This window comes from Haloferula chungangensis, from assembly GCF_042664875.1.
Taxonomy (GTDB): Bacteria; Verrucomicrobiota; Verrucomicrobiia; order Verrucomicrobiales; family Akkermansiaceae; genus Haloferula; species Haloferula chungangensis.
In genome coordinates this window covers 691,098-921,783 of record NZ_JBHTBS010000001.1, presented here as the reverse complement: position 1 = coordinate 921,783, position 230,686 = coordinate 691,098, and the positions used below count along the sequence as shown (strand labels likewise).

General features: G+C 58.6%; 191 protein-coding genes, 3 tRNA genes and 1 pseudogene (2 of these 195 only partly in view). 101 read left to right on the top strand and 94 right to left on the bottom strand.

Going from position 1 to position 230,686, the window contains the following annotated elements; translation table 11 throughout:
- Nucleotides 1-75: the 5' portion of a S8 family peptidase gene (locus ACFQY0_RS03685; protein WP_379709206.1), read on the bottom strand. It extends 1,518 nt beyond the left edge of the window; 75 of the gene's 1,593 nt are visible here — the first part of the coding sequence; it begins with the start codon at nucleotides 73-75; its stop codon lies beyond the left edge, outside the window.
- 220 nt (nucleotides 76-295) lie between these two features.
- On the opposite strand from ACFQY0_RS03685, the gene ACFQY0_RS03680 reads away from it, so the two are divergent.
- The 3 genes from ACFQY0_RS03680 to ACFQY0_RS03670 all read left to right on the top strand — a co-directional run bounded on the left by ACFQY0_RS03680 (nucleotide 296) and on the right by ACFQY0_RS03670 (nucleotide 2,486).
- Complete coding sequence (locus tag ACFQY0_RS03680; RefSeq protein WP_379709204.1) at nucleotides 296-1,678, top strand: PLP-dependent transferase; 1,383 nt, start codon at nucleotides 296-298, stop codon at nucleotides 1,676-1,678.
- Nucleotides 1,679-1,883: 205 nt separating this feature from the next.
- Nucleotides 1,884-2,108, top strand: coding sequence for a hypothetical protein (locus tag ACFQY0_RS03675; RefSeq protein WP_379709202.1), 225 nt, complete (start codon nucleotides 1,884-1,886; stop codon nucleotides 2,106-2,108).
- A 305-nt stretch (nucleotides 2,109-2,413) separates the two neighbouring features.
- A tRNA-Ile gene (locus ACFQY0_RS03670) sits at nucleotides 2,414-2,486 on the top strand.
- A 130-nt stretch (nucleotides 2,487-2,616) separates the two neighbouring features.
- Here ACFQY0_RS03670 and ACFQY0_RS03665 read toward each other — a convergent pair.
- Nucleotides 2,617-3,069 (bottom strand): potassium channel family protein, encoded by a 453-nt coding sequence (locus ACFQY0_RS03665; RefSeq protein ID WP_379709200.1) that lies wholly within the window; start codon nucleotides 3,067-3,069, stop codon nucleotides 2,617-2,619.
- Nucleotides 3,070-3,073: 4 nt separating this feature from the next.
- Nucleotides 3,074-4,732, bottom strand: a complete 1,659-nt coding sequence (locus tag ACFQY0_RS03660; protein ID WP_379709198.1) for a SulP family inorganic anion transporter — start codon at nucleotides 4,730-4,732, stop codon at nucleotides 3,074-3,076.
- A gap of 219 nt (nucleotides 4,733-4,951) precedes the next feature.
- Between ACFQY0_RS03660 and ACFQY0_RS03655 the strand changes: the two genes are divergently transcribed.
- The 15 genes from ACFQY0_RS03655 to ACFQY0_RS03585 all read left to right on the top strand — a co-directional run bounded on the left by ACFQY0_RS03655 (nucleotide 4,952) and on the right by ACFQY0_RS03585 (nucleotide 22,750).
- Nucleotides 4,952-6,439, top strand: a complete 1,488-nt coding sequence (locus ACFQY0_RS03655; RefSeq protein ID WP_379709196.1) for a DcaP family trimeric outer membrane transporter — start codon at nucleotides 4,952-4,954, stop codon at nucleotides 6,437-6,439.
- Nucleotides 6,436-7,770 (top strand): anaerobic C4-dicarboxylate transporter family protein, encoded by a 1,335-nt coding sequence (locus ACFQY0_RS03650; RefSeq protein ID WP_379709194.1) that lies wholly within the window; start codon nucleotides 6,436-6,438, stop codon nucleotides 7,768-7,770. Before ACFQY0_RS03655 ends, ACFQY0_RS03650 begins: the two co-directional genes overlap by 4 nt.
- Before the next feature lie 25 nt (nucleotides 7,771-7,795).
- Entirely contained in the window at nucleotides 7,796-9,649 is a 1,854-nt protein-coding gene (locus tag ACFQY0_RS03645) for an aspartate ammonia-lyase (protein WP_379709192.1), read from the top strand.
- Between the two features lie 41 nt (nucleotides 9,650-9,690).
- Nucleotides 9,691-10,500, top strand: coding sequence for a polyphosphate kinase 2 (gene ppk2 / locus ACFQY0_RS03640; RefSeq protein ID WP_379709190.1), 810 nt, complete (start codon nucleotides 9,691-9,693; stop codon nucleotides 10,498-10,500).
- Between the two features lie 151 nt (nucleotides 10,501-10,651).
- Entirely contained in the window at nucleotides 10,652-11,140 is a 489-nt protein-coding gene (locus ACFQY0_RS03635) for a hypothetical protein (RefSeq protein WP_379709188.1), read from the top strand.
- A 269-nt stretch (nucleotides 11,141-11,409) separates the two neighbouring features.
- Nucleotides 11,410-12,918, top strand: a complete 1,509-nt coding sequence (gene glpK / locus ACFQY0_RS03630) for a glycerol kinase GlpK (RefSeq protein ID WP_379709186.1) — start codon at nucleotides 11,410-11,412, stop codon at nucleotides 12,916-12,918.
- Between the two features lie 20 nt (nucleotides 12,919-12,938).
- The gene (locus tag ACFQY0_RS03625; protein WP_379709184.1) at nucleotides 12,939-14,498 is read left to right on the top strand and encodes a glycerol-3-phosphate dehydrogenase/oxidase; all 1,560 of its coding nucleotides are present in this window, start codon (nucleotides 12,939-12,941) and stop codon (nucleotides 14,496-14,498) included.
- A 19-nt stretch (nucleotides 14,499-14,517) separates the two neighbouring features.
- Nucleotides 14,518-15,276: an MIP/aquaporin family protein gene (locus tag ACFQY0_RS03620; RefSeq protein ID WP_379709182.1), complete on the top strand. Its 759-nt coding sequence runs from the start codon at nucleotides 14,518-14,520 to the stop codon at nucleotides 15,274-15,276.
- A 150-nt stretch (nucleotides 15,277-15,426) separates the two neighbouring features.
- Complete coding sequence (gene nrfH / locus ACFQY0_RS03615) at nucleotides 15,427-15,897, top strand: cytochrome c nitrite reductase small subunit (RefSeq protein WP_379709180.1); 471 nt, start codon at nucleotides 15,427-15,429, stop codon at nucleotides 15,895-15,897.
- An 18-nt stretch (nucleotides 15,898-15,915) separates the two neighbouring features.
- Nucleotides 15,916-17,475 carry an ammonia-forming cytochrome c nitrite reductase subunit c552 gene (locus tag ACFQY0_RS03610; RefSeq protein WP_379709178.1) on the top strand — a complete coding sequence of 520 codons (1,560 nt, stop codon included), beginning with the start codon at nucleotides 15,916-15,918 and terminating at the stop codon, nucleotides 17,473-17,475.
- 190 nt (nucleotides 17,476-17,665) lie between these two features.
- The gene (locus ACFQY0_RS03605; protein ID WP_379709176.1) at nucleotides 17,666-18,511 is read left to right on the top strand and encodes a VOC family protein; all 846 of its coding nucleotides are present in this window, start codon (nucleotides 17,666-17,668) and stop codon (nucleotides 18,509-18,511) included.
- 13 nt (nucleotides 18,512-18,524) lie between these two features.
- Nucleotides 18,525-18,887 (top strand): hypothetical protein, encoded by a 363-nt coding sequence (locus tag ACFQY0_RS03600; protein WP_379709174.1) that lies wholly within the window; start codon nucleotides 18,525-18,527, stop codon nucleotides 18,885-18,887.
- 26 nt (nucleotides 18,888-18,913) lie between these two features.
- Nucleotides 18,914-19,171 carry a hypothetical protein gene (locus ACFQY0_RS03595; RefSeq protein WP_379709172.1) on the top strand — a complete coding sequence of 86 codons (258 nt, stop codon included), beginning with the start codon at nucleotides 18,914-18,916 and terminating at the stop codon, nucleotides 19,169-19,171.
- Between the two features lie 283 nt (nucleotides 19,172-19,454).
- A complete protein-coding gene (locus tag ACFQY0_RS03590; RefSeq protein ID WP_379709170.1) occupies nucleotides 19,455-21,632 on the top strand; it encodes an ATP-binding protein in 2,178 nt (725 codons plus the stop codon).
- A 218-nt stretch (nucleotides 21,633-21,850) separates the two neighbouring features.
- A complete protein-coding gene (locus ACFQY0_RS03585; protein ID WP_379709168.1) occupies nucleotides 21,851-22,750 on the top strand; it encodes a YybH family protein in 900 nt (299 codons plus the stop codon).
- A 266-nt stretch (nucleotides 22,751-23,016) separates the two neighbouring features.
- On the opposite strand, the gene ACFQY0_RS03580 is transcribed toward ACFQY0_RS03585, so the two are convergent.
- Complete coding sequence (locus ACFQY0_RS03580; protein ID WP_379709166.1) at nucleotides 23,017-23,232, bottom strand: hypothetical protein; 216 nt, start codon at nucleotides 23,230-23,232, stop codon at nucleotides 23,017-23,019.
- On the opposite strand from ACFQY0_RS03580, the gene ACFQY0_RS03575 reads away from it, so the two are divergent.
- The 4 genes from ACFQY0_RS03575 (at nucleotide 23,231) to ACFQY0_RS03560 (ending at nucleotide 27,766) form a co-directional block, all read left to right on the top strand.
- A complete protein-coding gene (locus ACFQY0_RS03575) occupies nucleotides 23,231-24,796 on the top strand; it encodes a tetratricopeptide repeat protein (protein ID WP_379709164.1) in 1,566 nt (521 codons plus the stop codon). The two genes, ACFQY0_RS03580 and ACFQY0_RS03575, sit on opposite strands and share 2 nt — an antisense overlap.
- 67 nt (nucleotides 24,797-24,863) lie before the next feature.
- A complete protein-coding gene (locus tag ACFQY0_RS03570) occupies nucleotides 24,864-25,496 on the top strand; it encodes a response regulator transcription factor (RefSeq protein WP_379709162.1) in 633 nt (210 codons plus the stop codon).
- 183 nt (nucleotides 25,497-25,679) lie between these two features.
- Nucleotides 25,680-26,069, top strand: a complete 390-nt coding sequence (locus tag ACFQY0_RS03565; protein ID WP_379709160.1) for a hypothetical protein — start codon at nucleotides 25,680-25,682, stop codon at nucleotides 26,067-26,069.
- 248 nt (nucleotides 26,070-26,317) lie between these two features.
- Nucleotides 26,318-27,766, top strand: coding sequence for an efflux transporter outer membrane subunit (locus ACFQY0_RS03560; RefSeq protein WP_379709158.1), 1,449 nt, complete (start codon nucleotides 26,318-26,320; stop codon nucleotides 27,764-27,766).
- Nucleotides 27,767-28,153: 387 nt separating this feature from the next.
- Here the strand turns inward: ACFQY0_RS03560 and ACFQY0_RS03555 are convergent, their stop codons facing one another.
- The 11 genes from ACFQY0_RS03555 to ACFQY0_RS03505 all read right to left on the bottom strand — a co-directional run bounded on the left by ACFQY0_RS03555 (nucleotide 28,154) and on the right by ACFQY0_RS03505 (nucleotide 42,134).
- Nucleotides 28,154-29,293 carry an HlyD family secretion protein gene (locus ACFQY0_RS03555; protein WP_379709156.1) on the bottom strand — a complete coding sequence of 380 codons (1,140 nt, stop codon included), beginning with the start codon at nucleotides 29,291-29,293 and terminating at the stop codon, nucleotides 28,154-28,156.
- Between the two features lie 20 nt (nucleotides 29,294-29,313).
- A complete protein-coding gene (locus ACFQY0_RS03550; RefSeq protein ID WP_379709154.1) occupies nucleotides 29,314-29,694 on the bottom strand; it encodes a DUF3302 domain-containing protein in 381 nt (126 codons plus the stop codon).
- Between the two features lie 258 nt (nucleotides 29,695-29,952).
- Nucleotides 29,953-32,421, bottom strand: a complete 2,469-nt coding sequence (locus tag ACFQY0_RS03545) for a glycogen/starch/alpha-glucan phosphorylase (RefSeq protein ID WP_379709152.1) — start codon at nucleotides 32,419-32,421, stop codon at nucleotides 29,953-29,955.
- 20 nt (nucleotides 32,422-32,441) lie between these two features.
- A complete protein-coding gene (locus ACFQY0_RS03540; protein WP_379709150.1) occupies nucleotides 32,442-33,287 on the bottom strand; it encodes a bile acid:sodium symporter family protein in 846 nt (281 codons plus the stop codon).
- A 9-nt stretch (nucleotides 33,288-33,296) separates the two neighbouring features.
- A complete protein-coding gene (locus tag ACFQY0_RS03535; RefSeq protein ID WP_379709148.1) occupies nucleotides 33,297-34,028 on the bottom strand; it encodes an LOG family protein in 732 nt (243 codons plus the stop codon).
- Entirely contained in the window at nucleotides 34,025-36,148 is a 2,124-nt protein-coding gene (glgX, locus tag ACFQY0_RS03530) for a glycogen debranching protein GlgX (protein ID WP_379709146.1), read from the bottom strand. The genes ACFQY0_RS03535 and glgX overlap by 4 nt, the downstream gene beginning before the upstream one ends.
- Nucleotides 36,145-37,161 (bottom strand): 2-hydroxyacid dehydrogenase, encoded by a 1,017-nt coding sequence (locus tag ACFQY0_RS03525; RefSeq protein WP_379709144.1) that lies wholly within the window; start codon nucleotides 37,159-37,161, stop codon nucleotides 36,145-36,147. Before ACFQY0_RS03525 ends, glgX begins: the two co-directional genes overlap by 4 nt.
- 3 nt (nucleotides 37,162-37,164) lie before the next feature.
- On the bottom strand, nucleotides 37,165-38,610 hold the full coding sequence (gene pyk / locus ACFQY0_RS03520) for a pyruvate kinase (RefSeq protein WP_379709142.1): 1,446 nt from the start codon (nucleotides 38,608-38,610) through the stop codon (nucleotides 37,165-37,167).
- A gap of 24 nt (nucleotides 38,611-38,634) precedes the next feature.
- Nucleotides 38,635-39,879, bottom strand: a complete 1,245-nt coding sequence (locus ACFQY0_RS03515) for an ATP-dependent 6-phosphofructokinase (RefSeq protein WP_379709403.1) — start codon at nucleotides 39,877-39,879, stop codon at nucleotides 38,635-38,637.
- A 149-nt stretch (nucleotides 39,880-40,028) separates the two neighbouring features.
- Entirely contained in the window at nucleotides 40,029-41,294 is a 1,266-nt protein-coding gene (locus tag ACFQY0_RS03510; RefSeq protein WP_379709140.1) for a flavohemoglobin expression-modulating QEGLA motif protein, read from the bottom strand.
- Between the two features lie 57 nt (nucleotides 41,295-41,351).
- The gene (locus ACFQY0_RS03505) at nucleotides 41,352-42,134 is read right to left on the bottom strand and encodes a transporter family protein (RefSeq protein ID WP_379709138.1); all 783 of its coding nucleotides are present in this window, start codon (nucleotides 42,132-42,134) and stop codon (nucleotides 41,352-41,354) included.
- 161 nt (nucleotides 42,135-42,295) lie between these two features.
- Here ACFQY0_RS03505 and ACFQY0_RS03500 point away from each other — a divergent pair, with 161 nt between their 5' ends.
- The 5 genes from ACFQY0_RS03500 (at nucleotide 42,296) to ACFQY0_RS03480 (ending at nucleotide 46,686) form a co-directional block, all read left to right on the top strand.
- Entirely contained in the window at nucleotides 42,296-43,288 is a 993-nt protein-coding gene (locus tag ACFQY0_RS03500) for a glycosyltransferase (RefSeq protein WP_379709136.1), read from the top strand.
- 317 nt (nucleotides 43,289-43,605) lie between these two features.
- Complete coding sequence (locus ACFQY0_RS03495; protein ID WP_379709134.1) at nucleotides 43,606-43,953, top strand: DUF2288 family protein; 348 nt, start codon at nucleotides 43,606-43,608, stop codon at nucleotides 43,951-43,953.
- A 241-nt stretch (nucleotides 43,954-44,194) separates the two neighbouring features.
- On the top strand, nucleotides 44,195-44,479 hold the full coding sequence (locus ACFQY0_RS03490; protein WP_379709132.1) for an RNA recognition motif domain-containing protein: 285 nt from the start codon (nucleotides 44,195-44,197) through the stop codon (nucleotides 44,477-44,479).
- Nucleotides 44,480-44,598: 119 nt separating this feature from the next.
- Nucleotides 44,599-45,486, top strand: a complete 888-nt coding sequence (locus tag ACFQY0_RS03485; protein WP_379709130.1) for a YihY/virulence factor BrkB family protein — start codon at nucleotides 44,599-44,601, stop codon at nucleotides 45,484-45,486.
- An 84-nt stretch (nucleotides 45,487-45,570) separates the two neighbouring features.
- Nucleotides 45,571-46,686, top strand: coding sequence for a DEAD/DEAH box helicase (locus ACFQY0_RS03480; protein ID WP_379709128.1), 1,116 nt, complete (start codon nucleotides 45,571-45,573; stop codon nucleotides 46,684-46,686).
- On the opposite strand, the gene ACFQY0_RS03475 is transcribed toward ACFQY0_RS03480, so the two are convergent.
- The 5 genes from ACFQY0_RS03475 to ACFQY0_RS03455 are packed head-to-tail and all read right to left on the bottom strand — an operon-like array spanning nucleotide 46,680 to nucleotide 54,149.
- Complete coding sequence (locus tag ACFQY0_RS03475) at nucleotides 46,680-48,482, bottom strand: acyl-CoA dehydrogenase family protein (protein WP_379709126.1); 1,803 nt, start codon at nucleotides 48,480-48,482, stop codon at nucleotides 46,680-46,682. The genes ACFQY0_RS03480 and ACFQY0_RS03475 overlap by 7 nt on opposite strands.
- 21 nt (nucleotides 48,483-48,503) lie before the next feature.
- Nucleotides 48,504-50,450: a 3-hydroxyacyl-CoA dehydrogenase NAD-binding domain-containing protein gene (locus ACFQY0_RS03470; RefSeq protein ID WP_379709124.1), complete on the bottom strand. Its 1,947-nt coding sequence runs from the start codon at nucleotides 50,448-50,450 to the stop codon at nucleotides 48,504-48,506.
- Between the two features lie 24 nt (nucleotides 50,451-50,474).
- Nucleotides 50,475-51,731: a thiolase family protein gene (locus ACFQY0_RS03465; protein ID WP_379709122.1), complete on the bottom strand. Its 1,257-nt coding sequence runs from the start codon at nucleotides 51,729-51,731 to the stop codon at nucleotides 50,475-50,477.
- Nucleotides 51,732-51,736: 5 nt separating this feature from the next.
- Nucleotides 51,737-53,191: a phenylacetate--CoA ligase family protein gene (locus tag ACFQY0_RS03460; RefSeq protein WP_379709120.1), complete on the bottom strand. Its 1,455-nt coding sequence runs from the start codon at nucleotides 53,189-53,191 to the stop codon at nucleotides 51,737-51,739.
- Nucleotides 53,148-54,149: a patatin-like phospholipase family protein gene (locus ACFQY0_RS03455; protein ID WP_379709118.1), complete on the bottom strand. Its 1,002-nt coding sequence runs from the start codon at nucleotides 54,147-54,149 to the stop codon at nucleotides 53,148-53,150. Before ACFQY0_RS03455 ends, ACFQY0_RS03460 begins: the two co-directional genes overlap by 44 nt.
- Before the next feature lie 174 nt (nucleotides 54,150-54,323).
- On the opposite strand from ACFQY0_RS03455, the gene gpmI reads away from it, so the two are divergent.
- Nucleotides 54,324-55,871: a 2,3-bisphosphoglycerate-independent phosphoglycerate mutase gene (gene gpmI, locus ACFQY0_RS03450; protein WP_379709116.1), complete on the top strand. Its 1,548-nt coding sequence runs from the start codon at nucleotides 54,324-54,326 to the stop codon at nucleotides 55,869-55,871.
- Nucleotides 55,872-56,131: 260 nt separating this feature from the next.
- Here gpmI and ACFQY0_RS03445 read toward each other — a convergent pair whose 3' ends face one another.
- Both ACFQY0_RS03445 and ACFQY0_RS03440 read right to left on the bottom strand, forming a co-directional pair.
- Nucleotides 56,132-57,517: an ATP-dependent Clp protease proteolytic subunit gene (locus ACFQY0_RS03445; RefSeq protein ID WP_379709114.1), complete on the bottom strand. Its 1,386-nt coding sequence runs from the start codon at nucleotides 57,515-57,517 to the stop codon at nucleotides 56,132-56,134.
- Nucleotides 57,518-57,554: 37 nt separating this feature from the next.
- Nucleotides 57,555-58,430: a hypothetical protein gene (locus ACFQY0_RS03440; RefSeq protein ID WP_379709112.1), complete on the bottom strand. Its 876-nt coding sequence runs from the start codon at nucleotides 58,428-58,430 to the stop codon at nucleotides 57,555-57,557.
- Between the two features lie 102 nt (nucleotides 58,431-58,532).
- Here ACFQY0_RS03440 and mnmA point away from each other — a divergent pair, with 102 nt between their 5' ends.
- The 9 genes from mnmA to ACFQY0_RS03395 all read left to right on the top strand — a co-directional run bounded on the left by mnmA (nucleotide 58,533) and on the right by ACFQY0_RS03395 (nucleotide 66,262).
- The gene (gene mnmA, locus ACFQY0_RS03435; protein WP_379709110.1) at nucleotides 58,533-59,612 is read left to right on the top strand and encodes a tRNA 2-thiouridine(34) synthase MnmA; all 1,080 of its coding nucleotides are present in this window, start codon (nucleotides 58,533-58,535) and stop codon (nucleotides 59,610-59,612) included.
- A gap of 32 nt (nucleotides 59,613-59,644) precedes the next feature.
- On the top strand, nucleotides 59,645-60,022 hold the full coding sequence (locus ACFQY0_RS03430) for a hypothetical protein (protein ID WP_379709108.1): 378 nt from the start codon (nucleotides 59,645-59,647) through the stop codon (nucleotides 60,020-60,022).
- A 155-nt stretch (nucleotides 60,023-60,177) separates the two neighbouring features.
- Entirely contained in the window at nucleotides 60,178-61,032 is an 855-nt protein-coding gene (locus ACFQY0_RS03425; protein WP_379709106.1) for a histone deacetylase family protein, read from the top strand.
- A gap of 1 nt (nucleotide 61,033) precedes the next feature.
- Complete coding sequence (locus ACFQY0_RS03420) at nucleotides 61,034-61,954, top strand: 2-dehydropantoate 2-reductase (protein WP_379709104.1); 921 nt, start codon at nucleotides 61,034-61,036, stop codon at nucleotides 61,952-61,954.
- A gap of 160 nt (nucleotides 61,955-62,114) precedes the next feature.
- On the top strand, nucleotides 62,115-62,381 hold the full coding sequence (locus tag ACFQY0_RS03415) for a DUF4212 domain-containing protein (protein WP_379709102.1): 267 nt from the start codon (nucleotides 62,115-62,117) through the stop codon (nucleotides 62,379-62,381).
- A gap of 15 nt (nucleotides 62,382-62,396) precedes the next feature.
- Entirely contained in the window at nucleotides 62,397-64,217 is a 1,821-nt protein-coding gene (locus ACFQY0_RS03410; RefSeq protein ID WP_379709100.1) for a sodium:solute symporter family protein, read from the top strand.
- Nucleotides 64,218-64,293: 76 nt separating this feature from the next.
- Entirely contained in the window at nucleotides 64,294-64,965 is a 672-nt protein-coding gene (locus ACFQY0_RS03405; protein WP_379709098.1) for a tetratricopeptide repeat protein, read from the top strand.
- 35 nt (nucleotides 64,966-65,000) lie between these two features.
- Nucleotides 65,001-65,444, top strand: a complete 444-nt coding sequence (locus ACFQY0_RS03400; protein WP_379709096.1) for a Dps family protein — start codon at nucleotides 65,001-65,003, stop codon at nucleotides 65,442-65,444.
- Between the two features lie 74 nt (nucleotides 65,445-65,518).
- Nucleotides 65,519-66,262 (top strand): purine-nucleoside phosphorylase, encoded by a 744-nt coding sequence (locus tag ACFQY0_RS03395; RefSeq protein ID WP_379709094.1) that lies wholly within the window; start codon nucleotides 65,519-65,521, stop codon nucleotides 66,260-66,262.
- On the opposite strand, the gene ACFQY0_RS03390 is transcribed toward ACFQY0_RS03395, so the two are convergent.
- From ACFQY0_RS03390 to ACFQY0_RS03380, 3 genes are all read right to left on the bottom strand, one after another.
- Nucleotides 66,263-66,664 (bottom strand): Minf_1886 family protein, encoded by a 402-nt coding sequence (locus ACFQY0_RS03390; protein ID WP_379709092.1) that lies wholly within the window; start codon nucleotides 66,662-66,664, stop codon nucleotides 66,263-66,265.
- Between the two features lie 57 nt (nucleotides 66,665-66,721).
- On the bottom strand, nucleotides 66,722-67,630 hold the full coding sequence (gene miaA / locus ACFQY0_RS03385) for a tRNA (adenosine(37)-N6)-dimethylallyltransferase MiaA (RefSeq protein WP_379709090.1): 909 nt from the start codon (nucleotides 67,628-67,630) through the stop codon (nucleotides 66,722-66,724).
- A 71-nt stretch (nucleotides 67,631-67,701) separates the two neighbouring features.
- Nucleotides 67,702-68,574, bottom strand: a complete 873-nt coding sequence (locus ACFQY0_RS03380; protein WP_379709088.1) for a hypothetical protein — start codon at nucleotides 68,572-68,574, stop codon at nucleotides 67,702-67,704.
- Nucleotides 68,575-68,926: 352 nt separating this feature from the next.
- Between ACFQY0_RS03380 and ACFQY0_RS03375 the strand changes: the two genes are divergently transcribed.
- From ACFQY0_RS03375 to ACFQY0_RS03365, 3 genes are read left to right on the top strand one after another with little or no spacing between them, the layout of a single operon-like run.
- Nucleotides 68,927-69,886 (top strand): D-alanyl-D-alanine carboxypeptidase family protein, encoded by a 960-nt coding sequence (locus ACFQY0_RS03375; protein ID WP_379709086.1) that lies wholly within the window; start codon nucleotides 68,927-68,929, stop codon nucleotides 69,884-69,886.
- A 56-nt stretch (nucleotides 69,887-69,942) separates the two neighbouring features.
- A complete protein-coding gene (locus ACFQY0_RS03370) occupies nucleotides 69,943-71,016 on the top strand; it encodes a 6-phosphofructokinase (RefSeq protein WP_379709084.1) in 1,074 nt (357 codons plus the stop codon).
- Between the two features lie 29 nt (nucleotides 71,017-71,045).
- Nucleotides 71,046-71,531: an Lrp/AsnC family transcriptional regulator gene (locus tag ACFQY0_RS03365; RefSeq protein WP_379709082.1), complete on the top strand. Its 486-nt coding sequence runs from the start codon at nucleotides 71,046-71,048 to the stop codon at nucleotides 71,529-71,531.
- Between the two features lie 105 nt (nucleotides 71,532-71,636).
- Here the strand turns inward: ACFQY0_RS03365 and ACFQY0_RS03360 are convergent, their stop codons facing one another.
- From ACFQY0_RS03360 to ACFQY0_RS03350, 3 genes are all read right to left on the bottom strand, one after another.
- Nucleotides 71,637-72,515 carry a LysM peptidoglycan-binding domain-containing protein gene (locus tag ACFQY0_RS03360; RefSeq protein ID WP_379709080.1) on the bottom strand — a complete coding sequence of 293 codons (879 nt, stop codon included), beginning with the start codon at nucleotides 72,513-72,515 and terminating at the stop codon, nucleotides 71,637-71,639.
- Nucleotides 72,516-72,671: 156 nt separating this feature from the next.
- A complete protein-coding gene (locus tag ACFQY0_RS03355; protein ID WP_379709078.1) occupies nucleotides 72,672-73,865 on the bottom strand; it encodes an efflux RND transporter periplasmic adaptor subunit in 1,194 nt (397 codons plus the stop codon).
- A gap of 94 nt (nucleotides 73,866-73,959) precedes the next feature.
- Nucleotides 73,960-75,363, bottom strand: a complete 1,404-nt coding sequence (locus ACFQY0_RS03350; RefSeq protein ID WP_379709076.1) for an efflux transporter outer membrane subunit — start codon at nucleotides 75,361-75,363, stop codon at nucleotides 73,960-73,962.
- Nucleotides 75,364-75,395: 32 nt separating this feature from the next.
- Here ACFQY0_RS03350 and ACFQY0_RS03345 point away from each other — a divergent pair, with 32 nt between their 5' ends.
- The 4 genes from ACFQY0_RS03345 to ACFQY0_RS03330 are packed head-to-tail and all read left to right on the top strand — an operon-like array spanning nucleotide 75,396 to nucleotide 79,378.
- Nucleotides 75,396-76,157 carry a putative ATP-dependent zinc protease gene (locus ACFQY0_RS03345; protein WP_379709074.1) on the top strand — a complete coding sequence of 254 codons (762 nt, stop codon included), beginning with the start codon at nucleotides 75,396-75,398 and terminating at the stop codon, nucleotides 76,155-76,157.
- Between the two features lie 31 nt (nucleotides 76,158-76,188).
- Nucleotides 76,189-77,724 (top strand): UUP1 family membrane protein, encoded by a 1,536-nt coding sequence (locus ACFQY0_RS03340; RefSeq protein ID WP_379709072.1) that lies wholly within the window; start codon nucleotides 76,189-76,191, stop codon nucleotides 77,722-77,724.
- Entirely contained in the window at nucleotides 77,721-78,722 is a 1,002-nt protein-coding gene (locus ACFQY0_RS03335; protein WP_379709070.1) for an alpha-L-glutamate ligase-like protein, read from the top strand. The genes ACFQY0_RS03340 and ACFQY0_RS03335 overlap by 4 nt, the downstream gene beginning before the upstream one ends.
- A complete protein-coding gene (locus ACFQY0_RS03330; protein ID WP_379709068.1) occupies nucleotides 78,719-79,378 on the top strand; it encodes an ABC transporter ATP-binding protein in 660 nt (219 codons plus the stop codon). The genes ACFQY0_RS03335 and ACFQY0_RS03330 overlap by 4 nt, the downstream gene beginning before the upstream one ends.
- A gap of 53 nt (nucleotides 79,379-79,431) precedes the next feature.
- Here ACFQY0_RS03330 and ACFQY0_RS03325 read toward each other — a convergent pair whose 3' ends face one another.
- Nucleotides 79,432-80,532 carry a HupE/UreJ family protein gene (locus ACFQY0_RS03325; protein ID WP_379709066.1) on the bottom strand — a complete coding sequence of 367 codons (1,101 nt, stop codon included), beginning with the start codon at nucleotides 80,530-80,532 and terminating at the stop codon, nucleotides 79,432-79,434.
- Nucleotides 80,533-80,552: 20 nt separating this feature from the next.
- Between ACFQY0_RS03325 and ACFQY0_RS03320 the strand changes: the two genes are divergently transcribed.
- Both ACFQY0_RS03320 and ACFQY0_RS03315 read left to right on the top strand, forming a co-directional pair.
- Complete coding sequence (locus tag ACFQY0_RS03320; RefSeq protein WP_379709064.1) at nucleotides 80,553-81,902, top strand: dihydroorotase; 1,350 nt, start codon at nucleotides 80,553-80,555, stop codon at nucleotides 81,900-81,902.
- A gap of 69 nt (nucleotides 81,903-81,971) precedes the next feature.
- On the top strand, nucleotides 81,972-83,495 hold the full coding sequence (locus ACFQY0_RS03315; protein ID WP_379709062.1) for a bifunctional metallophosphatase/5'-nucleotidase: 1,524 nt from the start codon (nucleotides 81,972-81,974) through the stop codon (nucleotides 83,493-83,495).
- A gap of 18 nt (nucleotides 83,496-83,513) precedes the next feature.
- On the opposite strand, the gene ACFQY0_RS03310 is transcribed toward ACFQY0_RS03315, so the two are convergent.
- The 7 genes from ACFQY0_RS03310 to ACFQY0_RS03280 form a co-directional block, all read right to left on the bottom strand.
- Nucleotides 83,514-84,584 (bottom strand): collagen-binding domain-containing protein, encoded by a 1,071-nt coding sequence (locus tag ACFQY0_RS03310; RefSeq protein ID WP_379709060.1) that lies wholly within the window; start codon nucleotides 84,582-84,584, stop codon nucleotides 83,514-83,516.
- A gap of 288 nt (nucleotides 84,585-84,872) precedes the next feature.
- Nucleotides 84,873-86,459 (bottom strand): Rne/Rng family ribonuclease, encoded by a 1,587-nt coding sequence (locus ACFQY0_RS03305; RefSeq protein ID WP_379709058.1) that lies wholly within the window; start codon nucleotides 86,457-86,459, stop codon nucleotides 84,873-84,875.
- A 24-nt stretch (nucleotides 86,460-86,483) separates the two neighbouring features.
- Nucleotides 86,484-88,637 (bottom strand): penicillin-binding protein 2, encoded by a 2,154-nt coding sequence (mrdA, locus tag ACFQY0_RS03300; RefSeq protein WP_379709056.1) that lies wholly within the window; start codon nucleotides 88,635-88,637, stop codon nucleotides 86,484-86,486.
- Between the two features lie 8 nt (nucleotides 88,638-88,645).
- Nucleotides 88,646-89,239 (bottom strand): hypothetical protein, encoded by a 594-nt coding sequence (locus ACFQY0_RS03295; RefSeq protein WP_379709054.1) that lies wholly within the window; start codon nucleotides 89,237-89,239, stop codon nucleotides 88,646-88,648.
- Nucleotides 89,236-90,045 carry a rod shape-determining protein MreC gene (gene mreC / locus ACFQY0_RS03290; protein ID WP_379709052.1) on the bottom strand — a complete coding sequence of 270 codons (810 nt, stop codon included), beginning with the start codon at nucleotides 90,043-90,045 and terminating at the stop codon, nucleotides 89,236-89,238. The genes ACFQY0_RS03295 and mreC overlap by 4 nt, the downstream gene beginning before the upstream one ends.
- A 32-nt stretch (nucleotides 90,046-90,077) precedes the next feature.
- Nucleotides 90,078-91,109 carry a rod shape-determining protein gene (locus ACFQY0_RS03285; RefSeq protein WP_379709050.1) on the bottom strand — a complete coding sequence of 344 codons (1,032 nt, stop codon included), beginning with the start codon at nucleotides 91,107-91,109 and terminating at the stop codon, nucleotides 90,078-90,080.
- 211 nt (nucleotides 91,110-91,320) lie between these two features.
- The gene (locus ACFQY0_RS03280; RefSeq protein ID WP_379709048.1) at nucleotides 91,321-92,115 is read right to left on the bottom strand and encodes a ParA family protein; all 795 of its coding nucleotides are present in this window, start codon (nucleotides 92,113-92,115) and stop codon (nucleotides 91,321-91,323) included.
- An 87-nt stretch (nucleotides 92,116-92,202) separates the two neighbouring features.
- On the opposite strand from ACFQY0_RS03280, the gene ACFQY0_RS03275 reads away from it, so the two are divergent.
- Nucleotides 92,203-95,163, top strand: coding sequence for an SNF2-related protein (locus ACFQY0_RS03275; protein WP_379709046.1), 2,961 nt, complete (start codon nucleotides 92,203-92,205; stop codon nucleotides 95,161-95,163).
- Nucleotides 95,164-95,374: 211 nt separating this feature from the next.
- On the opposite strand, the gene ACFQY0_RS03270 is transcribed toward ACFQY0_RS03275, so the two are convergent.
- A complete protein-coding gene (locus tag ACFQY0_RS03270; protein WP_379709044.1) occupies nucleotides 95,375-96,112 on the bottom strand; it encodes a hypothetical protein in 738 nt (245 codons plus the stop codon).
- Between the two features lie 6 nt (nucleotides 96,113-96,118).
- Entirely contained in the window at nucleotides 96,119-97,003 is an 885-nt protein-coding gene (locus ACFQY0_RS03265; RefSeq protein WP_379709042.1) for a hypothetical protein, read from the bottom strand.
- Nucleotides 97,004-97,095: 92 nt separating this feature from the next.
- On the opposite strand from ACFQY0_RS03265, the gene ACFQY0_RS03260 reads away from it, so the two are divergent.
- The 14 genes from ACFQY0_RS03260 (at nucleotide 97,096) to ACFQY0_RS03195 (ending at nucleotide 114,173) form a co-directional block, all read left to right on the top strand.
- Nucleotides 97,096-97,935 carry an alpha/beta hydrolase gene (locus tag ACFQY0_RS03260; protein ID WP_379709040.1) on the top strand — a complete coding sequence of 280 codons (840 nt, stop codon included), beginning with the start codon at nucleotides 97,096-97,098 and terminating at the stop codon, nucleotides 97,933-97,935.
- A gap of 203 nt (nucleotides 97,936-98,138) precedes the next feature.
- Entirely contained in the window at nucleotides 98,139-102,824 is a 4,686-nt protein-coding gene (gene gltB / locus ACFQY0_RS03255; RefSeq protein WP_379709038.1) for a glutamate synthase large subunit, read from the top strand.
- A gap of 96 nt (nucleotides 102,825-102,920) precedes the next feature.
- Nucleotides 102,921-103,208 carry a type II toxin-antitoxin system Phd/YefM family antitoxin gene (locus ACFQY0_RS03250; RefSeq protein ID WP_379709036.1) on the top strand — a complete coding sequence of 96 codons (288 nt, stop codon included), beginning with the start codon at nucleotides 102,921-102,923 and terminating at the stop codon, nucleotides 103,206-103,208.
- A complete protein-coding gene (locus ACFQY0_RS03245) occupies nucleotides 103,205-103,582 on the top strand; it encodes a type II toxin-antitoxin system VapC family toxin (RefSeq protein WP_379709034.1) in 378 nt (125 codons plus the stop codon). Before ACFQY0_RS03250 ends, ACFQY0_RS03245 begins: the two co-directional genes overlap by 4 nt.
- 54 nt (nucleotides 103,583-103,636) lie before the next feature.
- Entirely contained in the window at nucleotides 103,637-104,200 is a 564-nt protein-coding gene (locus ACFQY0_RS03240; protein WP_379709032.1) for an elongation factor P, read from the top strand.
- Nucleotides 104,201-104,340: 140 nt separating this feature from the next.
- Nucleotides 104,341-106,107, top strand: coding sequence for an NADH-quinone oxidoreductase subunit G (locus tag ACFQY0_RS03235; RefSeq protein WP_379709030.1), 1,767 nt, complete (start codon nucleotides 104,341-104,343; stop codon nucleotides 106,105-106,107).
- 125 nt (nucleotides 106,108-106,232) lie between these two features.
- Complete coding sequence (locus ACFQY0_RS03230; protein WP_379709028.1) at nucleotides 106,233-107,504, top strand: complex I subunit 1/NuoH family protein; 1,272 nt, start codon at nucleotides 106,233-106,235, stop codon at nucleotides 107,502-107,504.
- A 23-nt stretch (nucleotides 107,505-107,527) separates the two neighbouring features.
- Nucleotides 107,528-108,094 (top strand): 4Fe-4S binding protein, encoded by a 567-nt coding sequence (locus ACFQY0_RS03225; RefSeq protein WP_379709026.1) that lies wholly within the window; start codon nucleotides 107,528-107,530, stop codon nucleotides 108,092-108,094.
- A gap of 46 nt (nucleotides 108,095-108,140) precedes the next feature.
- A complete protein-coding gene (locus ACFQY0_RS03220) occupies nucleotides 108,141-108,710 on the top strand; it encodes an NADH-quinone oxidoreductase subunit J family protein (RefSeq protein ID WP_379709024.1) in 570 nt (189 codons plus the stop codon).
- 7 nt (nucleotides 108,711-108,717) lie between these two features.
- Nucleotides 108,718-109,035, top strand: a complete 318-nt coding sequence (gene nuoK, locus ACFQY0_RS03215) for an NADH-quinone oxidoreductase subunit NuoK (RefSeq protein ID WP_379709022.1) — start codon at nucleotides 108,718-108,720, stop codon at nucleotides 109,033-109,035.
- Between the two features lie 45 nt (nucleotides 109,036-109,080).
- Nucleotides 109,081-109,281 (top strand): GxxExxY protein, encoded by a 201-nt coding sequence (locus ACFQY0_RS03210; protein WP_379709020.1) that lies wholly within the window; start codon nucleotides 109,081-109,083, stop codon nucleotides 109,279-109,281.
- 73 nt (nucleotides 109,282-109,354) lie between these two features.
- On the top strand, nucleotides 109,355-111,196 hold the full coding sequence (gene nuoL, locus ACFQY0_RS03205; protein ID WP_379709018.1) for an NADH-quinone oxidoreductase subunit L: 1,842 nt from the start codon (nucleotides 109,355-109,357) through the stop codon (nucleotides 111,194-111,196).
- Between the two features lie 21 nt (nucleotides 111,197-111,217).
- Entirely contained in the window at nucleotides 111,218-112,654 is a 1,437-nt protein-coding gene (locus tag ACFQY0_RS03200) for a complex I subunit 4 family protein (protein ID WP_379709016.1), read from the top strand.
- A gap of 43 nt (nucleotides 112,655-112,697) precedes the next feature.
- Nucleotides 112,698-114,173 carry an NADH-quinone oxidoreductase subunit N gene (locus tag ACFQY0_RS03195; protein ID WP_379709014.1) on the top strand — a complete coding sequence of 492 codons (1,476 nt, stop codon included), beginning with the start codon at nucleotides 112,698-112,700 and terminating at the stop codon, nucleotides 114,171-114,173.
- 1 nt (nucleotide 114,174) lies between these two features.
- Here ACFQY0_RS03195 and trpD read toward each other — a convergent pair whose 3' ends face one another.
- Together trpD and ACFQY0_RS03185 are read right to left on the bottom strand one after the other, a co-directional pair.
- Nucleotides 114,175-115,218, bottom strand: a complete 1,044-nt coding sequence (trpD, locus tag ACFQY0_RS03190) for an anthranilate phosphoribosyltransferase (protein WP_379709012.1) — start codon at nucleotides 115,216-115,218, stop codon at nucleotides 114,175-114,177.
- A gap of 63 nt (nucleotides 115,219-115,281) precedes the next feature.
- Nucleotides 115,282-115,863, bottom strand: coding sequence for a thioredoxin family protein (locus ACFQY0_RS03185; RefSeq protein WP_379709010.1), 582 nt, complete (start codon nucleotides 115,861-115,863; stop codon nucleotides 115,282-115,284).
- Nucleotides 115,864-115,950: 87 nt separating this feature from the next.
- On the opposite strand from ACFQY0_RS03185, the gene moeB reads away from it, so the two are divergent.
- Nucleotides 115,951-117,069: a molybdopterin-synthase adenylyltransferase MoeB gene (gene moeB / locus ACFQY0_RS03180; protein WP_379709008.1), complete on the top strand. Its 1,119-nt coding sequence runs from the start codon at nucleotides 115,951-115,953 to the stop codon at nucleotides 117,067-117,069.
- Here moeB and ACFQY0_RS03175 read toward each other — a convergent pair.
- The 5 genes from ACFQY0_RS03175 to ACFQY0_RS03155 are packed head-to-tail and all read right to left on the bottom strand — an operon-like array spanning nucleotide 117,060 to nucleotide 121,304.
- Nucleotides 117,060-118,073, bottom strand: coding sequence for a S1C family serine protease (locus ACFQY0_RS03175; protein WP_379709006.1), 1,014 nt, complete (start codon nucleotides 118,071-118,073; stop codon nucleotides 117,060-117,062). The two genes, moeB and ACFQY0_RS03175, sit on opposite strands and share 10 nt — an antisense overlap.
- Entirely contained in the window at nucleotides 118,066-119,052 is a 987-nt protein-coding gene (locus ACFQY0_RS03170) for a S1C family serine protease (protein WP_379709004.1), read from the bottom strand. The genes ACFQY0_RS03175 and ACFQY0_RS03170 overlap by 8 nt, the downstream gene beginning before the upstream one ends.
- A 30-nt stretch (nucleotides 119,053-119,082) precedes the next feature.
- Nucleotides 119,083-119,694 carry a methyltransferase domain-containing protein gene (locus ACFQY0_RS03165; protein WP_379709002.1) on the bottom strand — a complete coding sequence of 204 codons (612 nt, stop codon included), beginning with the start codon at nucleotides 119,692-119,694 and terminating at the stop codon, nucleotides 119,083-119,085.
- A gap of 21 nt (nucleotides 119,695-119,715) precedes the next feature.
- Nucleotides 119,716-120,720: a hypothetical protein gene (locus ACFQY0_RS03160; protein WP_379709000.1), complete on the bottom strand. Its 1,005-nt coding sequence runs from the start codon at nucleotides 120,718-120,720 to the stop codon at nucleotides 119,716-119,718.
- 5 nt (nucleotides 120,721-120,725) lie between these two features.
- Nucleotides 120,726-121,304 carry a TPM domain-containing protein gene (locus tag ACFQY0_RS03155; protein ID WP_379708998.1) on the bottom strand — a complete coding sequence of 193 codons (579 nt, stop codon included), beginning with the start codon at nucleotides 121,302-121,304 and terminating at the stop codon, nucleotides 120,726-120,728.
- Between the two features lie 291 nt (nucleotides 121,305-121,595).
- On the opposite strand from ACFQY0_RS03155, the gene rpsP reads away from it, so the two are divergent.
- The 6 genes from rpsP to hflC all read left to right on the top strand — a co-directional run bounded on the left by rpsP (nucleotide 121,596) and on the right by hflC (nucleotide 127,793).
- Nucleotides 121,596-121,850 carry a 30S ribosomal protein S16 gene (gene rpsP / locus ACFQY0_RS03150; RefSeq protein ID WP_379708996.1) on the top strand — a complete coding sequence of 85 codons (255 nt, stop codon included), beginning with the start codon at nucleotides 121,596-121,598 and terminating at the stop codon, nucleotides 121,848-121,850.
- Between the two features lie 209 nt (nucleotides 121,851-122,059).
- Nucleotides 122,060-123,145: a peptide chain release factor 1 gene (prfA, locus tag ACFQY0_RS03145; protein ID WP_379708994.1), complete on the top strand. Its 1,086-nt coding sequence runs from the start codon at nucleotides 122,060-122,062 to the stop codon at nucleotides 123,143-123,145.
- A gap of 88 nt (nucleotides 123,146-123,233) precedes the next feature.
- Complete coding sequence (locus tag ACFQY0_RS03140) at nucleotides 123,234-125,384, top strand: AMP-binding protein (RefSeq protein WP_379708992.1); 2,151 nt, start codon at nucleotides 123,234-123,236, stop codon at nucleotides 125,382-125,384.
- Nucleotides 125,377-125,667: a hypothetical protein gene (locus ACFQY0_RS03135; RefSeq protein ID WP_379708990.1), complete on the top strand. Its 291-nt coding sequence runs from the start codon at nucleotides 125,377-125,379 to the stop codon at nucleotides 125,665-125,667. The genes ACFQY0_RS03140 and ACFQY0_RS03135 overlap by 8 nt, the downstream gene beginning before the upstream one ends.
- Before the next feature lie 167 nt (nucleotides 125,668-125,834).
- On the top strand, nucleotides 125,835-126,800 hold the full coding sequence (gene hflK / locus ACFQY0_RS03130; RefSeq protein WP_379709401.1) for an FtsH protease activity modulator HflK: 966 nt from the start codon (nucleotides 125,835-125,837) through the stop codon (nucleotides 126,798-126,800).
- 3 nt (nucleotides 126,801-126,803) lie between these two features.
- Nucleotides 126,804-127,793 carry a protease modulator HflC gene (gene hflC / locus ACFQY0_RS03125; protein WP_379708988.1) on the top strand — a complete coding sequence of 330 codons (990 nt, stop codon included), beginning with the start codon at nucleotides 126,804-126,806 and terminating at the stop codon, nucleotides 127,791-127,793.
- Nucleotide 127,794: 1 nt separating this feature from the next.
- Here hflC and ACFQY0_RS03120 read toward each other — a convergent pair whose 3' ends face one another.
- On the bottom strand, nucleotides 127,795-128,760 hold the full coding sequence (locus ACFQY0_RS03120) for an AEC family transporter (protein WP_379708986.1): 966 nt from the start codon (nucleotides 128,758-128,760) through the stop codon (nucleotides 127,795-127,797).
- 74 nt (nucleotides 128,761-128,834) lie between these two features.
- Between ACFQY0_RS03120 and uxaC the strand changes: the two genes are divergently transcribed.
- From uxaC to ACFQY0_RS03090, 6 genes and pseudogenes are all read left to right on the top strand, one after another.
- A complete protein-coding gene (gene uxaC, locus ACFQY0_RS03115; RefSeq protein WP_379708984.1) occupies nucleotides 128,835-130,256 on the top strand; it encodes a glucuronate isomerase in 1,422 nt (473 codons plus the stop codon).
- 59 nt (nucleotides 130,257-130,315) lie between these two features.
- On the top strand, nucleotides 130,316-132,100 hold the full coding sequence (locus tag ACFQY0_RS03110; RefSeq protein ID WP_379708982.1) for an arylsulfatase: 1,785 nt from the start codon (nucleotides 130,316-130,318) through the stop codon (nucleotides 132,098-132,100).
- Between the two features lie 102 nt (nucleotides 132,101-132,202).
- Nucleotides 132,203-132,278, top strand: a tRNA-Lys gene (locus ACFQY0_RS03105).
- Between the two features lie 529 nt (nucleotides 132,279-132,807).
- Nucleotides 132,808-133,989 carry a metallophosphoesterase family protein gene (locus tag ACFQY0_RS03100; RefSeq protein WP_379708980.1) on the top strand — a complete coding sequence of 394 codons (1,182 nt, stop codon included), beginning with the start codon at nucleotides 132,808-132,810 and terminating at the stop codon, nucleotides 133,987-133,989.
- Nucleotides 133,980-136,679 (top strand): AAA family ATPase, encoded by a 2,700-nt coding sequence (locus ACFQY0_RS03095; protein ID WP_379708978.1) that lies wholly within the window; start codon nucleotides 133,980-133,982, stop codon nucleotides 136,677-136,679. The genes ACFQY0_RS03100 and ACFQY0_RS03095 overlap by 10 nt, the downstream gene beginning before the upstream one ends.
- Before the next feature lie 63 nt (nucleotides 136,680-136,742).
- Nucleotides 136,743-137,038: pseudogene (locus ACFQY0_RS03090) on the top strand (Fic family protein).
- Nucleotides 137,039-137,187: 149 nt separating this feature from the next.
- On the opposite strand, the gene ACFQY0_RS03085 reads toward ACFQY0_RS03090, so the two are convergent.
- The 3 genes from ACFQY0_RS03085 to kduI form a co-directional block, all read right to left on the bottom strand.
- A complete protein-coding gene (locus ACFQY0_RS03085) occupies nucleotides 137,188-138,108 on the bottom strand; it encodes an HNH endonuclease (protein ID WP_379708976.1) in 921 nt (306 codons plus the stop codon).
- Nucleotides 138,109-138,172: 64 nt separating this feature from the next.
- Complete coding sequence (locus tag ACFQY0_RS03080) at nucleotides 138,173-138,424, bottom strand: hypothetical protein (RefSeq protein WP_379708974.1); 252 nt, start codon at nucleotides 138,422-138,424, stop codon at nucleotides 138,173-138,175.
- A gap of 241 nt (nucleotides 138,425-138,665) precedes the next feature.
- Nucleotides 138,666-139,496 (bottom strand): 5-dehydro-4-deoxy-D-glucuronate isomerase, encoded by an 831-nt coding sequence (gene kduI, locus ACFQY0_RS03075; RefSeq protein ID WP_379708972.1) that lies wholly within the window; start codon nucleotides 139,494-139,496, stop codon nucleotides 138,666-138,668.
- A gap of 605 nt (nucleotides 139,497-140,101) precedes the next feature.
- Here kduI and ACFQY0_RS03070 point away from each other — a divergent pair.
- Together ACFQY0_RS03070 and ACFQY0_RS03065 are read left to right on the top strand one after the other, a co-directional pair.
- Complete coding sequence (locus ACFQY0_RS03070) at nucleotides 140,102-141,013, top strand: ABC transporter ATP-binding protein (RefSeq protein ID WP_379708970.1); 912 nt, start codon at nucleotides 140,102-140,104, stop codon at nucleotides 141,011-141,013.
- Entirely contained in the window at nucleotides 141,010-142,614 is a 1,605-nt protein-coding gene (locus tag ACFQY0_RS03065; RefSeq protein WP_379708968.1) for a hypothetical protein, read from the top strand. The genes ACFQY0_RS03070 and ACFQY0_RS03065 overlap by 4 nt, the downstream gene beginning before the upstream one ends.
- A 56-nt stretch (nucleotides 142,615-142,670) precedes the next feature.
- Here the strand turns inward: ACFQY0_RS03065 and ACFQY0_RS03060 are convergent, their stop codons facing one another.
- From ACFQY0_RS03060 to ACFQY0_RS03050, 3 genes are all read right to left on the bottom strand, one after another.
- Nucleotides 142,671-143,177: a PH domain-containing protein gene (locus tag ACFQY0_RS03060; RefSeq protein ID WP_379708966.1), complete on the bottom strand. Its 507-nt coding sequence runs from the start codon at nucleotides 143,175-143,177 to the stop codon at nucleotides 142,671-142,673.
- 76 nt (nucleotides 143,178-143,253) lie between these two features.
- Nucleotides 143,254-144,021 (bottom strand): triose-phosphate isomerase, encoded by a 768-nt coding sequence (gene tpiA / locus ACFQY0_RS03055; RefSeq protein WP_379708964.1) that lies wholly within the window; start codon nucleotides 144,019-144,021, stop codon nucleotides 143,254-143,256.
- 39 nt (nucleotides 144,022-144,060) lie between these two features.
- Nucleotides 144,061-145,257: a phosphoglycerate kinase gene (locus tag ACFQY0_RS03050; protein ID WP_379708962.1), complete on the bottom strand. Its 1,197-nt coding sequence runs from the start codon at nucleotides 145,255-145,257 to the stop codon at nucleotides 144,061-144,063.
- A gap of 130 nt (nucleotides 145,258-145,387) precedes the next feature.
- Between ACFQY0_RS03050 and eda the strand changes: the two genes are divergently transcribed.
- Together eda and ACFQY0_RS03040 are read left to right on the top strand one after the other, a co-directional pair.
- A complete protein-coding gene (gene eda / locus ACFQY0_RS03045; RefSeq protein ID WP_379708960.1) occupies nucleotides 145,388-146,026 on the top strand; it encodes a bifunctional 4-hydroxy-2-oxoglutarate aldolase/2-dehydro-3-deoxy-phosphogluconate aldolase in 639 nt (212 codons plus the stop codon).
- 96 nt (nucleotides 146,027-146,122) lie between these two features.
- Nucleotides 146,123-146,199 (top strand) — tRNA-Met (locus ACFQY0_RS03040).
- A gap of 413 nt (nucleotides 146,200-146,612) precedes the next feature.
- On the opposite strand, the gene ACFQY0_RS03035 is transcribed toward ACFQY0_RS03040, so the two are convergent.
- The 15 genes from ACFQY0_RS03035 to ACFQY0_RS02965 all read right to left on the bottom strand — a co-directional run bounded on the left by ACFQY0_RS03035 (nucleotide 146,613) and on the right by ACFQY0_RS02965 (nucleotide 164,432).
- Nucleotides 146,613-146,903 (bottom strand): helix-turn-helix domain-containing protein, encoded by a 291-nt coding sequence (locus ACFQY0_RS03035; RefSeq protein ID WP_379708958.1) that lies wholly within the window; start codon nucleotides 146,901-146,903, stop codon nucleotides 146,613-146,615.
- A 22-nt stretch (nucleotides 146,904-146,925) separates the two neighbouring features.
- The gene (locus ACFQY0_RS03030; protein ID WP_379708956.1) at nucleotides 146,926-147,438 is read right to left on the bottom strand and encodes a terminase small subunit; all 513 of its coding nucleotides are present in this window, start codon (nucleotides 147,436-147,438) and stop codon (nucleotides 146,926-146,928) included.
- 188 nt (nucleotides 147,439-147,626) lie between these two features.
- Nucleotides 147,627-148,850 (bottom strand): AAA family ATPase, encoded by a 1,224-nt coding sequence (locus ACFQY0_RS03025; RefSeq protein ID WP_379708954.1) that lies wholly within the window; start codon nucleotides 148,848-148,850, stop codon nucleotides 147,627-147,629.
- A complete protein-coding gene (locus tag ACFQY0_RS03020) occupies nucleotides 148,847-149,809 on the bottom strand; it encodes a toprim domain-containing protein (RefSeq protein ID WP_379708952.1) in 963 nt (320 codons plus the stop codon). The genes ACFQY0_RS03025 and ACFQY0_RS03020 overlap by 4 nt, the downstream gene beginning before the upstream one ends.
- 100 nt (nucleotides 149,810-149,909) lie before the next feature.
- Complete coding sequence (locus tag ACFQY0_RS03015) at nucleotides 149,910-150,134, bottom strand: hypothetical protein (protein WP_379708950.1); 225 nt, start codon at nucleotides 150,132-150,134, stop codon at nucleotides 149,910-149,912.
- A 133-nt stretch (nucleotides 150,135-150,267) separates the two neighbouring features.
- Entirely contained in the window at nucleotides 150,268-150,900 is a 633-nt protein-coding gene (locus ACFQY0_RS03010; protein ID WP_379708948.1) for a hypothetical protein, read from the bottom strand.
- An 858-nt stretch (nucleotides 150,901-151,758) separates the two neighbouring features.
- Nucleotides 151,759-154,875, bottom strand: a complete 3,117-nt coding sequence (locus ACFQY0_RS03005) for a type I restriction endonuclease subunit R (protein ID WP_379708946.1) — start codon at nucleotides 154,873-154,875, stop codon at nucleotides 151,759-151,761.
- 19 nt (nucleotides 154,876-154,894) lie between these two features.
- A complete protein-coding gene (locus tag ACFQY0_RS03000; RefSeq protein WP_379708944.1) occupies nucleotides 154,895-155,593 on the bottom strand; it encodes an HNH endonuclease in 699 nt (232 codons plus the stop codon).
- 1 nt (nucleotide 155,594) lies between these two features.
- Nucleotides 155,595-157,061, bottom strand: a complete 1,467-nt coding sequence (locus ACFQY0_RS02995; RefSeq protein WP_379708942.1) for an AAA family ATPase — start codon at nucleotides 157,059-157,061, stop codon at nucleotides 155,595-155,597.
- Between the two features lie 21 nt (nucleotides 157,062-157,082).
- Nucleotides 157,083-158,468 carry a restriction endonuclease subunit S gene (locus ACFQY0_RS02990; RefSeq protein ID WP_379708940.1) on the bottom strand — a complete coding sequence of 462 codons (1,386 nt, stop codon included), beginning with the start codon at nucleotides 158,466-158,468 and terminating at the stop codon, nucleotides 157,083-157,085.
- On the bottom strand, nucleotides 158,465-159,385 hold the full coding sequence (locus ACFQY0_RS02985; protein WP_379708938.1) for a DUF5655 domain-containing protein: 921 nt from the start codon (nucleotides 159,383-159,385) through the stop codon (nucleotides 158,465-158,467). The genes ACFQY0_RS02990 and ACFQY0_RS02985 overlap by 4 nt, the downstream gene beginning before the upstream one ends.
- Nucleotides 159,382-160,431, bottom strand: coding sequence for a virulence RhuM family protein (locus tag ACFQY0_RS02980; RefSeq protein ID WP_379708936.1), 1,050 nt, complete (start codon nucleotides 160,429-160,431; stop codon nucleotides 159,382-159,384). Before ACFQY0_RS02980 ends, ACFQY0_RS02985 begins: the two co-directional genes overlap by 4 nt.
- Complete coding sequence (locus ACFQY0_RS02975) at nucleotides 160,428-162,578, bottom strand: type I restriction-modification system subunit M (protein ID WP_379708934.1); 2,151 nt, start codon at nucleotides 162,576-162,578, stop codon at nucleotides 160,428-160,430. The genes ACFQY0_RS02980 and ACFQY0_RS02975 overlap by 4 nt, the downstream gene beginning before the upstream one ends.
- Before the next feature lie 92 nt (nucleotides 162,579-162,670).
- Nucleotides 162,671-162,940: a hypothetical protein gene (locus ACFQY0_RS02970; RefSeq protein WP_379708932.1), complete on the bottom strand. Its 270-nt coding sequence runs from the start codon at nucleotides 162,938-162,940 to the stop codon at nucleotides 162,671-162,673.
- Between the two features lie 202 nt (nucleotides 162,941-163,142).
- Nucleotides 163,143-164,432 carry a hypothetical protein gene (locus tag ACFQY0_RS02965; protein WP_379708930.1) on the bottom strand — a complete coding sequence of 430 codons (1,290 nt, stop codon included), beginning with the start codon at nucleotides 164,430-164,432 and terminating at the stop codon, nucleotides 163,143-163,145.
- An 827-nt stretch (nucleotides 164,433-165,259) separates the two neighbouring features.
- Between ACFQY0_RS02965 and ACFQY0_RS02960 the strand changes: the two genes are divergently transcribed.
- Together ACFQY0_RS02960 and purB are read left to right on the top strand one after the other, a co-directional pair.
- On the top strand, nucleotides 165,260-166,213 hold the full coding sequence (locus ACFQY0_RS02960; protein ID WP_379708928.1) for a 3-methyladenine DNA glycosylase: 954 nt from the start codon (nucleotides 165,260-165,262) through the stop codon (nucleotides 166,211-166,213).
- Nucleotides 166,210-167,628 (top strand): adenylosuccinate lyase, encoded by a 1,419-nt coding sequence (gene purB, locus ACFQY0_RS02955; protein WP_379708926.1) that lies wholly within the window; start codon nucleotides 166,210-166,212, stop codon nucleotides 167,626-167,628. Before ACFQY0_RS02960 ends, purB begins: the two co-directional genes overlap by 4 nt.
- 195 nt (nucleotides 167,629-167,823) lie before the next feature.
- Here purB and ACFQY0_RS02950 read toward each other — a convergent pair whose 3' ends face one another.
- From ACFQY0_RS02950 to ACFQY0_RS02925, 6 genes are all read right to left on the bottom strand, one after another.
- On the bottom strand, nucleotides 167,824-168,534 hold the full coding sequence (locus tag ACFQY0_RS02950; protein WP_379708924.1) for a 16S rRNA (uracil(1498)-N(3))-methyltransferase: 711 nt from the start codon (nucleotides 168,532-168,534) through the stop codon (nucleotides 167,824-167,826).
- 6 nt (nucleotides 168,535-168,540) lie between these two features.
- On the bottom strand, nucleotides 168,541-169,680 hold the full coding sequence (gene dnaJ, locus ACFQY0_RS02945; protein WP_379708922.1) for a molecular chaperone DnaJ: 1,140 nt from the start codon (nucleotides 169,678-169,680) through the stop codon (nucleotides 168,541-168,543).
- Nucleotides 169,681-169,684: 4 nt separating this feature from the next.
- Nucleotides 169,685-170,260: a nucleotide exchange factor GrpE gene (gene grpE, locus ACFQY0_RS02940; RefSeq protein ID WP_379708920.1), complete on the bottom strand. Its 576-nt coding sequence runs from the start codon at nucleotides 170,258-170,260 to the stop codon at nucleotides 169,685-169,687.
- 51 nt (nucleotides 170,261-170,311) lie between these two features.
- Entirely contained in the window at nucleotides 170,312-171,751 is a 1,440-nt protein-coding gene (locus ACFQY0_RS02935) for a PP2C family protein-serine/threonine phosphatase (RefSeq protein WP_379708918.1), read from the bottom strand.
- Between the two features lie 27 nt (nucleotides 171,752-171,778).
- A complete protein-coding gene (locus ACFQY0_RS02930) occupies nucleotides 171,779-172,309 on the bottom strand; it encodes an STAS domain-containing protein (RefSeq protein ID WP_379708916.1) in 531 nt (176 codons plus the stop codon).
- Between the two features lie 84 nt (nucleotides 172,310-172,393).
- Complete coding sequence (locus ACFQY0_RS02925) at nucleotides 172,394-172,849, bottom strand: hypothetical protein (protein WP_379708914.1); 456 nt, start codon at nucleotides 172,847-172,849, stop codon at nucleotides 172,394-172,396.
- A 104-nt stretch (nucleotides 172,850-172,953) separates the two neighbouring features.
- Here ACFQY0_RS02925 and ACFQY0_RS02920 point away from each other — a divergent pair, with 104 nt between their 5' ends.
- From ACFQY0_RS02920 to argH, 3 genes are all read left to right on the top strand, one after another.
- On the top strand, nucleotides 172,954-173,451 hold the full coding sequence (locus tag ACFQY0_RS02920) for a Fur family transcriptional regulator (protein ID WP_379708912.1): 498 nt from the start codon (nucleotides 172,954-172,956) through the stop codon (nucleotides 173,449-173,451).
- Between the two features lie 109 nt (nucleotides 173,452-173,560).
- Nucleotides 173,561-173,701 carry a hypothetical protein gene (locus ACFQY0_RS02915; RefSeq protein WP_379708910.1) on the top strand — a complete coding sequence of 47 codons (141 nt, stop codon included), beginning with the start codon at nucleotides 173,561-173,563 and terminating at the stop codon, nucleotides 173,699-173,701.
- Between the two features lie 55 nt (nucleotides 173,702-173,756).
- The gene (argH, locus tag ACFQY0_RS02910; protein WP_379708908.1) at nucleotides 173,757-175,109 is read left to right on the top strand and encodes an argininosuccinate lyase; all 1,353 of its coding nucleotides are present in this window, start codon (nucleotides 173,757-173,759) and stop codon (nucleotides 175,107-175,109) included.
- Nucleotides 175,110-175,685: 576 nt separating this feature from the next.
- On the opposite strand, the gene ACFQY0_RS02905 is transcribed toward argH, so the two are convergent.
- From ACFQY0_RS02905 to ACFQY0_RS02895, 3 genes are all read right to left on the bottom strand, one after another.
- Nucleotides 175,686-182,588, bottom strand: coding sequence for a hypothetical protein (locus ACFQY0_RS02905; protein ID WP_379708906.1), 6,903 nt, complete (start codon nucleotides 182,586-182,588; stop codon nucleotides 175,686-175,688).
- 74 nt (nucleotides 182,589-182,662) lie between these two features.
- Complete coding sequence (locus ACFQY0_RS02900) at nucleotides 182,663-186,991, bottom strand: YfbK domain-containing protein (RefSeq protein WP_379708904.1); 4,329 nt, start codon at nucleotides 186,989-186,991, stop codon at nucleotides 182,663-182,665.
- A 41-nt stretch (nucleotides 186,992-187,032) separates the two neighbouring features.
- A complete protein-coding gene (locus tag ACFQY0_RS02895; protein ID WP_379708902.1) occupies nucleotides 187,033-187,539 on the bottom strand; it encodes an RNA polymerase sigma factor in 507 nt (168 codons plus the stop codon).
- Nucleotides 187,540-187,793: 254 nt separating this feature from the next.
- Here ACFQY0_RS02895 and tatC point away from each other — a divergent pair, with 254 nt between their 5' ends.
- Both tatC and ACFQY0_RS02885 read left to right on the top strand, forming a co-directional pair.
- Nucleotides 187,794-189,092: a twin-arginine translocase subunit TatC gene (tatC, locus tag ACFQY0_RS02890; RefSeq protein WP_379708900.1), complete on the top strand. Its 1,299-nt coding sequence runs from the start codon at nucleotides 187,794-187,796 to the stop codon at nucleotides 189,090-189,092.
- A gap of 104 nt (nucleotides 189,093-189,196) precedes the next feature.
- The gene (locus ACFQY0_RS02885) at nucleotides 189,197-190,072 is read left to right on the top strand and encodes a YicC/YloC family endoribonuclease (protein ID WP_379708898.1); all 876 of its coding nucleotides are present in this window, start codon (nucleotides 189,197-189,199) and stop codon (nucleotides 190,070-190,072) included.
- 59 nt (nucleotides 190,073-190,131) lie between these two features.
- On the opposite strand, the gene hemB is transcribed toward ACFQY0_RS02885, so the two are convergent.
- Nucleotides 190,132-191,115 (bottom strand): porphobilinogen synthase, encoded by a 984-nt coding sequence (gene hemB / locus ACFQY0_RS02880; RefSeq protein ID WP_379708896.1) that lies wholly within the window; start codon nucleotides 191,113-191,115, stop codon nucleotides 190,132-190,134.
- 2 nt (nucleotides 191,116-191,117) lie between these two features.
- Nucleotides 191,118-192,506, bottom strand: coding sequence for a cysteine--tRNA ligase (cysS, locus tag ACFQY0_RS02875; protein WP_379708894.1), 1,389 nt, complete (start codon nucleotides 192,504-192,506; stop codon nucleotides 191,118-191,120).
- A 190-nt stretch (nucleotides 192,507-192,696) separates the two neighbouring features.
- Between cysS and ACFQY0_RS02870 the strand changes: the two genes are divergently transcribed.
- Complete coding sequence (locus tag ACFQY0_RS02870) at nucleotides 192,697-193,254, top strand: hypothetical protein (RefSeq protein WP_379708892.1); 558 nt, start codon at nucleotides 192,697-192,699, stop codon at nucleotides 193,252-193,254.
- Here ACFQY0_RS02870 and ACFQY0_RS02865 read toward each other — a convergent pair.
- From ACFQY0_RS02865 to ACFQY0_RS02840, 6 genes are all read right to left on the bottom strand, one after another.
- On the bottom strand, nucleotides 193,248-193,958 hold the full coding sequence (locus ACFQY0_RS02865) for a hypothetical protein (protein WP_379708890.1): 711 nt from the start codon (nucleotides 193,956-193,958) through the stop codon (nucleotides 193,248-193,250). The genes ACFQY0_RS02870 and ACFQY0_RS02865 overlap by 7 nt on opposite strands.
- A 147-nt stretch (nucleotides 193,959-194,105) precedes the next feature.
- On the bottom strand, nucleotides 194,106-194,663 hold the full coding sequence (locus tag ACFQY0_RS02860; RefSeq protein ID WP_379708888.1) for a prepilin-type N-terminal cleavage/methylation domain-containing protein: 558 nt from the start codon (nucleotides 194,661-194,663) through the stop codon (nucleotides 194,106-194,108).
- Between the two features lie 49 nt (nucleotides 194,664-194,712).
- Nucleotides 194,713-196,005, bottom strand: coding sequence for a type II secretion system F family protein (locus tag ACFQY0_RS02855; RefSeq protein ID WP_379708886.1), 1,293 nt, complete (start codon nucleotides 196,003-196,005; stop codon nucleotides 194,713-194,715).
- A gap of 77 nt (nucleotides 196,006-196,082) precedes the next feature.
- Entirely contained in the window at nucleotides 196,083-197,759 is a 1,677-nt protein-coding gene (locus ACFQY0_RS02850) for a GspE/PulE family protein (protein ID WP_379708884.1), read from the bottom strand.
- Nucleotides 197,760-197,786: 27 nt separating this feature from the next.
- The gene (locus tag ACFQY0_RS02845; protein WP_379708882.1) at nucleotides 197,787-199,439 is read right to left on the bottom strand and encodes a GspE/PulE family protein; all 1,653 of its coding nucleotides are present in this window, start codon (nucleotides 199,437-199,439) and stop codon (nucleotides 197,787-197,789) included.
- A gap of 181 nt (nucleotides 199,440-199,620) precedes the next feature.
- The gene (locus ACFQY0_RS02840; protein WP_379708880.1) at nucleotides 199,621-200,451 is read right to left on the bottom strand and encodes an ion transporter; all 831 of its coding nucleotides are present in this window, start codon (nucleotides 200,449-200,451) and stop codon (nucleotides 199,621-199,623) included.
- Between the two features lie 92 nt (nucleotides 200,452-200,543).
- Here ACFQY0_RS02840 and ACFQY0_RS02835 point away from each other — a divergent pair, with 92 nt between their 5' ends.
- Genes ACFQY0_RS02835 through ACFQY0_RS02825 form a run of 3 tightly spaced genes read left to right on the top strand, consistent with a single transcriptional unit; the run spans nucleotide 200,544 to nucleotide 206,639 of the window.
- Nucleotides 200,544-203,993, top strand: a complete 3,450-nt coding sequence (locus ACFQY0_RS02835) for a translocation/assembly module TamB domain-containing protein (RefSeq protein WP_379708878.1) — start codon at nucleotides 200,544-200,546, stop codon at nucleotides 203,991-203,993.
- Nucleotides 203,993-205,975 (top strand): BamA/OMP85 family outer membrane protein, encoded by a 1,983-nt coding sequence (locus ACFQY0_RS02830; protein ID WP_379708876.1) that lies wholly within the window; start codon nucleotides 203,993-203,995, stop codon nucleotides 205,973-205,975. Before ACFQY0_RS02835 ends, ACFQY0_RS02830 begins: the two co-directional genes overlap by 1 nt.
- A 1-nt stretch (nucleotide 205,976) precedes the next feature.
- Nucleotides 205,977-206,639: a hypothetical protein gene (locus ACFQY0_RS02825; RefSeq protein WP_379708874.1), complete on the top strand. Its 663-nt coding sequence runs from the start codon at nucleotides 205,977-205,979 to the stop codon at nucleotides 206,637-206,639.
- Nucleotides 206,640-206,652: 13 nt separating this feature from the next.
- On the opposite strand, the gene ACFQY0_RS02820 is transcribed toward ACFQY0_RS02825, so the two are convergent.
- A complete protein-coding gene (locus tag ACFQY0_RS02820) occupies nucleotides 206,653-207,234 on the bottom strand; it encodes a hypothetical protein (RefSeq protein WP_379708872.1) in 582 nt (193 codons plus the stop codon).
- A 382-nt stretch (nucleotides 207,235-207,616) separates the two neighbouring features.
- Here ACFQY0_RS02820 and ACFQY0_RS02815 point away from each other — a divergent pair, with 382 nt between their 5' ends.
- The 4 genes from ACFQY0_RS02815 (at nucleotide 207,617) to ACFQY0_RS02800 (ending at nucleotide 210,851) form a co-directional block, all read left to right on the top strand.
- Nucleotides 207,617-207,994, top strand: a complete 378-nt coding sequence (locus ACFQY0_RS02815; RefSeq protein WP_379708870.1) for a hypothetical protein — start codon at nucleotides 207,617-207,619, stop codon at nucleotides 207,992-207,994.
- Between the two features lie 145 nt (nucleotides 207,995-208,139).
- Nucleotides 208,140-209,162, top strand: coding sequence for a peptidylprolyl isomerase (locus ACFQY0_RS02810; RefSeq protein WP_379708868.1), 1,023 nt, complete (start codon nucleotides 208,140-208,142; stop codon nucleotides 209,160-209,162).
- Between the two features lie 18 nt (nucleotides 209,163-209,180).
- Nucleotides 209,181-210,044 carry a 4-hydroxythreonine-4-phosphate dehydrogenase PdxA gene (pdxA, locus tag ACFQY0_RS02805; RefSeq protein ID WP_379708866.1) on the top strand — a complete coding sequence of 288 codons (864 nt, stop codon included), beginning with the start codon at nucleotides 209,181-209,183 and terminating at the stop codon, nucleotides 210,042-210,044.
- A gap of 3 nt (nucleotides 210,045-210,047) precedes the next feature.
- Complete coding sequence (locus ACFQY0_RS02800) at nucleotides 210,048-210,851, top strand: MBL fold metallo-hydrolase (protein ID WP_379708864.1); 804 nt, start codon at nucleotides 210,048-210,050, stop codon at nucleotides 210,849-210,851.
- A gap of 10 nt (nucleotides 210,852-210,861) precedes the next feature.
- Here the strand turns inward: ACFQY0_RS02800 and ACFQY0_RS02795 are convergent, their stop codons facing one another.
- From ACFQY0_RS02795 to ACFQY0_RS02780, 4 genes are all read right to left on the bottom strand, one after another.
- Entirely contained in the window at nucleotides 210,862-211,665 is an 804-nt protein-coding gene (locus ACFQY0_RS02795; protein ID WP_379708862.1) for an SDR family NAD(P)-dependent oxidoreductase, read from the bottom strand.
- 15 nt (nucleotides 211,666-211,680) lie between these two features.
- The gene (locus ACFQY0_RS02790) at nucleotides 211,681-212,103 is read right to left on the bottom strand and encodes a DUF6941 family protein (protein WP_379708860.1); all 423 of its coding nucleotides are present in this window, start codon (nucleotides 212,101-212,103) and stop codon (nucleotides 211,681-211,683) included.
- Nucleotides 212,104-212,467: 364 nt separating this feature from the next.
- Entirely contained in the window at nucleotides 212,468-214,546 is a 2,079-nt protein-coding gene (locus ACFQY0_RS02785; protein WP_379708858.1) for a penicillin-binding transpeptidase domain-containing protein, read from the bottom strand.
- A 43-nt stretch (nucleotides 214,547-214,589) separates the two neighbouring features.
- The gene (locus ACFQY0_RS02780; RefSeq protein WP_379708856.1) at nucleotides 214,590-215,207 is read right to left on the bottom strand and encodes a hypothetical protein; all 618 of its coding nucleotides are present in this window, start codon (nucleotides 215,205-215,207) and stop codon (nucleotides 214,590-214,592) included.
- 242 nt (nucleotides 215,208-215,449) lie between these two features.
- Between ACFQY0_RS02780 and ACFQY0_RS02775 the strand changes: the two genes are divergently transcribed.
- Nucleotides 215,450-217,441, top strand: a complete 1,992-nt coding sequence (locus ACFQY0_RS02775) for an alpha-amylase family glycosyl hydrolase (RefSeq protein WP_379708854.1) — start codon at nucleotides 215,450-215,452, stop codon at nucleotides 217,439-217,441.
- A 1-nt stretch (nucleotide 217,442) separates the two neighbouring features.
- On the opposite strand, the gene ACFQY0_RS02770 is transcribed toward ACFQY0_RS02775, so the two are convergent.
- The gene (locus ACFQY0_RS02770) at nucleotides 217,443-218,468 is read right to left on the bottom strand and encodes a DUF6973 domain-containing protein (RefSeq protein WP_379708852.1); all 1,026 of its coding nucleotides are present in this window, start codon (nucleotides 218,466-218,468) and stop codon (nucleotides 217,443-217,445) included.
- Nucleotides 218,469-218,629: 161 nt separating this feature from the next.
- Between ACFQY0_RS02770 and ACFQY0_RS02765 the strand changes: the two genes are divergently transcribed.
- Nucleotides 218,630-219,808 (top strand): right-handed parallel beta-helix repeat-containing protein, encoded by a 1,179-nt coding sequence (locus ACFQY0_RS02765; protein WP_379708850.1) that lies wholly within the window; start codon nucleotides 218,630-218,632, stop codon nucleotides 219,806-219,808.
- Nucleotides 219,809-219,868: 60 nt separating this feature from the next.
- On the opposite strand, the gene ACFQY0_RS02760 is transcribed toward ACFQY0_RS02765, so the two are convergent.
- Nucleotides 219,869-220,420, bottom strand: coding sequence for a TlpA family protein disulfide reductase (locus ACFQY0_RS02760; RefSeq protein WP_379708848.1), 552 nt, complete (start codon nucleotides 220,418-220,420; stop codon nucleotides 219,869-219,871).
- Nucleotides 220,421-220,595: 175 nt separating this feature from the next.
- Between ACFQY0_RS02760 and ACFQY0_RS02755 the strand changes: the two genes are divergently transcribed.
- Nucleotides 220,596-221,603: a metallophosphoesterase gene (locus ACFQY0_RS02755; protein ID WP_379708846.1), complete on the top strand. Its 1,008-nt coding sequence runs from the start codon at nucleotides 220,596-220,598 to the stop codon at nucleotides 221,601-221,603.
- A 65-nt stretch (nucleotides 221,604-221,668) separates the two neighbouring features.
- On the opposite strand, the gene ACFQY0_RS02750 is transcribed toward ACFQY0_RS02755, so the two are convergent.
- Together ACFQY0_RS02750 and ACFQY0_RS02745 are read right to left on the bottom strand one after the other, a co-directional pair.
- Nucleotides 221,669-222,658, bottom strand: a complete 990-nt coding sequence (locus tag ACFQY0_RS02750; RefSeq protein ID WP_379708844.1) for a hypothetical protein — start codon at nucleotides 222,656-222,658, stop codon at nucleotides 221,669-221,671.
- On the bottom strand, nucleotides 222,655-223,575 hold the full coding sequence (locus ACFQY0_RS02745) for an ABC transporter ATP-binding protein (RefSeq protein ID WP_379708842.1): 921 nt from the start codon (nucleotides 223,573-223,575) through the stop codon (nucleotides 222,655-222,657). The genes ACFQY0_RS02750 and ACFQY0_RS02745 overlap by 4 nt, the downstream gene beginning before the upstream one ends.
- Before the next feature lie 127 nt (nucleotides 223,576-223,702).
- Here ACFQY0_RS02745 and msrA point away from each other — a divergent pair, with 127 nt between their 5' ends.
- The gene (gene msrA, locus ACFQY0_RS02740) at nucleotides 223,703-224,314 is read left to right on the top strand and encodes a peptide-methionine (S)-S-oxide reductase MsrA (protein ID WP_379708840.1); all 612 of its coding nucleotides are present in this window, start codon (nucleotides 223,703-223,705) and stop codon (nucleotides 224,312-224,314) included.
- Nucleotides 224,315-224,367: 53 nt separating this feature from the next.
- Nucleotides 224,368-224,985 (top strand): hypothetical protein, encoded by a 618-nt coding sequence (locus ACFQY0_RS02735; protein ID WP_379708838.1) that lies wholly within the window; start codon nucleotides 224,368-224,370, stop codon nucleotides 224,983-224,985.
- Between the two features lie 118 nt (nucleotides 224,986-225,103).
- On the opposite strand, the gene ACFQY0_RS02730 is transcribed toward ACFQY0_RS02735, so the two are convergent.
- On the bottom strand, nucleotides 225,104-226,219 hold the full coding sequence (locus ACFQY0_RS02730) for an aldo/keto reductase (RefSeq protein ID WP_379708836.1): 1,116 nt from the start codon (nucleotides 226,217-226,219) through the stop codon (nucleotides 225,104-225,106).
- Between the two features lie 457 nt (nucleotides 226,220-226,676).
- Between ACFQY0_RS02730 and ACFQY0_RS02725 the strand changes: the two genes are divergently transcribed.
- From ACFQY0_RS02725 to ACFQY0_RS02715, 3 genes are all read left to right on the top strand, one after another.
- Nucleotides 226,677-228,851 carry a tetratricopeptide repeat protein gene (locus ACFQY0_RS02725; protein WP_379708834.1) on the top strand — a complete coding sequence of 725 codons (2,175 nt, stop codon included), beginning with the start codon at nucleotides 226,677-226,679 and terminating at the stop codon, nucleotides 228,849-228,851.
- A 94-nt stretch (nucleotides 228,852-228,945) separates the two neighbouring features.
- A complete protein-coding gene (locus ACFQY0_RS02720; protein ID WP_379708832.1) occupies nucleotides 228,946-230,304 on the top strand; it encodes an OmpH/Skp family outer membrane protein in 1,359 nt (452 codons plus the stop codon).
- 5 nt (nucleotides 230,305-230,309) lie between these two features.
- Nucleotides 230,310-230,686, top strand: partial view of a hypothetical protein gene (locus ACFQY0_RS02715; RefSeq protein WP_379708830.1) — the 5' portion only. The gene runs 73 nt beyond the window's last position; the window shows 377 of its 450 coding nt (coding positions 1-377); the start codon lies at nucleotides 230,310-230,312; its stop codon lies off the right edge, out of view.

Genomic DNA, 230,686 nt, shown 5'->3' with positions numbered 1-230,686 from the left:
GCCAAACCACACTCCGATCAGCAGTCCGAGGGAAACCACCACGGCGAGGATCATCCAAGGGCTACGTGACTTCATTGCATCTACAGAAACCACGGAACCACCACTTCGGTAGCGAAAAATCTCAAATTAATAAAATCGGTCCAATGCCGCCCATGGAAGAAATACGGCTTGCTAGACTGGCCCATCCGGTCGCAAGCAGTAGGAGCGCATGCGCGACTTGCGAATTCACCCAGCATCAAGGGAGGAGGATTTGGGATTACCACTTCCTGAGTCCCCGCATGCCTGCTCGGTATGCATGCCGACCTGGAACTCGGTGATCGGCTACGAAGAGGGCCGCGACAAGGTGATGCGACGCCTCCGTGCCGGATATCCGCGCTTTTTCAGAAATCCGCTGCTCGAGCGACTTACCGTGGTCGCCAGAAACGAATTGGGCTCCGAGTCCGAGGAGGTGTTTCTTTTCCCGACCAAGGAAGGGGCGCAGCGGGCGCAGCGCTGGATCGAAAGGCAGGGCAAGGAAGCGGCCCGCTCGTCGGCGTTCAATGGGCTTCAGGCGGTCATCGTGTCCAAAAAGGCCGCGCCTCTCGCGGTTGAATACCAGCGTCTAACGGGTGAACTCGTCAGCAGCCGGATGGCGGAAGATATTCTCAATGGCGGAGCGCTGACCGGCACCAAGCGTCACTTGCTTCAACGACGGCTCGCCACGATTTATGGCGCTGAGCAATCGCACGTCTCTGTCTTCGCCAGCGGCATGTCGGCGGTGACGGCCGTGATGCGCTCGTTGCCGGGCGTGGCGAGTGGCCGAAAAACACTTCAACTGGAGTTCCCTTACGTCGACTCCCTCAAGGTCCAGGAGCGCCTTGGAAATGGCGTCGTCTTTCTGAATGAGACCGAGGGGGAGTCCTTCGATGAAGCCTTGCGGAGAATCCGGCAAGGCGAATTCGCGGCGGTATTCACGGAAGTGCCGAGCAATCCTCTTCTTCGCTGCCCGGATCTCCCGCGGGTATCGGAAGCCTGCCGCGAAGGTGGAACGCCGCTGATCGTCGATGACTCGTCCGTCGGACCATCGAACGTCAAGGCCCTGCCTTGGGCCGACGTGGTCACAGGCAGCCTGACGAAATGGCTGTCCGGCTCCGGGGACGTCATGGGCGGAGTGGTGGTCGTCCGCCGCGATTCTGAATTTGCCGGAGAAATCAATGCCGCCATCCGCGAGGAGTCGGAAGCCACGGCGCCGATGTACATCGGAGACGCCCAGGTGATGCTCTCCAATCTCAAGGACTATCCCTCGAGAATCGAGGTGCCGAATGCCAACGCCCTGCAGCTCGTCGGGATGCTTTCCGAGCACCCGGCGGTCGCCGAAGTTTGGCACCCATCGCTGACTCATCGCGAGCGATACGAGCAGGTGATGGCTCCCAAGGGTGGCTTTGGGCCGCTCTTTTCCTTCGTCCTGAAGTCTCCGAAGAAGACTCCAAAGTTCTTTGACGCACTCGATGTTTCCAAGGGTCCGAGCTTTGGGACTCGTTTCACCTTGGCGAGCCCCTACGTGATGCTCGCACACTACCGTGAACTCGATTGGGCGGAAGCTTGCGGCATTCCCCGAAACCTCATCCGCGTCTCATGCGGGGAGGAAGATGGCGACGCGTTGGAGGCGATTTTCAGAGAAGCGCTCCAGCTTGCTTAACGGATGGACTCCCGGTTTTGACCGGAAAAGTCATGCAATGTGAATACTCGGTGATTCAATCGTTCGAGAGATTTTCATTCATTACCAAATATCCTTGCCTACCTAAGATAAGTTGCTGAAGTAGTTTTAATCTTAACGGGAAAATACCCGTTAGGCACTGCTGAGAATCCTTCCTTTGGAAATCGGCCAAAAGCTAAAAAAACGTATGAAACGCAAACCCAAGCTCGCGCTCCGCGTCAACCACGACAATCCCAATCATCATCTCTGGAACAACCGCGGTGTGTGGTGGTGTCACCTTACGGTTCACAAACCGGATGCCACTGCCGAACGACTTCGCTTCTCGCTGAAGACCCGCGATGTGGAGCAGGCCCGTGAACGCCGAGACCGAATTTTCCAACAAATCGCTGAGCATTACGAAATCGCAGCGTAATCCGAAACTTTCAAAAAACCACACAGGAAACGGACGGGCAATGCCCGTCCGTTTCTGCGTAAGGCCTGCAAGGTTGGGAGGTTGAGAGTGGCGTGGAACGGCGCGCGGAATGGGAGGTCGAGCGACAAGGAGTGCCCCCAAGTGCCCGAACGGGACTCGATGGGGTCCACTGGAGGGATGCACTGGGCCTATTTGAAGAAGTGTTCGATCGCTCGGAGTCCACCGGATTAGGACGGTCAAATTGTTGGAAAGCCTTGATTCCAGAGTGACAAGCGGGCATGAAGCGCTCCGCTGCAAGACAACATGGGGCTGTAGCTCAGCGGTTAGAGCAGGGGACTCATAATCCTTTGGTCGCGGGTTCGAACCCCGCCGGCCCTACTTAGGCCTCGACTTCTCCTTGGTCTCGCATCGTTTTGCTACGGAGTCATCGAGCGAAGTTTCCGACCCGCTGGCTCTGAGACGGGTCCGTTTCCGCCCGGATCATCGGCCCGGATCAATCTCTCGCTTATCAAACACTCTTGGTGGGAGGGGATTCGTCATCGAATTGGAAGCGGGCAGCCAGAATGCGGTGGGCGGTGGCGACGAAAAGCCCAGTGGAGAGCCCGCACATCAGTATGCCCGTCAGGCCCTCGGCCGCGCCGAGCAATCGCCATCGCTGCGGAAGCACCACGTCGCCAAATCCAAGGGTCGAGTAGGTCACTCCCGAAAAGTAGAGCGAAGTCTCGAAGTCCGGCAGGCAGCCTTGAAGGGTGAAATATCCCGCCCAGATGACGATTTGAAGCATGTGCAGGAGGATCAGGCTCCAGGCAATCTGAACGACGAAAAACACCGAGACCCACGGGTGCGTTTCGGGTGAGGGAAGTCTCGCACGAGTGAAACGAAGAATTCGGGAGATACCCATGGAGTGAATGACCACGCACAGGGCCACCAGAATGAATGAGGCGATTAGTCCGGGAAACATGAAATCAGTGGGTTCCGTTGGTGAAGGCGTCGACCGCGTCGGCCACACTGATCTTACGATCGATCCTGCCGATCTTCTCCTCAAATCCCTCGCGGCGCAACATATCACGAACGGAGGCATGGGCCTCCACGATTTGGAAACCCATGCCGGAACTCGTCAGTTCGGCATGCAAGCTGCCCAGCGCTTCCGTCGCCTGAAGATCGACTCTCGGGGAGGCGGATAGATCGAGGACGACAAGCTTGGCCTGGGAGCGCTCGGCGGCAGCGAGAATGGTGTCGCGAACGTGATCGATATTGAAATAGACCAGTCCTGACTCCGGCCGGCAGATCAGCACTCCGGGGATTGCTTCGTTCTTGCTGTGACGCGCGAGATCAGAAAACCGGCGGGTGCCGGGAATGCGGCCAAGCATCGCGACATGGGGCTTGGAAGCACTGCGGATCAGCTGGACCAGTGAGATGATCGCACCGAGCATCACCCCCCGCAGGAGGCCCGAACAGAGCACCCCGGCGAGGGCTGCCATCGCCACGACGAACTCGGAGCGATTGTATTGCCACAGGCGTTTGAGGGCTCTCACCTTGAAGAGTCCGGCGACAGCGACAAGCACGATGGCAGCGAGGGCAGGCTGGGGGAGATTGTGGAGCAGGCCCGAAAGGAAGAGGGCCACGAGGAGAATGATGATGGCGGCAATCAGGCCGGAAAGGGGAGTCTTTGCTCCTCCGCTCTCATTGACCAGGGACTGGGACATGCCGCCGCTGATGGGGAGGCCTCGGCCGAGTCCGGCGGCGAGGTTGGAAACGGATAGGGCGAGGAATTCGCGGTTGCTATCGAAACGCCCTCCATGTTTCGCGGCGAACATGCGTCCGATGGCCGCCGTTTCCACAGCCCCTAACAGGAAGCAGGCGAGGGCGAGCGGCAGGAGTTCGTTGAGGTCGCTCCATTGGACTGCGGGAAGACCCAGTTTCGGCAGTCCTTGCGGGACTTCGCCAAGCATGCTGACGCCTTGCTTTTCCAGGCCTAACAGCGTCGCCGCGATGATGCCTCCGATGACCACGAAAAGACCAACCGGTTTGTTCTTCAGGAAGATCTTTCCCAGAATCAGAAGGGTCAGTGCGGCGAGTCCGGTGAGCAATGCAGCGGTATTGGTCTGGTCGAGATTGCCGATGAAATGGCCGCTGCGTTCCCAGAAGTCGCCATGACCGCCCTTGTAGCCGAACAGTTTGGGAAGCTGAGTGCTGGCGAGAAAGAGCGCGACACCGCACTTGAAGCCGATCATCACCGGTTCCGAGATGAAGTTCACGATCGTGCCCGCCTTCACCGCCCAGGCGACGAAGGCAATGGCTGCTACTAGGAGCGCCGTAGCTGCAGCAAGGGCGGCGTGGCGGGCTGGATCGCCATCGGACATCGGGGCAATCGAAGCTCCGATGACCAGTGAGATGGCGGAGGTTACCGTGATCACCGTGTGACGCGATCCACAGAAGAGCCAGAAAACGAGACCGCCGAAGAGGCAGGCGTAGAGCCCCGCCTCGGCCGGCAGTCCGGCGAGCGAAGCATCGCCGATGCCCGCGGGAAGCAGGTAAGCGGCCAAGGTCAGTCCAGCCACGAGGTCACCGCGCAGATACTGACGGGAATAGCTGCGGATCCAGGAAAAGGCGGGAAGATTCATGAAGACGGATGAGTGATAGTGTCAGCCGCCGCCGATGACAAGCCGAGTCCCCCGGGAGAAGGCTTTTGTAATACCTTGGTTGTACGAATAAGCCGTTGCCTGGGTATTGAGGAAATCTCTATCAAGGAGGAGATGTTTGGAAAGTTTTTCACTCACCACACCGAGGTGGATGGATCTGCGGCGATTTCTAACCGATTTCCGGTGGGGCCGATCATAGCGATGACGGCTATCGTGGCATGGGCACCGCAGGCTCACGGCGATGAAGTCGAGGAGATGAAGGAAGCGCTCGCCGCAATGGAGCAAGCTCTGGCAGGAATGAAGTCGCGCATTGCCGTGCTTGAAGAGGAAGCCCGGGAGAGGGATCGGGAAGAGGCGCGCCGAGAAAGCCTCCCGGCTGCTCCGGCGGCAGCTCCCGCATCAAGGCCCGCAGCCCCGGCTCCGGCTCCGGCGAGCAGCGCCAGCACTCCGGCGATTACCCAAGCTCCCATCACCCTGGCTACTCCGGGTTCCGCGGGGGCGGGGTCGCCGGTGCGTGACTTTGATGGTTTCCAGAATCTTCAGCGTGCCGCCCCCCGTCCTGATAACGAACCCCTCGACCCGGAGCTCAAAGGTTTCATTTCGATTCCCGGCACTGATACCATGTTCAAGATCGGTGGTTCTGCCCGTGTTGATACGATCTTCGACTTCGAGAACAACGGGAATCCTAACATGTTTGTTCCATCGACCATTCCAGTAGGCAGCCAGCTTGGCGCCGGTGGAGGGGAACGATCGACCATTCATGGCAAGGGCACGCGTATCAGCATGGAGATTCGTCGTCCAGCCTCCGAGTCCGGCAAGCTTCGGATCTACAATGAGAATGACTTTTTCGGTGATTCCACATCGAACACGATGAGCTTCCGCGTCCGTCACTTCTACGGGCAAGCGTGGAACTTTCTGATCGGTCAGACGTTTTCGGGTTTCATGAACCCTGACATCTGGCCTGACGTGGTCGATTACCAGGGGCCGGTGGGCATTCTCAATCGCCGGCAGGCACAGATCCGCTACACTCAACCGCTCTGGGAGAACTACGGCGAGGGCCACGCATACTTCAGTGTCGAGTATCCGGAGAGCGACATCCTGGCGTCCACCATGCCGGCCAATTCTGAAGTGCGGAGCACCACGCCGGACTTCGTCATTGGAGGTCGCTGGGAAGGTGGATTGGGCCATATCCAACTGGCGGCCATCGGTCGGAGCCTGGGCTTCGAGAACGACACCGGGCCTGACGACAACACGCTCGGATGGGGATTCAGCTTGTCGGGAAACTGGGAAGTGGACGAGTGCAACGAGTTCTTCGCTCAGGTGGCCTACGGTGAAGGGATTGCGCGCTACGTGAATGACTTCAACGGTAACAACCTCGATGCCGCATGGGTTGGCAACGAACTGGAAGCGATCCCGATCTTTGCTCCAATGATCGGCTACACTCATCGATGGAGTGATCACTTTCGTTCGACGCTCGCGGGCAGCTGGGTGGTTTCGGATCTTCCAACCAGCGTCGACGCTCTGACTCCGGAAAGCACGGCGAGCTTCAGCACCAACCTGGTCTGGCAGCCGACCGATTCATTCCGCCTTGGTCTGGAATACCTCTACGGCATGAAGGAAACCTATGACGGGACCGACGGCGACGGACATCGCCTGAACTTTGTATTCCGCTACGATCTTGTGAAATGAACCCGACACTTATTCTTGTAATTCACTTTGCCGTCGTCCTGGCGGCGTTGGCGATTGGCGCACGCACCGGGGGTGTTGGCCTTGGTCTTTGGGGCGGCGTAGGGTTGGTCGTTCTTTTCCTGATGGGGGTCGCGCCGACGGCTCCACCGATCGATGTGATGCTGATCATCCTGGCGGTGATCATGGCGGCCTCCGTGATGGAAGCAGCCGGTGGCATCCAGTTTCTGGTGCGGGTCGCGGAGAGAATCATTCGTCGCAATCCGAAGCACGTGACGATCGTTGCGCCCTTGACGACTTATGCTTTCACCTTCCTCGCTGGCACCGGCCACATTGTCTATCCGCTATTACCGGTAATTTACGAAGTGGCGCATCAGAATGGCATCCGCCCGGAGCGTCCGATGGCGATTGCGACGATTGCGTCCCAGCAGGCGATCACCGCGAGCCCTGTCGCCGCCGCCACCGCTGCGATGATCGGTCTTTTTGCCAGCAAGGATCTCGCCTGGGGCCTGCCGCAGATTCTTATGATTTGTGTGCCGTCCACGCTCTGCGGGGTGATCGTAGCGGCGCTGGTGCAAACCCGCATCGGCAAGGATCTGAAGGATGATCCCGAGTACCAGGAAAGGCTGGCCAGTGGGAAAATTCCCGCTCCGGCAGAAGCCGGGTCCACCGAAGCGTTGCCAGCATCTGCGAAAAGAAGTGCGATCATCTTCATGATCGGTGTCGCCTTTGTGGTCGTCCTCGGACTTGTTCCAAGTCTGCGCTCGCTCAAGGGACCCGACGGTGAGGTCATCGAGGTGGCCATGCCGGTGGCGATTGAAATGGTGATGCTCGCCGTGGCCGCCGCCTCGCTCACCTTGTGCAAAGTTAGGCCCGAGCTGATTCCTGAGACCTCCACCTGCCGGGCTGGTATTACCGCGGTTGTCGGCATTTTTGGTCTGGCATGGATGGGGGATACCTTCATCGGGGCGCATAAGGACGAGATCATCGGTGCGCTGGGCGGCATGGCCAAAGCCGCACCATGGACCTTCGCTTTCGGACTCTTCTTCGCGTCGGTGCTTCTTTACAGTCAGGCGGCCACGGCCCGAGCGCTGATGCCGCTTGGTCTCTCGCTGGGCATCGCACCACCGTTTCTGATCGGGATGTTCCCGGCGGTGAACGGCTATTTCCTGATCCCGAACTACGGCACCATCATTGCCGCAATCAACTTCGACCGTTCCGGGACGACGCGGATCGGCAAATACGTCATCAATCACTCCTTCCTCGTGCCTGGACTGATCAGCACTATCGTGGCCGTGACTGTGGGTCTGGTCATCGCGAAGTTCTTGGCCTGAGCCCACTTTCCCGAAAATCCTATCTATGAATCTTTCAGAATCCCGCGTCAATGACATCGCCGGCTCGATCGGTATCGAGCCAGGAACCCTGCGCGACTTGCTTGCCGATGCCGAGTCCCGTCAATACAAGGCAGGCGAATATCTCTTTCATGAAGCGACCCCGCGTTTGTGGATGGGAGTGGTCGAAGAAGGGGAGGTCGAGATTGTCGCTGGAGTCCACGGGAGCACGAAACGACTCGCCACCTTGACCAGAGGGACCGCATTCGGTGAAGGGGTGATGCTCGATGATCTGCCGCACTCCGCATCGGCCGTGGCGCTGACAGATGTCGCCATCCTGCAGATTTCGCGGGAACGTTTCGATGAACTTCGCGCGACGAATCCCGAGGCCTTTTACCGAATGGTTGGTCACGTCGCGCGCCGGCTCAGCACCCGCTTGCGCGATGCGAACCGGCAGTTCGCGGGTGTCGGTCCGGCGATCACTGCGACCTGGCGACGTGAACATGATTCCCTTGGCGAACGCGAGATTCCCGACAGCGCGTATTACGGCGTTCAGACCTTGCGCGGTATGGAGAACTTTCCGATCTCAGGGATTCCGCTCAGCCACTTCAGTCACTTCGTTCGTGGTCTGGCCTACGTCAAGAAAGCCGCCGCCACCGCGAACAAGGAGCTCGGCGTTCTCAAGCCGGAGCGTGCCGATGCCATTCTGGCCGCCTGCGATGAAATCATCGCCGGGCAATGGCACGAGCACTTCACGATCGACATGATCCAGGGTGGTGCCGGCACCTCGACCAACATGAATGCCAACGAGGTGATTGCCAACCGTGGTCTCGAGATCATGGGTCACCGCAAGGGGCAGTATGAGCACCTCCATCCGAATGATGATGTCAACCGCTCCCAATCGACCAACGACGCCTATCCGACGGCCATCAAACTTGGCGTGATCCTGACATTGCGCGACGCGGCCTCGGCCCTGCGTGAACTGCGCGCCGCGCTCGAGGCCAAAGGGGAGGAGTTTTCCGACGTGCTCAAAATGGGCCGCACTGAAAACCAGGACGCGGTGCCGATGACCCTCGGTCAGGAATTCAGTGCCTACGCCGTGATGATTGGTGATGGCATTCGTTACATCGAGCGTGCGGGTGAGGAGCTGCACGAAGTCAACATGGGTGCCACAGCGATCGGTACTGGCATCAACAGTCCTCCGGGCTACTCCGAACTCTGCACAAGGCATCTCGCCGAGATTAGCGGCATTCCGGTGAAGCTCGCGGCGAATCTCGTCGAGGCGACCCAGGATTGTGGCGGCTTCGCCCTGATGAGCAGTGCGATGAAAACTGCGGCCGTTCAGCTTTCCAAGATCTGCAACGATCTGCGCTGGATGTCCTCCGGTCCACGTTGCGGACTCAACGAGATTCATTTGCCACCGATGCAGCCCGGCTCTTCAATCATGCCGGGCAAGGTCAACCCGGTGATTCCCGAAGTGGTCAACCAGATCTGCTACCAGATCATCGGAACTGACGTCACGGTTTCAATGGCCTCGGAGGCCAGCGAACTCGAACTCAACATGGCGGAACCGATCATCGCCTTCAATCTCCTGTTCGGCCTAACCCTTCTGAGAAACGCGGCAGTGACGCTGAACTCCCGATGCATCACCGGCATCAAGGCGAATAAAGAGCGCTGTCTGGAATACGTCCGCAACTCGATCGGTATCGTCACCGCCCTCAATCCCGTGCTCGGGTACGAACGGAGCGCCTCGATCGCCAAGGAAGCCTTGGCCACGGGCGGCAGCGTCTATGACCTGGTTCTGGCCAAGGGCTGGATGGAGAAGGAACAACTCGACGATATCCTTTCACCTGAGAAAATGACCGAACCTCGGAGCATCTGATCGCTTCGTCGCGTGATTCATCACCGAACCTCGAAAAATTTATGAGCAAAGATTCCAAGCCAGAGAAGCCAGAGAAGCTCTCGAAGAAAAGTTATATGAAAGAGCTGCGCAAGCTGCAGGGCGAACTCTGCCACCTGCAAGAGTGGGTCAAGCACAAGGGCTTGCGCGTGATTATCGTCTTTGAGGGCCGCGATGCCGCGGGGAAGGGGGGAACCATTCGCGCTCTAACAGAACGAGTCAGCCCTCGGGTTTTCCGCACCGTGGCCCTGCCGGCGCCCTCAGACCGACAGAAATCCCAGATGTATGTTCAGCGCTACATTGAGCATTTTCCGGCGGCCGGCGAAGTCGTGATTTTCGACCGCAGCTGGTACAATCGCGCGGGGGTCGAATACGTGATGGGATTCTGTACGAAGAAGCAGCACGCGCGCTTTCTCGAAGTGTGTCCTCAGTTTGAGAAGTACATCACCGACAGCGGCATCCTGCTGCTCAAGATTTGGCTGGATTCCAGTGATGAAGAGCAGAAACGCCGATTCGAGGCCCGGATCGAGGATCCTCTTCGCCAGTGGAAGCTCAGTCCTATGGATCTGCCATCACGGAGCAAGTGGTTCGAGTATTCCCGCGCTCGTGACATGATGCTCGAGGCAACCGACTCGGAGCACGCCCCGTGGTACATTCTGAATTCCGACAACAAGAAGCGGGCTCGCCTCAATTGCATTCAGCACATTCTCAACCTCATTCCCTACAAGAAGCTGAAGCGCGAGAAGGTCAAACTTCCTGAACGTTCGGAAAAAGGAGCATACGATGATCGAGCAAGCCTTGAGGGCCGAAAATTCGTGCCCGAAAAATATTAGAAAGCCAATCACCTGGGGCGAGATGCATCGACTCCCTATCCTCGCGGGCGTGTTTCGTCCGAAGCAAGAACTTGCCAAATTCCGGGAGTGTCTCTACGTTTGCACTATGTGGAAGCGAGACTTCCCTTTCAATATGAGTCCCCATTGTAATATGAAATTCAAAATATCAACTCACGGGCTGATGGCCCTCTCCCTGTGTCTTTCCGCAGGCCATGTCATTGCGGATGACGACGATGGCCGTGATGTCTCCCTTGCCGATTGCCCCGCACCGGTCCGTGCCACCATCGAAGCGAATACCCGCGGTGGACGTGTCGATGAAGTCGAGCATTACAAGACGGGTGCTCAGGAGCGCTACGTCGCAGACGTTGACCTTCCCGGTGACCTCGATTTGAGTATCTACGTCCATGCGGATGGGACTCTCCTCAAGACTCGGGAAGACATTCCGAAAAAGGACTACCCTGCTTTCGCCGCGACCCTCGCCAGCGCCCGTGGCGGCAAGGTCGACGACGTCGACAAGGAAATCGTCAAAGGAAAAACGACCTACCGCATCGAAGTTGATCGGAATGACAAGCCCGACCTCGATTTGATTGTCGATGCCGACGGCAAAGTGCTTCAGGAAACCGAGGACAAGGACGACTGATTCCAGTTCTTTCCCATTCGCTTCGTGGTGTTCCGCGAATGCGACAGATTTTCATGTTGGGCACCGGTTTGATTCAAACCGGTGCTCTTTTGTTTTCTGGCTGCAAGATGACGTGGTGTGAAGGGATGGTGGCGGGTATGGTCCCCCCTACCAAAGTATTATTGACTAACAGACGTGTGGTTCACTAGTCTGTCTATAGTATTCCCTTGTTATCGGCTTTCGCGTATTTTCGCCCTCCGAGCATGGGGAGAAAAACCCGCTACCAACCCATGAATCGCTATATCTTGTCCCTGGATCAGGGGACTACGAGTTCGAGAGCTATTTTGTTCAATGAAGCTGGTGAAATCTCCGGCGTCGCCCAGCAGGAATTCCGACAGATCTTTCCAAGGCCGGGCTGGGTCGAGCACGATGCGGAGGAGATCTGGAAGACTCAATCCGAGGTGGCCAATGAAGTGATGCGGGAGACGGCATCCACTGCTGATGATATCGCGGCCATCGGAATTACCAACCAGCGGGAGACAACGGTCGTCTGGGACCGCGCCACCGGTAAACCGATCTACAATGCCATCGTCTGGCAGGATCGCCGGACCGCCGAACGCATTGACAAACTCAAGGGCGGCGAGACCGAGAAGTTGATAACCGGGCGCACCGGTCTCGTTCCCGATGCCTACTTTGCCGGCAGCAAGCTCGAGTGGATCCTCGATCATGTCGATGGTGCACGCGAGCGTGCCGAGCGCGGCGAACTCGCTTTTGGCACCATTGATTGCTGGCTGACCTATAAACTGACCGAGGGAGCGGTTCACGTGACGGATGCTTCCAATGCGGCGCGGACCATGCTCTATAACATTGAAACCCGTGCCTGGGACGAGCAGCTGTTGGAAGTTTTCCGGGTGCCCGTGTCCATGCTGCCGGAAGTAAAGTCCTCCAGCGAAGTCTATGGTGAAGTCGCCGCTGACATGACCTGCCGGGGCGTGCCGATCGCCGGAATGGCGGGCGACCAGAATGCCGCGCTCTTCGGTCAGCTCTGTCACGAACCCGGCAATGTGAAGAATACCTATGGCACCGGTTGCTTCATGCTGATGAATTGCGGCGACAAGCCGAAAGCTTCGTCACACCGCTTGCTCAGCACGATCGGCTGGGAAATCGACGGCAAGACCAGCTATGCCTTGGAAGGGAGTGTCTTCATTGGCGGCGCGGTGGTCCAGTGGTTGCGCGATGGACTTGGAATCATCTCCAAGTCGTCGGAGATTCGGGAACTTTCCGAATCCGTGGATGATGCTGGCGGGGTGATTTTTGTGCCAGCCTTTGCTGGTCTCGGCGCCCCTCATTGGGATCAGTATGCGCGGGGCACGATGTTCGGCATCACCCGCGGGACCACCGCAGGACACATCGCACGCGCGGCGGTGGAGTCGATGGCTTTCCAAAGCGCGGATTTGTTGGATGCGATGGTCGCTGATGCCGACGCTCCGATCCCGGAAATGAGGGTCGATGGTGGAGCGACCTGCGATGATCTGCTGTTACAGTTTCAGGCCGATGTGCTCCGGATTCCGGTGATCCGGCCGAAGATGGTCGAGACCACCGCCTTGGGCGCCGCCTATCTCGCAGGTCTGGCCACCGGCTTCTGGAAGTCATCACAAGATCTTGAGGTCAACTGGCAGGTCGATCGGGTTTTCGAACCGGCGATGGATGCCGATCAGGTGGCTGAGAAACGGGACGATTGGAACAAGGCAGTCCGCCGATCCTTGGGTTGGCTGTCGGAGGAAAAGAAAGGGAAGTAAAAACCATATCCAGAACTACGATGAATCGAGACTTAATGATGGAGAAGGCCCGTGCGACGGACACATGGGATATCGTGATTGTCGGTGGCGGCGCCTCGGGAGTTGGCACCGCAGTGGACGCCGCTTCGCGCGGCTACTCGACGCTGCTCCTCGAACAAAGTGACTTTGGCAAAGGCACCAGTAGCCGTAGCACGAAGCTCGTCCACGGTGGGGTTCGCTATCTCCAACAAGGGAATGTGTCGCTGGTCATGGAAGCACTCAAGGAGCGGGGCATCATGCGCGACAACGCGCCGCATCTTGTCAGCGACCTGCGTTTCATCGTTCCGAACTATACATGGTGGGAAGCTCCTTTTTATGGGATCGGCATGAAGGTTTACGACATGCTTGCCGGGAAATACGGTTTTGGTCCCTCGGTGCTGATGTCCAAGGAGAAGACTCTCGATCACATCCCGACCCTCAAGACCGAGGGGCTGCTCGGAGGGGTGCAGTACTACGACGGGCAGTTCGATGATGCGCGTCTGTTAGTCAACCTCACCCAGACCGCGGCAGAGCAGGGGGCGGTGATGTTGAACTACACCAAGGTGACCGGTCTGGTGAAGAATGCCGACGGTTTCATTTCCGGTCTGACATTCACCGACGTTGAAACCGGAGAAATCCACACCATCAAGGCCAAGGCGGTGATTAACGCAACCGGCCCCTTTACCGATGATCTGCTGAAAATGAACGATCCTGAGGCGGAGACGATGATCTCCCCGAGCCAGGGCGTGCACCTTGTTCTCGAGAAGTCGTTTCTTCCCAAGGACACGGCGATCATGGTCCCGCATACCTCAGATGGGCGGGTGATGTTTGCCATTCCCTGGCATGACCATGTGGTCGTCGGAACCACCGATACCCCGATCGAGTCATCGAGTCTGGAACCGGTACCTCTGGAGGAAGAAATCGATTTCATTCTCGAAACCGCGGCGGCTTACCTGGAACGGGAACCGACGCGCGCCGATGTGCTTTCCGCCTTCGCGGGTATCCGGCCGCTGGTCAAGGCCGGCGGCGATGGCAATACCGCGGCCTTGTCTCGCGACCACACCATACACATCGGTCCATCCGGGCTGGTGACGGTCTGTGGAGGGAAATGGACCACCTATCGCAACATGGCGGAGGATTGTGTCAATCATGCCGAAACCGTGGCTGCATTGGATGAAAAGCCGTGCATTACCAAGAAACTGAATGTTCATGGCTATCACTCACATCCTGAACGCTTCGGCAGTCTGGCGGTCTACGGCTCTGATGCCCAGGGGATCCTTGAATTGGCAAAGAGCTCGCCGGAGCTCAATCAGCCGCTGCATGATGCTCTGCCAATCCTTGCGGCCGAGGTGGTGTGGGCGGCGCGTCACGAATTGGCGCGAACGGTTGACGATTGCCTTGCGCGACGCACTCGGGCGCTACTTCTCAATGCCAGAGCCTCGATCGAGATGGCACCGAAGGTCGCGGCGCTGCTCGCCGCGGAGCTTGGTCGGGATTCCGCCTGGGAGAAGGAGCAGGTGGAGACCTATCAAGCGATCGCCGCAGGCTATGTTGTAAACTGAAAGCCCTTGAATGATGATCATGACGCCATGGATTGCAGAGTTGTTAGGGACCATGGTGCTCATTCTTTTAGGCAATGGAGTGGTCGCCAATGTCGCCCTGAGTGGAACCAAGGGAAGCGCCTCGGGATGGATTGTGATCACCGCCGGGTGGGCGATAGCGGTCTATGTCGCCGTGGTGTGCACTGCTGATTCCAGCGGCGCCCATCTGAATCCGGCGGTCACCGTCGGACTGGTGGCAGCCGGTAAATTCTCAGCGGCGAAGATGCCCGCCTACATTCTGGCCCAGTTCGCCGGTGCCATGATCGGTGCTGCGCTGGTGCGGCTGACCTATGCCAAGCACTACGCGGTGAGCGACGATGGCGACGCCAAGTTGGCAACTTTCTGCACCGGCCCCGCGATTCGTTCGCTACCTAACAACTTTGTCAGCGAGGCACTCGGAACCTTCGTTCTCGTTTTCGCCGCACTCAGTGTAACCGGTGGATTCATCGATTTGAAAGGGGTCGAGACTCAAGTCAATGCTGAAACGGTAATGGTGGGACTGGGTTCGGTGGGCGCGCTGCCGATCGCACTGGTCGTCTTCGGGATCGGACTCTCGCTCGGCGGAACCACCGGCTACGCGATCAACCCGGCGCGAGACCTCGGACCACGCATCGTCCATCAACTGCTTCCGATTTCGGGCAAGCGGGACAGCGATTGGAGTTATGCCTGGGTGCCGGTCGCCGGGCCAGTCGCAGGAGCCTTGATTGCGGCATGGCTGCATGGTGCGGTCACCGGATGATGCGGTCCGAAAAGCAGGAGGACTTTGTGACCAGGCAATGGACTAACAGGATTGCAAGGGGGGCAGCTTGAACCGGAGCGGTTTGGTGACTCCATCGAAGCCCTTTTACGATTGCCTGATCCAGGAAAAAAAAGATAGATTGGGAATTGGATGAGGAAGCTCTCATGGAAAAAGGTCACAGTGGGAATCGCCGCGTGCTATGGCGCGACGATCGGGCTGGGAACCTTCGCATTCGATTATGGGGAAGGGCTGAGCTATTTTTCAACCGATCCTGCGGCCTGCGCGAACTGCCATGTTATGGATGATCAGTATGACTCGTGGCAGAAAGCCGGGCACCATCAAGCCGCGACCTGCAACGACTGCCATCTTCCGCACGAATTCATTCCCAAGTATCTGTCCAAGGCGGATAACGGATTCTGGCACTCGAAGGGTTTCACGCTGATGGACTTCCACGACCCGATCCAGATCAAGCCGCGCAATGCGGAAATTCTTCAGAAGGCCTGCCTCCGTTGCCACGGGGATTTCGTTCACGATTTGGTTGTCGGCAGCAGGACACCGAGCACCGAATCGATCCAATGCGTCCACTGTCATCGCAACGTCGGGCACGGGGCCCGATACTAACTCTAACTCCTGAATATCATGTCCACCTCCAAACCAGAAGAAAAGCCATCGCGCAAGCGCATCCTCAAGTGGTTCATTCTCACCGGTATCATCTCCGCCGGTGCGACGGCGGGCATCGCCTGGCTCCTGACCACGATGTTCGAACGCAAGGCCGAGGCGATGAATCCCTACGTGCGACTTGTCGAAGTCACCGAAAACACGACTGATCCGGCGCAATGGGGGAAGAACTGGCCACGGCAATACGACGCTTACATGCGCACCGTCGATGAAACCCACACCCGCTACGGCGGATCTGAGGGGGCGATTCCCGAGTCACGCATCGAGCGCGACCCTTGGCTGCAGCGCATGTTCCGTGGTTATGCTTTCGCCCTTGATTTCCGTGACCGTCGCGGCCACGCCTACATGCTCTACGACCAGACTCAGTCGAAGCGGATTACCGAGCGTCCGCAACCGGGTGCATGTCTCCACTGTCATGCATCTGCCGCACCGACCTGGCGGAGGATTGGCTTTGAGGACAGCGGGCGTTCTTTTGCCGACGCAAGCGGCTTTGAGTGGCAGGCGGTGATGACGGGCTTTGAGAAGATGAGCACCATTCCCTATCATGAGGCCTTCGAGATGATGCTTCAAACACCCGATGGCACCCCCGCGAATGAGCCTGCTGAGCATCAGCTTGGCGATGCCCATCCGGTTTCCTGTGTGGACTGCCACGACCCGGATACCATGGCGCTGCGGGTGACGCGACCTGGTTTCGTCCGCGGCATCCAGGCCTTTGCCAGAAGCGACAAAGAGGCACCCCACCTTCCCAGCATCGAACGCTGGCGCAAGGGCGACCGAGCCAAGGATTACGATCCCAATGTCGATGCCACCCGCCAGGAGATGCGCAGTTTCTCCTGCGCGCAGTGTCACGTCGAATACTACTGCGGACCGAAGACGACGCTGTTCTATCCATGGGACAAGGGAATCAAGATGGAGGAGATTGAGTCCTTCTACGAAGAGACGACGTTTCCGGACGGCAGTCCTTTTGTTGACTTCGTGCATGCCGAGACGGACGCGCCGGTTTTCAAGGCCCAGCATCCCGAATTTGAAATGTGGAGTCAGGGGATTCACGCCCGTAGCGGGGTGTCCTGCGCCGACTGTCACATGCCATACAAAAGGGAAGGGGCCACGAAGGTTTCTGATCACTGGGTGCGCAGCCCCTTGCTGAATGTCTCGCGTTCCTGCCAGACCTGCCATGCCTACCCCGAGGAGGAACTTCTTGCCCGGGTGCATGCGATTCAGGATCGCACCCATTCACTCATGGGCAAAGCCGGCGAGGCCCTCGACGAGGCGCTGACCGCAATCGTATCGGCAAAGGAAGGAGGGCTCAGCGCCGAGGAACTTTCCGAGATCCACGGTCTCCAACGCAAGGCCCAGTGGAGGCTCGACTTTGTCAATGCAGAGAACTCCATGGGCTTCCACGCCCCTCAGGAAGCCGCAAGAATCCTCGGCGAATCAATCGACTATTCGCGTCAGGCACAGGTCAGGGCACTCGAACTCTGGCTGAAAGCGAAACCGGACAACAGCAAGGAGGAACAATGATGAAGTCTGCGGTATCCGTGATCGAAGACAACTTTGTTAGAGAGGCTGTTCCTTCCCGCCTGGCGTCCCGCCGAATGGTGGACTGGAGAGGTATGACGGAACGGGGGATCGCCGGGACTGACAGTCGGGGAGTTTCAGGTTGTTGGAACCGCACCGATGGCATGTATTGATTCATCCGAAAATTTCACTCATGAGAACCAGAGCATTTTCTTTCCGCATCGCCTTGCCGGCGGTGCTCATGGCTGCGGCGTGCTGCCTTTTGGGGCCACTGACGGCCGCGGAACCGAGCTATCTTCCCGGTAAGTTCGTCCGGGCGGATCTCGTCACCGATCAGACGGATGCCGCGCGGGATTTTTATCGCGGTCTGTTCGGGTGGAAATTCCGAGGAAACAGCGATTATCTCGTGGCATCCAATCGTGGCCGCCCCGTGGCGGGACTCATTAAAAAGTCACGCCCCTCCAGTAAGGCGAAAGCGACGCCTCGCTGGTTCGCTTACTTGTCCACTACCGATGTGGATCGCGCCGCAAAATCCGTGAAGGATGGTGGGGGGCGCGTGATTATTCCTCCAGCTGATCTGGAGGGACGCGGTCGACAGGCGGTTTTAGCCGACCCCGAAGGAGCGCTGTTTGGCATCATTCATTCTTCTGCAGGTGATCCTCCCGACACCGAAGCGAAGATCGGAGACTGGGTATGGATTCAGTTCTTGAGCCGTAATTCTGGAAAGGCTGCGAACTTTTACTCCAAAGTCGGCGGATACCAAATCAGGAAGGACGCCGCTTCGGGGCACTCGGACTACATCCTGAGTTCCGCCGGACGAGCGCGCGCCACGGTGAGGAGCATCCCGTCTAACAAGTCAAAGGTCCAACCGACCTGGTTGCCCTTCGTGCGAGTGAAGAGCATCGGTGACAGCGTGGCGAAGGCCAAGCAGCTTGGCGGACAGGTGGTCGTGTCACCCCGACCGGAACTGATGGAGGGCCGAGTCGCCGTCGTGGCAGATCCGAGCGGAGCTGCCATTGGCCTGATGGAAACCAAATGAGGAGAACGTGAACATGAAATCCTTCAATAAAAGACTTTCCGCAGCAGCCGTTCTCGCCTTGATGCTTGGCTCTAGCAACAGTTGTGAAACCTCAGGCTACAGCAGCAGTTATTCCGGCTACTATTCGAGCGGTTTCTATGACCCGTGGTATTATGGCGGCTACTACGATGATCCGGACATAATCGTGCTTCCGCCTAACAACCGGCCCGACGGTCCCGGCGGACCGGGGGGTCCCGATGGTCCGGCTCGCCCGAGCCACCCGATTGCCAGTCCACCCACTGCGACCCCTTACCAGGGCGGCGGAGCAGGTGGCTTCGGTGGTGCAGGTGGCGGCGGTATGCGAGGCGGCGGCGGCGGTCTTGGCGGCCGGAGATAGGATTAGCGAAAGGAAACGAACAAATTATGAAACGGCATCAAATCCAAACGGTATGGGCAATCGCCCTGGTTCCCGCACTAAGCGGCTGTGGAGCACTGATTTTCAAGGGAGTCGACGAAGGTAGCCAGCGAATGGCGCGTGAGGAGAGTGCCGAGCAGGAAGCGAATGAGAGTGCTGGCGAGCACTTGGTTGAGGAGACCGGAAAAACCATTCAGAAAGGCGTTCAGCCGATCAACAAAGCCAAAAGAAGTGCGGTTGATGCGGTAAAGGGGGCGGTCGACTGATCGAATCATCCCGCTCTCCGTCGACCTCGGGATCCAGCATGCCAACATCACGGACAGCTGGGCTTCGTGACCTGGAGTCGGGATTTTCCCAAGGGATGTTAGCATGTTTATCCATGCGGGTGACTCAATCCCTACGATCGCGCTGCTGCGCCGGGTCCCCGGCAATCGAAGTGATGAGTAAGTCGTCAGACTTCTTTTTTCAATGGCGGTTGAGGGATCCTGCCAGACGGTTCGAAGAGGTGGTCTTCGAAAGAGGCACCGGGTGGGGGAGCATTGAAGGCCTATGAACCCGATCTCCATCATCTGGCCGATGATCGCCGGAGCCTGCCTGTGCCTGGCCGTGGTCCATTTGATGGTGCGGTTGCACAACCGGCAGGCTAGAGCCAATTCCGGGCTGGCTCTGGTGATGCTCTCGAATGCCGGGATTGCAGCCGGGGAGTTGGGGATGATGCTGGCCTCGACACCGGATGAGTTTGCGTTGGCAACCCGGTGGATTCACGTGCCGATCTTCTTGGCGTTCCTTGGAATTGTCAGTTTTGTCACGGATTCCTTCGGCACTGCTAGAAAATGGTTGGGCTGGGCGGTCATCGGAAGTCGCGGCTTTGCCTTGCTGCTGAATTTCCTGGTTGATCCAAACTTGAACCACGAGCTTGTCACCGGGCTGAATCCCGTTCCCTTTCTGGGCGGCACGGCAATGACCGCAGAGGCGATCTTCAGTGAACGCACGAGGTTTGGCGAAATTTCCACTCTGCTACTGCTGATTTTTGTTCTGGATGCTTCTCTGCGATTATGGAGGAAGGGCGATAGCGATTCACGACAGAGAGCGCGACTCATCGGTGGAAGTGTCGCGATCTTCGTTTCGGCGGGCCTACTCCAAGGGGTTTTGATTCACCGCGGTGTGGTGTCGATGCCCTACTTGATCAGCACCCCGTTCCTTATCGTGGTTTCGGCAATGGCCTGGGACATGAGTCGGGATCTACTACGGGCGGGAAACCTTGCGGAAAAGCTGCGGGAGCATGCTGATAGCATGAAACTCGCGGCGGAAGCGGCCCGAATCACCTTTTGGCACTGGGATATCGTCCAAGACCGAATGTGGCTACCCACTGCCGAGATGGGTAGCAAAGGAAGGGCGGAAAGCTCGATCATGGATCTCGAGACCTTCATCTCCGCCCTCCATCCCGATGATCGAGATGCCGTTCACCGGGCGGTGGATGCGGCACTTCTCGGCGATGGAGACTTTCAAGCCGACTTCCGGGTCGAAGATGAGAGTCATGGGGTCCGCTGGATCGAAGCCTGTGGAAGGATCGAGTTCAGTAACAGTGGGAAACCGATACAGATGCGCGGCGTTTCGATCGACGTGAGTGAACGCCGTCAGATGCAGGAGCGCTTTCGTCTGGTTGTCGAGGCATCTCCGAACGGCGTCGTACTGGCCGATGCAGGTGGGAAAATTCTGTTAGCCAGCAAACGCTCAGCCGAGATGTTCGGGTATGCGCCAGGGGACCTTCTCAGCCGATCGCTTGACGATCTTTTCCCTTCTCGTCGCGGTGACACCCTTGTCATGACTGCGGATGAACGGGGTTCTCCAGGGACCTTGCCAGAGGGGGAGGGCTACGAGCTGGCAGCGGTTAGAAAGGATGGAAGTGAGTTTCCTGTGAAGATTGGAACCGCGTTTGTTGACAGTGTGGAGGGCCGTTTGATGCTGAGCGTGATCACCGACATCTCGAGCCATCGGGAGATGGAAAGGGAGGCGCGGCGCCATCACGATGAACTCGCCCACATCAACCGCGTCACAAGCCTCAGCGAGTTGTCAGGAGCAATTGCCCATGAGGTCAACCAACCGCTCACCAGTATTCTGACGAATACGCAGGCGGCCCAGCGCTTCCTGAAGCGTCCATCAGTGGACCTTGTGGAAGTGAAACTCATTCTCGCGGACATTGTGGCGGAGGTCCGCAGAGCGATCGATGTGATCCAGCGGCTGCGATCCCTTCTCAAACGGGGGGAAACGAAGCGTCTACCGGTGAACTTCAACGAGATTGTCGGCGACGTGATCCGGCTCACTCAGGCCGATCTTACAAGTCGCAGGGTGACCGTGACCCGCAATTCGGCCGAGGCTCTTCCGTTGGTGAAGGGCGATCCGGTGCAACTTCAGCAGGTGATTCTTAACTTAGTGCTCAATGCTGCTGATGCGATGTCCAAAACAACCTTGGACTCAAGACACTTGTTCATAACAACTTCGGTCGAGGCGGGTCATGTGCGCGTGGCGGTCAGGGATATCGGCTGTGGACTACCGGATAACGTGGAAAAGCTTTTTGATCCGTTCTTTACCACCAAACCCGAAGGCCTGGGAATGGGGCTCGCGATCTGCCGCTCGATCGCCACGGCGCATGGGGGACGGCTCAGAGCGGAAGATCACCCCCAGGGTGGGGCGCAATTCTTCTTTGAAGTTCCAATCACTTCCTAGTGTTTTTGCCTAACTCTGGTCGAAGGCTTTCTGCAGGACGATGAATAACATCGTTAGATAACTGGAATCATCCCGACCTTTCGGAGTTTCTTTCAAAGTTTTTCTTTTATCAGAGCTCGTTTTCCTCTTGGATCCTATCGAATCAAACAGGAGTATTGAAATGCTCGCTGCTTGTCCGGTATTGAAATTCCAAGAGTCATTCAGCCATGAATTCCGAAATGTCCGCCGCGCTTGTGTTGGTGCTCGCTTTCACCCCAGGTCTGAAGAGTGAGGAGACCACTTCCGAGATCGGAGGCTTGAAGAAGGCAGCCGAAACCTTCGTTGCCGCCTACAATAAGAAGGATGCCAAGAGTATTGCTGAACTCTTCACCGAAAATGGTGAAATTTTGGATCGCGATGCTCACGAAGTCACCAGTGGGCGCGCTGAGATCCAAGCGCGTTACGAGGCGCTGTTTGCTCTCCCGGACGCACCACAGATCGCCCTTGAAGTTGACTCTGTCCGATTCGTTGGGAAGGATCTGGCGATCGAGGATGGGACCGTGCACGCCACCGCTCCTGGTGATGACTCCGTGGCCACTTCCATGAGCTACACCGCGGTTCTCCAGAAGAGTGAAGATGGTTTTTGGCGAATCGCTAGCAGTCGCGATCGAAGTGATACCTCAGATAGCGCCGGCCGGCTTGGCTCCTTGGCGCGACAGATCAAGGGAGATTGGACCGCCACTCGAGATGGAGTGCGTCTCGACCTTGCCTTCGGCTGGGATGATTCCGGAAACTATTTAATTGGAGAGATGCTCGTCACTGCAGCCGATGCTAAGCCGCTTAAGACGACTCTGCGTATTGCTTGGGACCCCGCCAACGAGACCATTACCTGGTGGGCCTTCGATGACGGTGGAGGCTTTTCCCGCGGTGATTGGACACCTGTGGGAGAGACGGATTGGCTTATCCGAACCGAAGGGACCACCGCAGATGGAGAGATCACCAGCGCCAATCAAACTCTCGCCTTCGAAGGCAAGGACCGCTTCCTTTGGAATTCCTCAGCGCGTCTCATCGATGGAGTGAAACAGGAAGACTTGAAGCTGAGGGTAGTTCGCCAGACCCCAGAACCCGGTATTGAATAAGCCCCTTAAGTCCCAAGATATATGAAAACTTCCAGACCCTCCAGATACAACTGGGTTCTTGTGATCATCATCGGCCTTTCCTTTGTGACCGCCGAGGCAGAAGCCCGAGGCGCACGAGGAGGTGGTGGCGGCGGCGCCCGCGGGGGCGGCGGCGCATCGGCTCGGGGTGGTGGAGGTGCATCGAGGGCTCCAGCCCGCAGTCCCTCGAGGAGCAGTGGAAGCAGTGCCCGCCGTAGTCCGGCCACGGGTTCTCAAGTGCAACGTCCTCAGACACGCCCGTCGACTCCTGCAAGACCGTCGACTCCTGCCCGTCCTGCCACGAAGCCGGCAGCTCGACCCAGCACCAAGCCTGCGATCAAGCCGGCAACAAGGCCTTCGACGACTCCTGCTCCTCGACCAGGTATCGGTGATTCGGGGTCCCGTCCCAGCGGTCCTAACACCTCACGCCCCGGCGGAGCAAAACCTTCCACTCTCCCTGGCATGGTGGGCTACCCAGATCGGCCGGGCGGAGGCGACCGTCCTGGAAAACCTGGTGGGATCGGTGATGGAAAACCGGGAGGAATTGGTGATGGAAGGCCTGGCGGAATCGGCGATGGCAAGCCCGGCGGTATTGGCGGTGTTGGCGGTCCTGGTAAACCTGGAGGGATCGGTGGACCTGGTAAGCCGGGAGGCATCGGCAAACCTGGAAGACCCGGTGGCATTGGCGGTATCGGTGGTGTAGGTATCGCCGGTGGCATAGGCGCGATTGGTGGAATCGGCGGTGTTGGAGGGATTGGCGGTATCGGTGGTCCCGGTGGTCCCGGTGGTCCTGGTGGTTGGGACGGAGATAAATGGGGGGGAGACCGCGGAATCTGGGGCGGGGGCAACAACCGGTTTACCAACATCGATATCGATAACAACTTCCGCCGGAACAATAACTTCGCTGGAGGCCCGCACCACTGGGGCGGTCATCCTTGGTGGGGTGCCGGTCATTGGCACGGATGGCACCACGGTCATTGGGGTCACGGTTGGAATCACCACTACTGGAACAGCTGCTGGTGGTGGGACGATGACGATGATTTCGGAAAGGGATTCATGTGGGGCATCGCTGCCTGGAGCTTGGGCAGCATGATCTTCGACATGGGCTATGATTCCTACCATAATCCTTACGCATCCCAGGCTCCTCCGGTCGAGAACACAACGGTTGTCTATACCCAGCCCATGTCGGTCAGCGCTTCGGAATCGGCACCACCAGGTGACGAGCAGGCTTTGGCAAGCGCCGAAGAAAAGGCGAGTGACGCCGTGGATACTTCACGCGATGCCTTTAAGAAGGGCGACTATCCATCTGCCCTGAAATCCTGTGACGAGGCGATTGCTTCGACACCCGATGACATCACCCTTCACGAATACCGTGCGCTGATTCTCTTCGCACTCGGACGCTATGGAGAAGCCGCAGCAGTGCTCAACCCGGTGCTGGCTTCCGGACCGGGATGGAGCTGGGATACCATGGTTGGCTTCTATAGCAGTTCCACAGTCTATGACGAACAGCTCCGCAAGCTCGAATCGTGGGTAAAAGCCACTCCCGACAAGGCGGAGGGCCACTTCCTCCTGGCGTATCACTACCTGGTCTGTGGTCATATGGATAAGGCTTACGAGCAATTTGCGGATACGGCGAAACTCCAGCCGGAAGATGGCGTGGCCAGGCAGATGCGCGACCTGACGAAGGATTCGATTCCCGACAACGGCGAGTCTGAAACCCAGCCTCCACCGAAACCTGACCCTGTTCCCAAGGAGAAGTTGGTTGGCACTTGGACGTCCGACGCCTCGGGCGGAAAGGTCACCTTCAAGCTTGAGGAAGACGGTAGCTTCCTTTGGAGCTTCACGGGCGATGGCGAAACCCATGATCTCAAGGGCACTTGGGGAATCAACGACAAAGACCTATTGGTCATGAATGTCGAAGACTCCCAGATGGTCTGCTCGATTTCTCTCGAAGACGACTCGACCATGAAGTTCCTAATTATCGGAGGTCCTTCAGGTGATCCTGGGTTGGACTTCAAGAAGGCATGATTGTCCTGCCCACAACTGGTCCCAGTTGTGGGCACGTCTTTGACGATTGATCGACGAGATTCTAGCAATGGAACAGACCATCATACATTTGGTCGATGATGATTCATGGGTGCGTGAGGCCCTTTCTCGTCTTCTGAGAAGTGAAGGATACGAGGTCCGGGCTTTTGGCAGCGCGGCCGATTTCCTCGATTCCTGCCTCGCTGGAGAGGTGGAGTGTCTGCTGTTGGATATTGCCATGCCGGGCATTGATGGCTTGGAGCTCCAGCGATTGTTGAATCGCTCTGGGGCGATGGTCCCAATCGTGTTCCTCACCGGTCACGGCGACATTCCGATGACCGTGCAAGCGGTGAAATCCGGTGCTGTGGATTTCCTTACCAAGCCCGTGGACGACTCTGAATTGTTGAGAGCCATTAAGCAGGCAGTTGATGAAGCAAGTTCGACTCGCAAGATTCGAGAGAAAACCAATCAGGCCAACGCACGTTTCAACCAACTCACCCCGCGGGAAAAGGAAGTCATGGCGGCCGTGGTTGCAGGCAAACCCAACAAAATCATTGCTGCCGAGTTGGGAGCCCGCGAACAGACCGTGAAAGTCCATCGCGGGCGGGTGATGACAAAAATGGCCGCGGAGTCGCTCGTCGATCTCGTTCGAATCGCGGATCGGATCACCATGATGAAGAGCATCTCCCTCACTGAGGCGTGATTGGAAGCAATCGACGGAATGTGCGCAGCCAGGCAGCAGTGAAGCCGGCCTCGAACCAGAGTGGAAAAAACTCGAGTTCGACTGCCGTAGAGCTTGAGGAAATCGTGGAAATCAAAGACACTCCGGCCGTCCGGGGGACTTGGCTCCGGAAAACCAACCGAGAGAAAGCAACCCTTTGATCCCATGAGCCTCGCCAAAAGACTATCCAACCATTTTTCCGCCTGTCGTCTTGTCGGCCTGGCAAAGCATCACTCCGCATCAGAGTTCCCCGACCGGGATCAGAATGGCCCCTACATCATCATGCAGAGCGGCTACGAACCCGGTGATCCGGCGATGCGACCTGCCGAATATGTGCTGGGGAAGTCAGGTGCTTGGCTTGGCACCCATTGGTTCATCCGCCTGCCCGTGGAAGAGCGTCGCAAGGAGTTCCTCTTCGGGACCAAAGTGGAGGTGGTCACCCTCATGGATAGCCTGTCCAGCAAGGTCAAGGTCATCAGTGAGAAGCCCGACTGTATCGACGATGATGCCGAAGTCGACGAGGAGTTAAAGGAGATTACCGAGGAGGACGCCTAAGTCCATTCGGCAGGATCGAAGCTGAACTCTTCAGGTGGTCTTGGTAAAAAAGTCGTTCAGCTGAGACTTCCTGGTCGAGCTGAACTCCAGCGATATCTGAGAAACTTGAAAAGGACCGATAAAATCGCTGTTCTGACTCGACTTCATTTGTCGGCTCCCTTCCGATGGGGTGGCTGCCGACCGGGAGGGAGCGTTGCCATCGAGGCTATGTCGGAGGCTCGTCATGCGCTATCATTTTGAAATCACTTATGGACCGGAATCCCCTTAGATCCGCCTTCAGCTCACGCTCTCTCAGCCTGTTTGCGACCGCATTCCTTGCCGCGTGTACCGTGGGTCCTGAATTTTCAAGTCCCGACATCATCATGCCGGGAAGCTACCGGGGGGATGTCAGTGCAAGTGCAGAGTCGATTGCCGATTTGCCATGGTGGAAGGTCTATCGCGATTCCAGCCTTCAAGCTCTGATTCACGATGGACTCGCTAACAATAAGGACTTGGCGATCGCCGTTAGCCGCGTCGAACAGGCACGCCAGATTGCAAACCAAACCCGCTCGCTCGCACTTCCTAGCGTCGGCTATTCCGGCGGACTGAGCACTGGCCGAAACCAGAGCGGGGGAGGTGCTTTCTTTCAAGATGGTGATACCAAGAGCGATGCTGTTGGTCTGGTAAACGCCGCTTGGGAAATCGATTTCTGGGGCAGGATTCGGCGGCTCAATGAAGCCGAGCTTGCCCGCTATCTCGCCACCGACGAGGCCCGTCGTGGCGTCATTGTGTCCCTGATCGGAGATATTGCGCAGACATATTACGAGCTTCTGGAGTTAGATCTCCAGAAGGAGATCTCGTTGAGCACTCGAGACTCCTTCCAGGAAAGTTTCGATCTGTTTCAAACTCGGGTCGAGGGGGGACTTTCCTCCAGTTTGGAAACCGCACGAGCTCAAGCTGCGGCTTCACAGGCCGCGGCGACGGTGCCTGACATCGAACGCTTGATCGCCCAGAAGGAGAACCTCATTTCAGTTCTCGTTGGCAAGGGGCCGGGTCCTGTGAAGCGAAGTTCTGGTCTAGGAGATGGCTCCGATCTGCTGCGGGTGCTTCCTCCGGGGCTGCCGACCGCCTTGATTCGTCGCCGCCCTGACATCCGCGCTACGGAACAACTCCTTCGTGCTGCCAATGCAGAGATCGGTGTCGCAATCGCCGAATACTATCCCAAAATCGGGCTCACATCCGTCGCCGGGCGCATCAGCCCTGATCTTTCCAATCTAGTGGATTCGAGCGGTGGTGTCTGGTCGATTGCCGCCGATATCTCGGGTCCGATATTTGATGGAGGCCGACGCGTAGCCCGTGAGGCACAGGTTCGTGCCGAATGGGATGAGGCACGACTTACCCACGAGAAAGCGGTGCTGGTAGCGCTTGGGGAGGTTTCCGACTCCCTCATCTCCCGTCAGAAATCGGCTGAAGCACGGGTTGAACAGGAACGTGCCATCTCATCTCTCAAGGATGCAGTGGATCTGGCGACCGATCGCTATACCGCCGGTAGTTCCAGTTACTTCGAGATCCTCGACACCAAATTGGAGCTCTATCCTGCGGAGCTTAATCTGGCCCGCTACCGCGCCAATCAATATCTCTCCGTGGTCGCCCTTTACCGAAGCCTCGGCGGCGGTTGGTCCCCAAAGTCCATCTCGTCAGCAAAAGCCGGACTGTAATCGTACAGGTCTCCACTAACCTTGGCGAGAGATTCCGATGCGAGGGCTCGGGTTCTCGAACGTTCCCGATTCTCCCCATAGCATCTCGTTTTGATCGGGCGCGGGACCTGCCAAAACGATCGAGTTTGAAAGGTGAGATGACCGCTCACCGGGCTCGCAAACAAACGGCTGAGAATTGGAAGAAGATCCGGGACGGCAGAAGATTCGAGAGGCGGCATAAGAAAGCCCCGGACGCTTTCTGTCAGTGGAGCGAAGCGCTAGCCTCGCTCTTACCTAGTTGCCGAGCCCCTCAGGCTGAGGCTTCATCCTCTCCCAACCCATCATTCCAGAAGGGATCGGTCTGATAAGGAAACGACCAGAGAGCCGTCACTGCACGTGGTTCTTGGCTTAGTGGCCGTCGCTGAAGATGTAGTTGGTCCAAGATCCCATCCGAATCAGCACCTTGCGAATCATCCCCAGATGGTGCATGTGGTGAGTGTAAACTGCCACGACTCCCGTGGTTCCGGGAACGAGTGTGAAATCTCCAAGGTCTTTATCAAGCTCGATGACGGCAAGAACCCGGCCTTCGCCGTGAATGCTTTCAGGATCAATGATGGCTCCAGATGGTTGCAACTGGCCTTGGGCGATGGCTTCCTGAATCCGCACCAGCTTGCCTTTGAAAACCCGTCCGGGGACTGCTGGAAATACGACTTCGACTTCGGAATCAGGAATCAAACGTTGTGCTGAGTTCTGCAGGAATGCCGCCGCAAATACCGGCTTTTCCGTGTGTCTGAAGACCATCACCGGCCTCAAAGGCAGGGGCACGGCCATCATGCCTTCTCGAAGGAAGGACTGCTCCACCACGCCATCGGTGGGGGCTCGGACGACCGTCTGGTCCAGATCGTATTGGGCAGCTGCGAGCTCTCCCTCGAGTCGGGCCACAGTGGTATTGACTCCGTTGATCTCCGAAGTTTCGGCAAGTCGCGCACGATTCAATTCCGATTTTGCAGCTTCAACGGCCGCCTTGGCCGTGAGGTAGAGTCCCCGCTTGGTGTCGACTTCTTGTTGAGCGACGGCACCTGTGCCTTTGAGTGCGAGTGTTTCGACACGTTTGAAGGCTTCAAATTGGCGTTCCGCATCGGCTTCAGCTTCTTCGAGTTGCGCTTCGGCGGTTTCACGAACGGCGATCAGCTGTTCTGCCGACTGTTTTGCCTCCGCAAGTCCGGCCTTCTTTTGATCCACCACTGCTTGAAAGCGGGTGGGATCGATCTTGAAGAGCACATCTCCCTTTTTGACCTCAACCCCGGCTTTGGCAGGCGCATCGACCACGCGACCACCTACTACGGGATTGATCGGAGTCGTGTAATAGTAAAGTCGGGCACTGCTCGAAAAGGGGTGGTTGTAGTTCATTCCGAGCAGCAGGAAGCCAATCAGGAAGACGCCACCCAGAACGGCCGTCAGCACTGAAATACCCGTGACCGGAATCTTGAAGATTTTAAAGATGGCCAGACAGATGCCAGCGTAACAAAGAACGAGAAGAAGATCCATGGAGGTGTGTCAGGTATGATTCAGTTGCTTTGTTCGTCTGAACCGGACTTGCCATCATCTACTGGCGCGGTTGCTACGTCACCTCCCGACTCCAGCTTGGCAAGGCGTTCTTCCAATTCCTTCACCTTTGATTTCAGCTGGGGATCAGGTGTGCCACCCCCCCCGAAACCGTAACCTCTGTCTTCTCGGTATAGGGTCGCCCAGATCCACAGGAAAGGCCAGATGGCGTGCAAGGTAAACAGGCTGATCCAACCACCATAGTGGATGGCATCCTGGTGCGGGTGGTTCCGCTTGACGGCAATGTGATAGGGAATGTCGTGAATGATGATCATCGCGTATGCCACCACGAGGACGACAAAAATGAGCATGATGAGCGCGAATATCGAAAGTGTATCAATCATGTTGGGCGGCGGCGGTGTTGGCTTTGCCTTCAGGGGCTTTGGAGCGCGGTCCTGTTCGAGATGGCGACCTCCAAAAACCTATGGGCGTTGGTAGACCCAATGCCGAGCAAGGTAAAGCGTATTTCAGGATGGAATCGCCCTCGAGATAGTGATGGGAAAAAGCTCAAAAAATAGGGCGCGAATGCCTCCGTCCACGGTAGACATCTCAGGCGGTTCACCCATCCTAACGATTATGTCTCGCTCGGGACATGGTACTGATCATTCTGACGGTTTGCCGGGTTTCACCTTCCAGATCCGTTGGCAATATTCGCGGATGGAGCGGTCGGAGGAGAACTTGCCCATGCGGGCGGTGTTGAGGATCGAAGCGCGGGCCCAGTCTTCCGGGTTGGTCCAAAGTTCGCTAACCCGTTGCTGGGCTTCGCCGTAAGCACGGAAATCCGCCAGTACGAGGTAGGGATCGTGCTCAAGCAGGTTGGCAATCAGCGGTTGGAACAGACCGCTGCCCCCCCCAAGGGCACCACTTGCGATAAAGTCGATCGTTTCGCGAAGCTCGGTGTCGGATTCGTAGTGCTGGCGGGGGTGATGGCCGCAGACCTCGACCTCGCTCACTTCATCAGCCGTCAGGCCGAAGAGAAAGAAGTTCTCTTCTCCGACAGCCTCGCGAATCTCAACGTTGGCACCGTCGAGGGTGCCGATGGTGAGAGCTCCGTTCAGAGACATCTTCATGTTTCCGGTGCCGGATGCCTCCATTCCGGCCATCGAGATCTGCTCGGAAAGGTCGGCAGCCGGATAGACATACTGCGCGTTGCGGACGTTGAAGTCGGGAAAAAACACCACCTTGAGCCGCCCCGCAATGTCCGGGTCGTCATTGATGAGTTCTCCCGCGGCCGTGGAGATACGGATGATCTGTTTGGCGAGGAAGTAACCGGGTGCGGCTTTGCCGCCGAAGATGAAAGTTCGGGCGGGGATATCGGCCGTGGGGTCCCGCTTGATCTTCAGGTAGAGGCTGAGGATGTGGAGCAGGTTGAGGTGCTGACGCTTGTACTCGTGGATCCGCTTGACCTGAACATCGAAGAGAGATGTCGGGTCGGTCAGGATTCCAGTGCGTTCGGTGATGAGCTCGGCCAGGCGACTTTTGTTGGCGAGCTTCACTTGGCGCCATTTGGCACGGAATTCAGCATCGTCCGCCAAGGCTTCGAGCTTCGAAAGTTTCGAAAGCTTGCCAGGCCAGGTTTTGCCTGCGGCCTTGGAAAGGAGGGTGCTGAGACCCGGGTTGGCGAGGGCTACAAAGCGCCGCGGGGTCACGCCGTTGGTGACGTTGGTGAACTTCTCCGGCCATATCTCAGCGAAATCAGCGAGCACCGTCTGCTTGACGAGCTCGGAGTGAAGCTCCGCGACTCCGTTGACGGTGTGGCTGCCGACACAGGCGAGGTGGGCCATCCTCACGTAGCGCGGTCCATTTTCGTCAATGATGGAAAGTCTCGCGATCCGCCAGTCCTCTCCGGGAAATGCAGCGCGCACTTCGTCAAGGAAGCGGGCATTGATCTCGAGGATGATCTCGAGATGGCGTGGGAGAAGTTCGCCAAAAAGATCGATCGGCCACTTTTCCAAAGCCTCCGGCAACAAGGTGTGGTTGGTGTAGGAGAAAGTCGCACGGGTAATCTCCCATGCCTGATCCCAGGCGAGCAGATGGACATCGATGAGCAAGCGCATCAACTCGGCAACGGCGACGGCCGGGTGCGTGTCGTTCAACTGGACCGCCCAGTGCTCGTGAAAGTTCTCCGGCCCCGCACCCTGCATCTCGAGAATCCGCAGCATGTCCTGCAGCGAACAGGAGCTGAAGAAGAACTGCTGCTTGAGCCGGAGTTCCTTGCCGTGGCGGAAGGAGTCGTTCGGATAGAGAACTTTACTGAGATTCTCCGAATCGACTTTTTGTTCAACGGCCCGATCGTAGTTGCCGTGGTTGAATGCCTCAAAGTCGAACGACTCGGTGGCTTCCGATTTCCACAGCCGCATCAGAGCGATGTGGTCAGAGTTGTAACCCGAGATCGGGGTGTCGTAAGCCTCCCCACGAACGGTGATGGCAGGCAGCCAGCGGACGCGATGCCGCCCAAAATCGTCGGTCCAACTTTCGGTGTGACCACCAAAACCCACGTCGCGCGCGGCGCCGGGACGGTGAATCTCCCAGGGATTTCCACCGTGGAGCCATTTGTCAGTGATCTCGACCTGCCATCCGTCGCGGATCTGCTGGTCGAAGATGCCGAATTCATAGCGGATGCCGTAGCCGATCGACTGCACGCCGACGGTGGCCAGCGAGTCGAGGTAACAGGATGCCAGCCGGCCGAGTCCGCCATTTCCGAGCCCTGGCTCCTCCTCCTGCTCGAGCACGGCATCGAGATCGATGTCGAGCGAAGCGAGCGCCTTGCGGGCGGTTTCGCTCAGGCCGAGGTTGAGCAAATGGTTGGCGAGATGCGGACCCGGCAGAAACTCGGCGGACAGGTAGGCCACCCGGCGCTGGGGCTTGGACTCTTTTCCGCCAAAGCTCGAGACTCCCAGATGGACGACATGATCCCGCACGGTCAGGGCCAGCGCGAGATAGTGGTCGTGAGCGCTGGCGTAGGCGGGAAGTCGTCCGAGCGAGCAAGTCAGATGGTCAAGGAAGGCCTGGCGAATCTCCGCTGCCTTGGTGCCGGTGCGAAGGGAAGTATTGGGGGATTTGGATTTCATGTTGTTTGAAGTTAGAGGATTCAGGGTAAGAGGATGCGGCGTTTCACCCAATTCGCCGCGGTGAAGGAGATGATGCTGCCGACGATGGCGCTGGCCACGATCATGACCAGCACATGCGGGTCGCGCAGGCTGGTGGCGGCAGGAACTAGCGCGGCACCGAAGTTGCGGGCGGCGCTCCCCAGACCAAGAATCGCGCGCTGATCCGTGGCGTGAGTGCTGAGCAGCCACGCCGAAAAAAAGAGAAGACTCGCATGGAGCGCCGCGGCCAGCAGGGCGCCACTCCCTAACAGGCCGAGCATGGCCTTCAGGTTCGTCGCCACAAGAATGACGAAGCAAACCAGCAGAAAGAGGCTTCCGGATTTGTCCAATGGAAGTGAAATCCTTGCTGCCAGGGTCGGACGATAGTGACGCAACAACATGCCGACGAGAAGCGGTCCCAAAATCCACAGCAACATCGGTCGGGCAATTTCCCAGGCATCCGCGTGAAAGCCCTCGATCAGTCCCGGCAGGGCAAGTGGCAGGAAGAGAATGGTGCCCATGGTGAGCAGGGTCATGAGGGCGACACCACAGGACAGGTCGGCGCGGGCGAGGGCGACGAGTTTTGGAAGAAACGGTGCACCTGCGGCACAAGCGACCAAGAGGAACCCGGCCGTCAAGCCGGGATCGAGATGAAACAACCGCGCCAAGCCCCAGGCCAGGGCTGGGGAGAGCAGGAAGTTCAGGCCGAGGGCGAGGGTGAGGAAGCGCTTGTCGCGCAAGGGAGCAAGCAGCGAACCCACCTCAATCACCAGCCCGGTCGCCGTCATGCTGCAGGTCAGAAACCCGAGCATGGAGAACTTTTCGAGGTAGTGGAGGTAGGGACTCATCAGCTTTTGTTAGGAAATCTTCTGAGTAGCGAGCCAGGCATTACGACTCTCGCGGATCATCGTGATGGCCTCATCAATGTTGGCAGCGGGATGCGGGATATCAAAGTCCTCCGGACTGGCGAGTTCGCTGCCTTCCTGAAGCATCCACTCGCGGCTCCAATCAACCAATCCCTCCCACATCTTGCCGACAAGGATCAGTGGTGTGTTATGCATCTGTCCGACCTGGAGCAGCTGCCAGGCGAGCGACAATTCCAGCAGTGAGCCGATGCCACCCGGAACGACGATGAACGCATCCGATGCGATCATGAAATGGTGCAGGCGTGAGAAAAAGGTGCCATGACCGTAGGCCTTACCGACAAAGGGATTGAGGGATTGCTCAAAAGGCAGATCAATGCGGATGCCGACTGAGCGATCGAGGGCCTCAGGATCGATGGACTGGGCGCCCTCGTTCGCCGCTTGCATCAGTCCGGGGCCACCGCCGCTGATGATGTCGCAGCCCATTTCGGTGAGACCGGCGGCGAGCTTCTTGACCTGTTCGTAGGCTTCAGTGCCGGGTTGCAGGCGGGCCGAGCCGAAGATGGTGACACGGTAGTTTTGGCGTGAGCTACGGCGGAGCCGGGTGAGTTCGTTCACCGCATTCCAAAGACCGGTGACGGCGTTCTCGATGACCTCGGTGGCAGCGTCCTCATCACTGAGTGGTACGATGTTGGATTGTCCGAATGATTCAGGTTTTTTGTTCATGGCGTGGGTTCGGTAAAAAGCGCGCGGAGCACTGCAAGGGAGCGAGGCTGCATGGGATAGTCTGACATGTGCGGATACTCGAGACCTCGGGAGGCCGCGTTGGCGGTATCGAAAATCGTCACCCAACGGAGGTCTTTGCGGCGAGTTCCGAGTCGAAAGTCCTGAACCTCATGATGGGCGTTGAAGAGCAGCAGGAAGGAGTCCCCCGTAACCCGTCCACCGCATTCATCGGTTTCCGCGATCTGGTCGCCCGGCAGCACCATCCCGAGACAGCGGGCGCGGTCGCACTGCCAATCGGCATCCGTCATCTCGTGCCCATCCGGGTGAATCCAGTAGAGATCCTTGATGTCCGGTCCATGGATCGCCCGACCGTGGAAAAAGCGCCGCCGCCGGAAGACCGGCTGAGTCTTGCGAAGCTCTAACAGAAGCTTGCTGAAACCTAACAGATGACGCTGATCGAGATCGAGATCCCAGTCGAGCCAGGTCAGCGGCGAGTCCTGACAGTAGGCATTGTTGTTGCCCTGCTGACTACGTCCGAACTCGTCGCCGGCGGTAATCATCGGCACGCCTTGAGAGAGGATCAGGGTGGTGAGGAAATTCCGCTGCTGGCGCAGCCGCAACTCACAGACCTCGGGGTCGTCGCTCGGACCTTCGACACCACAGTTCCAACTGTCGTTGTCATTGCAGCCGTCGCGGTTCTCCTCGCCGTTGGACTCGTTGTGCTTTTCGTTGTAGCTGACGAGATCACGCAGGGTGAAGCCGTCGTGTGCGGTGATGAAATTGAGGCTGGCGCTCGGACGTCGGCCGCTGTGGGCGTAGAGGTCACTGCTGCCGGCGATACGCGAGGCAAACTCACCGACCGAGCCGCCACTTCCTTTCCAGAAGCGTCGCACGCAGTCGCGATACTTGCCGTTCCACTCGGTCCACAGCACCGGGAAATTGCCGACCTGATAGCCGTTGGGGCCGAGGTCCCAGGGCTCGGCGATCAGTTTCACCTGAGATAGCACCGGGTCCTGATGGATGATGTCGAAGAAGGCGCCGAGCTTGTCGACTTCCCAAAGCTCGCGAGCCAGCGCACTGGCCAGGTCGAAGCGAAAACCATCGACATGCATCTCGAGCACCCAGTGGCGCAGCGAGTCCATGATCAGCTGAAGGGTGCGCGGGTGGGCGACATTGAGCGAATTGCCGCAGCCGGTGAAATCGATGTAGTGCCTGCGGTCGTCTGCCAAACGATAGTAGGAGGCATTGTCGATCCCGCGAAAGGAGAGCATCGGTCCGCCGCTTCCACCTTCGCCAGTATGGTTGTAGACAACGTCGAGGATGACTTCGATGTTCGCCGCGTGAAGCGCCCGAACCATTTCCTGAAACTCCGCAACCGCACCTTCCGGCCCGCTGGCGGCGTAGCGGGGATCGGGCGCGAAATAGCCGAGCGTGTTGTAACCCCAGTAGTTCGTCTTGCCCTGGGCCCGCAGGTGGGCTTCGTCGATGCGGTAGTGGATCGGCAGCAACTCGACCGCGGTCACACCCAGTTCGCGCAGGTAGTCGGTGGCGGCTGTTGAGCCGAGACCGGCGTAGCTGCCACGAAGATTCTCAGGCACCCCGGGGTGCTGTTGGGTGAAACCTTTGACGTGCAGTTCATAGACCACAGTTTCGTGCCACGGCGTCCTCAGTAGCCGGTCGCCGTGCCATGCGAATTCGGTGTCTGCCACGCGGGCGAGCGGCGCGGAGGCGGCACTGTCGCTTCCGCCGTCCTCGATCTCCGATGACCATCGTACATCGCGGGCGATGGACTTGGCATAGGGGTCCAGTAGAACTTTCCGGGGGTTGAAAAGGTGACCGCGTTCAGGATCGTGGGGTCCGTGGACACGATAGCCATAGATCTGCCCCGGACGAACTTCCGGCAGGTAGCCGTGCCAGACGTGGTCGGTCTTCTCCGGAAGCTCGATGCAGTGCGATTCGACGCCCGAATCGGGTGAATCAAACAAACAGAGTTCGACCTTGCTCGCGCGATCGGAAAAGAGCGCGAAATTCACGCCACGACCGTCGAAAGTCGCGCCGAGCGGTGCGGGCTGACCCGGCCACACGGCGGCATTCGAGGGGGGCGGAGGGGCGGTAGTCATGAAGTCAAAAGGTCGACCAATGCGGTGTCCGGGAGAAATGGCTCGCCGGCAGCACCGGCCGTGAGATTGGCGACCGTGACGCGGGCGATCTCGCCGAGTGCTTCCCTTGTTAGAAACGCCTGGTGCGCGGTGATCAGGACATTGGGGAAAGTAAGCAGACGCGCAAGGTCGTCGTCGTGAAGGATCTGGCCGGAGAGGTCTTCGAAGAAGACCCCTTCCTCCTCTTCGTAGACGTCGAGCCCGACGCCACCAAGCTGGCCGGTCTTGAGTGCTTCGATCAGGGCCTTGGTATCGATTAAGGCTCCGCGGCTGACGTTGATCACGATCGTTCCCGGCTTCATCAGCTCGATCGTTTCGCGGCGGATAATATGACGGGTTTCCGGCGTGAGCGGAGTGTGCAGGGAGATCACCTCGCATTCACGGGCAAGGCTTTGCGCATCGGTGTATTCGATGCCATGTTCGGTCGCCCAATCCTCGGAAGGAAAGGGGTCGTAGGCCAGCACGCGCATTCCGAAGCCGCGCAGGATCTGAGCGGTGATTCGGCCGATCTTCCCGGTGCCGAAGATCCCGGCGGTCTTGCCGTGGAGATCGAAACCCACCAGGCCATTGAGCGCGAAATTCAATTCGCGCACCCGATTGTTGGCGCGTGGGATCTTGCGGTTGAGCGCGAGCAGCAATGCGACGGCATGTTCGGCGACGGCATGCGGCGAGTAGGCCGGCACACGGGTGACAGCGAGTCCCAGATCCTTCGCAGCATCGAGGTCAACCGCATTGAATCCCGCACAGCGCAGCGCAATGTGTTTGACGCCCGATTCCGCGAGCGCCTCGAGGCAGGCCCGGTCGACGCGATCATTGACAAAAACACACACCGCACCCGCATCGGCGGCAGTGGCGGCGGTATCGATCGACAGACGGCAATCCATGAACTGCCATTCGATTGAAGCGTCCTCCGACGCAGCTTGCAAAGCCTCGCGATCGTAGGGTTTGGTATCGTAGACAACGGTGCGCAGCATGGCTTAGAATTCTGTAGAAGTCTCTTTTGCGAGTCGTAGAAACTCGACCCGGTAGTTTGCATCAGGGTTTCGTGCGGAGGGGCCGGCCATCAGGATGACGAGTTGTCGAGGCAGGTCATGCTCACGCAGCCATTGGTCGGCGAACTCCTTCCAATCTTCCGGATCTTCATCGGCTTGAATGGCACGCACACCGTAGGAAAAGTGAAGCCCCCGGCAGACGGCAGGATCGCGGGTGATGGCGACAATCCAAATCCTTGGCTTGTAGCGGGAAATATGACGTGGGGTGGTGCCGGAATAGGTTGGCACAAAGACTGCCGAGGCAGGCGCAACATCGATCGAATACTGAACGACTGCGGCGATGGTCTCGTCGGCGTTGGTCAACTCCGATAGCTTGTGCGGGGCGACTTCCTCGCCGGCCCGTTCCTTGTCGCGATGGGATTCGGCACTGGTGGCGATACGGGAAAGCATGCGCACGGATTCTTCGGGGAATTTTCCCATCGCCGACTCGCCTGAAAGCATGATGCAGTCGGTCCCGTCGAGAATCGCGTTGGCGACGTCGGTCGCCTCGGCGCGCGTCGGCAAGCGGCTGTAGGTCATCGACTCCAGCATCTGGGTGGCGGTGATGACCGGCTTGCCGGCCGCGTTGGCACCAGCGATGAGCTTCTTCTGAATCAGCGCCATGTCCTCGATTGGAACCTCGACGCCGAGGTCACCGCGCGCGACCATGATTCCGTCGGTGGCGGCGAGGATTTCGTCAAAGTTTTTCAAGGCATCGATACGCTCGATCTTGGCGATGATGAAGGGAATCCTGCCAAATGAGCGCGCCGCATCGCGCACGGCTTCGATGTCCGAGGCGCGTTCGACAAAGGACTGGCTGACGGCATCCACGCCGTTGGCGAGCGCGAATTCGAGGCAGCTGCGGTCATGCTCGGTGAAGGCGCTGATGCCGAGGTCGATGCCGGGAAGGTTGAGGCCCTTTTTCGAACGGAGCTCGCCACCGACGACGGTCTTGCAGTGGACTTCGCTGCCGTCGACGCTTTCGACGATCAATTGTACGAGGCCATCGTTGAGAAACAGCCGGTCACCGTTTTTGACCACTTTCGGCAAGGCTTCAAAGCTCATTGAAACGCGACGGGCGTCACCGATGATCTCTTCGGTTGTTAGAGTGAACGGATCGTCGGCGGCGAGGTTGATCGGTTCCTCCGCGATCTGGCCGATACGCATCTTCGGGCCGGGCAGATCGGCCATGATGGTGACGCGGATGCCGGTCGCTTCCTCCGCCGCGCGGATGCGGGCAATGCGGTCCTTGTGATCACTGAAGTCGCCGTGGGAAAAGTTGAGCCGCGCTACATTCACCCCCGCCAGAAGAAGGCGCTCGAGCATGGCGGGATCATCGGAGGCGGGACCGATGGTGGCAACGATCCTGGTCTTGTTAGGTGGTAGGCGCATGGGAAATAGTGAGGGGTTTCGGGGTTAGACGAATGGATCGGGCTGGCCGGTGGTGGCGAGCACAGAGCGCCACCATCCGCTGTTCGGGTCGACCCGCTTTTCGTGACCTTTTAGCAACTCGATGGGAACGTGAATGAAGCGTTCGTGAAGGAGACCGATAACCACCCCGGTCTTGCCGGCCATCGCGGCGTGCACGGCATTGCGGGCGAAGAGGTCGCAGAGCAACGAGTCCTGGCAGTTGGCTGGCCGGCTGCGGACCTGGTAGCTCGGGTCGAAGTAGCGCATCACGACCGGGATGTCCTTTTCCTTGAAGTGCCGCTCAATTTCACCGCGGAGGTAGTGTCCGATGTCACCGAGCTTGAGGTTGCCGGAGGCGTCACGTTTTGATGCATCGGCTTCCAACAATTCCTGGCCGGCACCTTCTGCCACCGCGATCACCGCGTGGGACTTGTAGCGCATCCGCTTTTCCAGCGAGGATAGAAAGGCCTCGAGTGAGAAGGGGACTTCCGGGATGAGGGCAAAATTGACGTCCTGGCTGGCAACCGTGGCCCCGGCTGTGATGAACCCGGCGTGACGGCCCATCAACTTGACCAGCGCGATGCCTCCAGGCGTGCTGCGGGCCTCGGTGTGGGCACAGTCGAGCACCCGCACGGCTTCCTCGACGGCGGTGACGAAGCCGAAGGTCCGCGAGACGAAGCCGACGTCGTTGTCGATCGTCTTAGGCACGCCGACGACCGATAGCGGATGGCCGCGTTTCCTGGCCTCCTGATAGATATCGTTGGCGCCGCGCTGGGTGCCGTCGCCGCCGACGGTGAAAAGGATGTTGATGCCCCGTTCGATCAAGTGATCGACCGCGCGCGCGATGTCGACCGGTCCGCGCGACGTGCCGAGGATTGTGCCGCCCTGGCGGTGGATGCCATCGACGTAGCCGGGGGTGATCTTCACCGGAGGTATGCCGCAGGCAGGATCGAGCCCGCCGTAGCCGCCACGGAATCCGAAAACTTCGGTGACGCCGTAGCCGTAGTAGAGCTCAAAAAACAGCGAACGGATCACATTGTTCAGGCCCGGACAGAGACCGCCGCAGGTGACGATCGCGGCAACGGTCTCCTTGGGGTTGAAATAGAGCAGGTCCCGCGGTCCGGCAGCCTCGAAAAGCATGCCGGGATCTCCCTCGATGTGCTCGGGAATGCGGGAATCGTCGCTTACCGTGTGCCTAAGACCGGAACGAATTCGTGAATCGCCGAGTGAAGGTGTAACCATTGTTTCGATCGTTCTCTGCGATGATCGGGCTGTCTATTGAACTTTAGTGTAAGAGGTCCCTGAGCGAGCCGATCATCGACGAGTTATTGAATAAAATAGTGAATGTGAAAATCAGAAATCGGTGCCATGGATCGATGATCCCATGGATCGATGATCCCTCAAGCCATGCGAAGCTCTTCCTCGAATTCGATCGCTCTCTCGAGTTTCAGGTTGTCGATCTGGATGTTCGTCATGAAGGCCGAGTAGGCCATCATTGCCGCGAGCCGCATACTGTCCGACGCCCAGCCGGGGATGTAGGCTGGTTGGATCAGCCAACCGCTCTCAAACATGCGGTCGAGCCGAAGGGAATCCGCGAGCGTCAGCCTCCCGGCAAAGAGGCTGTGAATCAGATTCGATCGGTTGTCGCGAATCGCCAGACGCATGAACGTGTGAACCTCGATCAAACCCTGCAGATAAACGGCGTCCTTGGTGAACACGATTCCGCCATGAACATCGCCACTTCGGAAGATTCGCTGCGTGGATCGGACGGATTCCTCGACCGTTTGTCCGGCATCGAGGAAGAAACGGAAAACCTCGATGAAATCGGCTCCTTCAAGTGCCATCGTAACGGCAATCACGCGCAGTGCGACGCGGCGCAATCTCGAGATGTCAATCGATCCCGTGATGAGTTCGGCGAGCACCGCAATCCCTTCCTGGGTCCGGGTGGTGCGGGGAGCACCGAGTCCGAGCGAACGCAAATTCTTCTGCTTTTTCCCATTGAGCTGGGTCGCCGTATGAACGAAGGCCTCGTGATGAAGCAGTTGATCCTTGTCCAACTGGGAAAACACGGCTCCTGCGCGCAGGCGGATCCTCTTCGAGCCGGCAAGTGCCTTGGACGACATATCAGGATCGAGAACAACCTTGACCTCGTCGTCGGTAAAAAACTCGTCCATTTCGGCTCTCAGCCACTTGGCGAAATCTTCATCGGAAATTTTCGCGACAGTCGTCGGAAACTGAGGATTTCCCAGCAGGTCATCCGTCACGCTAAGGAAGAATTTCGCGCCATCGACCGGACTAACCTGCTGATTCTTATACTGTCGATCGGGCCGACCGTAAATCTGGATCGAGTAGCGGGTGAAGTCGGGTGTTCCGACAGACTCCAGCATCCGTCCGGCATCCGCGTAACTCATCGCCGTTTCGCGGAGGAATATTCCGACCGGGTGTCCGGGATCAGCCTGGGCCGCGATCGCATCAAGTGCCTCGATGTTAGATGAGAGGTTCGGACCTTGGATCTGGACGTCCGGGAGCCGTGGATTCCCGCAGGACCAGCCTTTGATGAAATCGGCCTCGGTGCCGGCGGGCCAGGCAAGGGCTTTGAGCACACGGATGCCCTTCGACGCTTCGATGAGCGCCTTGTCCAACTCGCGGATTTTCGACTCGTTCATATTGTTAGGATAAGTGGTCCAGTGGTTCTGAAATGGTGATTGCCAGGCAGATGGCTGCTAGAAATACCAGCCGAAGCCAGCCGCGAGCTTGAAGTGGTAGTCTTCGGAAACGAGTGGGATCTCACCGACAATGGACAGGGCATACTGTTCCCGGGCACCGAAGACACGGGTGACTCCGGATTCAAGCAGATGGCGTTCGTCTTCGTCGAGAAAGAGCCAGCTCGGCTTGTAGCTTACAAATCCACTCCAGCATTCGTTGATCTTGAAGGCGACCGGGAACTTTAGCTCCAGGGTGCTGACGTCGTCGGGGCCTTCGGAGAACGGCGTGAAATTGTATTCGATGTTCATGCCGAGATTTACCCGTTTCGATACATCCCAGCTGAGCACGGCGGTCGGACGGAGAATGAAGGCTCCACCTCCGAGGTTGTCATCCGAAGCGCTGTCGAACTCCGCATTGACTCCTGCGCCCCAGCGAAGGTTCTGAGAGAAGCGGCCGACGAGGCCGGCACGTGATTCGATATTGCCGAGACCGAAATTGTCGGATGCAGGGGAATCATACCACTTTACTGGAATCATCACCTGGAAACCGGCGGCAAGGTCATCACCAACGGGGATTCCCCAGCGGATGGTGTTCTCGATCTTGAAGGTATCGATGTCATCGTCGAAACTCTCGAAGATGAACTCCGAAAAGGTACGGCTGCCAATGAGCGTGGGATCGTAGTTTTCAAGCCAGGCACGCTGAGGCACGTGTTCGAACAATTGGCCTGGTGTCTCCTCGGCCCATGTCATGCAGGGGAGAGTGAAGAGGGCACCTAACAGTAGCGTGTGCGGGGTTTTCATGGAGATTTTCACGGGGTTGCTGAAGTCATCAAGGGCAATATGCTCCCTATGTATGGTGGGGAATTCGGCCTCTCGTCAAGACTCTGGAATCTGCGCTGCTCCTTTTAGACATGGCGCTATGATGGGTTGTCAATGGTGCGGCACGCACTCTTGATGAAGGCATGCCGACTGTCTCTGTGGTGCTTCCTTTTCGCAACGCAGCGGAGACCATCGAGCAAGCGGCCAGAAGCATTCTCGATCAGGAGTTCCGGGATCTTGAACTGATTGCGGTCGATGATGGCTCGAGCGATGGATCCGCAGCATGCCTGACGGGTATCAGGGATCCGCGGCTCCGCGTGATCCGCAACGGTGCTTCGGCCGGTGTCGTGGGAGCCTCGGCAAGCGGACTGGGTCAGGCCAGCGGGGAGTGGTTCGCGCGGATGGACGCCGATGATCTGGCGATGCCGGGGAGAATTGGTCGGCAGCTCCAGGCCGCAAAAAGTGGGAGCGTCGTGATCACTTGCGGAGTGGAGTTGATCGATTCCCAGGGCGACGGCATGCGCCGCTATGTCGCCTGGGCCAACCAACTAACAGATCACGATGCCATGTCCCGATCACGCTTCGTCGAATGTCCGGTGATAAACCCGACCGCGATGGTTCGGATGGATTGGATGAGACGAGTGGGGGGCTACCACGAGACATCCTGGGCGGAGGATCACGATCTCTGGCTGCGCCTTTTCTCTGAGGGTTGCCAATTTGTGCGAGTGGAGGAACGACTTTTGAAATGGAGGGATTCGCCGGACAGGCTGACTCGTCGGGACCCTCGCTACGGACCGGAGGCCCGAAGCCGGATGCGGGCGCACCATCTGAGAAAGCTCGACGGTGTCGCCGAGCACGGGGTGGTCATTGCGGGCGCGGGACCGATCGGTAAGAGCCTGGCACTTCATCTCCAGGATGAAGACGTTGAAGTGAAGGGCTTTTTCGATGTCAGTCCGGCACGAGTGGGTCAGTGGATTCATGGCGCCGAAGTGGCCTCCGTCGACCAGATGCCTTCGCGATGGCGCTCATGCGTGATGTTGGGCGCGGTGGGACTCCGAGGCGCGCGATCTACCGTTCGAGGCATGGCCCTCGCGGCGGGTCGTCGGGACGGCGAGAACTACTGGGCCGTCTGCTGATCCTCCCTGAGGCTAAGGGGAAAGACGACCGCCGTGCCGTCCCAGGCTAAGTGAGCCACGTTCCTGTGTCTCAACAAGCGGGGCGGCCTTCTCGTTTCCGGTCTTCCTGAAAAGGCGTGACCATGGCGAAATAGGCTTAATGCCCCATAATTAATAGAGTGGTCCGGGCACGTTGCCTGAATGGACGCACACAGCAGTCGTAGGAATCCTAATCCTGACGGCCGACTTGGCAAACTATTTGAGGCACTGAAATTTCGCCCCCGAGGTGAATTTCGCTTGCACTTGGAAGACCTTCGTAATGCCACTAGAACTCCACCATGAGTTCGCAAGATCAATCCAACTCAGAGCCCATGAAGTATGCGCTGCTGGGCAAGGACACCTCGACCAACGAAGAAAAGCTGGAGAAGTTCACGGGGGAGGTGAACTGGAGTTACTTGCGCCCGCATTACCAATCGGGCGTGCTGTTTTTTGTCGATCCTTCGCTACCTCTCCAGCATGTCGGAGCGGCCATTGCCGCCGACGAACTGGGTCGGGTGAAGGATTGGATGAAAACCGGAGACATCGTGAAGATTGCCTCTCTTCATGCGGCTCAATGGGAGGGGAGCGAGACGGTTTTCGAAGCACTGGTTGTTTCGCCCTTCGTTCTCTGCCGACCTGTGGGCTAGGGACTTCTGACGGATCAACCGGGCATTCCCGGCAGCAAGTGACGTGCGGATGGCCTAGATTTCTTCGATTGTTGTCGCCCTGCTGTGGATTCCCTGTCATTTGGGCTGCCGGTTTACACCTCTGGCAAAATATGTCTTGGAGTGTTGGCGGGTGGATTCAATGGGATCCGACGACAATCTGAAACCCGGTTAGCGGGAACAGTCTATGGAGACAAGGAAGTGTGTGAACCACTGTTAAGTTATGAAAATGTATGTAGGAAACCTGTCGTTCCAAACGACGAGCCAAGATCTTCAAGACGTGTTCGCACAGCATGGAGAAGTCACTGATGTCCACCTTCCAACCGATCGCGAAAGCGGTCGTCCACGTGGCTTCGCCTTTGTGACCATGGGCTCGAAGGACGGCATGGAAAGCGCCATCAAGGCTCTCGATGGCACCGATCTCGATGGTCGCAACATCAAGGTCAACGAAGCCCGTCCTCGCGAAGATCGCGGTGGTGGCGGCGGTGGCGGTCGCGGTCGCTACTGATCCGGAGAGGCTCCGCGCCTCAAACGAATTTTTCACAGGCGGTGACCCGAAAGGGTTGCCGCCTTTTTCATGGCCTCAATCCCCGAAGCTCGGCCTCGACTCAGGAGCACATCAGCGCCATGATGCGGCCAGTGAATTTGCACTTGCCGAATGTTGTCCATTTCACCTTCCGGGTGCTGCGCGACTTTTTCTTTCGAAATAACGGCCTGCTTCTTGCCGGAGCGGTCGCTTACAACGCGCTGCTCTCACTCATTCCCTTGTCGGCCGTGCTGGTTGTCGGCTTCTCGAAATTCTTCGACGAGGAATTGTTGATGGAGGCTCTGACCACGGAGGTGGCATTGATTGCCCCGGGCGCCGCCCCGATGATCGCCGAAGTGCTCGATGGCTTCCTGAAGAGCCGCGAGCTGGCAGGTTGGATTGGTGTCGGAGTCCTGCTCTTCTTCAGTTCGATCGCCTTTCGAGTTCTGGAGAATGCCATGTCGATCATCTTTCATCGGCCGGTTCTCCTGAGGAAACGCAAATTCTGGGTGTCGGCGCTGCTTCCCTACCTCTTCATTGGCCTTGTTGCGATCGGTCTGATTCTTCTGACGATTCTAACGGCAGTCGTCGATGCGGTGCAGGATCAGAGCTACCACGTGGGTGGAGTGGATTTCACCCTCCATCAGACTGCTGCGATCGCCATGAGGGTGGGGGGCTGGCTGTGTCTGGTGCTGCTCTTCACCACTCTTTACAAGGTCATGCCGGCGACGCGCATTTCCTTTCGTCTCGCGCTGTGCGGTGGCATCACGGCTGCCGCGATGTGGGAGGTGCTGCGCTATGTCCTGACCGGCTATTTTACCCATCTTTCCTTCGTGAACGCCGTCTATGGCTCCATGGCGACAACGATCATCGTGCTCCTGACGATGGAAGCCGCCTCGGTGATTGTGTTGCTGGGGGCTCAGGTGATTGCGGACCTTCAGCAGAGCATCCAGACCAAGACGCCGTGGCACGAGGACCCGGAAGACTAGGCGAGGGTCTTCAATCATGGCTCGTCATTTGGATCTGAGGAGCGCAGAGTCCGTCCCTCCACTTTAACGGAAAGACCAACCACCTTGCAAAATTTCAAAGAACTTGGAGTTCCCGATGAACTCATTCAGGGCATTACGGAACTCGGTATTCAGAAGCCGACCGAAATTCAGCAGCGGGCGATTCCCTTTCTGATGGAGGACGGAAGCGACTTCATCGCTCAAGCGCAAACAGGGACCGGCAAAACGGCGGCCTTCGGACTGCCGCTGCTTTGCAAGGTCGATCCGAAGCGGAGCGAGATTCAGGGCCTGATCATCGCGCCCACTCGAGAGCTGGCGAAGCAAATCGGCAAGCAGTTGTTCCGTTTCACCAAATATGCGGAGCACAAGATCTTCGTCGAAGTGCTCTGTGGTGGTGACAATATCGACCGGCAGGCCAAGGCACTTCAGCGACCGACGCATATTGTGGTGGCGACTCCAGGGCGCTTGCTCGACCTGATCAAACGCAAGGCGCTGACCCTGGTATCAGTGAAGCACCTTGTCCTCGATGAAGCCGATGAAATGCTGAGCATGGGTTTCAAGAAGGAGCTTACGACCATCTTCGGACTGACTCGCCAGCGCGGCAGCACCTGGTTGTTCTCGGCGACGATTCCGGATGCGATTCACGCGTTGGTGAAGGACTGCATGGGGCCAGGCCCTCAGGTGATGAAGGTCGACAAATCCCACGTGGTAAATCGCGATATCGATCACCAGTACGCGGTTTGCATGCGGGACGAGAAAACGGACTTCATCGCGAAGTATCTCAAACGTCGCAAAGAAGAGCGAGGACTGATCTTCTGCCGCACGAAGGAAGGTGCGATCATTCTTGGGAAACAATTGAGCAAACTCGGATTCGCGGTGGCGGTCATGCAGGGTGACCTGACGCAGAAGGAACGGGATACCGTGATGCGCTCGTTCAAGAAGGAGCGCTTCCAGTTTCTCATCGCCACCGATGTGGCGGCCCGGGGAATCGACGTCGAGGGCCTGAGCTTCGTAATCCATCACCAGCTTCCCGAACAAGTCGAGTACTACACCCACCGTAGCGGCCGCACGGCACGCGCGGGAAGGACGGGAATCTCAATCGCACTCGTCGATCCTAGAGAGAGAAACAAGATCGCGCGTCTTGAGAAGGAGCTCGGTCTCGACTTCGATCGCATTCACTGAAGAAGCGATTGCGCCAGCTTGTAGCCTGTCGAGTCCGGGGCGTGGCTCGTCGCATCGAAAAGCTGCCGACAGCGCTGAATGCCCCGTTTCCCAATGTAGCGGGCGAGATCGCGTGAACGTTCATCGCCGAGTGCGTGAGCGCGGGAAACACTGAGCGAAATGGTGAGGAGTTCCGCACCGATGTCGACCAGACGACCGAGAAGCAGCTGTTGGCGATCAAGTTTCGGGCCGTAGCGGGCCATCGAGTGGAGCATCGTCCGGGATAACTTGCGGCTGAGGGATGCGACCTCGCGCAAGCAGGTCTTGAGCTCGGAATCGAGGTCGCCCGGAATCCCTGATGTCAGTGGAATCCAGCGCTTGGAATACCACAAAGCATAGAACAGCCCGGCCCGCATGGCAGTTTCAAGACGCTCGGCTGCAGGCTTTCGGGTATCAAGGGCCGCCGCGCCCCGACGCAGGTGGGGATCGAGGGCTTCGCGGGCGATGAAGAGATGCATGATCTCTGTCGAACCTTCGAAAATGGTGTTGATTCGCGAGTCGCGGAGCAAGCGCTCGATGGGATCGGGAGTCTCACCGCGCTGGCGGAGCGAGTCGGCCGTTTCATAGCCGCGGCCCCCTTTGATCTGCATGGTCGCATCGACTCCGCGCCAACCGGCCTCGGTTCCCCACAGCTTGGCGATGGCGGCTTCGATCCGAATGTCCGCCTTCTTGTCGAGATCGACGAGTGCTGAGGTGTAGAGCACGAGGGATTCGGTCGCGAAGGCATCAGCCGCCAGGTCGGCGATTTTTCCCGCGATGGCGGCGTGCTTGCCGATGGCCTGTCCCCATTGCTCGCGTTCCCTGGACCAGGCAGTCGCCATGTTCAGACAGCGATCCAGCAAGCCGACACAGGCTGCGGGAAGGGTGAGCCGTCCGGTGTTCAGCGTTGTCAGGGCAACCTTGAGTCCCTTGCCTTCGGCGGCCACAAGATTGCACGCAGGCACCTTGACGTTTGTGAAACGGATCACGCCATTGTAAAGCGCCTTGAGTCCCATGAAATGACAACGAGTGACGATTTCTACGCCGGGACTGTCGGTCTCGACAATGAAGGCAGATGTCGCATGAGGCTTTTCCTTGGTCGGAGTGCGCGCCATGACCACAATGGCAAACGCCTTGAGACCGTTGGTGCACCAGAGTTTCTCGCCATTGATGATGTAGTGGGCGCCATCTTCGGATGCCACCGCCGTCGTGCTCATGCGTGCCGGATCGGAGCCCACATTCTTCTCTGTTAGAGCAAAGGCCGAGATGCCGCCAGCGGCACACTTGGGCAGATACTTTTCCTTCTGTTCGTCAGTACCAAAGACGAGAAGCGGTTGGGGTAGACCAATCGACTGGTGCGCTGAGAGCAGCGCCGTGAGGTTGCCGCAATGGCCCCCGAGGAGCATGGCAGCTCGGGAGTAGTTGGTTTGCGACAGGCCCAATCCACCGAACTTCTTTGGAATCTTGATCCCGAAGGCTCCGAGCTTCGCCAAGCCGTCGAGAACTTCGTCAGGAATTTCCCCCTCACGGTCGATCGCGTCCGGATCGGTCTGATTCTCAAGAAAGGACTGAAGCTTTTGAAGATAGGCGTCGCCTTCGCGCTTCTCATCCGCGGGCTGAACGGGAAAGGGGAAGATCAACGAGAAATCCGCGATTCCATCGAAGATTGAAGCCGCAAAACCCGACAGTTCACGAGTGTCGCGCGAAGACTCGGCAAGTTCGAGGGCGGCTCGCTGGCCCTCGCTCATCTTGGAGGTGTCAATGATGGAGTCGCTCATGGGTTTTTTGGGGTTTGGATTTTATTCGTTCTGCAGCGGGCCTCCGCGGAAGGCCGGGTAGCCGGTTCCGAGGACCATCGCCAGATTGATGTCGTCGGCACTTTCGGCGATCCCTTCGTCGAGACAGCGCTGAGCCTCGTCCGTCAGCAGGTCGGCAAGTCGCTGCTGGGTGTCGAGGGGGATCGGGATGGTTTCCTCACACAGATCGAGGGCCGCAGCATTGGTCGTGTCGTCATCGTCATCATAGTTGTAGAACCCAGAACCGGCTTTTCGGCCGACAAAGCCGGCCTCGACGAGCTTCCGAATGATGCCTGGGACGCGCATGCGATCAGGGTAGGCGGCCGACAGGGTTTCGGCGACGTGCAGGGCCACATCGAGGCCGACTTCATCAAGCAAACGGAGCGGCCCCATCGGCATGCCGTAATCCAGCATCGTGGAATCAATGTCGTCGGGGTCGCCACCACGCTCGAAGAGGGAAGCGGCTTCGACCAGATAGGGCATGAGGATGCGATTGACGAGGAATCCGGGGGAATCCTTCACCACGACGGGAAGCTTGCCGATTTTCCTAACAAAGGCGACGGCCGTGGCGACGGTTTCATCGGAACTCGTCTCGGTGCGCACGACTTCGACAAGCTGCATGCGGTGCACGGGGTTGAAGAAATGCAGGCCGAGCAGGCGCTCGGGGTGGCTGACGTGCGGGATCAGATGATGGATCGGAAGGGCCGAGGTGTTTGTCGCAAGAAGCGTATCGGGGCGCGAATGCGAGGAGAGATCTGCAAAGATCTTCTGCTTGATGGAAAGTTCTTCGACGGCCGCCTCGATGATCAGATCGCAGTTTCTCAAATTCGCGCCACCGCCGGAGGGGTGGATCCGGTCGAGGGCACGCGCCGATTCTATCTTGGTGAAGATATGACGTTTGGTGGCCTCGGCATACTGGTGACGGATCGACTCCATCCCGTGGGCCAGCGCTTCATGCGAGATATCCTGAAGCGTCACTTGCAGACCCCGGCTACTGAGCCAATAGGCGATCCCCGATCCCATCACGCCGGAGCCCACGACTCCCAGCCGTCTAACAGACTTGGCCTCCGCCGTGCTGTGCTGGTGCTTGCGTGCCCGTTCCTGAAGAAAGAAGAGGTGGATGAGTTGCTTGGTTTCCGGGAGCTCGGAAAGACGCAGAATGGCATCGTGCTCGGACTTCAAGCTGACATCGCGCGACTCGCCGATCGAGTTCGCCACGACTTCCAGAGCCGCCTCCGGGCCAGGGTAGTGCCCACGGGTCTTCTCGATGAGTTCGGCGTGAGCCATCCGTCGGGCGATCGCCGCCACTCCATGGTTGTGGGTGAGGGGATTGTGGGTGAGATGGCGTTTGCCCTTGGTGACATATTTTTTCGCCTCGCTCATGAGATGTTCGACAGGAACGGTCTCATCAACAAGTCCCTTGTGCTTAGCCGCTGAAGCCTTGCTGAGCTTTCCGCTGAGGATCACTTTGAGGGCATCCTGGAGCCCGATGAGGTCCGGGAGACGGGTTGAACCACCCCATGCCGGCAGGATCCCGAGTTGGGTTTCGGGAAGACCGATCCTCGTCTTCGAGGAATCGCTGGCAACGCGCCAGTCACAGGCGAGTGCGAGTTCGAAGCCACCGCCGACACATGCTCCATGAATGGCGGCGACGCTTGTGAATGGAAGATCGGCAATGCGGTTGAAAACATTCTGGCCGGCCTTGATCATTTGAGAAAGAGCCTCGCCGCGAAGAGAGGTAAGCTCCTTGAGGTCGGCACCCGCGACGAAGATCGTCGGCTTAGCCGAGCAAATGATCAGTCCAGTGGTGTGCGTGGCATCCTGAAGTCTATCGATCATCGACGAGAGTTCGCCGATCGTCTGAGTGTCGAAAATGTTCGCGCTCGATCCCTCGCGGTCGAAGGTAAGAACTGCAAGCGTGTCCTCGAAGCTGAGTGTGATGTTTGGCATGAAAAGATTTCTGTTAGTTGGGGATCATCGTTCAAGCCACAGGGCGGCACCTTGCCCCCCTCCGACGCACAGGGTGGCGAGCGCCCGGTGCTGATTGCTGACCTTGAGTTGTTGAAGCGCGGTGAGAACGAGCCGAGCCCCACTGGCACCGACCGGATGACCGAGGGCGATGGCTCCCCCTTGTCGGTTGAGTTTCTCCCTTGGAATCTCGAAGGCGGGAAGATCATAGCGATGCTTCGTCGGATCGCGCAGCGCTGCCAGCACCGCCAGCGCCTGAGCTGCAAAGGCTTCATTGAGTTCGATCAAGTCGGCATCGTCGGGACCGAGTCCGCTCATCTGTCGCGCCCGGGCGATGGCCGAGATCGGACCCAGCCCCATGCGCGCCGGATCGCAGCCTGCATAGGCATAGGATGTTAGACGTCCCAGGGGCTCGATGCCGAGTCGGCTGACGGCGGCCTCGGACCCGACGAGCAGGGCCACGGCTCCGTCGGTAATCTGAGAGCTGTTTCCCGCCGTAACGCTGCCGGTTTCCTGATCGAAGATCGGCTTGAGGGTTCCCAGTTTTTCAACGGTCGAATCCTGACGAATACCATTGTCGCTTTCGATCGCATGTCCGCCCGTGTAGACCGGTGCGATCTCGCGATTCAGCTGTTCTCGGGCGGCAAGAGCCTTGAGGTGGGACGCCGCGGCAAACTCATCCTGCGCCTCCCGAGTGATGCCGAACTCGCGCGAGAGCAGCTCGGCGGTATCACCCATGATCATTCCGGAAAAGGGATCGGTGAGTCCGAGTTGGAGACCGATGCGGGGTTTGAAATCGCTGGCATGAAACGCCGCTGCCGCCGAGATCTTCTCGCCTGCGGATTTCGCGCGATTGAGTTCTGAAAAATGGATCGAGGCCTCGTGCGGGAAGAGCAGGGGGATGTGGGTCATGCTTTCGGTGCCACCCACGAGGAAGAGATCACCCTGACCGGCGCAGAGGCGCTGGTGAGCGGTCGTGATCGCCTCCATGCCGGAAGCACAATTGCGATGAACCGTCACTGCAGGCACTTGCTCGGGAACACCGGAACGCAGAGCGATCACTCGCGCGATGTTCGCGCTTTCCGCAGGCTGCGCGACACAGCCGAAAATGACTTCCGAGAGTTCTCCGGGATCGATGCCGGTTTGGGTGAGGAGGGCGGAGCAAACATGCCGGCCGAGGTCGCTGGCGCCAAGCTTCGCCAGGTCCGTCCCCATTTTGCTGAAGGGTGAGCGGAGAGCGGCTATGATGTGGAGATCTGGCATAATAGTTAGGTTTCCTTGGGACGATGATCGACAACTTTCTTTTCCTTCAGTTCCTTTCCAACACCCTGCATCTTTCGCATCTTATCCCAGGAATGAAAGACGATTTCATTGGGTGAAAATTCCGTGACGGATCGGAAGCGTTCATTGACAGCGTCACGCAGCTGTTCCTGATCGTCCGTCATTGCAACGGCGTGAACGATCAGGATGTCGCTCTCCAAGGGGTCGTCGTTTCGCTTGCGGATTTCCATCTGCCAGGCACCGAGATTATCGGTGTCGTCGAGGAGGTTCTCGAGCCGATTGAAGTCCACCAAGGTTCCCTTGAGCTTGCCGATATTCAATCGCTGGATATCAGAGACACGTGATATCTTGCCGATGAGTCGGGGACAGCGGCGCCCGCAGTAGGGGCATGGTTCATGGCTGAGACCGCCGTCGATAAGGTCGCCGGTGCGGTACCGGAGAACGATGGTCCCACGTGAATCAAGGTGGGTGATGACGATTTCGCCCGGATGATGGTCTGGAACACGCTCCCCGCTCTCCGGATCGATGATCTCGACAAAGCCCATATCCGGATAGGTATGGAATCCCGATGGCTCCGCCCCAGCGGGAGCCATGCATTCGGTCCATGCCACCTTCGCTTCCGTGAAGCCGTAGGTCGACATGATGGCCACCTGTGGTGCGCCCATTTCAGTGCACAGGTCTCTCAGCTTGCGGCGCATCCCGGCGGGAACTTTCTCGCCGCCGAGAACCAGACGTTTGAGATTCTTCCATCTCGATCCGGCAGCCGCCCCTTCCTGGAGCAGGTGGTAGAGAAAGGTCGGCATGGCGATGATCGCGTCGGGATCAATCTTGTCGATCAAACGGATGTTGCCTTCAGTGCCCATGGTTTTTCCTCCACCACTCGCCACCATGAAGGCATTGTAGCCGAGGCTCGCATAATGCGCCTGCCAGAAGGCGAGATGGGGGGCGAAGGGGAAGGCGTTGATATGACGCCACGCGGGGTCGGACTGACAGAGCTCCATCATCCTCCGGCCGCCGACCTCGAGTTGATGGAGATCGTGCTTGGTGTAGAGAAAGGGAACGGGGGCCGATGAACGACCCGTGGTGCTGGTGAGAAGGATGGGTCGGAGTTCCTCTTCAAGCTCGATCTTGGCGCGCGTGGGTCCGCGGGTGATGGCCCGTTTGATCGTCGACCACTGATGCTTGAGAACATCCTCATCGGGAATGATGACGAAATCTTTGGGATTCTCGAAGTGGCGTTTCGATGTAAAGGGGAGCTTCGTCAAATCATCCGTCGACTGAATGTCGTCAGCTGATAGATCATGATCCGCAAAGAGCTTCCGATAATAGGCCGCAAAAGGAACCACCCGGTTCTTGAGAAAGTGCCGGAGCAATTCGCCTTGCCGATGGTGGAGTTCGTCACGTGACGAACTCTCCCACCAGTTTTTTGCCTGATGCGACATGGGTTTTGGGGTCGGAGTTTACGAGGGCATAAATTTCATCGAGATGTTCGAGAGTGACCTTTCGTCCGGCTTCGATGAAGCGTTCGAAGTTCGAGTAGTCGTGCCACGATGCCAGAAAGTGCTCGGGGCGCAGACAGAGGTCGGCGCGTTTGACCGAGTCGTGGGCAATTCGGATCTGAGCGGCGCGGATACTTTGCCGGAAGGTATCGACGACGTTTCCTGGTGCGAGAAGATTGAAGTTGCGATTGATCGCTGCGATCCCGCGTTGGGCGAGGCTGGGTGGGGGAGCGTCCTCGCCCAAGAGACCGGCCTCGACCTCTTCGAAGGTGGGAATGACCGAGACCGCGATAATTCTGTCGGCTTCTGAGTACTTCTGAAGCGCTCCGACTGGAATGGGGTCGACGACTCCGCCATCGACACAGCGCCGCCCATTGATCACCACCGGAGCGATGATTCCCGGCATGGCGCAGGAGGCATGAACCGCATCGGCGACGCTGCCTTCCCGAAGGACGATCCGTTCCTTGGTATCGATGTCGACGGTGATCACCAGGAATCGCCGCTCGAGATCTTCGAAGCAGAGATCGCCAAGGGACCGCTTGAGGTGTTCCTTGGCCCGAAGTCCGCGGAAAAGCCCTCTCATGGGTGGGATGATGGGATCGGCGAGCTTCCAGAGCTGCCGGCGGTCGTGCATTTCCGCGGCAAGCTCTCCAAGTTCCTTTCCTGAAAAACCCGCCGCCCAGAGGGCACCGACGTAGGAGCCCATCGAAGAGCCGGCGATGCAGTGGATCTCAATACCGTTTTCCTCGAGAACCTGGAGGACACCCACGTGGGCGAGACCGCGCGCACCGCCGGATGATAGAGCCAGGCCAATTTTGGCGCGCCCGCCGCCACTCAGAGGTCGACCGGCCCGGGGAGGGCGGTCGTGATGACGGAACAGGCGTAGCAATCGGCCAAACATGGCAGTGGAAACTATTGGAATTCAGTATTTTTCAAGAGCACCCTAACAGTAGCCCAAGAGCCACCGGGTAGCAACTCAATCCGTGGGTTCGGAAGATTCGCATGAGACGATTTCAGCAGTGATGGCCGCTTGCCGCTGGACGGCAGGGCCTCGGACGGTTAAATCCGGCGCGACATGGCAAAGAAACCAGTAGTTCTCATCATTCGTGACGGTTGGGGCGTCAATCCCGGCGGACAGAAAACAGCGAAGAAGGATGGCAATGCGACCCTCCTCGCGAATACGCCATTTCACGATCTGATGCTGGAAAAGTATCCCAAGGGACTCGTCAGTGCCTCAGGTCTGGATGTCGGTCTGCCAGACGGTCAGATGGGAAATTCCGAAGTGGGTCACCTCAATCTCGGTGCCGGCCGTGTCGTCTATCAAGACCTCACCCGGATCAACAAGGCGATCGAGGATGGCAGCCTTGCGGAGAACGAGACGTTCAAAGCGGCCCTCAAGGCGGCGAAGGCCAAAGGCAAGCGGCTTCATTTCGTCGGACTCGTCTCCGACGGCGGCGTGCACAGCAGCCAGGAGCACCTCTGTGCCATGGTCGGCATGGCAGCTGAGGCTGGTGTGAAGGACATTCTGGTGCACGCCATCACCGATGGCCGAGACACCTCGCCGACGGCGGGCGCAGGCTACCTTTCCTATGTCGAAGATGAGATTGCCAAGCATGGAGCCCGGATCGCCACGGTGGTCGGGCGCTACTATGCGATGGATCGCGACAAGCGCTGGGAGCGTGTCAAACTTGCCTGGGACGCGATCGTTCACGGCAAGGGTCAGGAGACCGATCTGCTCGCCTCCGAAGCGGTTGCCGAGATGTATGCGCAGGACAAGACCGACGAGTTCCTCCTTCCAATGGTCTTTTGCGATGCCAACAAGCAGCGCATCCGGAGTGGCGATGTGGTGCTGTTCTTCAACTTCAGAGCGGATCGTGCCCGACAGCTTTCGGAAGTCTTTCTTTCGCAAGGTCCCTTCAAGGCGTTCAAGGCGGGACGACGTCCCAACGTGCGTTACGTGACGCTCACCGAGTATGATGCCACCTATGACTGCGACGTGATTTTCCCGCCAGAGGAACTGAAGATGGTTCTTGGAGAGATTGTCTCGAATGCCGGGATGAATCAGCTGCGGATTGCCGAAACGGAAAAGTACCCTCACGTCACCTATTTCTTCAATGGCGGTGAAGAGAAAAGCTACGAGGGTGAAGACCGGGCAATCGTGCCATCGCCGAAGGATGTGGCGACCTATGACCTCAAGCCGGAGATGAGCGCCGATGAAGTGATGGACATCGTGATTTCACGACTCAAGGACTACAACATGGTGATCCTGAATTTTGCCAACCCGGACATGGTCGGGCATACGGGAGTTGTCGATGCGGCGATCAAAGCCTGCGAAAAGATCGACGAAGGCGTCAGCAAGATCGTTGATGAAACCCTGCGTCTTGGCGGCAAGCTTCTGATCACGGCGGACCACGGCAACTGCGAGTTCATGATCAATGCCGACGGCTCGCCTCACACCTCGCACACCACGAATCTCGTGCATGCCATTTACGTGGCGGATGATGCGGACAAGTTCAAGGTGCGTGACGGCATCCTTGCCGATGTCGCGCCAACCCTTCTGGACATGCTCGGCTTGCAGAAGTCCGCCGAGATGACGGGAGTGTCGCTGCTTGAAAAGATCTAGCGGCAGACTGGCCCTCAGCCGGCAATTAAGTCACCGCTCGCCATCCGGCTAAGCCATCATCGGTCATCGATCCGATGATGGACGGAGCGGTTGTTGTCAGTCTGTCTCCGCCTTGTTAGAGCATCGTCGTGCTGATCGCGGTCATGATTACTCTGCTAGAGTCGGGCTCGGCTTGTCGCAAACCGACGGAGCACTCCCAACAAAAAGGGTGGAACCTCTGATGAAGGTTCCACCCCGGAGATTAGCAGCGATTCGATAACTTAGCGAACGCGGTAGTAGCCGTCTGGATTGTAGAGGAAGTAGACGTCCTTCGAGTTGATGCGCGGCAGGTACATCACGGGGCGACCTTCCTCATCGATTGATTCCTGGAAGGCGCTGCGTTGAGCCGCGGATTTCTCTTTGGCGGACTTGGCGTCTGGATTCTGGCGGAATGAGGTTTCATCGACTCCGTTGACGATGTGTTTCACCCAACTCAGTTTCTGGGCTTCCACCCCAAACTCGCTCCAGTCACCGCTGGTCGATTGCTCATACATTTTCTTGATGAACTCTTCCTTGGTAAGGCCCATTTTATCCGCGATCGGAGTCGCGAGACGGTCCCACCAGCGATTGCTTTCCTTGAGGAATTCCGCCTGCTGGGTGAGGTTCAAGCGCCCGAATACCGTCGCGCTGATCTGGTGATGGAGAATCACTGCATTGGGATAGGCGTAGGACTCTTCGGCCAAGGTCGTAATCGCTGCGGCCATCGAGGCTGCGAAGGATTTCACGACGACGTGAATTGGGGCCTCACTGGCTTCCATCGACTTCAAAATGCGGTAGCCGGCCATCACCGATCCGCCCGGACATTCGTCGATAACGATGAAGATCGGCTGTTCCTCGTTCTGGTTGTTGAAGTAGTGAATGCGATCCGTGATGTGGTCAGCGGTCCCGCTGCCGATCGGTCCATTAAGGGCGATCCTGCGATCTGAAATGACGAGCGTGCCGTCTTTCTTAAGAGGATTCTTGAGGTATTCGGGCTGGCCACTGGCGTAGTCCTTGCGCTTCTGTTCGGTTTCGATCTCCTGGATCTGTCCCTGAAGCTTGGCAATCTTGATTCCCGCTTCGGCTTGCGCGGATTTCAGTTCGCTGGCGAGCAGTTCGGCACGCGCCTTTTCAAGTTCTGCCTGGCGGGCGAGTCGGCGGCTTTCCGCCTTCAGTTTGGCATTCTTTGCCTCCTCATCGACGGCTCTTTCGGCGGCGGCATGGGCGAGGCGCTCGGTCATGAGTTCCTTCTCAATCTTCAGTCGAGCGATCTGATTGCGGAGTTTGTGAGTTTCCTTCTTGAACTTCTCGTCTGCCAGAGAGTTTTCAAGAGCCAGGCGCTCCTGCTCTTTCTTCATGAGTTCCTGCGCTTTGGCGGCGCGGTCAAGTTTCTCCTTCTTGGCTGGGTCGACAACCGGCTTCTTCTCGTCTTTTCCCTTCTTTTCCTTGGCCGCCTCGCTGCCGTGCTGATGCTCGTGATTCTTGTCCTTTGCGGCGTGCTTGTGGGACGAATCGATTTCGATGCTTGGGGCACGGGTCCCTGCATTGGCAGTGCCTTCCGGCGCGGCAATCAGCCCGCCGGCGAGGCCGACAGATAGGAGAGTTAATCGAGTAACGGTGAATTTCATGATTTGGATCGAGGATGAGTCGGTGACTTTTTTCTTATTACGGCTCATTAGCGTCAGGATTACCTGAGTTTGTCTCTTCAGACTCCTGAAGTTTCTGAAGCTGCTTTCGGTAACCCAAATACAGCACCGTTCCTGCGAGGACGATGAAAATGAGGGCTGCTCCGCCGAGGAATACAGCAATTTTCCCGCCACTTTTCATGAAAACCTCATCCGTGACCACATCCGGGATCGGATCACCGGGGATTCGAGCGAGCACCAACTTATCCCCTTCGAGACCAGCGTAGGTTAATTTGGCCATCACAGGACCGATTTCCGGGTCTTTGAGGCTCTTCTCAAAAATCCGCAAGGTTGAGAAATGTCCCATGAAGCCTTCGGCGACTTCGGCATTGGGCACCTCGAGACGGTCGACCTGCAGGACGAGCTCGCGCTTGGTCAACATCGGGTGACCGTGAATGGTGCCGATCAAGTAGCGGGGGTCGGCGGTAATCGGTCCGTCTTCGCCTTCCTTGGCAAGGCGAGGACGGCCGTTGAGCTGGTAGCAGATATCGATGACCAGTTCGCCGTCCTCAATTTTCTCAACGAGGAAAGACTTCCGGAGTTCTTCCAGGGCAGGGAACATCGCGACCGCGAGATTCAGGTCCTTGGCGCTCATCTCGATCCGGGCTTCCTTTTCCTCATCGGAAAGATCGCTGCGAAATAGCTCCAGACGCTCCTTGAAATCGCGGGCGGCGATTTCCTCCGCTTCCAGCGAAAGGACCGGCAGTGGTTCGGGAGCTTCCTTGGTGAACTTTTCGATTTCGGTGGCTTGGCGAAAGGGTGTCCAGATCGAAAATCCGATGAGGAACACGAGCATCAGGACGGCCAGAATCAGAATGGTACAGCCGGAGAGAGGTGAGCGGGCAGTTGCGGACACGGGCCGAAGCTGAGCTTCGAAATCCGAATGATCAATTTTCCAATTTCGATTTATGCCAATTCGGCACTTGGCAGCGGGTGGGGGGTGTTTTGAATCAGCGGCATGGCGAAGGTGTTGGTGGGACTTTCAGGCGGTGTCGATAGCTCGGCAGCTGCCGCCTTGTTGATTGAGCAGGGACATGAGGTTACGGGGGCATTCATGAAGAACTGGGTGAATGCGGAAGGCTTGCCCGGCGACTGCCCGTGGGAGACGGATCTGGAAGACGCGCTGGCCGTGGCCCGGAAGCTCGGAATCGAGTTTCGCGTGGTCGATCTGATCGATCAGTACAAAGAGCGCATCGTCGATTACCTCGTGGAAGGCTACCGCAGTGGCATCACCCCGAATCCCGATGTCTGGTGCAATCGCGAGATGAAATTCGGGGTCTTCCTCGACTATGCCCTTGAGCAGGGATTTGAATCGGTGGCCACCGGGCACTACGCCCGACGGCGCGTCCTCGGCAATGGCCAAGCCGCTGTCCTCAAAGGGGCGGACCCGAACAAGGACCAAAGCTACTTCCTCGCCATGATGACCCAGAGGCAGGTCAGGCATGCGCTTTTCCCGGTGGGGGAAATGCTCAAGCCGGAAGTCCGTGAAGTCGCCCGCCGACATGACCTGATCACCGCGGGCAAGAAGGACAGCCAGGGGATTTGCTTCATCGGGGAGATCAAGATGCGCGATTTCATCCGCCACTACCTGCCGGACAAGCCCGGCGAGATTGTCGACACCTCCGGCAAGGTTCTCGGCAGGCACGACGGCCTGCACCTCTACACCCTCGGCCAGAGGAAAGGACACGGCGTCGCTTCGCCGCGTGATGGGATGGCCTACGTGGTGGTCGGCAAGGATTTGGAAAGCAATCGATTGATTGTGGGCTGGGACGAATCCGGAACGACCGGGCTTTACGCCAGGCGCTGCAGGGTTGGAACCCTTTCGACGATCAATGAGAGCTTCGATCGTCCGATGAAGCTTGAAGCCCTCCCTCGCTACCGGGCCAAACCCGAGCCGTGCCGGATCGAGCCGGTCGATGGCGGGATCGAGGTCAGTTTCAGCAATTCGCAGCGCGCTCTTGCCATCGGCCAGATCTGCGCCTTCTACGATGGCGGGAGACTTCTGGGTGGTGGCGTCTTTGAAGAAATATTGGAGTGAATATTCCGGCGGGTTCTGTCGTTATAGCACGGATGAACAAAATTCTATCGCCTCTGTTGGGATTGCTGCTGCTCAGTTCGGCAATCGATGCTCAGCCCGTCAACGAGCTTGACCCAAAAGCGGCGGTCAAGCTGATCGCCTCGCTCAATGATATGGCGGAGACTCCCATTGCGATTGCCTCCATCATTTCAGGAACCAAGACCGACGGGAAATTCGAAGCGAGCCACGTCCGTCGGGTCACCGCGATCCACCCGGTCAGTGAAGATGGTTCCAAAGTCCGCCGGGTTCGTTGCTACGACTTCCACTGGAACGAAACCTATGGATGGTTTGTTTTCGAAAAACGTGCCGGCAGGGGCGGTGACGAAGTGTGGATCTGGAGCGAAAACTCGGGAGAGCTGGAGATCCGGTAGCGTCTGGCCTCCGAGCAGGCGGGATCTGGCAGGCATCGAAAGCCGGACATTTCATTAGTCAACGGCGGGCATGTGTGATTGCGTAGCGGTGGCCGATGCGTTGCTTTTATTCACAGAACCTGGAGCTGGAATTACCCTTGGGGCATCCGTTCCCCATGGCGAAATTCCGAGAATCGAAGGACATGCTCCTTCAAGGCGGAATCCTGCGGCCGGAAGAAGTCGTGGAGGTGGGTCAGGCGGCGCAGCATGTGCTCCAATCCGTCCACGATCCCGCCTATCTCTCGCGGATTTATCGGGGACACCTGGATACGAAGGAGCAGATGCAGCTCGGACTGCCGGTCAGCAGAAAGCTCTACCAGCGCAGCGCGACCGAAGTGGAGGCGACCCGTCAGACCTGCTATGCGGCGCTGGCGGAGGGCGTCGCGGTCTGTTTGGCGGGCGGCACGCACCACGCCTTCAGCAATCACGGCGAGGGCTACAACGTTTTCAATGATGTCGCGGTGGCGATTCGCGACCTGCAGATGCGGCGACCCGGGATTCGGGTGATGGTCGTGGATACCGATGCCCATCAGGGAAATGGAACGGCTGCGATTTTGGCGGATGATCCCCGGGTTTACACCTATTCGATCCACGTTGGAAGATTCTCCAAGGAGGAGCGAGTTGGGAGTTCGATGGATGTCGAGACGGTCCGCTACGTCGAAGGAGGCATGTATCTGAAACAGCTTTTCAGTACTTTGGCGGCGGCGCTCGATGTTTTTTCGCCTGATCTGGTAATCTGGGTGGCCGGGGCGGACAACCATCAGAATGACCGCTTCGGCGAGATGTATCTGTCGGTGCAGGATCTGGCGCGTCGCGACGAAGTACTACTCCGTGCCTTCCTGGGGAACCAAGTGCCGGTGGCGGTTCTCTACGGCGGTGGCTTCAATCGCCAAAGCGAGTTCACGGCAAAGATCCACCGCAACACGGTGAAAATCGCCAAACAATTGGCAACCGAATACCGGGGACTTTGAGATGAAGCGGATTGCCATCGTTGGCGCGGGTGCGGTGGGCCTCTATTATGGAGCCCGACTTGCACTCAATGGGGAAGATGTGAGCTTTCTCCTGCGCTCGGATTACGAGGCCGTCGAAGAGCAGGGTATCCGTCTGGAAAGCGTTCACGGCGATGCAGTTTTAAAGCCGGTGAAAGCCTTTCGGACTGCCGAGGAAATCGGCCCGGTGGATTTGATCATCGTCGCCTGGAAAGCGACAGCGAACGACCTGTTTGAGTCGGTCCTCCCACCCCTGTGTCATGAAGAAACGCAGCTGCTGACCTTGCAGAACGGCCTCGGAAACTGCGAACGTCTGGCAGAGATCGTTGGCCCCGAACGGGTGATGGGCGGGCTGTGTTTTGTCTGCCTCAACCGACTTTCGGAAGGCTTCGTGAAGCACACCGCAGGCGGGAAGGTGACGATTGGCGATTGGCTTGCGCCGCCCGCCGGATCCAAGGCTGAAGAGCTTGTTAGACGATTCAAGTCGGCCAACATCCCGGCGGAGTTTTCCGATGACCTCAAGACCGCCCAATGGCGGAAGCTGGTATGGAACACACCGTTCAATGGACTCTCGATTGCGGAAGGAGGCGTGACGACGGATCGGCTCCTCGCTGATCCGGAGACCAAATCTGAAATTCGGGCGGTCATGGGCGATGTGATTCGAGCAGCTCGCGCGCTGGGATGTGAAATTGATCCGGCCGTGGTCGATTTTGAAATCGACCGAACCAAGGGGATGGACGCCTACCGACCTTCCAGCATGATCGATTATGTCGAAGGCCGTGAAGTCGAATTCGATGCCATCTGGGCAGAGCCTCTACGACAAGCCAAGCTGGCGGGTGCGGATGTGCCCCACATGGAAGCCCTCGCGTCCCGCATCCAGGAGAGGCTTCGGGAGAGACGCTAGCGGATTCACCCGATTCACCACGCCCGCCTCACGGGGCAAAAGGAAATTCTTGGCAAGGTAAGGAGGAAAGCTAGCGTCGCAGTGTTCTGTTATTGGAGTCCTTTTTTGAAAAGGGGTTTGCTCCTGGCGACAGCACTCCAAAACCCACCAACCCGTATTGATGAAAATCGACCATCCCATTGCCCACCGTCGGGCCTGCTTGCGAATCGTTCTTGGCCTGTTAGTCGTTTGGTTCGCGGTGAGCTTCGGGTGCGGCATTCTGTTCCGCGATTGGCTCGATGCCAATGCCCCGTCCATCGGTCACGCGCCCTTCGGATTCTGGATGGCCCAGCAGGGATCGATCATCAGCTTCATCGTTCTCCTGGTCGTCTACGCCATTCTGATGAACCGCCTCGATGCCAAGCACGGCTACTCGGAAAGCAAGTAATTGGAAACCCACAAGATGACCCAGGATACACTCAACTTCGTCTTCATCGGCCTTTCCTTCGCGCTCTACATTTGGATTGCCGTCAAGAGCCGTGCTGCATCCACTTCGGAGTATTACACCGCGGGAGGGGGTGTTTCGCCACTCGCAAACGGTATGGCCACGGCGGCGGACTGGATGTCTGCCGCGACCTTCATTTCCATGGCCGGCACGGTGGCGATCAGCGGTTATGATGCATCACGCTTCCTGATGGGATGGACCGGTGGCTTCGTGCTGCTGACCATTCTAATGGTCCCCTATTTGCGGAAGTTCGGCAAAGCAACCGTGCCGGACTTCATCGGTGATCGCTACTATTCGAAAGTCGCGCGCGCCATTGCGGTGGTCTGCGCCATTTTCATCTGCATGACCTACATCATGGGACAGATGCGGGGCGTGGGCGTGGTCTTCTCCCAGTTGTTCGGAATTGGCATTCCATCCGGAGTGATCATCGGAGCCACCATCGTCTTCTTCTACGCAGGTCTCGGTGGGATGAAGGGCATCACCTACACTCAGGTCGCGCAGTACTGCGTCATGGCGTTCGCCTACACGATTCCGGCCATATTCATCGCCATCGCGCTGACAAACAATTTCATTCCGCAGTTGGGTCTCATCGGGAACTACACGGCAGGAGAGGAGACCGTCCCTTTCCTTGAAAAGCTGAACAGCATCAACACCGAGTTGGGCTTTGCGGAATACACTTCGGGAAAGATGTCGACGATCAATATGTTCTGCATCACTGCGGCGCTGATGTGCGGCACCGCCGGTCTGCCTCACGTCATCGTCCGGTTCTTCACGGTGAAAAGCGTCAAGGCCGTGCGCATCTCCGCGTGCTGGACCCTGCTGTTCATTGCCGTCATCTATCTAACAGCTCCTACCATCGGGGCCTTTGCGCGGGTGAATCTCATTCAGAAGCTCAACGGAACGAGCTACAGTGAGGCACCAGCCTGGTTCCAGGAGTTTGAAGCGACCGGTCAGATGGCATGGGTCGACAAGAACGGGGATGGAAGGATTCAATACTCCGGCCCGGGAAAATCGGAGGCCAGTACCGATAGTGTCTTCCAAGGTGCTGCGCCATCGTACCCCGCCTACGACGCGCCTGAGAACCAGCGCATCGGAGCCAGCGGAGAACGTCTCCTCGCCAACAAGGCCGACGATTCCAACCCCAATGAACTGTGGTTCGGCAACGACATCATGGTGATGGCGAATCCCAGCATGGCAAACCTTCCCAAGTGGGTGATCGCGCTACTGATGGCCGGATGCATCGCTGCCGCGCTTTCGACGGCTGCCGGACTCCTGCTGGTGCTCTCCACCTCCATCTCGCACGACCTGATGAAGAAGATCATCAAACCGGATCTGAGCGATAAGGAGGAAGTGAACTACGCCCGGATTGCCTCCTTCGTCGCTTTGGCGGTGGCGACCTACTTCGGAATCAACCCACCTTCCGCCTTCATTGCCAAGACGGTGGCCTTTGCCTTCGGCCTGGCGGCGGCCTCGTTCTTCCCGACACTTCTGATCGGGATTTTTTACAAGCGCATGAACAAGGAGGGCGCGATGGCCGGCATGCTTGCGGGGGTTTCATTCACCATTGGATATATCGTCTATTTCCAGTTCCTTGGCGGCCATAAGGAACATCTGCTCTTTGGAATCGAGGCGGAGGGAATCGGCTTCGTTGGCATGCTGATCAATTTCGTGGTGTCCTTCGTCGTCTGTGCCTTCACCCCGGCGCCACCTCAGGAAGTTCAAGACATGGTTGCCAGCATCCACATTCCCAGCGGCGCTTCTGAGGCGTCGCACCATTGAGACAACGAGCCAGACGGCTTCATCTCTCGCACCAAATGCTTCATCGCACGACCCATCCCTCGACCACCGACTCCACATGATCTCGACTTTTAAATCCGCCATCCTCTTCGCCATTTCCTTATCGACGATTCCAGCCCATGCGGATTTCGAGAAGGGCATCGCCGCTTATGAGGCCAATGACCTTCCGCTTGCCTACAAGGAATTCCGGGCATCGGCGGATGACGGTCATGCCGATTCTCAGTTCAATGTCGCCCTGATGTTCGAGCAGGGAATCGGGGTGGAGAAGGATGAAAAGGAGGCGGTGAGCTGGTACCGGAAGTCCGCCGAGCAGGGCAACCCGCTCGCGCAATTCAACCTCGGAGTGCTCTACGAAAACGGTCGGGGGACCAAGGTCGATTTCGAGAAGGCCAACGAATGGTACCGCAAGGCCTCGAAGCAGGGGGATCCCCTGGCGATTGGAAATCTCGGAATGCTCCATGTGCGGGGTGACGGAGTCAAAGTGGACAAGGTAGCCGGCGTGGCCTTGTTGTTGGTCTCGGTCACGCTCGACAACTCTTCTGCTAACAACGCCCGAAAGAATATCTCCGGCACCCGAGGACTCACCCCGGACCTCATTGCCGAAGCGCAGGCACTTTCCGATAAGATGATGGATGGAAAGGATCTTCTCGTGCCGCTGGATGAGTATTTGAAGAAGGACGAGCCGAAGAAGCTTGAGAGCAAGACGGAAAACGCCGTTCCAAAACCGTAAGTTGCACTCTCTGTTAGCTATGCTATCAGGGAAGCATGTCTGAAGCCAAACCTGTCATCACCGCCCTCCGCCAAGTAGTTGCCGATTCCTATGCTCTTCTTGGTCAGACCCACCTCTGCCATTGGAACGTGAGGGGGCCGGGGTTCTTCGCCCTGCACGCGGCTTTTGAAGAACAATATAACGAGATCTTCGTCGCCGTGGATGAGATTGCCGAACGGATTCGCGCGCTGGGAGCCTTGGCACCTGGCGGACTCTCGAAGCTCGCGAAACTCTCCGGAATGGAGGAAATCGCCGAGGACGTTCCGGCTAACGAAATGGTCGCTCATCTGGCCAAGGCGAATGAGAAAGTCATTGAGAGCCTGAAGAATGCTCGCGAGGCCGCTGCGGATGCGGGCGATGATGAGACGGAAGACTTGATGATCGCTCGCACCCAGGTGCACGAAAAGGCGGTCTGGATGCTCAAGGCATACCTTGCCTGATGCCTTATTCGCCACTCCGCCGATGATCGGAAGTTTGGGAGTGCTATTTTCCGAGCAGGAGATTCAATCCTCCGATGAGTGAAGCGATCGGACTGGTGCTGGGGTCGGGTTTGGGTTCGTTGGCGGACCAGGTGGATGTCCGGGAAACAGTGGCATTTTCAAAAGCTGGCCTGCCCGTTTCAACGGTGCCAGGCCACGAGGGAGCATTTCTGTTAGGCAGCTTCGCAGGCCGGGAGGTGGTGGTGATGCGAGGGCGCGTTCACCTTTACGAAGGCCACTCCGCACAGGCGCTCACTCAAGGCGTCCGATGGATGCACGAGCGGGGAGTCGGAAGCCTGATTCTTACCAATGCCGCCGGTTCGGTGAATGCCGGCTTCGAGGCGGGTGCCTGGATGATGCTCTCCGACCATCTCAACCTCACGGGAACTTCGCCGCTGGAAGGCGCTCCGCAGTTTGTCGATCTAAGCGAGGTCTACAGCGAAAGCTGGAGGGACCGGCTGCGTCGGAAAGCCGAAGCGCGTGGGATGAACTTGTATGAAGGAGTTTATGCCGGTCTACGAGGACCGCAGTACGAGACGCCTGCCGAAGTGCGGATGCTGCGCATGCTGGGAGCAGATGCCGTGGGTATGAGCACGGTGCTCGAAGCCATTCAGGCGCGCGCCTTGGGCATGCAGGTCCTCGGCCTTTCCTGTCTCACCAACTGGGCGGCCGGCATGCCGGGCGCCCAGTTGGACCACCACGATGTCGTGGAAACAGGTCAGCGTGCTGCGGCGGAAATGGTCGCCCTGCTGAAGGACCTTCTCGGCGACCCCGCGTAGTTAGCGTTTCGCGGTGCTCCGCTGGGGGAGGAATGGTGCGACGAATGCCTCCTCGAAATCGAAAACATCATCGAAGTCCTCGAGGGTGTCCGAGTCCTGCCGGCCAAACATCTGTTCTTCAATGAGTTGGAACACCATCTCGCCGATATTTCGCGAAGACGTGATTCCCCACTCGCTCATCAAGGTGCCGGACATCGGGCCGAATTCCTGCAACGCGAGATCCCGAAATCCAAATAGGAGTTCCTGGCCCGACACGTGACGGGCATTTCCCTCGTTGGACTCAGCGGCACGCTTGAGCGTGAAATCGAGCGAGTCCTTCAGGAAAAGATAGGCGTGAGGGTCGAATCGTTTGTCGCGCTTGAGAATACTCTCGATGGCGTGTTCGAACTGCGCGGCTTGCATGGCGGTATTTTGGACAGGGTTTGGCGACTCGTCAAAACCTGATAGAGCCGGAGGGAGTCAGCCAACCCCGAGGATTTCGAGGGCCGCCTCGAGAGGCATCGGAGAATCCGGGGCCCAAAGCAGCGGGCGGAGCCAATCTTCCCTGCGAAACCAGGTCTCCTGGCGCTTGGCATACTGACGGGTGGCGGCTTGGATTCGCTCGGTGCATTCTTCCCGACTGAGCCGGCCCTCGTTGAGCGCGGTGATTTCACGAAAGCCAATGGCTTTCTCAAAGGTCGACGAGGCTCCGGCAAGATTGCGGACTTCGTCGGGTGCGCCGCCATCGAGCATTTGAGTGGTGCGGAGGTTGATCCGACGGTGGAGGTCGGGGCGCTCGCGCTGAATAAAGAGACCACGGAGACCGGCGGTGACCTCCCGAGTGATCGTCTCCCAGCGATCCCGGAGTGCGGAGCAAGGCTGTCCGCTCAGCTCGCAGATCTCAATGGCGCGGGTGAGGTAGCGTCGGTTCTGAAGGTCAGTCCTCGACGCTTCGACCGGGTCAAGGACTTGCAGTCGAGCGGCAAGTTCCTCGAGTGAAAGGGGAGCGAGGGTCTCGCGATAAGCATGATCCCCCGTTGGCAAAGGTGAGGGGCCGTGGGTAAGAAATTTCAGATATAGGCCCGAACCACCCGTAACGATGGGGACGGCATTGCGGGAAATGATTTCCTCGATGACGGGAAGCGCGAGGCTGCGGTAACGCATGGCATCGCAGGTCTGATCGGAGGTGAGAACTCCGTAGAGATGATGGGGAACGCTCGACTGCTCTTCCGCCGATGGGGCTGCTGTCAGGATTTCCAGCCCCTGATAGAGCTGAAAGGCATCCGCATTCACAACTTCACCACCGAGCTGCCGGGCGAGCGCAATGGCGAGCGAACTTTTGCCCGAGGCGGTCGGTCCGCAGAGGTAGATGGGATGAAGTGATGGCATGGCTTCCGGTGAGGAAACAAAAAACGCCCCGCCCGGACAAGCGGGCGGAGCGTTGAAATGAGGCTACTGAATCAAGGCTTGAATTCCTCGACCTTCGGCTCCTCGGCCGGAGGAGCTTCCTCGATGGTCGGGGCTTCCTCGGCTGCCGGTGCTTCTGTCGCAGGCTTCGGTGCTTCCTTCGGCTCGTTGGACTCCTCGTCCTCACCATCGGCCGGGCCTTGTGACTTGGCTCCATTCACCACAAGACGGCGTCCCATGAAGAACTGGTCGTGAAGAACCTCCACGGCGCGTGTGGCTTCGTCCTTATTCATCATGTCGATGAAGCCGTAGCCTTTCGAACGATGCGTCTGACGGTTGTAAACGATCTCAACCCGACGGACATTGCCGATGCCTTTGAAGAGCTCTTCGAGATCGCTCTCGGAGGCTTCGTAGGAGAGGTTGCCAAGGTAGAGTCGATTGGACTCCACATTGATGTTTTCCGGCGGGCGGCGCTCACGGTGCTCGTCGTTGTCGCGGGGCTCGCGACGGGATTTGCGTGGCTTGCGTTCGCCGCGTTTCTTGGGCTCGCCCGACTCCGCGCCGCCTGTGGCCACGCGGGTGTTGGATTTCGGCTCGCCGCGCTCAGCACGCTTCGGTGGAACGGGCTCTTTGTAGAGGCCGATCGATTTGAGCAATTTCTGCCACCAGGTGAGGGGTGCTGGTTTCGGCTGACGACGCTCGTGGGTGCGGCCTTGACCGTCTTGGCTCTCACGACGACTGCCACCGCGGTTGCCGCTGCGTTGACGGCCGCCTTCGCGGTTGCCGCCATCGCGACCACCTTCGCGGTTGTCGTTGCGTGGGCTACCGTCCTGATTCGTGCGACGGTTGCGATTTCTGTTTCTTCCGCCACGGGAGCGTCGGCGTTGGCCGCCGCTGCCCTGGCTATCGGATGTTTCGTTTGACATGTGTTTGTTGCATTGTGGCGGGTCCATGCGGTCCGATTTCCGCTGGCAGAGTCTTTATAGGAAATGTCTCTGATCGGCGGTTGGCTTCCCGGCGGGACTTCCGGCTTTTTGTTGCCGGGGAGAATCAACCCTTGCGAAGCGGGACGGTGATTTCTCCGAAAAGACCCGGGGGCGGCGCGTATGCGACCCGGTATTGAAAGTCGGGGACTCCCGTCCATTTTCTGCGGATCCGAAAGGTCCCCCGACGCGCGGGAAGCTAAGGGCTGGGGGGGGCATGGCAAGGCGCGAATTGTATTCTCAGGCTTTGGGGTTGAGCCGGGCTGGTCGCTCGCTACATTGCGGGCCGTCGACCATGATTCGTGCATTTATCTGCCTCGCTGCCGCTGCCTGTATTTTCAATCCCAAGCTGGCCTCAGCACAGGGAAACGACGCCATGATGGTGGTCGAAGCCCATTCGGGTAAGGTGTTGATAGCCAAGAACTCCACCGTGAAGCGGCCGGTTGCCAGCTTGACCAAGATTGCGACTGGTGTGATGGTCGTTGACTGGGCGGAAGCCGCAGGAATCGATCTCGACACCCGGGAAGCGGTGGTTCCTCCGGCCGTGGCGACCAGCCCTGGCGCGAATCCGATGAATCTTCAGCCGGGAGAGCGTCTTACGCTGCGAAATGCCCTCTATTCTACGCTGCTGGGCTCTGATAACATGGCCGCGCTGACCCTCGCCGACCACGTGGGCAGGGAGTTTCTGGCGCGAAAAGGCCGCTCGGGCGATCCGATCGCAGCCTTTATCGTCGAAATGAACCATCTCGCCGAAGCTCTGGAGATGAAAAAAACCACCTTCATCAACCCCCATGGGCTGGAAATCAACGGCAAGGCGGGGCTTTCCACCGCTGCCGATATGGCCAAGCTTTCGATCTACGCGATGCGCCGACCAGGCTTCACCTTCATGTCGCGGCAGAAGGAACGCAAGGTGTCGGTGACGGGGGCTGAAGGCGCGCGGGCCTTCAATCTCAAGAACACCAACGAGCTCGTCTCCGATGTCATCCTGGGGGTGAAAACCGGGACGACTCAGGCCGCAGGTGAATGCCTTTCCATCTCGGTCGAACGCGACCCTCTGATTCGGACCAAACCGGATGGCAGCAAGGGCGTGACGCCGCGACGCCTGATGATCGTGCTGCTCAACACCCCCAATCGCTTTGACCGGGCAAAATCCCTCATTCCATCCGGATGGGCCGTCTACGACCAGTGGGTCAACTCAGGGGCTCCCATCAAGGATCGCAATCGCGAAATCCTCAATGTCCCCAATCCTCGCTGAGGGCCGCCATCCCGAGCTGAACGCGATCTAACAATTTCTAACCACAATATTTGACCATGCGTATCGGAATTCTAAACAGTGGGGGTGACTGCCCCGGACTCAATGCCGTGATTCACGGAGTCGTCGGCGCAGCCGATCAGCTCGGATGGGAAGTGATCGGCTTCAAGGATGGCTTCGAAGGACTGCTGCCTCCTGGCGACTACAAGGTGCTCAAACCCAAGGATACCATCGGGATCGTCAAGCTCGGCGGGACCATTCTTGGAACCACCAACAAGGGGAATTTCGCGGCGAAAATCGGCAAGGGAAACGTCTCCGAAGTCCCCGCAGAAATTGTCGCCAAAGCAAAACGGACCCTCGATCAGCTCGAGATTCGCGCCCTGATCATCGTCGGAGGCGACGGCTCACTCACCACGGGATTGCAGCTCTACCGCGAAGGCTGGCCAATCATTGGGGTGCCGAAAACCATCGACAACGATCTGCAGGCGACGGCGATGACCTTCGGGTTCGACAGCGCCGTCAGCACCGTGGTTGACGCGCTCGACCGACTTCACACGACCGCGGAAAGTCACAAGCGTGTGATGGTCCTCGAAGTGATGGGCCGCCATGCGGGATGGATCGCTCTGTGGGGTGGCATCGCGGGTGGTGCGAATGTCATTTTGTTGCCAGAAATTGCCTTCAGCACCGATAAGGTTGCCGAGGTGATCCGTCAGCGCGATGCGCAAGGATATCACAGCACGCTGGTGGTCGTCGCCGAAGGAGCCAAGCTGCCCGACGGTGAGATCGTGACACTCAATGAGAACACCGGGGGGGAAGTCCGGCTGGGAGGCATTGGGGAAATTGTGGCCCACCGGATTGAGAAACTCACCGGTAAGGAAACCCGTGCCTGCACCCTTGGTCACCTCCAACGGGGCGGGGCACCCACCGCGCTCGACCGGATTCTCGGCACCCGCTTCGGCGTGATGGCCATCAAGCTGGCGGAAGAAGGTCGCTTCGGTCGAATGGTAAGCTATCAAGCCTATCACGTGGACTCCGTGCCGATCGAGGACGCCGTCAACCAGCTCCGCGTCGTCGAGCCGGATGGCGAAATGGTCGGAGCCGCCCGCGCCATCGGCATTTCCCTGGGTGACTGATTTCCCGAGCAAATTTATTCAAAACCAAGATGTCCATAGATCCACTACTGCAACTCCTTCGCCTCAAGGCCCGCTACACCCACAAGGAGTTGGCGGAGACGCTTTCCCTGACCGAGGATGATGTCCGGGCTCGCATCGCCGCCTGGGAAAAGGATGGAACCATTGCCGGCTATCAGGCGGTGGTCGATCCCGACCGCGCCGGAGATGATGATGTCTCCGCCTTCATCGAGGTGAAGCTGACACCCGAGCGGGGTGGTGGCTTTGACCGGCTTGCGATGCGCATCGCGCGCTTCGAGCAGGTAACGAGCTGCTATTTGGCAAGCGGCGGCTACGATTTGATGGTGGTCGTCGAAGGTCGAGATCTGCGTGAGGTGGCTCGCTTTGTTTCCGAAAAGCTGAGTACGATGGATGGCGTACTTTCCACCGCGACCCATTTCCGTCTCAAGATCTACAAGGAGAACGGCTTCCTTTTTGAGAAGGTTGATCTGCCCGAGCGCCTTCCGGTTGCTCCTTGATCCTCTGGTTTCGAAAGGAAACAAAAAGCCCACTCGGAACCGGAGTTCCGAGTGGGGTGCCATGCCCTGCATCGGGCCATCCAAGGAAAGCGGAGCTCTATTTTACTAGGGCTGAGCGGAAACATAGAGCTCCGATCCCTTCGCAAGGACTGTGCTGGACTCGAGGTGGAGGCCGTTCAGGGCATTCAGTTTTGCGGGTTCCATGCTGTGGGCTGCAGCAAAGTCCCCGAAAGTGATTTCCTTATCGATCCGGACGGAGCGGATCTTGGGTTGGTTGCTCACCGGCTTCGACGAGGTCTCCGCTGCCGGCGAAGGCGCTGGCTGGGATTTTGGCGCGGGTGCGGCCTTGCTTGCGGCCACCGGAGCCGAAGCTCCGGGAACTAACTGAAGGCTCTGACCGATGCGCAGCGCACGGGGATCCACCTTCGGATTGGCGGCGGTGAGCGTTTCAACGCTGAGACCATACTTGCGGGCGATGCCGAAAAAAGTTTCGCCCTGCTTCACGGTGTGAGTGCCCCCACGATTTGCAGGACTCGATGCGACCATCTCGGCACTGCTGCCCGATGATCTGCTGGGTACCACGGCGCTTTGAGGGAGCTTGAGCTTCTGTCCGGGTCGAATGAGACCGTCGACTTTGAGGTTGTTCAGGTGCGCGAGGGACTCGGCAGTCGTGCCGTTCTTGCCTGCGATTCGGCTCAAGGTGTCGCCTTGGGAAACGGTATAATAAACAGGCTTCGACGCGGTGCTCGGTGCGGCAGGCGCCTGGGTATCCACCTTCGGAGAGGGGTTTGCCTTCTTGGGAGCATCCATCTTAGTGGCCGTCTCCAGAAGACTGCGAAGACGGCTGTTCTCCTCCTCAAGTTGCTGGATCTGACGCTCCTGTTCGGAACAACGCCTTTCAAGAATCGCCGTGCTGGTTTCAGCTCCTGCCGGCTGAACCAGCGAGAGAAGGGGCAGAAGGGCGAGCAAAGACAAGTTCTTCATAACGCCGCGAAGAGTTTCAAAAACTTTTGCTTAGCGCAATTTAAATTTAAGAAAACCTAAGCAAAACCACGAGTGGTGTGGGCTACGATTGATGCGTTTTTCCCAAAAGCTCCCACTGCGACGTCTTGCCGCCAATTAGTTATAAAAAGAGAGCAGTCAGGAGTCCGTGCTCTGGTCAGGGGTCGCTGCGGATGTCGTGGGATGAACCACTTCGACCGGCGCGCCGTCGGGGGCGTAGGGGAGGCGGGTCACTGAAAGCCACTGACCCTCTTCAAGACCCTCGCGAACGATGAGCGTTTCGGCGTTCGACCAGATGGGGGCGATCTTGGTGCGCTGGATCGCCGGCTCATCACGGTTCACGAGATAGACGGTGTTGATGCCGCGGAGCGCATCCCGAGGGATGACGAAGACCTTTTCAAGAATGTCGCCTTCGATGGTTGCTCGAACCGGTTGACCTACACGGAGGGGGGGCTTGCCGCTGATTTGACCGAAGGGGTCATCGATGCGGGCGATGGCAAAAAGTTCGCGCGACGACTCATCGAGGGTGCCCTCGGAGCGAACGATGCGCGCTTTCCATGTCGTTGGCTCCTCACCGGGCGTGGCGCCAAGGGCGTCGGCCAGAGTGACCGCAACTTCCGGATCGCCGGGGTGGGTTGGGAGGTCGACAAAGGCAAGTTGCTCAGGGGTAAGCGGAAGCCGGATTTCGGCAAAGTCCGTGGCAAAGATCGCGCCGAGTGGCGTGGAAGCCCCGACGGCCTCTCCCAGGCCGATGACCCGGCTCCGGACGCGGCCATCGAATGGGGCCCTGACCTTGGTGCGCAGAAGATTGCGTTCGGCTTGATCAAGGTCGGCTCGGGCGGCCTCGACATTGGCGCGGGCTTCCTTTAACTGGGGAATTCTGAGAACCAGCTCAGAGGGCTCGTCTTCGTATCCGAGATCCTCCCAGTTGAGCCGGGCTTGCCGGGCTCGCGCCTCTTCCTGAGCGAGTGCGGCCTCGGCCCGGGCGAGCCGGGATGAAGCACCGGATTCCGCTGCTTTGAAATCCGCAGGGTCCAGCTCGAGAAGCACTTCATCCATCTTGAAGAAAGCACCGTCTTCAAAGCCTGAGTGAATTTTGACAACCGTCCCTGAAACTGTCGGAGTGAGGGTGGTTTCGTGATGTGCGCGAACCACTCCCTGGCTTTCGAGAATCAGCGGGAAGTCGGTGCGCCGAAGCTCGGTAACTTCGGACCTCAATTTCTGCTCGCGCGAATGGCTGATCTTCGGTGACTCCACGGATTTCGAAAGCTGAAAGGCTGCGAGGCCCCCAAGCAGGAGAATCAGAATCGGTATGAGGATGCGGATGAGCATGGAGATGATGCGGGCGGCGGGAAGATGCTCCCACGACGATGATTTGCCAAATACGAAGAGCGGAGAGTGAACCTTGCGGGGAATTTCCTGGGAATCACGCGGTCTTGAAGTCGCCTCCGAGGGCCAGATGCAGGTCGATCCGGTTCTGAAGTCGCTCGTTTCGAAGCCGGATCAGGCTGGCTTTTGCGTTATTGTTTCGCCGCTGAGCTTCAAGTACGTCGAGAATGTCGGAGCCCTCGATGCCGTCCGCGTAGTCACGAGTTGCCTGTTTCTCGGCAAGTGCGGCCTGCTTGACTTCCTGAATGAGGAACTCTTCCTGAGCGCGAAGCGAGTCATCTGCGGAGAGTGCCGACTCGACTTCCCGGTAGGCGATGAGGGCGGTCTGCGTGTAATCCGCGATCAGTTCCTTGTTCCGTTCGACGGCGGCGTGCGCGAGGTTGGTGAGCTCACCGCCGCTGTAGACGGACTGGGCGACGCTCGCAGCAATCGACGCGGCCAGCCAATTGGGGTCGAAGAGGTCCTGGAATTGAGCGACCGAATTTCCGCCGCTTGAGGTGAGCCGGATGTTTGGCAGAAGGTTCTTCCGGATCGCATCGGCGCGTTTGGCGGATGCGTAGATCCTTGCCCGTGCCACTTCGAGGTCGGGCCGGCGCTCCACCATGTCGGCGGGAATCCCTGCCGGGACACTCCGCTTCATGTTCGGCAGATCGGATCCAGCACTGGATCTGCCGGATGGATATTGACCGGACAAGGTCTCAAGTCCGCGGGCGGCATCGTCCCGTTCCAACCGCCGAGCTTCGAGGGCACGACGGGCGGAGGCCACGTTGGTCCTGCCGAACTGAACATCGAGCGAACCCTGCCCCGTGCCGATGTAGTTACGCTCACTGATGCGGAGGTTACTTTCAAAGGAATCCAGAGTGACCTTCGCCAGCTCGAGTTGTTGCTCGGCGGCAATGAGGTTGCACCAGGATTTCGCGGTGCTGGCAGCGAGCGAGAGGCGGGCTCCCCGATAGAGGGCACGCAGGGCATCGACGTCAGCCTGGCTTGCCTCGTTGAGATCCCTCAAACGCTTCCACACATCGACTTCCCATGACGCAGAAATATTGAGGCCGTAGCGCTCGGATTCGGTGGTCGGGGCGGAGCCATTGCCGGCCATGCTGTAGGCACCCGACGAGGAGAGTGCGACATTTGGCAGGGTTCTCGATTGCCCGGCGATGCGGATGTACTCCGCCTCGCGCATGCGCGCCGCTGCCGCAGCGAGATCGCTGTTGTAAGCCATCGCCCGCTCTACGGCTGCAGTCATTCCAGGGTCGGAGAAGTCCGAGAGCCAGCCTTGGGTAATCTTGCCCTCACGTCCGCTGGAGCTGGCCTCCCAGGATGGCGGCGATTGAAGATCGTGTGCCTCACGCGGAGACTCGAATTGAAGCGAGTTGCATGCCGTAAGACTCGTCAGACAAATTATTAGCCCCCAGGTGGCTTTCGGGGAATTCCGTTGCATTTTCCAATAACAGATGATGATAGTCGGCCCGCGTGACGAATAAATCCAAGGCTTCTACGGTTCTGATTTGCCTCCTCTATCTCTTTTGCGGTGGCGGGCTGGTAACAGCCGCCGACAATGCTGTCACTGAGGAAAAACCCCAAAAAGTCGAGCAATCAGAATCCAAACCCAAACCAGAGTCCGAGCCCAAACCCAGCGAGGAGAAGAAGGCAGAGGAACCCGATGACGCCAAGAAGGCGGACGACTCCAAGGAGCCGGCGAAGGAAGAAAAGACTGAGCCCGGCGACAAGGAAGAACCCAAAAATGCCGAAGACGCGGAAGCTGTCATCGCCGTGGCCCGACCCGTCTCGGCAGATCCCGTTCAGGTCTATGGATGGCGGGAAAATGTGATCGTTTCCGATGGGAAGATTGAGGAGGAGCTCCAGGCAAAACTGGATACCGGAGCGCTGACCAGCTCAATTCATGCCGAGGAAAAGGAGCTGTTTGAAAGAGATGGAAAAAAGTGGGTGCGCTTCATCGTCACGGATCCAGGCGAGAAGGATTCCCAACGCCTTCGGATCGAAGCACCACTGGTGAGAATTGCCTTGATCAAGGAGCCAGCAGGCGAGTCGGAAGCCCGCGAAGTGGTCCGCCTCGGATTCAAGATCGGCGACCGCAAACTCAAGGCGGATTTCACCCTGAACAATCGCTCTAACATGTTGAGCCCTATCCTGATCGGCCGGACGACGATCAAGGAACTCGGCTGGGTCGATCCAAGCCGCGCTTACCTTGCCGATAAGAAGGTGATGCGTTGATCGCGTTCCCCATACGCATCTCCATTCTTTTATGGCTTCTCGAATCAAGCTGATCGCCATCGTTCTGACCCTGACCCTGGTGGGGGGAGGAATCGCCGCCTACAAACATGTCAGGCTCGGAGTCCCATTGATGGTGGGAAACAAGCCGACCGAGTGGTTGGTGGAAGCCAAGGTCAGCTTCATCGCCATCGGCAAACCGGTCAACGCGCGGCTCTCGCTGCCTGCCGTCGCCATCGACGAGAACCTTGGCTCCGATGCGAGGTCGGCCGGTTACAGTTTCATCGTCGAAGAGGACAGCGGCGAGTATTCTGCCATCTGGTCGGCCGACGAGAAGATCGACAATCAGGCGCTCTACTACCGGGTTCGCTTCGGAGAACGAGGCGTAAATAGCGGAGGACCGATCCCACATACCGGCGAACTCCCGGTTCCGGATGATCCGGGCCTCTCCGGATCATTGCGCTCCGCCGCCGATAACGTGGTCCGTCGAGCCAAGGAATTGTCGTCGAGCCCCGATACTCTGTTTGTCGGTGTCTTTCGAGAGATTACGGCGATCGGGTCATCTCCGGAAATCGCCCTGCTCAAGCGTCACTACGAAAGGGAAGCAGGCGCGAATGCCCTGACTCGGCTGGGGATCGATCTGCTGAACATGGCCGGGGTGCCGGCGCGGGTCGCTTACGGAGTCAAACTCGAAGAGGTCCGCGGGGCGCAGGATCCGATCTGGATGGTCGAGTATTTTGACGGAGCCTACTGGAAGGTGCGCGATCCCAATGAACCCGCGTCGATTCTCGATCCACGCGACGCTTTCGTGTGGAACCGTGGAGGTGAGCCGCTTCTCGACCTCAGTGGTGGCGAGAATTCGCAGGTCGTATTTACGATCACCCGGGACCAGATCCCGTTAGAACGTCTCACGGATCTTCGCGATTCGAGTTTGCTGGTTTCGACCATCTTCGGTCTGCCTGCGTCCGAGCGCCAGGTCTTCAGTTATGTGGTGCTGATTCCCCTGGGTGCCTTCGTCGTCGTGGTTCTGCGGAACCTCGTCGGAATTGCCACTCTCGGAACCTTCATGCCGGTGCTACTTGCCTTGTCGCTTCTCGAAATGAAATGGCAGCACGGTCTGGTGATGTTCATCGTGATTGTCGGAGCAGGCCTCTACTTTCGGTTTGCTCTTTCCCGTCTCAACCTTCTTGTGGTGCCACGCGTGGCAGCCTGTGTGGTGATTGTTACGCTGCTGATGATGGTGCTCAGCGTGCTCAGCTGGCATCTGGGAATCCGCGATGGATTGAAGATCACGCTCTTCCCCATGATCATCCTTGCCTGGACGATCGAACGCATGTCGCTGATCTGGGAAGAGGAGGGGAAACGCAACGCGATGCTTCAGGTTGGCGGTTCTCTGTTAGTCGCCGTGATCGCCTTCTTTTTCATGAGGGAACGTCAGGTTCGCTACTGGGCATTCTATTTCCCGGAGTTGCTGCTCGTGCTCCTCGCCGGCATCATTCTGCTGGGCCGCTATACCGGATACCGCTTGAGCGAATTGATTCGCTTCAAGAGCTTCAGAAACTACGAATGAACCACTGGTGGCATCGCTTTTTCCTGACGCCCCGTGAACTACGGGAGATGGGTGTCGTCGGCATCAACATGCGAAACGCGCGCTTCGTTCTGCCGAACAATCCGCGGCGACTGTATGAATTGGTCGACAACAAGATCCGCACCAAAGCGCTCGCGGAAGAGAAGGGGATTTCCGTGCCGGAGACCTACGGGATCATCGGCAACCCCTACGACATGAGCCAACTCCACAAGATCCTCGGAGACCGCTCTACCTTCGTCATCAAGCCCGCCCGCGGCTCCGGAGGAAAGGGCATCCTGGTCATTTCGGGGAAGGAAGACGGCATGTTTTATAAGCCAAGCGGCACCCGGCTTTCACTCGATGAAGTGAAGCACCACATCTCCAACATTCTCGCCGGCCTCTTCAGCCTCGGAGGACGCCGCGATGTGGCATTGATCGAATACCGTGTCACTTCCGCCAAGATTCTAACAGACATCAGTTTCCAGGGAGCCCCTGACATCCGTGTGGTCATGTTTCATGGCTACCCCGTGATGGTGATGCTCAGGGCATCGACCCGCGAGTCGGATGGGAGGTCGAATCTTCACCAAGGCGCTCTTGGCGTCGGTGTGGACATCGCCACCGGGCGAACGATTCGCGCGATTCATCACGGCAAGCCTGTGACGCTCCATCCCGATCTCAAAGTCCGGCTCACCGGTGTGCAGCTTCCCGAGTGGGATAAGATTCTCGATAACGCCGTCACCTGCCATGAGATGACCGGCCTCGGCTACCTTGGAGTGGACATGATGATCGATGAAGACAAGGGTCCTCTGATGATCGAGGTGAATGCCCGTCCGGGTCTCGCGATCCAGATGGCCAATGGCGTCGGGCTTCTGAAACGGCTGCAACCCGCCGCCGAACGGGCGGCGAAGTTCAAGCATGAATCCCGTGAGGCGAAAATCGCCTTCTCGAAGAAGCACTTTGCCGCGAAGATTACCGAGCCGGACACGGCCAGCGCCTCATGATTGAAGCTCACAACCTCCACCGCAGTTATCAGATTGGAAAGAAACTGATCGAAGTGCTTCACGGGATCGAACTGTCGATCCACAAGGGAGAGCGGGTCTTTCTCTGCGGCCCCAGTGGCGCAGGGAAGACGACCTTGCTATACACCCTCGCCGGGTTGGAACGTCCCCAACAGGGACATGTCACGATTGCGGGCACCGAGCTTTACTCGCTCAACCCGAAAAAACAGGCGGCTTTCCGCAATGCGAACATCGGCTACATCTTCCAAAATTATCTCCTTCTTCCTGAGCTGACCGCTTTGGAAAACGTGATGATTCCGGGTGCCATCGGCGGTGAAGATGCTGCCGACAAGGCCATGGAGGCGCTTGAACGGGTCGGCCTCTCCAAGCGTGCCGATCACCTGCCTGCGGAGCTTTCCGGCGGTGAACAGCAACGAGTGGCCATAGCTCGAGCCGTCGCGAATCGGCCCGCCGTGCTTTTTGCCGATGAACCGACAGGAAATCTCGACTCCCGGAATAGCGGCGAGGTCATGGAGCTTCTCATGGGGCTTGCGACGGAAAGCGACACCACTCTGGTGGTCGTGACTCACGACCCAAGTCTGGCCGACCGCGGGGATCGCAAATTGGTCATCAAGGACGGCAGCATCGAGTCGACCTAACAGTCCCGCAAATTTCGACTGCCACCGGGCCCAGAGGCAGTTTGTGCTTAGCTCTAAGTGGCCGCCATGATTCTCTCCACCATCATGGCGATTCCTGCGGTGGCGATCAGGACCGAGCCCGAGACACGAGCGTAGGCAAAGTTCTTTTCCTTCCACCACCCGAAAACCGCAAAGGCCAGCGCCAGCACCAGCACTTGCCCTAATTCCACTCCGACATTGAAACCGGCGAGGCACGCGACAAGGGCGTCCGGGCGGTCTTCGGGAAGCAGCGGGGTGAGCATCCGGGCAAAGCCCAAGCCATGAATCAGCCCGAACACGGCAATCAGGGCATAGCGACCCGCCCCGAGCTTTTTCAGAAACAGGTTCTCAATGCCGATCCACGCGATGCTCGCCGCAATTGCCAGCTCGACCCACAGCTCCGGCAGCTGCACCCAGCCAAGCACCGCGCAGCCGAGTGTTAGAGAGTGGGCCACGGTGAAGATGAGACTCTGAGCCAGCAGCGGTTTCCAGCGGGGAACAAACAGGAAGATCCCCAGAATGAAGAGCACGTGATCCAGTCCGTCAGGAATGATGTGACGGAAGCCAAGGACGATCCATCCGCTGATTGAAGGCGTGACGACCTCAATCGCATCCGAGGCATCCCGCTGCAGCACCGCCTCTTCGTAGCCGCTGATGACGGGAATCGTCTCGTCGCCAGCTTGAACGATCAGAACCACCCCGAAGGGCTCCTCCCACCCGAGACTCAAGGTCTCACCCATGAAGTCGCCCGTTGCCCGAACTTCAATCATCGGCAGCATTTCGGCCATGCCTTCCTCAAGGAAACGTGGTGGATCCGCATCGAAATCGGGAAACGAGATCCGCCAGTCCAGCGGACCGGATTCGGATCGGATGCTCAGGCACTTTCGCAGGTAGAGTTCCGTTTCCCTTTGAATCCGCCGCCATTCCTCCGCTCCAAGTTCCCGCAGCCACGCCAGATCCTGGGCGGCAACATCTTCATCGCCCCTGAACTCCGGCAGCATGTAGGCCGCATCGGCTTGAATCACCGCCTCAAAGCGCCCGTCATCCGCCGAGATCTGCAACGTCATTTCAGCAATCTGATGCGCCTGAGCGCTGGCAATCAGCATCAAAAAGACGAGAGCAAGGAAGCGGAACACCTCGATAGGGTGAACCGACCATGCCGCAGCACAAGTCCGGGCTTTTCCATCGCGGGCCGGAATGGCATGAAGGAGCCATGCCCGACGCCGCGCCACTTTTGCTCAAGAACGTCCGTATTGTCTCCGCCGATTCCCCCGACTTCCGCAAAGCGGATGTCCTGATCGATGGAGGGGTCTACAAGGAGATCGGCAGTGAGGTGACCGCCCCGGAAGGAACCCGTGTGATCGATGGAAAAGGGCGGCTTCTGATGCCGGCGATGTTCGACGCTCATGTGCACTTTCGTGAACCCGGCGGCGAAGCCAAAGAAGACATCGCCAGCGGCAGCGAAGCGGCCATCAATGGAGGAATCACCGGTGTCGTGATGATGCCGAACACCACTCCCTCGATCGATTCGGGTGCCGTGGTCAAGATGGTCCTTGATAAGGCCAAGCAGGTTTCCCGCATCCCCGTCTACACCTCGGGCTGCGTAACGAAGGGACGCGAAGGAAAGGAACTCGCAGCCATCGATGCCATGCGCTCGCTCGGCGTCACCATGCTGACCGATGATGGTGATTCGACGAATGATGCCGCCGTGCTCTTTCGCGCCATGCAGTATGCCGGAGAATTCGGGATGTTCTTTGCCAGCCACTGCGAAGTTCCCGAGCTTGCCGGTCCGCGTGCCCTCAACGATGGACCGATGGCCTACAAACTCGGCATCAAGGGAAGCCCCGCCTGCGCCGAGGAGATCATCATTGATCGCGACATCCGCCTGGCGCACGCCGCAGGTGCCCACATCCACATCCAGCACGTGTCGAGCAAGCTCGGCATGGAAACGATCGCCTGGTGGAAGGCGAGGGGAGACGTGAAGGTGACCGCTGAGGTTTCACCTCACCACCTGATGTTCACCGATGAAGACATCGGCGACTACGACACCCATTACAAAATGAATCCGCCTCTGAGGACTCGCGCCGACAATGAGGCATTGTTAGAAGGGCTGAAGAGCGGCGTCTTTGACTTGCTCGCGACCGATCACGCACCGCACACGCCCTTTGAAAAGGCACAGGATTTCACCGCCGCGCCCAATGGCATCACCGGACTTGAGACCGCGCTCATCTCGATGTTCGACCGCTTCGTTGCCCGTGGTGAACTCGGCTGGGATGTGCTCGTCAAACGCTACTCGGCCGAACCTCGCGTCATGATGGGACTGCCCCCGGTCCCCGTTGAAGTAGGAAGCACCGCAGAGTTCTTGCTCTTCGATCCTGAAGGCGAAACGAGTTTCAGCGTCGACTACATGAAGTCCAAAGCGCGCAATACTCCCTTCCTCGACAAGACGCTCAAGGGACGGATCGACCTTGTGGCCCTCGCCGGCGAACTGCTCCTCGAGCGCTGAGGTCGATGCTGGGGGACCTGTCACGATCCCTTGCTTGCGGCCCATGAAACAAAGTGGAAGGGTGACTCAATGATCCGTGAAATTCGCAGGCGTGACTTCATCGTGTCCGGCGCAGGCTGGCTTGGAAGCATGCTGGCCGCACGCGCTGTCGAGGAGAAGCGGGCGAAAACCATCTCGATCTTTCACACCACCGATCTGCATGGCCATATCGAACCCACATTGAGCTACGATGGCCTCGGCGACGTCGGAGGCATCGCTCGCTGCGCCACCCAGATCCGGCGCTGGCGCAAACAGTTCCCCGACTCGATCCTTGTCGATGTCGGCGACGTCTATCAAGGGACCCCCGTTGGCCTTCAAAGCGATGGTCGCATCATGATCGATCTCTTCAACCGTCTCGACTACGACGCCTGGGTGATCGGCAATCACGACTTCGATTGGGGGCGCGAAGTTCTCGAGGGAAACCTCCAGCACTCAAAAGCCAAAGTCCTCACCGGAAACCTGCGGATTGGCCACAAAGCGGTCGGGCAGATCGACGGCGCCTGGAAAAACGTGCTGCCCTGGACGATCCGTGAGACCGCTGGTTTCAAGATCGGCCTCGTCGGACTAACAACTCCCGGGATGCCATTTTGGTTGGCTCCTGAAACCCTTGGAGGAGTCGAAGTTTTCGACCCCGCCGAGTCCCTCAAGCAAAGCGTCGCCGAACTCAAGAGCGAGAACGTCGATGCGATCGTGGTGATGGGCCACATGGGTTGGCGTTGGGAAGAGGATTATGCGAATCCCGTTCCCAGCCTGCTCAGGAACATCGAAGGCGTGGACGTTTACCTTGCTGGCCACAGTCACCAGGACCGGGCGACCTGGTATGAAGGGAACACCATCTGCTCCCAGGCCAGCTACTTCGGAATCCACTGCGGCAGAGTCGATCTGACCTTCGATCTGGAGAGCCGCACACTGATCGAGCGGAAAGCCTTCACGGTTCGGATGGACGGACGTTTCGAGTTGGATCCCGCCGTCATGGATACCGCGAGGCCACAACTGAAAGAAGCGGCCGAAACACTCACGAGAAAGGTCTGCACCGTGAAGACGGAGATTCCTCTCCGGGGCGAAGATTCCCTGAGAACGATCTTCTGCCAAGCCTTCGCATCTGCGCTGAAGCGAGATGGCACGGAAGTCGATGGAGTCTTCCACGGAACCTTCGGCTCAGGCCCGCTCGAGGCTGGTGAGGTGACGGTTGGCGATTGCTGGAAGCATCTGCCTTACGAGAACCTGCTCATCACCGTCGAGCTGGATGCCCGCGAACTACGCCTGATTCTGGAGGAAGAGGATCTCAACAAATCTTCAGACAGGGTCCTGTGGCCCTTCGACCTCGAGCGCAACTCCAGTGGCGAAATCCAAGAAATCCGCCTGAAGGGAGCGCCATTGAAAAGCGACAAGCGCTACCTCATCGCAATGAATTCCTACGACGCCCAGTCTGGAGGAAAATCGATGATGACGCTGCGCAGAATTACGCAGTTAAAAAGCTCCAATCGTCAAATGACCCGAATCGCCACCCGGGAGGCGCTGATCGATTGGTTCCTAGAGCAAGAAATAATCTAGCGGGAGCCGTTTCGCCATTCAGCAACGTCTGCGAGTCCAAAGGCCGAGCGCAAGCAGGATGCCAGCTAGGAACGGAGTAGGTTCTGGAACTTCGGACAAAGGCGTTGGTATAACGAAGCCACCGCCTGTAATCGGATGGAGTTCGCCGCCACCCGTTGCAATTAGGTTCTCTACAATAAATGAACCCTCAACCGTTGAGTTGCCCTTTCTGAAATCGCTATTAGGGGCAAGCAACATACCGACGATCGAAGTATCAGCCTGGAAGTTAACGTCACCGCTAATGTTCCAAAGTATGTTATCTGCCCATGGATTAGAGGAGGTGCTGCCGTCCCCGAAAGTGGTGACAGTTCCAATTCCTAAAGCGACGGGATCCAGATTGTAATTAAAAACGCCATCGCCGGTAGTCCCGACGATGTTAAAAATCACGAGGTCGTCAGCCCCAAACGGCCATCCGCCCGACAATCCGTTGGTGCTCTTTCCATCGAGGTCACTTGCATTGACGTTGTAAATGAATACCTCGCCGCTGAAAAGAGTAGGTAGGGATATGGACGTCGTAGATGGTAATTGCAGGGTATTGCTTGCAATGGTCGCATAGGCGGATCCCCCAGCCGCTGCTGCGATGTCATTAGAGAGATTCCTCAAATCACTGAATGCTTGAGAAACGTCTACTGATTCTGAATAAATATTTCTTGGGGTTATTTCCGGTCTTGCGGTCAAGTTGGTAGCGATGCTTGACGCATTAGCACCGGAGTAGACCACGCTTCCAGAGGTCTTAATCGGTTCCGGATTGCTATTCCCATACGTGATATTACCTCCAACTGCGAGCACAACGTCGTTCGCCACATTGGTACTGCTTCCTACAGTATAGGCTCCGTCCCTAAGTTTCACATTGTAGGGGCTGGTGCCAGTTGTGAAGTTTCCCCCGACGATAATAGCGCCCTCGGACTCCCCACCGGAATTCTGTTCGATCGTGAAGTTTTTTTCCACGAATGCGCCTACTCGGAATGCATCTTGTAAGGTGTAAGTCGCGGCAGCGCTTGCTCCTACAGAACCGATTGCAACAGATAAGAAAACGGAGGAAAACTTCATGACTATTTTATGGGGGGTGAAATTGCGGGGGCTAAGTGGGGGGGTAGAGCGCTGGCAACCATTCGCAAGTTGGCAGAAATGGCTTATAGAGCGCGCGGCGCTTATATCTGGAAAAATCAGTCGGTCAATAGGAAATTGGGGCATCACCCAAGATTTCGTTCGCGTTGCGACCGAAATTTGCCAGCCTGATTACTCCTCAAAAGCTAATAAAGTTGGAAAAAATCGCCCTTCCTCACTGACGAGGAAGGGCGATGGGGGGGGGGCTTCGGACTTGAGAGCGAGAGGGTCTTAGACCTTTTCGATGGTTTTCTCGGTGGTCGCGTCGATGATCGCGAAGCGCTCGCGGTGGAGCGATGGATCCGAGCGGAAGATCAGACGACCGGAGTGACTGCGCTCGAGCTCGACGAGGAGCTTGCTGTCGTCGGTCTTGAAGCGATTGAGGACGTCGGAGTTCACCACGACGATCAGGTCGCCGCTACCCTGTTCGCGCTGTTTGTTGATGACGGTGACAAGCTTGCGCTGGATCTCGACGCTCATGGTCATGGTGGTCTTCACGCGGCCCTTGCCTTCACAGTAGGGGCAGGGTTCGAACATCGTGTCGCGCAGGCTTTCATTGAGACGCTGCCGGGTCATTTCCATCAGGCCAATCGAGGAAATCTGCAGGACCTGGGTCTTGGCCTTGTCGCGTTTCAGACGCTCACGCATTGCCTTGTAAACGGCCTGCTGGTCACGACGGTGACGCATGTCGATGAAGTCGACGACGACAAGGCCGCCAATGTTCCGGAGGCGGAGCTGGCGGGCGACTTCTTCGGCGGATTCGAGGTTGGTTTGGAGGATCATTTTCTCGACGTCCTTGGCGCCACGGTTGCGGCCGGTGTTGACGTCGACCGAGATCAGCGCCTCGGTTTCATCGATGACGATATAGCCGCCGCACTTCAGCCAGACCTGGCGGGAGAATGCCTCATCGATCTGCTTTTGGATTCCGAGGTTTTCAAAGATGGGCTGGTTGCTGGCGTGGTAGTGAATGCGACGCTTGGCGCGCCGTGAAACGCGTCCGGCGACTTCACGGACGAACTCGGTCGTCTCTTCATCATCACAGAGCACCTGGTCGACTTCATCGGTGAGGAAGTCGCGAGCGGTGCGTTCGATCAGGCCAGGTTCGCGGAAAGCGCAGACTGGGGCGGGCTGGGAATCGCGCTTTTCTTCGACGGACTTCCATTGCTCCAGAAGCATGGCGAGATCGCGGACGAAGTGTCGGGCGCGGGTGCCGAGTGCGACGGTGCGCATGATGATGCCCATGCCTTCCGGCACGGAGAGCCGCTGCATGATCTTGCGCAGGCGGGCGCGCTCCTTCGGGTCATCGATCTTGCGCGAAATACCGAACTGCTCGGTGTAGGGCATCAGGACGAGGTAGCGGCCGGCGAGCGAGATATTCGTGGTAACCCGTGGTCCCTTGGTGCCGATCGGACCTTTGGACACCTGGATCATGATTTCCGAGCCGATCGGGTAGATGTTAGGAATATCTTTCGAAGTGATCTTCTTCTGCTTCTTGGGCTTGTTGCCGCGCTGGATTTCCTCAAGTCCGGAATCGAGGGCGGCGGGGATGGCATCCCAGAAGTGAAGGAAGGCGTTCTTCTCAAGGCCGATGTCGACGAACATGGCCTTAAGACCTTGTTCGATGTTTTTGACGCGGCCTTTGAAGATGCCGCCGACGATGTTCTGATCGCCTTCGCGTTCGACGGTGTATTCTTCAAGGAGGCCGTCCTCGAGGAGGGCGACGCGGCGTTCGAGCTTCTCGACGTTGATGATAATGGTGTTTCCCTGTTTTGGATTCGGCTTGCCGATTCCCAGGATGCGCTTGATGCGTTTGATCATATAAATTGAGTGTCTAAAAAATGTTTATTCGGGTTCCTCGACGAGGATGGCGCGCGGGATGTCGCCTTCTTCGTCCACTTCGGGAGTGATGGTGGGTTCTGGGGTGATGGTGGGTTCCGCAGTCAGCGTGACGGCGGGACGAACTTCTACAGAATCAGCGGCTTCATCGCCGGTCTCGCCAATCTCGGTGGCATCGATGGCGGCGAGGACGTCCTCAGGTAGCTCGATTTCAAGAATCGGCTCCTTGTCGCCGTAGGCGGTTTCGAGGGGGGCGAGCGGCAGTTTCATGCCTTCGTCGCGAGCCAGCAGACCTCTCAGGATCAGATGGACGAGCGGGCCGCAAACCGCGCCACCGGACTTCCCGTTTTGCACGAGGACGACCACGGCATATTTTGGCTCATCATATGGGGCGAAGGCCACGGTCCACGAGTTATGGGATGGCTTTCCGTCGTCCGCCGTCTGAGCGGTGCCGGTTTTGGCGGCTACTTCCACGTCGGGAATCTTTGCGCGGCCTGCGGTGCCGCCGGCCTCGTTGACGGCTTTCCACATGCCCTTGCGGATCAACTCGAGGTCGGATGGCGCGACGCCTTCCTTGATCAGGTCCACGCGTAATTTGGGTTTATCTTCGACAAGAAAGGTGCCGTTCGGGAGCTTGGCGTGTTTGACGAGGCGCGGGGTGTAGTATCTGCCGCCATTGGCGACGCAGGAAACCATGGCGCAGAGCTGCAGGGGAGTGGCGAGTGAGTCGCCCTGACCAATGGATAGCTGAGCAACGTCTCCGGAGGTCAGTGAGCGGCCGCGGTTGGCCTGCTTCCACACCTTGCTGCCCGGGATCCTGCCGCCGCTTTCATTGGGAAGCGGGACGCCGGTGGGGCTGCCAAAGCCGAGCATGTGCAGGCCGGCGACCAACTTGTCGGAACCCATGGTGTTGCCGAGTTTGAAGAAATATGGGTTGCAGGATTTCTGAATGGCTTCCGGGAGACTTAATGATCCGTGTCGGCCTTTGCTTTTGTTCCAAAGCCAGCACGCCGGTTGGTAGTTGCCGTAGGAGACGTAACCATCGCAGGAAAAGCTGCGGGTCGCCAGGCCGTTCAAAGCACCTGCCAGCGACGTGCCGAGCTTGAAGGTCGAGCCCGGGGTGAATCCGGAGATACAGCGATCGGTGAAGGGAGAGGAGGGGTTGTCGAGGTAGGCCTTGTAGACATCGCCCTTGATCGACGGGATGAAATCATTGGGGTCGTAGTCGGGGACCGAGGCCATGGCGAGGATCTCACCGGTTCTGACATCCATCACCACACCGGCAGCACGGCCAGCGCGGCGCAGCACATTGGAGACCAGGAATTGCGCCCGGGCATCGATGGTCAAGGTGACGTCGGCACCGACTTTCGGTTCGCGATAATCGCTGAGGCCGGTGATCTTGCCTTTCTCATTCTTGATGTAGGTCTTGCTTCCTTCGGGACCACGCAGCAGGTCGTCGAAGGTGGCTTCGATGCCCAGCTTGCCCTGTTCTTCCCCGATGTAATGATTGAAGCGGCGCTTGGCATCCTCAGGAATGTCGCCTTTTTCCCACTGCTGGGTGTAGCCGAGCTGGTGAGCGGCGAGGGCCTTGTAGGGATACTCACGCTGGGGGCGGACATCGAGGTAGACGCCCGGGACCTCGAGGTTGTGCTCGGCGAGTCGGGCGAACTGTTCGTAGTTGAGCTCGGTGTTGTAGGAAAAGGGGACGAGCCCGCGGTGGGTCACGTAGTGGGTGCGAAGGGCGTTGGCGTTGTAGCCTTTGGCGACGCCATGCTCGACAAGCTTGGGAATCACCCAGGTGTTGACGATCTTCACGATGTCGGTCTCTTCGGCGAGACGCGGCATGCCCTTTTCCGAAGTCACGATGTCGCGCTTGGCATCGAGCTCGTGACGGCGGCGGTAGGATTTGTGGATTTCCTCGAGGTCGAAGTAGACCTCGTAGTTGCGCCGATTGCGGGCGAGCTCGACGCCATGGCGATCGAGGATCGCGCCCCGGATTCCGGGTTCGCGGACGGTGACCTCGCTGTCGCCGGGCTCGAGCGACTTGTAGTAAGCCTCGTCGGTGATCTGAAATTCGTAGAGCCGCGACAAAAGCGCACCGAATCCGAACAGCACGAGGGCTGTCAGGAGGTAGATGCGCAGGCGGTGACGCGGTTCCATGTTCTAGATCAAGCGGTGAGGGTTCGGGGTTTTTCCTTTTTCAGGCCATCCATGCGAATGGTGTAGCCTGACCAGTCAGCAAGCCGGAAAAGCAGCCAGAAGATAAGCGGAGAAAAAGTCATCGTGATGGCCGAGGAGCAGGCAATCTTGAGCAGCACCGTCTGATTCATGACGAAGCCGCCACGGATGAAATTGATGAGGAAATACTCGACGAGCAAGTAGAGGAAGACGGCGACGCCGGAGAGCATGGCTGAAAATTGCCATTGCCCCTGGCGGAAAAGCGGCTGGATGCCATGCATCAGGTAGCCCATGAAGCCGTAAAGCAGGATCGAGTAGCCGAAGCGAAGTTGCTCGACGGTGCGGGTGTAGACTTCGGGGTCCCCGCCATGGGGTCCGATGGTATTCTGCGCATCGGTGAGAAAACCGCAGACAAAGGCGAGGAGAAGCATCACCGGAACCGGGACCGTGACGGCGGCGCACAGAAAAACCAGGGCCAGCAGGAGGAAGCGCGATCCATAGAGCACCGTCAGCGACGGGATGAACTGCTGGGCGATCACCGCCACGAGAACCAGTACGAGGATCGAGAAGGTGTAGCGAATCATGGTTGGACCTTCTCCGGGGTTAAAACGAAGACTGTCCCCAAATTCTGGAAGTCAACGGAGGGGGTGACGATCGCTTCCGTGTCCAGCGAGCCTGGCTGCACGGATTCGATTTCCCCCAGTAATAGGTCAGCGGGAAAGAGCCCGCCGCGACCTGTTGAAAAAATTCGCATGCCCTTGCTGATCCGCGCATCCCGGGAGAGAAAGCGGAGCCGCAATTTCGGAGACCCTTCATGGACGCGCTGTCCGCTGAGGATCCCTTCTTCAGGGCTGCCTTCGACCCGTGCGGAAACCTGGCAGGCTTCATCGGTGAGTAGAATGACGCTGGAACGGTAGTCGCCGAGTTGATCGATCTTGCCGACGAGTCCGCGGTCGGTGACGACGGTAAAGGCGGCGGCGATGCCCGATTTCCCTCCACGGTCGATCTCGACCGTCTGCCACCAGGTCGATGGCTGACGCCGGGTGATCCGGGCGGCGACCACATCGAACTTGGTGCGTTCCTTGAAATCCAGCGAACGCCGGAGTCGGACGTTTTCGGCTTCGATGGTGCGCAGTTGGGATTCGATCAGCTGAAGGCGGCCGTAGTCCTTGCGCATGGCCTCGACTTCCGCCTCGAGGAGTTTTGAATGCTCGACTTCGTTGGTGAAGTTCCGGGCCTGGGTTTCGAGGGCCGAGCCTGCCGTGAGGAAAGGGGAGATCGCGCGATAGTAAGTCGCCTGGATTTCGCGCACCGAGCGCTCATTTTGTGTCAATGCCCACGCAGCCCCTCCGAGGAAGAGGAGCAGAGCCAGCAGATTGAGCGGCTTCATCCCGAATGAGGAAAGGCCGGTCCGGAGACCGGTTAACGCGAGTTGTTATTGGTGACACGCTTCAGGACTTCGAGCTCCTGAAGCATCTTACCCGTCCCTTCTGCCACGGCACTGAGCGGATCTTCGGCGACGTGGACCGGCAGGCCGGTTTCCTCGCGAAGAAGCTTGTCGAGTCCGCGGAGCAGGGCTCCACCACCAGCCAGCACGATCCCGCGGTCGACAAGGTCGGCTGCGAGTTCCGGCGGGCAACGTTCGAGCGTCGTGCGCACGGCATCGACGATCGTGGCAAGAGGGTCGGCCATGGCCTCGCGAATTTCCTGCGAGGTGATGGTGACGGTTTTCGGCAAGCCGGCAACCAGGTCGCGACCCTTGACTTCCATCGTGATCTCCTTGGCGATCGGTGCTGCGGATCCGAGACGAATCTTGATGTCCTCTGCAGTGCGCTCCCCGATCATCAGGTTGTAGCCACGCTTCATGTAGGAAATGATGGCGTCGTCGAGTTCATCGCCTGCGGTGCGGACCGAGCGGGCATAAACGATGCCGCCGAGGGAGATGAGGGCGACTTCCGTGGTGCCGCCGCCGATGTCGACGATCATGTTTCCGGCAGCATCCATCACCGGCAGTCCGACGCCGATTGCAGCGGCCATGGGCTCCTCGACGATGTGGACTTCGCGGGCTCCGGCTTGTTCAGCGGATTCTGAAACGGCGCGGCGCTCGACTTCGGTGATGCCGGATGGCACGGCGATGACGACGCGCGGATTGTTGCGACGCCCCTTGTTCACCTTGCGGATGAAGTGGCGGAGCATGGCCTCGGTGACCTGGAAATCGGCGATCACGCCGTCTTTCAGCGGGCGGATGGCGATGATATTGCCCGGGGTGCGGCCGAGCATGCGTTTGGCGTCATCGCCGACGGCGAGAACCTCGTTGGTGCCGGCTTTGACGGCGACTACCGAAGGCTCGCGGAGGACGATTCCTTGGTCCTTGACGTTGACGAGAGTGTTCGCGGTGCCGAGATCAATGCCGATATCATTGGAAAACCAGTTTCCGAAAAATTTAGAAAACATTCTGAAATTGAGAGAGTTGAGAAAATTGACGGGTGATTTGCAGGTCCATTGACCGCCGTCAAAAGAGGGAAGTCAGTTGATTGGGAAAATTTCTCCGAAGGCGCTCCTTTGGAGGGCCGAAAATATGCGTCCCAGCCTCCCTCCCGGTCAAGCGGGAATGCCCGATTATTCAATGATTCCTAGGGACTTCTGAGCCCCGGAGGAAGGGGGCTCAAGCGCCTGCAAGCAGCGGTCCCGAAACCGAGTGACGGGTGAGGAATTCCTGGGCCATGTCCATGTAGGCCTTTGACCCCAAGCCTGTGGGATCGTGCTCAAAAATGGTTTTCGCGTGGCTTGGCGCTTCGCCAATCCGGATCGTCCGAGGAATCACGGTCTGGTACAGCTGATCCGGGAAGTAGTTGCCCACCTCCTCGACGACCTGCTTGGCGAGATTCGTGCGCCCATCGAACATCGTCATCACAATGCCTTCGAGCTCGAGGTCGGGATTCGCTCCGGACTCCTTGATCTGATCGATCACGTGGACGATTTTCGCCAATCCCTCCAATCCGAACCACTCGCACTGAAGCGGGATCAGGATTTCGTCGGCCGCGGCCAGAGCCGAGGTCATCAGCACGCCGAGTGAGGGCGGGGTGTCGAGAATGCAGAAATCGAAAAGATCGTTGGGCTTGAGTCCCTGCAAATGGGTGCGGAGGCGGGTCAGGTGGTCTTCGCTGCGGGCCAGCTCGATTTCCACACCCGCCAGGTCCATGTGGGAGGGGATGATCGAAAGGTTTTCCCGTCCGGTCGGCTGGATCTTTTCGCGCACATCGGCGTGCCCGAGCAGGGCTGGATAGACGCTCGCCTCGCCATCGACCTCGAGTCCGAGTCCGCTGGTGGTGTTCGCCTGTGGGTCCAGATCGATCAACAAGACCCGCTGTCCGCACAAGGCGAGGGCAGCGGAGAGATTCAAGGCGGTCGTGGTTTTTCCCACGCCACCCTTCTGGTTTCCTACGGCAATGACTTTCATCTGGATCGAACGCTCCTAACGGGCGAGGAGTCTTCCGGGACAAGGGCACGCTGGCAAACAAAACCCGAACACAAGATCAGGAATACGATGGATTGGAGCGAAGAACGCATTCGGAAGGAGACGGGATGGAAGGCTTTCCGCGAGGGACAGGCCATCGCGAGGCATGGAAAAGTCGCGGGATTCAAGCGCGGGGAAAGTCTTCTAACAGGGGCCTTCAAGGAAGGTCGACGGACCATCCGCACCGTGGCCCGCACCGGCGACGTGCTCTCCGTGGAGTGCGGCTGTGCGATCAATCGCGAAAGCGGGGAGATCTGCTCCCACGGTGTCGCGCTCCTGCTGACGGCGATTGCCGAAGCGCCTGCCGAGATCGAAGAGGCACCCGAGCCGGTGCTCGATGGCGAGCTGATCGCGAGCGCTGTTAGATTGCCCGAGTCGCTCGGGAACATGCTGTCGACCGGCCGACTCAGCGCCCAGATCGACCGCCATCAGTCGGATCCCGATCAAGCCGATGCGATTTTCTCGATGTGGCTGGCGCGAAATGCTCCAGGGGGCAAATTTCCCAAGCTGCTTTCGCTGAGCCCCGATCAGGTCGAGGAGTTTCTCGCGGCACTGGCCGGTCATCAGCGAGTGAGCGCTGGAAGCAAGCGGGTGCTCGTTTCCGAGGATCGACTTCCGCCACTTCGGCTCAGCCAGAGTGAGCATCGCGGAAACCGGGTGATTCTGAGCTTGGCCGCAAGCGCGGATCTCGCGCCGATCCGCTGGGGCAAGACGCTCGGGGCGGCAGCTTCTTCGAAGGAGGCCTGGCTCCTTGGGCGACTTCCCGTCGATGCGCCGTCGCTCGTTTGGCGCGATGAAGCGGCGGAGTTGATTTCGAGTGGTGAGTTGGAATTGTCGCAGGACGAGTTTCTCGAGAACGCCGACGCCTGGCTCGATCTCTTTCAAAGTCCGCTGCCGGGCTGGCTCGGCCGACTGCGCTTCGAGCCGGCTGTTCCCCAGTTTTCCCTCAAGCTCGAAGGCTCGCTCAACGCGCTGGATGCCCGCGCGGAATTCTCCTACCTGGGCCTCGAAGCTCAGGCGCTGAGCGCCAATCTGTCGGTCGCTCCGGGACTTCCGAAACTCGATGGTGAAGGGGTATTAAGAATGAGGGACTCTGCTGGCGAGCAGCGCGGAGTCCAGCGCTTGATCAAAGCCGGATTCGCGGAGGGCAGTCGACGAGGGGAGTTTGTCCTGAGGGACCCCGACAAGGTTCTCGCGTTTCTTGCCGATGATCTGCCGACCTTACAGAGAGCCTGGAAAGTGACACTTGGTGACAGGTTGTCCCACGTCCTGAAGTCGCTTCACGTGATCCGACCCAAGCTCGAATCGAGCCAGTCACTGGCCTGGGAACTTTCCTTCCAAACCGATGCCGGCAAGGGAGTTCCTGAGCAGAAGATTCGTGAAATTCTGCGGTCCGGCAAGCGCTCGGTGAAGACCTCCAACGGGGCCACGGTGGCCATCAGCCGCGAAATCCCTGAAGTGATCGAGCCTCTCATGGCCGACCTGGGAATCGTCACCCGGGAAGGCAAGATTCAAGCTGATCGAGCGCGGGATATCTTATTTAGGACTTACCGTAGAAATAACCAAGATGGTCTGATTGCCAACGAGAAGGAAGAAATAGAGAGGGTTCGTATTCCGGATGATCTGAATGCGGATCTCAGAGACTACCAGCAGGTAGGATTCAGCTGGCTGGTCGATCGACTCAGCACGCTTTCCGGGGCCTTGCTTGCCGACGAAATGGGCTTGGGGAAAACCATCCAAACTCTGGCTTCGGTCATCGCACTAAAGCAGGCGGGCTCAGCTTCGACGCTCATTCTCGTGCCGACCTCGCTGCTTGGGAACTGGCAGGATGAGATTCAGCGCTTCGCCCCAAAATTGAGCTTTGTGGCCCTTCACGGCTCGGGTCGGGATAAGCTGCGGGACGAAGCGCTCAAGGCTGACATTATCCTCACGAGCTATGGGACGATGTGTCGGGACCTCGCGTTTCACCTGAAGCAGGACTATGACCTGCTGGTGGTCGACGAGGCCAGTTTGCTGCGCAACCCTGATAGCGAGGTCTCGCGCGCCGTGGCCAAGCTGAACGCGCAGAAACGTCTGGCTTTGACCGGAACCCCCGTGGAAAACCGGCTACGAGATTTGTGGTCGATCTTCCGGGTCGTGGCGCCCGGCTACCTCGGCTCGAAAGCTGAATTTGAAGAGCGATATCAGAGTGGCGACGCCGCTGATCCCGGCTTGCACGATCGCCTGAGGCTTCGAATTTCGCCCTTTGTTCTCAGGCGAACCAAGGCCGAGGTCGCGAAGGACCTGCCCGAAAAGATCGAGATCGATGAGTGGCTCGATCTCGATAAGGATACGCGTCAAACCTACGCTGCGATCGCCAAGGCGGGTCTGCTTGAGATCGAGGAAATGGAGGCAAAATCGGGCGGGGGACGCATGCACCTTTTGACGCTCTTGCTGAGACTCCGGCAGCTCTGCCTCGATTCTCGACTGATCGACGACGAGGCCAAGGAGGGCGCCAAAACCCAGCGTCTGATCGAGATCCTTTCTGAGCGCCATCAAAGCGGAGGGAAAACGCTCGTTTTCAGTCAGTTCCGTAAATATCTCGGGTTAATCCGTAACAGTAAGGAACTCGCGGATTCGAAGGTTTTTTCGCTCGATGGATCGACCCGCAACCGAGGCGAGCTCGTGCGAGAATTCCAAGCGCACGATGGTCCGGCGGTCTTTCTGATCAGTCTGAAGGCGGGTGGCTACGGACTCAATCTGACGGCAGCCGATACCGTGATTCACATGGATCCTTGGTGGAACCCAGCGGTCGAAGCCCAAGCAAGTGACCGTGCCCACCGGATTGGCCAGACCCAGCCAGTGACGATCTACAAGCTGTTGACGCGTGACAGCGTCGAGGAGCGAGTCAGGCGACTGCAGGCGTCCAAGCAAGGCGTGATCGACTCGATCAGCGGCGATGCCGCACCCGCAAACTGGAACGAAGCGGACTTCAGGTCCTTGCTGGATTGAACTCGATGGATGAGCGACGGGCCGGAATGAATCGAGAGAGCAGAGCGACCAGACAAGAAGGCAAAGAACTCAGGGCAGCCCCATTATAGATTCCGCATTACATACATTGTAACAAGTAACGATGCGGACAAGCTGAGGCTGCACCATTCGCTCAATTTCTCGGGATTTGGCTGTAGATGTCGAATTTCCGTCTTTCCCGAGCTTCCAGGTCCTATTCGCCACCAACGGTCACACTGACTGGCACCTTGATCTCCGTCAGGTTCTTCCAGTAACGGATCGAAACCTCCAGGCTGTCACCATCCGCCTTGCCGAACGAAAAGGTTTTCGTGTCGCCGCTCCAACTGCTGCCGCTGGAGTCCAGCTTTTTGCCGCCATCGGTGGCGCTGATCTCGATGATAGATGCGTAATCGCCCTGAACCTTGATCGAGGTTCCGTTGCCGGCAAACATTCCGCCTTTGGCGATCGAAACTTTGAATGGTCCGATTTCCACGGCCTTGGCGCCTTTGCTGACGGTTGCGCTTCCTTCATCAGTTTCACCGCCTGTAAGCATCACGACGCTGCCCTTGATCGTGGCACCCTCGATTTTACCCATCAGATCACCGCGGATTTCCACACTGAATGACGCGAGATTTCCGTCCTCGCCGACTTTGGGAAACGAGCCTTCTTTCCAGCTGGCTTTTCCATTGCTGGATTTCGAGAGCTCCTTGGAATCCCGGCTGGTGATGCTGTCGATCACGACCGAGTCCTCCTTGAATGCCACCAGGCTTTCGCCTTTGACCAAAAATGCCAATTGGGCGCCGTATTTGTGGCCCATCGGTTTGACGTCGAATGGCACCTCGTCGCTGAGGCTCGCGCCGACCTGATACTGGACCAGGCTGACTTCCGGCTCGGCCGCGTCCACGGTCTTTGCGGCGAGACTCAGAGTGATGGGAATCAGAATTCGATTCATGGGAGCTTATCGAGTCAGCTTGGCAGCGGTGGCGGCATCGATGGTGAAGGTTCCTTTCTCAAATCCCTTCGCGGTGCCGCCTTCTTCGACTTTGTATTCGTAGGCGATGATCGGCTTGGTTCCGGGGATTTCGGACATCAGATAGACGCGAACTGCCAGCGCCTCCTTGCCGGTCGATCCCTTGAGCGGCTTCACGCTGAACACAATATCGTTGGGTCCGTCCTTCGCACCGCCGGCAACAATTTCTGCTTCCTTGGCGTTTTTGAAGCTGTGGCGACTCACGCGGTTCACCTGCACTTCGACTTCGCGATTCGGGCAATAGACATAGACTTTCGCGATATACTTCGCGGCGTTGACGGCGATCGGTGTTTGCGGAACCATGCCCGTTGCCTGGAATTCAGGAGTTTCCTTCACGTAGGAAAGATTGCCGGCGGCGAGCTCCTTTCGCACGTCGGGAAGCGCGGTCAGGTTGACGAAGTCAGCTTTGTCGTATTTCCAACGACCGCTCTCATTGATGAACGAAACCACCATGATGTTCTCGGTCGGCTCTCCACCCACTCCAAAATCGATTTTGCCGTAGAAAGCGATTTTCGCCGTCGATCCGCGCTGCGAAACGTGGATCGTTTTGAGACCATTGAGTGTTGGCGGCGGTGTCGGGGTCTGGAAAACCGATGCCGGAAATGCGCGCTTTTCCGAAAGGATCCGGTTGCGAACCTCCATCTGGCGGTGGCTTGAAGTCAGCGACTGCCACATTCGCGCATCTGATTTCACCATGGCCTGTTGCCAAGCCTGATAGGTGCTAATGAGGTTGGTCGCCAGAGCTTTGGTGTCTTGCGCGCTGGCGAAACCTGCCGTGAGCAGCAGGCACAGAGTGAGGATTCGTGCTGTCATTGGCAAAACGATTGGACAAGTAGTGGCCGGACACAACACAATCCTTTCACGGCGAAGCACTCGACGGTGAGTCCTGACGTCCCCCTTTCTCGATGAGTCTTCTTTCGAAAGTGCCCCCAATCGGTCAAAAGCGGCAGGCCGAGATGCTGAAATCGGCGACCTCCCTAACTTACATGGAGACCCCACAGGGTCCGCTTCAGTGCCACTTTTTCGGGCCCGACGATTTTGAACCCGGTCAGCGTCGTCGACCGCTGGTGATCTTCCTGCACGGCGGATTCTGGGATGGCTCGATGCCCACGCAGTTCGTGCCTCAGTGCCTGCATTTCGCCAGCCGCGGAGCGATCGCGGTTGCTGTGGAAACCCGGGTGGAATCGACTCACGGCACGGGCCCCATGGAGTGCCTTGAGGATCTTCAAACCATCCTGAACTGGCTCAACGAGCGCTCCGAGGATTTCGGGATCGACCTCGAGAAGGTCGTCATCGGTGGCGCCTCGGGCGGTGCCTTCCTCGCTCTGCAAAAAGTGCTTCCCAAGGACGCTGGCGAGTCCTCAGCGATTCACCCGGCCGCCCTGCTGCTTTTCAGTTCCGTCCTTGATACGACCCGGCCCGAGCACCTGAAGCGCTTTCCGGACAAGAAAACCGCGAAAAAACTTTCCCCTCTGAGAAGCATCCGAAAAGGCCTGCCGCCGATGATCCTTTTCCATGGAAAACAAGACCGGGTGACTCCCTATGCCGACGCGGAAAAGTTTGCCCGGGTGGTGAAACGCAAGCGCAACAAGGTTGAGTTGATCGACTTCGACAAGGCCGAGCACCCGTTTTTCAATTTCAATGTTTCCGAGCTCTACTACGAGTTGACGTTGAAGGCCGCCGACCGGTTTTTGGTCGCCCACGGGATTCTTCCTGAGGAGGATCCTGCGATGGAGCTTTCATGACACAGATGGGGAGCCTCTCGCGCTCCCGAAGATCCTGCCTCCCTGCATCGGCTCGTGAATTTCCGTCAATCGGTTTGCAACGGGCCTAATTCCTGCTTGGCATTGCCTCGATGCTGCCTTTAAGTCCCGCCCCCGTGGTGGGCAACCGCCGGAATGCGATTTTTGGGCGGTAACTGCGGGCAACCAGACTTTCGCTTTCCCTGATGAATCCATTCTACCACACGAGCACCCCGTACGTTCCAGGTTCCCTCCACACGCTCACTCAGGAGCACGACAACTGCGGTATGGGCGCCATCGCCCAAATCCACGGAAAGCGTAGCTACCAGGTCCTCGACTTTGCCCTCTGTTCGGTCTGCAACATGACCCACCGTGGCGCGGTCGATGCGGATGAAAAAACCGGTGACGGATCCGGTGTTCTCTCCCAAATCCCCTACCCGATTTTTCGCAAGGCGGTGAAGGCACTTGGCGGTACTCTCGAAAATGATTCCGATCTCGCGGTCGGTGTTTTCTTTCTCCCTGCCGATGATCGTGGGGCTCAGGAGCAAATCCGCTCGCTCGCAGAAGATGTCATCGCCAAGCGTGGTATCGCAAAGATCGGCTGGCGTGAAACTCCGGTGAATCCGGATGCCCTTGGCAAGCTGGCCCTCGCCACGCAACCACGCATCGAGCACTTGCTGATGAAGAAACCGGCCGGCTGGGATGGAGATCACTTCGAGCGCCAGCTTTTCCTCTGCCGTCGCCAGATCGAACTGAAGACCCGTGAGGTGCGGAACTTCTACATGCCATCATTTTCGGGCCGATTGATTTCATACAAAGGTCTCGCCATGCCGGCGGCATTGCGCGGGTTCTACAGTGACCTTCAGGACTCTGATTTCGAGACGGCGATCTCGCTCTATCACCAACGCTTCTCGACCAACACCTTCCCGGCCTGGCCACTAGGTCAGCCATTCCGGATGATGTGTCACAACGGTGAAATCAACACCGTGGAAGGCAACCGCAACTGGATCGCAAGCCGCGAAGATTACTTTGAATCCGAAGTTTGGGGCAAGGATGTGGATCTCCTCAAGAACCTCGTCAGCCATCACGAGTCCGACTCGGCATCGCTCGACCACGCCCTTGAAGTGCTGGTCCTCTCCGGTCGTTCGCTCGAGCATGCGATGTGCATGCTGGTCCCGCCTGCCTACCGCAACGACGAAGACATCTCCGACGACCTTCGTGCCTTCTATCAGTACATCCGGTCGTTCTCCGAGCCATGGGATGGTCCTGCCGGATTGGTTTATACCGATGGCATCAAGCTCTGTGCCTCGCTTGACCGGAATGGTCTCCGACCTTCGCGCTACAAACTAACAGAGGACGGTCTGCTTTACGTCGGTTCGGAAACCGGTGCCGTGATCATCGATGACTCCACGGTGATCCGCAAGGGGCGCCTCGGTCCGGGTCAAATGCTTTCGATCGACACCTCGACTGGCGAGGTTCGCAACGATCGCGAAATCAAGGAAGCGTTGGCAAAGCAGAAGCCCTATGCTCGCTGGATCGACGAAAACCGCCTCGAGCTTCGCCGCTTCGTTTCTCCGGAAGCGCTTGCTCCAGCCGAGGACTTCAGCTCCCTGGAGTTGTCACGCCAGCAGGTGGCTCATGGCATTTCCCTTGAGGAACTCGACATGGTGTTCCCACCAATGATCAAGGCTGCTCAGGAAGCGGTTTTCTCGATGGGTGACGACATTCCGCTCGCTGTTCTTTCGAGCTATCCACGCCTTCTCTTTACCTACTTCAAGCAGCGCTTTGCCCAGGTCACCAACCCACCGATCGATCCGATCCGTGAGTGGGCCGTGATGACGACCTCAGCGGGTCTTGGCGTTGAACAAAACTGGCTCGATGAGACGCCGGAGCACTGCAAAATCGTCAATCTCGATTCAGCCATTCTTTTCGAACACCAACTCGAACGCATCAAGCGACTCGAAGAAGAAGGCTTTCCTGCCGTCGTGCTCGATACCACATGGCCTGCGGTCGATGGTGCCAGCGGCATGAAAAAGCGCCTCGACGAGCTCTGCCAAGTCGCGACCGAAGCGGTTGATGCCGGAGCCAACATTCTGATTCTCTCGGATCGCCGGACATCCAACGGGCAGGTCCCGATTCCATCGATGCTGGCAATCGGCACGATTCACCATCACCTCATCCGTGTCCGCAAGCGTTTGCGCTGTTCCCTCGTGGTAGACTCCGGCGAGGTGCGCGACACCCACCAGGTGGCCTGCCTCTTCGGCGTCGGAGCGACCGCCGTCTGCCCTTACCTCGGCTTCGCCACCGTCCGCCAACTCGTGGCCGCCGATTCCGGCAAGGGCAACCTTGGTGATGGCATGCTCGCTGAAAAGGCGATGTCGAACTACCGCAAGGCTCTGGAAAAGGGTCTGCTCAAGATCATGTCGAAGATGGGCATCTCGGTGCTCAACTCCTATCAGGGCGCTCAGATTTTCGAAGCCATCGGCATCGGCAAGGACGTGATCGATTTCTCCTTCTCAGGCGTGCAGTCAAAGATCGGCGGCATCGGCTTCGAGGAAATCGCAGCGGAGTCGATCATTCGTCACCGCGCAGCCTTCGAAATTGAGGTGCCGGCAGGCGAGACGCTCAATCTCGGTGACCCGGGCTACAACCGCTTCCGCAAGGCCGGGGAACGCCACGCGTTGACCACCGAAGTCATCAAGAATTTCCACAGCTATGTGAAGAGCGGAAAGCCGGAAGACTACGACGACTACGTCAAGGCGACCCTCGAGAATCACCCGATGACGATCAAGGACCTCTTCGAGTTTGTGCCGGCTGCCAGCGGTCCGGTTCCACTCGATGAAGTGGAGCCCATTGAAGACATTCGCCGCCGCTTCACCTCGGCAGCGATGTCACTTGGTGCGCTCTCTCCGGAAGCCCACGAAACGCTCGCCATCGCGATGAACCGCATTGGTGCCAAGTCGGATTCCGGCGAAGGCGGTGAGGACCCGCAGCGTTTCACTCCGTATCCGAATGGCGACATGGCTCGTTCATGGATCAAGCAAATCGCCTCGGGTCGCTTCGGGGTTTCCGCCTACTATCTCGTCAATGCCGACGAACTTGAAATCAAGATGGCGCAGGGAGCGAAGCCTGGTGAAGGTGGACAGCTTCCCGGTCACAAGGTGAACGCGCTGATTGCCAGACTGCGGAACACGCAGCCGGGCGTGCAGCTCATCTCCCCTCCTCCGCACCACGACATCTACAGCATCGAGGACCTGGCGCAGCTGATTCACGACCTCAAGGAAGTGAACCCGCGGGCACGAGTTACGGTAAAGCTAGTAGCAGAGACGGGTGTTGGAACAGTCGCGGCAGGTGTCGCCAAGGCAAGCGCCGACACCATCCTGATTTCGGGGCACGACGGAGGAACAGCCGCCTCGCCGCTTTCATCCACGAAGCACGCTGGTTCCCCATGGGAACTCGGACTCTCGGAAGCTCAGCAAACCCTGCTGATCAACAACCTCCGCAACCGTGTCACGCTGCGCACCGATGGCGGTCTCCGCACCGGCAAGGACATCGTGACGGCGGCCATCCTCGGCGCTGAAGAATTCAACTTCGGCACCATCGCGATGATTGCCATGGGTTGCGTCTACGTCCGCAGATGTCACTTGAACAACTGCCCGGTCGGTGTTGCCACCACCGATCCGAAGTGGCGCGCCAAGTTCAAGGGCACGCCTGAGATGGTGATCAACTTCCTGAATGGTGTCGCTCAGGACGCCCGCGAGATCATGGCCTCGCTCGGAGTTCGCAAGCTCGATGAACTCATCGGTCACCCGGGCTTCCTCAAGCAGCGCAACGTGCCTGATCACCCCAAGGCGAATACCATCGACCTCGAGCCGGTGCTCAAGGATGTCATTCCCGTGCTCGCTGAAAGCCAGGGCAAGGAGCCCTCGAGCTATTCACGGATTCGCACTCAGGAACGCAATGATGGCATTGCCAAGACCTCCCTCGACCTTCAGATCATCGCCGATCTCAAGAGAGAACTCGGTGTCGACCCTGAGGCCGTTCCCAACGAGGTGGAATACGGTGAAGCGTCCTACGACTTCAAAGCCCTCGAAGCCATCGGTCTCCTGCCCGATCGAGCTGCTGTCGAACTGAGCTATGACGTCGTCAATACCGACCGAAACATCGGCACTCGACTCTCAGGACGGATCGCTGAGGTTCACGGAAACTACGCTTTCAAGGAGACCACCGCGGTGACCCTCAACCTGCGCGGATCGGCAGGCCAATCGCTTGGCTGCTTCCTCGTTTCCGGTGTGAAGATCGACCTCGTAGGGGAAGCCAACGACTACGTTGGCAAAGGCATGGCCGCGGGTGAAATCATCGTTCGACCTCCATCCGACGCCAAGTTCGAGGCCGCCAAGAACTCGATCGCAGGCAATACCTGCCTCTACGGTGCGACGGGCGGAAAGCTCTTCCTCAATGGTCGTGCTGGAGAACGCTTCTGCGTCCGCAATTCCGGTGCCACCGCCGTCGTCGAAGGCGTCGGTGATCACGGCTGCGAATACATGACGAACGGAACCGTCGCGATCCTCGGTCGCACCGGTAAGAACTTCGGCGCAGGAATGTCCGGAGGCACCGCCTACGTCTACGATGTCGACGGCCGCTTCTACTCCCGAGTCAATCCCGAGATGGTCGTGGTCCTTCCGATCAAGCGTAAGGTCGACATCGCCGAGTTCAAGTCACTGCTCGAAGAGCACGTGGCAAAGACCGGCAGTCCTCACGCCAAGGACCTCCTCGCCGATTGGGAAAACAGCTTGGACAAGTTCGTCCGCGTGATCGCCAAGGAGCGCGCCGCTCTGGAAGCTGCGGAGGAGGAGCACGAAGCGGCTTCGAATCCGGCTCGGACACGCTAACACAAGACGTATCGTCACCTTTTGAGAGAGGCTCGGGTCCACCGAGCCTCTCTTTTTTGCCCTTGATTCGGATTAGACTAAGCTTAGTCTAGTCGGATGAACATCCATGAAGCCAAAACCCACCTTTCGCGTTTGGTCGAGCGGGCGGCAGCTGGCGAGGAAATCATCATTGCGAAGTCCGGCAAACCCATGGCGAAGTTGGTCCCTTACACCCCACCGATCTCTCCGCGCAGCGGTGGCTTTCTCTCCGGTCAAATCTGGGAATCACCCGATTGCTGGGAGCCCGATGAAGAGCTGAGTCAACAAATGACTGATTCACCGCTCTTGCCTGATTCTTCGGCAAAGGTCGCGGACGAGGAAGCTCCCTATTCTGCCGAAAAATGAGACTCCTTCTCGATTCGCACACCTTGCTTTGGTGGATGGATGATCCCACACAATTGAAGCCTGCAGCTCGCGCCGCCATCAGCGATCCCTCCAATCTGGTATTCACGAGCGCAGCCTCCATTTGGGAGCTCGGACTCAAAGTTTCAAAGGGAAAGCTGCGCCTCCCGCTGAGCTTCCATCAACTTCTGCAGGAGAACGGGATCAGCGAACTTCCCTTTACGTCCGAACACGCCATTGCCTCGACGACCCTCCCGCCTCTCCACGATGACCCCTTCGACCGCGCGCTTGTTGCCCAGTGCCGACTCGAAAGCATGACGCTCGCCACGCGCGACTCCCTTCTTGGTGACTACGGAATCGCCATTTTGTCTGTCTGAGCAGACGACTCCACACTTGCCATCGGCGCTCTGGCTCACTATTCCGCCGGCAACATGGCCAGCACTCCTATCATCAGCCTCCGCCGCGGACATGCCGTCCGCCACAATGGCGACGTCTGCGTTGTCATCTCCCACGAACTCAAGACGCCTCCACGCATGGCGTCCTACGTTCAGATGTCGATCCGCAGCGTGGCTTCCAAGAAAGTCTCGAACCTCCGCATGACGTCGAACGATTCCATGGAGTCGGTGATGATGGAGCGCATCCCTCACGAGTATTCCTACAAGGATTCGGCCGGCGACCACTTCCTCAATAGCGAAACCTTTGATGACGTGGTGGTTCCCGTCGAAATCGTCGACGCCGTCCGCGATTATCTCATCGAAGGTCAAGCTTACACCCTGCTCTTCGCCGATGGCGTGGTCGCCGATATCGAGCTTCCACCTTCGATGGAAATGGTCGTCGCCGAAGCCCCGGAAGGCGTCAAAGGCGATTCGGCGAACAACTCGAACAAGACCGTCACGATGGAGACGGGACTCGTCATCCAGGCGCCCCTTTTCATCAATCCCGGCGAGAAGCTTCTCATCAAGACCGAAGACGGCTCCTACATGAGCCGCGCTTAAGGCCTGACTCCGCATTTTCTACGATTTCAGCGGCTTGGGCCTGACTTTGTGAAATTTTTCACAAAGTGCGCTTGCCGCTGGTCGGGGGCTTTTTCATAGTCCTGCCCGTCGCGGAGGGAATCCGCGCCACCCCTTGCCACATGAGCGATAACGCCGCTACCGCAGAAGACCGACTTCCCAAGGATCTCGCCGCCGAGAAGGGCCTCGTCAACGTGCAGATCGATGGCGTTTGGCGACAGGTCCCCAAGGGAACCCGCATGATCGAGGCCTGCCGCATGTTTGCGGTTGAGGTCCCTCATTACTGCTACCACCCCAAGCTTTCCTCACCGGGAAACTGCCGCATGTGCCTTGTCCAGATGGGCATGCCACCGCGTCCAGCTCCCGGCGCAGAGCCTAGCTACGATGAAGATGGCTACCAGCCCATCGGCTGGATGCCTCGTCCGGTGATTGCCTGTGCCAATACGGTTGGCGAAAACATGGGCATCCGGACCTCCGGCGAACTCGTCGAAAAATGCCGTGAAGGCGTGATGGAGTTCCTGCTCATCAATCACCCACTCGATTGCCCGATCTGCGACCAAGCCGGCGAATGCCGACTCCAGGAGCAATCCGTCGGCTACGGCCGCGGCAGGTCGCGCTTCGTCGACATGAAGGTGAAGAAGCCGAAGAACGTCGACATCGGCAGAAACATCCGACTCGATGACGAGCGCTGCATCATGTGCAGCCGCTGCATCCGCTTCATGGATGAAGTCGCCGGTGATCCCGTTCTCGGATTCACCCAGCGCGGCACCCACACCACTCTAACAGTTCATCCGGGTCGTCGACTCGATCACAACTACTCGCTCAACACCGCAGACATTTGTCCGGTCGGAGCCCTGACATCGAACGACTTCCGCTTCGACATGCGTGTCTGGTTCCTCAAGGAGACCAAGACCATCGACGTCAATTGCGGCACTGGCGCCAATATCGTCGTCTGGACTCGTGGTAATACGATCTACCGGATCACTCCCCGTCAGAATGACGAGGTGAACTCCGCCTGGATGCCGGATTCGCATCGTCTCAATTTCCACTACATCGATTCCGAGCAGCGTCTCACCGAACCGATGATCAAGCAGAACGGCAGGCACCTTCCTGCGGTGTGGCCGGACGCCGTCAAAACCGCAGCCGCAGGTCTCAAGAAGTTCAGTGCAACGCAGGTGGCCGTCATCGCTTCGGCCCGCATGACCAACGAGGAGCTCTTCCTTGCCAAGACACTTGCGGACGAGCTCGGCACCGAGCATCTCACCATTGTCCCCCGAAATGGTGAGGGCGACGGCATGCTGATCGCGGCCGACCGGAACCCGAACACCGTCGGCACCAAGCTCGTCTGGCGTCGCGAAGACCCGGCTTTCCGCCTCGAGTCGATTCGTGAAGCTGTCCGCTCCGGTTCGATCAAAGCGCTCCTTGTTCTTGGCGAAGATCTCACCGCCGAGGCAGGCTTCACGGCGGAAGACCTCGCCAAGCCGGAATTCATCGCTTCAATCCAGCTTCTTGCCGGTCCCACCGCTGAAGCCAGTGACGTCATCCTTCCTGGCGCGGCCTTCTCCGAGAAGCGTGGTTCGATGGTGAATGTCACCGGTCGTCTCCAGCGCCTCAATCGCGCCACGGAACCACTCGGTCAGGCTCACGATGACTGGGAGATTTTGCGCGATCTGATCTGCGAAGTCATCAACAAGTCGATCGCTGACGCGGACTACCCGCACCTGATCGAAGACATCTTCAGGGACATGTCCGGAAACGTTTCCGAGTTCGAAGGCCTAACACTTTCAAAAATCGGCGATCTCGGCCAGGTCGTCACCGAAACCGGTGTGACCATCCCGCTTCTGGAAAACGAGCGAGCCCGTAAGGCCGCAGGCGAAATCGTTGGGTAAACCCGTTGTCAGTTAATTGTTATCAGTTCGATGGGCGAAGAAAGCATCATGAGTTTCGAAGATCAGAAAGTCTGCCGGATGGCAAATCTGACAACAAATAACGGGTCACCGATCACTTAATCCAAATGGATCTTCTTTTTAACATCGCGATCATCCTGATCAAGGTCATCGGACTCACCTTCATGGTCGTCCTTCCCTTGGTTCCGATCTCAGTGTATTTCGAGCGCCGCTTTTCTGCGATCATCCAGGACCGCGTTGGTCCGAACCGCGTCGGAATTCCTCTAACCCTCTTCGGAGCCAAGAAGGATTTCTCGTTCTTCGGTCTCGTGCAGCCGATGGCCGACGGCCTGAAGCTTTTCCTCAAGGAGGACTTCACGCCGGTTCACGTTCGCAAGTCGTTTTACTGGCTCGCTCCGGCGCTCACGGTGATTCCCGCGCTTGTGACGGTCTGCGTCGTTCCCTTCGGCTCACCGATCACCATCAACGGGGAAGAGATCAAACTCGTGATCGCCGATCTCGACGTTGGTCCCCTCTTCATCTTTGCGATCTCTTCGCTCACCGTTTACGGCATCACGCTCGCGGGTTGGTCTTCCAATTCGAAGTTCCCGTTCATCGGTGGCGTTCGCTCGGTGGCGCAGATGATTTCCTATGAGATCTGTCTCGGACTTTCGATCATCCCGGTTCTTCTCTGGTATGGAGAATTGAACCTCTCGAACATCGTTGAAGAGCAATCGGCCAATGGGTGGTTGCTGCTTCCCTTCTGGGGAGATTCCGCACCCTGGAACAACGGGGGCGATTACTCCGCGTGGATTTTCTGGATTCCCGCCTTCCTCGCCTTCCTGATTTTCACGATCTCGATCTTTGCGGAAACCAACCGCATGCCCTTCGACCTTCCGGAGTGCGAAACCGAACTCGTCGGCGGCTACCACACCGAGTACTCGTCGATGAAGTTCGCGATGTTCTTCATGGGCGAATACGCCGCGATGGTCATTGGCTCAGCCCTCATCGTGACGATGTTCCTCGGAGGCTGGTCATTGCCATTCAACTGGGATTCCAGCCTTCAGGACGCTCAGGGCAATTGGGTATGGTTTTCCGGTCTCGTTCACCTTGCCGTCTTCATGACCAAGCTGGTCGCCTTCATCCTTTTCTTCATCCTGGTCCGCTGGACGGTTCCACGTTTCCGCTACGACCAGTTGATGCGTCTCGGTTGGGTGATCTTCTTTGAAGCAGCCCTCATCAACGTTTTCCTCGCCGCCCTCATCATCGCCGCACCTGAATTGAAAGTGGTCTCAACCATCATTGGAGCCGTTCTTCTGGTGGTGGTCAGCGCCGCCCTCATCTGGGTGCTCAAGGTTTCCGATAAGAAAGAAGCCCCGAATTCCGGTCATCTCGGATAACACCGAACGGATCCCCAATTTCCATGGCAGTCATCAAAGTCAAACGCCCCGAACTGAACGCTGGAGAAAAGTTCTATCTCGGTGCCATCGTCAAAGGCTTCTTCATCACCATGAAGCACGCCGTGGCCTCGCTGCGGAACAAAACCCGCGGTGCCAAGGACATGGCGTCCTCCGGTCTCGGAGCCACCATGCAGTTCCCCGAACAGAAGTGGGACGAGCACATGCCGGAATACTACCGTGGCGCTCCAGCACTCGTCACCGACGAGCAGGATCGCGAACGCTGCGTCTCCTGCCAGCTTTGCGAATTCATCTGTCCTCCGAAGGCGATCGCGATCACTCCAGGTGAAATCCCCTCTGACGATCCATGGGCCAAGGTTGAGAAGCGTCCGAAGGAATTCGAAATCGACATGACCCGCTGCATCTACTGCGGCATGTGCGAAGAAGTCTGCCCCGAGCAGGCCATCTACCTCCGCAAGGACTACCTGATTTCCGGGCTGAATCGTGCCGAGATGGTTCACGACAAGAAGCGGCTCTATGAAATTGGAGGAAAGAGAGTTGGCCTCGTCAACAAGTGGAACGAGCTGAAGTAGGCGGCATTCGAATACGCCCCCAATTAACCAAATTTCCTAATCCCCAATGTCTCTGCCTTTATTCTGGTTCTTCGCCATGGTCATGCTCGTTGGCGGCCTCTCCGTCATCTCGCTTCGAAATCCCGTCGCGGCGGCGCTTTCGATGGTCGCCTCATTCGTCGGGCTCGCCGGTCTCTTCATCGGCCTGAATGCCTACTTCGTCGGCATCATGCAGATTCTCGTTTATGCCGGTGCCATCATGGTGCTGTTCATCTTCATCATCATGCTTCTCGATCTCAAGACCGAGGAAAAGCAAACACCCAAGGTGGTTCCGATCGTCGGCGGCTTGGGCATCGTGCTTGCATTCACCATTCAGCTGCTCGGCATTCTCGGAGCGACGCCCCACAAGGCTTCGACTCCTCTGGATCTGAAGGCCGCTGCCGCCCACTATGCGGAGACCCACCCCCACGCTGGCGATCGGATTCCGAAGAGTTTGGAAAAGGGGCAACTTCCCGACGTGAACCTCGTCGGTGATGTCATCTTCACCCAGTACAATCTCCCACTTCAAATCGTCGGAGTGCTTCTTCTTGTGGCCACCATCGGCGTGGTCGTCCTTTCAAAACGCCAAGCGGTCTGACCTCACCATGGCTTCTCTCTATTCCTACCTTCTCGTCTCCGGGCTGTTGTTCGCCATCGGTCTCGCCGGTGTCGTCCTGCGTCGCAACATCATCGTGATCTTCATGTGCCTCGAGCTGATGCTCAGCGCTGCGAACCTGACGATCGTTGCCTTCTCCCGCTTCAATGGGACCCACGGCTTGCCTGACTACAACGGTCAGATGCTCGTCTTCTTCGTGATCACCGTGGCGGCCGCCGAGGTCGCCGTGGGCCTCGCCATCATCGTCGCCCTCTACCGCGCCCGTCAGACCATCCACACCGATGACCTGACCAGCATGAAGGGATAAAAACATCACAACCGCAGATTACGCAGATTATCCGGATTTTTGAATATGCCAACGAATGACTATACGGGGCCTGAAGCCGAACTTACAAGATCGCTCATTGGAATGGCGATGAAGGTTCATTCATGTCACGGCCCCGGGTTGGACGAGAAGGCCTATGAAAACTCAATATGCATCGAAATGGCTGAGATTCTCAATTTCGCCAAACCTTCTTTGGAGGTCCGTAGAATCATTCGTTCCCAACCATAATTACTTCGATAAGGATCATCCTAACAATCTGCGTAATCTGCGGTTCCCACTCAAATTTCCGTCAACCTGACTGATGACCAATCTCGCCTGGCTCCTCCTTTTGCTTCCCCTGATCGCTGCTGTTGCGAATCAGCTCTATCTGAAGCGCAACGCGTTCATCGCCTCGATGGTCTCCACCGGCTCGGCCGTGGTGACCTTTGGCATCGCCGTCATTCTGCTCGGCAGCGATGCCGCGCCAAATCCTTTCCACTGGATCACGATCGGCGACTTCAATGTCGATATCTCGATGAAGCTCGATCAGCTCTCCAAGGGCATGATGATCGTGGTGACCGGCGTTGGCATGCTGGTGCATATCTTCTCGCTCGCCTACATGGCGGATGACTCCGCGAAAGCCCGCTACTTCACCGGCCTCTCGCTTTTCATGTTCTCGATGACCGGCATTGTCTTGTCCGGCAATTTCATCATGACCTTCATCTTCTGGGAGTTGGTCGGCCTCAGCTCCTACCTGCTGATCGGTCACTGGTATCAGAAGGACTCCGCCGCCGACGCCGCCAAGAAGGCCTTCCTCGTCAACCGCATCGGTGACTTCGGATTCATGGTTGGCATCCTGCTCCTGTTCGGACTCACCGGCACGTTTGTCTTCGATGAGATGGGCGCTGGACTCGCCGCCTTCACGGCCGCCAATCCGGCAATCGTCGGAACCCTTCTCGGAACCGCGATCCTCTGTGTCTTCTGCGGAGCGGTCGGAAAGTCGGCTCAGATGCCACTCCACGTCTGGCTTCCCGATGCCATGGAAGGCCCGACTCCCGTCTCCGCCCTGATCCACGCCGCCACCATGGTCGCGGCTGGCGTCTACATGCTCGCCCGGGTCCAGCTATCCCTCGGTGAGGCGGCCTTTGCGGGATTTGCAGGGGAGACCATTGCATGGCTGGGAGCCATAACCGCCCTCGGTGCCGCACTGATGGCCACGCAGCAGGATGACATCAAGCGGATCCTTGCCTACTCAACGCTCTCGCAGCTCGGCTACATGGTGATGGCCGTTGGACTCCTCGGCGCGAATGCCGGAATGTTCCACCTCTTCACCCACGCGTGGTTCAAGGCCCTGCTGTTCCTCGGTTCGGGGGCGGTGATCTTTGCCTGCCACCACGAACAGAACATCTGGAAAATGGGCGGCCTGCTTCGGAAGATGCCGATCACCGGCTTCACATTCCTGATCGGACTTCTTGCCCTGATCGCTTTCCCGGGGACCTCTGGTTTCTTCTCAAAGGAGGGAATCCTTCATGCTGCGGATCACTACGGTCACATTGAGGGCAATTCGATGGTCTTCTTCTGGATCGCCGTTGTCGTTGCGGTTCTTACTCCGTTCTACATGACGCGCGCCTTCGTTATCGCGTTCCTCGGAAAGCCCCGAGGCAAGGATTCCGATCATGCCCACGAAGTGGGTCCCCTGATGTTCGTGCCTCTCGTGCTTCTTGCCGGACTTGCGCTCTTTGCGGGTTGGCCGTTCCTCAACAAGATTTCCCCGGACCTTCCCGAGCATGCCGGTCACCTTCAGTTCAATGGCCTCTTCTGGATCTCACTTGGAGCCATGATCATTGGCGTCGGAGCCGCCATCGTGCTCTACAGAGGCAAGGAGAAAGATCCTGTGTCGATTCCGCTGTTCCGCAACCGCTTCTACATCGATACCTTCTACGAGAAAGGACTCGTCCGATACCTCCAGGATGGTCTTGCCGCGATCATCCATTTCCTGGATGAGCTGCTCATCAATGGCATCCTCGTCGGAGGTTCCAGCCGACTCGCCGAGTCCTTTGGCAATGTTTTCCGCCGCGTGCAAAGTGGCAACCTTCAGGGCTACGCCTTCGCCTTCGGCATCGGTGTGATCGCCGTCATCTACTTCACCGCTTTCTGGAGGTAATCCCCAACTTAGAGATTTCCGATGCTCCTACTGCTCATCCTCATCCCGATCATCGCCGCCTGCGCGATCTTCACCGGCAGCAAAGCCAAGCTCACGGCTCAGATGGCTGGCGCCGCCAATCTTGCCCTCGGCCTCGCCGCTGTATTCACCTCCGGTGCCGGTTTCTGGAACTTCTCGGTTCCCATGCTGGAACGTCCGGCCATCAATCTGGCTCTCAGTCTCGGAACGGACGGCATGAGCACGGTGATGCTGCTGCTCTCGGTGATCGTCACGTTCGCCGCGCTGCTTTCCGGTAAGGCTCCGGAAGGAAAAGAGCGACTCTACTACGGCTCCTCGCTGTTGATTTCCGCTGGCGCGATCGGTGCCTTCATTTCGACCGATCTGTTCTTCTTCTACGCCTTCCACGAGCTTGCTCTGATCCCGACCTTCCTGATGATCGGCATGCTCGGTCGCGGCGACCGCAAGGAGGCTGCCTGGAAAATCACCATCTATCTCGGATTCGGGTCACTCGTTCTGCTCGCGGGACTCGCCTGGCTCGCAGCCGCAACCGGCACGCTCGACATGACGGCGATGTCGGCCGCCTCGATCGATCCAGACGCGCAGAAAGGAATCGCCGGACTGCTGATTGTCGGTTTCGGCGTTCTGGTTTCCCTCTTCCCTTTCCACTCGTGGGCCGCACCGGCTTACGCCAGCGCACCGGCACCCACGACGATGCTTCACGCGGGCGTCTTGAAGAAGTTTGGTCTCTACGGCCTGCTTCGTCTTGCCGTGCCCCTTCTCCCTGAAGGCATGCACGCCTGGGTCACACCGCTCTGCGTGCTGCTGCTTGGCAACGTTCTCTGGGTAGGTTTTGTAACGATCAATCAGAAGCGTCTCGACGGCATGCTCGGTAACTCGTCGGTGATGCACATGGGTTACATCTTCCTCGCGATCGCCGCCCTCGCGGGTGCGAATGGCGCGGTCAACGAACTCGCCAAGCCGGCGGCCGTCCTGTTGATGTTCGCGCACGGCATCTCGATCGCCATGCTCTTCGGCCTCGCCGATAAGATCGAGCGCAGCACCGGCACGCTGGATCTTCAGGAACTCGGTGGCCTCGCCAAATCCGCTCCCAAGCTCGCCTTCCTCTTCGGCATCGTCGGCATGGCAAGCATCGGCCTTCCCGGCCTCGCGAACTTCGCAGGTGAAGTGATGGTCTTCATCTCCTCCTTCAAGAACTACGATCCGGTCGCCGGTCTCGGCCCCGTCCAGATCACCTGCATCCTTTCGATCTGGGGCGTCGTGATCAGCGCCGTCTACATGCTGCGCGCCTATCGCAACATCTTCCAAGGCCCTGCCGTCTCGAACACCGAGTCGGCCGCCGACCTTACTCTGATGGACCGCATTCCTGCCGTCCTTCTCGCCGTCGTGCTCCTCGCCGTCGGCATCTTCCCGAACCTCCTTCTCAGCCTGCTCAAGTAACAGTACCGGCATTGTTACCTGACCATCGGAAATTTTTTACGCCATGCCCGCTTACTACCTCGAAGCCTTTACTGTAATTCTCGGCATTGTCCTGTTGATGATCGAGGCATTTGGCCCGAGTCACTCGAAGAAAGCTGTCGGAATCTCTGCAGCAGCCGGATTGGCTGCGATCCTTGTGCTGCTTTTCTTCGCGAAAGGTCCGAGTGAGGAAGCCGCTTTCGCTCCGATCTGGCAGAACTTCTATCAATTCGATGGCCTCGCCCGTTTCTACAAGGGCTTCGCTCTCGTCTGCACCGCGCTGGTCATCCTGATGTCGATCGACTTCCGCTCGGTGCTCTCGCGTTTCACGGATCATCCGGAGTCCGAGTCGGGAACCGGTGAGTTCTACGCGCTGCCGGTCTTCGCCTGCGCTGGCATGATGTGGATGGCTTCGGCGAAGGACCTTGCCGGTGCCTTCGTCGCCCTCGAACTCGTCACCATCACCTTCTACATCCTCGTCGCCTACATGCGCCGCAATGTTGGCTCGCTCGAGGCAGGTGTGAAATACCTCATTCTCGGCGCACTCAGCACCGGCTTCCTCGTCTACGGCATCGCCTGGATCTACGGCGCTACCGGCACCATGAACCTTGCGGAAATCGGAGCGAAGTTAGGCGGTCTCGAAAGCACGACGCCTCTGCTCTTCGGGGTCGGCCTGATTCTGGTGGCTCTCGGCTTCAAGATCGGTGCCGTTCCGATGCAGGTTTGGATTCCCGACGTTTATCAAGGCGCGCCGACTCCCACCACCGCCTTCCTTTCCGTTGGATCCAAGGCCGCTGGATTCATCCTGCTGATCCGTTTCCTCACACCCATCATGGAGAATGGATCTGAAATCGTGGTCAACTCCGTGAAGATCATGCTTTTGGTCATGGCGGGAGCGACGGTGATCTTCGGCAACTTCGCCGCCATCGCCCAATCGAACTTCAAGCGTCTGCTCGCTTACTCCTCGATCGCCCACGCCGGTTTCCTGATCCTCGCTCTTGCGGCCTGGACCAAGGGCGACGCCGAAGAGCTTGGCTCCGTCGGCGCCGTTTCCTTCTACCTCGCCACCTACCTTCTCATGACCTTGGCATCCTTCTTTGTCTTGGCTCAGATCAAGGTCCAGAAGGACTCGGAAATGATCGACGCTTTCGACGGCCTCGGAAAGCGCAGCCCGATGCTCGCCGTCGCCATGACCATCATCATGGCCGCTCTCGCAGGTATCCCGCTGACCGCCGGATTCTGGGGTAAGTTCTTCGTCTTCCTCCTCGCAGCCCAGGCCGGCCTCTGGTGGGGCGTGATCCTCGCTGCCGTCGGTGCGACCGCAGGCTTCTACTACTACTTCAAGCTGATCCGCTCGATGTGGTGGAACGAACCAAGCGAAGCATCGAAGCCATTCCAGATGCCGAAAATTTCCAGCTACTGTGTCGGCATCCTCACAGCCGCTGTCGTGATCCTCGGTATCTGGCCGCAGCCAATCCTCTGGCTGCTCGGCAGCCACTGATTCACCTGGCGATCGACTGCAGGGCGCGAAGTCTTTCCAGCGCACTGCCGTCCTCGACAAGGGTTCTCGCGAGTTCGATGCCGTCGCCGATATCATCGGAGAGGCCACAGCAAGCGATCGCCGCGCCGGCATTGAGCAGCACCATGTCGCGCTTGGGTCCGGTATCTTTCCCGGCCAGAATCGCTTCCAGGATCGCCGCGTTCACCTTGGCGTCCCCGCCTTCCAGTTCCCCGACTTCGGCGTGCTTCATGCCGAAGTCGCGCGGACGAATCTCCTCGTCCTCGATGTCCTGCATGCTGCCCGATTTGCAAATCCGGGTCGACCCTAACAGACTGACTTCATCCACTGACCGGCCGTCGCCGGTGGTTCCGTGGACGGCCCATGCGCACTCGCGACCGAGGCGCTGAAGAATCTCGGAGAATACCGGGCACAGTTCGCGGGAGAAGACACCGACCAGTTGGCACTGCGGCCGGGCGGGATTCATCAGCGGCCCCACGAGATTGAAAATCGTTCTAACACCTTTCTCGGCGAGTTGCTTGCGCACGGCGACCACGGCCTTGAAGGCGGGATGGTAGTTCGGCGCGAAGAGAAAGCCGACGCCGGCTTCCTTGATGCACTTGCGGAAGCCCTCAGCCGGCAGGTCGATGCGGATGCCCAACTCCTCGAGCACGTCCGCACCACCGCTCTTCGAGGTGATTCCGCGGTTGCCGTGCTTCAGCACATTTGCTCCGGCAGCGGCGACCACGAACATCGCCGTGGTCGACACATTGAAGAGATTCAACTTGTCGCCGCCCGTCCCACAAACATCGATCGTCGGTCCATCGAGCTCAAGTTTCTCAAGCTCCGGATCCACGGCATGTTCAAGAAACGCTTCCACGAAGCCCGCGATTTCCGCAGCGGTTTCGCCCTTTCTTGAAAGTCCTTCCAGCAGTCTTGCCTTCTTGGCGTCGGGGAAATCGGCGTCCAGCAAGAGCCCGGCCGCCACACCAACCTCAGACCCACTGAGTTCCTTGCCTGCGTCCAAGTGGTGAATCAATGCGTCCATAGCGAAATCCTAAACCCACAACGGATCGAGAGGCAAACCTCGATGTCTCAAAGAGTTCGCAGATCAGCCGAAGTAGGAGGGTTCGTTGCCGGGAATCCACTTGATGTTGCAGCCGCTGCTAGGTCGCGGATGGCTGATCGCTTGCTTGCCGGCCAGCATCGACTCGATGGCGGACTTCAAATCAGAGCCGTCAGGCTTTTGCCCCGATCTGGGCCGCGTGTCGTCCATCTGCCCAGCGTAGAACAAACGACGCTCCTTATCGAAGAGAAAGAAGTCCGGCGTGCAGGCCGCGCCGTAGGCTTTCGCGACCTCTTGGGTGGCGTCGTAGAGGTAGGGAAAATCCCAGCGGCTTTCGGCGGCAAACTTCTCCATCAATTCGGGAGCGTCCTGCGGATACTTCTCGATGTCGTTCGAGGAAATGGCCACCACCTTGAGTCCCTGATCGCGATAGTCCCTTTCGATATCGCCGAGAATCTCCGCCAGATGAATGACGTAGGGACAATGATTGCAGGCAAACACCACAAGCAGACCGGCAGAGCCCGCGACTTCACCAAGCGAGTGCATCGTTCCATCCGGCGCCGGGAGATTGAAGTCCGGTGCCCCATCGCCGGGCTTGAGCGAGAAGGTCGAAAGTGTTTCTGACATGCCATTTTCATTCCCCGGCGAATGCAGTCCGTCAAGCGGTGATTGGGTTGCCATCCCCTGCCAGGCCGACTACTTTCCCTGCAGCCGATGGAATTTCCGCCACTTACCCACGACGAGCGACTTCGCTACGCCCGGCATCTCTCGATCCCCGGTGTGGGCGAAGAAGGACAAAGGAAACTCAAGGCTTCGTCCGTCTTGATGATCGGCACCGGAGGCCTGGGTTCGCCAGCGGCGCTCTACCTGGCCGCTGCAGGCGTCGGGCGGATTGGGCTGGTCGACGACGACCGCGTCGACCAATCGAACCTCCAGCGTCAGATCCTTCATGGAGAATCATGGATCGGAAAGCCAAAGCTCGATAGCGCCGTCGCGCGACTCAGGGAGATCAATCCGCTGATCACGATCGATGCTCATGCGGAGCGCTTCACTCCGGAGAATGCCTCCGAGTTGCTGGAGCCTTACGATCTGCTCATCGATGGCACCGACAATTTCCCGACCCGATTTCTGAGTAATGACGTCTGCTTCTTCCAAAAGAAGCCCTGTGTTTACGGATCGATCTTCCGTTTCGAAGGCCAGGTCACGGTCTTTGCTCCCCATCTTGGCGGTCCCTGCTACCGCTGCATGCTCCCGACCCTTCCGGCACCCGGTGCCGCTCCAAGCTGCGCGGAGGCGGGAGTGCTCGGGGTGCTTCCTGGAATCATCGGAAGCCTCCAGGCGATGGAGGCCATCAAGCTCCTTCTGGGAATCGGTGAGGTTCCGCTCGGCAAGCTGACTTGCTACGATGCCCTTCGTACTTCGTTCCGCCCACTTCGTCTCGCCCGCGATCCGAAGTGCCGGCTCTGCGGCGATGCGCCTTCCCTTCACTCCCACGACAATCCCGAAACCCGATCATCCATCACTTGCAGCATGTCCGACTTTCCATCCATCAGCGTGTCCGAGCTCGCCGAAAAACTGAGTTCCAATCCGTCGACCGTGCTCATCGATGTGCGCGAGCCGGCGGAATATGCCGAAGCCGCCATCCCGGGCAGCACGCTCATTCCCCTCGGAGAGCTCGCCGACCGACTCGATGAAGTTCCGCGTGATGGCGAAGTCCTGGTGCACTGCAAACTCGGTGGCCGGTCGGCGCGGGCCGTCGCCTTCCTTCAAGAACAGGGAATCACCGGCGCCACCAATGTCGAAGGCGGTATCGACGCCTGGCTTCAGCGCTGAGCTCCGGCTTTCGACTCCTTCATCAGCCGATCGACAATCAGCATCAATTCCTTGGCAGGGATCGCATAGGTTTCGCAGCGGCTGAAGCGCGCGATGTTCATGCCGACGCATTGACCATCGAGATTGAACACGGGTCCCCCCATGAAGTGCTTGTTGCCGATGATGTCGTGCTGCATCACCCGCGGAAATCCACTGCGGCGCTCGGAATACTCGCCGCTCATCATGTCGTTTCTCGAAGCCTCTTCGCCGAACAGGTCGACTCTGCCCGATAGCTTCACCTTCAGCTCGATCTCCTGATCCTTTCTGATCACGAGGATCCTGATTTCGTCTCCCACGCGACGTTCCTTGAGTTCATCCGCGACTTCAGCGCGGGTCTTCACCTTGGTGCCGGCCACCTTGATGATCTGATCATCGACCTGCAGTCCCGCTTCCTCCGCGCCACTTCCTTCGGTGATTTCGGCGACGATCAATTCGTTCTCCTCATCATCCTTCAGGGCCACGCCGAGCACCGTTCCCCCTTTTGCAAACACCTCGCGTTCATTCGCTGCCACCACTCCGACCTGAACTCGACGATTGGATCGTGTCGTCGCGCCATTCGCAACCAGCCAGGTGCCATGCGCGTGTTCTTCCAGCGGGAAGAGCTGAACAGGAACCAGATTGGATGCCTCGATTTTCAAAAGGGCAACATCCCACACGGGATCTTCCGCGACGATTCGTGGCGAACTGAAGGTGTCGCGATCGACCGTTACCGAAAGACCTTCCATGTCACCCAGCTCACTGGCTTTGGTGAGGACATGTCCATCAGGCGAGACCACCGTGCCGAAGATGACCTCCTCGCGGCCACGCCGGATCACCGCGCTGCTGCTTTGGAGGAACTCACGGACCGGTTCGAAGGCCTGATGAACGGCCGGGCCGGCGGTGCGGTAGGTGAATTCCAGGCTCTGGGCTCCGAACGACGATGCGATGGAGCCTGCCAGAACGAAGAGGGTAAACTGCTTAATCATCACGGTTGCCGAGTCGCAGGGTCAGAGTTTCGATTTTGCCCTTCCTGATGACTTCGAAGACCACCCGTTCGTCCGGGGCCTTCTCCTTCATCAGGTCCTTGAAATCCTCACGGGTCTTGAGTTCAACGCCGTCCATTTTCAGAAGCACATCGCCTGCCTTGATTCCGGCTTTTTCCGCCGGTGATTCGCGACCGACCTTCTTGACCTTGAGACCGTCCTTGTCGTGCGTTTCGGCCAGCAGTCCCAAAAACCCCTTTCCTTTTTCAGGCCGCTTCGCAAAGGGCCCGTCACCGATGAACTCGCTCTTCGACATGCTGTCCCAGTCCTTGAGGAATTCCTTCATCGGAACGTGCATGTTCTCCGGCAGGCGGTTTCCAACCCGCGAATGGATCGCGATAAGCTGACCATCCAGATCAAACAACGGCCCCCCCGAATCACCACCGATCAGATTGCAGTCGGATTGGTAGGTATCGTCCATGATCCGAACCAATCGCCCGATTCTAACAACGCTTCCTCGGTCCTTGTCGAAGCCACCGGAATGCCCGAGAGCGAAAACCCAGTCACCCAGACGGGTCCCGTCATTGCGGTCGAAATTGACAAAGGGGTAGCTACCTTCATCGATGATCCTCGCCATCGCCGCATCGTTCTCGGAGTTCAGCCCGAGCGACTCGGCCTTCACCTTGCGGCCATCTTCAAAGATCACCGTGAACTCCTTTCCGACTCCAGCCGTGACGTGCGCCGCCGTGAGGATCAGACCCTCCTTGGAAATCACCACACCGCTGCCGGATCCTTCGCCAAGATCGATGCACACCGTCGCTTTGCGAGCCGCCGGCAAAACCTTGATGAGGTTCTGTTGGATGACTTCGAGGTCATGACGGTTCTCCGGTGCCTTCTTATCATTCACATAGGATCGCTCGGCAAACGATGGAGAGGCCACGGCGACCGCAGCGATCAGGGGAATGAAGCGAATGCAACTCATGAAGCTTGGCGCAGTTTAGCCTTCGATTTCTCAGTCCGCAACCCCCCGATCGCAGTCAATTCGCTCGAAAACGGCCAACCACTCCCTGCCAACGCGACTGGGGAACGCCCGATCCGGTACTTTGTCCCAACGAAGAACAAACTCCGGTTCCAACAAATCAATGATCTCAGACCGCTCCGCTCCATAAGGCGGCGGCTCGGGAAGCTCATCCGGAAGCCATGGCTCAAGGTAGAACACCCCCGTCAGAAATCCCCCCGGACGAATGAGTCGCGCACAAGCTGCGGCGTAGCGAACCCGATCAGCAGGGTCGATGGCACAAAAGCAGGTGTGCTCCCAAATCGCATCAAAGGCCTCGGACGACCAGTCGAAGAAGCTTCCGCTGACAAACTCGGCACCCTCGGTCGGATCCAGCTGGCGCGCATGAGCCGTCGCCGCCGGTGAGATATCGAGCCCGGTGGCCCGTGCCCCCGCCCGGGCAAGCGCCCTGACATCTTCCCCGGATCCACATCCGGGAACCAGCACGCGCCGGCCTTTCAAATGGTCGCCATATTCCGAATCGAGCAGCTCCAGCAATGGCGGGGCGGCTTCCCCGTGATCCCACGGCGTGTCCCCTTCCCTCCATCGTTCGTCCCAGTCGGTCATCGGCAATATCCTTCGGTATGGTTAGATCCCCCCAAAGTAGTCCGGGGCACCGGAGTGCTGTGTCGACGGAGACTTGGTGGTGCTGCCGAATCCAATCACCGCTCCGACGCCCGCGGCGTGTTCACCGCCGAGCCGCGGCGCGACATCGAATTCCGGGAAACGGTACCTGGCACGCCTCCTGGCAGTCCACCAGGCGCCGATGGAGATCATCAACCCGGAGAGAGAGACGGAAATGATCGCCCCCCAGTGAAACCAGAAGACCGAGAAGGATTCCTTCCACTGATCCAGCCTCGAGGGCTCGTCAGGCTCAGCCCTTGCGAGCGGCGATTCGGCCGGGGCCGGGACGCTTTCATCAACCAGACCCGCGGCTTTCTCGATCCAATAAATTCGGATCGAGGTCTGCACACAGAATGCCTCAAGCTGCGAAATGGAATCGGAGCGCTCGGCCGCCGCCAGTACCGAACTTTGAAGAATCCGGCGGCGCTCGGCATCCGAAACCGCGTCGGTTAGGCCGGGACTCAGGAAAATTTCCGCACGGGAAGGCGCTCCAAGGTAATAGAACAGGTTCAGCGACGGCTTGCCCTCTGTGAAAAGTCGCTCGCCAATTTCCTCCGCGCGGACTTCGCCGGGAATCTGCTGATCGGGGCCGAAGACATAGACATAGAAGTCGATCTTCGAATCGGCCGAGTGGTAATCCAGAAAGGCTTCGCGATCCCGCCGAGCCGAGGGATGCAGCAAACCCTGAGGGTCGACGAGGAATCCTTCAGGTCGATCGGCGAAGTAGTCATCCAGGAACTCGTCCGGAATCTCATGGTCCGATGCTTCCTCGCCCATCTCCTCCGTCCTTGGCAGGGGAAACCCGCTTGCTGCTTGCGGCCCGTCCTCCGCCTCGAGCGTGAGCAAATCGGCGCCGGGAAGCCAGTCTTCCTGGGAAACCAACTCGCGTGACTCCGTCGACCAAGCTGGCAGACTCGGAACCCCGTCCGCCCCCATGGCCGTCGACGCCAATGCATAACAAAAGCTCAAGACCCTCACGGTGCGACCCCCTTCTTCCCAGACTTCCGGTGTCCGGCACGAATCCGCTCGGCGACCTGCCGTGCCGCCTTCGGGGCAGCCACTCGTTTCTCGAATCGCTCGGGATCGGACTTTGCCTGCCGGCATCGCTTGGCGAGAACTTTGGAAAGCTGATGAAGCCCGCGCACGATCCCCTCGCTGTAGCGCCCTTCCACCCAGTAGGCGTGAGCATGGCGGAGGAACAGGAACGTGTCGTCGGCATTCAGAAAGGCATCGAGGGCATAACCCCAGGTGAGGCCGGCCGATTTCGCATCCGGATCGATGGTGAGAAGAATCCCACACTCGTTCGGACGATCCAATGGGACATCCTTGAAGGCCGCCCGGTTCAGCAACCAGAAACCGAATTGCCTGACATCACTGCGGCCTTCCGTGCGGCTCGTGCAGACGGCAAAAAACAATTGAGGAAAGCGCTTCTCGAAACGATCCATTGCAGCCTCCACCTTTTCCCGCTCCCGGCTCCGCATCAGGCCCGCCTGATCTTCGAGCCGGCGAATCACGATCTCTTCGGAGCCGTAACGCTCGTCCGCCGAAGTCATATCAAACCCACAATGCGGGCAACTACTCGCTCCCCGGTGGATGACTTGAACACAGCGTGGGCACTTCATGGTCGACCCCTGAAATCTAGGCAATTTCGAGGTCTTTGGTCAAAGCGAAAGATCAAGACTTCTTAATATCCTGACCGCTATCCCCCGTCCTTGGGAGAACTCTCTTCTCGTCTTATCGAATTAAAGCGATAAATTCATGCAGTTTCTGCTTGGCAAGTATCGGCAGGCGTTGCAGGGTCCGCGCCCGCCCGTGCTGCTACGGGTTTTCAACGAACTTTTATTATGGCCGTCGCAATTCGCCTCAACCGCCAGGGAGCTAAGGATCGCCCCTATTTCAAAATCGTCGCCGTGGATAGCCGCAAGCGCCGCGATGGACGTTATATCGAGCAACTCGGTACCTACGACCCAATGAAGGAAGGCGAAAACTACATCATCGACCTCGAAGCCGCTGAGAAGTGGCTCGGAGTGGGCGCCAAGCCGTCCGAAACGGTTGCCAGCATCATCCGCAAGGCCCGCACTTCGGCTGCCAAAGCCTGAGTCTCGCTGGTCTGAAATTTTCCATGCCGCACCCCGATCATCGGGGCGCGGCATTTTTCGCGTACTTCTCCAAGCGCGCGCCGATGCTCCTTGAGCCCAACGCAAGGCCGCCCCGCAGCCACGCCACCGCCCACTTTTTTTCCTCCGGTGCCCGCCGGTTCTTGCCGTGCGGGTGTTTTGTGTCTGGATAGCTCCGCCGTCAGGCTCCTATGGATTACGCCACTCTCATTTCCCAGCGCCGCCGCCGATTCGCGGAAGTTTCCGAGTCCATCGAAGACCCCTCGCTCTTCGAAAATGCGAAACGGGCCACCGAAGTGATGCGCGAACACCGACGGCTGAAGGAAACTCTCGAACTCTGGGACGAACTCGAAAGCGTGCGCAGCCAGATCGTCGACAACCAGGAGCTGGCGAAGGGCGACGACGAGGAACTCGCGGCAATGGCAAGCAGCGAGCTCCCGGAACTCGAGGCCCGGGTTCCGGTTCTCGAGGAAAAACTTCAATACGCGCTTCTGCCGGCCGATCCCGATGAAGATCGCGATGCCCTCATCGAAATCCGCGCCGGCGCGGGAGGCGACGAAGCTTCGCTCTTTGCGGCCGAGTTGATGCGCATGTACCAGCGCCATGCCGAGAATCTTGGATGGAAAACCGAGCACCTCGGCAGCAGCCCCTCCGATGTCGGCGGCTTCAAGGAAGTGGTGCTGCGCGTCAGTGGCGACGAAGTTTTCCGCACGCTCAAGTACGAGAGCGGTGTCCACCGCGTGCAACGCGTCCCGGCGACCGAAACCCAGGGACGCATTCATACCTCGACCGTGACCGTCGCGGTTCTTCCGGAAGCCGAAGAAGTCGACGTCCAGATCCGCCCCGACGAGCTGCGCATCGAAGTCTGCCGTGCCGGTGGTGCCGGCGGTCAGCACGTCAACCGCACCGAGTCCGCCGTTCAGGTCTTCCACCTTCCGACCGGCTTGATGGTGCGCTGTGAAGACGGTCGCTCCCAGGGTCAGAACAAGGAGCGCGCGCTTCAGATCCTCCGCAGCCGCCTCTACGAGGCCAAGCAGCGCGAGACCCAGGAAAAGTATTCCGCCACCCGCCGCGCCCTGATTGGCTCCGGTGATCGCTCGGAAAAAATCCGCACCTACAACTTTCCTCAGAGCCGGATTACCGATCATCGCATCGGTCTAACGACTCACAATCTCGACGGAATCCTCGCCGGCGATCTCGCTGAGATCACCTCAGCGCTTCAGCGGACCGAGATGGCGGAGCGCTTGGCCGAAGCCGAGTCGGGCGCCCGTGTGTGAATCGCGCAATTATTACGCACTCCACTAGGTAAAAGGCTGGGATTATGCTAGCAGTCGATCCAATTTGGCTGCGTTCGCCTGCATTACGATGAGTTCCGCTGTTCAGATCCTCCATAAAGACCGTATTCCCGCCACTGGCTGTCTCGTGATCCCAGGTCGCTTGGAGGCGAGTGAACTGCCGCAACTCATCAGCCTCTTCTCAGGCCGGCCCATTACCTGGCTGATCGAAGAATCGACCGATCTCGATCCGGAGATCGGCGCGCTGCTGGCAGACTCCGGATCTGGAGCTGCGTTCTCGGACGATGACAATGATCCCGCTGCGGCCGGCGAACAACTCAAGGCATCGATCGCCAAGGAAGGCGTGCTCATCTTTGTGCCCGCCAAGCAGGCCGCCCGATCTTCGATCCCCTGCCACATCCCCGGCAAGACGCTGGCAACCCTCGGTGCCTTCGGTCTCCCGGCGCTTCCGATCGTCATCGATTACCCGCAGGAAACCGCGCTCTGCATCGAACGCCCGGGATCCCTTCCCCGGGCCGTCATCGCCATCGGCAAAGTGATTCCCGCCAAGGACTCGAGCGGCTCAGCCCTCCGTCAAGGCCTGCTCGAGGCGGCCGAAGAATCCTTCTCATCCCGCTCCTTCCTCAAGGGCTCGCTGGCCACGGCGCTGCTCGAAGGACTCAAAAAACACGGGGGTCGCAGCAAGGTCTACGACGGATCCGATGATTCGACGCTGGGCTTCGATCGACTGCTGGCCGCCGCCCTGGTGCTTTCCAAACACATCAAGGAGGAAACCGACAACGCTCGCGTCGGAATCATTCTCCCTCCCGGCAAGGCCGGCCTGGTCGCCAACCTCGCCGTGATCTTCGCCGGCAAGACTCCGGTAAACCTCAATTTCACCGCCAGCCACGAAGCCATCCGCTCGGCGATGCGACAGGCCGGACTCGATCGCTACATCACGGCCGATCCATTTGTTAGAAAGGTCGCCTCCTTCCCGTGGCCACCGAACCGCGACCTGATTTTCATCGAACGCGTCCTTCCGACGCTCAAAAGCAAGATCATCACCTGGACGATCCTCTCGAAGATCCTTCCGACTGGCGTCATTGCGACGCTCTTCGGCATCGGCAAGAAGAAGAATCACGACGAAGCCGTGCTGCTCTTCACCTCGGGATCCTCCGGCGAACCGAAGGGCGTCGCGCTCACTCACCGGAACATGCTGGCCAATGTCTGCCAGTTCTCCTCACGTCTGGAAGCTCCGGAAGGCTCCAAGCTGCTCGGCTGCCTGCCGCTCTTCCACTCCTTCGGCACCACAGCCACCCTCTGGTTCCCGGTGATCGAAGGCGTCGACCTCGTCACCTATCCCAATCCGCTTGATACGAAGCGGCTCGGCGAACTGATCGTTCAGCACGGCGTCAACATCCTGCTGGCGACTCCGACATTCCTGCGCGGCTACATGAAGCGCGTCGATGCGGAACAACTCAAGTCGCTCGAACTGGTCGTCACGGGTGCCGAGAAACTCCCTGCGAGTCTCACCGAGGCCTTCAAGGAAAAGTTCGGCATCGAGCCTCAGGAGGGCTACGGCCTGACCGAGACCTCTCCGGCGACCAACGTCAACCTTCCCAATCCCCCCGCCGAGCCCGGCAAAGGCCTCATTCCCTCCACCCGTCAGGGATCCGTCGGACACATGCTTCCCGGCCTCGCCGTGCGACTCACCAACCCCGCCACCGACCAACCCTGCCCACTCGACCACCAGGGCATCATCTGGTTCAAGGGCTCCAACATTTTCCCGGGCTATCTCAACAACCCGAAGAAAACCGAAGAGGTGCTCACCAAAGACGGCTGGTTCCGCACCGGCGACGTCGGTCGCGTCGATGCGGATGGCTTCCTCTTCATCGAAGGACGCATCTCCCGATTCTCGAAGATCGCCGGCGAAATGGTGCCTCACGAAACCGTGGAAGCGGCGATCAACAAGGCCCTCGGTCTCGATTCCGAAGCCGAACGGAAGATCGCGATTGTCGGGATTCCCGATCCGCAAAAGGGAGAGGCGATCTACCTGCTCTCCACGATCGCCGGTCCGGCCCTCGAGCAGGAATGCATCGACCTTCGCTACAAACTCATGGACGCCGGACTGCCCTCGCTGTGGTGTCCCAAGGCCATTGTTCCCGTCCATGAAATCCCCGTTCTCGCCTCGGGAAAGCTGGACCTCAAAGGCTGCGAAAATCTCGCCTTGAGCGATGCCTGAAAAGATCCCCGACCCCGACGCACCTCCATCTAACAGCGAGGCTCGAGCATCGCCGCCCACCCACCAGGGCCGACGCAAAGTCGGCTGGATTCTCTTCCTGACGCTCCTCGCTTTATCCGGCCTCGTCTTTTACTTCGCCCTGTTCTGGGGCTGGGCAGCCGGCGCCGGATCCCCACCCCATGCCGCGCAGCTGAAGGCTGCCGGCCATCTCGCCACCGGACTCTCGGGCGGGCTCTTTCTCGGCGCGATTCTCACACTTTTCAGCGCCTGTCGCAGACGTTGAGCGGCGCCCAACGCCTCTTTCCAAATTCCGTCCCTCATTCTCCTAGCCGACCCCGGCATCCTCCGTAAGACTCCGCCGCAAACCGATTTCCCTAGCTCATGAACAACTCCTTCGGCCCGCCCGATCTCCCGCCACGCAACGTCCAGCAGTTCCCGCAATTTCCCAAAATGCCGGGCCTCCCAAAGTTCCCCTTCTCGCCCAAAGCACTGCTGGTCATCCCGGCAATCCTGCTCGTCCTCATCGGCATCTGGAGCTCCTTCTACACCATCCAGGCCGAAGAACAGGGCGTCGTCATGCGCTTCGGAAAATACAGCGATACCGTCGACCGTGGACTCCACTTCAAGATTCCCTTTGGCGTCGACACCGTGCAGGCGGTCGCCGTCAGACGTCAGCAGAAACTCGAGTTCGGATTTGGCACCGCCGGAGCGAAAAACCGCTCCCAGGTCTCCAATCGCGATGAATGGCAGTTCGAACGCGAGATGGTCACCGGCGACCTCAACGCGGCGCTGGTCGAGTGGGTGGTGCAGTACCGGGTCGACGACCCCAAGGACTACCTTTTCAATGTCCGCGACCCCGACGAAACGCTCCGCGACGTCGCCGAATCGGCGATGCGTGAAGCCGTCGGCGATCGCACGGTGGACGAGGTCCTGACGATCGGACGTCAGGATATCGAAGCGGAGTCGCTTCAGAAACTCAAGGACCTGACCACCAAATATGGCATGGGCCTGACCATCGACCAGGTCCAGCTCAAGGACGTCAATCCGCCCCGCCCGGTCCAGAGCTCCTTCAATGAAGTCAATGAGGCCCAGCAGCAGAAGGAGGAGGCGATCAACGTCGCCAACGGACTCTACAACCGCGCCGTGCCGAAAGCACGAGGCGAGGCCCAGCGACAAATCAGCGATGCCGAAGGCTACGCCACTCAGCGGATCAACGAGGCCGAAGGGGATGCCGCCCGCTTCACCGCGCTCTACGACGAGTTCGCCAAATCTCCTGACATCACCAAACGGCGACTCTATCTGGAGACCATGGGCGAAGTCGTTCCGCAGCTTGGCCGAAAGATCATCATCGACGAGGAAGCCAAGCAGATCCTCCCACTCCTCAACCTCGACGACAGCAAGCTTCCCATCAAATAAGTCATGAGCAATTCCACCTCAAAAGCAGCCGTTGGCTGCCTCGGCATCATCGCCGCCTTCGTTCTTCTGATCGTCGCCACGGGCTCATTCTACATCATCAACGAGCAGCAACAGGCCATCGTCACGCAGTTCGGAAAGCCCGTTGGCAAACCCGTCGTCGATGCCGGCCTTAACTTCAAGATCCCCTTCATTCAGCGCGTCAACATCATCGAAAAACGCATCCTCGAGTGGGACGGGACGCCGAATGAAATGCCCACCAAGGATAAGACCTACATCCTCGTCGATACCTTCGCCCGCTGGAGGATCGATGACCCGCTGAAGTATTTCGAACGCCTCCGCGATGAACGAAGCGCGATCTCGCGGCTTGATGACATCCTCGGCAGTGAGACCCGCAACACCATTGCCAAGCACGACCTGATAGAAGCTGTTAGAACGACCAAGAACCGCGAAGTCCGCCAGGCGGAAGAGCTGGTGGAAGCGGACCGTTCGGGCAAGGTCGGCGTCCTCAGGCCCATCCGCTTCGGTCGCACCGTGCTCGAAGAGGAAATCCTCAGCAAGGCGGCTCCCAAGCTCGCCGAGTTCGGCATCGGCCTCCTCGACGTGCGTTTCAAGCGCATCAACTACAACCCCTCGGTCCAGCAGCGCATCTTCGAACGCATGATCAGCGAGCGCAAACAAATCGCCGAACGCTTCCGCTCCGAAGGCGCCGGAGAAGCCGCCAAGATCCAGGGCAACATGGAAAAGGAACTGCGCGAAATCGAGTCAGGTGCCTACCGGACGGTTGAAGAAACCAAAGGTCAGGCGGACGCCACCGCGACCCGCATTTATGCCGATGCCTACAACCGCACGCCCGAGGCCGCCGAGTTCTACGGCTTCACTCGTACTTTGGACGTCTACCGCAGCGTGCTGCAGAAAGACACGACGCTGATTCTCTCGACCGATTCCGAGCTCTTCCATCTGCTCAAGTCGGCGGACGACAAGCCTGAGCCGTAAGTCAGAGACCGAGAAACGCCCTGCCGAAGAGAAGCACCAACGGCAGGGTGAAGAGACTCAGCACCGTGCTGGCGACGACGATTTCCACCGCCACGGCCGGTCGGCCGCCATACAGCTTGGCGAGCAGGATGGGCGTCATCGCGGCGGGCATCGCCGCCTGCACGATCAGCACCTGTTTGAGCTCGATCGGCGCCCCGAAAAATTTCGCGCCGCACAGCATGATCAACGGAATCACCGCGAGACGCAGCACCGAACCACCGATCGAAGCCTTCACGCTGAATCGCTCCTTGCCGATCATGTCCATCATGATCCCGCCGGTCACGAAGAGCGCCATCGGATAGGCCCCCGCTCCCAGCCACTCCAAGGTCGTCCGGAGCACGCCGGCCTGCGCCTCTCCGGCATCGTTGATCCGCATCCCATCCCAGTCCAGCGCGACCAACAGCAAGCCGACCACCACCGCGACCACCGGTCCGTTCACCAGGCGCTTCCACGGGATCTTCTTGTCACCGGAGATCAGCATCACGCCGACAGACCACACCGCCAGTTCGACGCCCAGGTTGTGCACGAAGAGCATCGCCATCGCGCCGGTGCCGACCCATAACTGCTGGATCACGGGGATGGCGGTGTAGCCGAAATTCTGGATGCCGCTGGTCACCGCGAAGGTTCTCCGTCCATTGCCTTTGGCATATCCCAGCCAGCCCGCAACGAACCAGGCCAGGCCCATGCCCACCACGGGAAAGAGAAAGCCGAGACCAATCCCCCAGGCCACCGATGACGGCACCTTGACGCTGCTGCTCCCCAGGATGTTGTCGAGGATGAAGCAGGGATACATCACGTTGAACACGAGGTGGAGAATCGCGTCGTCGTATTCGCGCTTCGTCAGCCCGACCCGCCTCATGCCCGCCCCTACCAGAATCAGCAGATAGACCGGCAGTAGCTGCTGAATGATTCCCCCTGCGCCTTGCACGGCGGCAGACTCCCTGCCCCGCGGCGACTAGGCAAGAGCCGATCATTCGCCGCTCCGGAAACTCCCTTGACGCCATGCCTCTTCTCCTCCGGAATCCTCCCATGCCCTACCCTGACAAGGATTTCCTTCTCCACTCGCCCACCGCGGTCCGCCTCTTTCACGAAGTCGCCGCAGACCAGCCCATCTACGACTACCACACCCACCTTTCCCAAAAGGAAGTCGCGACCAATCACCGCTGGTCAAACCTTGCCGAACTGTGGCTCGGAGGCGACCACTACAAGTGGCGCTTGATGCGCGCCAATGGCATCGACGAACGATCCATCACCGGCGACGCTTCGCCGCGTGAAAAGTTTCAGGCCTGGGCGGAAACCATTCCCTACACGCTCCGCAACCCGATCCACCACTGGACCCACCTCGAGCTCCAGCGCTATTTCGACATCGACCTGCTGCTCGGACCGGACACCGCCGATACCATTTGGGAAAAGGCCAACGAGCGACTCGCGCAAGATGAGTTCTGCGTCCATGGCATCCTGAAAAAGTTCAAGGTCAAGATGATCGGCACCACCGATGATCCGGTCGACCCGCTCGACGATCATCTCGCCATCGCGGACTCCGGCATCGACACCCGTGTCACTCCCACCTTCCGTCCCGACAAGGCATTCGCCGTCGACCAGCCGGAAAATTTCAACGCCTGGATCGACAAGCTCGAAGCCATCACCAACACGGACATTTCCCAGCTCGACGATCTGCTCAACGCGCTGCAGGTCCGCCACGATGACTTCCATGCCGCAGGCTGCCGCCTCTCCGATCACAGCTTCGACCACTGCCCCGCCATCCCATGCGATGATGCCGATGCCTCGATCATTTTCGAAAATGCCCGCAGTGGAAAAGCCGGCAGCGCGGAAGAGCGCGAAAAGTTCAGCTTCTATCTGATGCTCTTCCTCGGCCGCCTCGATGCCGCCAAGGGCTGGACCAAGCAGCTCCACCTCGGCCCCTTCCGCAACGTCAACCCCCACGGCTTCAAGAACATCGGCCCGGATGCCGGCTTCGATACCATCGGCGACTTCTCGCAAGGACGCCCGCTCATCACCTACCTCGGCGCACTCGCCGAACGGGATTCGCTTCCCAAGATCATCCTCTACAACATCAATCCTGCCGACAACTACCTCTTCGCTGCCATGACCGGCGCCTTCCAGGGCGGCTCGATCCCCGGCAAGATCCAATTTGGCTCCGGCTGGTGGTTCGCCGATCAGAAGGAAGGCATGGAGATGCAGCTCAATGCGCTCTCGTCGACCGGACTGCTCTCACGCTTTGTCGGCATGCTCACCGACTCGCGCAGCTTCCTCTCCTTCCCGCGCCACGAATATTTCCGACGGATCCTCTGCAATCTCATCGGCAGCGAAGCCGACCGCGGCGAGCTCCCCGACGACTTCGAGGCCCTCTCCCAGCTGGTCAGCGCCGTCTGCTCGGGGAATGCGGAAACCTACTTCAAGTGAGTCCATCCTCATTTCTTACGATAGACCCCACAACCCAGCCACGTACTCATTAATCCGCAATGATCCTAAAAACCCTCCTCGCTCAGTGTCTCCTCGCAGGCATCCTGGCCGCCGCCCCGACGAATATCGTCTTCGTGATCACCGATGATCAGGGCTACGGCGATCTCGGCTGCACGGGAAATCCCATCATCAAAACCCCTAACATCGACAAACTGGCCGGTGAGTCGTCCGGTCTGAGCGACTACCACGTCGCTCCGACCTGCTCGCCGACCCGTTGCTCGCTGCTTACCGGGCACTGGACGAACCGCACCGGCGTCTGGCACACCATCAATGGTCGCTCGATGCTCCGCGCCAACGAAGTGACCATCGGCCAGATGCTCAAGGATGCCGGCTATCAAACAGGCATGTTCGGCAAATGGCACCTCGGCGACAACTACCCCTACCGTCCGGAAGATCGCGGCTTCACCGAAGTCTACCGGCATGGCGGCGGCGGCGTCGGCCAGACCCCCGACGTGTGGGACAATGCCTACTTCGACGGCTCCTATTTCCACAACGGCAAGATCGTTCCTGCCAAAGGATTCTGCACCGACGTCTTCTTCGAACAGGCCAACGCCTTCATCGAGAAATGCGCGAAGGAAAAGAAGCCCTTCTTCGCTTACATTTCCCTCAACGCCCCGCACAGCCCGCTGCATGCCCCCCAGAAGTATCTGGACATGTACAAGGACCAGTCACCGAACATCGCCGCCTTCTACGGCATGATCACCAACATCGACGACAACGTCGGCAAGACCCGTGAACTGGTGAAGCAGCTCGGGATCGAGAACGACACCATCTTCATCTTCACCACCGATAATGGAACGGCTGCCGGAGCCAGGATCTACAACGCCGGCATGCGGGGTGGCAAGGGCAGCGCCTACGATGGAGGCCACCGCGTCCCCTTCTTCGTCCACTGGCCCGCCGGCGGACTCACCAAAGAACACGACGTCAACGAACTCACTCACGTCACCGACATCGTCCCCACCCTGCTCGAGATGACCGGAGTCGATAAGCCCAAGGACATCAAGTTCGACGGCGTCTCCATCGCCGCTCTGCTCGATCCTGCCAAGGAGGTCGAGTGGCCCGAACGCTACGTCATCACCGACTCCCAACGCGTCCGCGATCCGATCAAATGGCGGAGTTCCGCCGTGATGTCGAAGCAGTACCGCCTGATCAACGGCAAGGAACTCTACGACATCGCCGCCGACCCCGGACAAAAGAAGAACATCGCCAAGGACCACCCGGAAGTCGTCGCCCAGATGCGCGACTTCTACGACAAATGGTGGGCCGAACTTGAGCCGACATTTTCCGAAACCACCGAGATCTACCTCGGCCACCCCGATCATCCGACGGTCTCCCTAACAGCCCACGACTGGATCCAGGAAATCCATCCGCCATGGCACCAGGGCTCGATCCGCTCCGCCAACATGGAGCACCCGGACACGGAAAAGCTCCTCCATGTCGGCCACTGGGCCGTCAAGGTGATCACCGATGGAAAGTATCAGATCTCGCTGCGCCGTTGGCCGCTCGAATCAGGGGCCGCCATCAATGCCAGCCTTCCTCCCGGCGAGAATGTTCCCGGCGCGACCAAAGCCTTCCGCTGCCAACCCGGCAAGGCCATCGGTGCAAGCAAAGCCACCCTCAGAATCGACGGCAAGGACCTGGAGACCATCGACATCCCCGAGGACGCTGCCGAGGTCAGCTTCACCACCGAGTTGAAAAAGGGCTCCCTCCAGCTGGCTCCCTACTTCCACGTCAAGGACGGTGAACTGGGTGCCTACTACACGATCGTCACCAAAATCGACTGATCCCGACCCCGCCAAGAATTTCCAGGAATTTGCTCATTTTCCCCTTGCCTCCGAGGGCGACGCGACTATTTTCCCGGCCCGTCGCCGAGTGCGGCAGGAAACGCCTCGTTAGCTCAGTTGGTAGAGCAGAAGACTCTTAATCTTTTGGTCCTTGGTTCGAATCCAAGACGGGGTACCACTTTCAAAAGCCTTGCAGGTCAAAGACTTGCAAGGCTTTTTCTTTGACGAAAGCGCCATCGAAAATGCCATCGAAAGCAGCAGCCTAAGCTGAGAAGCGAAGCTCTCTTCACGATCTTTCCGATCAAGGGATTCCCAGGCGCCACCTAAGCAGAGCATTGCTGGAGCACTGCCATCCTCCCTCCAGGCCCGTTTTACCAAGTCCTCCTCCCCGACCGGTCACGACCAGTCACGACCGCTCACCACTTCCAGCGCGGGAGCTCAGCCAGGCCGGAAACCCGACCCTGTTAGACTCCCTCGGATACCCGACCCAAATCCTTCGCCGAGATTTTGCCGAGAAAACACCAGCATCCCCCCGCGCTTGTCCCACCCGAGGCCCGAAGCTCGGAAAAACCGAGCCTTCCTCGCTTTTCGAGCGACTTCCGCGGGATATCCATTCCACGAGTGTTAGAAAGCCTGAGAGTTGCCTGTCCTTATCTCATTACTCATCTTTTTCCCGCCCGATCCTCGCCACTCGCACTTTTGCCCCCATGTCTCTAACCATCCTCCACACGGCCGACTGGCAGATTGGCAAGCCTTTTGCCTCGACGCCGGATCCTGACAAGCGTCGGCGTCTCCAGCAGGAGCGTCTGCACGCCATCGATAGAATCGCGCAGCTCGCCGGCTCGGAGTCCGTTGATCTGGTGCTCGTCGCCGGTGACCTCTTCGATTCTCCGAGCCCGACCAAGGCGACGGTCTCCGCGACCTTTCACGCCATCGGCCGCATCCCGGCCCCGGTCATTGCCATCCCGGGCAATCACGACTTCGGCGGGCCGGGCGGGCCGTGGAATCAGGACTTTGTCCAAAAGGAAGCCCGGGAACTCGCTCCGAACTTCCAGATCCTGACCCAGGCCGAAGCCCTCGTCCTCGAGGTGGCCGTGATCTTGCCGGCTCCCCTTGAGCATCGACAAAATCTGTCCGACCCAACCGCCTGGATCCGCACGGCCTTCGACGACGCGGACTTTCCCGCCGATCGCCCGCGCATCGTCCTCGCGCATGGCAGCGTTCAGGGCTTCTCGTCTGCGGGCGACGAAGATGAAGCGCAATCGTCCAATCTCATCGAACTGGCGAAATTGCCGCTCGACGAGATCGACTACATCGCGCTGGGCGACTGGCACGGCACCAAGCAGGTCGCCGACAAGGCCTGGTATGCCGGCACTCCGGAAATCGATCGCTTTCCGAAAGGGGACGACAACCGTCCCGGCCACGTGCTGATCGCCAGGCTTGCCCGCGCGGCCGCCGCCGATGTCCAATGCATCCCGACGTCCCAACTTCAATGGAAGCAACTCGCCATCCGCTTCGATGGCGAATCCGGCATGGCTCAGCTCGAGCAGGAGTTCGCCGACACCGTCGGCACCGGCGCCGATGGTGTGCTCCTCCAGCTCGAACTCAGCGGCGGCCTCACCCTCCGAGAGTCCCTCCGATTGCACGAACTACTAGAAACATGGGAGTCGCGCCTGGTGCGGCTCAAACTGCGCGACACCGTCGTCGAAATGCCGTCCGACGATGAGATCGCCCAGCTCACCGAACGCCGTGGCGACCCGCTGATTTCACGCGTCGCCGCCCGCCTCGTCGAGCAGGCCGCTGGCAGCGACGAGCAAGCGGCGGTCGCCCGTCTCGCCCTGCGCGAACTCTACCAACTCACCCTTCGCCACGAATCCTCATGCGCCTGATCTCCCTCCACGTCCGGAACTACCGGGTCCACCGCGACACCCGGGTTGAGTTCGATGCCTCCCACAACCTCATCGGCGGACCGAATGAAAGCGGCAAGAGCACCCTCGTCGAGGCCGCCCACCGCGCCCTTTTCTGCAGCCACCGGCGTGGCGGCGGCGTCCAGAGAAACATGCAGTCGCATGCGGGTTCCGGCCCACCCGAAGTTGAGCTGGAGTTCGAGCAAGACGGCACGCGCTACCATCTGAGCAAACGTTTCAAAGGGGCCTCAACGGCCAGTCAGGCCGAGCTGCGCAGCGATCGTAATGACCGCTGGAGCGGCGCGGATACCGAGAAGAAACTCGCCGAGCTTCTCGGCTTCGACGAACCGCTCTCCGCCGGTGCCGCCATCCAGTCGTGGGCCCACCTCTGGATCCGCCAGGGCGACTCCGCCAACGACCCGACGGTGGACTTGAACAGCGAGCAATCAACGCTGCTCTCCCGCCTTCAGGCGGAAGGCGGCGCGGCCTTGATGCAGTCGGATCTCGACGCCGCTGTCGGCCAGCGCTGCGCCGAGACATGGGAAGCCAACTTCACCAGCAACGGCCAGTCCCGCGCTAGCTCCGAGCTCAAGAAGGCCGAAAGCGCGCTCGCCAAACAGGAGGAAATCTTTGCCGAACGCAGCGCCACCGCCAACAAGTTGGAATCGGCTGTTAGAGAGCACGAGCGGGCGACCCGACAACTCACCGAGATTGCCAAAACCCTGCCCGAGCTCGAGCAACATGAACAGCAGGTGCTTCGCAAGATCACCGAAGTCGAGAAGCTTCAGAGCCAGAAAGCGGACCTCGATCGCGAGCTCGCGGATGCACGCAAAACGCTGGCCACCGATACCAGCGCCGATGGACGGATTCGCCGGCTTGCCGAAGACGTGGCGCGTCTGAAGAAAGCCATCGACCCCCTCACCGCCGAGGTCCGCAAGGCGCGCGAAGAACGCACCGCCGCCGAGGGCGAATCCAAGAAGCTCGTCGCCCTCGTCGAGTCCGCCGCGGTCGCCACCAAAACCGCCCGCCACCGCCGCGAGCTGGTCCAGCAATCGATCGAACAGCACCGCGCCCAGGCCGCGCTGCACAAGACCCGCGAGCGCCTCGAGCAGATCGCTTCCCTGCAGAAGGAACTCACACCCCTTCAGCAGACGCTCGCCGGCATGCCGAAGATTGCGGCACGGGATCTCGATCGACTGCGCACGCTCGAAAGCAAAGTCGCCCAGACCCGCGTCTCGCTCGAGGCGATTGCCGCCGGCGTCGAGTGGACCAGCGGCGACGGCACGCCGCTTTTGGACGGCGAGGCACTGGAAGCCGGGGTCGCGCGCACCATCACCGAAGCCTGCGACCTTGAAGTCGCCGGCCACCGCTTCCGTATCCGCCCCGGTGGTGGAGCCAGCTTGGAAGAACTCCGCAGCTCCCTTCAGGCAGCCGAGGAAAAGCTCAAGGACGCCTTTGAGTCACTCGGCGTGAGCGACATCGCCCACGCCTCCCGCCTGCTCGAAGAGCGCAGCGTTCTCGACAGCCGGATCCGCACCATCGAATCCAAACTCGAAACCCTCGATCCCGACGAAGCCCGCCAAGAAGCCGCCCAGTGCCAGCGCAGTCTCTCCGAATGCGAGGCCGAGATCGCCCGGCTCAGCCCTCTAACAGGCGACTTCACAAAGCCCGCCGATCTGGATAGCGCCGTCGAAGCCCTCAGCGAAGCCAAGCGCCTTCTCGATGCCGCCGAAGCAGAAGAGAACACCGTGCGAGGTTCCCAGCAAGCCAGGCACGAGGCGCTTCAGGAGCTCATCCGCAAGCTCGAAAGCTCGGGCGAAAAGCTGAGCAGCGCCACCACCGACGCCAATCAAGCGGGCACCCAGCACGACACCCTGGTCAAGGAGCACGGCGACGAAACCACCCGCCGCGAGCGCATCGCAGCGATGCAGCGCAAGGTCGAGAGCTGCCAGGACCGCGAAGCCCGCCTCGGGGAGCAGCTCAAACAACTCCAGCCGGATCTGTTAGAGCAGGATCTCAAACGTCATCGCCGCTCGATCGCGAACCAGCAGGAGCTTCGCAGCCAGGCGCAGTTGTCTAAAGCCGAGAGCGCCGTCGTCCTGAAAAGCGACGGCAGCAACGACCCCTACGCCGCGCTCGGTGAGGCCCGCGAAGCCCTCGCTCGTGCCCGGGAAGCCCACGCCTCCGCCAAGCGTCGCGGCGACGCCATCAGCCTCCTCCACCAACTCTTCGAAGAAGAGCAGCAGCGTTTCTCCGACCAGCTCACCGAACCGCTTGCAGAGCGCATCAGCCTCTACCTTCAGTGTCTCTTCGGTCCCGAGGCCCGCGCCCGGATCAGCCAGAGTGGTGGCGACTTCTCCGGTCTCGAGCTTGTCCGCCCCGGCGGCCCCTTCGAGTTCGAGCAACTCAGCGGCGGCACCAAGGAACAACTCGCCGCCGCCGTCCGCCTTGCCATGGCCGAGTTGCTTGCCGAAAGCCACGGCGGCTGCCTCCCCGTGATCTTCGACGACGCCTTCACTAACAGCGACGCCGAGCGCATCGCCGGCCTGCAGCGAGTCCTCGACTTCGCCGCCACCCGCGGCCTCCAAATCATCGTCCTCACCTGCACCCCCCTCGACTACACCAGCCTTGGAGCCAAAAACATCTCTCTCGAACCATCCATATCGCATTAGTCCTCACTCTCTTGGTCTCGCCATTTCCTTGCCTCTTTCTCGCATGAGACGCCCAAATGAACAGTGCCCAGATCCTCTCTCCCTGCCAAAAGCCGGTCCTGGTGGTGGACCGGGACCGACCAAGTCAGCGACCAAGTCACCGACCAAGTCGCCAAGCTTCTCCTCGCCCTAGCCGAAGGAACCCTCAGCGCACTCGAGATTATGAAGCGTCTCGGCCTCAACCATCGTCCCACCTTCAGGAAGAACTCCTCAATCCAGCCGTCGTCCAAGGCTACGTCGAGCTCACCGTTCCGGAAAAGCCGCAGAGCCGCCTTCAAAAATACCGGCTCACCCTAGCTGGGCGCGCTCAACTCCATTGATCGCCTCCTTTCTCAGGCAATTCATGCAAGTAGGCGCTTACCGCTCATTCTGCCTTCTACGATCCGCGCTTGTGGCGTCTGCGGAAGGTTCGCCTCAGGGCCACCTCTAGAACAGACTTCAAGAAAGACACCTCTGCTAAGAGCATTGATCATCGCAAACACTCTTTCCGATGCCACTCGAAATGTTTGGGGTCCGGACGGAGGCGGGAGAGAGCGTGGAAACACAATGGCTGATTGTGGAATGACGAGAGCAAGCGACCATGAGGCGAGCTTTCGGCGAAGCGACCCAAAGCGACGTGCACAAACAGGTCATCTCCTTTCGGCACGACCGTCCATAGCCCGGCGTCGAACATCCAGTGGGCGTCGGGGGTGAGGGCGAGGCCGTTGCGGGGGTCGTCGTTGCCGCTTTGGGCGTGCTGGTGGATGTGGGCGGCCTGGACGATGGAAGTGGTTTCCGTATCGAGTCGGTAGCCGGTGAGGGCGCAGGTGAAGTAGTAGCCACCAAGCACATCGCTCTTGAAACGGCTGTCCCGGCCTTTCTTCTGTCGGGCTTTGTATTCGGCCGCTTGCTCCCTCAATGCACGGATCTCCGCGGACCGAGGCACGGGTAGTCCGAGGCGGGCGCAGAGCATGACCTGTTCGGCCGGGGTGAAATAAATCGTAACCAGCGCGGTGCGGACCTTGCTCCGGAAGTCGGAGTCCTGGAGGCAGGCAAAAAGGTCAGGATCGAGGGAGCAAAGGCGAGTCGTTGCTTTCGCGGCGGAGGGTTCACCGGCGGCCGTGAAGCGCGACCAAACCTGGTCGCGATCGCTCCCCAGAGCATGAAAGGGCATCGGAATGTCGGGCTGGTTGCGCTGGCGCTCGAGAACGAGTTCCCAGTAATCGCGAAAGCGTGAGACAAGACGCACGTCGAATTTCACCCAGCCGTCCGGAATGTCTCCGGACTCGATGAGGTCGATGACCGTGAGGAGCATCAACGGCTTGTGGGGAGCGATGCCGCGCTGCCTGGTTCTCGCCACATTGAGGTTGCCGAGTTTTCCAAGCCAATGCGCACAAAGGTTGCGATCCATGTCGACGATTCAGCGTTTGTTAGATTTCCGATTTCTTGGCGGCCACCCTCTTGACGACTTGCTTTTAGCAACGAATGGTTTTTCCGGCATACCAGACCTGATGTTCGTTGCCCTCATCCTCGGACACCCGCGTCAGTTCGGCTGGTGGCGACGGGAGGAAGAGCCTTTGCTCTTCGGCGTGTTTGAATAAGATTCCGAGTTCCTCGTGGAAATAGGTAGCACTGCTTTGAAGGCGCGAAACTCCCTCGCAGCGGCCTCCGAGGTCCGCAACAAGTGCTTCGAGCGGGATTCCCGCAACAGCCTCGCTTTGAATCATAGGTAGGCATTAAGGCATATCGGTGGATCGATCAACGAGGATCAACGGACAGCGACAGAAGGGAGTAAGGAAGGCCTCGCAGAGCGTCGCGGTATTCAGTCGCGGTCATCTTCAGCAGATACCCTAAAATCCAGATAGCCCCTCGGTCCACGGAATTGCGCTGGATTGGAGAGTTCCATCGCTGGGGAAGATGCCAGGCGAAAGGCAAATCCAAGTCGATCCGAAACCTCCAACACCCGCCTCAGCGCAGCGTGGCGATGTCGACTTTGTCCATGTCGGTGAAGTCCTGATTTTCGCCGCCCATGGCCCAGACGAAGCGATAGGCGGCGGTGCCGCAGCCACAGTGGATCGACCAGGCGGGCGAGAGCACGGCCTGTTTGTCGGCGACCCATAGCGGCCGCGTCTCCTGGGGCTCGCCCATCATGTGCAGGACCGCCTGCCCTGCCGGCACATCGAAGTAGCAGTAGACTTCACTGCGCCGCAGATGGGTGTGAGCGGGCATCGTGTTCCAGATGCTTCCGGCCTTGAACTCGGTGAATCCCATCACCAGCTGACAACTCTGAATGCCGCCCTCATGGATGTATTGATTGATGGTCCGCTCGTTGCACTCCTCCTTGCTGCCGAGTTCAACCCGATTGGCGTCGGAGGGAGTCGCCTTGCAGGTGGGATACTCGCGGTGGGCCGGATAGCTGATCAGGTAAAACTCGGCTGGCTGCGATTCATCGGCACTGCTGAAGATCACCTCCTTGCTGCCACGCCCGACATAAAGACAGTCGCATTTTTCCAGATCGTGGTCGACGCCATCGACCATGACGCTCCCCTTCGCGCCGAAGTTGAGGATTCCCAGCTCCCGACGTTCGCAAAAGTATGCCGCCCGGAGTTTATCGCAGGCGTCGAGCTTCAAAGCGTGGGCGGTCGGCACGGCGGACCCGACGATGGCGCGGTCGAGCTCGGTGTAAACCAGGCGGAGTTCTCCAGGGGCAAACAAGTCCTCAACAAGGAAGTGATCGCGCAGGCCTCCGGTATCGAGGATGGAGGTTTCATTGGGAGATGGGCTGTGGATGACTCTCATAACGCAGACTCTGGTGAAAATGATTGAGGTGAAAATTGAGGGAGTTGCCAGGTCGTCAGGCGGCTCCAGAGGCATCGATCGCGAAGCTCTTGCGATGGAGCCTAATGAGCTCGCGACCCCACTTCGATCGCAATCTTCGCCTGAGATTGCCAGGGCGATCAAGCTAGGGAAGAAATTGGACCAGGATGGATGGGATCAATAGGATGAAGGCAACGAAATGCAATATCTTGGTGATCATCGTCCTGGTTGAACCTCAATTCTAGCCTGAACTGTGAGCCATGATTTCAAAATCCTACCCACCTGTCCCGCCATAGCCTTGGCGACGGAGGATCCGATCCATCTTGGTCCGAAAAAAATTCAGCTGGAGCCGATTCTCTCCCTGACTTGATCGTCCTGCTGAGATTGCGAGGACGATCCCACTCGGAAGTTAGCGGGCCGGGATGGATCGGTTCGAACGAATAAACGCCACGGAATCCAGCGGCCTTTTCCTCACGGATGGGTTGGGTCGGGCGTCGGTCTGAATCCTTCCGACCATGCCGGTGAAATCCTCTCGATCCTGTCCATCGTGTCTGGCGATTCATCCGGAAGTGGGTTCTCACGCTCGCTTGACCGGCCTTCAAAAGTCGCCCCTCCCCCCGCGCTTCGCCATCGCCCGCGATCAGCCCTCCGTAGACTTCCGTCCATTTTTCAGCGATTTCACGCTTTCGCATCGCCGGATCGTGGAATTTCGCGCATCTAACTTGTCGATGCTTTCGATTAGGAATCTCACCAAGCGCTTCGGGCTCCAGACGGCTGTCGATCAGCTATCACTCGAAGTGCCCGAGGGACAAATCGTCGGACTCCTCGGTCCGAACGGAGCCGGCAAATCCACGACGCTCAAGATGCTGACCGGGCTCCTTGAGCCGACCGCGGGAACCGCAGTGATCGCTGGACACGATCTGCTTACCGAACCACTCGTGGTGAAGCGCAAGGTCGGTTTTGTCCCGGACTCCGGCGCGGTGTTCGAGTCTCTAACAGGGCTCGAGTATCTTGAGATGATCGCGGCCCTTTACGGCATCGATTCCCAGAAGGCCCGCGAGCGCATCGAACAGTTCCTCAGCTTCTTTGAGCTGGGTTTTGACACGCTCACCGACAAGCTGCTAGGCGCCTACTCGAAGGGGATGCGCCGCAAGGTGGTCATCACCGCGGCCCTGCTGCACAACCCGACGGTGGTCTTCTTCGACGAGCCACTCGATGGTCTCGACGCAAATGCGGCGGTGGGTTTCAAGGCCCTGATCCAGACGCTCGCCCGGGAGGGAAAGACCATCGTTTACAGCTCGCACATTCTCGACGTGGTTGAGCGGGTCTGTGATCGGGTGGTGATCATCGACAAGGGGCAGCTCAAGGTCGATGGAGCACCGGCGGAGCTTGTCCGCGAGCACGGAGCGCGGAGTCTCGAGCACCTGTTCACGGACCTGACAGGAGGAAGCGATCTTGAACAGAGGGCGAGCGACTTTGCCCGCACATTCCGCGGATGAACGAGGCGCCCCCTATCTCGAAGGTGCTTCGCAAGCTCTACCTGACGCTCTTTTTGCGGGGTCGTGGGGCGCGCGGTCTGGACAAGGACAAGGCTCCGAAATCGATCGGCAGCAAGCTTGCGCGAAGCCTGATGCTCTACGCCTTGATCGGCCTCACCGTGCTCTTCAGCGGGAAGAGCGACTTGTTTTTCCTGTCACTGCAGCTGCACGGCATGACGCTGGTATTCCTCGCCCTCTTCGTCACGGCCTCGGCCGGCGAGGTGCTATTCAGTGAGAGTGAGCCGGAGATTCTACTACACCGGCCAGTGACCGCTCCGCAGTTGCTGTGGGCGAAGGTGCGGGTGATGGTCGAGGTCAGCCTGTGGCTGGCGATCGCGTTCAATCTGGCGGGCCTGGTGCTCGGGGCGCTCGGCCCGCAGGGAAACCTCGCCTTCCCGCTGGTCCATCTGCTGAGCACGCTGATGTCCGCGCTGTTCTGCTGCGGGGGCATCGTGCTCGTCTATCAGCTTTGCCTGCGGCTGTTCGGGCGCGAGCGTCTGGAAAACCTGATGACCATCACCCAGGTGCTGCTTGTCATCGCGGTATTCTGCCTCAGTCAGATCGGCCCGCGGATGATGAACTCGCTGCCGGGCGAGCTCGATCTGACGAGTCTTCCCCCATGGATGCTGCTGCTCCCACCGGCGTGGTTTGCCGGGTTCGACGCCTTTCTAACAGGTCAGACCAACATGATTTGTGCCGCTCTCGCCATCGTCGCGGTGGGCGTCTCGGTCATCATCCCGTGGCTGGCGGTGGTTCGGCTGGCAGGCAGCTATCAATCCGGGCTTCAGAGTCTTTCACAGGCGCGACCCCAGAAAGCGCTGGCAGCGGGAAAGCAGCCATGGATCGAGCGCATCAGCCGTCTTCCCCTGCTCCGCGACCTGCTGCGTGACCCGCTGGTTGCGGCGGGATTCCGGCTGGTGCTTGCCCACCTGGCGCGCGATCGTGACACCAAGCTGCGCTTCTATCCCGGGCTGGCCCCGATCCTGGTGATGCCGATCGTTTTCCTGATCCCCGGGGCCGGGAGCATGGACTCCTCGGCGGGCGTGGCACTGGCCGGCGGCTACCTCGCGACCCTTCCGCTTCTCGCCATGAACCTGCTGCAATTTTCCAGTCACTGGCAGGCCACCGACTTGTTCCGCTACACCCCCATGCCAGGGCCCGGACCGCTGGTGCATGGGGCGCGGCTGGCCGTCATGAGCATCATCGCCGTGCCCGCGCTGCTGGTTCTCAGCCTCGCCGTTTTCCTGATCCCGGGCGGATCGACCAAGCTCGTGATGCTGCTCCCCGGCATCATTGCGATGCCCGTTTACGCCTATCTCGCGGGAGCATGGGGAAAGACGATTCCCTTCGCGCGGCCGAGTGAGGAGGCGCGATCCGCCGGTCGAGGCGCGTCGCTGGTCGGCATGATGATGTCGTCCTTCGTGATCTCCGGCATGGCGATCGTCGCCTCCCAGATGGGACTGCTCCCGTGGTATCTGTTAGGCGAAGCCGTCTTCGCGATCGGGATCTGCCTGCTGCTTCACAAGTCGATCGATGCGCTCAAGTGGCCGCCGGCAGAATAGCGGGCTTCGCTTCGTCGCGAAGACATGAAAATGACGGCTCGCGCGAGGAGACCCCATCAAAGAGGAAGTCCCCCGTCGCCGCCTTCCATGTCGCCGCCTTCTTCGAAGTCGACTTCGCGGACGCGCTTGCGATCGCGCCAGTATTCGACCTGCTTGCGCAGCGTTTCCCGCAGGTTCACGGCGTCGGCGATGGCCTCCAGCTCCACCTTGGGATGGGAGCGGTCGGAGGTATCAAGATAGAGCGACGAAAGCCCGAACATGCGGAACCAGAAAGGACGTTCCATGCTGGTGTCCTTGACTCGATAGAGCTCGACTTCGTCGATCGTTTGATTGAGCACGCCAGAATAAAGTCGGAGGCGTTCGGTGGTGAGCTCGTAAACCCGGCAGCGGACTTTCAGGAACTCCCAGAGCATCCACCCGAGGGGCAGCACGATGGCCGCCCATGCCGGAGGAAAAAAGGTCCCGCCCACGGCGATGCCGCCAATCAGCAGGAGTCCGACCAGGAACTTACCCAGGTTCAGCACCTGTGACGGGCTGCCTTTCCAGAGGATGTCTTCATTCATACGGCGAGAGCATCTCCTGACAAGCGCTCGGAGGCGAGTAGAGAAATCGCCCGACTTTGGAGCCGGGCGATCCAGATCACTTGCTGCCGTTGACGATGATGTCGAGGAAGCTCTGAGGCTCCAACGCCGCACCACCGATCAGCGCGCCATCGATGTCCGGGCAGGCCATCAATTCCGCGGCATTGCCTGGCTTGACGCTGCCACCGTACTGGATGCGGATCTTGGCAGCGGACTCGGCGCCGAATTGCTCGGCGACGAGCGAGCGAACAAATGCGTGAGCTTCCTGCGCCTGCTGGGCACTTGCGGTGACACCGGTTCCGATCGCCCAGACGGGCTCGTAGGCGATGACCGTATCGAGAAGATCGCGCTCGGTGAGATCCTTCATGCCGATCGAAACCTGGCGACGAAGCACTTCTTCCAGCTTGCCACCCTCGCGCTCCTCGAGCGTTTCACCGATGCAGAAGATCGGACGAAGGTTGACTTCGCGGGCCTTGAGCATCTTGGCGTTGATGGTTTCATCGGTCTCGCCATAGATCGCGCGGCGCTCACTGTGACCGAGGATCACGTAGTGAAGGTAGAATTCCTTGAGCATCATCGCGCTCACTTCTCCGGTGTAGGCACCCGAGTTGTGCTCCGAGCAGTTCTGAGCAGCGAGGGCCACGGCAGAGACGTTTCCAAACTTCTCGGCAGCCTTGGCGAGCGAGACGAAGGGAGGTGCGATGACGATGTCAGCAGGGAATGTCTTGTGCTGGATCTTGGAAAGGAAGCCGTCGGCGAAGTCTTCGGTCTCGGATGGACCTTTGTTCATCTTCCAGTTGGCGGCGAAAATCGGTTTGCGGATCATGAGTAGTCGTTGTTAGGCAGTTTTTAAGTCACACGGCTTTCAGGCATCAGTCAGCGCCGCAACTCCCGGGAGGGTTTTCCCTTCGAGAAGCTCGAGGGAAGCACCACCGCCGGTGGAGATAAAGGTCATCTTGTCGTCGAGGCCGAACTTGTTCACGGCCGTCACCGAATCACCACCGCCGACAATCGTCACGCCCTCATTGGCGGCCATCGCTTCCGCAATCGCACGCGTTCCCTTGGCAAAGCTGTCCATTTCGAAAACACCCATCGGGCCGTTCCAGATCATGGTCTTGGCCTTGGCGACCTCTGCGACGAATTCCTCGATCGCGACGTCACCGATGTCGATGCCTTCCCAGCCTTCCGGAGTTTCACCGCCCTTTTCATATGGCTCGGTGCACTTGGTTTCGGCGCCTTCCTTGAACTCCTGGGTCACACGGGTGTCGGCAGGAAGAAGGAAACGCACGCCCTTGGCTTTCGCGTTGGCGAGAATTTCGAGTGCCAGGTCCAGCTTGTCGGCTTCCACCCGGCTGTTGCCGACTTCGTAGCCCTGGGCCTTGCGGAAAGTGTTGGCCATCGCGCCGCCGATCAGGAAGGCGTCGGCCTTCTCCATCATCGAGTTGATCACCTGGATCTTGTCGGAGACCTTGGCACCCCCCATGATGACGAGGAATGGCTTCTCAGGGTTCTCAAGCTTGCCGACGAGATACTCGAGCTCGCGAGCCATCAGGAATCCCATGGCGCTTTGGGAAACGTGGTGAGTCACGCCTTCGGTCGAAGCGTGCGCACGGTGAGCGGTGCCGAAGGCATCGTTGACGAAGATGTCGGCGGAGCCAGCGAGTTGCTTGGCGAAGTCCGCATCGTTGGCTTCTTCCTCGTTGTGGTAGCGGGTGTTTTCCAAAAGGAGCACCTGACCGGCTTCGAGCGATGCCCGCATTGCAGCGGCCTCTTCGCCGATGCAATCCGGAGCGAGCGCGACCTCGCAGCCAAGAAGCTCACCGAGACGGGCCGCAGCCGGCGCCAGTGAATACTCCGGCTTGGCCTCACCCTTCGGACGACCAAGGTGCGAACAGAGCACCAGTTTTGCACCCCCATCGAGGAGGTGCTTGATCGAAGGAACCGCACCCTGAATGCGGGTATCATCGGTGATCTTGCCGTCCTTGAGCGGGACATTGAAGTCCACGCGCATCAGCACTTCTTTCCCCTGAACGTCGAGACCTTGAATCGAAAGTTTAGCCATCGGCGGGAATGCCGCATATCTTATAGGGTCGAGTCAAGCCCCGCTTGATTCTCTTTCAAGGAATCCCGCTCGCGAAAATTGCCGATTTTTGGAGTTTCATGCCTGCCACTCCCATCGCAAACATCTCGGCATGCTCGACCGAATCCTCGCCAAACGCATTGTCCCTGTTGTCGTCCTCGATTCCGCCAATGACGCGGAACCCCTTGCAGAAGCGCTGCTTGCTGGCGGACTCGACATCATGGAAATCACCTTCCGCACCGCTGCCGCCGCCGAATCCATCGAGCGCATCGCCAAAGCTTTCCCGGAAATCCTGCTCGGAGCCGGCACGCTTTTGGAAACGGATCAAGTGGTCCGCGCCAAAGAGGCCGGAGCGGTTTTCGGTCTCGCACCCGGCCTGAATCCCGAGATTGTCGCCAAGGCCAAGGAGATCGACCTGCAATTCTCGCCCGGCATCATGACTCCCTCCGATGTCGAGCAAGCGCTTTCGCTCGGCTGCCAACTTCTCAAGTTCTTCCCTGCCGGAGCCGCCGGTGGTCCCGAGATGCTCAAAGCCCTGGCCGGTCCCTACGCCCACACCGGCGTGAAGTTCGTGCCGACAGGTGGGATCAGCTCGAAGAACCTCGCCGACTATCTTGCCCTGCCCGTCGTCGCCGCCATCGGGGGTTCATGGATGGTCGACAAGAAACTCGTCGCCGATGGCAACTGGTCGGAGATCACCCGATTGACCAAGGAAGCCCTGGCCGCCGCCGCGGCTGTTGGAGCGGATTGAGAAAAAATCTCGGGATTAAGTAAAAAACCTCTTGCGCAAGTCCGGCGGATGGGTAGTTTCCCGGCCCGCCCCGAAAGGAGCGGCACAAAACAAAATCGCGGGGTGGAGCAGCCAGGTAGCTCGTCAGGCTCATAACCTGAAGGTCATGGGTTCAAATCCCGTCCCCGCCACCATTCTTTAAGCCCTGTAAGTCAATCACTTACAGGGCTTTTTGTTGCCCGGATGGCGAGGGCGTGAATACCCCTGAAATGCGGGTAAATGCGGGTTTTAACGCGATCTATTGCAGGAACCGTTGCAGGAAAATCAGCCTGCAATTGCATCGATGGCGCTGAAGGCGATTCACTTCGTCAGACTCAGACCACCATTCTCCCTGCAACAGTCTGTTGCAGGGATATCGAATTGACACTGAGAATTCGAAGAGGGGGAGGATTGCGACATTCCCCCCGTAACGTGCGCGCGAAGTGTGCGGAAAACATTCGATCCGTTGGGGTCGGAGCATATTGGGGAGACATTTCGGCATCTCAATCACTCCTCGAATTTCGAGACCAATACACGCGCGCGACGGGGACCGTGTCGCAATTGCTGCCTATCCGCGTGCCCTGCCATATCGGGGAACCCGCCGGGTGCCCTTCCCCGTTGGAGGGCGCATCCCGCGAAACGGATGGTTCAACCAATTCCGATAATTGCGTCTGGTTTCTCCGCCGCTCCAGGCGGCGCGGAACCTTCTGGCGAAGCCCTCATTCTTAGCAATCCAGCGATAGAGGGTAGAGCGATGGATTCCCCCAAGACGCGCTGCGGTCTTGAAAGTATGCCCAGCCTTGGCGGCGCGGAGGATCAGAACCTCCACCGCCCAGCGCTCTTGAATTCTCCGGTTCATGATCGTGTTGACAAAGACGAAGTCAAAGCTGCCAGAACCTCCAATGGTGAACTCGGCAGAAGATCTTTCTGACTTCAGCAGCGCTCGCCGGATGATGTAGTTTCTCGTCGGCCGGGAAGTCGGAATCAGAGCATGCTCGAACCCAAGCCATCGCCGCTTTCACATCACGGTGTTTGAGTAGTCGATGGGCACTGGCGCTGGCTCCTGCTTTGCTGCGAGCGTTTGGATAGGTGGCGAGGTAAGCCCGTCGAGCATTGCAGGCGGAGTAGTCGATAAGGTACGCAAAAACGAATTTCCAATGTCGGATCGAGATTTCAGGCGGGATCTGAAAGCGCCACGGTGGGTGTTTTGCAGTGGATGTTTTGCTAAGTTTCAAAACGATAACAGAGGGCCTTCCGATCTTCGGATTGCGGGTTTCGATTTCCACCCATCCCAATTCGGCAGCTTGCTCAACCTCCCACGGGAAGATCGTATGGCTTCGATACAGGTTTCGAACCGTGTTACGGCCGCCGGTTCGGTCGAGGAGGTCCAGCATCCTATCGAGACGTTCCCGGCAAAGAATTAGAGGATAACGCATGGCGGGTAAGTGGGACTGAAGTGGTAGATGTTAGGAAGCTTTGTGTGAGGGTAAGACTTTGCTCGGGCTTTCTTCGGAAAGAGCGGTCCACCCTCCCCCTCCCTCCCTTACAGGGAGAGGGAGGGTTGGAGGGTTGGACGATCCGCTTACCCTCCGGAGGGTGAATTGAGGGTAGGTCGAGGGTTGGAGGGTAACCTTGGAACGAGGGAGTAGGATCCCGATGGACTTTTCACTGCTGCACCTTCGACCTGGTAAGTGGTGATCCGCTTCTCGGCGGTCTTTTTCGCGATCCCAACTCTCTCCATGATGCGGGCAACGAATTCCGAGTAGCTCAAGCTTTCGCCACCATCGAAGGCCCTCTCCACTTCCTCTCGAAACTTCTCCTGGCGTTGGTTCGCTTTGATCTCCCCCGCGCTTCCGGCCGAAACGTGCATGCCGGCTTCATCCGACCATTGGAAGCAAAGCCCGGCGGTCTTCGGAAGATGGCAGTGACGAGCTCGATCTGTCCAGACGGTGGTAATGCCAGTGGTGGCATCCTTCGCCAGCCGAAGCGGAGTCTCAGCTTTGCGCTCTAGCTGGCTCCCGAGGTGGCCCCGCATCTTTCCGGCGTCGCCGCTGCCAGGGTTCTCGTGGAGGACCGTGATGGTGGCGCAATCGTACCGAATCGAGTCTCGGTGAAGCATGTCCACAAATGCGAAAGACTCCTCTGGGCTGTTAGGATCCCTAACTAGATCCGCGATGCCATCGATGATGATGGCAAACACTCCCCCGAAAGTCTCTTTGGCGTCGGCCAGAGCGATTTCGAGACAGTGTAGCCGCGATTCTTGGGGGATATCGGTGACACAGTAAGAACGGAACCATGGTGGAACCATGTTCGCCCCCACCCGGTTGACCGCCCGGCGTATCAACTGGTCGTGATCAAAGCGGCTTTGTTCGGTATCGAAGTGAATGACTCCGTATCCCTTCTCGTTCTCGGCACTGAAGCCGAGAGTATCGGCGTCGCTGCGATTTCCGTCCATGATTGCGGCGATGATGGCTCCGATGACGGCGCTTTTCCCGGCCTTGGCCGGTGCTTGAATGTTGGTCAGGTTCCCAGGGGTGGATATGACGTGCTTGCCAAGCTTGAGAATCGGGATCGGCCGAGGTGGTACCGTGGTATGATCAAATACTCTCTCGCCGAGCATTCGGCGGAAGTCATCTTTTGTCAGAGTTTCTGCCTCCGCATTCTGTTTCGCCTCGACCTGCTCTTGTGTCGGTTCGAAGGCAACGACCTTCACCGCTTGAACAAAATAGGGATCGGCGGCCGTGCCAATGTTCACCATTCCTTCCCCCGGTTCCGAGACCGCCGTGGAAACATCTTCATCGCTCATGAGAAGATTACCTCCGGTTGGATGATGTCAGCCAGGTCGGTCAGGTCCTTTCCCCGGGGTTGGAGTCTCACCACGTCCACCTTACAGCCCAAGTTGAAGAGCTTTGACTCCCAGTGTGCCGCCATCCTATCTCCCGCACCATCAGCATCGGGAACGAGTCGGCAGTGTCTTCCCCGGAACCACGGCACAAGCTCGGAATGGAGTTCCTTGCAGGAAGCACCGAGAAGCGCCATAGGCTGCCATGAATTCGTACCGCCGTGATTTCTTCGATAACGGTAGTAGTGGCTAATTGCAGTAAGAAGATCACGAGGGCCTTCCGTGATAAGGATGCCCTTCGCATTCGGACTCCTTTTCAGAAGATCCGCTCCGGGAAGCCACTTCTTCTCTACGCCCTTCAGCGGGTAAGCCTTGGACTGGCCAAATGACTTTCCATCGCAACGGCGAATCTCTGCGGCTTTGTTTGCCGTGTCAGTGATGGCGTAGCAACGGATTCCATCAATCTTGAGGAAACGGAGCATTCCCAACTGAACGGCCACCATGGCGGCGTTCGGATGAAGGTTCATCTTCTTTGCGAAAGCGTTCCAAGTCTCCTCGGTGCCCTCGACGAGTTCACCGGGCCAGATGATTTGCTTCTCTCGTTCCGGCTTCGTTGTCGGCGCGGGCGCTGGTGGCGCATCTCCGTGATCGATGCCCAGGCGTTCAAGAAACCACGCCCGCACCTCGACCCAATCCCCTCCCAATGCGTGATGGACGAATCCGACGCCATTCAGATTGAGGCCCTGGCTACGGTCGGCAAACCAACGATCATCCTTGGAAATGTCGCAACTCGGATTCGAGTCGGGGCGGAATGGCGAAGCGAACTTGGTTCCCGGACGTGGCGGGTTCCCGGGTAGCCGCAACATGGACCAGAGTGCGGTAATGGTGTAGGTGGCATTCGCCTCCGCGAAGATGTCTTTCATGGTGTGCAATCGAGGTTGCGGCCTGACTCATGAAGGGGTAATCTCTCGGCAGCTAATCACTTCCGCCGGGTCGATCTTTTCATGAGGTCGGCCCGGTTTGTTAGCGGGCTTCGATCGGATCGATTCGGAAACGACGTTCAAGGGCGGCTCGGACCTGATCGGGATCGAAGTAGGTGCGGCGTCCGATTTTGTGAACCGGGATGAAGCCCTTTGCTTGCCAGGCGCGGAAAGTGCGAAGGCCAGGGCGGGAGGTTTCGACTGGGAAGACAATCTTGATGCAGTCTTCTGCACCGACGAGTTGCGGGTGGCTTGATGAAGTAACCATAGGTCATCACCATGCCACGAGAGACATTAAGATTTTGATCGCGCCGACCCCCTTCAGCTCATGATTCACAGGCAGAACTTCAAGGGAGCGAGTCTAGTCCTCAGTCACTCCAGCTAGGTTCTCAGTTCGTGGACTATGGTTTTCCGGATTTGATAGATCTTTCAGCCTCCAAGCCCTTTTTCACACATTCTTCGAGAGAAGCCGCCACCGCTAGGCACGTGTCGTGGCTCTTCATACTCAGTCTCCAAGTGCGAAACTCCTCCAAATAATAGGATGCCGAAAATCCGATTGAAAACCCTTTAGATCTTTGGCGCTCAAGGACTGCGGGGATCACGGCCTCGTCAATTGGGAACGAATCCGGCTCGCTCCAATCAGGATCATCCCTTGCCTCGGCAGGTGGATGCCGTCCCCAATAGTCCGCATGTTGATCGCGTCGAATTTTAGCAGTGAGGAATGCCCGCCACCAGCGCATACGATCATCCTCACGAGCGAGACCCACGACGGTCTCGAGGTAACGATTGAACGGGATTCGGCCCTCGGTGTCGTTCCACTCCGTCACGCGGGGCATGAAGTGTGTCCCGACCTTGAGGGGTCCATAGAGCGTAAATTTTTCACGGAAGGCTGCGCTTGTATCCTCCAATCGCTTTACAATCTCTTTTCTTTTGCGTGCGGAGGCGTCCCAAATAGAAGCAGCTAGGGCAAGTCGACGCTCCGCTTCCTTGCATGCCAGATTTAAATGATCCTCGGGAATCTCATTGCCTACCATCGCGGCAAGTTGGCAGAGCTGCCATTGTGTCGGGGGCTCAGAATAACCGTGGACCTCTACCAGAAATCGACGGAGCGATTCGATAGCTGGATCCGAACTAGTTGAGGGCTCTGGCTCTGATTTACTCATTTTATGATCTGTTTCTCGAGACTCGGATTAGTCTGATTTTCTCACACGATCCGGGTCTCAGTAACTCGATTAATTCCACGCCCGCCGCAACAGGAGCATGGATGGAAAAAAGGTACGGAGTCGCAGCCATCTCCTCCACAGTAGTCGCAAGGTTGAGCAACGCAGACGACTCGTTTGTCACCCCCGCATGAGACGCAATCAGGGTCATTCCCACAGGTTATACAGTCAGTGAAAAAAATAATCTCGCCGGTTGATGCCTTCCATTCCGTGACTTCCCTAGTTGAAGAATAGGCAATTGGTTCTAGGCCCGGAGGGCGATCTCTTGAGGCCATCCATTCTTTGGGAGCGTAGTGCTCTACATCGTCATTAAAATAGCCCTGTCCGTCGCAGTTATGACAGGGTTCTGGTTCTGCATCATCTTCCTCCGTGTAATAGAGACGACCCTCGCACTCGGCACAAACGACATCACCTGCAAAAGTTTGTCGAATTACGGGAGACGAACCTTTCCCGTTGCAGTCCATACAAGCCTGAATTTCGCGAGTCACTACTGACTTCATGCCTCCGCATTTTAGACAAATGGCATGCTTGCCTTCTCCATCAGATATGTATCCAAGTCCTGAGCAAGGGGCGCAGACAGAAAGCTTTTCAATTACCGTGGAACCTTTCCCCGAACATGCTTCACATGGGAGCAAATCGACTCGTCTCGGCCCCGTTGGGTGCCAGTTTGGATCAATGGTCTGCCCTATTGTATTTTTCATGATCGACTGACTCCTCAGGAATTGCCTCGTAGATCGCCTTGGACAAAACACCGAAAGCGGCATCGCCGAACTCCTTGTCGTCCATGTAGCGGGTGACGATCTTGTCGTTGTCGGACATCCGTTGGATCATGAGATCCTCGATCATCTGCCGCAGCCCGAGCTGAAACTTGTCGAAAGGGTTCGCTTGGCGAAGCTTCACGACCTTCTCGGAGTTCTTCGCCTTCTCCTGAATCTGTTCGAAGAAGAACTTATCTTCATCGGTAAACTCGGTGCCGAAACGATCGTTGAGCACCTTGATGATTTCAGACAGCGGAGCCTTCTCTTCCTTGGCTTTGCCGGTGCCGACATCGGTCGGGCTTTTCACGCCTTCGGCTTCACCTTCCTTTAGCGCGATTTCCCCCGAGTAAATTCGTTGCAGGCGGTAATATTGGAGCCCGATCTCGTCGCCGAGCTTCACCTGATCGGTGTCACGGTCGAGAGGAAGGTGCGGCAGCAGAAAACGCCCGTAGCTGTAGAGCATCTCCAGCGCAGGATCGACGTAGGGCATGATCTGACTCAGGAACGAGTAAAGGTTCACGTAACCCTGCAACTTCCCGCGAAACTCCGCACGCTGCTCCTCGGCCTCCATCGCCTTGTAACGGTCCACCGCCGGTTGCAAATGGAGCTGCATCGACGCGTGATCTCTGGCTGTCTGCTTGGCGACCGGTTTGTAGAACACCTTCGCGAAGGCTTCGACCTCGCTGTCGTGGTAGATCTGGGCGGCGTCGAGCTCGTGCTTCAGGCCTTCGAGCTGATGCGGGTCCGAGCCCTCTTGCAGGCTGGTCGCGTCGTAGTAGGGCTTGAAGGCTTTGTAGATGTCTTCGGCGTCGTTGACGAAATCGAGCACGAAGGGATCCTCCTTTCCGGAGGTCATCCGATTGAGCCGGGACAGAGTTTGCACCGCCTGCACACCGTCGAGGCGCTTGTCCACATACATGGCGCATAGTAGCGGCTGGTCGAAACCGGTCTGATACTTGTTGGCCACTAGCAGCACCTGGTAATCCGGCGAGGCGAACCGCGCGGGAAGCTGCTTTTCGCTGATCGGGTCGCCGGTCACGCAATCGAGGTTCATCTTGGGCTCGGTGAATTCCAGCCCGCTATCTGGATCCTTTACCGTACCGCTGAAGGCCACCAGTGAGCGCATGTCGCTGATCCCGTGCTCGGCGAAGTAGGCGTCGAAGGCCTGCTTGTAGCGCACCGCGTGGAGACGGGACGAAGTGACCACCATCGCCTTGGCCCTCCCGCCGAGATGACCGCGCACCTTGTGACGGAAATGCTCCACCATCACCTCGGTCTTCTGCTCGATGTTGTGCGGGTGCAGGCTCATGAACTTTGCCAGCGCACGCGCCGCCTTTTTCTTGGGCAAATCTGGATCGTCCTCCACCGCCTTCACCAGCCGGTAATAGGTCGAGTAGGTGGTGTAGCGCTTCACCACATCGAGAATGAACTTCTCCTCGATCGCCTGACGCATCGAGTAGAGGTGAAAGGCTTCGGGCAATCCACCGCCATCGGGGCGTCCGAACAGCTCCAGAGTCTTACCCTTCGGAGTGGCGGTGAAAGCAAAGAAGCTGAGGTTCTTCTGACGACCGCGCGACTCCATGATCTGGTTAAGCCGGTCTTCCCAATCCGGTTCTTCCTCGGAGTTCTCCTTCCCGCTCGATCCGAGGATCGCTTTCAGCTCGCGGGCGGTCTCGCCGGTCTGACTGGAGTGGGCTTCATCGACGATGATCGCGTAACGGCGCTTGGCGATCTCCGCCTCCCACGCCTCCGCTTGGGCGATTTCCTCTTCGGTCGGATTGTCCACCCGCTCCGCGCCCGCCGCATGGAGCAGGCCGCGCAGCACGAAGGGAAACTTCTGGAGTGTGGTGATGACGATCTTGGTGCCGTCGATTAGCGCATTGGCCAGTTGCTTCGAGTCCTGATCAATGGCCTTCACCACTCCCTGCGCGTGCTCGATCTGGTAGATCGCATCCTGGAGCTGGCGGTCGAGCACCTGCCGATCGGTGATGACCACCACGCAATCGAAGACCTTGGCGTCGTCTACATCGTGCAAGCTAGCCAGCCGGTGGGAGAGCCAGGAAATGCTGTTGGTCTTGCCGCTGCCGGCGGAATGCTGGATCAGGTAGTTCCCTCCTGGGCCTTCGAGACGAGCGGTCGCGACCAGTTTCCGCACCGCGTCGAGCTGGTGGTAGCGCGGGAAGATCATCGTTTCCTTCAGCACAAGACGGTGACCGCCGTGTCCGTCTTCGACCTTCTCCTCGCGCTTCTCGAGGAAGATGAAGTGGCCGAGGATGTCTAGGAAGCTATCGAACTGGAGCACGTCCTCCCAGAAATAGCCCGTGCGGTAGCCGGAGGGATGCAGCGGATTGCCCGCGCCGCACTGAATCTTCCCCGGATGGCTGCCGCGGTTGAAGGGCAGGAAAAAGGTCTTCTCGCCAGCAAGCCGCGTCGTCATGTGGACTTCGTCCGGATCGACGGCGAAGTGGACCAGCGCTCGCTTCTTGAAACCGAAGAGCGGGGCGTTCGGATTCCGGTCTTGTTGGTACTGCTTCACCGCGTGCCGCCAGTTCTGGCCAGTGCCGGGGTTCTTCAACTCGATGCTGGCCACTGGCAGGCCATTGACCGCCAGCAGCATGTCGAGCGTACGGTTGTCGCCCGGATGACAAGGCACCTGGCGGGTGACGGTGAGCCGGTTCTTCCCATACTGCTCCAGCACCTCGAAGTTGGCACCGTGGGCCGGCCGGAAGATCGCAGCGCGGAATGTCTTGCCGTAGAACTTGAACCCGTGCCGGAGCACATGCAGCGAGCCCTTGGAATCCAGCTCCTTCGCCAGTGTGGTGATCAGCAATCCCTCCAAACCGTTGCCGTGGAGTTTTTCCATCTCCGCCCACAGCTTCGGCTGGGTCTCTTGAATGAAGGCGAACACCTGTGCGGGAAACAGCGCCCGCTCCTTGTCCCACTCCGCGTTCGTCCCGGGCTTCCATCCTCCCTTCGTCAGGAGGATTTCTTCCACGTAGGATTCAAAGGCGGTCTCGGTGGTTTGGCTCATAAGGGTTTCAATTCGAATACTAAAGCCGTCCTCTGGATATAGGCTGCGTGCCCTGATCGAAACAATTTGAAGCTGCTTTGAACTGGCGGATCAATTCGGAGCGGACTTCCGGCCTGTCATGAAACACGGCCATCCAAATGCTAAAGTGCCCCATCTTCGAGGCGTTGCGAGCAATCGATCCTGGGCTGAATGCTCCATCAGAGGCTAGGTAGTCCCGTCTATTCTCAGATGCTATCTCCCACATCTCCTTCCTCTTCTCCATTCCGTCATATGCGATATCTTCGCCGTAGTTTGCTGCCGCTGCTGGGCTCTTCATGGCCCCGATCATATTCAGGGTATCGCCCGCGGCTTGGCTAAGATCCGCCGACAGACCTGGCACGACTTCAACTCGACCATCGTCAAAATAATGGAAGGCACACATTGTGTTCTCGCGATGTGGCCATACGTATCTCCCCTCCAAATCAGTCTGTCTCGCTGATCCGAGATGATGATGCTTGTAGGTATTGCATGTGGAACACGCGACTAAGAAATTGTCCCACTCCCGCTCGAACTCAGGATGAGGGTCTTTGGGGTAAATGTGTTCGATGTGGAGGCTCTGTGGTGATCCAGGTTCTTCGCAGTATGAGCATTGAAGCCCGAGCCGAAGCAGAAGCTCAGGCTTGGCATCAGGGTAGCGGGCTAGGGTGCCAAGAGATTGGCCTTTATCGACGGGCTTCATGTCAGTCCTCGGATCCAAAACGCGCATCGGTTTTCAGTGCAAGAAACGCCTGATAAGCTGGGTTTCGTGCATAGCGGTTTCCTAAACGATCTAGCCTCTCCCTAAGAGCATTGATCTCGCTCTCATTCGAAGTTCCTGCTGCATAGACCGCTCTCAGGTAATCCTTGGCAGCTTCAAGCTCTTCCTCATAACGAACGCTGGTCTGTCCCTCCACATCCATCGCTTTCTTCGCAATCTCCTCGATACCTCGGTCTGCGACATCGCCAATTGGCCTTCCTTCGATATTCTGAACACTACCTGGCGGTGTCGCCTGGACTATGAACGGCGAATGCGTTGTGGCTATGAACTGACAATTCTGAAAGAGGTGCTCCAATGCTGGCACGATCTCCCGCTGCCACTTGGGGTGTAGGTGGACATCGATCTCATCGATCAAGACGATAGCATCGCCCTTCCCAATATGTTCAGTGGGGAATTGAAGTGAGAGTTGCCTCGCAATGTCGACGAAAAGCGAAAACAGCCGCTGCTCTCCATCAGATAGTTGACTCAAGCGGAGAGGGCCAACTTTGCGTCGGATCATGATGTGAGGTGTAAGCTTAACTTCTAAAGACGCTGACTGGAGTCGCTTCTTGGCGTCCTCCGACATTCTCATTCGATCCCAAATCTCTCTCGGATCCGGGAGATACCCCTCACTCGACTTGCGTTCACGTTCGCCGGGATTAAGAACCACGTTGGATTGATCGGGCCAATCATACGGCCGCTTGCGATGGCGTAGCCAATCTTCGTGGAAAAAGCGCAGGGCTGCAGAGCGAGCCATCTCCTCTAATTCTGCATCCACAATCGGATCCCATTTCTCATCTTTAGGAACCACCAGAGAACAATCGTAAGGCTCGAAACGCCAATAGAACTGATGGAAATCTGGGTCGAATGTGGAGAGCATCTTGCCAACGAAGCTTCTGACGGACTCACTATTCCCGAAGCGGGATTCGGTTGAACGTGGCCGTGGTCGAATTGATTCTTCCATTTCCATCCGATACAGGAACTCCTCATCGCTACGGTATTCTTCACCCTTGGGACTTCGGATTCGCTTGGCCTGCCTGACCTTCATCCCAGGGCACGTCGCCTCGTTCGATGCATAGGAGAGAACCAGAGGGCGCTGGCTTCCGCGGGGTGATCGTTCAGTGCGTTCCCAAAGCTGCTTGTGAATGGAGAATTGCCGAATGCGATAGCTTGGTGATTCGACTACAGCATTCACTTCTGCATGACTGGCGTGGAGCCGAATATCGTCGTCCTCTAACCAAGGCCGCCGCCCCATTTGGCCAGGCGCTCCAAGGGCTGCGAGCAACCCACGCAGAATTGTTGTCTTTCCTGCTCCGTTCTCGCCGACGAGCAGGTTGAATCCAGGCTGAAATTCAAAGGTCCGTTGATCGAACTGGCGAACATTGGTCAAGGTGATGCTTGAGAGGTGCATGGCGTGCTAAAAAGCTCGGAATTAGGTACTAATCGAAGACGTTCGGACGTCAATCTTCCCGGTGACGGCGGCGGTGATGAGGGCGCTGCGGTATTCCTTAAGGCGCTCGATGGCGGCCTCGACCTTGCCGACGAGAGCGTCGAGTCTTGCGGCTTCCTCGTCGAGGTATGCGGCGATGGCACGTTGTTCTCCTATTGGAGGTTGAACTAACGGAAAATTGTAAACTTGGCCAAGTCTCAGGTGGGTCACGGTGCTTCCTCCTGCCTCACCCTGAATGTAGGTCTTCGCAGCGTCGCTGTAGAAATACAACAGAAGGTAGCGAGCATCCAATTTCCCAGCGGTCACGCGAAAATACATCATCCGTTGGCCCATGCAGACGGGATACTTGCCATCGAATAGCGCAGCTTCTCCTGCCGGAGCCTCTCTCGTGAAGAAGACATCGTCCTTTCTTGGAGCTCCTCGTAAAGTCCACTCCTTGAAGTTCACTCCATCTGTTCTGAGCGCATTGTGCAGATCAATCTTCCCGTTCTTCACGTCGGTGGTTCGTAGCACAATGAAATCCCCGTCCTCATAGTAGTCAGGCGTCCGGTTTTTGCAGTCTACGATTCCGTCACAAATGTGCTTCGCACGGCGAACCTCCCAATGCTCCGGCACGTCTCCGAGCCAGTCGATGCCGGAGGGTTTGAGGGGTGAGTTGAGGGGGAGCTTTTGGCCGGCGAGGGCTTCGAGCTTGGCGAGGGTGGCGGGCGGGAGGTCGGCAGGGAGGCCGCGGGTGACGGTGCGGGAGATGAGCGCGTTGCGCTTCTCCTTGAGCCGCTCGATCAAATCCCGCTTCTTGCCCACCAACTCGTCGATCCGCCCCGTCTCACGATCCAGATACGCGGCGATGGCGGTTTGTTCGAGAAGAGGTGGAGTTGGTATTCTTATTCTCCTTAAGTCATCTTGGCTCAGATTTGGCTGACCTCCGCCAGTCGAGAGAGAGATCAAAATAGGACGCCTCATCCAAAGCCAGTAGTAAGCAAACTTCGAGTCGAACAACCTGGGCTCGGCAAAAGCACAGCAAGCTTGGTTGACTGTTGCGGGAATTCCTAAAATGCCCAGCCGTCCGATGGTCGCCCCATACATGGCAAACAAGAGCGTTCCGATCGGGTAAACCCGCAGTGCGGTGTAGATCGACAGCGCCTCTTTCGATAGAGCCTTTTTCGTCCCAGTAATCACGGTTTCGCGCAATTCCGACGTTGTGACCCAAGGAGTATCTCCGTCATAAAACTCACTAGAATCACTCTTAGGTGTCGTCCCGCTGCCAATTCTCGAAAAGCCAAACGTGATCTTTTGTGTTACCCAATGTTCCGGCACATCGCCGAGCCATTCCACGCCGCTGGGTTTGGTTTTCGGGTAGGGTTTCATGCGGATTCTCCGCCGTAGGCGGCGTTGAGGTAGGGTTTGGCTTTTTCGAGGTCGGCGAGGCTCTGGATAAGGAGTTCCAAGTCGCCGGTGCCCCAGTGGCCGATGCTGCGGACGTCGCGGGTGAAGCCCTCGACGTGGGGGTGCTCGTCCGGGTTCAGGTTCACATAGATCCGCAGCACCTTGTTCTGGAAGACGACGGTGGCGAAGTTCCGCAGGCGCTTGAAGGCGATGTAGAGCTTGAGGTCCTTGCGCTGCACGTCGTCGCCGAGTGAGCGCAGGTAGCTTTCCAGTTCGCCGAAGATCTCGGCGATGCCCGGCGGCAGGTCGGCGAGCCATTGGGCGACGGTCTTGTCGGTGGATACGGTCTTGACCGTCTTGTCCTCGGCGGCTGGGACCTCCAGCGGGGTGGCGGCGCTGACGGCATTGGCCAACTCCAGCAGGAGCAGGTCCGCGCCGAAGCGGCGGTAGCGGATCAGCTCGATGTTGCGGTTGATCTGCTGGACGGCGTGGCCGTCGTATTTGGTGAAGTCGGCGGCGATGCAGATGAGCCGGGGCGCGGACCAGTCGATGGCGGCGGCGGCTTCCATGCCAAATTGTTCCAGCACGAGCAGCTTGAACTCGGCCTGATGGTCCATGAGCCAGTCGAGGTAGAACAGGCCCTGGTTAATAACGTTCTCGCTGGAGCTGCGCTTGTATTCGAGGATGACCGGGCAGTGGTTCTCATCCAGCCCGAGGGTGTCGATGCGCCCGGCGTGGGTCTTGCCGGTGGAATACTCGCTGGCGACGAAGCGGATGCCGAGCAGCGGGTCGAGGTTCTGCTCGATGAGCGTCTGGAGCGGCTTCTCCAAACGCGAGGCCGAGCCCTCGATGGCGCTGGCCTTGCCTTGGTCGAGACGGAAGAGACGGATGTCGCTCATGGTTGTGGCTCGCGGGGTTTCTTCGGCCTCGGGAGCTGCTTCAGCTCCTTGGCGGTTTTCTCGAATTCCGCATCGATGCGCTGCGGTCGGGCATCCAGCAGCTTGCGGTAGTGTTGATACTCGCGCTCGGCCTTCGCCTTCGCGTCCGGAGCGGAGATTTTCCCCGCGTGGTCGAGCAGTTCGCGCCCGGAGATTTTCAGGAACTCATCCAGTTTCGTAACCCAATCCTGCATCGACATCACCTTGCGCTCCAAGGCCTGGAGTTCGGCGTATTCGATGTAGAGGTTCACGATGCGGTTCAGCACCTGAAGCTCGTCCTCGGTGAGGTAGTTCTTGGCGATGCTGACGTCGTCCTTCCGCACGATGCCTCCCGGCCGGGTGGTCTGGAGCCCCATGAAGGGTTTGTCCGCATCCGCCCGCTCCACGATGATCTCGGCGGCGGTATGGCCGTGGGTGGCCCAGTGCATCTTGTTCTGTACTGTGGCAAAAAACCGCTGCGACTGCTCGGCATCCGGCGTGTAGTCGACACTGGTCGCGTAAATATCCAGGACCTTCTGGTAAAACCGCCTTTCCGACGAGCGGATGTCGCGGATCCGCTCCAGCAGTTCGTCAAAGTAGTCCTGCTGTCCCTTGCCTGGCGGATTCTTCAACCGCTCGTCATCCATGGTGAAGCCCTTCACCAGATACTCGCCCAAGCGTGCCGTGGCCCACTGCCGGAACTGGGTGCCGCGGTGGCTGCGGACCCGGTAGCCGACCGCCAGGATCGCTTCTAATCGATAATGCCGGAGCTTCCGCGAAACTTCCCGGTCTCCCTCCAATCGAACTTGTAAGTAGTCCTTACAAGTTGCCTCCTCCGTCAGCTCTCCCTCGGCGAAAATCGCCTTGAGATGCTGGGTCACGTTCTGCGGCGTCGTTTGGAACAGCTCTGCGATCTGCGCCTGGGTCAGCCACAAGGTTTCGTTCTCCAGCCGGCACTGGATGCGCGTGCGGCCATCCTCGGTCTGGTAGAGGATGAGTTCGGATTGGGGCAAGGGGTCGTCGCTCATGCCGTCACCTCCTTCAGCAGCTTCAGGATATCCGTTTCGAGCGCCTTGATGTCGGCGGAGATCACTTCCAGCTCGCGCGGCGGTTCGTATTGGTAGAAGTGGCGATTGAGCGGGATTTCGTAGCCGATCTTCGTCTTGTCCTCGTCGATCCAGGCATCCGCCACATGGGGCAGGACCTCGCGCTTGAAGTAATCGTGGATGCTCTCCTTGAGCGGAACCATCTCGGTATCGCGCAGGTCGGTGTCAGGCTCGGGTTCGCCGTCGCGCTTGGTGCAGATCTCGGCGGTTTCGTCGCGTTCGCCAAGAGCGGCGAGCACGGCCTTGAGTTCCGGGGCGCTGAGGCGGACACCGCGTTTCTTGTCCAAGTCACGAAGGGCGAGGAGGAACTCCTTGCGGTCCTTGAAGAGCTTTTCCTTGGTCACCTCGCCGAATGCGATGAGCAGCTCGCGAATCTCCTGCTGGCGCCGCTGCCCCGCTTCGATCTCCGCCTGACGCTTTTCCGGGTCCTTCTTCTTGCTGGAGGCGAGGTTCTTGAAGGTGGTGTTGTCCTCGAGCAACTCGATGCGCTCGGCGCTGGCCTGGAAGCTGAGCCGCAGGGGGCGCTCGACGGTGATCTTGTGGTAGCCGAAATCCTCGTTATCAAAGACCTTGCTGACCACGCGCTCCCGGTCGCCCAGATCCTTGGTGATCGGATGCTTTTCCTTGAACACGCGGGTCTCGCCGTCGGTGAAGGTGCCGAAGATCCGGGACAGGTCGCCGATGTGGTCGGGGTCCTTCTCCTTGTCGTCGGGATCACCGATGCGCCGGCGTTTGTTGCCGAGGCTTTTCTCCATCTGGACCCAGAACTGTCGGGCGTCGATGAGCTGCACCTTGCCCTTGCGCTCCTTCTCCTTGCGGTTGGTGAGCACCCAGAGGTAAGTGGAGATGCCGGTGTTGTAGAAAAGCTGTTCGGGCAGGGCGACGATGGCCTCGAGCCAGTCGTTCTCGATGATCCAGCGGCGAATCTCGCTTTCACCCCCGCCGGCATCCCCGGTGAAGAGCGGCGAGCCATTGAAGACGATGGCGATGCGGCTACCGCCATCCTTAGGCGCGCGCATCTTGTCGATCATGTGCTGGAGGAAGAGTAGGGCGCCGTCATTGACGCGCGGCGTGCCAGCTCCAAAGCGGCCGCTGAAGCCGAGCGAGTCGTGTTCGTTGTCGATGTACTTCTTCTGCTGCTTCCACTCCACGCCGAAGGGCGGATTGGCGAGCATGTAGTCGAACTTCCACTTGTTGCCCTCCCCATCGCGGTCGAAGCCGTCCTTGGTGAAGGTATCACCGAGGATGATGTTGTTGGCTTCCTCGCCTTTGATGAGCATGTCGGACTTGCAGACCGCCCAAGCTTCGTCGTTCCAGTCCTGGCCGAAGAGCTTGGGCTGGGCTTCGGAGTTGAGCTTCTTGATGTAGTGTTCCGCCACCGAAAGCATTCCACCGGTGCCGCAGGTCGGATCGTAGATGGTTTTGACCACGTGGCTGCGGGCGAGGTCCTTTTCCGGGGAGAGAAGCAGGTTGACCATGAGCTTGATGACTTCGCGGGGCGTGAAGTGCTCTCCCGCCTCCTCGTTAGACTGCTCCGCCCCGATCCGGATGAGTTCCTCGAAGACGTAGCCCATTTGCATTTCGTCCACCCGCTCGGGCGATAGGTCGATCTTCGCAAACTCCTTGATGACGAGGTAGAGCAGGTCCTTTTCCGCCATGTAGGCGATCTGTTCGCCAAACTTGAAGCGCTCCATGATGCCCCGGACGTTGGGGGAGAAGCCGTTGATGTAGCTGTTAAGGGAGGGCGCGAGGTTGTTGGGGTCGTCCAGCACGCCGTTGAGACCACTGTCCTTGGTCGGTGCTCCGATCGTCAGCTTCGAGAGATTGTAGAACGGGACGCCGGTGATCTGGGAAAGACGATGGCGGATGATATTTTCCCCCTTGGTCTTGATCTTTGCGTGCTCGGCCAGCACCTCGGGCTTCGTCGATTCGAGGATGCAGTCAAAGCGCCGGAGGACGGTGAGCGGCAGGATGACCTTGCGGTATTCGTTCCGCTTGTAGGGGCCTCGGAGGAGGTTGCAGATGCTCCAGATGAAGTTGGCGATCTGGGTGTGAGATTCAGTGGTCATTATGGAAAAAAGGCCGATCAATAGGCGGGGTCGGAAGCGTGCTGCAAAGGGTGGGACATCCGTAGGGGGAAGGAAGGAGGAGAATGATAAGATTAGGGAACGAATTTCACGCCGGCGAGAGTCCAGCCTGTGACATCGGTGGTGGCGTGGGTTTCAGGCTGTGGGCTGAAGACGAAGATGGTTCGCGTCGAGGTTCTTCCCTTCTCAGTGATGTAGGGCTCGCGTCGGTAACCCGTGATTGTGCCAGACAAGAACGCCGCCTCAGCTTTCCGGCGATGGAAATGGACGGGATGGCCGATGACAGCCTCAGCGCGGGCGATCGAGACACGCCAGTGGCCCGACTCCATGACGTCGGAAGCCACTTGGTAAGGTTGGGGGAATTGGGGGCCTTCTTGATTTAGAAGGTGGAGGCTCGGCATGGTCGGAGCATGAAGCAATTTGATCAATAAGGTCAATGGAACGAGGCAAAGAAGTGCGACAGCTGACCGTTGTGGTGCGCCCCGATGCGCCCGTCTTCACCCTCCTTACCCACATTCTAGCTTCCCTCGCACATCGCCGGGAACTTTATGCCGTCATTTCGATCACGCCGGGCTGCTTGACGGGAATCGACTCCGCAATCACAGCACCCGCACGCACCCCATGTGGAATGACACTGAAAAACGTCTCCCCCTCCTCCCGAGGGTGAACATTGAGATAGTGTCGACGGACGATCGATTCCGAGTTGCCTGCTTGGAGAGCTGCATCTCCCACTGAACGATGAAGGGCAACATGGTAGGAGATGAAGGAGTGCCTCGCCTCATCGTGATCTAGTTTGAAGTGTTTCCGAACCTGTTTCGCCAAACGATCGAAATTGGTGGGAATGGTCGGAAGAGGTGCGACTTTCAACCACGCGGAGAGGTTCTCGGAAATCGTCACATGGCGTTCGTGTCCGGTCTTGGAAACCTTGGCCGGGATGGTGATCGTATTAGTCTTCAGATTGATCAATTTCTCTTCCTGTCCATTCATGCGTTCGATTTCACCGGGGCGGATCCCTGCGAAGTAGAGCAGCGCGTAGTAGCGAAGCATCACACCACCTTTCCAACGGGAGAGAACGCGGAATAGTCGGAGGACTTCCTTCGGACTGGTGGTGGCGGGCTTGGCTTCCTGCTCTTCCCTCACCTGCCGTGCCGAGAACTTCCGGATTGGCGTGACGGGGTTCTCGAATGCAAAAGGCCGATTGCTCGCGACATCCGCCACTGTCGTCCATTCAAAGAATGAGTGGAGGATGTTTCGGTAGTTGTTCCAGGTCTTGCGAGTGGCCTTGTTGGTGCCGTCCTTGGCCCTCAATCCACGCAAAAACTTCTCGACCGATTGGGCTGTCACTTCATGGGTGAACGGATTGTCGGTCTCACGAAGGAATTGATCGAGGACGCTCTTGATGCCTTTGAGGGAACGCTCACGAATGGCGTCGCGCTCGCGGTCATCGCGGTAAAGATCCATGGCTTCCCGAAGAGAGATCGTGAACTCCGGCGGCCGGTGGTGGCGAAGGAAGAAGTCGAGCGCCTCGGTGAGAGTGTAGGTCGATCCGAGACGATCGAAAGCTTTCACAGCCTGATCGAGCTGGTCGTCGCTGAGCGGGCAAAGCATGAGCCGCTGCTTTCGTCCTTCGTTCTTCAGCTCGACCCGCTTCAACGCAGCAAAGGCTTCAGCTTTGAGGAGATCCTTGAACTGCTTCCGTTGCCACTTGCCGTCTTCCTTCCATCCTTGAACCAGATGGGACGTGTAGCCTCTGGCATCGACGTGCGGCCGGATCGTGATCGTCGAGGCCGCGTGCTCGTCAGCGGTGACACGGGTGCGTTTCGCTTTCCTGCTCATCACCGCACTTCATCGCATTTCTGAGCGGACAACAAGCATCTATTGCAGGAAGTGACGCAGGAAAAAACCTGCACCCTTCTACTACAATGCCTCACCTCAGGCTCATAACCTGAAGGTCATGGGTTCAAATCCCGTCCCCGCCACCAATGAAGGCCACGGTTTCCACACCGTGGCCTTCGCCATTTCTGGGCCAAGCCTCCATAATCGTGAGTCCTGCCCCTTTCCGGATTGAGGCACCGTAAGCGCGAAACGTCAGCGATTTGCTTCTCGTTTCGAATGCCTCGACGATGCAGCTCGGAACTCCCGGGATTTCGACAGCCTCTACCACGCAATTGTCGAGCTTTCCTTAGAGCAAGCGCGAAAGCGAGCTTCCGCGCTTGCCGATCTAACAAGGCGTCGGCCCAGCATGAGCGATGACTTCATGACCGACCTATTCGTGAAATTCCTCCAGCATGATCTCAGGGATCTAACAGACGAGCTCCAAGCATTCGCGAGTTCCGGCCCTCAAGTTAATGACGGCAAGGGATCAAGCACTTCCAGCAGCAGTTTCAAAGACCTCCGGCACGAACGCTACCACGCTGCCCGTGAAGTTCCCGCGCTCTTGTCCGAACCTGATGCCGCCATCCGCGCCCACATGTGGATCGCCCTCATCCTCACTACGGCCACCGCGACGCCCCCTTGGACCATCGAGCGCCGCGAGCCCTCGCCTTCAGAGAACTGGAAGCACTGCCGGCTCCTCAGCGGGCTGAAACGCTCAGCGTCATGCTCAAGTCGCAAGCTCCCGGGACCCTCCTCCCAGAGAAAACCCGGGACTGGCTGGGAGAATTGTGTCACTGATTTCTCGCAACGCCGAGGTGACCACGACTCTCCAACAATCCGAATGGCAACGACTCGCCGCCGAGCACCGTCGGCGTGCGGAGCGCTGGACGGTTCCGGCGAGGCAGCGTCACACTCATGGCGTACCTCATCCCATCGAGGACTTTCTCTTCACCTACTACTCCTTCACTTTAGGCAAACTCGAAACCTGGCACCCGCCCTTCGGATGCTCGCTTGAAGCGTCGGACAAAATGGCCCCGCAGTTCGAGCGGGCACCCTACCGTCGGGACGGCCAACAGATCTTTGCCGATCCTTCCGCCCTGTCGGAAAAGGCCGTGGCGCGTCTCGTCTGGATTCGCGAGCTGCTTGTGCAAACCCAGAACCGTACGCCCAACTTTTCCTGCCACGGCATTCACGAATGGGCGATGGTTTACCGTGGCCATGAGATCCGCCACGAGGCGTCCACGCCCCTGCGTCTCCGTCAGAGCGAGATTGATGCGATCGTCGAGAGCCGCCCAATCGCCTGCAGCCACTTCGACGCCTTCCGCCACTTCAGTCCGGATGCCCGCGCCTTCAACCGCTTCCAACCCAGCCTCGATGCGCGACCCCATCTCGAGCAACCCGGCTGTGTCCATGCCAACATGGACCTCTACAAGTGGGCCTCCAAGTGCATGCCGTGGATTGGATCGGAGCTGCACATCGAGTGCTTCGAGCTCGCTATCCGGCTCCGTGAACTCGACATGCGCGCCAGCCCCTACGATCTCACCGCCTACGGTCACCGCCCGATCGCCATCGAGACCGCGGAAGGTCGCCGCGAGTATGAGGCGCTGCAAAAGCAGCTCGCCAGCGAGGCTCGCCCGCTTCGGGAAAAGCTGATTGGCCATCTCGACCCGCTCCTTTCCATCGTCCAGCGGTCACCCGGTTCTTGCCACGCGGCGGCTGGTGCTTTACGCCCCGGGGCGTGATTCCCAACGTCCTCGCCGAACGCTACGCCTCCCCCGCCCTGCAAGCCATCTGGTCCGCTGAGGGCCGCATCGTCCTGGAGCGCGAGTTCTGGATCGCGGTGATGAAGGCCCAGCGCGACCTCGGTCTCGATATCCCTCAGGAGGCCATCGATGCCTATGAAAAGGTCAAGGATCAGGTCGACACCGCCTCGATCATGGAGCGTGAGCGGATCACCCGCCACGATGTGAAGGCACGCATCGAGGAATTCAACGACCTCGCGGGTCATGAGCACGTCCACAAAGGCATGACCTCGCGCGACCTCACTGAGAACGTCGAACAGCTTCAGGTCTTCCGCTCGCTTCAAATCATCCGCGACAAATCGATCGCGACGCTTGCCCGCATTTCGAAGCGCTCGCAGCAGTGGGCCGACCTCGTCATCACCGCGCGCACCCACAACGTCGCCGCCCAGCCCACCACCTTCGGCAAGCGGCTCTCGATGTTCGGTGAGGAAATGCTCTCGGCCCATGCCGCCATTCAGGACCTCGTCGATCGCTATCAGGTCCGCGGCCTCAAAGGCGCCGTCGGCACCCAGATGGACCAGCTTTCGCTCTTCGAAGGTGATGCCTCGAAGGTGGCGGCTTTGGAGAAAAGTGTCGTCGCCCACCTCGGCATGCCCGCCGTATGGACCAACGTCGGTCAGGTCTATCCGCGCTCGCTCGACTTCCGCGTCGTCTCCGCTCTAACAGATCTGGCAAGCGGTCCCTCCTCGCTTTGCAAAACTCTCCGCCTGATGGCTGGTCACGAGACCGCCAGTGAGGGCTTCGCTCCTGGCCAGACCGGTTCCAGCGCGATGCCGCACAAGATGAACTCGCGTTCCTGCGAGCGCGTCAATGGCTTCCACGTCATCCTCAAGGGCTACCTGACGATGGCCGGCGGTCTTGCCGGTGATCAGTGGAACGAGGGTGATGTTTCCTGTTCCGTGGTCCGTCGCGTGATGCTTCCCGATGCCTTCTACTCGATCGATGGCCTCTATGAGACCTTCCTCACGGTGGTTGATCAGATGGATGCCTATCCCGCCGTCATCGCCAAGGAGAACGCCCACTACCTGCCGTTCCTAATGACCACCACGATCATGATGGAAGCCGTGAAGGCCGGCGTCGGACGCGAGACCGCCCACAAGGCCATCAAGGAGCATGCCGTTGCCACGGTGAACGACCTGCGAACCGGCAAGGTCAGCACCAACGATCTCGTCCGTCGTCTCGCCGACGACGAGCGTATCCCGCTCGACCAGGATCAACTCGCCGCAATCGTCGCCACGGGTGAACGTAACGCTGGAGCCGCCGCCTCCCAAATCGTTGCCTTCGCGGATGCCGTGAGCAGCCTGGCTTCCGCTCACCCCGAGGCCGCGAACTATCAGCCGGGCGGCATTCTTTGATTCGACGTCTCACTGATTCGCTAACCTCCATTTCAACCATGGTCGGCAGCGGTTAGACGGCTGTTAGTCGGCTGTTAGTCGGCTGTTAGTCGGCTGTTAGTCGGCTGTTAGTCGGCTGTTAGTCGGTGGTTAGACGGCGCACCGAAGATCCGGGGCCGGCAACGGCAGAGCACGTGCGCTGGAAAGATGGGGCGACTACGAAAACGCGTAGGCAGCGGCCGAAAGACAGTAGATTCCGGCGGTTTCGCTGCGCAGCACGGCTGTGCCCAGGGAAACCGGAAGGCAGCCGGACTCCCGAGCCGCCGCGTATTCCGTCGGGGAAAAATCGCCCTCCGGGCCGACCAGGAAGATCAGCTCTCCACCTTCGCCGGCCTCACTCAGGCATTCCTTGAGCGGTCTCGCGTTCTCCTCGAGGGAGGCGATGAGCCGCGAGCTCGTGGCGGACTTTTCAAGAAAGGGCTCCAGCTCGAGGATTGGCAACACGGTAGGAACACGGCTCCGCCCGCATTGCTTGCATGCCTCGATCACCGCCCGCTGCCACTTCTCCTCCTTGCCTTCTCCGGCCTGGACCACCGCATTCCGTGTCGAGAGCGGTTGGATGTCCGTGACCCCGAGCTCCACCGCCTTTTGCAAAAGCCAATCCATCGCCTTGCCCTTGATCACCGCCTGGGCGAGGACGACCCGGACCTTGGGTGCCGACTCGTGCCGGGCTTCACCGAGATGAAGCCCCACATGGCTCTTTGAGACGTTCAGGATCTCCGCGACCGCGCTTCGACCAAGACCGTCGAATACCGTGATCGAATCCCCCACCTGCGCGCGCATCACACGCGCGCAGTGCTTCGCCTCATCACCTGTTAGAGCCGCGTCAGCGCCCCATGCCGTCGGATCGAGGAAGAAGCGGGGCATAGGCCGTCAGAAATCGAAGAAGCGTTTGGCCTTGGCGACAAACGACTCCTGCATCGGTGAGTTATGTTCGCCGATCGACTCGGAGAACTCGCGGAGCTTCGCTTGTTGCTCGCTGTTCAGTCGGGTCGGGACCTCGACCTGCACTTCGACATGCAGGTCACCTTTCTTCGGACCGTTGAGCACCGGCATGCCGCGCTCACGCAGGCGGAACATCGTTCCTCCCTGGGTGCCGGCTGGAATCTTGATCGAGGACTGACCGTCAAGCGTTGGAACCTTCAGCTCGCCGCCGAGAGCCGCGGTGCTGAATGGCAGCGGCATTCGGCAGAACAGATCGCGTCCATCGCGCTCAAAGACATCGTGCTCCGCGACATCAAGGAAGACGTAAAGATCGCCTGCCGTCCCGCCACGCACCCCGGCGTCACCATTGCCCGATGACCTGAGTCGCGTGCCTTCCTCGACCCCGGCCGGGATGCGAATCTTGATCCGACTCGGCTTCTGCACACGGCCGTCGCCCTGGCACTTGCCACACGGATCGGTGACGGTTTCCCCAGCGCCGCGGCACTCGGGACAGGTCGTCTGTTGGACGAAGATGCCGGCCTGTCGGGCGACCACGCCCCGTCCGCCACAAGTCGTGCACGGACGCGATCCACCGCCACTCTTTGATCCGGTATTCGAGCAGCTGTTGCATCCCACGTAGTGCTCGATTTCGAGCTCCTTCTCCACACCGCTGGCCGCTTCCTCCAAGGTGATCTCGAGATCATAGCGCAGATCGCTGCCACGCTGCTGATTCGAACGTTGACGACGGCCGCCGCCGAAAAACTCTTCGAATCCACCGCCGAACGCGCCGCCGAAAACCTGCGAGAAGAGGTCCATCGGATCGTGGAAACCCCCGCCTCCGAATCCTCCTCCGCCGCCACCGCCGGCAAATGCCTGGTGGCCATAGCGATCGTATGCTGCCCGCTTGTTCGGATCACTGAGGGCCTCGTAGGCCTGGCCCAGTTCCTTGAACTTCTCCTCGGCTTCGTGATCGCCCGGATTCTTGTCCGGGTGAAATTTCACCGCGAGCTTGCGGTAGGCCTTCTTGATTTCCTCAGGGCTGGCGTCGCGCGCCACCCCCAGGACTTCGTAAAAATCGCGATCTGCCATCGTATCAGTTCTCTTCGGAATCCGATTCTTCTGCGGACTGAGCGACGACGACCGTGGCCGGACGCAGCAGGCGATCGCGAAGCATGAAGCCCCGGCGCATCACCCGGATGATCTGGCCGTCATCGACGCCTTCCGCGACTTCCTGAGAAACGGCTTCGTGGACGTTTGGATCGAAGGCCTTGCCTTCCGATTCGATCTCGGTCACGCCGCAACTGTTCAGGAACTCATTGAGCTGCTTTCGGACCATGTCCATTCCGACGTAGATCATCGAGCTCTGATCCTGAGCTGCGGCCTGCATGCCCATTTCGAAGTTGTCGAGGATCGGCAGCAGCTCTTCGAGCAGCGATTGGTTCGAGTATCTGACCGCCTCTTCGCGCTCGCGAGCGGCGCGCTTGCGGTAATTCTCGTGGTCCGCGGCGGTCCTCAGCGCGAGCTCTTTCCACTTCATCACTTCAGCTTCAAGCGCGGCGGAATCATCCCCCTCACCAGCGCTTGACTCCTCTTCAGCGGCTTCGAGTTGGTCGGAAACTTCGATCTCCTTCTCTTCGGCCGGCTCGATATCCGGGTCGTGCGAATTCATGGCTGCTACCTGTCACCTTCCGCCGCAATCGTCAACCCCTGCAAATCGCTCTCAGCGCTTCTCGACCGCAAAAAGTGTGATGTCGTCCATCTGACGCGATCCGCCCGCGAAGGCCGCGAGATCCCGCTGCACGGCATTGACCGCGGCTTCAGCACCCAGCGCCGCGCTTTCGAGGAATGTCGCTTTCAAACGCTTCATCCCGAATTCATCCCCGGCGCCATTGGTCGCCTCGTTCACTCCGTCGGTGTAGAAAAGCAGCAGATCGCCGGAGTCCATCTGGAGTTCCAGCACCTTGGTGACCCGTTCAAACACATCGCCATCGTCGATCCCCAGCGCCAGCCCCGGCGGCTTGACCGTCTCGATGATTCCCTTTGCCGCCCGGTAGAGCAGTGCCTCGTCATGACCGGCTCGCGCCACCCGGATGAGACCGCTTTCCCCATCGATCACTCCGTAGAAAAGGCTGATGAACATGTCCTCGCGAATGTCCGGGAAAAGCTGACGATTCACCCCGCCGAGCACTTCGGCAGGATCCGATTTCCCCCAGGCCTGGGATCGCAGCACGCTGCGGCACATCGCCATCAGCAGTCCGGCGCCGACTCCCTTGCCCGACACATCGGCAATCACCACGCCGTGACGTCCGTCGCCGAGGTCGAGATGATCGTAATAATCCCCACTGATGATGCGCGCCGGAACGTTCGTTCCCGAAAGGCGGTAACCCGGCACGATCGGCTCCCCTTGGGGAAGCAGCACGCGTTGCACTTCGCTGGCATTCCGCAGCTCGCTCTCGAACTGACGTTTCTCGGTCGCCTCGCGATAGAGCATCGCATTTCCCATCGCGAAAGCCGACTGCTCCGCAGCGGAGCGGAAGACCGCAAAATCGTTCGCCGAAAATCCGTGTTGTTCCTTGGTTCTCGTCACGGCGAGCACGCCCAGATCCTTGCCGGCATGACGCAGCGGGGAAAGCATCGCCTCGACCCGCTCGCCACCGCCATCGGCAAAGACGTCCCGGAATGCTTCATGGTAACGGATGTCCGGCACATGAATCGCCAGCTCTGATCCGAGCGCCGCACCGAGCAAGCCCGTGTCCACCGGTGCTTGAAAAAGACGCAGGTAACTTTCCGTCGCCCGTGGGTCCAGCTCGGACTTCTTGCGAATCTTTGCCGGCACGCCGACGAGTGGCGGGCAGTCTTTGGAAAGGTACTTGGGCTGGAGGAGCTCACCGACGTCGTCGAGCAGATAGATCGCGCCTCCACGGGCCGAGACGACTTCATTCACCCCATCGACAATCATCTTTGAAAGCTCGAGCTGGGTTGTGTCTTTGCCGATCGCCATGCCCAAGTCATGGAGGTACCGGAACATGCGCTCTTCCTCGCCTTCGATGGCGACCAGTTCGTCGCTGGTGCGCTTCAGGCGCTGCCGGAAAACCCTCACCGTGACTCCCAGACCGATGACAGCAACCAGCAGCAGAGTATAGGGTATCAGCCGATCCATGGACGCATCTGGTTCCCCCTCAAGCCATCAGCTCTCCTTATCGGAGTGCTTGGCTGCGTCCTGCTCGAGCACCTGGAGGACCGTCGCAAAACGTTTGGCATTATCGTCGCTCGTGGCCGCCAAAGTCTGATGGGACTCCAGCACGTGCTGGGCGCGGTCCTTGATGTCGGGCAGCCGATTCAGCCGAAATGGCGTCAGTTTCCCCCTGATTTCCTCTTCCTTGCCCACCCAGGAGGCATCATCAGGTGCGATGTCCAGGAGGCAATCGAGGCCGAGTCCCTCGAGCGAGCGGCGATTTTTTTCTCCGGGCGAAGCGATCATGACGGCTCCGCCATCTTTGCCGACCCGGCTGGCCAGTCCGGCAAGGAAGCCCATGAAGGTCGAGTCCATCCCGGTACAAGCTTCGAGGTCGATCACAAAATGGGTCTCCCCTTTGTTTCGATGCTTCTCTGCGCATTCCTTCAAGGCCGGGCTCTGAAGGAAGGAACCTTTCCCTTCGCAACGGATCCAAGTGAACTCATCGAAGGTGCCGAATGAAATGGCGATTTCCTGACTCACGGGGTGTTTTTTGGCAGTGATTGCCAACTGCTTTTACTTATGCCCCAGCAGGGCCTGCGGTCAACCGTGCATCCCACGAAATCGTCATTCCCAGAGGTAGGACTGGCGACTGGACACCGCTTCACCGCCCCGCAGCAGGGTGCATTTCCATGCCAGCACCCGACCGCCTTCCAAATAATCATCGCCGATGATCTGAAACTCCGCCTTGCCCTTCCGGGTCTCGGCACTGAAATCCTGCACCTTTTTCAGCACCTTGCTGGCGGTAGCCGCCTGCTGATACTCAAAAACCACCCGAACGGGTCCGCCAACGGCATCGTCTTCCCAGTAAATATCATAGTAGATCCCGAGTCGTTGCTCCTGCTCCCGCACGCCGACCGCGCCATACATCCGCCGCATTTCCTCTGAATCGATCCATGCTTCGCCATCTCCTTTGAGACTCACCTCCCGGATATGATAAGGGCGGACATCGAGCGCTCCCGGTGAACTGCAGGCCGCCAACAAGCCGAGGCCGAGCAGCGGCAGGTGTTTCCAAACTCTCATCTGGCGCCATTCAAGCAATCCCCACGTCCTTGCCAACACGGAAAGCTGCAAATCCTAACGGAGAAAAGCTTCCCGAGCGTCGCCAAGGGCTCTAGCCTCCGGCCATGGACGACGTGGTCCTCACCAAGCTCGATAACTTCATCCGCCAAAAGGGGCTGCGTCGCACGCCTCAGCGCGACGCCATTGTCCGTTTGGCTTTCGCCTCCGACGAGCATTTCACCTCCGAGGAGCTCTTCGAGCGTGTCCGGAAAAAAAACGTCAATGCCTCCCGCGCGACCGTCTACCGCACCATTTCCCTGCTCGTCGAGGCTGGGCTGCTTCACGAAATTGACCTCGGGGGCGATCAGACCACCTACGACCCGAACTTCAACGACCGCCCGAGCCACAACCACCTCGTCTGCATCGACTGCGGCAAGGTCGTCGAGTTTGAGGATTCCCACCTTGAAGTGCTCAACGACTGCATGACCCGGCGACTTGGTTTCCGCCCCGCCCGCCAGTCCATCAAGATTGAAGCCTGCTGCGAACAGCTCCGCACCAAGGGCTCCTGCCCCAACCTCATCCAGGCCCGCATCAACTCCAAGCGCCTTCCAAAGAAGCGCTGACCGAACGATGACCCCACCGCCTCTTCCAAAACCCATCGACTTCCGGATTTTCCACGGAAGATCCGCGGGGGGTATTCGTCTGGACTCCGCAAATTCCTTACAGGAAAGAGTGGCCGACGCTCACATCCAGGCTCGGGATTGGATCAACGCCAATCTCCACCTCGAGATCGTATCGATCACCAGCGGGAATCCCTCGTCAGGAGACACGATCAATGCGACCACCGTCACCGTCTGGCACCGCGAACCGTGACACGACTTTCCCGCCAACTTATCCCGATCACTCCAATCCCCAATATCTAACACCCATGTGGAAAGGCCGCTTCGCAAAAGAGACCGCTGAACTTGTCCAGCAATTCGGAGAATCCATCTCCTACGACTGGCGTTTGTACAAACACGACATCGCCGGCTCGATCGCCCACGCCCGTGCTCAAGTCCAGATCGGACTCCTCACCGACGAGGAGTTCAGCGCCATCGAAGCCGGACTCCGTGAGATCGAGGCCGACATCGATGCCGGCAAGTTCGAGTTCAAGACCTCGCTCGAGGACATCCACATGAACATCGAGGCCGAGCTGACCAAGCGCATCGGAGCCCCCGGTGCCAAGCTCCACACCGCGCGCTCGCGAAACGACCAGGTCGCCACCGACACCCGACTCTATTGCCGTGCCGAAATCGACCATCTAACAGGCTCAATTTCCCATCTCCAGGGCGCCCTGCTCGACCGCGCCGAGAAGTACGCCGCAACCGTCCTGCCCGCCTACACCCACCTCCAGCGCGGACAGCCCGTCACCGTCGGCCACCACCTTCTCGCCTATGTTGAGATGCTGCAACGCGACAAAAGCCGTCTCGCCGACTGCCGCAAGCGCCTCAACGTCTCGCCGCTCGGTTCCGGAGCTCTCGCCGGCTCCACCATCAACCTCGACCGCCACGCCGTTTCCGAGGAACTCGGATTTGAAGGCGTCACCACCAACTCGATGGATGCCGTCGCCGACCGCGACTACATTGCCGAGCTCATTTTCGCCATCTCGCTCTGCGGTGTCCACCTCTCGCGTCTCTCCGAAGACCTCGTCCTCTGGACCTCCGCCGAGTTCAGCTTTGTCAGTCTTTCCGACGCCCACACCACCGGCTCCTCGCTAATGCCGCAGAAGAAGAACCCGGACGTCTGCGAAATCACCCGCGGAAAAACCGGCCGCCTGTTAGGCAACCTCGTTGCCATTCTAACAGCCATCAAGGGCCTGCCGCTGACCTACAACCGCGACCTTCAGGAGGACAAGGAGCCGCTCTTTGATTCGATCGACACCCTGAGCCTGAGTCTCGCGGTGAACGCGGAAATGATCTTCGCCATGGAGTTCCGCGAAGACAAATGCCTCGCCGCCGCCAGCGACCCGATGCTCCTCGCCACCGACCTCGCCGACTGGCTCGTCAAACAAGGCATCCCCTTTCGTCACGCCCACGAACTCGTCGGCAAAGCCGTCGCCGAAGCCGTCAGCACCGGCACCCCGCTCGACAAGCTCGACCTCAGCAAAATCGACGCCGCCTACACCTCCGACGCCCAAAGCGTCTTCAATCTCCAAACCGCCCTCGCCGCCCGCACCAACCCCGGTGCCCCAAGCGTCGACAACGTGAAGCGTGAGATCGAGCGATGGAAGACGACGATCTAGAGGACGGGCCTTTTAAAGCCGCGTGGGTCCACTACAAGAAATTGGAACAGCGTTCCCGCTGGTTGTTCTGGGGCTACGTTCCTTCGGTGGGCACCTTTGTCGTTGTCTATTCATTTTGGTTTAAAGCTCCATGGCCGATCTTTTTCGTTGCCGGCACCTGGGCTATTATGTGGACGACCGTCGCCAACAAACTTTACCGGTGGCAGTGCCCGGAATGTAGGAAGCTATTCTTTACAAGTGATTATTTTCGAAAGCCGCAGGCTAAAAGATGTCTCCACTGCGGCCTGCCAAAATGGCAATGCACCCCAAACAAATCAAAGTAGCCGGCGTAACCACACTGCCTTTCGTCCCATCGGGACGCCTCATGATAGCCGTGGGTTTTCAACCCACGGACAAGCACGCCTCGAAGACCGCGTCGCGTAGCGACGCTTCATCTCGGTCGACAGCTCCACGCCCTCCCATTCCGCCAATCCTCACCCATATGAATCGTCACGACGCGACGATCCTTCATCACCAATCAAACCGGGGGCTCGAAGCCCCCGGCTAACATCGACGGTCCCGACGGGACCCTGTATTTCACGCCACCTTCCGCGCCCCGCACCAACCCACCACCAGCACCGCTGCAGAAAGGATCGCCACGATCCCGCCAAACAGCCATCCCCTAGGACGCTCGCGCTTCAAGCTGAGCTGCAACTGCATCGGCTCGTTCGTCGTCACCTGCAGGCTCCGCGAAAACCTCAACATCCGCCCCTGCCCCGGCAACTGAACCTCCAACGACCCCGGCGCCGACTCAACCTCCAACTGCTGCTCGACAATCCGCTGCGCAATCGTCTTCAAGGAACTCGTCACTTCCGCCGAGTTGCCGACCATCAATCGATCAAACTGCTTCGGATCGAAATTCGATTGGCCCTGCAGAATCGGGTTCTCCTCCGCCGCCTGTTCCAGCTGCGCATTCTCGACCTGACTTCCATTGAATCGATTGTCGAAGTAGTTCCGCTGACGACGCGTGTTCAATCCGAGCACCGCCTGCTGCATCTTCAGATTCCGGAACTGCACCCGCGCATCTTCGTTCGAAGCCTCATCCAGGAAACCATTCCGCGCCGCCTTGCCTAACACCTGCCCGGCCTTGTCCTGCTCACCGGCCCGCAACCAGGCATACCCCTGATCCAGCTCGGCAACCGCCTCTGCTTTCCCACGCGTCCGACGCGCATCGACCATCGCCAGATACGCCTTCAAACTGAGCGCTTCGGATTCCTCCTGCTTCACCAGTTGGAAATCCCCACGGCTATCCGCCAAAAGCCATCCTTCAGGCACAAACACGTCCCAGATCAAGTTCTCTAACGGAACCCCAAGACGAGGCCCGTGCAACATCCCGCGCTGATCGGACTCATGCGCGTAGGAAAACTCCACCAGCGCCGGTTGGTTCGCCACGGGCGACGGTGTCACATAGAACAGCCACTTCGATCCACTGCGCACCAGCGGCACTCCTTCACCATTCACTGCCAGATTGAAAGGCGTCACGCCTTCCGGCAGCGCCAGCTTCAGCGTCGCCTTGGCACTTGCTTGGATCCGCAACTCCACCGTCGTGATCGAACTACCCTCCGATGAAATCAGCGTGCGAAGCACGCCCTCCTTCACCCGCAAACGCTCGGACTCGGCCAGCGCATGACGCGCCACGCTGATCTCCAGCGCGCCTTCCACCTCCGCGACTCGATAAAGGAAATCCGCAAGGTCACCACGACGGTCACCGCGCAAGCCCGAGGGCACACCATTCCAATCTGTCTTCTGCCAGCCACGCGGCGTGCTGCTCACCGTCGCATCCAAGCGACCTCCCGTCTTCACCGAAACAAAGAACGACGACTGACGCGTATCGATCAACTCCAGCGGCATGATCTGCGCCTTGTCGTCCTTGCTCTGACGCTGGAACTCGATATCCACCGCCGTCTCTCCCACGACTCCACGTTGAAAACGAATCTCCCAAAGATTCTCTTCACCTTCCACCGGCACGAAGTCACCCACCGCAGGACCCGTCGCACGAACCGTCGCCGCCGCACTTTCATCCAGACCCGGAAGCCTCACCCGCAAGGTCTTGCGCGCCGCATTCTCGATCCGATAAATCACCCGCGCGCGCGTCAGCACCTGTCCTTCACGCAGCGTGACTTCCTGCAATGCCTGCGCCGTCACCCACGAATCCAGTTCCTTCACCGCCAGCGAAAGCGCCCAGTCAGACTGCAGCAATCGAAATGCCAAGGCACCCGGACGCGGCACACCTGCCTCACGCGGATCGAGCTGCGAGACATTCGAACGCGAAACCGCCCGCACCTGAAGCCCACGATCCGGCACCACTGTTAGAGTGCCCCGCTGACGCGTCGCATCCCGCAGCAAGAGACGTGGCACTTCCCACGACTCCAGACTTCCCGGCGATGGAGCACTGAGGGAAATCGAGAAGGCCTGTTCGCCAAGCGTCCGACCATTGAGATTCAGCGATATCAAGCGCTTCCCGTCCGACGGCGACTCCGTCCAGTGACTCAAGGAAGCCCCCGTCACCGACTCCACTTCGAGACCTTCCGGAATCTCCACCATCAATTTGAAAACCCCGGCCCGCGTGATGTTCGCAACCAGGTCCGCCGCCAACACCATTCGGTCCGCGCCCAACGAAAGCGTTTGGGTCATTTCCGCCCGGATCTCAGGAGCCACCGAAGTGACCTTCAAACTCACCGAAGCTTCTTCCACACCATAACGATAAGCCTTCTGCAGCAGCGCCAGCGGCTCCGACTTGGCATTCCGTGGAAGCAAGCGCGCATCGAAGTCATCGAGGTTCACCGCGCCCATGCCTTCGGTCTTGATCCCTTCGGCCTGCGCCTCGCCGCCAAAGGCAAGACCCAGCATGCCAACCGCCCCTTCGCTTCCGACGACACGCATCGGCCGCAATTTCAAATCCACCGGAAGACTCTCGGTCGCCCGCTGCGTCGCCACACTGAAAGCAAATGGTTGTTCCTGCCCCGGCTCCACCGCAACCGACAACTCGCGCGTCTCAGGATTAAAGCGCCAGCGACCCACCGGCCCATCCTTCACATCACCGACGGTAAACTCCTCCGGCACCATGATCACCAACTCACGCACGACGCCACGAGCCGGACGAATCGCAATGCGATGCAAGCCATTCACCACTCCAGGCCCGGGCACAAACAGGTCGGACACTTCAGTATAAAACTGCACCTTCTCGCTGCTCGCATCCCGCTGCATCGGACGAATCGAGATCTTCGACTCATTCCCCACCCCCAGCACGATCACCGCGCCACTCACGCCGTCCTGATCGGATCCGATCTGCGTGACCCGAGCCGCATTCGTCGCATCAAAACTCCAACCCGCCTCGTTCATCTGAACGCGAATCTCCTGAGCCGCCGCCGCACCGGTCGGCACCACCCAACCTTCTCGCGGATTCTTCACCCCCATCTCGAACTCACCTCGACCGGTGAAGACCCCCGCCTGCTCGGCAACAATGAAGTAACCGCCCTTGTCTTTCTCGGCCTTCAGGCCAAAGCCCTCGAAGCCTGTTAGAACGGCATGCGAGTCAAGCAAATGGAATCGCTGCCCAGCCTCATCAGCCCGCACACGAATCGCCAGTTCCGCCTTCAAGCGTCCCTCATCGAGCACCCACTTCTGCGTGATCGATTCTGCCGGGCTCGATCCCTCAGGAATCTCCGCCTCAGCCCGTGGCATCATCAAACTCAACAAGATCAGTGAAGCCGCCGCGACCGATGTGGATCTCATCCCCTTCAAATACCCGACCGCCCACGGAAGCACCGCGCCAAGCAACAGCGTCAGACCAAATACCGCGAAGAAGAGCACCGCACCGCCTCTTTGAGCAAGCAGACCGCAGGCTAACAGCGCGATCCCACCGCCGACACAAAGCGAAACGTATTTGTCTCGCCCGACCGCACGCAGCAGCGCCCAGCCAAGCAATCCAAAGCCACCAAGCAGCAGCGCGATTCCCGGACCACTCACCATCGATTTCCATGCCTCGACATTCGCCACCTCGACCATCAAGTCGTCGCCCACCAGCACCGCTGGAGCCGTGTATTCAAGCGTGCCAAGGCTCGTCCGACGCTCATGCATCGCTTCATTCGCGAGCATAAATGACCAGAGCATCGCACCGCCCATCGCCACCAACCCGAGCACTCCAATCGACTTGATACGTCGCAGCACAAATCCCAGCGCTGCGAGAAACAGTACCATCAGCGCCGCCGTTCGGCCACGCGTGGCAATCCACTCAAAACCCGTCTCCGTCATCACCGGACGCACCAACTCCGCCGTGCCGCCATTGGGAACCAGGCGACGATCCTCGTCACCAGTCACCGTCCAGTTCGCCACCGCCACCGCCGTGCCCACGCTTGGAGCCACGAGCGCCACCGACTTGCCACGCTTCTCCTCCCCATAACGAAGGATCACTTCGATTGGCTCATTCGGATCTGCCTGTGATGGCAAGGGAATCAGAGTCTTCGTTTCATCGCGGCGCGCATTCACCCGCTCTCCCGATACCATCGTCTCCCAAAGCTTCGCCTCCGCCGGAAGTGTAACTTCGAGCGTCGTCGTGCCCTTCGAACGTGCATAGAAACGCGCCGTCGTCGCCACCTGACCGTTACGAGAAACATGCGTCTTCAGCGAGGAAAAATCGATCACCTCCCCGACCGGCTCATCCACATCATACCAGCTCACATTCATCGTGATTTCCGGATCCGCCGCCGTGTATTGCCAGGCTTCCAGCGTGGGAGCACTGGAGAGCAATCGATACTCGGCCGGCAACTCGGACGCATCAATCCGCAGGATCGACCCCTTGCTTTCGCCAATCGAAGCATCGACTTGAAGCGGACTCGTCACCTGAATGTATCCGCGCTCCGACTGCACATCGAGCGGACGTACTTCACCCGGATGAATCTCCCCACCGCGAGCACTCATCGGCTGCTCGAAGGTCACCAAAATTGTCGAGGCGCCAATCGCCGGGCGAACCAAAGGAACGATCAACGTGTCCCCTTCGCGACGCCAATCGCGACCGACACTCTGACCCGTCACATCGATGTTTCCGATTCCCTCCGGCACCTTCAGCCGCCATTCGCTGGCCGGTGCACCGACCACAAAGTAGTTCAGCACCACGCTCCCATAAGCCACGCCTTCCTTGAGCGAGTAGAGGTGGAACACATCGGCCTGTACACTCTGCCCAAGCGCCTCGACCTTCATTGTTGCCGACCACTTCTCTTCACGAATCCGGAAGCCCTGCTGAAGCCCTTCGATCTTCTTTGGAAAGTAATCGACCGGCGTCTCCGCGAGTCCGCCATTCGCTCCCTGCACGATCCGGTTACCCGGTGCCGACGCCACGCCGATGAATCCGCGACTCGACTTCGCCTCACGATGCTCCAGCACCGGCAGCGTCCAATCCCCCGTCTCGGCCCCTTGGTTCTTCTCCAATCGAAGACTGACCAACTGTCGGCCAGAAACTGCCGCATTAAACAAGATCTTCAACTCACGCACTCCGCCCATGGCTTCACCCGCAACGCTGTAGTCCGCGACACTTGCGCCACTGACCTCAGCCACGGCAAATTCCTCCGGAATACCAACTGTCCATTCACGCAGCGGAGCTTCACGAATATCCAGTTCAAGATCACTGAGGATCTTCCGATCGGTCTCACCCATCTCATGAATGGTCACTTCTGAAATGCTTACCTCCGGCAGCACCTGATCCGCCGCCACCGAGTAGTCGTAGCTCGCCGACGGAAAACGATAAACAAACACCTGCCTCAACCCCTCCGCTGCTTTTCCACCGGGAAATTGATCCGGCGAAAGCTGCATCATCCCCTTGGCCGCGATGATCTCTAATCGCACCGCCCCTTCATTCGCAACCCGCAGATAACCGCTATGACGTAGCGCGCCTTCCGGCACAAAGCGCATCGGTTGAGCTTTCACTGGAAAACCTCCAAGCGGTGCCTGTGCCTGCACCGTGAGTCGACCATTCCCTTCAATCGGGCGGCTGAGCTCGATCGCCAGATAGCGCTCGCCGTTCTCCTCGATCGGATTCCAGCCAAGCACCTGCTCGCCCGAAACCGCGAGCACTTCGCCCGCCCCTTCAATCTTCATGCGGATCGAGTTGATCTTCCCCTGCAAGACCTGAAACCCAATCTCCGACGCCTGCCTAACAAGTCCGGCACCCACCCGCACCTCGGCGATCTCGGACGACGAAAAGAACAGAGCGCCATCGTCTTCCTCCGACTCCTCTTTCCACGCCAGCTTCGCCTGCCCTGCGGCATTGAGGTGACCTTGCCAGACATTGCCGCGCTGTTCAGGAACCACCGGCTCATCTTTGGAAAACGAAACCTTGGCCCCGAGACCGGAAATCCTGACCGGCACCACCACGCCCGCAGGCAGCCTGAAATCAAGCATCTGCCAATCGCCATTCCGCTTCACCGCCACTTCGAAAGGCAGCGACATCACCTCCGCCTCTACTCCGAGCATGTCTCCAACCAGTTCATGATACCAGGCATCGCCGCTCTTCGTGAGTCGCACATGCCAACCATTCCCCGAGGTCGTCTCGCCCAGTGCCACGCCCTCGAAAAGCTTCAGCGCGGCATCCTCATGATTCACCTGCACCCGGGCGCGCAGCACGAAAGCCACACTCTCTCCATCCTCGCTGACTTTTCCGTCCAGCACCGGATCAATCAGTTCAATGCCTGCCAACTCTCCACCCTGAGGAATCACCAACAAGCGAAGTCGACCGGCGCCACTTCCTTCAAATTCAATCGCATCGGAATCAATCCGACTCAGAGCTGAAAGCCCCAGAACCTTCGCACGAAAACCCTCCGCTTCCTTGAGAACCAGTTTCGATGAAAAGCCCGCCGCCTTTCCCAGACCCGGCAGCAAGAGATTCACCACCTCGCCACGATTAAACTCATGTTCGAAGAGCACCTTGAACGAGAACTCTTTCGGCCCATCGATCTTAGGAAGCTCAGGAACCATCGGAACCAAGGTTTGAAGGCTGATTCGCCCCTCTTCAAACAGCGGCCTCGGCTCCGGCTTTTTCAACTTCGGCTTTAGGTCAAGAAAGCGCGAGCCATCTGACTCCCGCCGTACCGACCAGGAAAGTGACTCCGATCCCGTCACATCCTTCACCTCACCTTCACCTTCCAATCCAATGGTCAACATATCCGGACGACCCTGCAAGATCCTCACCTTCAAATTCATTGCCCCGGAAATTTTCTCACCCATCGCACTCGCCGTCGTTTCCGCCTCCACCGAGTAAAACAAGGGAATCGGCTGCCTCACCTTGTCCACCGGCAACACCGCCACCCCATCTCCCACACCCTGAGCCAAGGCCGTCGCCGCCAGGAGGTGGCACGCCCCCGTGCCGCAAAGAATCCGGCCTAACAAGTTCTCAAGACCCAAGCGACCAAAGCGCCGCTCTTTCGAATTTTTCCTAACAGCTTTCATAATGGTTCCTGGGTGGGGTGATTGTCTTTCTAGAACGCCGCCAATCGCGGCTCTTTTTGTAAACTCCGGGTAACTTAGCGCCTCATCATCCGCTCCAACTGAGCGACGCGCTCGTTGCCATGATACTCCGCCTTCACTCGAGCCATCACGCCGCGCAGCTGCGAGTAATCGACCGCCTCGGCCAATGGCGCACCGCGCAACTTCTCCGCCACGAAGGCCGCAATCCCCGCCAACTGGATGCCGGGCTTCGCCTGATCAAAGGACGGAGCCTGAGGATCGTAGGGAATCGGCCAGCTTTGCTCGACCATTTCTCCGGTCGCCGTATCGCGGAAGCGAATACTCACCTCGCCAACCTCGCCCTGCCCTTCCGGCAAAACCTCAAACTGATAGAGCGCCACACCCGCCTCCTCCGATGCCATCTCCGCCGCATCCACGGCGTCATTGCGGAAGTCCTCCTTCTTCAAGCGATGCTCCTCGAATCCGATCAGCTTGTAGTTCCCGACACGCGACGGATTGAAAACCACCTGGACCTTCACGTTCTCCGCCGCCGGACGGAACGCACCCGCCAACTGCTCCGCAAACCCCTGATCTGCGTCCTCCGCATCATCGACGACATAGTAGCGACCATTGCCATTGCGTGTCAGGCGTTCGAGCAGGCGATCATTCAAGCCATCCGCGCCAAAGCCCGCCGCATCGAAGGCAATTCCCTCATTCCGCAACTGCTCCACCTTGCCATTGAGCGACTCCGGATCCGCATCGCCCAGGTTCGCCGCACCATCCGTAAAGAGCACCACCCGATTCTGCGCACCTTCCTTGAACTGCCGCTTCGCCAGCTCTCCGCCAAGGTTAAGCGCCTCCTCAAGATTCGTGCCGCCTTCTGCTGGAGTCTGCGTCACCAAACCGTTCAAAGTCACCGCATCCTCGCCATCGACCCGATCCGCCAGCAGTCGGGGCTGACGCGAAAAGCCTGCCACGGTGACCGTATCCCCTTCCTTGAGCAGGGAAGTCAGACCTTCGACCGCCCGATTCAATCCCAGCGCCCGGTCCTCGCGCTCCATCGAACCGGAGTTATCGAGCAGAAGTGTTAGATTCAGCGGCTTCGACTGGGCACGGCCCTCCGCGCCTGTCCGAACCGCAATCCGCAACAGATTCCGCTGAGGAAAGGCCGGATGCGCGCACTGCTCCACCGCACAGGCCACCGGCTCATTCGCTGTCGGTGCCGGATCGCCGTAATCAAAGGCATTGTAGAATTCCTCCGGCCTCACGCTTTCCGCCGCCGGCACCTCGCCGCGCTCCATCGCCGCCGCCGCGAGCTTGAACGAAGCATCGCTGACATGCATTGAGAAGGTCGAGAAAGCCTCATCCGCCGCCGAGATCTCAGCCATGGCATCGAGGGTGGCGGAGTTGTCTTTCAGCTCAGGGGAAACGACCTTCGGTTTCAGTTCCTGTTTCGGAATTGGCTCACCGGCTTCGATCGCGGCATCAATCGCGGCCTTCTCCTTGAGTTCATCAACTCGCATTTCAATCTCCTTGAGAAGTCGCTCTGAGGTTTCCAGTTCCGCAGCAGCATCATCAAAGCCATGGAGGCCGATCCCCTGTTGAACTGCCTTCTGCTTCTTGTTCCTTTGAACTTCTTCTGGTGATAAATTCGACTTACCGCGCGCAATGAGTTCCTGATTTCGCAAAATAGTCGTAAGAGTCTTCCGCTTGTCTTCGACGGCATCGCGCTGCTTCTGAAGAGCATCTTCAAGCCCAGCCAAACGACCATCACCGTTGCCAACTTCACGATCCAGCAGGTCCAACTTCAATGCACGGAGCTTCGCCTCGGAGGCTTCAAACTCAGACTTTGCTTCTTCAAACCCATGGATTCCGATTCCTTGCTGAACCGCGTTCTTCTTCAACTCCTCATTCCTCTTGGTGGCAGCCTCCAAGCCATCGCCAGAGTACCCACCTTCACGACCCCCGCCATTATTAAGCCCGCGATAGATCAACTCCTGGTTACGAAGAATCGTCGTCAGAGTCTTCCGCTTGTCTTCCACGGCATCCTCTTGCTTCTGGACCTCATCCCGAAGTCGCGCCAACTCCTGTTGGGATTCATCGCTGACCCGTGGATGCTTCGCAGCTTCGATCACCGACTGCCCGACTCCCTTCTTAAGCCCTTTCAGCCGCTGTTCCGCCGCGCTCAGCGAATCATCAGCAAGTTCCCCAGGGCTCTTTTCGGCCTTATGCGTTTCGGGAGCAATACTTCCATCCAAATCGGCAAAGCGAAACTCATACATGTTCTCGTACCCGACGTGCACCTCACCCTCAAAACCGCCCGCATTCTTCGCGATCACAGGCTCTTCCTCAGGCACGGCCAACTCCCAACTCTTGTCCACCTCCATGAGCAACTCCGCACGCGCTTGATCATAGGACGCACGGTAGTAGTCACTCTTCGCCGCATTTACTCTCTCAAGACCCCGGCGCGCTGCCGTATTGTATGGATCCTTTCGAATCACCTCGGCGTACTGCTTTTCGGCCTCATCGAATTTCCCGAGCTCGAACGCTCCCTCCGCATGATATAAACCACGGCGAACTTCCCCGAGTTTCTCTTCCCCGTTTCCAAGTGCTGCCGCATTCGAGCGAATTGGGTCGTCCAATGCAGCCAAGGCATCCAGCGCATATTGATTCTCCGGATCTCGCTTCTTTGCGGACTCTAGCAACTCGCGCGCTTCGTCATACTGGCCTAGGCGTTTCGCCTCCAAAGATCGTGCCACCTCTGCATCGGCGAGCGATTTCTGGAGAAATATGCGACGTTCATCCAGCAAAGGCGCGTCTGGAAGAATCTCGATGCTCTCTTGATACTTTTGCTGTGCCTCTGCATAGCGACCATTCGCATACGCCTCACGAGCCTCATCCCGCTTTCGGTCGGACTCAACAACCACACTTGCCCGTCGCATGGTTTCGCGCTGGGCCAGACTCGAATAACCTTCGGCGACTTGAGTTGGCTTTGCTTCGGCGACTGTGCCACCACCCACCCTTCCCTCGTCGGCCATCAATCCTAAATCCATCTTAAGTCCCCCATTGATCACAGAACTATCGAGCCCATCAAAAGCTTCGACCATATCCTGACGGTCAACTCCATTTAAAGTGTAAGCGAAACCGAGAGACAAACGATCTGGGTTAGCCAGATAGGGCACCGCAATCGATTCTTCTTCATCGATTCCACCCTGCGAAAAGCCGGTATAGGTTTTGGTCCGGGATGCCCAATTGTTCTCACTCTCCAGGCCCAGATCGGAAGCCCGACCTCCCCACAGCGACTCACTCGACCGACCACTATCGGAATACAATACACCGCCAAGACGAAGATGCTCGCCACTGAATCCATCCATGTCGATCAAGCCTCCTGCATGGACTCTAGTAACAAATTCCGCTCCTGTTGCATCAAGCGGACGATCGCCCCGTTCCATCCACAAGCTGCTATCCGAGTCAGCCTCGTGCGCTTGCTTCTTCCCCTCTCCTGCGAAGAGATGACCGAGAGCGGGAAGGCTTTCCATTTCGGGCACCGAGGACGGAGTTTCTCCGAGATCATCGATTAATTCCGTCCGTAGCACCCGGGATCGATTTGAATCCTTTCCGGCTTGCACCTGTGATTCGTTCTTCGCCAACTCCTCACGAATCAGGCTTTCGCTTTTGAGCCTGACTTCTTTCCCATCCCCAGACATCCCGGCAGCCCCTGATTCAGAAAATGGATCGCCTGTCTGAGCACCGGCCAAATCCGAATCATTTCCGAAGGGCTGGTCAACAGGCACATCCGTGAAGTCCACAAGGGCACTCGCAGGCTTGGATGCAGGCAAGCGCGAGGGAGTTGCAGGAGTCACGGGTGAGCCGCTACGCTCATTCGATGTATAGCCGACAATCGAATCTTGTAAATCCGGCGGCTCATAGTCAGTCGGATAGTTGAAATTTCTAATAACATCCCCATCCGCCGGAGCGCTCGGTGCCATGTAGCTCACGATCGTTTTGCTCTCGCTCAGCACCGGTGCACGTTTCAGCAGCAGGGGCAGCGCCATCAAGGTGGCCATCACGCAGGCCGCGAACGCCAGCAAGATTCGCCGCCCAGTGAAGCGTCGCTTCTCCAATCGAACCACCGGTTCCACGCCTAACAGGTCCACCACCTTGCGACGCTTTACATCCGGCAACTTCCATTCTTCCTCCTCAACCAACTTCCCATCCGCTTCGATCAGTCGGTGCACCTCGCGCATCCGCTCCGCGAAACGATTCAAGTCCGCGTCATTCGCACAACGTTCCTCCAGCTCCGCCGCCTCGAAGGCCGAGGCCTCACCGAGCACCCAGGCCACGATGCGCGCCTCAAGCGCCTCGTCGCCGAGTGCCTCAAGGGGTTTGCGTGGTTCGTCTTTCATGGCAGTCTTGTTTAAAAATTGGAAAATTGATCATTGGAACTTCAACCCTCGGCACTCTCGATCCCCATTCGCCGGAGACTGTCCGCCATCCCTTTCAACAGGTGATGCAGCTTGTAGCCGACGTTTCCGACCGAGAGTCCGGTCTCTTTGCTGATCTGCTCGTATTTCAGATCCTGGTGGTATTTGAGATGGATCAGTCGGCGGTCACCGTCGTCGAGCTCGGCCAGCAGAAGTCGGACGGCGCCCGCGGCCTCGAGTCTCTCCAATGGACTCCCGGAGCCGCCGGCGGCATCCCACTCGGGAGGTTCGTCGGTCAGTGTTTCGCGTTTGTGATCGCGTAAATGGTTGAGCGCCAGATTCCGCACCGTCCGGTAGAGCCAGGCGCGGGCGTTGTTCACCTCGTCCCAGTGACCGTGCAGTCGGAGAAATGCCTCCTGCACGATGTCTTCGGCCGTCTCCCGCTGCCGCAGCATCCCGCAGGCGAAGCGCAGCAGAGGGCCTTCTTCGGCCTCGAAGATTTGCCTGAGTGTCGGTTTCTCCTCAGTCATCGGGCCAAAAGTCAGCACCTCAGCCTTCTCAGACCGGGAATCGGTCAAGCTGGAGGCAGGTTCCATGGAGTGCGGGGATCATTGCGTTCATACCTAACGACACGGCTCAGGGGAAATCCTTGGATCATTTTCTGTCAAACTCCCCTCTCAGCTGCCATTGGCGCCGATTTCCCTGATCGTGACATGAAAAACACCCTTTCCGTATCAGGACTTGCGAAAGATTCCTTCTCCCGCCAAGTATCCGCCCCCGTCCGATGTATTTGCTCAAAAAGGTCTTCCAACTCCGGGATAAGGCGAATCCCGATATGGAGAAGCCTTTCCTCGAACATCTCGAGGATCTGAGGGTCATGATCACTCGCGTGGTGCTGACCTTGATCATCGCCATGGCGGCCTGCTTCGCCTTCCAGAAGCACGTCATGGATGTCCTGCGGGCCCCTGTGGAGCAGGTCTGGGAGGTCAAAACCGCGGAAAAACTCCCCACCACCTTCACCGTCGCCGACTGGGAGAAGGCCAAGGAACTCGAACGCGCCGCCCTCGCCCTCAGCGATGCCGAACGCGAGGCTTTCCTCCAACAGATCGATGAGGGCGCCAAGTTCAACGTCGAATGCGTGCGGCTCGTCCGCGCTGCCAAAAAACTCGAGGGTGAAAACCTCAGCGCTTTCCTCGACGCCACGACTTCCGGCGACGAACTCCTGCGCGAGCAGGTTGACGCCCTGTTAGCCACAGGGGCCAACCCCGAGGCAAGCGGTGGACGCGAGCTCAACGACCTGTCGACGCTGCAACCGACGGAAGGCTTCATGCTTTCGATGAAGCTCGCCTTTTTCTCCGGCATCATCGTTTCGTTCCCGCTGCTGCTCCTCTTCACCCTGCAGTTCGTTCTTCCCGGCCTGCACGATAGCGAAAAGAAGATGCTCTGGCCTGCCATGGCTGTCGGCTTCGGGCTATTCCTTGCCGGGGTGCTCTTTGCCTACTTCGTCGTGCTTCCCAGAGCGCTGGTCTTCTTTGCTTCCTGGGATGAAGGCCTCGGCGTCGCCAGTGATTGGCGGATCGGGTGGTACATCAGCTTCGCCACCCAGTTCACGCTGCTCTTCGGATTATCCTTCGAGCTTCCTGTGGTCGTCATGGTTTTCGTCAAACTCGGCTTGCTGAGCTACGAAATGATGAACCGCACCCGTTCGTACGCGATTCTGGCCATCGTGGTCCTCGCTGCGATCATCACCCCGACTTCCGACATCCTCACCCTCTCCCTCATGGCCGTGCCGATGTATGTGCTCTACGAGGCCTGCATCTGGCTTGCTTACTTCGATGAGAAGAAGAAACGCCGCGAGCAGGAGGAGGATGACAAGAAGCACCTTTCCAAGCTTCTTGCAGATGAGGATGAAGATCATCCGCTCAGTGACTCCGGCGACTCTGAAGACGATCACTACGACCATGACGATCACGAGCTCGATCCTCATGAGACGGAAGAAGGCGAGGAAGAGGACAGCGGCGATGATCACCGTCCGTGGGACGAGTACTACGACGACCCCGATCGGCATCGGCGGGACGACTGAGCTGGCACGGATTTCTCCTGGATCTCCTTCTTAGTTCGACTCAGCCCATCATTCCCGGAAATTTCCGGTTGGTTTCACTGACTTCGAGGGGCTTGAATGCGCCCATGCATTCCATGACTGGCTTCGGCCGAGGATCCGCCACCACCGAGCTCGGCACCGCCACCATTGAGATCGCCTGCGTCAATCGCAAGCAGGCTGAAGTCGTCGTCCAAGCGGGCCGCGACCTCGCCACGATTGAAGGCCGCATCCGCAAGAACGTGCTTGAGAAAGTCTCGCGTGGCCGCATCCAGGTTTCCATCCAGATTGATCGGCCTGCCGGGTCGGGATCAAAGGTCCAGGTCGATGAAGCTCTCGCCGAAGCCCTTGAGTCCGCCTTCAAGAGCATCTCGGCGCGCATCGGACGTCAGGTCGAGGCCAGCGCCGCTGACTTCATGCGCAGCCCGGGGGTGATCACTTTTGACGAGAGCGGCATCGACCCTGAAGCCGCCTGGCTCGTCATCGAGCCTGCTCTCGAGGCCGCCCTGGCTCAGGTTCTCGAGACCCGTGCGGCCGAAGGCTCCGATCTTGCCAAGGACCTCAGCGCTCGACTCGACACCCTCGAGCACATCAAGAACCGCATCGCCGCGCTGGCACCGATGCGTCCCCAGCACTACCGCGAAACCCTTTTCAAGCGTCTCCGGGATGCGGGACTCGAACTCGACCTCGATGATGAGCGGGTCGTGCGTGAGATCGGGCTGTTCGCTGACCGTTGCGACATCTCCGAGGAAACCACCCGACTCGACTCGCACATCCGGCGCTTCCGGGAGTATCTGTCAGGGAGCGAGCCTGCCGGCCGCTCACTCGATTTCCTCTGTCAGGAAATCCACCGCGAGTTCAATACCATCGGCTCGAAAGCATCCGATGCCGATATCGCCCAGAACGTCGTCACCGCGAAGACCGAGCTCGAAAAAATCCGCGAGCAGGTTCAGAACATCGAGTGAGCCGGGGAAAGCGGATTTGAATCCCGCCTCTAGATCCGCGGCTTACAAAGTCGCTTTCCCTATTCCCGCAACCACTCCGCCGCACGTTTGGCGTAATAGGTCAGAATCATGTTCGCTCCGGCGCGTTTGATGCCCATCAGCGATTCCAGCGCCACCGCCCTGCCATCGATCCAGCCGGAGGCGGCTGCGGACTCGATCATGAGATACTCACCGCTGACCTGATAGGCAGCTACGGGAAGCACCGTACTTTCGCGAACCCTGGCGATCACATCGAGATAGGGACCCGCAGGTTTCACCATCACCATGTCGGCCCCCTCTCCCTCATCCAGCCCGACTTCCCGAAGCGCCTCTCCGACATTCGCCGGATCCATCTGATAGGTTTTCTTGTCGCCTGCTTTCGGAGCGGAATCGAGCGCTCCCCGGAACGGGCCATAGAAGGCCGAGGCGTATTTCGCCGAATAGCTGAGGATTGAAACCTTTTCGTATCCGGAATCGTCCAGTTCCCCACGAATCGCGGCCACCCGGCCATCCATCATGTCGCTGGGAGAAACCACATCGGCACCGGCTTCAGCGTGGCAGAGCGCCTGCTGGCAAAGCGCCATGACGGTTTCATCATTGAGGATCTCGAGACTGCCGTCCTCCTGCTCTTCCACCAGTCCATCGTGACCTGCGGAGTTGTAGGGATCGAGCGCCACGTCGGTGATCACGCAAAGAGCGGGATGCGCCTCCTTCAGTGCCCGCACCGCAGTCGGCACCAGACCATCAGGATTCCATGCCTCCTCCGCACCGGGTGTCTTGAGCTTCTCACTAACAGCCGGAAACAGCACCACCGCCGGGACTCCCAGCGCATGGGCTTCGCCAGCCTCCTTGAGCAATCCTTCAAGCGACCAGCGCTTGCAACCGGGCATCGAGGCGATGTCCTGATCCTCGGTCCCCTCGTGAATGAAGAGCGGATAAATGAAATCCGAAGCCGAGAGGCTCGTCTCGGCGACCAGAGCCCGGATGGCGGGTGACTTGCGGTTGCGGCGCGGTCGAATGTGCATGATCAGCTTGGCTTGAGTTCGTAACCTTCGGGCGCATCCTTCACCGTCCAGCCGAGTTCGGCAAGCCGGTCGCGCAGTTCGTCCGACTTCGCCCACTCCTTGGCCGAGCGAGCGGCCCAACGTTCGTCAGCAAGCGCCTTGATGTCGGCCGGCACCTCGCTCGCCGCCGCTTCCTCCGGAAGCTTCAAGCCAAGCGCACGGAGCACCCGATTCAGCCCCGCCAATGCCTTGGCTGCCTCCTCGCCCTCCAAATTCGAACACTCGCGAAGACCGGTGAATATCCCACCAAGGCATCCCGGCGTGTTGAGATCGTCGTTGAGCGAATCCCATGCCGATTGGAATGGACCGAAGCCCACCTCACCGAGCACGTGACCCTCTCCGGCACGCTCCGCCAGCCCCCGCGTGGCCTTGGCCAGTTTGGCAAGCGCTTCGCGCGCCGCTGTTAGAGAGTCGAGGGTAAAGTTGAGCTGCTTGCGGTAGTGCGCCCCGATCAGGACGTAGCGCACTTCCATGGCAGTGAAGCCCTTCCCGGCGAGATCCTCGAGGGTGTAGAGGTTTCCAACCGATTTCGACATCTTGCCACCATCGACTAACAGATGGGTGACATGGAACCAGTGAGCCGCGAACTCGCCGCCGCAGGCGCAACGGCTCTGCGCGATCTCGTTCTCGTGATGCGGGAAAACCAGATCCACCCCGCCGGAGTGGAGGTCGAAGTTTTCACCAAGATACTCCTGAATCATCGCCGAGCACTCGAGGTGCCAGCCTGGACGCCCCTCACCCCATGGCGATGGCCAGAAGTTCTCGCCGTCCTCGGGGCGACGCGCCTTCCACAGCACGAAATCAGCGAGACTGTCCTTCTCATACTCGTCGGCATTGGCTCGCGACTCTTGCGTCTTGCCGAGGGAAAGCTCCCGCGTGTCGAGACGGCTCAGCTTTCCGTAGTCGGGGAAAGACGAAATCTTGAAGTAGACGGAGCCGTCGTCCGAAACGTAAGCGTGCCCCTTTTCCACCAGCTTCTCGATCATGGAGACCTGCTGCGGAATGTGATCCACCGCGCCGGGCTCCACATGGGGCGCAAGGCAGTTCAGCGACTCACAGTCGGCATGAAAGCGATCCCGCCAGTGGGCTGTGAACTCCGCCAGCGGCTTCCCGGCTGCCTGCGAATCACGGATCGTCTTGTCATCGACATCCGTGATGTTCCGGACGTGGAAGGAACGCAGACCACCTGTCTCGATCGTGCGGCGAAACACGTCCTGCAGGACAAAGGTCCGGAAGTTCCCGATGTGAGCCGGGCCATAGACCGTCGGGCCGCAGCAGTAGAACCGAAAGGTCGAGCCATCGACCGGCTTGAGATCGCAATTTTGCCGTGAAAGGGTGTCGAAGAGACGCATCAGCGCTCTAGTAGCCGCCCCGGACGGGGATTTCAACCGTGACGACGCTTCAATCTTCCTCCCTCCTCCCAAGTCCCCCATCGGGAAATCGAAGCTCACGCAGAGCTAGGGGCTTAAACAATGATCACCAAATCTCAAGAACCAGACTTGCTGGTGGCGCGAGATCCCTGCTCGTGCTTACTTTCCCGACGTGAGCAGCAAGCGTGCCTCAATTCTTTCCGACCCGCGGACCAAACAGTTGTTCGTGGGCATTGCCGCGATCTTTCTGGTGTGCGGGATCGTGGGTTTCATCTGGTGGGGCGGCACGCTCCCGGGCTTCGTTGGCGAGTGGTTTGCCATGGTGCTCGGCATCATCACGACGCCCTTCCTGATGGAAGCCAGCTTCATCGTGCTCGGGCTGCTCATCGTGGTGGCTCTCAACTACTGGCGACTTCATCGGGATGGCGACGAGCTCGTCTACCTCGATCAAGTCGAAGGCGTGGGCAGCGACAAGCTGCCCGTTGGGGAACGCTGGGCGATCTATGGTGGGCAGGCCCCAAAAGGGGAAAGTCCTTCCCTGCTCGACCAGGCCGAGGGTGCCATGGAGATTGGCGACCACGATGCGGCCATCGAAGCCCTTGCTGCGATGGATGATGCGGAACGCGAGTCACCGGCCGTCCTGAAACTCAGGCTCACCCTCGCCCGTGCGACGGGAAAGGATGAGCTGGCAAAACGACTCGAGGCAAAGCTCGCGGAGTCCGCTCACTGACGCTTCGAAGCTTCCTCAAGGAAGATCTCGGCGAGGCGAAAGCTACGTCGACCGATCTCCTTCGCATCCTGATCGCTGACCAGAGCCAGGCCTTCCTCGCTGACTTCCGAAAGGAAGATTTTCCAGGCCTTTCTTTCGACCTGATCTGAATCGAGGGAAACTCGTGGGCCCGAGCGCTGTTGCGGACGGTTGTCATTGCCGCCGCCATCGTTTCCGCTGGAGCCTTCATCGCCGTCGGCGCTCTGGCCTTTGCGGCGACGTCGACGCCGCTTCTTGCCCTGGGCGTCCGAAGCGGGAGGTTCCACGATCGTAGCGACCTGGTCGGGTACTTCATCGCTGGAAGAAGTCTCGGCTGGTGGGTTCTGCCTTTTCGAAGAGATCCGGCGGATGGAAGGATTTTCGGTGGGAGTTTCGCCTTCCTCACGCGGAGGACGGGCATCGGGAGCAGGAGTTTCCTTACGCTCAGGCTTCTCCTGCGCGGCAGGCTTCTCCTGCATGGCGGGTTTTTCCTGCTCCGAGGCTTTCTCCGGCACGGTGGGTTTTTCCTGAGCGACCGGTGCCGAAGCTTCGTCGCTTTTGGGTTCACTGGCTGCCTTCTCCACGACCTTGGCTTCGGGAGCCTTGCTGCGTTTTTTGGCCGCTTTCTTCTTGGGTGTTGGGTCCTCAGGTTGGGTCTCAACCGTCTCAGGGGATTCTTCGCTCATCTGGAAAGAGCAAGACCGTTCAAATCACCCACGTCGAGCGGATTTCCAAACAAGTTTGGCTCTGCTGACAAAACTCGACCGCCTGCCAACGAAAAATGGCCCGCCGGGATGGCGGGCCATTTGAAATAAATCAGCGGAATTTGGAGATTACCAGAGACGGATGTCGTCGCGGTTCAGCTCGTCGTCAGGATCGTAATCGCCCTTTGACCCGGTCTTGGTCTGACCATCCGGACCACATGACCAGATGTCGAAACCAGGATTGGATGCATAGACGCGCACGGTTCCATTCGAAAGGGTGCGGTTGGTGCGGTAGCGGAAGGGCTCGCCCCAGGGGTCGAGGATCTCATAGTTCCCGGTAGTCCCCGATAGCCAGCCCTGAGTGTCGTTGTCAGGGTTGAGTTCGGCGAGATAGATCTTCGAATTGGCGGTGGTTGGAAACAGAGCTTTCTGAATCTCATCCGTTCCACCCGTGCCGTCATCCCTTGTGTTGGGAGGGTATTCTCCATTCTCGGAGTAGTAGTCCTCAAGCGCGAGCTCAAGCAATCCGAGCTGAACCTTCGCCTGCTCGACCGCCTGCTTCTGGTTCACGTAGCTCATCACACCCATGGTCAATCCCGCGAGGATGACCATGATGCTCACCACCACCAGCAGCTCCATCAGCGTGAAGCCGCGAGCCCGGTTCTTCGTTCCCTTAGATTGTTTCATGGTTTTTTCGAATATTGGTTCTAGTGGATCTTCGGTCTCGGATCGCAAATCATCCGTTAACCGATTGGATCACCTTAATCAATGGTAGGAACAATGCAAATACAACCGATCCCACCACGAGGGCCAGAACCACGATCATAATCGGCTCCAAGATCGAGGTCAGGGCCGTCACGGCGTTATCGACTTCATCGTCATACACGTCCGCAACCTTCAGAAGCATTTCGGGAAGCTGACCGGTTTCCTCACCCACATCGACCATCGAGATGACCATGCCGGGGAACACTCCGGAGGCTTGGAGGGGGGTCACGATCGATTCCCCTTCCTTAACCGCTTCGTGGACCTTCTCGATGGCTCCTGAGATCACCACGTTACCCGCAGTATCCCGGGTGATGTTGAGCGCCTGAAGAATTGGCACACCGGATGTCACCAGGGTGCCGAGGGTCCGTGAGAAACGGGCCACAGCGCTCTTGCGCTGGATGTCGCCGAAGATCGGCAATCTGAGCTTCAAGGTATCGATGGCCTTTCGTCCGCCCTTCGTTTTGCCCCATGAGCTGAAGCCGAGGAAGATCAGCACCGCACCAAGGAAGAACCACACCACGTTCGGAATGATCCACACATCAGCGGAGAGGAAGAACTCGGAGAATCCGAACACGATCTTGGAGATCAGGGGCAGCTCGGCATTGTCCATTTCCGCGAACATCTCTTTGAACTTCGGAACGATGACCAGCATCAGGAAGACAAGGATGGCGACGGCGATGAACATCACGATCACCGGATAGACCATGGCTGAAACAATCTTGTTTTTCAGCTTGTGAGCCTTTTCCTGGTATTCCGCGAGACGCAGAAGCACGACTTCGAGCACACCACCCAGCTCACCGGCCTTGACCATGTTCACGTAGAGCTTGTTGAAGATCTTCGGGTGCTGCGCGAGCGCTTCCGAGAAGGTCGAACCCGATTGCACCGAATCGGCGAGCGCGTTAATCGTGCCGCGAAGGGTCGGGTTCGGCTCCGCCTTGGAAAGCACGGTAAGTCCGCGCAGCAATGGCAGACCAGAGTCAATCAGCGTCGCAAGCTGACGCGTGAAAATCATCAGCACCTTCGGCTTGATGCGACCGCCGGTGACCCCCTTGGGGCTCTTGGGGTCGGCCTTCTTCGCCTTCTTTTTCTTTGCCGACTTTTTGCCGGAGGCCGTGAGCGTTCCTTTGCCAGCTTCCACGACTTGGAGGGGATAGTATCCCTGACTCTTGATCTGGTTGATGGCTTCGGCCTCGCTTGGCGCGTCCACGGTACCGGACATTTGTTCGCCTTTCGCGTCGGCGGCGGTGAATTGAAACTGGGGCATGGGTCTGATTTTTTAGAAAGTATTGTCTGGAAGATGAAATATGGGGAATCGGCTGGCGACTCGAAAATTCGAAGATTTCAGGTGTACTTGAGGACTTCCTCAATCGTCGTTTTGCCAAGGTAGATATTGCGCAAGCCGTCCTCACGAAGGGTCGTCATGCCATTCTCCATGGCCTTCTGCTTCAGGACCACCGTCGGTGCACGGTCGATGATGAGGTCCCGCACGGGATCGGTGATGTTGAGCAGTTCGTAAAGACCACCCCGGCCCTTGTAACCGCTGTTTCCGCAGGTTTCGCAACCGGCGCCGGTGAAGAAGTCCTTGTCTCCGAGTTCGTGTGGCGAAACCCCAAGCTGAGTGAGGATCGCTTCGTTCGGTTCGTAGGGTGACTTGCAGTCCTTGCAGATTGTCCGGACAAGACGCTGAGCGAGAACGCCCTCCAGCGAGGCCGCCACAAGGAATGGCTCACAACCCATGTCGACCAGACGGGTCACAGCACCCGGCGCATCGTTGGTGTGAAGCGTGGAGAGCACCAAGTGACCCGTGAGCGATGCCTGGATGGCAATCTGGGCCGTATCCATGTCACGCATCTCCCCCACCATGATCCGGTCGGGGTCCTGACGAAGGAAGGCACGAAGCACCCGCGGGAAGGTCAGGCCGATTGCCTCGTGAACCGGAATCTGAATGATGCCATCGATGTCATACTCAACCGGATCTTCAGCGGTTAGAAGCTTGTGATCGATGGTGTTGATCCGCTTCAGAGCCGCGTAGAGCGTCGTGGTCTTGCCCGCACCCGTGGGTCCGGTTACGATGAAGATGCCGTTGGGCTTTTCGATCGTGTCGGTGATGTATTCGAAAATGTGATCCGGCAGGCCAAGCGCTTCGAGCGAGAGGTTGACCGATGAGCGGTCAAGAATACGAAGCACGACCGACTCCCCGTGGTGGGTCGGCAGCGAGGAAACACGCATGTCGACCTGGCGATCGCCCACCTGCTTCACGATTCGGCCGTCCTGCGGAATCCGGCGCTCGGCAATGTTCATGTTCGCCATCACCTTGACGCGGGAAATGATCGCCATGGAGAGGTGGACCGGCGGCGGAGCCATTTCGTAGAGCGCGCCATCGACACGATAGCGGATCTTGAATTCGGTTTCGAAGGGTTCGAAGTGAATGTCCGAAGCCCGTTCCTTGATCGCCTGATACATCACGAGGTCGACGTAGCGGATGATCGGTGCCGAGTTCGCCTCGTTTTCCAGATCGGCCGCATTGACATCCCCTTCCGGGCCGCCGAATTCGAGTTGGCTGAGAATGTCGTCCATTCCCGCACCATCTCCACCGTATCCTTCGGCGATCTTTTCCTCGACGAGGTAATCGGGGGCCACGGCGAGCACCAACTCGCGGTCCAGCGCGAATCGGAGGTCCTCGAGGGTTTGCGGGTTCATCGGGTCGACAAGCGCGACGTGAAGACCTTCATCTGTTAGATTGATTGGCAGAGCGCCATGCAGTCGGGCGGTTCCCGCAGGAACCAGAGCGAGAAGCTCGGTAGGCGGTGTCCATCCACTGAGGTCGACAAGAGGCGCTCCGAGTTCGGAAGCGACCACGGGCCAGACGTCCTCCTTGCTTTGGATTACCTGGAAGTCGGCGAGGATCTCGGCGACATCCTTGCCGCTGTTTTCTACCTGGCTGAGGATATCCTGACCGAGGGAACGGTCGATCATCCCGCGACTAACGAAAAGGTCTATGAGCTGGTTGCTGTCCATGAAATTGGGTCTTGGGGCAAAAGTGGATCAATCGGCGTCGGACATCGTGACGTGAAGAACTTCCTCGGCGGAAGTCATACCGGTCAGCACCTTGCGGATGCCGTCCTCACGCATCGTGCGCATTCCGAGTTCACGCGCGCGGCGTCTGAGCTGGCTGGAGGTTAGGTTTTCGTTCACCATGTGGCGAACTTCGTCGTCGATCTTGAAGATCTCGAAGATTCCGGCGCGGCCTTTGTAGCCACCGCCACGGCACTTTTCGCAGCCGATCGGGCCGAGGATCGTGCTGCCACTGATGCGGCTCGGATCCAGATTCAGTCCTCTCATCTGCTTCTCCGTCAGCTCCACCGGACCCTTGCAGACCGGGCAGAGTTTTCGCACGAGGCGCTGGGCGAGCACCGCACGGACCGCTGAAGCGATCAGGAACCGTTTGATGCCGATATCGGCCAAACGAGCGACTGCCGAGGGAGCATCGTTGGTGTGAAGCGTGGAAAGCACCAAGTGACCGGTGAGCGCGGCGTTGATCGCGATATTCGCGGTTTCCGCATCACGAATCTCACCAATCATGATGATGTTCGGGGCCTGACGGAGCATCGAGCGGAGGGCCGCGGCGAAGGTCATGCCGACATCGGCCTTCACCATCACCTGGTTGATTCCCGGAAGCTCATACTCAACCGGGTCTTCCACCGTGATGATCTTACGATCCGGACGGTTGATGACGTTAAGGCAGGCGTAAAGCGTGGTCGTTTTACCCGAACCGGTCGGACCGGTCACAAGAATGATACCATCCGGCAGACCGATGAGTTCCTCGAAGGTCTGCTGGTCATCGGAAAGGAAGCCCAACTCGGGAAGTCCGAGCACCAGCGCGGACTTGTCGAGAATACGCATGACGATCGACTCGCCGTGGTTGGATGGGACGGAGGAAACACGGAGGTCGACTTCCTTGGTGCCAGCCTTGACCTGAATCCGGCCGTCCTGAGGGAGGCGCTTCTCGGCAATCGACATCGAGCCACTCATCACCTTGAGACGCGCGACAATCGCCGGCAGAAGCTTCTTCGGATGGTTGGCCACTTCGACGAGCTTGCCATCGATGCGGTAGCGAATGCGGACCGAGGTTTCGAGCGGTTCGATGTGAATATCCGAAACACCCTGTTTCATCGCTTCGGCGAGCATGCCCTGCACGAGTCGGATAATCGGAGCATCGTTGTCACCGGTCTCAACTTCTTCACCGCCTGTGACATCCATGCCACCGGTGTCCTGGCCGAGGCCGTAGAACTGCTGAAGGTGCTCGGTGATGCCACTGTAAGGGGCGCAGACGAAATTCAGTTCCCGGGAGAGAACTGCCGGGAGGCTGTCCATGGCCTCGAAGTCGAAGGGATCGGCGACGGCAATCGTCAGGTAGACGCCATCGTCGGAAATCGGGATCACCTTGTAGCGGCAAGCGATGTCGTTGGGAATCGCTTCAGCAACAGACGGGTCAGGTGGTGTTTGATCGAGACTGATCGCTTCGATTCCCGCATTTGCAGCGAGAACGGCTGCAATCGTGGATTCTGTTAGCTCAGTCTCAGCAATCAGGGACTCAACCACCGATCCCCCACGGGATCGGGCTTGTTCCAACTGTTCCTGAGTCACGGCGCCTGCCTCTACAAGCAGGTCGGCAAGATAATCTTCGTTCGAGAACACGGGTCTTTCGGGCCTTGGGAAATTGACTGGCTGTCCGGAGGAGCACACGTTGCGCCCCCGGCAGTGTCGAACATTGGTCAAGCTCCTCCCCGTTTGTCAACCAGCCGCAGGCCCCATTGGGTCAGCATTTGTGTCACCCACGACATGGTATGCACAAACTGGAGACAATGGAGCACTCAATTCAGTCCAAGGAGCTCCCGCATCGACGACAGTAGCTGGCATCGGGAAGATGCCCGTGGACCCCACATGAGGGGCAGGCCTCCGATGTTGGATTGCCAGCGCTCGCTCCGATCATCTCGGCGGTTACGATTCCGGTGGGTACCGCGAGAATAGCGTAACCCGTCAGAACGAGCAGCGATGTCAGAATCTGCCCCAAAGGGGTGATCGGAGTGATGTCACCAAAACCCAAGGTAGTGACCGTCACAATTGCCCAGTAGACCCCAACGGGAATACTGGTGTATCCCTTGATTTCGCCATCGACCACATGCGAGCCCTCGATCATGTACATCATGGTTCCGGCGATGAGGGTGATCGTCAGGACCGCCGTGAAGAATACCGTGATCTTCGCCCTGCTGGAATAGAGGGCCCCCATCAACACGTCGGCTCCTGCGATATGCCGCGCCATCTTCAGGACCCGGAAGACCCGAAGCAGCCGCAATACCCGCACGACCATCAGCGCGTGCCCCCCGGGGAAGAACAGACCGATAAAACTAGGGAGCACGGAAAGCAGGTCAACCACACCGAAAAATGACCGTGCATATCTCAGAGGCTTGTGCGAGGTCCACAGCCTCACCACGTATTCAAGCGTGAAAATCGCGGTGAAACCCCACTCAACCGCATGCAGGACATCGCCCCACCTCTGGTTGATTGATTTCACACTCTCGAGCATGACGGCCAGAACGCTCAACCCGATGCAACAAAACAGGATCACATCGAACCGGCGACCCTCGGGCGTTTCGGCCTCAAAAATGATTTCGCGTAGTCTCTCGCGATTCTTGCTCCACTCTGCCATCGCCTGAATCTGCCCCGCTCTTAAAAAATCTACAAGCCTTGGCAATCCATGGGTTGCCGTTGTCGGATTCGGGGCTCATGCTCTGTCAGGGAATGGCTGACGAAGAGACGAAGGAGCAAAAGAAAGCAGACAAGGCATCACGCCCTCGCTGGCGGAAGAAGCGCTGGCGTCTGCTGCTCCTTTTCCTCGGATTTCTCATCTGGCTCGATGGACCCGGCTGGCGCTTCATTGGCGAGAAAGTCGCGCACCACTACATTCCGGGACTCCCGGAATCATTCGAACTCAGCGGACGTCTCACCGGCGGGCAAATTGGAATTTCGAGCTTCAGCTTGGGCGACATGGCCGAGTTGGAACTCATCGGACTCGATCAGGCATCGCTGAATTACAAGCTCAGCGAGATCATCAAGGGAAAGCTGGAGAGCATCAAAGTCCGCGGGCTCCACGCATCCGTCGACCTGGCTAAGTCCAAACCCAAGGAGGAAGACGAGGAGAAGCCGCCAACCGACATCGCCAAACTGCTCTCAGACCTCAGGGCTCGGCTCATCCCCATGGAGATCGAGATCATCGATGTCAGCGCCAACATCCATCGAGGCGATGAGCAAATATTCAAGATCGAGCCGACCTCGTTGACTCACCCTCCCGGCAGTCCGCACATCGATCTCGAACTTGGTGAGATGACCATCCTCGGCGATAAAGTGGTCGAAGCCCAATCATCACGGATCGACTGGCAGGAGGACTCGCTTCAGCTGGCCTCACTGAATGTCATGCCCGCCCTGGGCATTCGTGACCTTCTCGCGCGCTTCCATGGAGCCCAGCAGATGAGCTTTGCCACCGGCATCATCGTCGATGGTGTCCGATTTAATGCCGAGTCCGATCTCGTCACCGCGAGTCTCGAGCAAGAGGCATCCTCTCCCTTACTGGTCCACCAGGCGGCGGAGAAACTTGGATTCCCTATTCCCGCAGAAGTTACTCTGGAATCCCTCAAACTCGAGGCCCGCAATCTTTCCGGTGGACTCGAAACCCTTGATGCCGACCTGCAACTCAGCACCAGCGGAGTGAACTACGACGACTGGAGGTCTTCCCGAATGGCGCTCGCCGCAAAGCTGGAGGGCTCAAGTTTGAAAGCCGCTATCAACGGTGAAGCTCTCGGTTCCCCACTGGACCTCAAGGCTGATGTCGACCTCGACCGAGCTGGCGGCATGCTCCCAACACTAGCAGAAGTCGACTTCACCATTCCCAATCTCGAGAAACCGCTCACGCTTGTTAGAGACCGCTTCAAGCCTTCCGAAAATCCCACCCCTCCGCCGGCATCCTCCCTCAAAGGCAATGCCAGTCTGACATTTTCCGAAGGGAAGCCCGACGAGGCCACCAGCACGATCGCGATCGTCTCAAGCGAGGACGCCCCTCCGATCAATATTGAAGCGGCGTGGCAGAACGGAGGAGACGCCGACGCCAACATCCTGATTCCCGGGGTCAACATCGACGGCAGTTTCAGCCCGGAAGCAATGAGCTACACCGGCACCGCCGAGCTGACGGATTTCGATCCGCAGTCCCTCAAGGACTGGCTTGCCCCTTTCGACATCACTCTCCCCACCGGGATGAACGCCAGCTTCACATGGGAAGGCGGCGGGGACATTGAAAACATGTCTCATCACGGCGAGCTGGAACTCAGCTCGTTCGAATGGAAACGCAGCGCCGAGGAGCAAGCGATCAAGGTCTTCGCCAGTGCGAAATATGCCTGGCCCGAAAGCGTCGAACTCGCCCCTTTCAATGTTCAGCAAGCGGCTCAGAAGGTCGAAGGAGAGCTCACCCTGCAGGATCAGGTGGTCGAGCTTCGGAAACTTTCATGGTCGGATGGGGATGACACCCTGCTCAACGGCACCGCCACCATCCCGGTTCCCGAAGATCTCACGGACGTGAAGGCTCTGATGCGCGAAACCCGTCCGATCGATATCAACATCGAAAGCGTCGAGCTCCCTCTCACCAAACTGCACCCCTTCCTACCGGAAGAGACCCGCTTCCGGGACGACAGTCGTGCCAAGCTCAACATCAAGCTGACAGGGAGCATGGCGGAGCCCGTTCTCGATGCTCATCTCACCGCCAGCAATATTGGTCTCACCTCCCAGCCCAACATTCCCGGCATTGCGATCGACCTCAGCACCATCGGCCGTGAAAAAACCCTCAAAATCGAAGGTGACATCACCAGTGCCGAGTATCCGCCGATGAAGATCGACGCGGTGACCAACTGGAGCCCGGAGCAATGGGCCGAAGACCCGGAAGTCATCAAGCAGGCCAAGCTCGATGTCTCGGCCAGGATCTCCGATTTCAACGTCGAGGTTCTCAAGAAATTCGTTCCAGACGCACGCAAGCTCGCTGGCATCATCAACGTGGATCTCGAAGTGACCGGCACCGTTGGCGAACCCAAACCGCTGGGAACCATCACCATGACGGGAGCCGCCTTTGAAATGAAGGACCCCACCCTTCCTCGTTTTAAGGACGGCACCATGAAAATCGTCGCCACTCCTGAAAAGGTCGAGGTGGAGGAACTCGATCTCAGTGTCGCTGGCGGCACCCTGAACATCAGCGGGGCACTCGACCTCGTCGATAACAAGCCATCCAATATCGACGTTTCCATCGTTGGCAAGGAGCTTCCCGCGAGGAGAGACCGGTCGATGATCGTCCGCCTCAACACCAACATCTCGATTAAAGGCCCTTGGGAGACGGCCACCATCGGCGGAAAGATTGGAGTGGTTGACAGCCTGTTTTACAAGGACATCGAAATCCTACCCATTGGGGTTCCTTTCAATTTGCCCTCCGAGCCATCACTTCCAGCGGTCGATGCTCCTGCCGCAACCGAACCCACAGCAGGCGTCCCTGAACCCTTCCGCAACTGGGGCCTCGATCTGGATCTTGTCACGGACAGCCCCTTCCTCATCCGCGGCAACCTGGCGACCGGGCAGGTTTTTCTCGAAGCTCATGTGGGAGGCACGATCGCAAAGCCTCGCCCAAATGGAGGCGCCACGATTGTGAAAACCAAGGCCAACCTGCCCTTCAGCACACTTCATATTAACAAAGGCACCGTGGAGTTCCGGCCGGATGCCCCCTTTGATCCCATCCTGAATATCCGTGGAGAATCGACGATCCGGCCCTACGAAATTGAAGTCTACATCTACGGACCGATCTCGAATCCCAAGGTGCTCCCGACTTCGAACCCGCCCTTGCCGGACACCGAAATCATGACACTGGTGGCCACTGGCACCACCACCAGCGGATTTGCTGATCCCGAAGCCGCCACGGCAAGAGCCATGCAACTGCTCATTGAGGAGCTTCGACATGGACGGATTAAATACCTGAGGGGCCTCGGGCCTGTCTTGAAAGTCGTCGAGAAGGTTGATTTCCAAGTCGGAGAAAAGGACCCTTACACCAGCACCAAATACAACTCGGCGACCATCAATCTCGATGACAACTGGCTCATCCGGGCCGGAATCAGTGACGAGGGAAATACTCGCACCACCCTTATTTACCTCTTCCGTTTCCGCTGATGCGTTTTTTATCAACATGCCTTCTGTTCATCGCATCGAGCATCCCGATGTATGGCAAGACGGAGCTTCGATTCGAGGGGATGAAGTCGATTTCCAAGTCCGACATCGAGCGGCTGATCGGCGGCCGCTTTGAGCACATCAAGGCACAGCCAGCATCTCCCGCCCGCGCATCCGACAGCGCGTTCATGATCGAGCAACTCTTTCGCAAGAACGGCTTCAACGACGCTTCGGTCTCATGGCGAATCCTGAGCCCCTCCCTCATCAGGCTCCGGATCGATGAAGGACCACGAGACACGCTCGGATCGATCGACATCGAAGGTGAACTGGATGAAGAGCTGCGCGAGAAGCTCAAAAAGCTCTTCGAGCTCAATCCGATGAAGCGTCAGATCTCGTCATCCGGAGAACCCCCCTTTCGTGAGTCTGATATCGATGACGGCATCCACCTGATCAAAGCCGAACTCCAGAGTCAGGGCTATTGGAATCCCACGGTCACCGTCAAGGACCGCAAGACCAACAAAATTTCGAGTGCGACCCACATCCTCCTCCACATCGACACCGGGAAGCTTTACCGCATCGCCACTCCGACCTTCTCAGGTGAACAAGCCAGCGGAACCAAGAATGCCGTCGCCCCCTTCATCAACCAGACGGCCGACACTGCCAACATCAATAGCGTGCGGCTTGCCGTCACCGAATATTACCGGAGCAAGGGTTTCGTCAATGCCACCATCAATATGTCGCTCGAAACCCAGAACGGATACGTGCGACCCCTTTTCACCATCGTGGAGGGCAAGCGCTTCCGCCTAGGAAATGTCGCTTTTGATGGACTGGAGAAAACCAATCCCGAACGCATCCGCAAACGCATCGAACCCCTGCGCAACGCCTACCTCGATGGCAACCTCGTCGACAAGCGGACCCGACAACTGATTGCGACCGGGGCTTTCTCTTCCGTTCAGATCGAAACCGAGGAGGCAGGCGGCGACCGCCTGGACGCAACGCTCCATTTTGAAGAAACCGATGCGCGGGGAATATCCTTAACCGCCGGCTTCGGGACCTACGAAGGATCCATCTTGGGAGCCTCGTTCTATGACCGGAATTTTGGAGGAGAGTTAAGGAATTTCTCCGCTGGATTCGAGATCACCCAGCGCTCGTTGCTCGGTGACGTTTCTCTAACCGATCCATGGCTCTGGGGAACCGATGCCAAGGGAACCATCCGACTTTACTCGCTGAGTCGCGGAAATGAAGGTTATGACAACTGGACGACGGGTCTGGAGGGGAGCGTCAGCTACCCGCTCTCGGATCACTATTCCCTCCAGGCTTCACTGGGCACCGCCCTGGCCCGCACCACGACCGATGGCTTGCCCGTCGCCCGACTTGGTGAAACGGAATACAACAACAATTACCTCACCTTCAGTCAGCTGATCGATTACCGGGACAGCGCGGTCCTCCCCACCGAGGGATGGTACTTCGAGAGCCCCCTGACCGTTGGAATCGCAGCGGGAGAGGAATCCACCAGTTACTTTGGTGCTGGCTTCCAAAGCTCCTACTACAAGCCAATTGGCAAGGTTGGCCAGCTCGCCCTTGGTGCCCGGGCCGAGGTCATCGTGCCATCGGGCGATCAACTCCCCATTGACCTCCGTCTCTTCAATGGTGGACCCCGCAGCGTCCGAAGCTATCCGGAACGCGAACTTGGCCCCCATGACCGGAGCGGCTATCCGGTGGGTGGCGAAGCATCCTGGGTCGCCAATGTCGAATACATCCATCCTGTTGCGGGTGCCCTCAAGGGCGTTGCCTTCCTCGATTTCGGTGGTCTTTCCTCCGATTGGCAGGATTTCGGAATGAACGAAATCGATATCGCTCTCGGCCTCGGTATCCGCTTTGATCTCCCCATCGGACCGGTGCGACTCGAGTACGGACACAACATGACCCAGGACCCAGGCGAACCCAGCGGGACCTGGCACTTCGCCATTGGCACCACTTTTTGACATGCGAGTTTTTATCCCCACTTGTGAGACGGCTGTCTGCACCATCCCGGAATGGCATCGTGCCGACATGAAAGGCAGCGAAGAGGAAATCACCTCTCCTTCCGGATGGTCTCCGGGCGCCCTCAACCTTGCTCAAGGCATTGCCCAGAAGCTCCACGCGCAGCTTCTCCATGCCGACATGAGCCGATTGCTCATCGACCTCTCGAAGCATCCCGAAGACGATGAACGCTGGAGCCGATTCTCCCAGAAGCTCACGCCCGACCAGCGGCAGAGGCTCGATGAGCGGCAGAAGAAATACTACCTGGATACCTTCGTTCAGCGAGTGGAGGACGCCTTGAAACGCAATGATGAGATCATTCATCTATCCGTAGACACGCGTCCCAACCTCGGTGACACTCACATCGTCTTCAGCTACGATAGTCGTAGTAGCTCCGAGGCGGATTGGGTCAACGAATGGATCCACGCAATCCGCGCCCAACTTCCGGAGGTGGTCATCCAGATCGAAGGCACCCCGACCCGGAGCCTCGCCGGATACATGAGGACCCGCTTCCCCGCCAATTTCTCTTCGGTTCAGATCATCGTGAACCAAGCAACTTTCCTCGAGGGAAAACCAATCAAGTGGATCGACCTGAAAAAGGTGATCACCACCACCGTCCCCCGCTGATCGCCGCCAGTCACTAACGACCGAGCATGCTCTTGGTGTCGTCAATCGTCAGACCCCGCTGGCTTTTCCAGTCGGTGATTTCGGGTTGCTCGAATGAACTCTGGCGGGCATCGACATGGGCGTTCGAATATTTCGTGACGTTCGACTCACCACCTTCACGCGCCGCACCCGTCGCATGGGTTCCGGTGGCGTATCGGCTTCCCGAGGCGGAGGACGTCATGGTGTTTTCCAGCGCCCCTTGGGAGTTGTAACGGGAGCCCTGCTGGAAACGGCTGCCATCCGTGTCGCCGCCATAGATCTTTTTCTCGTAGTCCTTGCTCCCCCAGAACGATTTCTTGGTGTAGTCCTTGGCCGCAAAATCGCGCTTGGCGATTTCGCCCTCAAAGAACTTGTTCGCCCCGACGCTTCCTTCTTCCGCCGCCTTCTCGCCACCCTTCTGCATCATCGGGTTGGTCTTGGCGTAGCGTCCGATCATTTTGTCGGAATCGTCATCAAATAAATCACCCGATTTCTGCTGGAAACCCTGCTGGGGCGCAGGGGCCGGGGCAGCTGCCTCGCTCCCTTCATTGCCACAGGCCGCAAGGAATGCGGACATCCCTGCAAGTGAAAGAACCTGGATCAATCGGAGCATCTGAGCGGCACGCTGCCAGAAATCCCCCCCCTCCGCAACCGGGAAAGCCGTTCTATTCTCCAAGCCCTCGGGCATGAGCTCCTTCCCGGTCAATCACGACCAGCATCGGGCGACAGCAGACTTCGCAGTCGTAGTCCAGCTCAGCGGGCAGTTCGTCGGGCCCCGGGGATGCGACATCGAACCACTCAAAGCAAGTCGGGCACTGAACGCTGACGGTTTCCATCACCCACAAATACCCCCACACGGCACCACAGCAACTCTAACGCGATGGAAATTGACCCATGTAACGCATCGTGATAGGAATTTTTGCGGAGCGAAGCTCCCCCAAACTACTACTATTATCATGATGAAGACGTCCCATTACGCGCTACTTGCCGCTCTCCCATTCGCATTTGCTTCCTGCTCCGAGTCCCAACAGGCTGAAGTTGAACAAAAATCCGAGGAAATGGCCGCGGAAACCAAGGCTGCTGCTGAAGAAACAGCAGACAAGGCTGAGGCCGCTGCCGAAGACGCCAAGGATGCCACCGAAAATGCGGCCGCAGAGACGGGCGCAGCTGTCGACAATGCTGCCGCCGCGACTGAAGAGGCCGCAGAAGACGCTGCCAACTCCGTTGAAAGCGCGGCTGAAGATGCCGTTGACGAAACCAAGAAGGCCGCCGATGCCGCTGCTGAAAGCGCTGCAGATGGCCTCGAAAAGGCTGCCGACGCCGTGCGCCCGGAATAATTCTCTCTGAGAATATTCCTTTTCCCAAAGTCCCGCCCCCGCATTATCGGTGGCGGGACTTTTCTTTTAGTTTCGTTAAACGAAGGACTTTCGCCGCTTGCATTCGCTCTTCCTGCGTTGAACATCATCGCATCCACCGTCGCCAATGAATAAATCTTGGATTCTACTCCTCTGCCTGCCCGCTGCAGCACTCGCCCAAGAGCCTGCTCCGCCGAATCCTGCTCCTCCTTCAGGACTGATCGAAGTCAACCGCATCGCCGCCACCGTCAACGGATTGCCGATCACCGCCAAGGAAGTCGGTGTCATGCTTTCACCCCTGATCGGCCAGCTGATGGCTGAATTCCCGCGTCGTGGACCAGAGTTCGATCGACGACTCAAGGAAGCTCAGGACAACATTCTTCAAGAGCTCATCGACCGCCAGCTCATCATGGCCGAGTTCAAGAAGATGCAGCAGAGAGGAGCCAATCTTCCGGACAGCGTGGTCGACGCGGAGATCGACCGTCAGATTCAGACCCTTTACAATGGCGACAGCGAAAAGTTCCGCCAAGAGCTCTCCAAAGCTCAAATGGGCATGGGAAGCTATCGCAATTTGACCCGCGAAAAGCTCATTGTTCAGGCGATGCGGAGTGAGAAATTCAAGGATGCGCCCCCTCCAATTCCGGGTGAAGTTCAGAAGGAATATGCGGAGTCGAAAGATACTCTGCGGGACATTTCCAAGGACTCGATTACCTACCGGAAAATCTTCCTTCCCCGTCTGGACCCATCCAACCCCCTCGCGACCCCGGAGTCGCAGTTGAGTCTGGCCGAGACCCTCGCCGATGAGATCCGCAACGGTGCTGATTTTGCGGAGCTGGCCGAGAAGCATTCCCAGGATGCATTTGCCGCCAATGGCGGACTCCAGGAAGACGTGCCACGGCCTGACCTTTCGCCCGAGTTCGCCGCAATTCTTTTCGACGCCGAATCAGGCAAACTCCTCGGCCCGCTCGAAGACGCGGCAGGCTTCACCATTGCCAAAGTGGAATCGATCAAGAAGGGACCCGCCCCCCCGTTCAGCGATGTCAAAAAGATGATGGAGGATCGGGTCAGGGCCAAGAAGACCTCGGCCCGCTACGAAGCCTGGATCGAAGACCTTCGAAGGAAGGCGATGATCAACATCAAGCTGAAGTAAGCTCACAAGACTCGCGCTATGTCCGCACCCCGGATCCTCATTACCCTGGGTGATCCCGCCGGCATTGGACCCGAGGTCGTTGATAAGGCCCTCGGGTCCGGCAAACTTCCCGGGGGCTTTGACTTTGAAGTCATCGGTGACAGGGATCAGGGAATCGCCGGTCACCCGAACCTGGCCTCGGCAGCAGAGTCATGGAAGGCCCTTCAGTTGGCGGGCGAAAAACTCCGCAATGAGGCCGATGTAGTGGCTGTCGTCACCGCCCCCGTTTCAAAGGCACAACTCGAACGCGTCGGATTTCCATTTCCCGGGCAAACCGAGTATTTTGCCAGTCTCTTCGGCTGCAAAAACTACGCCATGTGCCTCTCTGGCGAGACCCTGACCGTGGGGCTTGCGGGGATTCACCTTCCGCTCCGGGAAGTAGCTTCTTGTCTAACACCCGAGTCCATCTGCTTGGTCGGGGAGCTTCTTGCGGACTTCGTCCGGCGGCGCTTTGGCTCTAACAGCAAGATCGCGGTTTGTGGGCTCAACCCCCACGCTGGTGAAGGAGGGAAATTCGGCGATGAGGAGACTCGGATCATTCAACCTGCCATCGATGAACTTGAAAGGCGCTTCCCTGGCGTCTTCAGCGGCCCTCATGTCCCCGATGCCATCTTTCGAGACGCCGCTCGAGGAGCCTACCAGGCCGTGCTGGCGATGTATCACGATCAGGGACTGATTCCCCTCAAGCTCCTTGATTTCGACACAGCCGTGAATGTGACGCTCGGCCTCCCGAAACCCCGAACCAGCCCCGATCACGGAACGGCATTCGATATTGCTGGGAAGGGCATCGCCCGACCGGATTCGATGATTCACGCCATCCGTCTCGCCTGCGAACTTGCTTAAGCCATGGACCTTTACGATGCACCCGCCGATGTCGTCCGAAAATCAATCATCGGACGAGGCCTCACTCCTGAAGCTCTTGCCACGATGGCGGGTCTCCCGACCCGCGAGCTCATGGGTTTTCTTAATGGCGATTTCGATGCACGGCTCGCTCGCATGCTGGCTCCGCTTCTCGAAATCGATTCCGCGGCGCTGTGCCACTTGCCGGACTACCAACCGGAATCCCCCGACCTTGGCCGAATTCGCCAATTCGAGGCTCCCTTCGAGGATGAGGAAGTGAACATCTGGTTCATCGAGGCTGATGGAACAACTCTCGTCATCGACTGCGGATTCAGGCCGAAGGATTTCGAGGCACAAATCGAGGCCCTTGGTGATCAGGCGATTCACGTGCTGATCACCCACGCCCACCGCGACCACATCGGAGGACTTTCGGCCGCGTCCCAAAGCATGCTTACCTCGATTCACTCTCCTTCGGGAGTCAGCAACTCAATTGCAGTTTCTGCCGGTGAGCTTCTTGAGCTCGGTCCTTTCACGGTCCAGGCCGTCGACCTCTCAGGGCATCACCCGGAGACTCTCGGCTACCTCATCAAGGGCCCCGGCGTTGAGGCATTCGCCGTTGGCGATGCCGTGTTTGCCGGATCGATCGGTGGTTGCCCCGACTCCTCCGCTTTTGCGCTCGCGCGCAGGACAATTGAGGCGGCTTTCTCCGAAATCGCGCCAGGGATGACGCTCCTTCCCGGACATGGTCCTGCCACCAGCTTGGGAAGCGAGATTCGATCGAATCCTTTTTTGGCCTCGTGGCTCAGGTGAACGCGGGTGGTTACCTGCGGGGACGTGTTCCCATGGCGAGCCGGATCAGAACGATCGGCAAGGCCGAGATCACCACGGCCGCCGCCGCGACCTGCCAACCGGGGAAAACCCTCGCCCGATTCGCTGAAGCACCTAGCAGCGCTTCCCTAACAACCTGCTCGGCTTCCACATAGAAGAACTCACGACCTGGAAACTTGTTGCCGGATCCTTCCTTCATCGCGACCTCACCGAACTCCGTGTGAACCGGGCCGGGACAGAGGGCCGTTACGCTAATCCCATGGGGCGCCACCTCGATTCGGAGAGCCTCCGAAAAGCTTGTCACGTATGCCTTTGTCGCGGCGTAAACGGCAAAGTCCGGAATGGGAAGGAGACTCGCCAATGAACTGACATTGATGATGGATCCCCCTCCGCCCGCCTTCATCAGGGGGACGAGTGCATGCGCAAGATGAGTGAGGGCCTCGATGTTCAATTTCAACATCGACTCGAGTTTCGGCCACTCCGCTTCCGAAAACTCCCCGTAATCGCCCATCCCAGCGTTGTTTACAAGAAGGTCGGGCTGGAGCTTGGCAGCGGCGATTTTCGCAATGACCGCCTCCCTGGCAGAGGGATCCGTTAGATCGGCGCTGAGCACGCCGACTTCGAGGCCGGCGTGCTCAGCCCGGAGAATCCGGGCGAGCTTTTCGAGCCGCTCGCCACGCCTCGCGATCAGAACCAGCGTTCGACACGCTGGCGCCAACTGGCGGGCAAATTCCTCACCAAGGCCGGATGATGCGCCCGTGACGACGGCACAACGGCGAATGTCCTGTGCGCTCATCCCCTTGGACCAAAGTTACTGCTGAGGCTGACCGTCCTGCTGAACCTGAACGATTCGCAGCGGCAGGCGCATCAGGAGTTCGTCATCACATCCGATATCGATCGAGAAGATCCCAGCCTTCGGGAAACGCAGACCCTGTAGGTTCATGATCAGGTTGCGGGTGAGGAAGGGAACGTTCGGAGGAAGCTGCACATCGAACTCAGGCTCGATGGGCATGTTTTCAGCGTCCAGAGACAGACCGTCTTCATCAATGATGTTGATCGAAAGCTTGTGGCGACCTGCATCCTCCTGCGTGAAGCAAAACCGAAGGGCCAGCGCACAGTTTGGGTGAACGACCGGCACGGCACGTGCGGCGAGTGTGTCAAAGGCACCCGTTACCACGAGTTTGCCATTGTAGTCGGCTGCGAAGTCACAGAGAGCTGCAATTTGGATATCCATAAATAATGTCGTATTCGATTGATCCCCGCTGAGCTGCAACGGGACGAGCCGTATTTGAAGCTTAAGCGGACCAAGGTCCAGCGCCGAAAGCTGGAACTGTCATCATGGCGATCAAGCTAGGGGAAGAAATGGGACCAGGATGGATGGGATAAATAGGATGAAGACAACGAAATCCAATTATCTTGGTGGTGATCGTCATGGTTGAACCTCAATTCTAGCCTGAACTGAGGGCAATGATTTCAAAATCCTACCCACCTGTCCCGCCATAGCCTTGGCGACGGAGGATCCTATCCATCTTGGTCCGAAAAAATTCAGCTGGAGCCGATTCTCTCCCTAACTTGATCGCGCTGGAACTGTCATCCAATTAGGGCCCGGGTTCGAATCCACCCGTCGAGTCCCGCAGTTCATCCTCATTGACGGGGATTGCCCGTGGTGCCACATCCTCCTCGATTTCCACTGGAACCGCAGCAGGTGCCTCAATTTCTTCCGGAATTCCATCGGGAAATGCTTCTTCGAGCTCAAGCGGACTCACAGGTATAGCGCGTAGCACTCCTTCCGTATCCTCCTGGACTTCCAATTCGTCGACGATCATCACCGCCTTCGGCGCAGGCGCAACCATCTCCTGGATCTCATCCTTAAAGCTGTTGAAAAAAGCGGGCACCATCGGGCAGGCGTTGCCGGAGCCGCTCACTTTCTGACCAGGCCGACCTTCGTAAAGACAGGCGAAAGCCAGCCGTGGCTGATCATAAGGAAGGAATCCGGCGAACCAGGCTACTCCCTGACTTTTTGATTCGGGACCCCACTGACCGGTGCCCGTCTTTCCGCAAACCTCCGTCCAAGAGAGTCCGGCAGATCGACCTGTGCCGCCTGCCACCACTTCGCGCATCCCATCCCTAACCGTATCCAAGGCTTCCTGCTCAATGCCGAGCCAGTTCCGACGCTCAGGCTGCGCGGTACGAATCACTCGACCAAAAGTGTCTTGGACCTGCATCATCAGGTGAAGCTTCGGCAAGGCACCGCCGTTCGCGATTCCGGCCATTCCCTGAGCGACTTGCAGCGGGGTCGCCAGAACCGCTCCCTGGCCGATCGACCAGTTGGCGGCATCCCCTTCCGTAATCGGACGACCGAGGGTCTTCTGCACATATTCCGCCGTCGGGATGAGACCCGACTCCTCGCCAATCAGCGGCAGCCCTGATGTCGTGCCATAACCAAGACGACGCGCCAATCCGAGGAACTCGCCGGATCCGACACGGTTTCCGACCTGGGCAAACCACGGGTTGTTCGACCACTTGATCGCATTCTTCACCGATAGATCCCCGTAAGGTGAGCGCGACCAGTTCCACAACTTGTGGTTCCCATAGCTGATGTATGCCGGACAGTAGACCGTGGTGCTCGGCGTAATGGTCCCCTCGTTAAGGGCCGCCAGTGCCACGATCGGCTTGAAGGAAGAGGCCGGTGGATAGCGGCCTTGAAAGGCTCGGGCGTAAAGCGGTTTGTCGTCGCTTTCGCGAAGCACATCATAGTCCTTCTGACTGATTCCGGGGATCCATTTGTTCAGATCGAACGATGGCTTCGAGGCCATCACAAGCACCTCACCCGTCGCGACATCGATTACCACGATGGCACCTCGCCGCGAGTGGCTATCCAGCACCTCTTCGGCACGTTTCTGCCAACGCAGATTCAGCGTCGAGACCACGGTGCCACCTGAACGCGGGCGACCTTTCTGGCTATTGAGCAACTGATTTCCGTTCTCATCGAAAATCATCTGCAGGGCCGCCGGTTTGCCCTTCAGCTCGTTGTCATAGATTTTCTCAAAGCCTGCACGTCCTTCCCCCTCGATCCAGAGAGGCTCCAGCGGATTGATGGGTCCGGTCTCCATCTTTCCCACCAGTCCGGTGTAGCCGATGATATGAGAGGCGACGCTCTTTTCGGGATAGTAACGCTGATAGACCGGCTGCAGCACCAGACCACGAGTCAGCTTCGGCTCAATCTGTGCCTTCTCATCCGCACTGAGGTGGCTTGAAATGTAGTAAGGTAGCCATCGGCGATGACGGTAGTGCTGATAGAGTTGTTCATCGCTAGGCTCGGAAACCGCTGGCCACAGCTGCTTGGCCATTTCGACCCGATCCCTGCCCCATGCGACGATCGCGTCCCGGTCTTCCTTGGGAAACTGCTCGTACTGCACCGCCAGTTGGTAGGCGACGCGATTCTGGGCGAATGGCTTGCCTTCCCGATCGGTGATCTGACCCCGTGGAGCGGGGATCTCCAACTGGATGGTCCTGGCATTCTTCCGATTGAAAATGGAGGCATCATCCGCAGAACTCGCCGCAACGTCGGTTGCCGAATTCAGGGGGTCAGGGTTCGTCGATACCACCTCTTCGGAAAACCCGGAGATGGCAGCAAAGACGAAAAGGAGGATGGGTATGAGTGTTCTAAGGGCCACGGCGACACAGGAAGCTAGTCCTGTAAATCAGGATCGGCAACGCTCAATCCCACATCGAATCCTCCCAATCTTCCGGGTTGCTGCCGATGCTTTTCGCGACCTCAACCGGCAAAAAGACCATTTCGTCCGCCCGTTTGGTGTCCGGATCGAGGGCAAAACGCAGGATTTTCCTCGTCGTGCCCACCCTTTCAATGACGCTCATGTCGATCCAGACATCCAAGCGTCCGTCCTCCTCGGGTTTCACCTTGAGCAGGCCTGGAATTTCGTAGCGGACCCGGCTCACCCCCGGTTCACCCTTCACTCGCCTAAACGCCTTGGAAAATCCCAGATGTTCTTCCGGATACCACTCATCACGATTGGTCTTACTCGTCTTGGTGCGAATGCGGTGCACGATCAGCTTTTCCTGAACACCGCTCTCCCCGAGAGCCTCGATCCTCCAGCGAAATGGTCCATCGAAGGTCGCGAAGCCGCCACCCACGACCATCGCGCTCAACATCATGTTCGGTCCCTTGGTGCCCTCTGGCCGGAACTGAACCCCCACCGTCGCCCCACCCAGCTCAGCCGTTCCCCCCATGGAAGAATAGGTGTGCTTCTTGGCAGATATTCCGACGCAGCCCCCAAGCAGCACGGCCAGTCCAGGGGTTAAAACAGCCCATTTCATCCCAGCTACCTAGCGAGCGGCTCGCCAGCTCGCCAGCACGGATTACCTCCCAGGATCCTCCGATCTCCAAGGTCAGCCCTGGCGACCGCCGTCCTCGCGAAGAATCCTGAAGGCCATCCGCCTGGGATGAGCGATCCTTCACCCGGGACTCGCCGGAGCATCGGTGTCAAACGCACACCGCAGCGCGATGTGACTGAATCAAACCTTCCAGCTGGCTCCCGAACTGCTCATGCTGGAATCAGATGAGCGAACTCCCGAAACTGGTCCAAGATGATCCCTGGCTAAGCCCTTACGCCGATCACATCCGCCATCGGCAGCAACGTCTGAGCGATGAGCTGGCACGGATTCGATCGACGACTGGCGGGCTGAGAGCGCACGCCTTGTCCCATCACTTCACCGGAGTCCATCTTCAGCCCGACGGTCAATGGGTCGTGCGTGAATGGCTCCCCGGCGCAAAAGCCGTTTCGCTGATCGGTGATTTCAATGGCTGGGACCGGCACAGCCATCCCCTTCTGCGCGCCGAGCGGGGAATCTGGCAACTCCGACTCCCGGGCGATGCCCTCAAGCATGGCGAAAAAATCAAGCTTCACATCATTGGGTCCGACGGATCCGCGCGCGACCGGATTCCCGCCTGCATCCTGAGAACCGCTCAGGACCCGGAAAGCCACGACTTTTCCGGCCAGATCTGGCAGCCGGAAAACGAGTACCAGTGGATTCACGAGTTCGATCCATCGGAAATCGATTCTCCCCTGATCTACGAAGCTCACGTCGGCATGTCCGGTGAGGAAGGCCGCGTCCACAGCTACCGCGAGTTCGCCAATACCGTGCTGCCACGCATCAAAAACCTCGGCTACAATGTCGTGCAGCTGATGGCCGTCCAAGAGCATCCCTACTACGGGTCATTCGGCTATCATGTCTCCTCCTTCTTCGCCCCGACCTCGCGCTTTGGCACGCCGGAGGATTTGAAATACCTCGTCGATACCGCTCACGGACTCGGACTGGCGGTGCTGTTAGACGTCGTGCATTCCCACGCCGTCAAGAACATGGCCGAGGGCCTCAACAATCTCGATGGCTCCGGCAACCTCTATTTCCACAGCGACGACCGGGGGGATCACCCGCAGTGGGACTCAAAGTGCTTTGACTACGGACGTCCGGAGGTCCGTCAATTCCTGCTCTCCAACGTCCGCTACTGGATGGAGGAGTTCCGCTTCGATGGCTTTCGCTTCGATGGCGTCACCTCGATGCTCTACTGGCATCGCGGCTCGACCGCCTTCGATCACTACGACAAGTATTTCACCGACGGAGTCGATGAGGACGCGATCCTCTATCTCCAGCTTGCCACCACCCTCGCCCAGCAACTCAAGCCCGGTGCCCTGCTGATTGCCGAAGACATGTCCGGCATGCCGGGGCTCTGCAAACCGATCACCGATGGCGGCGTGGGCTTCACCCACCGCCTCGCCATGGGCATCCCCGATTACTGGATCAAGCTGCTCAAGCACACCCGCGACGAGGACTGGGATCTCGATGAAATGTGGGGCACTCTCACAAACCGCCGATATGGTGAGGCCAACATCTCCTACGCCGAAAGTCACGACCAGGCGCTCGTCGGCGACAAGACCCTCGCCTTCTGGCTGATGGATAAGGAGATGTACTGGCACATGGGGGAAAAGGACGAGAACCCGGTGATCGAGCGCGGCATCGCCCTGCACAAGATGATCCGCCTGATCACTTTCGCGCTGGGTGGCGAGGGATGGCTCAACTTCATGGGTAATGAATTCGGCCACCCCGAGTGGCTCGATTTCCCCCGCGAAGGCAACAATTGGTCCTACCACTACTGCCGTCGTCAGTGGTCGCTCGCCGACCATCCGGATCTCAAATACAAGTTCCTCGCCGCCTTTGAAAAAGGCATGCTCGCCATGGCGAAAGAGAACAACCTCCCCCATCAACCGCCGGCAGAAATCCTCAACATCGACGTCACCAACAAGGTGATCTGCGCTCGAAGGGGAGCGGTGATCTTTGTCTTCAACTGGTCGCACGACAGCTCCGTGGCTGACTACCGTTTCAAGGTGCCCGGTGGCGGCAGGTTCAAGCTGGTGCTCGATACCGATCAACCCGAATACGGGGGTCACGACCGGCTCGACGCCACGGTCGTCCACGAAGTCGACGTGGACGACGAAATCAGCATTTACACCCCGGCCCGCACCGCGATCGCCCTTGCTCCCGTCGAGGCCTGATTTATTCCGGCGCGAGAATCGCTCGGGAATCCTCCATCAGAAGCCGACTGATCTCCGATGCCTCCATGCCACTCATCGCCCACTCGCGGGCCAAGGCGTTGTTGTGGTAATCCATGGCTCGTTCCGCCTCGGTATTGTTAGGCAATGTTTCATGGGCATCCGTGACCTGCTTGGCGAAGTCCGGCCCGAAGGCCCTCGTCAACTGGAAGCTCCAGGTCAAATGCCGGAACGCATCTTCAGGAAAGGACGCATCCTTCAACCTTCGTTCCACGGAACCTGCTTTGGCTCGCGCCGTGATCAACATGATCACCGGTGCCCGCAGGGGGTAAACCGACAGAATCTCCAGCTCGTCCTCGGAAATGACGACCTTGGTCTGCTTCGCGATCTGCCTCAGATCCTCCTTGTCGAAACGCAGACGCTTCGCTTCATCTGGCAGGGTTTCCGTGTAAAGAAGAGCGGATTCCCTTCCGTGCTCCCCAAGCTCCAACTCGACTTTCCCTGACAACTCAAAGTCCCTGACCAGTGAATTCTCCTCGAATAGGGCGCGCAGCCCGGACATCACCTGCCTGAGACAGGCCTCTGGATCCGTGATCGGCAGCGGAGCACTGAGAAAACGGGCTTCGTCAAAGGACTCAAACGGAACTTTCTGCGGCAGGTCCTCGGGATGAAAACCCAAACGAAAATTCTCCAGCTCCAAGCGGGCCTTTGGTGGGAATAGACCAGCCAGTTTCAAGCCCACCGTGTCGGCCTGAAATTGCGAACGCAATTGGTTCCGATTCTTGACGCCAAGATCAAAGCCCACCTCAACTCCCGGGATCTTCACCCTCACCGGTGACGTTACCTTGGCCTCATCGTGATTCAGGTCATGCAAGATGACACCGTGGTCAGCTGCCTTGGCGACCAACCGGGGCACCGCTTCATTCATCACGGAATTTGCAATCGCATTGCGGGCCAGCCAGAGTCCCAACAAGACGACTGCAAGCAATATGCCCAGTCCACCTAACAGCTGCTTCAGCCTCCTTTTCACGAAGAGGACGATCCCCCGACAGCACGCGAGGTTCAACCACGAATCCTCGCATGCCGTTATCCCGCCCTGAACCGCCCGTCGCGTCCGCTGCTCTGTCCTGGGTCCCGCTCCGCTACTCTTTCACGAAACAAATCCGCTGAACCCGTGGTATTCTCACGACGATGATCTCCCGGACACTTGATTCTCTCACCGCTCGATTGCTTGCCATGGGGCAGATCGGAGCTGCCATGCTGATGGCCCTCAGTCCCCCGGCAGACGCCGAAACCTTGCGATGGAATGTGAGGGAGCAATACGGAATCACCGCTGAGGGCATAAAGAAGGCCATCGATCGGGCGAAGCGGCATTTCCGGAAAGCACCCAACGATCACATCATACTCGAATTCGACGAAGGCCGATTCCATCTCCGGGGCAATGATTCCGATCACGGGACAATCGACTTGAGCGGAGTGCGGCCGGGCCCTGAAGGACGACTGATTTTTCAGGGTGCAGGGATGGAACGGACCGTGCTGGTTTTCAGTGACACCATCCATGCCATCTCAGGTCGCAGCGTGTTCCGCGTCACGATGGCCGATATGCACATGACCCGGCAGAACTACACCGTGAGCCAGGGAACCGTCGTTGAGGCAGGCATGGGCCAAGTGGTTCTGGAGATTCAGGACGGCTTTCCTTCTCCAGCGGACATCTTCAACCCGGAAAGCGACCAGGGCCGCTATCTTCGCCGCTACACCAATAGCAAGTCCGACCCGAAGCTTGTGGTGAAAGACAATGCACAACTGGCCTGGACGGAGGCGATTCCCCTTGGGGACAAGCGTTGGCAAATCAATCTTCGGAAGAAAAACCTGAAGCCGAACTACTCGCCCGGAGACCTGATCGGAATCAAATCAAAGCACGGCGGGCAAACTTACTGGCTGATGGGTGGCTCCGACTTCCTTTTCAGATCGGTCAAGTGGACCCATAAGACGCGCGGTGTTTTCCGGGGGGGCTTTGATCGAATCCAGATCATCGACTGTGTCACCGACCGAGCCGCACCCATCGCCGGCCAGACTCCCTGCCTGGCTTCTCCGGGTGGAGGTCCCCAGATTGGTCAGCCTTGGGATCCTCCAACGACGGGAAATATCGTAAGAGACTGTCGGTTCATTGCCTCAGGTGATGACGCCGTGGCCTTCTTCCACGCCACGGGCGAGATTTCCGGTTGCTACATTCAAGACGCCTTCGCCCGGGGAATTCTGGCGTCCAACAGCCCCAAGGCAGTGATCAAGGACAACACCTTGATCCGTTGCCCGGTTCAGCGCAGTAAAGACCACGCTCTGCCCAAAGACCTTTCAGAACTTGTCGAGTGAGGCTGCACTCCCTCCCTAAGACGTCGTCGCTCGCACCCTCTCAATCCCGGGTGATAAGTCCTAATCCGTCTCGCCACTGCCGCCCACGATCTTTTTCAGACCATAGACCAAACCGCCCGGATGTCCGAGCCAGGCAACCCGACCTTCCTGATCGACAATAACAGAAAGAGGAAGCGCCATATGTCCGCTGGCTTTCCGGAAACTGGCGGTCATGTAACCTGCGGGAATCTCCGAGTTATCATCCATTGCTACCCGATAATTCATTCGATCCCCCATTTTCGTGACGAAGCTTTTCACGATCTTCTCGTTCTGCCTCTCACTGACCGTCTGCCCAATGATGACGACTTTGTCCCCATACTCATCCTGAAGTTCCGTCAAATGAGGGATCGCTTTCACACAAGGCGCACACCAGGTTGCCCAGAACTCAATGACGTAAACCGTCCCTTTCTCGTAGCCCTTAACCGGTTCGCCTTTGAGATAAACACCCTGCTTCAGCGGGGGAGCCGGGTCTCCGATCCTCAGCTTCCGATCCCCCTCGTTCGCGGCTTTTTGCTGAGCATCAGCGGGAAGGACCGCCATGCCGACGGCCATCAGCACCGCGGCGATTGTCATGATATGGGAATGGGTTCGCATGGCAGCATTGGGTCGTCAATCGCGTGAATCATACGGATTCGGAGGAGGCCTCCAAGCGAGTTCTTCATCCCATCCGTCATCCTGTGACCGGAAGTTGCAGACATCAGGAGAATTCTCTTCGACTTCAAGATCGCCCCTTGATCTATTTCCCCGAATGAACCCAAAGCTTCCCTTATCCCGCCGCCAGGCATTGAAGACCCTCTTCTGCTCGAGTGTCGCCATGAACCTCAACTTGAGTTCATCCGCCGCGGCCGAGGAATCACTGGGTGGCGCGGAACTCGATCTGATCGCCCTCGGCGATTTCGGAAGCGGTGATGCGAAACAGCAGGCGGTTGCGCGGGCCATGATCCACTACTCGGAGATTCTGGGAAAGAAGCCGGATGGTCTGCTCATGCTGGGCGACAATTTCTATCGCAAGATGCCCGGAGGTCTTGAGTCCAAACGCTGGACCACCGGGTTTTCGGAGATGTATCCCTCTGAGCATTTCCCGAATCCCTGCTGGGCCATTCTTGGAAATCACGACTATCGCGATACCCGCGACAACGAGAAGGTCCAACTCGGTTACGCCGCGTCGCTCGATCGCAAGACCCGCTGGTCCATGCCGGGAAAATACTACCGGGTCGACCTCCCCGCCAGGAATCCTCAGATCACCTTGCTCATGCTCGACACGAATCTGGAGGCGGTCAACCGTCCCCTTCACGGCCCCAAGATCCCCTGCTGGATCACCCCTGAGGAACAAACCGCCCAAAAGGCATGGCTTGAAAAACAACTCTCCTCAAAGCGTGCCGCATTCACGGTCGTCCTCGGCCACCACCCCCTTTATTCCAACGGCAAGTATCAGGGCACACCTCCGCTCATCGACGAAATCGGCAAGCTCTTGGAGAAGGCCGGAGTCCACCTCTATCTGAGCGGTCATGAACACGATCTCCAGCATCTCGAACTCGACGGATTGAAGACATCATTTGTGATTTCCGGCGGCGGCGGAGGTCGTGTTAGAGGCGGAAAGGAAAAACATCCGGACTGCTTCTTTCAGGACGTGCACGGTTTTTCCCACCTCTCGATCAAGGGCGGACGCCTCCATCTCCGCCACATCGATGTGAACGGAAAAATCGTCCATTCGTTCAGCAAGGGAACCGACCACGATTGGAAGATCGGAGCCTAGAATTCCCTATCGCTGATCGATATCAGCGACATCTCGTTGTTGCCTCAATCGCTATCGCTACAAGATCAGAAATCCCGTCGGCAGAAAGACCAGGCTGCAAAGGCCACTAGGACGGCCTCGAAACCGAGCGAACTCCAGATGATGAATGCCGCTGAGTGTCTTGTTAGAGTCCGATCCAACTCCTGATCGCGTTGCGCCTCACCGGTCGTCATCGCATTCATCAGCTGGCTCATCGAGAAGTCCCGCGAGCCCTCGATCGTGATGTAGCGATTCAGAAGCGCGACCGTGTCGGAGGTTTTCGGCAGAAGCTTGTAGCCGGCTGACAGCGCCGGATATCGGTCCTGCCACTGCTGCTGCTCCTCAGCCGTCATCGGCATGTTGCCTTGGGCAGTAGGCACCTCGCCCATCTCGGAAGCCATCCAGCCGAATTCCTCGACGGATTTCGCAATCCAGGCACCGAACCACACGACGAGCGCAGCGAGCACCGAGGCCATCACCGAGCGAGTCCGGATTCCCACAGCGACCATCACCGACCAGAGATAGGAAAACATCAGGACGATCAGTGGCACCGCCCAGAACACCGATGGGTTCCAGGTCCCGACCCTCCAGCGAATCGCGATGAAGACGATCAGGCTGAAGACCGCGGTTTGCAGGACCGCGAACAGCAGACCCGACAGATATTTGAAGAAGAACAACCGCAGTCGCGAGATGGGTTTGCACAACACCGACCCGGCGCTGCCCTCAGCCATGAACTCGGGGAAAATCGGCGAACAAGTGATCAGCGCGAGAATTACCGCCACCCATGAAAGCCAAACTCCGACGATCACCGTACTAAAGATCCCGAGATAGAACATTTCCGCCAGGGGTGAGCCTTTTCGAATGAGATCATTCTCCAAGGAGCCTGCTCCGAAGAGGTAAGTGATGCCGTTCTCATCAAACCCAATGGATAGATAAAGCAGGGCTGCGACCGCCGAAATGCCGAGCGTGATCCAAAACAGCGCCTTGGCGCGCAGCAGGCGTAAAGCGTCGATCAGGATGGCAACAAACTGTCTCATGCCTCCTCCCTTCCCTGCGCTTCCACGGATGCCACGAAGACCTCCTCAAGAGAACTGCGAACCTCCCGGATCTCCCGGATTGCCGCCCCTTCCCTTCGTAGTCGATCAATCAGCGGTTGAATTCCATGCGCATCGTCGGCGAGCAGACTGATCGTGTCGCCTGCGACGCGCATGCCCACGGATTCGAAATGGCTCCTCAGTGGCATCGGCACCGGGCCCACGGTTCGGACTTCATAGCGGCTCTCCTGGTGAGTCAGGTCGGCGATGGATCCCTGCTCGATGATCCTTCCGCGCGCCATGATCGCGACCTTGTCGGCCACTTGTTCCACTTCACCGAGCAAGTGGCTGTTGACGAAAACCGTCCGTCCCTCATCGCGCATGCGTTCGATGATTTTGCGGATTTCAATCCTGCCACCCGGGTCGACACCATCCGTGGGTTCGTCGAGAAACACGATCTCCGGTTCATTGACCAATGCCTGAGCCAGTCCGATCCGCTGGCGCATGCCTTTCGAGTAAGTTCCGTTCTTGCGATCCGCCCACTCCTTCATTCCCACCAGCTCGAGAAGCCGCTCCGCCCTTTCCCTCGCCATCGACGCAGGCACCTTCGCGAGTCCCGCCGAGTAGGCGACGATCTGTCGACCTGTTAGATAGTCGGGAAAACGCGCATGTTCGGGAAGATAGCCGACTTTACCAAGCGTCTGGCGGTGACCGATCTTCTCACCCAGCATGCTTCCTCGGCATTCGGTGGGGCGGACGATTGTCAGCAGCGACTTCACCAGAGTACTCTTTCCTGCCCCGTTCGGACCCAGCAGCCCGAACACAGAACCTCGGGGAACCATCAGGGAAATACCCGCCAGGGCCTCGAAGCGGCCGTAGCATTTCCGCAGCTGCTCGATATCGATTGCGGCTTCACTCATGATGACGCATCCAATCCGGATTCGTCCCCGAGCGAAAGGAAAAGCATCCGCTCCTTTACCAGACCGATTTCCGCACTATACTGCCGTGCACGGGGAATCAGTACCCAGCCAAGTGCCTCACGACCCCATGAAAACACTCCTGTCCTTTATCGCCGTCGCGACCCTTTCCGCCTGTACCGCCATGTCAGAAGAAGACAAGAAGCCCGCCGCCCTGCCTGAAGTTCCTGAAGGCGCGGAAGTTGCCACCCTCGGTGCCGGATGTTTCTGGTGCACCGAAGCCGTTTACGATCAGATCGATGGAGTCTACTCCTCGACCTCCGGATACATGGGCGGCACCGTCAAGGACCCCACCTACCAGCAAATCTGCACCGGCACGACCGGGCATGCGGAGGTTGTTCAGGTGGTCTTTGATCCGAAGAAGCTCAGCTACGAGAAGCTGCTGGATTGGTTCTGGGCGCTCCACGATCCCACAACCCTGAATCGTCAGGGCGCGGACGTCGGCACCCAGTATCGCTCCGCGATTTTCTATCACTCCGAGGAGCAGAAGAAGACGGCCGAAGCCTCGAAAAAGGCCGCAGCCGCCGACTTCAAGGACCCTATCGTCACCGAGATCACCAAGCTGGAAACTTTCTATCCCGCCGAGAACTATCACCAGGACTTCTATTTCCAGAACAAGACGAACGGCTACTGTCGCGCCGTCATCTCTCCCAAGCTGGAAAAACTGAAGCTCAAGAACTGATCTCCGGCTTCTTTGCTCTGGACTCTGGTTTCCTCAGTCCAGAGGCTCCGCGCATGTCAAAATATGCCGGTGAAGAAGTGCTCGTTGTCCCCCGTTCGCTGCTCGATGAAATCGGCAGTTTTGAAGGCATCCGCACGGAAGGCATGGATGCCGCGATCGAGCGCCTGCTTGACCCCGCCAATCATTTTTTCATGGATCGCGCCGAGGCCGAGGACGATCCAAGCCACAAGCAGCTGATTCCCTATTGCGTGATCCGCTGCGGTTCACGGATTCTGAACTACACCCGCGGAAAGGCCGGCGGCGAAGCCCGCCTGCACGCCAAGCGCTCCGTCGGCGTCGGTGGTCACATCAACCCAGTGGACACCGGCGGTGGCCGCACTGGCCCGGATGCCTACCTCGCCGCGGTCGAACGCGAGCTCAGTGAAGAGCTCGTTTTCAAAGTCGAACCCCGCAACAAAATCATCGCCCTGCTCAACGACGAGTCGAATACCGTCGGTCAGGTTCACCTCGGCATTGTTCACGTGATCGAACTCGAGAGCGACGACGTGCAGTCAAACGAGGACGCCCTCGCCGATTTGAATTTCACCGAGCTCAGTGAACTCGCCGGCCCGATGTTCGAGCGTCTCGAAACCTGGTCGCAGTTCTGCGTCAGGCATCTCGCCGAAGCCTAACAAAAACCCTGACCAAAGGCTTCCTAGCCCACCGTCAGGTGGGCGCGGAATCGAAGGGTCGTTCGCAGTGCACCTGAAGGCGGAGCCACGAACGACTTGAGACGGCTTGCGGCGGAGATTACCACTCCGAGCCGAGGCCGTGCCTTCCTGCCAGCTCCAGCAGGTCCTCGCGCATCGGCCACTCATCGGGACGCTCGCTGACCTGGTGACGTTTGCTGGCGCCCTTCAGAATCATGCAGCCGGTATTGTCACCGATGGCTTTGATCTCATCGACTTCTTCAATCGAGAGTCGAACATCCGGCAAGACGGCAAACTCCTTGATCTGCTCTTCAATCGGTCGGGCATGTTCTCCGGCTTCCTGAATGAAAGTCGGAACCACACTTTCCACAGCCGGCTGACTCAAGTTCCAGATCGCTGCGAACTGCGCCATGTTCAGATCATGACGTGCCGCCACGTCCTTCATCTTTTCAATCTTTTCCAGGCCTCGCTCGACCCAGCCTTCCGGACGGTAAGCGCGATGATCACCTGCCTTCAGTTCGTGGCCGACTTCAATATCTCCAAAGAAAAGTCCGCCGTAATCCACGACTCGCGTCAGCACTTTCACGCCATGCTTTTCACAAACAGGAAGCGTCAGCCCAACGGGCCAGGGCTCGAGCGGGTTGAGAATCAGCATCGCCCAATCCATCACTTCGCCGTAGCGTTCGATGCAATCGATCACATCCAGCGTGAAGCCGTTCGCTGGTCCTGGGGCCAGTCCGAGACGATCCGTTAGACCGCCTTCCTTTACTTTACTCAATCCCCTCCAGACCGCCTCACTCGTGAAGCCGGTCTCATCCGGGTTGTGAAGCATCATCAGGTCGAAGCGATCGGCGCCGCAGCGCTCGAGCGACTTCTCTGTCGCCATCCGAATATACGACTCGTAGCCATCCTCACCGCGAAGATCAGGATCCGTGAAGCGCGGGTAACCCCGGCTGCCTTGACGCTGGCCGTTGTAGAAATCGTGACCCAGCATGCCGACAAGGCAGTAGCTCTCGCGATCGACACCTTTCAGAGCCTGACCGAGCAATTCATCCGCCTTGCCATTCCCATAGACATCCGCTGTGACGAAAGTCCGAAAGCCGGCTTCGTAAGCTGTCTGGATGCAGCCCATGTAGCGCTCCTCACTGAGTGTCTCACCAAAGTGCATGAAACGTCCGCCGCTCCATGTCCCGTATGCCGTCGTGGTCAAATCCATGCGCGGGAAATAGGTGGTCTTTCCTCCCGGGTCAACGGCGTGAGAGAATGCGCGGATAATCCAGCGCGATCCGCCAATGGCTCCCCAAGAAAGAACTCATCATCGTCCGGGAGCCACCCATCCCTCCTCCTCACCCACTTCCTCCGCCGTAAGCACGATGGAAACATTTAAAACATTCGATTTAAACTACCGATTCCAACTTGAAGTCGATGGATTTTTTCTGACCGTTAATTTGGATGTAACTATTGTTTCTCCAGCGTCTTACAACCCCGTTATGCGCTCGCTTCGAACAGTTGTTTTGATTATCTGTTTCACTGGAGTTCGCAGATGGATTCTTCCGTCGCGATCTCACCTATCCCCGTTTGGGGATCGGAGATTCGGAGCTTGGAACCCATCAGGATTCCTCCTTGTTTTCGACCTTGTCGGAGCGGCTTTTGACTACTAGTTTCCCGGCCCCATGGCTCGAATACTTAGCGACTTGACGTCACGCAGCGCTCTCTTGGCTGCTGCTGCTCTCTGCGTCTTTCCACTCGCTACCAGTTCAGCTCAGTCCCCCGTCCCCGCCGAGCGCCCCGCGCCTGCGGCATTCGATCCCTCGGACGTCTATTTTCAGGCGTGGCTTCTCGCCAAGGATTCGGAAAAGCTTGTTGAGGAAGGCAAGCACCTTGAGGCGCTCAACAAGCTTCGCCGGGCCCGCCAGATGTTTGGAGAGATATCCAAGAATTTCCCGACATGGAAACCCGAGATGCTTCAGGGGCGAATTGACAAGACCGTCGCCGATATCGCCAGGGTGACGCCGGATGCGCTCAAACAGGAGCAGGGCAATGATCGCGCGACGGCTGAACTCGAGGGCGGGGTCCGTCGCGGTGCCGGCACGCAGGGCCAGTCACCTCATGATTTGGAAATCGAGATGCCCGGCGGATCGGGACCGGTCGAAACGCTTGAGACGCGTCGCATTGCCGAACTTGAACAAGAGGCCGCACGCCTCAAACAGCAAATCGGATCCGCGCCTCAGGCAGGTGGCACACCCGCGAACCAGGCAGAACGGCAACGCGATATGGCCTTTGCCCAGTTGCGAAGGACCCAGTCGGAGCTCGATCAACTTCGTCGCAAGACAGGATCTCAGCCGATGCAGGAAGAGGTCCGTGCGCTGAGCCAGCGCATTGATGCGCTTGAGCGTGAGAAAAGCGTGATGGGTGAAGCATTGGGATCGAGCCAGGCTGAAACCAAACAGGCCAAGGCACAGATCGACGCCCTGCAGGCTGAACGTGTGCGCCTGATGCAGGAAGTCGCCGACCTCAGCAAGAATCTTGAGATCGAGCGACAGACGGCCAATGAAGTCGTCGCCGGCCAGCGCAAGCAATTGAAGCACTTTCAGGAGCTGCTCGCGAAAAAGGACAGCGAACTGGATGTCGCCAAGGGGCGCATTCAATCGCTGGAAACAGAGCTGGCCGAAGTCCGGGAATCATTTAACGAACTGCGCGAGGAACGCGACGACCTTCTCCGCGAACGTGATCAGATGGCTGCGCTTCTCAAGCTGAATGAAGCCGGACAGCTCCAGCAGGTCATCGACCAGAACATGGCACTCGATCGTGAGCTCCGCGAAACCAAGGAGCGCTACGAAACCCTTCAGGAAGACAGCGACGCCAGCAAGGACGACCTGTTAGAGGCGCTTCGGGATCTCGCGATCAGCAAACTGCGCATTCAGGAATTCCGTCGCGAGAAGACCGCACAGGAGAATCGCATCGCCGAGCTGCAATCGCGACTCCTGCGGGAAGACCGGGCCCTGGCCTCCGGCGGCGCTGATCCGGTGGAGACGCAGATGTTGCGGGATATCATCAAGAAACAGATGGACATTCAGGAGAAGCGTCGCGAAGCCCGCGAGATCCTGTTAGCCACTCTTGAGGAAAAGGGTGAGGCCGACGAAAGCATTCGGCGCGCAATGAACGTCTACAAGGGCACCGAGTTGAATCTCTCGCCGGAAGAGCTCCGGATGGTTGAGGACCAGCAGGTGGACGGCGTGATCATTTCCCGACATGCCAGACCGCGCTCCGAGGTGAACCAGAACATTGCCGGACTTGAAAGAGAACTGGAGCCCTACTCGAAAGCCGGAACCCGCGCCTATCAGAAAGGTCGCCTCCATGCCGCCCGCGAGGCCTTCGAAATGATCATCGATCGGAATCCGGGAGACACCGTGGCGATGTGCAAACTCGGCGTCGTCGAACTCGCCTTGGGGGAAACCTATTCGGCTGTCGACATTTTCCGCCAGGCCACCGGGATCACCCCGAATCTCCCCTATGCCCAGCAGATGCTCGGACACTCGCTTACTCAGATTGGAGAGAATGGAGAAGCACTGGTCGCTTTGAAGAAAGCCGTCGAACTTGCCCCCACCGACGCCAAAGGGCTCATCCTTCTCGGCAACCTGCAGTACCGCCTCGGCAATATTCAGGCGGCTGAAGAAGCCTTCAAGACGGCCATCGCCTGCAACGAAACCCTCGTCGAACCTCACTTCAATCTCGCCATCCTCTACGCCAATGAGGGCAAAAAGGAGAAGGCACTCGAGAGCTACTCCAAAGCCCTGGAGTTGGGAGCGGTGCCGAATCTCGATCTCGAGAAGAAGATGCAGAGGTAATCCTCCAGCCAGGAAATGCCCCGGATTCATCCATTCTTCACGGAATTTTCGAATCGCAACCAGGCGCAAGCAGGTTAAGCTCCAGGCAATCATCATGGAGCCGACCAACAAAAAACTGCAAAATGCGTGGTCGCGGGAAGCCGATCGCGTCTCCCGCCGAGTGAATCTTGGATGGTGGATCGAGTCGCTCACTGCGCCCCTTGTTGTTGTCGGTTTGATCGGTGCCTTTGTCCTCCTTCTGGTCCGTCGAGAAATCCCTGGAACTCCTGTATGGCAACTGGCCGCAGGCATCGCACTTGTCCTGCTCGCTCTCGCCGGAATTGCCTGGGCGATTGCCCGAGCCCGCTTTGAGAATCGTCAGGCATCCATGGTGCGCATTGAAGCCGCGATGCATCTGCGCAATGGTCTTTCCGCAGCCAGTGCCGGCGTTCGGTCCTGGCCGGAAGTTCCTGTTCGAGTGGATGCCGGACTTAGCTGGAACTGGCAGCGGCTTGTCATTCCTCCGTTGGCCGCCCTGCTCTTTCTCATGGCCGGTCTTTTCATTCCGGTATCGGCCCTTCCCGGCGGCGATGGCAAGGGCCCTCAGGAACCTGACACCTGGAAACAGGTCGAAGCCGATCTCGAGCGTCTCGGCGAAGACGAGATGATCGATGAAACCTACCTTGAGGAGATGAAGAAGAAGCTCGAAGAGCTTCGCGCCAAGGAAGAAGAGGAATGGTTCAGTCATTCATCGCTGGAAGCGACCGACTCGCTCAAGAAGCAGCATCAGTCCGAGTTGCAGCGCTTCGAGCGCGACCTGAATCAGGCAGAGAAGGCACTCGGCAACCTCCAGAAAAATGCGGGTGGCATGCCGCAGGAAAGAAAGGATCAACTGATGAACCAGTTCGATCAGGCGCTTCAGGGACTGCAAAACGGTGGCCTCAAACCGAATCCGGGACTGCTCGAACAACTCAAGCAACTCGACCCTAACAATCTCGGACAACTCAACCCCGAGCAATTGCAGCAGCTCCGTGAGAACATGCAGAAAGCGGGTCAGGCGTGCAAAGACTGCAATGGCGGGGGGCAGGGTAATGGATGGATGGACGAGCTCCTCGATGGTCAAGGCAATGGCCAAGGCGAAGGTGAAGGTAAGGGCGAGGGCCCGCCACGAAGCGGCGAAGGCCCCGGCAACGGCGGGGTCGATCGCGGACCCGGCCACGCACCTGGCGTGCTTGGCAAACGGGGCGAAATGCTCAAGGGGGGAAATCTCGAAGCACTCGAGGCCCAAGATCTTTCCCGCACCCTTCCAGGCGATCTTCTTCAGCTGCAGGACGGCGAACACCATGTCGATGAGTCCGCAACCGGAAGCTCATCTGGCGGCGGCATCCAATCCACCGGAGCCGGGGGCGATCGGGTGTGGAAAGAGTCGCTCGACCCCGAGGAGCAAAAGGCGCTGAAGAAATTCTTCGAGTAGTCCTCATGAAAACCTCATCGCTGATTCCATTTGTGAGCTGCCTTTTCGGCAGTTTAGAATCACTGACCGCAGAGGATATTCCCCTCCATATCGGCCCTGTATTTTCCAGTCCGGGATTGGGACTGAAACTCGACAGCGCTGAGATCCCCGGGGATGAGCTCAAGTTCCGGAGGGTTTTTTATGTCGATTCGAAGCGTTTGCCGGCGTCGATCGGGCCCCTGGATGGCAGTGGCGAGCCTGCTGTTTCAGCAGAACGGGCGATCCAGCTTATCACAAAGCAGGACGACCTTACCGGGAAGGCAATCGTGACCCGGTTGGAGTACCTCGTCTTTCAAAGCGATGACTACCTCGCGATCCCCTACTATCTGATCGAGTATCAATC

What these genes read in the sequence shown, in the direction of transcription:
- ACFQY0_RS03680 (WP_379709204.1), top strand. Translation starts at nt 296, where the DNA reads ATGCCGACCTGGAACTCGGTGATCGGCTACGAAGAGGGCCGCGACAAG.
- ACFQY0_RS03675 (WP_379709202.1), top strand. Translation starts at nt 1,884, where the DNA reads ATGAAACGCAAACCCAAGCTCGCGCTCCGCGTCAACCACGACAATCCC.
- ACFQY0_RS03665 (WP_379709200.1), bottom strand. Translation starts at nt 3,069, where the DNA reads ATGTTTCCCGGACTAATCGCCTCATTCATTCTGGTGGCCCTGTGCGTG.
- ACFQY0_RS03660 (WP_379709198.1), bottom strand. Translation starts at nt 4,732, where the DNA reads ATGAATCTTCCCGCCTTTTCCTGGATCCGCAGCTATTCCCGTCAGTAT.
- ACFQY0_RS03655 (WP_379709196.1), top strand. Translation starts at nt 4,952, where the DNA reads ATGACGGCTATCGTGGCATGGGCACCGCAGGCTCACGGCGATGAAGTC.
- ACFQY0_RS03650 (WP_379709194.1), top strand. Translation starts at nt 6,436, where the DNA reads ATGAACCCGACACTTATTCTTGTAATTCACTTTGCCGTCGTCCTGGCG.
- ACFQY0_RS03645 (WP_379709192.1), top strand. Translation starts at nt 7,796, where the DNA reads ATGAATCTTTCAGAATCCCGCGTCAATGACATCGCCGGCTCGATCGGT.
- ppk2 (WP_379709190.1), top strand. Translation starts at nt 9,691, where the DNA reads ATGAGCAAAGATTCCAAGCCAGAGAAGCCAGAGAAGCTCTCGAAGAAA.
- ACFQY0_RS03635 (WP_379709188.1), top strand. Translation starts at nt 10,652, where the DNA reads ATGAAATTCAAAATATCAACTCACGGGCTGATGGCCCTCTCCCTGTGT.
- glpK (WP_379709186.1), top strand. Translation starts at nt 11,410, where the DNA reads ATGAATCGCTATATCTTGTCCCTGGATCAGGGGACTACGAGTTCGAGA.
- ACFQY0_RS03625 (WP_379709184.1), top strand. Translation starts at nt 12,939, where the DNA reads ATGAATCGAGACTTAATGATGGAGAAGGCCCGTGCGACGGACACATGG.
- ACFQY0_RS03620 (WP_379709182.1), top strand. Translation starts at nt 14,518, where the DNA reads ATGACGCCATGGATTGCAGAGTTGTTAGGGACCATGGTGCTCATTCTT.
- nrfH (WP_379709180.1), top strand. Translation starts at nt 15,427, where the DNA reads ATGAGGAAGCTCTCATGGAAAAAGGTCACAGTGGGAATCGCCGCGTGC.
- ACFQY0_RS03610 (WP_379709178.1), top strand. Translation starts at nt 15,916, where the DNA reads ATGTCCACCTCCAAACCAGAAGAAAAGCCATCGCGCAAGCGCATCCTC.
- ACFQY0_RS03605 (WP_379709176.1), top strand. Translation starts at nt 17,666, where the DNA reads ATGAGAACCAGAGCATTTTCTTTCCGCATCGCCTTGCCGGCGGTGCTC.
- ACFQY0_RS03600 (WP_379709174.1), top strand. Translation starts at nt 18,525, where the DNA reads ATGAAATCCTTCAATAAAAGACTTTCCGCAGCAGCCGTTCTCGCCTTG.
- ACFQY0_RS03595 (WP_379709172.1), top strand. Translation starts at nt 18,914, where the DNA reads ATGAAACGGCATCAAATCCAAACGGTATGGGCAATCGCCCTGGTTCCC.
- ACFQY0_RS03590 (WP_379709170.1), top strand. Translation starts at nt 19,455, where the DNA reads ATGAACCCGATCTCCATCATCTGGCCGATGATCGCCGGAGCCTGCCTG.
- ACFQY0_RS03585 (WP_379709168.1), top strand. Translation starts at nt 21,851, where the DNA reads ATGTCCGCCGCGCTTGTGTTGGTGCTCGCTTTCACCCCAGGTCTGAAG.
- ACFQY0_RS03575 (WP_379709164.1), top strand. Translation starts at nt 23,231, where the DNA reads ATGGTGGGCTACCCAGATCGGCCGGGCGGAGGCGACCGTCCTGGAAAA.
- ACFQY0_RS03580 (WP_379709166.1), bottom strand. Translation starts at nt 23,232, where the DNA reads ATGCCAGGGAGAGTGGAAGGTTTTGCTCCGCCGGGGCGTGAGGTGTTA.
- ACFQY0_RS03570 (WP_379709162.1), top strand. Translation starts at nt 24,864, where the DNA reads ATGGAACAGACCATCATACATTTGGTCGATGATGATTCATGGGTGCGT.
- ACFQY0_RS03565 (WP_379709160.1), top strand. Translation starts at nt 25,680, where the DNA reads ATGAGCCTCGCCAAAAGACTATCCAACCATTTTTCCGCCTGTCGTCTT.
- ACFQY0_RS03560 (WP_379709158.1), top strand. Translation starts at nt 26,318, where the DNA reads ATGGACCGGAATCCCCTTAGATCCGCCTTCAGCTCACGCTCTCTCAGC.
- ACFQY0_RS03555 (WP_379709156.1), bottom strand. Translation starts at nt 29,293, where the DNA reads ATGGATCTTCTTCTCGTTCTTTGTTACGCTGGCATCTGTCTGGCCATC.
- ACFQY0_RS03550 (WP_379709154.1), bottom strand. Translation starts at nt 29,694, where the DNA reads ATGATTGATACACTTTCGATATTCGCGCTCATCATGCTCATTTTTGTC.
- ACFQY0_RS03545 (WP_379709152.1), bottom strand. Translation starts at nt 32,421, where the DNA reads ATGAAATCCAAATCCCCCAATACTTCCCTTCGCACCGGCACCAAGGCA.
- ACFQY0_RS03540 (WP_379709150.1), bottom strand. Translation starts at nt 33,287, where the DNA reads ATGAGTCCCTACCTCCACTACCTCGAAAAGTTCTCCATGCTCGGGTTT.
- ACFQY0_RS03535 (WP_379709148.1), bottom strand. Translation starts at nt 34,028, where the DNA reads ATGAACAAAAAACCTGAATCATTCGGACAATCCAACATCGTACCACTC.
- glgX (WP_379709146.1), bottom strand. Translation starts at nt 36,148, where the DNA reads ATGACTACCGCCCCTCCGCCCCCCTCGAATGCCGCCGTGTGGCCGGGT.
- ACFQY0_RS03525 (WP_379709144.1), bottom strand. Translation starts at nt 37,161, where the DNA reads ATGCTGCGCACCGTTGTCTACGATACCAAACCCTACGATCGCGAGGCT.
- pyk (WP_379709142.1), bottom strand. Translation starts at nt 38,610, where the DNA reads ATGCGCCTACCACCTAACAAGACCAGGATCGTTGCCACCATCGGTCCC.
- ACFQY0_RS03510 (WP_379709140.1), bottom strand. Translation starts at nt 41,294, where the DNA reads ATGAACGAGTCGAAAATCCGCGAGTTGGACAAGGCGCTCATCGAAGCG.
- ACFQY0_RS03505 (WP_379709138.1), bottom strand. Translation starts at nt 42,134, where the DNA reads ATGAAAACCCCGCACACGCTACTGTTAGGTGCCCTCTTCACTCTCCCC.
- ACFQY0_RS03500 (WP_379709136.1), top strand. Translation starts at nt 42,296, where the DNA reads ATGCCGACTGTCTCTGTGGTGCTTCCTTTTCGCAACGCAGCGGAGACC.
- ACFQY0_RS03495 (WP_379709134.1), top strand. Translation starts at nt 43,606, where the DNA reads ATGAGTTCGCAAGATCAATCCAACTCAGAGCCCATGAAGTATGCGCTG.
- ACFQY0_RS03490 (WP_379709132.1), top strand. Translation starts at nt 44,195, where the DNA reads ATGAAAATGTATGTAGGAAACCTGTCGTTCCAAACGACGAGCCAAGAT.
- ACFQY0_RS03485 (WP_379709130.1), top strand. Translation starts at nt 44,599, where the DNA reads ATGATGCGGCCAGTGAATTTGCACTTGCCGAATGTTGTCCATTTCACC.
- ACFQY0_RS03475 (WP_379709126.1), bottom strand. Translation starts at nt 48,482, where the DNA reads ATGAGCGACTCCATCATTGACACCTCCAAGATGAGCGAGGGCCAGCGA.
- ACFQY0_RS03470 (WP_379709124.1), bottom strand. Translation starts at nt 50,450, where the DNA reads ATGCCAAACATCACACTCAGCTTCGAGGACACGCTTGCAGTTCTTACC.
- ACFQY0_RS03465 (WP_379709122.1), bottom strand. Translation starts at nt 51,731, where the DNA reads ATGCCAGATCTCCACATCATAGCCGCTCTCCGCTCACCCTTCAGCAAA.
- ACFQY0_RS03460 (WP_379709120.1), bottom strand. Translation starts at nt 53,191, where the DNA reads ATGTCGCATCAGGCAAAAAACTGGTGGGAGAGTTCGTCACGTGACGAA.
- ACFQY0_RS03455 (WP_379709118.1), bottom strand. Translation starts at nt 54,149, where the DNA reads ATGTTTGGCCGATTGCTACGCCTGTTCCGTCATCACGACCGCCCTCCC.
- gpmI (WP_379709116.1), top strand. Translation starts at nt 54,324, where the DNA reads ATGGCAAAGAAACCAGTAGTTCTCATCATTCGTGACGGTTGGGGCGTC.
- ACFQY0_RS03445 (WP_379709114.1), bottom strand. Translation starts at nt 57,517, where the DNA reads ATGAAATTCACCGTTACTCGATTAACTCTCCTATCTGTCGGCCTCGCC.
- mnmA (WP_379709110.1), top strand. Translation starts at nt 58,533, where the DNA reads ATGGCGAAGGTGTTGGTGGGACTTTCAGGCGGTGTCGATAGCTCGGCA.
- ACFQY0_RS03430 (WP_379709108.1), top strand. Translation starts at nt 59,645, where the DNA reads ATGAACAAAATTCTATCGCCTCTGTTGGGATTGCTGCTGCTCAGTTCG.
- ACFQY0_RS03425 (WP_379709106.1), top strand. Translation starts at nt 60,178, where the DNA reads ATGGCGAAATTCCGAGAATCGAAGGACATGCTCCTTCAAGGCGGAATC.
- ACFQY0_RS03420 (WP_379709104.1), top strand. Translation starts at nt 61,034, where the DNA reads ATGAAGCGGATTGCCATCGTTGGCGCGGGTGCGGTGGGCCTCTATTAT.
- ACFQY0_RS03415 (WP_379709102.1), top strand. Translation starts at nt 62,115, where the DNA reads ATGAAAATCGACCATCCCATTGCCCACCGTCGGGCCTGCTTGCGAATC.
- ACFQY0_RS03410 (WP_379709100.1), top strand. Translation starts at nt 62,397, where the DNA reads ATGACCCAGGATACACTCAACTTCGTCTTCATCGGCCTTTCCTTCGCG.
- ACFQY0_RS03405 (WP_379709098.1), top strand. Translation starts at nt 64,294, where the DNA reads ATGATCTCGACTTTTAAATCCGCCATCCTCTTCGCCATTTCCTTATCG.
- ACFQY0_RS03400 (WP_379709096.1), top strand. Translation starts at nt 65,001, where the DNA reads ATGTCTGAAGCCAAACCTGTCATCACCGCCCTCCGCCAAGTAGTTGCC.
- ACFQY0_RS03395 (WP_379709094.1), top strand. Translation starts at nt 65,519, where the DNA reads ATGAGTGAAGCGATCGGACTGGTGCTGGGGTCGGGTTTGGGTTCGTTG.
- ACFQY0_RS03390 (WP_379709092.1), bottom strand. Translation starts at nt 66,664, where the DNA reads ATGCAAGCCGCGCAGTTCGAACACGCCATCGAGAGTATTCTCAAGCGC.
- miaA (WP_379709090.1), bottom strand. Translation starts at nt 67,630, where the DNA reads ATGCCATCACTTCATCCCATCTACCTCTGCGGACCGACCGCCTCGGGC.
- ACFQY0_RS03380 (WP_379709088.1), bottom strand. Translation starts at nt 68,574, where the DNA reads ATGTCAAACGAAACATCCGATAGCCAGGGCAGCGGCGGCCAACGCCGA.
- ACFQY0_RS03375 (WP_379709086.1), top strand. Translation starts at nt 68,927, where the DNA reads ATGATTCGTGCATTTATCTGCCTCGCTGCCGCTGCCTGTATTTTCAAT.
- ACFQY0_RS03370 (WP_379709084.1), top strand. Translation starts at nt 69,943, where the DNA reads ATGCGTATCGGAATTCTAAACAGTGGGGGTGACTGCCCCGGACTCAAT.
- ACFQY0_RS03365 (WP_379709082.1), top strand. Translation starts at nt 71,046, where the DNA reads ATGTCCATAGATCCACTACTGCAACTCCTTCGCCTCAAGGCCCGCTAC.
- ACFQY0_RS03360 (WP_379709080.1), bottom strand. Translation starts at nt 72,515, where the DNA reads ATGAAGAACTTGTCTTTGCTCGCCCTTCTGCCCCTTCTCTCGCTGGTT.
- ACFQY0_RS03355 (WP_379709078.1), bottom strand. Translation starts at nt 73,865, where the DNA reads ATGCTCATCCGCATCCTCATACCGATTCTGATTCTCCTGCTTGGGGGC.
- ACFQY0_RS03350 (WP_379709076.1), bottom strand. Translation starts at nt 75,363, where the DNA reads ATGCAACGGAATTCCCCGAAAGCCACCTGGGGGCTAATAATTTGTCTG.
- ACFQY0_RS03340 (WP_379709072.1), top strand. Translation starts at nt 76,189, where the DNA reads ATGGCTTCTCGAATCAAGCTGATCGCCATCGTTCTGACCCTGACCCTG.
- ACFQY0_RS03335 (WP_379709070.1), top strand. Translation starts at nt 77,721, where the DNA reads ATGAACCACTGGTGGCATCGCTTTTTCCTGACGCCCCGTGAACTACGG.
- ACFQY0_RS03330 (WP_379709068.1), top strand. Translation starts at nt 78,719, where the DNA reads ATGATTGAAGCTCACAACCTCCACCGCAGTTATCAGATTGGAAAGAAA.
- ACFQY0_RS03320 (WP_379709064.1), top strand. Translation starts at nt 80,553, where the DNA reads ATGCCGCAGCACAAGTCCGGGCTTTTCCATCGCGGGCCGGAATGGCAT.
- ACFQY0_RS03315 (WP_379709062.1), top strand. Translation starts at nt 81,972, where the DNA reads ATGATCCGTGAAATTCGCAGGCGTGACTTCATCGTGTCCGGCGCAGGC.
- ACFQY0_RS03310 (WP_379709060.1), bottom strand. Translation starts at nt 84,584, where the DNA reads ATGAAGTTTTCCTCCGTTTTCTTATCTGTTGCAATCGGTTCTGTAGGA.
- ACFQY0_RS03305 (WP_379709058.1), bottom strand. Translation starts at nt 86,459, where the DNA reads ATGATCAAACGCATCAAGCGCATCCTGGGAATCGGCAAGCCGAATCCA.
- mrdA (WP_379709056.1), bottom strand. Translation starts at nt 88,637, where the DNA reads ATGGAACCGCGTCACCGCCTGCGCATCTACCTCCTGACAGCCCTCGTG.
- ACFQY0_RS03295 (WP_379709054.1), bottom strand. Translation starts at nt 89,239, where the DNA reads ATGATTCGCTACACCTTCTCGATCCTCGTACTGGTTCTCGTGGCGGTG.
- mreC (WP_379709052.1), bottom strand. Translation starts at nt 90,045, where the DNA reads ATGAAGCCGCTCAATCTGCTGGCTCTGCTCCTCTTCCTCGGAGGGGCT.
- ACFQY0_RS03285 (WP_379709050.1), bottom strand. Translation starts at nt 91,109, where the DNA reads ATGTTTTCTAAATTTTTCGGAAACTGGTTTTCCAATGATATCGGCATT.
- ACFQY0_RS03280 (WP_379709048.1), bottom strand. Translation starts at nt 92,115, where the DNA reads ATGAAAGTCATTGCCGTAGGAAACCAGAAGGGTGGCGTGGGAAAAACC.
- ACFQY0_RS03275 (WP_379709046.1), top strand. Translation starts at nt 92,203, where the DNA reads ATGGATTGGAGCGAAGAACGCATTCGGAAGGAGACGGGATGGAAGGCT.
- ACFQY0_RS03270 (WP_379709044.1), bottom strand. Translation starts at nt 96,112, where the DNA reads ATGAATCGAATTCTGATTCCCATCACTCTGAGTCTCGCCGCAAAGACC.
- ACFQY0_RS03265 (WP_379709042.1), bottom strand. Translation starts at nt 97,003, where the DNA reads ATGACAGCACGAATCCTCACTCTGTGCCTGCTGCTCACGGCAGGTTTC.
- ACFQY0_RS03260 (WP_379709040.1), top strand. Translation starts at nt 97,096, where the DNA reads ATGAGTCTTCTTTCGAAAGTGCCCCCAATCGGTCAAAAGCGGCAGGCC.
- gltB (WP_379709038.1), top strand. Translation starts at nt 98,139, where the DNA reads ATGAATCCATTCTACCACACGAGCACCCCGTACGTTCCAGGTTCCCTC.
- ACFQY0_RS03250 (WP_379709036.1), top strand. Translation starts at nt 102,921, where the DNA reads ATGAACATCCATGAAGCCAAAACCCACCTTTCGCGTTTGGTCGAGCGG.
- ACFQY0_RS03245 (WP_379709034.1), top strand. Translation starts at nt 103,205, where the DNA reads ATGAGACTCCTTCTCGATTCGCACACCTTGCTTTGGTGGATGGATGAT.
- ACFQY0_RS03240 (WP_379709032.1), top strand. Translation starts at nt 103,637, where the DNA reads ATGGCCAGCACTCCTATCATCAGCCTCCGCCGCGGACATGCCGTCCGC.
- ACFQY0_RS03235 (WP_379709030.1), top strand. Translation starts at nt 104,341, where the DNA reads ATGAGCGATAACGCCGCTACCGCAGAAGACCGACTTCCCAAGGATCTC.
- ACFQY0_RS03230 (WP_379709028.1), top strand. Translation starts at nt 106,233, where the DNA reads ATGGATCTTCTTTTTAACATCGCGATCATCCTGATCAAGGTCATCGGA.
- ACFQY0_RS03225 (WP_379709026.1), top strand. Translation starts at nt 107,528, where the DNA reads ATGGCAGTCATCAAAGTCAAACGCCCCGAACTGAACGCTGGAGAAAAG.
- ACFQY0_RS03220 (WP_379709024.1), top strand. Translation starts at nt 108,141, where the DNA reads ATGTCTCTGCCTTTATTCTGGTTCTTCGCCATGGTCATGCTCGTTGGC.
- nuoK (WP_379709022.1), top strand. Translation starts at nt 108,718, where the DNA reads ATGGCTTCTCTCTATTCCTACCTTCTCGTCTCCGGGCTGTTGTTCGCC.
- ACFQY0_RS03210 (WP_379709020.1), top strand. Translation starts at nt 109,081, where the DNA reads ATGCCAACGAATGACTATACGGGGCCTGAAGCCGAACTTACAAGATCG.
- nuoL (WP_379709018.1), top strand. Translation starts at nt 109,355, where the DNA reads ATGACCAATCTCGCCTGGCTCCTCCTTTTGCTTCCCCTGATCGCTGCT.
- ACFQY0_RS03200 (WP_379709016.1), top strand. Translation starts at nt 111,218, where the DNA reads ATGCTCCTACTGCTCATCCTCATCCCGATCATCGCCGCCTGCGCGATC.
- ACFQY0_RS03195 (WP_379709014.1), top strand. Translation starts at nt 112,698, where the DNA reads ATGCCCGCTTACTACCTCGAAGCCTTTACTGTAATTCTCGGCATTGTC.
- trpD (WP_379709012.1), bottom strand. Translation starts at nt 115,218, where the DNA reads ATGGACGCATTGATTCACCACTTGGACGCAGGCAAGGAACTCAGTGGG.
- ACFQY0_RS03185 (WP_379709010.1), bottom strand. Translation starts at nt 115,863, where the DNA reads ATGTCAGAAACACTTTCGACCTTCTCGCTCAAGCCCGGCGATGGGGCA.
- moeB (WP_379709008.1), top strand. Translation starts at nt 115,951, where the DNA reads ATGGAATTTCCGCCACTTACCCACGACGAGCGACTTCGCTACGCCCGG.
- ACFQY0_RS03175 (WP_379709006.1), bottom strand. Translation starts at nt 118,073, where the DNA reads ATGATTAAGCAGTTTACCCTCTTCGTTCTGGCAGGCTCCATCGCATCG.
- ACFQY0_RS03170 (WP_379709004.1), bottom strand. Translation starts at nt 119,052, where the DNA reads ATGAGTTGCATTCGCTTCATTCCCCTGATCGCTGCGGTCGCCGTGGCC.
- ACFQY0_RS03165 (WP_379709002.1), bottom strand. Translation starts at nt 119,694, where the DNA reads ATGACCGACTGGGACGAACGATGGAGGGAAGGGGACACGCCGTGGGAT.
- ACFQY0_RS03155 (WP_379708998.1), bottom strand. Translation starts at nt 121,304, where the DNA reads ATGACTTCGGCGGACGAGCGTTACGGCTCCGAAGAGATCGTGATTCGC.
- rpsP (WP_379708996.1), top strand. Translation starts at nt 121,596, where the DNA reads ATGGCCGTCGCAATTCGCCTCAACCGCCAGGGAGCTAAGGATCGCCCC.
- prfA (WP_379708994.1), top strand. Translation starts at nt 122,060, where the DNA reads ATGGATTACGCCACTCTCATTTCCCAGCGCCGCCGCCGATTCGCGGAA.
- ACFQY0_RS03140 (WP_379708992.1), top strand. Translation starts at nt 123,234, where the DNA reads ATGAGTTCCGCTGTTCAGATCCTCCATAAAGACCGTATTCCCGCCACT.
- ACFQY0_RS03135 (WP_379708990.1), top strand. Translation starts at nt 125,377, where the DNA reads ATGCCTGAAAAGATCCCCGACCCCGACGCACCTCCATCTAACAGCGAG.
- hflK (WP_379709401.1), top strand. Translation starts at nt 125,835, where the DNA reads ATGCCGGGCCTCCCAAAGTTCCCCTTCTCGCCCAAAGCACTGCTGGTC.
- hflC (WP_379708988.1), top strand. Translation starts at nt 126,804, where the DNA reads ATGAGCAATTCCACCTCAAAAGCAGCCGTTGGCTGCCTCGGCATCATC.
- uxaC (WP_379708984.1), top strand. Translation starts at nt 128,835, where the DNA reads ATGCCTCTTCTCCTCCGGAATCCTCCCATGCCCTACCCTGACAAGGAT.
- ACFQY0_RS03110 (WP_379708982.1), top strand. Translation starts at nt 130,316, where the DNA reads ATGATCCTAAAAACCCTCCTCGCTCAGTGTCTCCTCGCAGGCATCCTG.
- ACFQY0_RS03100 (WP_379708980.1), top strand. Translation starts at nt 132,808, where the DNA reads ATGTCTCTAACCATCCTCCACACGGCCGACTGGCAGATTGGCAAGCCT.
- ACFQY0_RS03095 (WP_379708978.1), top strand. Translation starts at nt 133,980, where the DNA reads ATGCGCCTGATCTCCCTCCACGTCCGGAACTACCGGGTCCACCGCGAC.
- ACFQY0_RS03085 (WP_379708976.1), bottom strand. Translation starts at nt 138,108, where the DNA reads ATGGATCGCAACCTTTGTGCGCATTGGCTTGGAAAACTCGGCAACCTC.
- ACFQY0_RS03080 (WP_379708974.1), bottom strand. Translation starts at nt 138,424, where the DNA reads ATGATTCAAAGCGAGGCTGTTGCGGGAATCCCGCTCGAAGCACTTGTT.
- kduI (WP_379708972.1), bottom strand. Translation starts at nt 139,496, where the DNA reads ATGAGAGTCATCCACAGCCCATCTCCCAATGAAACCTCCATCCTCGAT.
- ACFQY0_RS03065 (WP_379708968.1), top strand. Translation starts at nt 141,010, where the DNA reads ATGAACGAGGCGCCCCCTATCTCGAAGGTGCTTCGCAAGCTCTACCTG.
- ACFQY0_RS03060 (WP_379708966.1), bottom strand. Translation starts at nt 143,177, where the DNA reads ATGAATGAAGACATCCTCTGGAAAGGCAGCCCGTCACAGGTGCTGAAC.
- tpiA (WP_379708964.1), bottom strand. Translation starts at nt 144,021, where the DNA reads ATGATCCGCAAACCGATTTTCGCCGCCAACTGGAAGATGAACAAAGGT.
- ACFQY0_RS03050 (WP_379708962.1), bottom strand. Translation starts at nt 145,257, where the DNA reads ATGGCTAAACTTTCGATTCAAGGTCTCGACGTTCAGGGGAAAGAAGTG.
- eda (WP_379708960.1), top strand. Translation starts at nt 145,388, where the DNA reads ATGCTCGACCGAATCCTCGCCAAACGCATTGTCCCTGTTGTCGTCCTC.
- ACFQY0_RS03035 (WP_379708958.1), bottom strand. Translation starts at nt 146,903, where the DNA reads ATGAACCGGAGAATTCAAGAGCGCTGGGCGGTGGAGGTTCTGATCCTC.
- ACFQY0_RS03030 (WP_379708956.1), bottom strand. Translation starts at nt 147,438, where the DNA reads ATGCTGGACCTCCTCGACCGAACCGGCGGCCGTAACACGGTTCGAAAC.
- ACFQY0_RS03025 (WP_379708954.1), bottom strand. Translation starts at nt 148,850, where the DNA reads ATGAGCGATGAAGATGTTTCCACGGCGGTCTCGGAACCGGGGGAAGGA.
- ACFQY0_RS03020 (WP_379708952.1), bottom strand. Translation starts at nt 149,809, where the DNA reads ATGAAAGACATCTTCGCGGAGGCGAATGCCACCTACACCATTACCGCA.
- ACFQY0_RS03015 (WP_379708950.1), bottom strand. Translation starts at nt 150,134, where the DNA reads ATGGTTACTTCATCAAGCCACCCGCAACTCGTCGGTGCAGAAGACTGC.
- ACFQY0_RS03010 (WP_379708948.1), bottom strand. Translation starts at nt 150,900, where the DNA reads ATGGTAGGCAATGAGATTCCCGAGGATCATTTAAATCTGGCATGCAAG.
- ACFQY0_RS03005 (WP_379708946.1), bottom strand. Translation starts at nt 154,875, where the DNA reads ATGAGCCAAACCACCGAGACCGCCTTTGAATCCTACGTGGAAGAAATC.
- ACFQY0_RS03000 (WP_379708944.1), bottom strand. Translation starts at nt 155,593, where the DNA reads ATGAAGCCCGTCGATAAAGGCCAATCTCTTGGCACCCTAGCCCGCTAC.
- ACFQY0_RS02995 (WP_379708942.1), bottom strand. Translation starts at nt 157,061, where the DNA reads ATGCACCTCTCAAGCATCACCTTGACCAATGTTCGCCAGTTCGATCAA.
- ACFQY0_RS02990 (WP_379708940.1), bottom strand. Translation starts at nt 158,468, where the DNA reads ATGAAACCCTACCCGAAAACCAAACCCAGCGGCGTGGAATGGCTCGGC.
- ACFQY0_RS02985 (WP_379708938.1), bottom strand. Translation starts at nt 159,385, where the DNA reads ATGAGCGACATCCGTCTCTTCCGTCTCGACCAAGGCAAGGCCAGCGCC.
- ACFQY0_RS02980 (WP_379708936.1), bottom strand. Translation starts at nt 160,431, where the DNA reads ATGAGCGACGACCCCTTGCCCCAATCCGAACTCATCCTCTACCAGACC.
- ACFQY0_RS02975 (WP_379708934.1), bottom strand. Translation starts at nt 162,578, where the DNA reads ATGACCACTGAATCTCACACCCAGATCGCCAACTTCATCTGGAGCATC.
- ACFQY0_RS02965 (WP_379708930.1), bottom strand. Translation starts at nt 164,432, where the DNA reads ATGAGCAGGAAAGCGAAACGCACCCGTGTCACCGCTGACGAGCACGCG.
- ACFQY0_RS02950 (WP_379708924.1), bottom strand. Translation starts at nt 168,534, where the DNA reads ATGCCCCGCTTCTTCCTCGATCCGACGGCATGGGGCGCTGACGCGGCT.
- dnaJ (WP_379708922.1), bottom strand. Translation starts at nt 169,680, where the DNA reads ATGGCAGATCGCGATTTTTACGAAGTCCTGGGGGTGGCGCGCGACGCC.
- grpE (WP_379708920.1), bottom strand. Translation starts at nt 170,260, where the DNA reads ATGAATTCGCACGACCCGGATATCGAGCCGGCCGAAGAGAAGGAGATC.
- ACFQY0_RS02935 (WP_379708918.1), bottom strand. Translation starts at nt 171,751, where the DNA reads ATGGATCGGCTGATACCCTATACTCTGCTGCTGGTTGCTGTCATCGGT.
- ACFQY0_RS02925 (WP_379708914.1), bottom strand. Translation starts at nt 172,849, where the DNA reads ATGAGAGTTTGGAAACACCTGCCGCTGCTCGGCCTCGGCTTGTTGGCG.
- ACFQY0_RS02920 (WP_379708912.1), top strand. Translation starts at nt 172,954, where the DNA reads ATGGACGACGTGGTCCTCACCAAGCTCGATAACTTCATCCGCCAAAAG.
- argH (WP_379708908.1), top strand. Translation starts at nt 173,757, where the DNA reads ATGTGGAAAGGCCGCTTCGCAAAAGAGACCGCTGAACTTGTCCAGCAA.
- ACFQY0_RS02905 (WP_379708906.1), bottom strand. Translation starts at nt 182,588, where the DNA reads ATGAAAGCTGTTAGGAAAAATTCGAAAGAGCGGCGCTTTGGTCGCTTG.
- ACFQY0_RS02900 (WP_379708904.1), bottom strand. Translation starts at nt 186,991, where the DNA reads ATGAAAGACGAACCACGCAAACCCCTTGAGGCACTCGGCGACGAGGCG.
- ACFQY0_RS02895 (WP_379708902.1), bottom strand. Translation starts at nt 187,539, where the DNA reads ATGACTGAGGAGAAACCGACACTCAGGCAAATCTTCGAGGCCGAAGAA.
- tatC (WP_379708900.1), top strand. Translation starts at nt 187,794, where the DNA reads ATGTATTTGCTCAAAAAGGTCTTCCAACTCCGGGATAAGGCGAATCCC.
- ACFQY0_RS02885 (WP_379708898.1), top strand. Translation starts at nt 189,197, where the DNA reads ATGCATTCCATGACTGGCTTCGGCCGAGGATCCGCCACCACCGAGCTC.
- hemB (WP_379708896.1), bottom strand. Translation starts at nt 191,115, where the DNA reads ATGCACATTCGACCGCGCCGCAACCGCAAGTCACCCGCCATCCGGGCT.
- cysS (WP_379708894.1), bottom strand. Translation starts at nt 192,506, where the DNA reads ATGCGTCTCTTCGACACCCTTTCACGGCAAAATTGCGATCTCAAGCCG.
- ACFQY0_RS02865 (WP_379708890.1), bottom strand. Translation starts at nt 193,958, where the DNA reads ATGAGCGAAGAATCCCCTGAGACGGTTGAGACCCAACCTGAGGACCCA.
- ACFQY0_RS02860 (WP_379708888.1), bottom strand. Translation starts at nt 194,663, where the DNA reads ATGAAACAATCTAAGGGAACGAAGAACCGGGCTCGCGGCTTCACGCTG.
- ACFQY0_RS02855 (WP_379708886.1), bottom strand. Translation starts at nt 196,005, where the DNA reads ATGCCCCAGTTTCAATTCACCGCCGCCGACGCGAAAGGCGAACAAATG.
- ACFQY0_RS02850 (WP_379708884.1), bottom strand. Translation starts at nt 197,759, where the DNA reads ATGGACAGCAACCAGCTCATAGACCTTTTCGTTAGTCGCGGGATGATC.
- ACFQY0_RS02840 (WP_379708880.1), bottom strand. Translation starts at nt 200,451, where the DNA reads ATGGCAGAGTGGAGCAAGAATCGCGAGAGACTACGCGAAATCATTTTT.
- ACFQY0_RS02835 (WP_379708878.1), top strand. Translation starts at nt 200,544, where the DNA reads ATGGCTGACGAAGAGACGAAGGAGCAAAAGAAAGCAGACAAGGCATCA.
- ACFQY0_RS02830 (WP_379708876.1), top strand. Translation starts at nt 203,993, where the DNA reads ATGCGTTTTTTATCAACATGCCTTCTGTTCATCGCATCGAGCATCCCG.
- ACFQY0_RS02825 (WP_379708874.1), top strand. Translation starts at nt 205,977, where the DNA reads ATGCGAGTTTTTATCCCCACTTGTGAGACGGCTGTCTGCACCATCCCG.
- ACFQY0_RS02820 (WP_379708872.1), bottom strand. Translation starts at nt 207,234, where the DNA reads ATGTCCGCATTCCTTGCGGCCTGTGGCAATGAAGGGAGCGAGGCAGCT.
- ACFQY0_RS02815 (WP_379708870.1), top strand. Translation starts at nt 207,617, where the DNA reads ATGAAGACGTCCCATTACGCGCTACTTGCCGCTCTCCCATTCGCATTT.
- ACFQY0_RS02810 (WP_379708868.1), top strand. Translation starts at nt 208,140, where the DNA reads ATGAATAAATCTTGGATTCTACTCCTCTGCCTGCCCGCTGCAGCACTC.
- pdxA (WP_379708866.1), top strand. Translation starts at nt 209,181, where the DNA reads ATGTCCGCACCCCGGATCCTCATTACCCTGGGTGATCCCGCCGGCATT.
- ACFQY0_RS02800 (WP_379708864.1), top strand. Translation starts at nt 210,048, where the DNA reads ATGGACCTTTACGATGCACCCGCCGATGTCGTCCGAAAATCAATCATC.
- ACFQY0_RS02795 (WP_379708862.1), bottom strand. Translation starts at nt 211,665, where the DNA reads ATGAGCGCACAGGACATTCGCCGTTGTGCCGTCGTCACGGGCGCATCA.
- ACFQY0_RS02790 (WP_379708860.1), bottom strand. Translation starts at nt 212,103, where the DNA reads ATGGATATCCAAATTGCAGCTCTCTGTGACTTCGCAGCCGACTACAAT.
- ACFQY0_RS02780 (WP_379708856.1), bottom strand. Translation starts at nt 215,207, where the DNA reads ATGAAATGGGCTGTTTTAACCCCTGGACTGGCCGTGCTGCTTGGGGGC.
- ACFQY0_RS02775 (WP_379708854.1), top strand. Translation starts at nt 215,450, where the DNA reads ATGAGCGAACTCCCGAAACTGGTCCAAGATGATCCCTGGCTAAGCCCT.
- ACFQY0_RS02765 (WP_379708850.1), top strand. Translation starts at nt 218,630, where the DNA reads ATGATCTCCCGGACACTTGATTCTCTCACCGCTCGATTGCTTGCCATG.
- ACFQY0_RS02760 (WP_379708848.1), bottom strand. Translation starts at nt 220,420, where the DNA reads ATGACAATCGCCGCGGTGCTGATGGCCGTCGGCATGGCGGTCCTTCCC.
- ACFQY0_RS02755 (WP_379708846.1), top strand. Translation starts at nt 220,596, where the DNA reads ATGAACCCAAAGCTTCCCTTATCCCGCCGCCAGGCATTGAAGACCCTC.
- ACFQY0_RS02750 (WP_379708844.1), bottom strand. Translation starts at nt 222,658, where the DNA reads ATGAGACAGTTTGTTGCCATCCTGATCGACGCTTTACGCCTGCTGCGC.
- ACFQY0_RS02745 (WP_379708842.1), bottom strand. Translation starts at nt 223,575, where the DNA reads ATGAGTGAAGCCGCAATCGATATCGAGCAGCTGCGGAAATGCTACGGC.
- msrA (WP_379708840.1), top strand. Translation starts at nt 223,703, where the DNA reads ATGAAAACACTCCTGTCCTTTATCGCCGTCGCGACCCTTTCCGCCTGT.
- ACFQY0_RS02735 (WP_379708838.1), top strand. Translation starts at nt 224,368, where the DNA reads ATGTCAAAATATGCCGGTGAAGAAGTGCTCGTTGTCCCCCGTTCGCTG.
- ACFQY0_RS02730 (WP_379708836.1), bottom strand. Translation starts at nt 226,219, where the DNA reads ATGGATTTGACCACGACGGCATACGGGACATGGAGCGGCGGACGTTTC.
- ACFQY0_RS02725 (WP_379708834.1), top strand. Translation starts at nt 226,677, where the DNA reads ATGGCTCGAATACTTAGCGACTTGACGTCACGCAGCGCTCTCTTGGCT.
- ACFQY0_RS02720 (WP_379708832.1), top strand. Translation starts at nt 228,946, where the DNA reads ATGGAGCCGACCAACAAAAAACTGCAAAATGCGTGGTCGCGGGAAGCC.